184 protein-coding genes, 2 tRNA genes, 2 rRNA genes, 1 pseudogene and 1 riboswitch (2 of these 190 only partly in view) are annotated in these 230686 nt (G+C 58.2%); of the genes and pseudogenes, 102 read left to right on the forward strand and 87 right to left on the reverse strand.

Features of this window, described 5'->3' with window-relative positions:
- From AAID99_RS03475 to AAID99_RS03510, 8 genes are all read left to right on the forward strand, one after another.
- Positions 1 to 2328, forward strand: a 23S ribosomal RNA gene (locus tag AAID99_RS03475); it begins 413 nt to the left of the window's first position.
- Positions 2329 to 2438: 110 nt separating this feature from the next.
- A 5S ribosomal RNA gene (gene rrf, locus AAID99_RS03480) occupies positions 2439 to 2553 on the forward strand.
- A gap of 31 nt (positions 2554 to 2584) precedes the next feature.
- Positions 2585 to 2661 (forward strand) — tRNA-Met (locus AAID99_RS03485).
- A gap of 544 nt (positions 2662 to 3205) precedes the next feature.
- Positions 3206 to 3628: an Hsp70 family protein gene (locus tag AAID99_RS03490; RefSeq protein WP_498493150.1), complete on the forward strand. Its 423-nt coding sequence runs from the start codon at positions 3206 to 3208 to the stop codon at positions 3626 to 3628.
- Positions 3556 to 4380, forward strand: a complete 825-nt coding sequence (locus AAID99_RS03495) for an IS5 family transposase (protein WP_264784332.1) — start codon at positions 3556 to 3558, stop codon at positions 4378 to 4380. Before AAID99_RS03490 ends, AAID99_RS03495 begins: the two co-directional genes overlap by 73 nt.
- Positions 4381 to 5799, forward strand: a complete 1419-nt coding sequence (locus tag AAID99_RS03500; protein ID WP_498494256.1) for an Hsp70 family protein — start codon at positions 4381 to 4383, stop codon at positions 5797 to 5799.
- Positions 5800 to 5814: 15 nt separating this feature from the next.
- The gene (locus AAID99_RS03505) at positions 5815 to 6432 is read left to right on the forward strand and encodes a hypothetical protein (RefSeq protein WP_498493151.1); all 618 of its coding nucleotides are present in this window, start codon (positions 5815 to 5817) and stop codon (positions 6430 to 6432) included.
- Positions 6433 to 6597: 165 nt separating this feature from the next.
- Entirely contained in the window at positions 6598 to 8397 is a 1800-nt protein-coding gene (locus AAID99_RS03510) for a hypothetical protein (protein WP_498493152.1), read from the forward strand.
- Positions 8398 to 8434: 37 nt separating this feature from the next.
- Here the strand turns inward: AAID99_RS03510 and AAID99_RS03515 are convergent, their stop codons facing one another.
- Positions 8435 to 9652, reverse strand: a complete 1218-nt coding sequence (locus AAID99_RS03515) for a cation:proton antiporter (protein ID WP_498493153.1) — start codon at positions 9650 to 9652, stop codon at positions 8435 to 8437.
- Positions 9653 to 9865: 213 nt separating this feature from the next.
- On the opposite strand from AAID99_RS03515, the gene AAID99_RS03520 reads away from it, so the two are divergent.
- Positions 9866 to 10696, forward strand: coding sequence for a M48 family metallopeptidase (locus AAID99_RS03520; RefSeq protein ID WP_498493154.1), 831 nt, complete (start codon positions 9866 to 9868; stop codon positions 10694 to 10696).
- 94 nt (positions 10697 to 10790) lie between these two features.
- Here the strand turns inward: AAID99_RS03520 and AAID99_RS03525 are convergent, their stop codons facing one another.
- The 6 genes from AAID99_RS03525 to AAID99_RS03550 all read right to left on the reverse strand — a co-directional run bounded on the left by AAID99_RS03525 (position 10791) and on the right by AAID99_RS03550 (position 21556).
- Positions 10791 to 13001: a TonB-dependent receptor gene (locus AAID99_RS03525; protein ID WP_498493155.1), complete on the reverse strand. Its 2211-nt coding sequence runs from the start codon at positions 12999 to 13001 to the stop codon at positions 10791 to 10793.
- A gap of 89 nt (positions 13002 to 13090) precedes the next feature.
- Positions 13091 to 13292, reverse strand: a riboswitch (cobalamin riboswitch).
- 85 nt (positions 13293 to 13377) lie between these two features.
- Positions 13378 to 15396 (reverse strand): phosphocholine-specific phospholipase C, encoded by a 2019-nt coding sequence (locus AAID99_RS03530; RefSeq protein WP_498493156.1) that lies wholly within the window; start codon positions 15394 to 15396, stop codon positions 13378 to 13380.
- A 17-nt stretch (positions 15397 to 15413) separates the two neighbouring features.
- A complete protein-coding gene (locus tag AAID99_RS03535) occupies positions 15414 to 17810 on the reverse strand; it encodes a TonB-dependent receptor (RefSeq protein WP_498493157.1) in 2397 nt (798 codons plus the stop codon).
- 183 nt (positions 17811 to 17993) lie between these two features.
- The gene (locus AAID99_RS03540) at positions 17994 to 18407 is read right to left on the reverse strand and encodes a ribosomal maturation YjgA family protein (protein ID WP_498493158.1); all 414 of its coding nucleotides are present in this window, start codon (positions 18405 to 18407) and stop codon (positions 17994 to 17996) included.
- Complete coding sequence (locus tag AAID99_RS03545; protein WP_498493159.1) at positions 18404 to 19258, reverse strand: DUF817 domain-containing protein; 855 nt, start codon at positions 19256 to 19258, stop codon at positions 18404 to 18406. The genes AAID99_RS03540 and AAID99_RS03545 overlap by 4 nt, the downstream gene beginning before the upstream one ends.
- 81 nt (positions 19259 to 19339) lie before the next feature.
- Entirely contained in the window at positions 19340 to 21556 is a 2217-nt protein-coding gene (locus AAID99_RS03550) for a TonB-dependent receptor domain-containing protein (RefSeq protein WP_498493160.1), read from the reverse strand.
- Between the two features lie 159 nt (positions 21557 to 21715).
- Here AAID99_RS03550 and AAID99_RS03555 point away from each other — a divergent pair, with 159 nt between their 5' ends.
- From AAID99_RS03555 to hmuQ, 4 genes are read left to right on the forward strand one after another with little or no spacing between them, the layout of a single operon-like run.
- On the forward strand, positions 21716 to 22648 hold the full coding sequence (locus AAID99_RS03555) for a heme/hemin ABC transporter substrate-binding protein (RefSeq protein WP_498493161.1): 933 nt from the start codon (positions 21716 to 21718) through the stop codon (positions 22646 to 22648).
- On the forward strand, positions 22645 to 23661 hold the full coding sequence (locus tag AAID99_RS03560; RefSeq protein WP_188427279.1) for a FecCD family ABC transporter permease: 1017 nt from the start codon (positions 22645 to 22647) through the stop codon (positions 23659 to 23661). The genes AAID99_RS03555 and AAID99_RS03560 overlap by 4 nt, the downstream gene beginning before the upstream one ends.
- Positions 23658 to 24461, forward strand: coding sequence for an ATP-binding cassette domain-containing protein (locus AAID99_RS03565; protein WP_188427280.1), 804 nt, complete (start codon positions 23658 to 23660; stop codon positions 24459 to 24461). Before AAID99_RS03560 ends, AAID99_RS03565 begins: the two co-directional genes overlap by 4 nt.
- A gap of 19 nt (positions 24462 to 24480) precedes the next feature.
- Positions 24481 to 24795 (forward strand): heme-degrading protein HmuQ, encoded by a 315-nt coding sequence (hmuQ, locus tag AAID99_RS03570; RefSeq protein ID WP_188427281.1) that lies wholly within the window; start codon positions 24481 to 24483, stop codon positions 24793 to 24795.
- A gap of 47 nt (positions 24796 to 24842) precedes the next feature.
- Here hmuQ and AAID99_RS03575 read toward each other — a convergent pair whose 3' ends face one another.
- The 3 genes from AAID99_RS03575 to AAID99_RS03585 are packed head-to-tail and all read right to left on the reverse strand — an operon-like array spanning position 24843 to position 27877.
- Complete coding sequence (locus AAID99_RS03575) at positions 24843 to 25349, reverse strand: CinA family protein (RefSeq protein WP_498493162.1); 507 nt, start codon at positions 25347 to 25349, stop codon at positions 24843 to 24845.
- A complete protein-coding gene (locus tag AAID99_RS03580) occupies positions 25342 to 27294 on the reverse strand; it encodes a lytic transglycosylase domain-containing protein (protein WP_188427283.1) in 1953 nt (650 codons plus the stop codon). The genes AAID99_RS03575 and AAID99_RS03580 overlap by 8 nt, the downstream gene beginning before the upstream one ends.
- Positions 27281 to 27877, reverse strand: a complete 597-nt coding sequence (locus tag AAID99_RS03585) for a TerC family protein (protein WP_188427284.1) — start codon at positions 27875 to 27877, stop codon at positions 27281 to 27283. The genes AAID99_RS03580 and AAID99_RS03585 overlap by 14 nt, the downstream gene beginning before the upstream one ends.
- Positions 27878 to 28062: 185 nt before the next feature.
- On the opposite strand from AAID99_RS03585, the gene purB reads away from it, so the two are divergent.
- The 10 genes from purB to AAID99_RS03635 all read left to right on the forward strand — a co-directional run bounded on the left by purB (position 28063) and on the right by AAID99_RS03635 (position 36405).
- Positions 28063 to 29394, forward strand: a complete 1332-nt coding sequence (gene purB, locus AAID99_RS03590) for an adenylosuccinate lyase (protein ID WP_188427285.1) — start codon at positions 28063 to 28065, stop codon at positions 29392 to 29394.
- Between the two features lie 101 nt (positions 29395 to 29495).
- Complete coding sequence (locus AAID99_RS03595; RefSeq protein WP_188427286.1) at positions 29496 to 30884, forward strand: sugar porter family MFS transporter; 1389 nt, start codon at positions 29496 to 29498, stop codon at positions 30882 to 30884.
- 110 nt (positions 30885 to 30994) lie between these two features.
- Positions 30995 to 31759 (forward strand): phosphoribosylaminoimidazolesuccinocarboxamide synthase, encoded by a 765-nt coding sequence (gene purC / locus AAID99_RS03600; RefSeq protein WP_025886165.1) that lies wholly within the window; start codon positions 30995 to 30997, stop codon positions 31757 to 31759.
- Positions 31756 to 31998, forward strand: coding sequence for a phosphoribosylformylglycinamidine synthase subunit PurS (gene purS, locus AAID99_RS03605; protein ID WP_188427287.1), 243 nt, complete (start codon positions 31756 to 31758; stop codon positions 31996 to 31998). Before purC ends, purS begins: the two co-directional genes overlap by 4 nt.
- A complete protein-coding gene (locus AAID99_RS03610; RefSeq protein ID WP_498493163.1) occupies positions 31995 to 32396 on the forward strand; it encodes a Rap1a/Tai family immunity protein in 402 nt (133 codons plus the stop codon). Before purS ends, AAID99_RS03610 begins: the two co-directional genes overlap by 4 nt.
- Positions 32393 to 33094, forward strand: a complete 702-nt coding sequence (purQ, locus tag AAID99_RS03615; RefSeq protein ID WP_188427289.1) for a phosphoribosylformylglycinamidine synthase subunit PurQ — start codon at positions 32393 to 32395, stop codon at positions 33092 to 33094. The genes AAID99_RS03610 and purQ overlap by 4 nt, the downstream gene beginning before the upstream one ends.
- Positions 33091 to 35289: a phosphoribosylformylglycinamidine synthase subunit PurL gene (gene purL / locus AAID99_RS03620; protein WP_498493164.1), complete on the forward strand. Its 2199-nt coding sequence runs from the start codon at positions 33091 to 33093 to the stop codon at positions 35287 to 35289. Before purQ ends, purL begins: the two co-directional genes overlap by 4 nt.
- A 3-nt stretch (positions 35290 to 35292) precedes the next feature.
- Positions 35293 to 35523 (forward strand): BolA family protein, encoded by a 231-nt coding sequence (locus tag AAID99_RS03625; RefSeq protein ID WP_498493165.1) that lies wholly within the window; start codon positions 35293 to 35295, stop codon positions 35521 to 35523.
- Between the two features lie 71 nt (positions 35524 to 35594).
- Positions 35595 to 35930, forward strand: coding sequence for a Grx4 family monothiol glutaredoxin (grxD, locus tag AAID99_RS03630; protein ID WP_267311831.1), 336 nt, complete (start codon positions 35595 to 35597; stop codon positions 35928 to 35930).
- A gap of 166 nt (positions 35931 to 36096) precedes the next feature.
- Complete coding sequence (locus AAID99_RS03635) at positions 36097 to 36405, forward strand: hypothetical protein (protein ID WP_498493166.1); 309 nt, start codon at positions 36097 to 36099, stop codon at positions 36403 to 36405.
- A gap of 135 nt (positions 36406 to 36540) precedes the next feature.
- On the opposite strand, the gene AAID99_RS03640 is transcribed toward AAID99_RS03635, so the two are convergent.
- From AAID99_RS03640 to AAID99_RS03650, 3 genes are read right to left on the reverse strand one after another with little or no spacing between them, the layout of a single operon-like run.
- Entirely contained in the window at positions 36541 to 36915 is a 375-nt protein-coding gene (locus AAID99_RS03640) for a YraN family protein (RefSeq protein WP_498493167.1), read from the reverse strand.
- On the reverse strand, positions 36912 to 37910 hold the full coding sequence (hemB, locus tag AAID99_RS03645; protein WP_188427294.1) for a porphobilinogen synthase: 999 nt from the start codon (positions 37908 to 37910) through the stop codon (positions 36912 to 36914). The genes AAID99_RS03640 and hemB overlap by 4 nt, the downstream gene beginning before the upstream one ends.
- Positions 37907 to 39370, reverse strand: coding sequence for an APC family permease (locus AAID99_RS03650; RefSeq protein WP_498493168.1), 1464 nt, complete (start codon positions 39368 to 39370; stop codon positions 37907 to 37909). The genes hemB and AAID99_RS03650 overlap by 4 nt, the downstream gene beginning before the upstream one ends.
- Positions 39371 to 39493: 123 nt before the next feature.
- Here AAID99_RS03650 and glyA point away from each other — a divergent pair, with 123 nt between their 5' ends.
- Entirely contained in the window at positions 39494 to 40801 is a 1308-nt protein-coding gene (glyA, locus tag AAID99_RS03655) for a serine hydroxymethyltransferase (RefSeq protein ID WP_371869884.1), read from the forward strand.
- Positions 40802 to 40840: 39 nt separating this feature from the next.
- On the opposite strand, the gene AAID99_RS03660 is transcribed toward glyA, so the two are convergent.
- The 3 genes from AAID99_RS03660 to AAID99_RS03670 form a co-directional block, all read right to left on the reverse strand.
- Positions 40841 to 41869 carry a M14 family metallopeptidase gene (locus AAID99_RS03660; protein ID WP_188427296.1) on the reverse strand — a complete coding sequence of 343 codons (1029 nt, stop codon included), beginning with the start codon at positions 41867 to 41869 and terminating at the stop codon, positions 40841 to 40843.
- Positions 41866 to 43017, reverse strand: a complete 1152-nt coding sequence (gene argE / locus AAID99_RS03665; RefSeq protein WP_498493169.1) for an acetylornithine deacetylase — start codon at positions 43015 to 43017, stop codon at positions 41866 to 41868. The genes AAID99_RS03660 and argE overlap by 4 nt, the downstream gene beginning before the upstream one ends.
- Positions 43018 to 43089: 72 nt before the next feature.
- Positions 43090 to 44214 carry a DEAD/DEAH box helicase gene (locus AAID99_RS03670; protein WP_188427298.1) on the reverse strand — a complete coding sequence of 375 codons (1125 nt, stop codon included), beginning with the start codon at positions 44212 to 44214 and terminating at the stop codon, positions 43090 to 43092.
- 45 nt (positions 44215 to 44259) lie between these two features.
- Between AAID99_RS03670 and AAID99_RS03675 the strand changes: the two genes are divergently transcribed.
- The 3 genes from AAID99_RS03675 to AAID99_RS03685 all read left to right on the forward strand — a co-directional run bounded on the left by AAID99_RS03675 (position 44260) and on the right by AAID99_RS03685 (position 47266).
- Positions 44260 to 45189 carry a mitochondrial fission ELM1 family protein gene (locus tag AAID99_RS03675; protein ID WP_188427299.1) on the forward strand — a complete coding sequence of 310 codons (930 nt, stop codon included), beginning with the start codon at positions 44260 to 44262 and terminating at the stop codon, positions 45187 to 45189.
- Positions 45190 to 45237: 48 nt separating this feature from the next.
- Positions 45238 to 47124: a hypothetical protein gene (locus AAID99_RS03680; protein WP_498493170.1), complete on the forward strand. Its 1887-nt coding sequence runs from the start codon at positions 45238 to 45240 to the stop codon at positions 47122 to 47124.
- A gap of 67 nt (positions 47125 to 47191) precedes the next feature.
- Positions 47192 to 47266: transfer RNA gene (locus AAID99_RS03685), tRNA-Val, on the forward strand.
- A 431-nt stretch (positions 47267 to 47697) separates the two neighbouring features.
- Here AAID99_RS03685 and AAID99_RS03690 read toward each other — a convergent pair.
- Positions 47698 to 48459, reverse strand: coding sequence for an SDR family oxidoreductase (locus AAID99_RS03690; protein ID WP_498493171.1), 762 nt, complete (start codon positions 48457 to 48459; stop codon positions 47698 to 47700).
- The gene (locus tag AAID99_RS03695) at positions 48456 to 48845 is read right to left on the reverse strand and encodes a heme-binding protein (protein WP_188427302.1); all 390 of its coding nucleotides are present in this window, start codon (positions 48843 to 48845) and stop codon (positions 48456 to 48458) included. Before AAID99_RS03695 ends, AAID99_RS03690 begins: the two co-directional genes overlap by 4 nt.
- Positions 48846 to 49033: 188 nt before the next feature.
- On the opposite strand from AAID99_RS03695, the gene AAID99_RS03700 reads away from it, so the two are divergent.
- On the forward strand, positions 49034 to 49948 hold the full coding sequence (locus AAID99_RS03700) for an AraC family transcriptional regulator (RefSeq protein ID WP_188427303.1): 915 nt from the start codon (positions 49034 to 49036) through the stop codon (positions 49946 to 49948).
- Between the two features lie 342 nt (positions 49949 to 50290).
- Here AAID99_RS03700 and AAID99_RS03705 read toward each other — a convergent pair whose 3' ends face one another.
- The 5 genes from AAID99_RS03705 to AAID99_RS03725 all read right to left on the reverse strand — a co-directional run bounded on the left by AAID99_RS03705 (position 50291) and on the right by AAID99_RS03725 (position 58017).
- Positions 50291 to 52792, reverse strand: coding sequence for a TonB-dependent receptor (locus AAID99_RS03705; RefSeq protein WP_229719891.1), 2502 nt, complete (start codon positions 52790 to 52792; stop codon positions 50291 to 50293).
- A gap of 300 nt (positions 52793 to 53092) precedes the next feature.
- Entirely contained in the window at positions 53093 to 54838 is a 1746-nt protein-coding gene (locus AAID99_RS03710; RefSeq protein WP_498493172.1) for a cation:proton antiporter domain-containing protein, read from the reverse strand.
- Positions 54839 to 55152: 314 nt separating this feature from the next.
- Positions 55153 to 56505, reverse strand: a complete 1353-nt coding sequence (locus AAID99_RS03715; RefSeq protein WP_188427305.1) for an 8-oxoguanine deaminase — start codon at positions 56503 to 56505, stop codon at positions 55153 to 55155.
- 106 nt (positions 56506 to 56611) lie between these two features.
- Complete coding sequence (locus AAID99_RS03720; RefSeq protein WP_498493173.1) at positions 56612 to 57109, reverse strand: nucleoside deaminase; 498 nt, start codon at positions 57107 to 57109, stop codon at positions 56612 to 56614.
- Positions 57106 to 58017, reverse strand: a complete 912-nt coding sequence (locus AAID99_RS03725; RefSeq protein WP_498493174.1) for an aromatic ring-hydroxylating dioxygenase subunit alpha — start codon at positions 58015 to 58017, stop codon at positions 57106 to 57108. Before AAID99_RS03725 ends, AAID99_RS03720 begins: the two co-directional genes overlap by 4 nt.
- 117 nt (positions 58018 to 58134) lie before the next feature.
- Between AAID99_RS03725 and AAID99_RS03730 the strand changes: the two genes are divergently transcribed.
- The 7 genes from AAID99_RS03730 to AAID99_RS03760 are packed head-to-tail and all read left to right on the forward strand — an operon-like array spanning position 58135 to position 64148.
- Entirely contained in the window at positions 58135 to 58371 is a 237-nt protein-coding gene (locus tag AAID99_RS03730) for a hypothetical protein (protein WP_498493175.1), read from the forward strand.
- Positions 58368 to 58964, forward strand: a complete 597-nt coding sequence (locus tag AAID99_RS03735) for a Rieske 2Fe-2S domain-containing protein (RefSeq protein WP_498493176.1) — start codon at positions 58368 to 58370, stop codon at positions 58962 to 58964. Before AAID99_RS03730 ends, AAID99_RS03735 begins: the two co-directional genes overlap by 4 nt.
- Complete coding sequence (locus tag AAID99_RS03740) at positions 58958 to 59521, forward strand: glutathione S-transferase family protein (protein ID WP_498493177.1); 564 nt, start codon at positions 58958 to 58960, stop codon at positions 59519 to 59521. Before AAID99_RS03735 ends, AAID99_RS03740 begins: the two co-directional genes overlap by 7 nt.
- Positions 59512 to 60609, forward strand: a complete 1098-nt coding sequence (locus AAID99_RS03745; protein ID WP_498493178.1) for a BMP family ABC transporter substrate-binding protein — start codon at positions 59512 to 59514, stop codon at positions 60607 to 60609. The genes AAID99_RS03740 and AAID99_RS03745 overlap by 10 nt, the downstream gene beginning before the upstream one ends.
- A complete protein-coding gene (locus AAID99_RS03750; protein ID WP_498493179.1) occupies positions 60602 to 62182 on the forward strand; it encodes an ABC transporter ATP-binding protein in 1581 nt (526 codons plus the stop codon). Before AAID99_RS03745 ends, AAID99_RS03750 begins: the two co-directional genes overlap by 8 nt.
- Entirely contained in the window at positions 62179 to 63219 is a 1041-nt protein-coding gene (locus AAID99_RS03755) for an ABC transporter permease (protein ID WP_498493180.1), read from the forward strand. The genes AAID99_RS03750 and AAID99_RS03755 overlap by 4 nt, the downstream gene beginning before the upstream one ends.
- Entirely contained in the window at positions 63216 to 64148 is a 933-nt protein-coding gene (locus tag AAID99_RS03760) for an ABC transporter permease (RefSeq protein WP_188427312.1), read from the forward strand. Before AAID99_RS03755 ends, AAID99_RS03760 begins: the two co-directional genes overlap by 4 nt.
- Positions 64149 to 64170: 22 nt before the next feature.
- Here the strand turns inward: AAID99_RS03760 and AAID99_RS03765 are convergent, their stop codons facing one another.
- The 6 genes from AAID99_RS03765 to AAID99_RS03790 form a co-directional block, all read right to left on the reverse strand.
- Positions 64171 to 65586, reverse strand: a complete 1416-nt coding sequence (locus tag AAID99_RS03765; protein WP_498493181.1) for an outer membrane beta-barrel protein — start codon at positions 65584 to 65586, stop codon at positions 64171 to 64173.
- Between the two features lie 4 nt (positions 65587 to 65590).
- Positions 65591 to 66961, reverse strand: coding sequence for an ethanolamine permease (eat, locus tag AAID99_RS03770; RefSeq protein ID WP_498493182.1), 1371 nt, complete (start codon positions 66959 to 66961; stop codon positions 65591 to 65593).
- On the reverse strand, positions 66958 to 67767 hold the full coding sequence (gene eutC, locus AAID99_RS03775; RefSeq protein WP_188427315.1) for an ethanolamine ammonia-lyase subunit EutC: 810 nt from the start codon (positions 67765 to 67767) through the stop codon (positions 66958 to 66960). Before eutC ends, eat begins: the two co-directional genes overlap by 4 nt.
- Positions 67764 to 69155 carry an ethanolamine ammonia-lyase subunit EutB gene (locus tag AAID99_RS03780; protein WP_498493183.1) on the reverse strand — a complete coding sequence of 464 codons (1392 nt, stop codon included), beginning with the start codon at positions 69153 to 69155 and terminating at the stop codon, positions 67764 to 67766. Before AAID99_RS03780 ends, eutC begins: the two co-directional genes overlap by 4 nt.
- Positions 69156 to 69279: 124 nt before the next feature.
- Positions 69280 to 70314: an aldo/keto reductase gene (locus AAID99_RS03785; protein WP_188427317.1), complete on the reverse strand. Its 1035-nt coding sequence runs from the start codon at positions 70312 to 70314 to the stop codon at positions 69280 to 69282.
- Positions 70314 to 71480 (reverse strand): sedoheptulose 7-phosphate cyclase, encoded by a 1167-nt coding sequence (locus AAID99_RS03790; RefSeq protein WP_498493184.1) that lies wholly within the window; start codon positions 71478 to 71480, stop codon positions 70314 to 70316. Before AAID99_RS03790 ends, AAID99_RS03785 begins: the two co-directional genes overlap by 1 nt.
- Before the next feature lie 575 nt (positions 71481 to 72055).
- On the opposite strand from AAID99_RS03790, the gene AAID99_RS03795 reads away from it, so the two are divergent.
- The gene (locus AAID99_RS03795; protein WP_188427319.1) at positions 72056 to 72829 is read left to right on the forward strand and encodes an SDR family oxidoreductase; all 774 of its coding nucleotides are present in this window, start codon (positions 72056 to 72058) and stop codon (positions 72827 to 72829) included.
- A 48-nt stretch (positions 72830 to 72877) separates the two neighbouring features.
- Here the strand turns inward: AAID99_RS03795 and AAID99_RS03800 are convergent, their stop codons facing one another.
- Entirely contained in the window at positions 72878 to 74008 is a 1131-nt protein-coding gene (locus AAID99_RS03800; protein ID WP_498493185.1) for a serine hydrolase domain-containing protein, read from the reverse strand.
- Between the two features lie 322 nt (positions 74009 to 74330).
- Between AAID99_RS03800 and AAID99_RS03805 the strand changes: the two genes are divergently transcribed.
- Entirely contained in the window at positions 74331 to 76088 is a 1758-nt protein-coding gene (locus tag AAID99_RS03805; protein ID WP_229719895.1) for a hypothetical protein, read from the forward strand.
- A gap of 78 nt (positions 76089 to 76166) precedes the next feature.
- Here AAID99_RS03805 and AAID99_RS03810 read toward each other — a convergent pair whose 3' ends face one another.
- Positions 76167 to 78776, reverse strand: a complete 2610-nt coding sequence (locus tag AAID99_RS03810; RefSeq protein ID WP_498493186.1) for a TonB-dependent receptor plug domain-containing protein — start codon at positions 78774 to 78776, stop codon at positions 76167 to 76169.
- Between the two features lie 299 nt (positions 78777 to 79075).
- On the reverse strand, positions 79076 to 81454 hold the full coding sequence (locus AAID99_RS03815) for a TonB-dependent receptor (RefSeq protein ID WP_498493187.1): 2379 nt from the start codon (positions 81452 to 81454) through the stop codon (positions 79076 to 79078).
- Positions 81455 to 81847: 393 nt separating this feature from the next.
- On the opposite strand from AAID99_RS03815, the gene AAID99_RS03820 reads away from it, so the two are divergent.
- The 6 genes from AAID99_RS03820 (at position 81848) to AAID99_RS03845 (ending at position 90116) form a co-directional block, all read left to right on the forward strand.
- Positions 81848 to 83278, forward strand: coding sequence for a carbohydrate porin (locus AAID99_RS03820; protein WP_229719897.1), 1431 nt, complete (start codon positions 81848 to 81850; stop codon positions 83276 to 83278).
- 8 nt (positions 83279 to 83286) lie between these two features.
- Positions 83287 to 84441 (forward strand): hypothetical protein, encoded by a 1155-nt coding sequence (locus tag AAID99_RS03825; protein WP_498493188.1) that lies wholly within the window; start codon positions 83287 to 83289, stop codon positions 84439 to 84441.
- Entirely contained in the window at positions 84438 to 85649 is a 1212-nt protein-coding gene (locus AAID99_RS03830; RefSeq protein ID WP_498493189.1) for a Dyp-type peroxidase, read from the forward strand. Before AAID99_RS03825 ends, AAID99_RS03830 begins: the two co-directional genes overlap by 4 nt.
- 353 nt (positions 85650 to 86002) lie before the next feature.
- The gene (locus AAID99_RS03835) at positions 86003 to 86374 is read left to right on the forward strand and encodes a DUF2946 family protein (protein ID WP_498493190.1); all 372 of its coding nucleotides are present in this window, start codon (positions 86003 to 86005) and stop codon (positions 86372 to 86374) included.
- Between the two features lie 91 nt (positions 86375 to 86465).
- The gene (locus AAID99_RS03840; RefSeq protein WP_498493191.1) at positions 86466 to 88604 is read left to right on the forward strand and encodes a TonB-dependent receptor; all 2139 of its coding nucleotides are present in this window, start codon (positions 86466 to 86468) and stop codon (positions 88602 to 88604) included.
- Positions 88605 to 88928: 324 nt separating this feature from the next.
- Positions 88929 to 90116, forward strand: a complete 1188-nt coding sequence (locus AAID99_RS03845; RefSeq protein WP_498493192.1) for an MFS transporter — start codon at positions 88929 to 88931, stop codon at positions 90114 to 90116.
- Positions 90117 to 90136: 20 nt separating this feature from the next.
- Here AAID99_RS03845 and AAID99_RS03850 read toward each other — a convergent pair whose 3' ends face one another.
- The gene (locus AAID99_RS03850) at positions 90137 to 90262 is read right to left on the reverse strand and encodes a hypothetical protein (RefSeq protein ID WP_498493193.1); all 126 of its coding nucleotides are present in this window, start codon (positions 90260 to 90262) and stop codon (positions 90137 to 90139) included.
- A gap of 607 nt (positions 90263 to 90869) precedes the next feature.
- Here AAID99_RS03850 and AAID99_RS03855 point away from each other — a divergent pair.
- The 3 genes from AAID99_RS03855 to AAID99_RS03865 are packed head-to-tail and all read left to right on the forward strand — an operon-like array spanning position 90870 to position 94922.
- Entirely contained in the window at positions 90870 to 93152 is a 2283-nt protein-coding gene (locus AAID99_RS03855; protein WP_498493194.1) for a TonB-dependent receptor, read from the forward strand.
- A 10-nt stretch (positions 93153 to 93162) separates the two neighbouring features.
- Entirely contained in the window at positions 93163 to 94248 is a 1086-nt protein-coding gene (locus tag AAID99_RS03860; RefSeq protein WP_498493195.1) for a sensor histidine kinase, read from the forward strand.
- On the forward strand, positions 94245 to 94922 hold the full coding sequence (locus tag AAID99_RS03865) for a response regulator transcription factor (protein ID WP_498493196.1): 678 nt from the start codon (positions 94245 to 94247) through the stop codon (positions 94920 to 94922). The genes AAID99_RS03860 and AAID99_RS03865 overlap by 4 nt, the downstream gene beginning before the upstream one ends.
- Positions 94923 to 94994: 72 nt before the next feature.
- Here the strand turns inward: AAID99_RS03865 and pstS are convergent, their stop codons facing one another.
- Both pstS and AAID99_RS03875 read right to left on the reverse strand, forming a co-directional pair.
- On the reverse strand, positions 94995 to 96002 hold the full coding sequence (pstS, locus tag AAID99_RS03870; RefSeq protein WP_332349754.1) for a phosphate ABC transporter substrate-binding protein PstS: 1008 nt from the start codon (positions 96000 to 96002) through the stop codon (positions 94995 to 94997).
- A 213-nt stretch (positions 96003 to 96215) separates the two neighbouring features.
- Entirely contained in the window at positions 96216 to 97793 is a 1578-nt protein-coding gene (locus AAID99_RS03875; RefSeq protein WP_229719898.1) for a carbohydrate porin, read from the reverse strand.
- A gap of 275 nt (positions 97794 to 98068) precedes the next feature.
- Here AAID99_RS03875 and AAID99_RS03880 point away from each other — a divergent pair, with 275 nt between their 5' ends.
- On the forward strand, positions 98069 to 98314 hold the full coding sequence (locus tag AAID99_RS03880) for a hypothetical protein (RefSeq protein ID WP_188427331.1): 246 nt from the start codon (positions 98069 to 98071) through the stop codon (positions 98312 to 98314).
- A gap of 21 nt (positions 98315 to 98335) precedes the next feature.
- Here AAID99_RS03880 and AAID99_RS03885 read toward each other — a convergent pair whose 3' ends face one another.
- The 3 genes from AAID99_RS03885 to AAID99_RS03895 all read right to left on the reverse strand — a co-directional run bounded on the left by AAID99_RS03885 (position 98336) and on the right by AAID99_RS03895 (position 101364).
- Positions 98336 to 99103: a copper resistance protein B gene (locus AAID99_RS03885; protein WP_188427332.1), complete on the reverse strand. Its 768-nt coding sequence runs from the start codon at positions 99101 to 99103 to the stop codon at positions 98336 to 98338.
- Positions 99100 to 100917, reverse strand: coding sequence for a copper resistance system multicopper oxidase (locus AAID99_RS03890; protein ID WP_498493197.1), 1818 nt, complete (start codon positions 100915 to 100917; stop codon positions 99100 to 99102). The genes AAID99_RS03885 and AAID99_RS03890 overlap by 4 nt, the downstream gene beginning before the upstream one ends.
- A gap of 75 nt (positions 100918 to 100992) precedes the next feature.
- Positions 100993 to 101364, reverse strand: a complete 372-nt coding sequence (locus AAID99_RS03895; RefSeq protein ID WP_188427335.1) for a hypothetical protein — start codon at positions 101362 to 101364, stop codon at positions 100993 to 100995.
- A gap of 109 nt (positions 101365 to 101473) precedes the next feature.
- Here AAID99_RS03895 and AAID99_RS03900 point away from each other — a divergent pair, with 109 nt between their 5' ends.
- Together AAID99_RS03900 and AAID99_RS03905 are read left to right on the forward strand one after the other, a co-directional pair.
- Positions 101474 to 101689, forward strand: coding sequence for a heavy-metal-associated domain-containing protein (locus AAID99_RS03900; protein ID WP_188427336.1), 216 nt, complete (start codon positions 101474 to 101476; stop codon positions 101687 to 101689).
- 86 nt (positions 101690 to 101775) lie between these two features.
- Entirely contained in the window at positions 101776 to 104157 is a 2382-nt protein-coding gene (locus AAID99_RS03905) for a heavy metal translocating P-type ATPase (RefSeq protein WP_498493198.1), read from the forward strand.
- A gap of 37 nt (positions 104158 to 104194) precedes the next feature.
- Here the strand turns inward: AAID99_RS03905 and AAID99_RS03910 are convergent, their stop codons facing one another.
- Positions 104195 to 104488: a superinfection immunity protein gene (locus tag AAID99_RS03910; protein WP_498493199.1), complete on the reverse strand. Its 294-nt coding sequence runs from the start codon at positions 104486 to 104488 to the stop codon at positions 104195 to 104197.
- A 431-nt stretch (positions 104489 to 104919) separates the two neighbouring features.
- Between AAID99_RS03910 and AAID99_RS03915 the strand changes: the two genes are divergently transcribed.
- Positions 104920 to 107847 carry a TonB-dependent receptor domain-containing protein gene (locus AAID99_RS03915; protein WP_188427339.1) on the forward strand — a complete coding sequence of 976 codons (2928 nt, stop codon included), beginning with the start codon at positions 104920 to 104922 and terminating at the stop codon, positions 107845 to 107847.
- Between the two features lie 88 nt (positions 107848 to 107935).
- On the opposite strand, the gene AAID99_RS03920 is transcribed toward AAID99_RS03915, so the two are convergent.
- The 7 genes from AAID99_RS03920 to mdh all read right to left on the reverse strand — a co-directional run bounded on the left by AAID99_RS03920 (position 107936) and on the right by mdh (position 116566).
- Entirely contained in the window at positions 107936 to 108379 is a 444-nt protein-coding gene (locus AAID99_RS03920; RefSeq protein WP_188427340.1) for a DUF2141 domain-containing protein, read from the reverse strand.
- The gene (locus AAID99_RS03925) at positions 108369 to 109478 is read right to left on the reverse strand and encodes a glycosyltransferase family 2 protein (protein WP_188427341.1); all 1110 of its coding nucleotides are present in this window, start codon (positions 109476 to 109478) and stop codon (positions 108369 to 108371) included. The genes AAID99_RS03920 and AAID99_RS03925 overlap by 11 nt, the downstream gene beginning before the upstream one ends.
- On the reverse strand, positions 109465 to 110244 hold the full coding sequence (locus AAID99_RS03930) for a lysophospholipid acyltransferase family protein (protein WP_498493200.1): 780 nt from the start codon (positions 110242 to 110244) through the stop codon (positions 109465 to 109467). The genes AAID99_RS03925 and AAID99_RS03930 overlap by 14 nt, the downstream gene beginning before the upstream one ends.
- Complete coding sequence (locus AAID99_RS03935; RefSeq protein ID WP_498493201.1) at positions 110228 to 111784, reverse strand: phytoene desaturase family protein; 1557 nt, start codon at positions 111782 to 111784, stop codon at positions 110228 to 110230. The genes AAID99_RS03930 and AAID99_RS03935 overlap by 17 nt, the downstream gene beginning before the upstream one ends.
- Before the next feature lie 22 nt (positions 111785 to 111806).
- Positions 111807 to 113405, reverse strand: a complete 1599-nt coding sequence (locus AAID99_RS03940) for a phytoene desaturase family protein (protein ID WP_188427344.1) — start codon at positions 113403 to 113405, stop codon at positions 111807 to 111809.
- Between the two features lie 165 nt (positions 113406 to 113570).
- Positions 113571 to 114899, reverse strand: coding sequence for an aldehyde dehydrogenase family protein (locus AAID99_RS03945; protein ID WP_498493202.1), 1329 nt, complete (start codon positions 114897 to 114899; stop codon positions 113571 to 113573).
- A gap of 494 nt (positions 114900 to 115393) precedes the next feature.
- Positions 115394 to 116566: an iron-dependent methanol dehydrogenase gene (gene mdh / locus AAID99_RS03950; protein ID WP_188427346.1), complete on the reverse strand. Its 1173-nt coding sequence runs from the start codon at positions 116564 to 116566 to the stop codon at positions 115394 to 115396.
- Between the two features lie 324 nt (positions 116567 to 116890).
- Here mdh and AAID99_RS03955 point away from each other — a divergent pair, with 324 nt between their 5' ends.
- Complete coding sequence (locus tag AAID99_RS03955; RefSeq protein ID WP_498493203.1) at positions 116891 to 117511, forward strand: ClbS/DfsB family four-helix bundle protein; 621 nt, start codon at positions 116891 to 116893, stop codon at positions 117509 to 117511.
- Positions 117512 to 118000: 489 nt separating this feature from the next.
- Here AAID99_RS03955 and AAID99_RS03960 read toward each other — a convergent pair whose 3' ends face one another.
- Genes AAID99_RS03960 through AAID99_RS03980 form a run of 5 tightly spaced genes read right to left on the reverse strand, consistent with a single transcriptional unit; the run spans position 118001 to position 124452 of the window.
- Positions 118001 to 119023 (reverse strand): isocitrate/isopropylmalate dehydrogenase family protein, encoded by a 1023-nt coding sequence (locus AAID99_RS03960; protein WP_188427347.1) that lies wholly within the window; start codon positions 119021 to 119023, stop codon positions 118001 to 118003.
- Between the two features lie 15 nt (positions 119024 to 119038).
- A complete protein-coding gene (locus AAID99_RS03965; protein WP_498493204.1) occupies positions 119039 to 120808 on the reverse strand; it encodes a M24 family metallopeptidase in 1770 nt (589 codons plus the stop codon).
- 29 nt (positions 120809 to 120837) lie between these two features.
- Positions 120838 to 121338, reverse strand: coding sequence for a GNAT family N-acetyltransferase (locus tag AAID99_RS03970; protein WP_306414294.1), 501 nt, complete (start codon positions 121336 to 121338; stop codon positions 120838 to 120840).
- Positions 121331 to 122227, reverse strand: a complete 897-nt coding sequence (locus AAID99_RS03975; protein ID WP_498493205.1) for a 50S ribosomal protein L11 methyltransferase — start codon at positions 122225 to 122227, stop codon at positions 121331 to 121333. Before AAID99_RS03975 ends, AAID99_RS03970 begins: the two co-directional genes overlap by 8 nt.
- Complete coding sequence (locus tag AAID99_RS03980) at positions 122224 to 124452, reverse strand: ATP-dependent helicase (protein ID WP_188427349.1); 2229 nt, start codon at positions 124450 to 124452, stop codon at positions 122224 to 122226. The genes AAID99_RS03975 and AAID99_RS03980 overlap by 4 nt, the downstream gene beginning before the upstream one ends.
- Before the next feature lie 27 nt (positions 124453 to 124479).
- Between AAID99_RS03980 and AAID99_RS03985 the strand changes: the two genes are divergently transcribed.
- Positions 124480 to 125178 (forward strand): JAB domain-containing protein, encoded by a 699-nt coding sequence (locus AAID99_RS03985; RefSeq protein ID WP_188427350.1) that lies wholly within the window; start codon positions 124480 to 124482, stop codon positions 125176 to 125178.
- A 6-nt stretch (positions 125179 to 125184) separates the two neighbouring features.
- Here AAID99_RS03985 and AAID99_RS03990 read toward each other — a convergent pair whose 3' ends face one another.
- Positions 125185 to 125880 (reverse strand): HAD-IA family hydrolase, encoded by a 696-nt coding sequence (locus tag AAID99_RS03990; protein WP_498493206.1) that lies wholly within the window; start codon positions 125878 to 125880, stop codon positions 125185 to 125187.
- Positions 125881 to 125897: 17 nt separating this feature from the next.
- Here AAID99_RS03990 and AAID99_RS03995 point away from each other — a divergent pair, with 17 nt between their 5' ends.
- Complete coding sequence (locus AAID99_RS03995; RefSeq protein ID WP_229719901.1) at positions 125898 to 126668, forward strand: JAB domain-containing protein; 771 nt, start codon at positions 125898 to 125900, stop codon at positions 126666 to 126668.
- On the opposite strand, the gene AAID99_RS04000 is transcribed toward AAID99_RS03995, so the two are convergent.
- From AAID99_RS04000 to rpmE, 6 genes are all read right to left on the reverse strand, one after another.
- Complete coding sequence (locus tag AAID99_RS04000) at positions 126639 to 127784, reverse strand: 5-(carboxyamino)imidazole ribonucleotide synthase (RefSeq protein ID WP_498493207.1); 1146 nt, start codon at positions 127782 to 127784, stop codon at positions 126639 to 126641. The two genes, AAID99_RS03995 and AAID99_RS04000, sit on opposite strands and share 30 nt — an antisense overlap.
- Entirely contained in the window at positions 127781 to 128308 is a 528-nt protein-coding gene (gene purE / locus AAID99_RS04005; RefSeq protein WP_188427353.1) for a 5-(carboxyamino)imidazole ribonucleotide mutase, read from the reverse strand. Before purE ends, AAID99_RS04000 begins: the two co-directional genes overlap by 4 nt.
- Complete coding sequence (locus tag AAID99_RS04010) at positions 128309 to 128509, reverse strand: YdcH family protein (RefSeq protein ID WP_188427354.1); 201 nt, start codon at positions 128507 to 128509, stop codon at positions 128309 to 128311.
- 76 nt (positions 128510 to 128585) lie between these two features.
- A complete protein-coding gene (locus AAID99_RS04015; protein WP_188427355.1) occupies positions 128586 to 129170 on the reverse strand; it encodes a DUF1013 domain-containing protein in 585 nt (194 codons plus the stop codon).
- 236 nt (positions 129171 to 129406) lie between these two features.
- The gene (locus AAID99_RS04020; protein ID WP_188427356.1) at positions 129407 to 129892 is read right to left on the reverse strand and encodes an Hsp20 family protein; all 486 of its coding nucleotides are present in this window, start codon (positions 129890 to 129892) and stop codon (positions 129407 to 129409) included.
- A gap of 160 nt (positions 129893 to 130052) precedes the next feature.
- Positions 130053 to 130286: a 50S ribosomal protein L31 gene (rpmE, locus tag AAID99_RS04025; RefSeq protein ID WP_188427357.1), complete on the reverse strand. Its 234-nt coding sequence runs from the start codon at positions 130284 to 130286 to the stop codon at positions 130053 to 130055.
- A 235-nt stretch (positions 130287 to 130521) separates the two neighbouring features.
- On the opposite strand from rpmE, the gene mscL reads away from it, so the two are divergent.
- The gene (gene mscL / locus AAID99_RS04030; RefSeq protein ID WP_188427358.1) at positions 130522 to 130980 is read left to right on the forward strand and encodes a large-conductance mechanosensitive channel protein MscL; all 459 of its coding nucleotides are present in this window, start codon (positions 130522 to 130524) and stop codon (positions 130978 to 130980) included.
- Positions 130977 to 131414, forward strand: a complete 438-nt coding sequence (locus AAID99_RS04035) for a hypothetical protein (RefSeq protein ID WP_188427359.1) — start codon at positions 130977 to 130979, stop codon at positions 131412 to 131414. The genes mscL and AAID99_RS04035 overlap by 4 nt, the downstream gene beginning before the upstream one ends.
- 64 nt (positions 131415 to 131478) lie before the next feature.
- On the opposite strand, the gene secF is transcribed toward AAID99_RS04035, so the two are convergent.
- Both secF and secD read right to left on the reverse strand, forming a co-directional pair.
- A complete protein-coding gene (secF, locus tag AAID99_RS04040) occupies positions 131479 to 132417 on the reverse strand; it encodes a protein translocase subunit SecF (RefSeq protein WP_188427360.1) in 939 nt (312 codons plus the stop codon).
- Positions 132418 to 132421: 4 nt separating this feature from the next.
- The gene (gene secD / locus AAID99_RS04045; RefSeq protein WP_188427402.1) at positions 132422 to 133969 is read right to left on the reverse strand and encodes a protein translocase subunit SecD; all 1548 of its coding nucleotides are present in this window, start codon (positions 133967 to 133969) and stop codon (positions 132422 to 132424) included.
- 165 nt (positions 133970 to 134134) lie between these two features.
- Here secD and AAID99_RS04050 point away from each other — a divergent pair, with 165 nt between their 5' ends.
- Entirely contained in the window at positions 134135 to 135103 is a 969-nt protein-coding gene (locus tag AAID99_RS04050; protein ID WP_498493208.1) for a Gfo/Idh/MocA family protein, read from the forward strand.
- A gap of 5 nt (positions 135104 to 135108) precedes the next feature.
- On the opposite strand, the gene AAID99_RS04055 is transcribed toward AAID99_RS04050, so the two are convergent.
- Both AAID99_RS04055 and AAID99_RS04060 read right to left on the reverse strand, forming a co-directional pair.
- Positions 135109 to 136929, reverse strand: a complete 1821-nt coding sequence (locus AAID99_RS04055; protein ID WP_498493209.1) for an ABC-F family ATP-binding cassette domain-containing protein — start codon at positions 136927 to 136929, stop codon at positions 135109 to 135111.
- A gap of 36 nt (positions 136930 to 136965) precedes the next feature.
- Entirely contained in the window at positions 136966 to 137709 is a 744-nt protein-coding gene (locus AAID99_RS04060) for a PhyR family response regulator anti-anti-sigma factor (RefSeq protein ID WP_188427363.1), read from the reverse strand.
- Positions 137710 to 137881: 172 nt separating this feature from the next.
- Here AAID99_RS04060 and AAID99_RS04065 point away from each other — a divergent pair, with 172 nt between their 5' ends.
- From AAID99_RS04065 to AAID99_RS04075, 3 genes are all read left to right on the forward strand, one after another.
- Positions 137882 to 138385: a sigma-70 family RNA polymerase sigma factor gene (locus tag AAID99_RS04065; RefSeq protein WP_229719902.1), complete on the forward strand. Its 504-nt coding sequence runs from the start codon at positions 137882 to 137884 to the stop codon at positions 138383 to 138385.
- A 126-nt stretch (positions 138386 to 138511) separates the two neighbouring features.
- Positions 138512 to 139090, forward strand: coding sequence for a sigma-70 family RNA polymerase sigma factor (locus tag AAID99_RS04070; RefSeq protein WP_188427364.1), 579 nt, complete (start codon positions 138512 to 138514; stop codon positions 139088 to 139090).
- A gap of 207 nt (positions 139091 to 139297) precedes the next feature.
- Complete coding sequence (locus tag AAID99_RS04075) at positions 139298 to 139486, forward strand: NepR family anti-sigma factor (protein ID WP_188427365.1); 189 nt, start codon at positions 139298 to 139300, stop codon at positions 139484 to 139486.
- 54 nt (positions 139487 to 139540) lie between these two features.
- Here AAID99_RS04075 and AAID99_RS04080 read toward each other — a convergent pair whose 3' ends face one another.
- Entirely contained in the window at positions 139541 to 139804 is a 264-nt protein-coding gene (locus AAID99_RS04080) for a hypothetical protein (protein WP_188427366.1), read from the reverse strand.
- A gap of 198 nt (positions 139805 to 140002) precedes the next feature.
- On the opposite strand from AAID99_RS04080, the gene AAID99_RS04085 reads away from it, so the two are divergent.
- The 7 genes and pseudogenes from AAID99_RS04085 (at position 140003) to bcsD (ending at position 152909) form a co-directional block, all read left to right on the forward strand.
- Positions 140003 to 141310 carry a sensor histidine kinase gene (locus AAID99_RS04085; protein ID WP_188427367.1) on the forward strand — a complete coding sequence of 436 codons (1308 nt, stop codon included), beginning with the start codon at positions 140003 to 140005 and terminating at the stop codon, positions 141308 to 141310.
- A 598-nt stretch (positions 141311 to 141908) separates the two neighbouring features.
- Complete coding sequence (locus tag AAID99_RS04090) at positions 141909 to 142910, forward strand: family 8 glycosyl hydrolase (protein WP_498493210.1); 1002 nt, start codon at positions 141909 to 141911, stop codon at positions 142908 to 142910.
- Entirely contained in the window at positions 142910 to 143389 is a 480-nt protein-coding gene (locus tag AAID99_RS04095) for a hypothetical protein (RefSeq protein WP_498493211.1), read from the forward strand. Before AAID99_RS04090 ends, AAID99_RS04095 begins: the two co-directional genes overlap by 1 nt.
- Positions 143390 to 143431: 42 nt before the next feature.
- Positions 143432 to 144094, forward strand: a pseudogene (locus AAID99_RS04100) (cellulose synthase operon protein YhjQ/BcsQ); the annotation flags it as partial.
- 43 nt (positions 144095 to 144137) lie between these two features.
- The gene (bcsA, locus tag AAID99_RS04105) at positions 144138 to 148781 is read left to right on the forward strand and encodes a UDP-forming cellulose synthase catalytic subunit (protein ID WP_498493212.1); all 4644 of its coding nucleotides are present in this window, start codon (positions 144138 to 144140) and stop codon (positions 148779 to 148781) included.
- On the forward strand, positions 148771 to 152493 hold the full coding sequence (locus AAID99_RS04110) for a cellulose synthase subunit BcsC-related outer membrane protein (protein ID WP_498493213.1): 3723 nt from the start codon (positions 148771 to 148773) through the stop codon (positions 152491 to 152493). Before bcsA ends, AAID99_RS04110 begins: the two co-directional genes overlap by 11 nt.
- Positions 152490 to 152909 (forward strand): cellulose biosynthesis protein BcsD, encoded by a 420-nt coding sequence (gene bcsD / locus AAID99_RS04115; RefSeq protein ID WP_188427373.1) that lies wholly within the window; start codon positions 152490 to 152492, stop codon positions 152907 to 152909. Before AAID99_RS04110 ends, bcsD begins: the two co-directional genes overlap by 4 nt.
- Before the next feature lie 505 nt (positions 152910 to 153414).
- On the opposite strand, the gene AAID99_RS04120 is transcribed toward bcsD, so the two are convergent.
- The 6 genes from AAID99_RS04120 to AAID99_RS04145 all read right to left on the reverse strand — a co-directional run bounded on the left by AAID99_RS04120 (position 153415) and on the right by AAID99_RS04145 (position 161918).
- The gene (locus tag AAID99_RS04120) at positions 153415 to 154188 is read right to left on the reverse strand and encodes an SDR family NAD(P)-dependent oxidoreductase (RefSeq protein WP_188427374.1); all 774 of its coding nucleotides are present in this window, start codon (positions 154186 to 154188) and stop codon (positions 153415 to 153417) included.
- Between the two features lie 17 nt (positions 154189 to 154205).
- Positions 154206 to 155309, reverse strand: a complete 1104-nt coding sequence (locus AAID99_RS04125; protein ID WP_188427375.1) for an ABC transporter ATP-binding protein — start codon at positions 155307 to 155309, stop codon at positions 154206 to 154208.
- Positions 155310 to 155348: 39 nt separating this feature from the next.
- A complete protein-coding gene (locus tag AAID99_RS04130; protein ID WP_267311279.1) occupies positions 155349 to 156176 on the reverse strand; it encodes a carbohydrate ABC transporter permease in 828 nt (275 codons plus the stop codon).
- Positions 156177 to 156180: 4 nt separating this feature from the next.
- Positions 156181 to 157074 (reverse strand): carbohydrate ABC transporter permease, encoded by an 894-nt coding sequence (locus AAID99_RS04135; RefSeq protein ID WP_332362815.1) that lies wholly within the window; start codon positions 157072 to 157074, stop codon positions 156181 to 156183.
- Between the two features lie 111 nt (positions 157075 to 157185).
- The gene (locus AAID99_RS04140; protein WP_498493214.1) at positions 157186 to 158823 is read right to left on the reverse strand and encodes an FGGY-family carbohydrate kinase; all 1638 of its coding nucleotides are present in this window, start codon (positions 158821 to 158823) and stop codon (positions 157186 to 157188) included.
- Between the two features lie 164 nt (positions 158824 to 158987).
- Positions 158988 to 161918 carry a TonB-dependent receptor domain-containing protein gene (locus AAID99_RS04145; RefSeq protein WP_498493215.1) on the reverse strand — a complete coding sequence of 977 codons (2931 nt, stop codon included), beginning with the start codon at positions 161916 to 161918 and terminating at the stop codon, positions 158988 to 158990.
- Between the two features lie 298 nt (positions 161919 to 162216).
- Here AAID99_RS04145 and edd point away from each other — a divergent pair, with 298 nt between their 5' ends.
- The 8 genes from edd to AAID99_RS04185 all read left to right on the forward strand — a co-directional run bounded on the left by edd (position 162217) and on the right by AAID99_RS04185 (position 172200).
- Positions 162217 to 164205, forward strand: a complete 1989-nt coding sequence (gene edd, locus AAID99_RS04150) for a phosphogluconate dehydratase (protein ID WP_498493216.1) — start codon at positions 162217 to 162219, stop codon at positions 164203 to 164205.
- Positions 164105 to 164695, forward strand: a complete 591-nt coding sequence (gene eda, locus AAID99_RS04155) for a bifunctional 4-hydroxy-2-oxoglutarate aldolase/2-dehydro-3-deoxy-phosphogluconate aldolase (protein WP_498493217.1) — start codon at positions 164105 to 164107, stop codon at positions 164693 to 164695. Before edd ends, eda begins: the two co-directional genes overlap by 101 nt.
- Positions 164696 to 165000: 305 nt before the next feature.
- Positions 165001 to 166506, forward strand: a complete 1506-nt coding sequence (locus AAID99_RS04160; protein WP_498493218.1) for an MFS transporter — start codon at positions 165001 to 165003, stop codon at positions 166504 to 166506.
- A gap of 3 nt (positions 166507 to 166509) precedes the next feature.
- Positions 166510 to 167604 carry an HlyD family secretion protein gene (locus tag AAID99_RS04165; protein ID WP_498493219.1) on the forward strand — a complete coding sequence of 365 codons (1095 nt, stop codon included), beginning with the start codon at positions 166510 to 166512 and terminating at the stop codon, positions 167602 to 167604.
- Entirely contained in the window at positions 167601 to 169073 is a 1473-nt protein-coding gene (locus AAID99_RS04170) for an efflux transporter outer membrane subunit (RefSeq protein WP_498493220.1), read from the forward strand. Before AAID99_RS04165 ends, AAID99_RS04170 begins: the two co-directional genes overlap by 4 nt.
- A 207-nt stretch (positions 169074 to 169280) precedes the next feature.
- On the forward strand, positions 169281 to 169814 hold the full coding sequence (locus AAID99_RS04175; protein ID WP_498493221.1) for a metal-dependent hydrolase: 534 nt from the start codon (positions 169281 to 169283) through the stop codon (positions 169812 to 169814).
- A gap of 54 nt (positions 169815 to 169868) precedes the next feature.
- Complete coding sequence (purH, locus tag AAID99_RS04180) at positions 169869 to 171449, forward strand: bifunctional phosphoribosylaminoimidazolecarboxamide formyltransferase/IMP cyclohydrolase (RefSeq protein WP_498493222.1); 1581 nt, start codon at positions 169869 to 169871, stop codon at positions 171447 to 171449.
- Positions 171450 to 171483: 34 nt separating this feature from the next.
- Complete coding sequence (locus AAID99_RS04185; RefSeq protein ID WP_188427386.1) at positions 171484 to 172200, forward strand: hypothetical protein; 717 nt, start codon at positions 171484 to 171486, stop codon at positions 172198 to 172200.
- A gap of 44 nt (positions 172201 to 172244) precedes the next feature.
- On the opposite strand, the gene AAID99_RS04190 is transcribed toward AAID99_RS04185, so the two are convergent.
- The gene (locus tag AAID99_RS04190) at positions 172245 to 173501 is read right to left on the reverse strand and encodes an AGE family epimerase/isomerase (RefSeq protein WP_498493223.1); all 1257 of its coding nucleotides are present in this window, start codon (positions 173499 to 173501) and stop codon (positions 172245 to 172247) included.
- 408 nt (positions 173502 to 173909) lie between these two features.
- Between AAID99_RS04190 and AAID99_RS04195 the strand changes: the two genes are divergently transcribed.
- The 3 genes from AAID99_RS04195 to AAID99_RS04205 all read left to right on the forward strand — a co-directional run bounded on the left by AAID99_RS04195 (position 173910) and on the right by AAID99_RS04205 (position 176217).
- The gene (locus tag AAID99_RS04195) at positions 173910 to 174419 is read left to right on the forward strand and encodes a hypothetical protein (RefSeq protein ID WP_188427388.1); all 510 of its coding nucleotides are present in this window, start codon (positions 173910 to 173912) and stop codon (positions 174417 to 174419) included.
- Positions 174420 to 174664: 245 nt separating this feature from the next.
- Positions 174665 to 175033, forward strand: coding sequence for a barstar family protein (locus AAID99_RS04200; protein WP_188427389.1), 369 nt, complete (start codon positions 174665 to 174667; stop codon positions 175031 to 175033).
- A gap of 359 nt (positions 175034 to 175392) precedes the next feature.
- Positions 175393 to 176217, forward strand: a complete 825-nt coding sequence (locus AAID99_RS04205) for an IS5 family transposase (RefSeq protein WP_264784332.1) — start codon at positions 175393 to 175395, stop codon at positions 176215 to 176217.
- Between the two features lie 1065 nt (positions 176218 to 177282).
- On the opposite strand, the gene AAID99_RS04210 is transcribed toward AAID99_RS04205, so the two are convergent.
- Complete coding sequence (locus tag AAID99_RS04210; RefSeq protein WP_498493224.1) at positions 177283 to 177570, reverse strand: immunity protein CdiI family protein; 288 nt, start codon at positions 177568 to 177570, stop codon at positions 177283 to 177285.
- 982 nt (positions 177571 to 178552) lie between these two features.
- Here AAID99_RS04210 and AAID99_RS04215 point away from each other — a divergent pair.
- The 4 genes from AAID99_RS04215 to AAID99_RS04230 all read left to right on the forward strand — a co-directional run bounded on the left by AAID99_RS04215 (position 178553) and on the right by AAID99_RS04230 (position 186692).
- The gene (locus AAID99_RS04215) at positions 178553 to 180028 is read left to right on the forward strand and encodes a galactose-binding domain-containing protein (protein ID WP_188426539.1); all 1476 of its coding nucleotides are present in this window, start codon (positions 178553 to 178555) and stop codon (positions 180026 to 180028) included.
- Between the two features lie 217 nt (positions 180029 to 180245).
- The gene (gene clpB / locus AAID99_RS04220) at positions 180246 to 182849 is read left to right on the forward strand and encodes an ATP-dependent chaperone ClpB (protein ID WP_498493225.1); all 2604 of its coding nucleotides are present in this window, start codon (positions 180246 to 180248) and stop codon (positions 182847 to 182849) included.
- Positions 182850 to 183415: 566 nt separating this feature from the next.
- Complete coding sequence (gyrB, locus tag AAID99_RS04225; protein WP_498493226.1) at positions 183416 to 185869, forward strand: DNA topoisomerase (ATP-hydrolyzing) subunit B; 2454 nt, start codon at positions 183416 to 183418, stop codon at positions 185867 to 185869.
- Positions 185859 to 186692 (forward strand): DUF3108 domain-containing protein, encoded by an 834-nt coding sequence (locus AAID99_RS04230; RefSeq protein WP_498493227.1) that lies wholly within the window; start codon positions 185859 to 185861, stop codon positions 186690 to 186692. Before gyrB ends, AAID99_RS04230 begins: the two co-directional genes overlap by 11 nt.
- A gap of 55 nt (positions 186693 to 186747) precedes the next feature.
- Here AAID99_RS04230 and AAID99_RS04235 read toward each other — a convergent pair whose 3' ends face one another.
- Positions 186748 to 187422 carry an HAD family hydrolase gene (locus AAID99_RS04235; protein ID WP_498493228.1) on the reverse strand — a complete coding sequence of 225 codons (675 nt, stop codon included), beginning with the start codon at positions 187420 to 187422 and terminating at the stop codon, positions 186748 to 186750.
- 104 nt (positions 187423 to 187526) lie between these two features.
- Here AAID99_RS04235 and glmU point away from each other — a divergent pair, with 104 nt between their 5' ends.
- From glmU to AAID99_RS04270, 7 genes are all read left to right on the forward strand, one after another.
- Entirely contained in the window at positions 187527 to 188894 is a 1368-nt protein-coding gene (gene glmU, locus AAID99_RS04240; protein WP_498493229.1) for a bifunctional UDP-N-acetylglucosamine diphosphorylase/glucosamine-1-phosphate N-acetyltransferase GlmU, read from the forward strand.
- A complete protein-coding gene (gene glmS, locus AAID99_RS04245) occupies positions 188894 to 190717 on the forward strand; it encodes a glutamine--fructose-6-phosphate transaminase (isomerizing) (RefSeq protein WP_188426533.1) in 1824 nt (607 codons plus the stop codon). Before glmU ends, glmS begins: the two co-directional genes overlap by 1 nt.
- A gap of 32 nt (positions 190718 to 190749) precedes the next feature.
- On the forward strand, positions 190750 to 191721 hold the full coding sequence (gene thiO, locus AAID99_RS04250) for a glycine oxidase ThiO (RefSeq protein WP_188426532.1): 972 nt from the start codon (positions 190750 to 190752) through the stop codon (positions 191719 to 191721).
- Positions 191722 to 191815: 94 nt separating this feature from the next.
- A complete protein-coding gene (thiS, locus tag AAID99_RS04255) occupies positions 191816 to 192013 on the forward strand; it encodes a sulfur carrier protein ThiS (RefSeq protein ID WP_188426531.1) in 198 nt (65 codons plus the stop codon).
- Between the two features lie 3 nt (positions 192014 to 192016).
- Positions 192017 to 192790 (forward strand): thiazole synthase, encoded by a 774-nt coding sequence (locus AAID99_RS04260; protein WP_188426530.1) that lies wholly within the window; start codon positions 192017 to 192019, stop codon positions 192788 to 192790.
- Complete coding sequence (gene thiE / locus AAID99_RS04265; RefSeq protein WP_188426529.1) at positions 192787 to 193398, forward strand: thiamine phosphate synthase; 612 nt, start codon at positions 192787 to 192789, stop codon at positions 193396 to 193398. Before AAID99_RS04260 ends, thiE begins: the two co-directional genes overlap by 4 nt.
- Before the next feature lie 104 nt (positions 193399 to 193502).
- Complete coding sequence (locus AAID99_RS04270) at positions 193503 to 196082, forward strand: cation:proton antiporter (RefSeq protein ID WP_188426528.1); 2580 nt, start codon at positions 193503 to 193505, stop codon at positions 196080 to 196082.
- Between the two features lie 525 nt (positions 196083 to 196607).
- On the opposite strand, the gene AAID99_RS04275 is transcribed toward AAID99_RS04270, so the two are convergent.
- The 12 genes from AAID99_RS04275 to AAID99_RS04330 all read right to left on the reverse strand — a co-directional run bounded on the left by AAID99_RS04275 (position 196608) and on the right by AAID99_RS04330 (position 209930).
- Positions 196608 to 198110 (reverse strand): SpoVR family protein, encoded by a 1503-nt coding sequence (locus AAID99_RS04275; protein ID WP_188426527.1) that lies wholly within the window; start codon positions 198108 to 198110, stop codon positions 196608 to 196610.
- 2 nt (positions 198111 to 198112) lie between these two features.
- A complete protein-coding gene (locus AAID99_RS04280; RefSeq protein WP_188426526.1) occupies positions 198113 to 199423 on the reverse strand; it encodes a YeaH/YhbH family protein in 1311 nt (436 codons plus the stop codon).
- Positions 199424 to 199443: 20 nt separating this feature from the next.
- Positions 199444 to 201390, reverse strand: coding sequence for a PrkA family serine protein kinase (locus tag AAID99_RS04285; RefSeq protein WP_188426525.1), 1947 nt, complete (start codon positions 201388 to 201390; stop codon positions 199444 to 199446).
- A gap of 279 nt (positions 201391 to 201669) precedes the next feature.
- Positions 201670 to 202455, reverse strand: coding sequence for an MBL fold metallo-hydrolase (locus tag AAID99_RS04290; RefSeq protein WP_498493230.1), 786 nt, complete (start codon positions 202453 to 202455; stop codon positions 201670 to 201672).
- Positions 202452 to 203234, reverse strand: a complete 783-nt coding sequence (locus AAID99_RS04295) for a TatD family hydrolase (RefSeq protein WP_498493231.1) — start codon at positions 203232 to 203234, stop codon at positions 202452 to 202454. The genes AAID99_RS04290 and AAID99_RS04295 overlap by 4 nt, the downstream gene beginning before the upstream one ends.
- Before the next feature lie 11 nt (positions 203235 to 203245).
- Positions 203246 to 204787 carry a methionine--tRNA ligase gene (gene metG, locus AAID99_RS04300; RefSeq protein ID WP_498493232.1) on the reverse strand — a complete coding sequence of 514 codons (1542 nt, stop codon included), beginning with the start codon at positions 204785 to 204787 and terminating at the stop codon, positions 203246 to 203248.
- Entirely contained in the window at positions 204784 to 205725 is a 942-nt protein-coding gene (locus AAID99_RS04305) for a DNA polymerase III delta subunit-related protein (RefSeq protein WP_188426521.1), read from the reverse strand. Before AAID99_RS04305 ends, metG begins: the two co-directional genes overlap by 4 nt.
- The gene (tmk, locus tag AAID99_RS04310) at positions 205722 to 206351 is read right to left on the reverse strand and encodes a dTMP kinase (protein WP_188426520.1); all 630 of its coding nucleotides are present in this window, start codon (positions 206349 to 206351) and stop codon (positions 205722 to 205724) included. The genes AAID99_RS04305 and tmk overlap by 4 nt, the downstream gene beginning before the upstream one ends.
- Before the next feature lie 3 nt (positions 206352 to 206354).
- On the reverse strand, positions 206355 to 207590 hold the full coding sequence (locus AAID99_RS04315) for a D-alanyl-D-alanine carboxypeptidase family protein (protein ID WP_498493233.1): 1236 nt from the start codon (positions 207588 to 207590) through the stop codon (positions 206355 to 206357).
- Between the two features lie 9 nt (positions 207591 to 207599).
- Positions 207600 to 208466, reverse strand: coding sequence for a septal ring lytic transglycosylase RlpA family protein (locus AAID99_RS04320; protein ID WP_498493234.1), 867 nt, complete (start codon positions 208464 to 208466; stop codon positions 207600 to 207602).
- The gene (locus AAID99_RS04325) at positions 208453 to 209451 is read right to left on the reverse strand and encodes a lytic murein transglycosylase (protein WP_498494257.1); all 999 of its coding nucleotides are present in this window, start codon (positions 209449 to 209451) and stop codon (positions 208453 to 208455) included. Before AAID99_RS04325 ends, AAID99_RS04320 begins: the two co-directional genes overlap by 14 nt.
- Before the next feature lie 50 nt (positions 209452 to 209501).
- Positions 209502 to 209930, reverse strand: coding sequence for a hypothetical protein (locus AAID99_RS04330; protein WP_498493235.1), 429 nt, complete (start codon positions 209928 to 209930; stop codon positions 209502 to 209504).
- Positions 209931 to 210399: 469 nt separating this feature from the next.
- On the opposite strand from AAID99_RS04330, the gene AAID99_RS04335 reads away from it, so the two are divergent.
- From AAID99_RS04335 to AAID99_RS04390, 12 genes are all read left to right on the forward strand, one after another.
- Positions 210400 to 211434, forward strand: a complete 1035-nt coding sequence (locus AAID99_RS04335) for a LacI family DNA-binding transcriptional regulator (RefSeq protein ID WP_498493236.1) — start codon at positions 210400 to 210402, stop codon at positions 211432 to 211434.
- A gap of 328 nt (positions 211435 to 211762) precedes the next feature.
- Complete coding sequence (locus tag AAID99_RS04340) at positions 211763 to 213199, forward strand: MFS transporter (protein WP_498493237.1); 1437 nt, start codon at positions 211763 to 211765, stop codon at positions 213197 to 213199.
- 77 nt (positions 213200 to 213276) lie between these two features.
- Positions 213277 to 214080 carry a 2-keto-4-pentenoate hydratase gene (locus AAID99_RS04345; RefSeq protein ID WP_498493238.1) on the forward strand — a complete coding sequence of 268 codons (804 nt, stop codon included), beginning with the start codon at positions 213277 to 213279 and terminating at the stop codon, positions 214078 to 214080.
- Between the two features lie 30 nt (positions 214081 to 214110).
- Positions 214111 to 215034 carry a 2-hydroxyacid dehydrogenase gene (locus AAID99_RS04350; RefSeq protein WP_498493239.1) on the forward strand — a complete coding sequence of 308 codons (924 nt, stop codon included), beginning with the start codon at positions 214111 to 214113 and terminating at the stop codon, positions 215032 to 215034.
- Positions 215035 to 215115: 81 nt separating this feature from the next.
- Positions 215116 to 216525 (forward strand): carbohydrate porin, encoded by a 1410-nt coding sequence (locus AAID99_RS04355; protein ID WP_498493240.1) that lies wholly within the window; start codon positions 215116 to 215118, stop codon positions 216523 to 216525.
- 45 nt (positions 216526 to 216570) lie between these two features.
- On the forward strand, positions 216571 to 217512 hold the full coding sequence (locus AAID99_RS04360) for a LysR substrate-binding domain-containing protein (RefSeq protein ID WP_498493241.1): 942 nt from the start codon (positions 216571 to 216573) through the stop codon (positions 217510 to 217512).
- A 75-nt stretch (positions 217513 to 217587) separates the two neighbouring features.
- Positions 217588 to 219594, forward strand: a complete 2007-nt coding sequence (gene denD, locus AAID99_RS04365) for a D-erythronate dehydrogenase (protein WP_498493242.1) — start codon at positions 217588 to 217590, stop codon at positions 219592 to 219594.
- Complete coding sequence (locus AAID99_RS04370) at positions 219591 to 220583, forward strand: hypothetical protein (RefSeq protein WP_498493243.1); 993 nt, start codon at positions 219591 to 219593, stop codon at positions 220581 to 220583. Before denD ends, AAID99_RS04370 begins: the two co-directional genes overlap by 4 nt.
- Before the next feature lie 33 nt (positions 220584 to 220616).
- Entirely contained in the window at positions 220617 to 222332 is a 1716-nt protein-coding gene (locus AAID99_RS04375; RefSeq protein WP_498493244.1) for a dihydroxyacetone kinase family protein, read from the forward strand.
- 66 nt (positions 222333 to 222398) lie between these two features.
- Positions 222399 to 223292, forward strand: coding sequence for an L-rhamnose 1-dehydrogenase Lra1 (lra1, locus tag AAID99_RS04380; protein ID WP_498493245.1), 894 nt, complete (start codon positions 222399 to 222401; stop codon positions 223290 to 223292).
- Between the two features lie 118 nt (positions 223293 to 223410).
- Positions 223411 to 224007: a DedA family protein gene (locus AAID99_RS04385; RefSeq protein ID WP_188426512.1), complete on the forward strand. Its 597-nt coding sequence runs from the start codon at positions 223411 to 223413 to the stop codon at positions 224005 to 224007.
- Positions 224008 to 224014: 7 nt separating this feature from the next.
- On the forward strand, positions 224015 to 225133 hold the full coding sequence (locus tag AAID99_RS04390; protein ID WP_498493246.1) for a D-alanine--D-alanine ligase: 1119 nt from the start codon (positions 224015 to 224017) through the stop codon (positions 225131 to 225133).
- 51 nt (positions 225134 to 225184) lie between these two features.
- On the opposite strand, the gene AAID99_RS04395 is transcribed toward AAID99_RS04390, so the two are convergent.
- A complete protein-coding gene (locus AAID99_RS04395; RefSeq protein WP_188426511.1) occupies positions 225185 to 225637 on the reverse strand; it encodes an MlaD family protein in 453 nt (150 codons plus the stop codon).
- 128 nt (positions 225638 to 225765) lie between these two features.
- On the opposite strand from AAID99_RS04395, the gene AAID99_RS04400 reads away from it, so the two are divergent.
- Positions 225766 to 226611: an undecaprenyl-diphosphate phosphatase gene (locus tag AAID99_RS04400; protein ID WP_188426510.1), complete on the forward strand. Its 846-nt coding sequence runs from the start codon at positions 225766 to 225768 to the stop codon at positions 226609 to 226611.
- Positions 226612 to 226811: 200 nt separating this feature from the next.
- A complete protein-coding gene (locus AAID99_RS04405) occupies positions 226812 to 228224 on the forward strand; it encodes an amino acid permease (protein WP_498493247.1) in 1413 nt (470 codons plus the stop codon).
- A 144-nt stretch (positions 228225 to 228368) separates the two neighbouring features.
- Here AAID99_RS04405 and AAID99_RS04410 read toward each other — a convergent pair whose 3' ends face one another.
- Positions 228369 to 230090, reverse strand: a complete 1722-nt coding sequence (locus AAID99_RS04410) for a dihydroxyacetone kinase family protein (RefSeq protein WP_498493248.1) — start codon at positions 230088 to 230090, stop codon at positions 228369 to 228371.
- Between the two features lie 52 nt (positions 230091 to 230142).
- Positions 230143 to 230686, reverse strand: partial view of an ABC transporter permease gene (locus AAID99_RS04415; RefSeq protein WP_188426507.1) — the 3' portion only. Its footprint extends 473 nt past the window's final position; only the last 544 of its 1017 coding nucleotides appear in the window; the start codon falls outside the window, past its right edge; its stop codon occupies positions 230143 to 230145.

Genomic DNA, 230686 nt, shown 5'->3' on the forward strand with positions numbered 1-230686 from the left:
ATACTCCCTGATGACCGATAGTGAACAAGTACCGTGAGGGAAAGGTGAAAAGCACCCCGATGAGGGGAGTGAAAGAGACCTGAAACCGGATGCCTACAAGCAGTCGGAGCCTCTTATGGGGTGACGGCGTACCTTTTGTATAATGGGTCAGCGAGTTTCTGTTTGCAGCGAGCTTAAGCCGGTAGGTGTAGGCGTAGCGAAAGCGAGTCTGAATAGGGCGAATGAGTTGCTGGCAGAAGACCCGAAACCGAGTGATCTAGCCATGGCCAGGCTGAAGGTGCGGTAACACGCACTGGAGGGCCGAACCCACGCCTGTTGAAAAAGTCGGGGATGAGCTGTGGCTAGGGGTGAAAGGCCAATCAAACTCGGAGATAGCTGGTTCTCCGCGAAATCTATTGAGGTAGATCGTCACGTATTGCCCTCGGGGGTAGAGCACTGGATGGGCTAGGGGGACCCAAAGTCTTACCAAACCTAACCAAACTCCGAATACCGAGGAGTATGAGCGTGGCAGACAGACAGTGGGTGCTAAGGTCCATTGTCGAGAGGGAAACAGCCCAGACCACCAGCTAAGGCCCCCAAATCGTGGCTAAGTGGGAAAGGATGTGGGGATTCCAAAACAACCAGGAGGTTGGCTTAGAAGCAGCCATCCTTTAAAGAAAGCGTAATAGCTCACTGGTCTAATAGAAACCCTGCGCCGAAAATGTAACGGGGCTCAAGCCACGTGCCGAAGCTGTGGGTGCATATCTTTGATATGCGCGGTAGCGGAGCGTTCCGTAGGTCTGCGAAGGAGACGGGGTGACCCTCTCTGGAGATATCGGAAGTGCGAATGCTGACATGAGTAGCGACAAACAGTGCGAGAAACACTGTCGCCGAAAGTCCAAGGGTTCCTGCGCAAGGTTAATCCACGCAGGGTGAGCCGGCCCCTAAGGCGAGGGCGAAAGCCGTAGTCGATGGGAACCAGTTGAATATTACTGGGCCTGCCAGAAGTGACGAATGCGATATGTTGTCTGGTCTTATTGGATTGACCAGGCTTTTGGAGCATTCCAGGAAATAGCTCTGGCGTATAGACCGTACCCGAAACCGACACAGGTGGACTGGTAGAGAATACCAAGGCGCTTGAGAGAACGATGCTGAAGGAACTAGGCAAATTACTTGCGTAACTTCGGGATAAGCAAGACCCGTCTCTGGGCAACCAGATGCGGGTGGCACAGACCAGGGGGTAGCGACTGTTTAGTAAAAACACAGGGCTGTGCGAAGTCGAGAGACGACGTATACGGCCTGACGCCTGCCCGGTGCCGGAAGGTTAAGAGGAGATGTGCAAGCATTGAATTGAAGCCCCGGTAAACGGCGGCCGTAACTATAACGGTCCTAAGGTAGCGAAATTCCTTGTCGGGTAAGTTCCGACCTGCACGAATGGCGTAACGACTTCCCCACTGTCTCCAGCATCGACTCAGCGAAATTGAATTCCCCGTGAAGATGCGGGGTACCCGCGGTCAGACGGAAAGACCCTATGAACCTTTACTGCAGCTTTGCAGTGGCATCAGAGACATCCTGTGTAGGATAGGTGGGAGGCTATGAAACCGAGGCGCCAGCTTCGGTGGAGCCGTCCTTGAAATACCACCCTGAATTTTTCTGATGTCTAACCGAGACCAGTCTAGCCTGGTCCGGGACCCTGCATGGTGGGCAGTTTGACTGGGGCGGTCGCCTCCCAAAGTGTAACGGAGGCGCGCGATGGTGGGCTCAGGTCGGTCGGAAACCGACTGTCGAGTGCAATGGCATAAGCCCGCCTGACTGTGAGAGTGACAGCTCGAACAGAGACGAAAGTCGGCCATAGTGATCCGGTGGTCCCACGTGGACGGGCCATCGCTCAACGGATAAAAGGTACTCTAGGGATAACAGGCTGATCTCCCCCAAGAGTCCACATCGACGGGGAGGTTTGGCACCTCGATGTCGGCTCATCACATCCTGGGGCTGGAGCAGGTCCCAAGGGTTCGGCTGTTCGCCGATTAAAGTGGTACGTGAGCTGGGTTTAGAACGTCGTGAGACAGTTCGGTCCCTATCTGCCGTGGGTGTATGAGACTTGAGAGGATTTGTCCCTAGTACGAGAGGACCGGGATGAACATACCTCTGGTGTACCGGTTGTCGCGCCAGCGGCACAGCCGGGTAGCTAAGTATGGACGGGATAACCGCTGAAAGCATCTAAGCGGGAAACCCACCTCAAAACTAGGTCTCACAGGGCCGTGAAAGACCATCACGTCAATAGGCCGGGTGTGGAAGCGTGGTAACACGTGAAGCTAACCGGTCCTAATCGCCCATATCGCTCACACAACGCTCTCCAGGAGAGCATACACATGCATAGCAATCATCCACGCAATACACTCATCATACAAAAAACCAACCTCCCACACCGACACACAGTTGTCGGGTGGATCAGAAGACCTGGTGGCTATGGCGGGAGACTTCCACCCGATCCCATCCCGAACTCGGACGTGAAACGCCCCAGCGCCTATGATACTGCATCTTAAGATGCGGAAAAGTCGGTCGCCGCCAGGTCCCCTGATCCACCCCACAAAAACACCACCCCCGCGGGGTGGAGCAGCCCGGTAGCTCGTCAGGCTCATAACCTGAAGGCCGCAGGTTCAAATCCTGCCCCCGCAACCAAAATCCCCATACAAAATCATGAAGCAGACGCGCCCCCACACAGCAGGCGCTGTGTATCATACTCTGGATATGACGGTATCGTTGCCCATACCCATCCGGCCTCCGCCGGTTCTCTACTTCCAGATGATCCGTAAGCCCATATATATATTGTAAGCTTGTCCGAAGCCGCGCGCTCTCTTCTAGCAGTGTCGCAAATGAGAATGCTTTTTCTGTATTCAGCGTGCGTAGTTGAGACACTGCAAAAACCGCTGATTGATGCCTCTCGACCAATCTGCACTGCGAATTCCTTCTTGAGAACTCTAATCGTCTCGGAAAAGGGCAGGGCGATCGACATTCAAGCGCTGAAGGCAGGCTCACACCACGCTGGGCGGATGGACTCTGCCGTCGGAGGTGGCGGACGAACACTCGCCCCTCGCATCATCCAAAGAATAATCGAGAAATAGTTAGGAACGAGCATCTTTCTACTCGTTGTCTATTGCGGCATGGTCGTGCTGAGACTTGCCATTGGGCGGTCGTCGCCAAGTAAGAAGAAAGAGCTGAGCTTGTGGTTTGTGTTGGTATTGACCTTGGAACGAGCAATTCGGTCATCGCCTATCTGAAGGATGGCGTTCCTACTCTCATCCCCAACGCTCTCGGGGAGACATTAACCCCGTCTGCTGTGACGCTCAGCGATCAGGATGAGATCCTCGTTGGTCAGGCCGCGCTTGATCGGCTTATCACCCATCCGCGCCGTACGGCTGCAGGATTTAAACGGTTGATGGGAACCAATGCAACACTGACTCTGGGCGATCATTCTTTTCGCCCGGAAGAACTGTCTGCACTGGTCCTGAGAGCCCTTTTGGAAATTCAGCGTGAGGGGTTTTCAGGGCGTCTGGCGTGTGATTCACACTCAGGATGTGGACGCCAGAACAACGAGGCCGAATGGCCGACATCACCGGTAGGACGAAACGCTATCCATCTGATCTGACCGATGAAGAATGGGAGCGCATAGCGCCCCTGATGCCGCCTGCGAACCGGCGTGGCCGGAAACGGGTGACCGATTTTCGTGAGATCATCAATGCACTGCGCTATCTTGTCCGCTCGGGCTGCGGCTGGGAGATGCTGCCGGCTCACTTTGGTCCGTGGCAGACCGTCTATTGGTGGTTCCGCAGGCTGATGCGCCGTTTTCTGTTTCAGACGATCCATGATGTCTGCCTGATGCTGGATCGTGAAGCAGCGCGACGCGAAGCCAGCCCATCCGGTGGTGTCATTGACAGCCAGAGCATCAAGGCTCCTCATGCAAAGACCCGTGGCTATGACGCCGGCAAGAAGATCGTTGGTCGTAAGCGCCATATTGCGGTTGATACAGATGGCCGACTGCTTCTGGTCAGGCTGACCCCAGCCAATATTTCGGATAGTGCGGGTGCACAGATGATCCTGGGTGCTATCCGCAAACGCTGGCCGTGGGTGAAGCATCTGTTCGCAGATGGGGCCTATGACCGCTTGCAGTTGATAGACAAAGCCGCCTTTTTTAACTTCACGGTCGAGATCATCCAGCGCTCAGATACGGAAAAAGGATTTGAAATCCTGCCACGTCGATGGGTCGTTGAGCGGACATTCGGCTGGATGATCCGCTGGCGCCGACTGGTGAGGGATTACGAACAGCGTATCGACGTGGCAGAGGCCATGATCCACATCGCCATGGGAAGCCTAATGCTACGCCGAAACGCTCATCCGTGAATTTCCAAAAGAGCTCTCAAGAGCTTCAAGCATGATGCCGAAGCGTTTCTCGGCGAAACGGTAACCCAGGCAGTCATTTCGGTTCCTGCCTATTTCGCAGAGCCACAGCGCCGCGCGACGTTGGCGGCGGCGCGTATCGCCGGTCTGGAGGCGCTACGCCTCGTCAATGAGCCTACGGCTGCAGCCCTGGCTTTCGGGCTGGAGAGCCGAGATGAAGGCCAGTTTCTTGTGCTTGATCTCGGGGGAGGGACGTTTGACGTCTCCTTGCTCAATAAATTCGAAGGGATCATGGAAATCCGGGCTTCATGCGGCGATTCCAATCTTGGGGGAAATGACTTTCGCGATTTGATCGCAGCCCTTTTTCTCGCCGATCAAAGGATCGAAGCCTCGTCTCTCAGTCCTGAAAGCTATGCCCAACTTATACGAGCTGCAGAGAGCCTCAAGCAGGCATTGACCACTCAGGATATCGCGCAGGAACGCTTTCATATCGCTTCTGAGCCAGTCGAGTGGACATTGTCGAGAGAGCGCTTCGAGGAAAATGCGACGCCACTCCTGACACGGCTACGCGCGCCGGTCGTCAGGGTTATGTCCGATACATCAGCTGAGGCAGCTGAAATCGATGAGATTATTCTCGTCGGCGGTGCGTCGCGGATGCCTCTGGTGCGTGCCCTAGTGACCAGACTGTTTCACCGTTTTCCTCTTGCTCATCCAAGACCGGATCACCTCATCGGCCTTGGGGCTGCGGTGCAGGCAGGGCTGGTTCAGCGAGACTCCGCGCTTGAAGATCTCATGATGACCGACGTGTGTCCGTTCACGCTCGGGACTTCGACGCAAGACGGTCACACCCATGAAAATATTATGAGCGTCATCATCGAGCGGAATAGCATTATCCCCATTAGTCGTACACGGCACTACGTACCGCTGGTCGACGGACAGGCGCATATCCTGTTCGATATCCTGCAAGGCGAGAATATCCGACCGGAAATGAATGTGACTCTCGGCGATGTCTTCGTCGCGCTGCCCACGGGTATCACCCGTAAGGACAGGGTATCGGTCTGCTTCACTTACGACGTCAGCGGTGCTCTCGAGGTGGAAATTCTGGTGGAAAAGACAGGGGCGCTAACCCGAAAAATCTTCGCCGGACAGAGCGGTCTGTCGCCCGAGGATATCGAGAAACGCTTTGTCGCCCTGCAGCAGATCAAGCTTGCGCCAAGGGATCAGATCGCGAACCACGCGCTTGTGGCGAGAGCCGAGCGCCTTTATGCCGAATCAGTGGGCGAACGACGCGACCTGATCGGTAATGAATTGATGCGTTTTCTGGCTCGGGTGGGAAAAGTGCCATTGCGTGAAGTGGCCGAGACCAGGGCGCAGTTCGGCGCGTGGTTGGACGCGATGGAACGCAATCTGCCATTCGCCTGATCGAGACGGCCTGTCATGCTAATTCCCGATGCCTGGCGCTTGCTTGGGCTTGAGCCCACAAGTGACAAGCGCGCTGTTAATCGCGCTTATGCACAAATCCTTCGCCGAACGCGGCCCGACGACGATCCGGTCGGTTTCGGTCTGCTTGTCGAGGCAAGGGCTCTCGCTCTTGACTCGGCCGATACGCTCCGGCGGCGTGAAGAGGCGGGGGAAGTCGATGACGATATAGTTGAAGACGAAGCTGGGATGCCTCGTCAGTTTACCAAGGTAATCCCGGTTTCTTACGAAGAACTATGCGTTCTGGCGGGAGTGCCTGTACAGCCTCCGCCAGTCGTCAGGCAGCCCGTTCCGGAGGAGCAGCAGAGGGACGGTGAGCACGACGAGACAGATGAAGCAGAGAGAGAAGATGAAGCTGCGCCGCGGGTCACGGCATATCCAGCGCGTTTGACGCCGCCGCCTTCTGACGGAGAGCTCGAAGGGAAGCCGTCAGTTCTCGCTTTCAAGCGGCCAATACCGCCCGATGAGGATAAGCGGCCTAGCGAAGGCGCACATGACGCCGAGACGCTTGCGCGAGAAACCGTTACCCACCTGATCCAGGCCATAAGCAAGAAACGGTCGGTGGTGTGGACGTAGCCGGAGTGGCACGTTGTTTTCAACAGGATTGATGCGACGCCGCTCAAAACCCAGCTTGAGCTGGCTTCATCGTTATGTTGCGCGATACTGAGCTTTCTACCCAACCCGGCGCAGCTGGGGGCTAGCGCCGAAAACTACGGTGCCCTTGTCAATATCGTCACTACGATGGCTGATCGATACGGTCTGGATTCCGGTGCGGTCGCGACTTTCAGAGAAATGCGCGGTGCGATCAATTGGGGAGACTGGATCGCCGTACGAAGGCGCAAGGAAGATAAAATCCATTACGGAGAGCGAGCCAGTTTTTCCGATTACTGTGCGGTGCTTCCCCTTGGATTGCATCTCATGGCCTTGTTTCCGGTCAAATGCCGCGAGGCCGTGCCTGCAAAGGAAATGAGCTTCATCGCGCGCTTATGGATGCGTCTCAAGTTTTGCCTGGGCACCTGTTTCCTTCCCAGCTACCGCCTCGCTGAAGCTGGTATGACGCGGTTGTCCATCGCGTGGTCTGTGGCGACACTGGCAATTTTCGCGCTGACCGTCGCCCTGTTCTTTTCAGGGTCGACAAAAGGCACAGCGGATATTCTGCTGCTGGCGGCGCATGACAGCCTCAAGGCGATCCTTGGTTTCATTCACGTCTCGAGTGAGGCGGTTCGCCGCCTTCTGATCGGCGCAACATTCTTCCTGCGTATCCTGCCGCTCCTGCTCATACCGTTTATGGTCGGTTATCTGGCGCGCAAGCGTATCGAAATCTGTGACGGACGCGGCCTCGTGTCCATCGCGCAGCGTGCGCCCGTGCTCCGGCCGGCAGGTGGCATTAAAGCATTGCCAAAAGCGCAGTTGATCGATCTGTGCGGGCTGTTCGGGCTTCCCATGCTCCTATTAGCGAGCGACCCGGATCTCAACGGCAGAAGCGCCTGGCGTCAGCTCGCCTCGCCTGAAGTTACGAGTATTGCCGATAGCAGTACTCTCGCCTTTATGCATCACACGTCGAAGGATAACGGGTTCTATATTGGCTTTCATCTTGCTCAGGCCGGAGGCTCGCCGGCTCGTATCGGTCTCACCTCATGTCGTCCAGGGGCGGTTACAGGCTATGACTGCAAGGCCGATTTTCTTGCCCCCGGTACGACCATCGATTGGATGGAAACGCCCGACGATATCCCGAGCGTGAAAATGGTGATTGAGGACAAGATTTTGAAAGGAGGCAGACAGTCCCTGATCTACCGTTTCGATCGGGGCACGCAGGCCTGGAAATCATTGCCGCAACTGTCCTTTTGTCAGAACGTCGATTTCAGCTGTACTGCCTCCATCGGAAGCAGCGGCGCCGTTGTTACTGCTTTTCAACGGCTTGCCGATGACGGGCTACGGTATGGTGTCGCCCTATGGAAGGTCGATTATCCCCGGGATTTCAAGTTTCGCGCTCGCACGACCCAATCGCTTCTGGGAGAGAGGGTGTGGCTGAATACTGCAACCTCCTCCAATGAGGCGCTGTTTATCGCACTCAACGACCCTGTTCCAGCATCGCTCTATGCGCAGGCCATGGATCAGACGCCCAGATTGTTGGGGACTTTCCCGCTTCATCCTAACGGCCAACTCCTAGCTCATTGGAGGGGCGCGAAACTGATCCTCAAAGGATTGTTCACCGGCCCCGCAGGACGCGAGCTGCGTAGTTTTATCGCAGAGAAGGGGCGCATCCGCGCCGTAACCATCGCCGATCAGGAAATCCTGCTGCGTAAGGAAGGCCAGCTGGCCGATACCAGTATAACTGCGGGGGCAACGCTCGATCTCAGTTGCGATGGGGGGCAAAGCTGGCAGAAACTGACCTTGCCCAACATGTTACGCCGCGCGGTTTTCTCGACTGATGGCAAGACCCTTTTCGCTTACGGCGCTTTCGGTCTTTTTGCCAGGGATTGCAATGCCGAAATGAGAGACGGCCAGCCTTCCTGCAGATTTGCGGACACCGATAAGTGAAAAGCGACCGCTTCCCTCCTGACAGAACGTGTCGACGTCAGGAGGGAAGCGCTTTCCTGGGTTTGAGCAGGTGAAAGAGCGGTCCGGTGAGCAGGGTCGAGATAACGGCCAGTACCATGAGCGAGGCGAAGGCGAATTCGGAGAGCATACCTTGCTCGTGCAGGATGGTCGCCGCCACGATTTCCATCAGGCCCTTGCATTGTAGCAGGGCACCAAGCCCCAGTGTCTGACGTCGCGATAGTCCGGCGGTTGGCGGGAAAATATAGATTGAGCCGATCTTCACCACAATTGAGATGGCGACGAGTGACAGCGAGGCCAGGACAGAAGGCCAGGTCAAGGCGTCGCCATTGATCCGCATTCCGCTATGACCAAAGAAGAGAGGCGCTACCCAGACCAGCGCAAAAGTAGAGATAGCCTCGAAGGGCAGGCGTCGTACCCATGATGGCGGCATGAAGGCCCCGGCGAAATAGGCGCCGATCAGCTCGTGCAGCCCCAGGGTCATGCTCGCCCAGGATCCTAGGCTGAGATAAAGCGGGACCACAGCCCAGATGAGTATCCGCGGAGGATTGCGGAAATGGCGTGACGCCAGTGAACCGCAAGTTGCCAAGGCGATGAGCATAAGCGCCGCACCTCCTTCGCGCAGGCCCCAGCTATGCATGGCGGTTTGACGCTCTGCAGAGAACTGCAACAGGGCAAGGCCGATCCAGAGCGTGGCGTCATCGATGACCGCGAGTTTGAGCGCCAGTTGTCCGATCGGCTTGTCGGCGATCGGCAACTCCCTGACGATGCCGATGAGCACGGGCAGGGCGCTCACGGCAATGCACAAACCGATGGAGGCGGCAGCGATGCCGGGCGTGACAGCGGGCGCGTGCCAGCCGGGGAGGGGCAGGAAGAAATAATAAACGAGGATGGTGCCTATCAGAAAAGGCCCACCCAGTGCCATGGCAGCACCGCCCAAGAGGCGCGCAAGGCCGGGTTTCGGGAGGGCGTTTTCTGCGCTCTGACCCTCGGGGTGCTGCCACATCTCCATCCCCGCAGTGAAGGCGAGCACGAGTACGGCGATCCAGCCGATGGTATCACCATAGAAAGAAGGGATGCCGATGCTTTTGAGCGGTAGATGCCAGACGGCGGCCATAATGCCAATCAGGATCGGAATAACAGCAATGGGTATGACGCGGCCAAGCAGGCGCCAAAGCACCCAGGGAACACAGACAAAAATACCGATATCTGCCAGGACCGCAGTCAGATCGTTCATACCCATCCCTTCGATTTTTCACGCAAAGATAGCTTGGATGGGAGAGAAAGCGCAAACCTGACGTCAAAAGCCATGAAATTGCTGAAGACAGTAGCTGGTTTTTACACGCTTACGGATGCGGTGGAAATATTTCATCAAGATTCTCCGTCTATTTATTTTTTGTTTGAGGTGTAGACTTGTTTACTTGTATTGTTCGCTCGTGAAGGACCAATCATGCCCCCGCATGTCTCAATCTACCAGCATCCCCAGGAAAAGGGATATGGTGCGGCTCTGACCGTTATCGGTAGCGCGCTTTGGCTGCTGATTATTCTGAGTGTCTTCCTACAGAAAAATCCGGTTGCTGCGCTGATTGCCTTGGTCATCTATGGCCTGCTGCTCTGGGTCATGATGAAGTTCATGGCAGCCTTGTTCCGTGCATGGATGGTCGGCAGCATGGTGGTGCTCTCAGAGAAGCAATTCCCGGAACTGCATGCAATCTTTGTCGATGTCAGTCGGAAGCTCGGCCTTGAGACGGCGCCTGAAGCCTTTATCTATAATTCTCACGGCGTGATGAACGCGCTCGCCCTTCGGCTGTCGCGTGGGCGTTATGTGCTATTGACTTCAGCGCTTGTCGAAGCTGAGGACAATGCGCAGCTTCGTTTCGTCATCGGGCACGAGATTGCTCATCACGTGCTGGGTCATCTCAATTCGGCGAAGCATTTCATCCGTTATCCGGCTTTCTTCGTGCCTTTTCTCTATCCGGCCTATTCGCGCGCCCGCGAATATAGCTGCGATGCGGTAAGTGCGTTTCTTCTGGAGGACAAGCACCAGGCCCTGACCGCATTACAGATGTTGGCCTGTGGTGCCAAGCGTCTGAACTACGAGATGAGTCCGTCAGCCTTTGTAGATCAGGAAAAACTTATGCCTGCCTTCGCTGGGTTTTGCCGCGAGATCTTTCTGAGTCACCCGCGCATGACCCGTCTTGTCGCGCGTCTGATGTCCCTCTTCCCGAACGTGACGATGAAGCCGGATACAACGCCTGTCAGCGTTCAAGATGTAGCTTGACCAGCGTTTGGGTCTTGTCCGGCTTCGTGATGACCTCAACTATTCTCCGGTCATGTGACCGGAGAACGGGAAGCGTCAGACGACCATGGGGGTGTCAGAACCCTGCCTGCATGCTGATCGAGAAGGAACGGGGGGCGCCGATCAGAACCTCGGACGGATAGCTCGTATCGGCCCATTGTACGAAATGCTTGTTGGCAAGATTGTCGATGCGACCGTACAGGGTAAAGCCCCTGCGGATATGCCAGCCCGCAAAAACGTTCACGAGAGCATAATCCTTGAGCGAAAGCGTATTGGCAAAATCGCCCTTGCGCGCAGAGACATAGCGCATGCCTGCGCCGAGATCGACAGGCAGGTCCAGCGCCGAAGACCATACAGCCCAGAGATTGGCGGTTACCGCAGGTACGTTGGGCACCTGATTGCCTGAGGCGTCTGTCGCGGCATCGGGATAGAATGTGCCGTAATGCGCATCTGTATAGGCAACATTGCCTGACAGGCTCCAATGGCGGTCGAGACGCCAATCGGCCTGACCCTCTACCCCACGCGAATGTTGGCTTCCGGCGGTCGAGACAGAATCCTGACCTGTCTGAACCAGAACCCGAGTGCGTCGGATATCGAAGAGGGAGAGTGTGGTAACAAGCCGGCCCGAAAGCGTACTTGCCTTCACGCCGATTTCCCCCTGACGCGAATGGCTCAGACGGCTGAATTGCCCTTTGTTGGCAAGGAACAGGTTTGAGCCTGGCGGATCTTCTGCAGTCGTATACACACCATAGAGGCTGACATTGGGCAGAATGTCGTAAACCGGGCCGATACGGAAATTGGCAGGGTTGTAATGGCCCTTGAAGCTCGTTGCCGCGTTGAATTGCCCATTCTGATTGTAGTTCTTGCGGTCGAGCGAGAGCCAGTCATAGCGAAATCCGCCGACCAGACGCAGAGTACGGGTCAGTGAAAGCGTGTCTTCCAGAAAGAGCCCGGCATCGATCAGGGTGGTTGGCGATTTGCGGTAAGGATACTCCCCGGCGAAATTGCCCAATGCGCCGCCTTCCGGGTCAGTCAGCGAGACACTGTCGGCATAGCTGGCGTCGGGAAAACCACGATTGCGGATGAAGCGCAGATAATAGGCGTCTCCTCCAATCACCAGACGGTTCTTCAACCCGAAAAACGTGGAGTCAAAGCGGGCGTCAATCGTATCACCGACCTGATGCTGGTTCTGATAGACATAGAACCGGTCACGCCCGATCCGCCCCGGCTCGATTGGGGCATTACTGGCATCGACTGCGCCTTCGCTACCGATATAGCTGTAGGTCTCGGCATTGTCCCACCGCCGTTTGGCATAGGAGAAATAGGCCTTGTCATGCAGAGTGAGCCGGTCGTTCACGATCCAGTTCAGATGCAGGGTCGGCGTAGCATTGACCGAACTCGCTCGTGGGTTGGCAACATTGTAATTGCGCCAGAGCGAGGCCTTGCTGACAACCAGCCCGCTCGATGAATGCAGAAGACCCCTGGCTTGATCCTGAACGGCAGAGCCCGGCACCAGAGGGGCGCCGTAATAGGTGGAAAGCTCATCTGTCAGGTAATCCATCCCCAGTCGGGCCGAGAAATTCTGTGACGGATGCCAGAGCAGGGTCGTCGTCCAGTCATTGCTGTGCGGATCAGCGCCCTTGACGAAGCCATCTGACGAGGTGCGGCTGAAATCACTGCGTATGGCCAGCGTCGGTGACAGCGGGATCGACCCGCCAATGCCTGCGTTCCAGGTGTTGAAGCTGCCATAGGAAACCAGCGTGTCCAGATGCGCATGATCCGGGTCGGGGCTGCGTGTGCGCATATCAACCGTGCCACCCACAGCGCCTTGTCCATAAAGAACGGAAGACGGCCCTTTGAGAACCTCAACTGCCTCTAGATTGAAGGCGTTCAGCGGCCGGTTCACCATGGTGGTGGGGCCGAAATAGAACCCGTCGCGCAGGATCAGGATCTGATTACCGCTGAACCCGCGCATCATGAGCTGCGCCGGGTTGCCCGGTGACCCGCCAGAAGTGACGCCCGGTGCAAAATCGGCAGCCTGTTCGGCCTGGGCATAACCGCGCTGCGAGATGATTTTCTGGTCAATCACCGCAATCGAGGCCGGGTTATGCTGCAGGCTCAGGCCGAGCCTGCCACCGATGGCAGGCCGGGCATTGAGCCCGGTGCTTTGCCCGTGGGCGGTAATGTATTCATCATTCGCTCCCTGATCCTGCGCGACGGCCTGAGGGAGGGAGAGCAGGGGAAGCCCTGAGAGAAGAAGCGATCTGAAGGGGCGCAAAGGGCGCATGGTGGCGGATCTATCCGGTCTGTTCACGTCACTACGATGGGCAGATTTGCACCCGCCACTTCCGGGACACCCCGCCCATCAGTTCTCGTCCGTGACCATGGATGATGGCAGGTCTCCTGACTTGTGCGTCACCGAGCAACAACGTGCCTTCCCGGGGGGATAAACCCAGTGGCCGGGCCGCAAGGGCCCTTGTCAGTGCTCTCTTCACCTACAGTTGCGGGGGCAGTCATGGCATCGCACCATGTTCCCTTTTCATCCCGGCGAGCGGGAACCATCGCGCGCGACCCTACTGCCCGCGCACGCCCTGTCAATCAGGAGCGTAGCTGACGCAGGTCTCTTGTAACGCTCGCGTAACCCAAATGACACGCGCCTCTTCTCAGCTCGGGTTTGTCGGGCTTTTGGCCATATGGGGATCAGAATGGGACGGTGATTCGTTTTCGACATGTCCGGCCAGTGCGAGCAGAACCGTGCCCGCCTGGTCTCTCAATTCCAGGTGATACCAGTTCTGGCTGGGGCCCAGATCGACAATCTCGACGCGTTGCGTATCGGACTTGAAAGGACGCGCTTCACTCCTGCCGTTATAGAGATTACTCAGGACCGCCTCTTTGCTGGCTGGGTTTGATACCGTGAAGACGAGGCGCAAGCTGTTCTCTCCTTCCTCCTGTAGCAGGGCCACGCCGCTTGCGGGACGATGGAGGCGGTAAAAACCGTTTGGTCCGTAGATCTCGACCACCCCCTCAGGCGCGCAGGCGAACAGGCTGATCGTGCCTGCGGGTACGGTCAGATGCTGGCTAGCCATGCCCGTCTGGCGAATGCGGAAGACGACACCTTGTCTGCCGGTATTACTGAAAGTGAGTTTTGTCGGATCATCGGCATGGGTGGTGACGGCAAAGCGATAGGGCAGGGCGCGGCTCGGCCTCTGCCCCGTTTCCTGCACGGGCAGCCTTCCGTGTGACGGCACGAGCGGCGGCGGATGCGCGCAGGATAGACGCGTCTGTGGCAGATAGTCGTCGGTATTGGGAAGCTCTGCCGACCATTCAGCGTCGGGTTTCGAAAAATCGAAGACGGAGGTCAGATCGCCACAGACAGCACGCCGCCAGGGGGTGATGGTGGGACATGCGACGCCAAAACGCTTTTCGAGAAATTGCAGGATCGAGGTGTGGTCGAATACCTGCGAATTGACCCATCCCCCCTTTGTCCAGGGAGAGATGATCAGCGCAGGCACGCGCGGCCCGAGACCCACAGGCTCGCCATGATAGCTCTCACCTGCGGATGAAACAGTCGTGCTGCCTTGCCCCGCAAGCGCAGGGACAGGCGGTGGCACATGGTCGAAAAAGCCGTCATTCTCATCGTAATTCAGAATGAAGACTGTTTTGGCCCAGGTCTCGGGGTGACGGACGAAGATGTCGATGAGTTTCGAGATCAGATGCTCGCCAAAGCCGGGGGGGGCTTCGGGATGTTCCGACAGGGCAGCTGGCGGAACGATCCACGAGACCTGTGGCAGGGTGCCGCCTGCAACATCATGCTCGAAAGCATCCAGAAGGTAACGTCCTTCAAGCTCGTGCATGTTCTCCTTGTTCGAGCCGGGAGCGATGGCGCGGGCGTTCAGATAGCGCCAGTCCTTGCGGTCGAGGTTGCGGAACTGGCGGAACGAGGCGAGGGGGTTGTCGCCGAAATTGTCGTATTCCTGGTAGAATTTCCAGGTGACACCGCCCTCTTGCAGTCGTTCAGGGTAGGTCGTCCAGTCGAAAGGCGTGAATTTCGGGTTGTCATGGGCCATGTCAGCAGACCAGTTGCCGTCATCGACATTCTCGACTGCCTGCTTGCCCGCTGAACCGACGGCGAGCCCGTTCGTGCCGGTGAAGAAATAGAGACGATTTGGATTGGTCGGCCCGAAGATCGAGGCGTGATAGGCGTCGCAGATCGTGAAGGCATCGGCCAAAGCATAGTAATAGGGAATTTCCTTGCGGGTGAAATATCCCATGGTCATGGGTGTCTTGTGCGGTACCCAGCTATCCCACTCACTCCATGCTGCCTGCGTGCCTTTCCAGCTATGGTCGAGGCTTTTCAGGCAGGCGGCAGAGGTATGCACAGTGTCGAACAGGAAGGGCCAGATAGCCCGGCCCTTCTCGTCTTTCTGGGCAAAGACCGAACTGCCATCAGCCTGGCGTTCTGCCCGTGGGTCACCAAAGCCGCGTACACCGCGCAGCGTGCCGAAATAATGGTCGAAAGCCCGGTTTTCCTGCATCAGGATAACAACGTGCTTGACGTCCTTGATCGTGCCGGTTTCCCGGTTGGCTGGAATGGCCAGAGCCTGTTTCAGGTTTTCAGGCAGCATGGCCCCAGCGAGGGCGGCAGCACCGAGATTGAGAAAATGCCGTCGGCTGGGTTTCATGCTGGCTGATCCGTCTCTCAGTTGAAATGCTTGCGGATGGTAAAGAATACCATGCGCGGGGCCGCAGCCTGAAGGGTCTGGAACGTGCCCGAAGGGTCGGAATTGATGAATCCGTTGCTGCCCACCGTCGCGACATAGCGCTTGTCGAACAGGTTCGAGACGTTGATCTGGGTATCAAGCCCGCGCAGCCAGAAATTATGGCTCTTGAAGCGGTAGCCGAGATTCAGGTTGAACACGTCGTTGGCCGGAACATAGGCGTCGTTCGTATAGGTGTAGTAGCGACGGTCCTGGATCTGCATAAGGACGTTGCCCCAGATCTGGCCGTCGTCATAGCCGAGCTGCAGATTGGCGAGGTTGCGCGGCATACCGACCACGTTCTTGCCCTTGATTGCGGCGGAAACCGTACCATTCGCCATCACATCGTCCTGATAGAAGGAGTTGTTGAAGGCATAGGAAGCGAAGATCGACCAGTTTGGAGCAAACTGCCAGTTCACGGCAGTGTCGATGCCACGGGATATGACCCCACCGACATTCGAGAGAACCGAGGCATTGCCCTGAATGCCCACGCCCTGCGTCACCGAAAGAAGGCGGTTTTCGAACTGAACGTAATAGCCGGTCACCGTCGCCTGGAAGGTTTTGGTATGATAGCGATAGCCAAGTTCCTCGGTATTCGACATTTCAGGCTTCAGACGCCCCTGCAGCGCCTGGAATCCTGCCACCGTGGTCGAGAACGGCCCGGATGTCTGGGCGCTGTCAAAGGCCGCCATATTGCGGCTGTAATCGAGGAAGATCTCGTGATTATGGTTGAAGCGGTAATTTGCGCCAACCTGCGGCAGGAAGCCATTGCTGGCATTCAGCGATCCTGACGGATAGGCCGTGGCGACAGGTGTGCCGAGATAATTGCCGTTCATGGCGCGCGCCGTATTGTCAACGATCAGCGACTTGAAGCCGTAATTGACCTTCAGCTTTGGCGTGATTTTCCAGGTATCTCCCAGATGCACCTGATAGGTTTTGGTGTTGAAGGCGCTCTGCCACTGCGTGGCAAAGGCGTTGTCGCGATACCAGTGGATGGAAGAGGGCGATCCGTCGAGCGCGAGGGGATAGAAGCGGCGTGCCTGATTGAAATTGTTGTTCTCGAACCAGAAACCACCCTCAATGCTGTGATTGGCAATCTTGTAGGTCAGGCTGCCGATAAACCCGGCACGGTGGATGTCGTATTCTGTTGTGCGTGTGGAGAGGGGTGACCCTCCCAGCTGGGCCGGTGTGGCGGTGTAAGGCGTGACCCATACACCTTCGCCGGTATTCGTATGGCCATAGCCCATGACATAACCTGAGAGGCGATTATTGACCCGGAAATCGAGCTTGCCATAGCCCAGCGCGTCTTCGCGCAGGCCACCTGCGTTATAATAAACGGTATCTTGGTTTTCGACCCCCTTGGGGAAGGCAGTCCCGTTCTGATAGGCATAGGCAATCTGCTTGGCGAGGGCATAATTGCCGGTGATATTGTCCAGATTATAGCCATAGGTCTTGATCTGGGAGAGGGAGAGATCCTGATAGTCGTTTTCAGCGCGCTTGGACCAGTCGCCGAACACGGTCAGTTTCAGATGTTCGCCCAGAGGCTGAACGAATTTGGCGTTGGCCTGATCCTGGCGCTGAACGCCATCGCCCTTCCACTTGTTCGCATCCTGATGATTGTAGGAAACGTAGAACTTGCCGCCCCCTTTGAGCAGGCCGCTATTGATACGCGCGAAGGTGCGCCATGTTGACGCCGAGCCGATTGTACCGCTCACATCGGCGCCGAATTTGTCGGAGGGGTCGATCGAGGTGAATTGCAGTGCACCGCCGAGATCGTTCGAGGCGGCAACGCCGACTGCACCTGCGCCCTGGGTCAGGGTTGCAGGGCCGTTGTTTTCCGTCTGAAGAGCACGTCCGATCGAAAGGCCGTTATCGTTGCCATAGGCCAGATTGCCCAGCGGCACGCCGTCGAAGGTGAAGCCGAGACGGCTCTGATCGAAACCACGGATGATGATCTGCTGTGACCATTCATAGGAACCCAGCGGGTCTGATGAGGTGAACATCACACCGGGCAGTTTCGAGAGCGCCTTGAAGGGGCTGGTGCCGGGTGTATATTCCTGAATGGCCGTGCGCGAGATCGTCTGTGTTTCGCGGGCCTGACCGGCGCCGAGCACGATGATCGACTCAGGGGTCCTGGCATCGACAGCGTTCGAGCGCGCCTTTGTCTTGTCCTTCTGGCGGACCGTCTTTTTGTCTGTTACATGGCTGGTTGTCTTGCCAGCAACGGAAGCTTTCTGGCTTGAGGCGCTATCCTGAGCATGAGCCCTGTTCGTCGCATGTCCGGCAATCAGCAGGGCCGGAAGGCTGGCGGAAAGAACAAGGCTGAGTCTGAGTTTCATCGATTGGGGCCGTTTCGCTTCGTGATCGAATTACGGGCCGTAAATATCGACATAATCTGTTATGCAGTATTATGGTTTTATTAAATCGTTACCGAAATAAAAGAGTCATATTGCGGTCATTGTTCTGTCTTTTACCGCTCTCACGAACCGCGGCGGATTGTGTGACGCAATTGCCCGGATGATCTATGGACGAGACCGTCTTCTCACTACGGAAATAGCGCTTGCGAGCTCCATCAGAATGATACCGGCGAGATAGGCCGCCATATCGTACCAAGAGAAGACATGTCCGAGCAGAAAGCCACCAGCGGCGGTTCTTCTCAGGGTATCCAAAGGTGCGATATGGACCAGTTTGAGTGTCTCACTCGCAAAACAGCCGAAAATGGCGAGCGTCAGTCGCGACAACCGTCTGTCGCCCCCCACGACGAAGGCGGCGAGGCACCAGAAAAGCGCGCCCCATAATAGCGAGCCGCTCCATTTTCTTGCAAATGGGTCAAGCCCCAGAGGAGCAAGGCGGCAGACAAGACCCGCCGCGATAATCATGCCCGTCGTCAGGATGAGACGCGTTCGGCCCAATTGGTTGTGTCGGCGGCGTTTCATGCTCTGTCAGTGGTTGCCCTGTCGGGGCGGAGGAGCAGGGTAACGGTAATGAAAGCCACATAGAGAAGCAGGTACCATGAAACCAGTTTCTGCGGATGCACCACCCAGGTGAAGTGCCGATGGGCATAAAGCCAGGTGCCGGTAAAAGTGCCGATATTCTCTGCAACCCAGAGGGCGATGCTTGAGAAGAAGGCTGCCAGTGGCAGTCTCATGCGCCAGAAATGCGTGCCCACGATACGATAACGTATCCAGCAGCGGCCATAGAGAACAAGCGTGGCCAGAACCAGCCCCCAGCGCAGATCGGGCAGGAAATGATGCGTGAAGAAATTGGCGTAGATGGCGAGCGCCAGTGTCAGGGAAAGAGCAAAGCGCGGATAGGGCACGAAGCTCATGTCGAAGACCCTGATGACGCGCGCCATGTAACTGCCGACCGAGGCGTACATGAAGCCGGAAAACAGCGGGACATGCATGAGCTTGAAAAAACCGGGCTCGGGATAGGCCCATGACCCCGCAGACACCTTGAACCACTCCATGGCGGTGCCGGTCAGATGAAAGACCAGGATGATCATGGCCTCCTGTCGCGTCTCGAGACCGCACAGCAGAAACAGGGCCTGTGTCACCAGAGCGAAGATGAACAGCGCATCATAGCGATGTATCGGCCAGTCCGGCGACCAGAGATAATGCGAGGCGAGAATGGCCCCCAGAAGGAGCCCGCCGAAGAGACAGGCCCATCCCTGTTTGAGCACGAAGAGCACAAACATGCCCCAGAACCCGTGCAGATAGCGCCTGACCCAGCGCCCCAGCCTGTCTTCCAGGCTGGTTTGGGTCGAGTGCGTTTCGGTGGCGGGCATGAGAGTGGATCCTTGCTTTTTGATCCGCTCCTGCCGCAGCCCGTGCCCCTATACAAGGGCACGTAACGTTACTGTGACAGATCAGCGCGACAGAGCGAAGCTCAGACCGCCCATAACCGTGAGTCCCTGGTTCGGGATGGTCGAGATGGCGCTGGTGTAGTAGCGGCGATTGGTCACGTTATCCGCATTGACGAACATCTGGATCTGTTTGGTGAGCTGGTAGGACCCGAACAGATCGAACACCACATAACCCCCCTGCTTGGGGTATAGCGCTGTTGCGCTCGATGGGCGTCCGAGCGTCTGGGTGGCTGCACGGATGCGGCCGCCGATGGAAAGCTTGTTGTCGAGCAGATGCACACCGACCGTGCCCGCCAGAACCGAGCGCGGTGGCGTGGTCAGGAGCGCGCCAAACCCGGTGTAATCGGCATAGGGCAGCTTGGTCGTGGTGTTGGTGTAGGACAGGGTCGCGAAGACGAAGCGGTTGTCGTATTTCGCCTGGCCTTCAAAACCATGGGTTAAGGTATTGCCAGCCATATTCTGGTAGAAATAGCCGTATGTCGGAATATAGGACCCTGCGGCCGGGCGACCGATCACGCGGGTCTGGGCGATGTAATTCTTGATGCGTGTATCGAAATAGTCGCCGTCGAATTCGACCTTGTCTCCATCCATCAGCACGTCACGATAATGCAGCTTGGCGCCGAGTTCCCAGCCATAGGTCTGCTCAGGGGCGAGATTCGGGTTGGGGATGAAATTCAGGAAGCTGAGCCCGGGATGTGAGCTGGCCATGAACAGCTCGGTCATGGCAGGCGGGCGGAAACCAAGGCCGTAGCTGCCATAGAGCTGAAGCCCGTGTACCGGTGTGACGGCCAGGGTCACTTTCGGATTAACCGCATCCGAACCGCTCGATCTGTGGAAGGCACCGGCTGCGACGGAGGTGAAGCCCGAGGCGAGATTCACGCCGCTGCCCGATGCGTGATAGCTGTCATAGCGCAGGGCACCGGTCAGCTGGACGATCTTCCAGTTAAGTGCGAGCTGCGTGAAGGCGCTGCCGACGCCACGTCCGCCCGAAGGGGTCGATCCGGCATAGCCTGTCTGGTCCTTAGTATCGACCTTGTCGTGATAATACTCGCCACCGTAATTCAGTGAGGCAAGAACCGGACCAAGACCGAACTGCGACGTGTTATCGGCCTCGAAGCCGAGTGTCGTCAGATTGTATTTGGTCATGTTGGCCGCAGCGATGGTGAGCGCGCGATAGGAGGGCATCGCGTTATCCTGCCCCGTGGAAACGACATAGCCCTTGACGTGCAGGGCAACGAGCTTGTTGTCGTGCGGGGTAAAACGATATTCGATATTACCCTGGTTGTTCTGGATCTTGTTGGCGCCTGCAATGCCCTCGGTGCCCTGACCGAACTGGTTATGATAGATCACCGTGCCGAGCGTCAGGCTCTGATCCATGCCGGGCTTGATATCGATCTTGAACAGACCCGACTGCATGCGCTGATAGGTGTCAGGAATGCGGGTGCCTGCACCATCTTCGTAATTGCCGGAGCTGCGCATGCTGAAGGCGGCGGCAATACCGAGCCAGGGGCGTACACGCACGCCGGCGCCGACCATGCCCGACCCGTCATAATTGTTTGAGCCGCCGAGCGCGCGCGCCATCACACCATAGCGCTTGCCTGAGTCGACGATGTCGTCCACGCCGAGCGTATGCATGTTCACCACACCGGCGATGGCGCCTGCACCATCAGCCGTCGCAACGGTGCCGCGTGACACATCGAGCCCAGCCAGCAGGGCGGGATCGACATAGACGCTGCCATTGGCGCCATGGCTGCTTGTCTGGAAATCCTGCCTTGCGCCATCGACCATCACGTTCACGCGGCCAAAATCCTGCATGCCACGGATGGAGATGGCGAGGGACGGAGAGCCGTCATTCTCGAAATACACGCCAGGCAGCCCGGTCAGGACCATATAGGGCTCGGTCGGATTGACGCGCAGCATGTCCCTGCGGGTCAGTGTGGCGCTTGCCTGGGGCACGACCAGATCGTTGTCGCCATGCACCTTGACGCTGGGTAGCGCGATATCACCCGATGATGACCTGCCTGTGCTTGTCGCCTGTTTCCGTACCGCCCCGGCAGGTTTTGTCGTGCCTGTCGTGCTGCTGCTGGAGGCGCTGCGTTGTCCTGCCTTGGTCTGGTCCTGGATGCCTGTGTCACGATCCTGAGCCTGCGCAGGCCCGGTAAGGAGGGTGATCATGGCAAGCGCGGAAGACAGGGAAAGCACCTGGCGGGTTGAGATCATCAGTTCGGCCCTACGAAACGTTAATGGAACGGTGCGAGTGCTTATTGAGAATGACTCTCACTTGCAAGGTGTAAAAACTTCCTTTAAAGCTCCGCCGCGTCAGGTGAGGGAAAGAGGCAACAGCCTGCGACCCATGACAGCAGGGATGAGGGAGGGCTCATGAGCATCAGATTGTTCAGTCGGCGTCAGTTCGGGCTTTCCGCCCTTGCAACCGGCGTGACGAGCGCAGCCGCGCGTTCGGCCCGGGCGGGGGAAAAACGCAGTGTCCAGATCGAGGATTGCCGCGGCAGGCGGGTCACGCTGGGGTCGATGCAGCGCATTGTCTCGATTGGCGGCACGATTACCGAGACGCTCTATGCCCTTGGTGCCGCAGATCGCATTATCGGGGTCGACATCACCTCGACCTATCCTGTGTCTGCCCTGCGCGAGAAGAAATCGGTCGGCTATATGCGCCAGCTTTCTTCCGAAGGTATTCTGTCGCTCAAGCCCGACCTTGTTCTCGCGATGAATGACTCGGGACCAGCGAATGCGATCGATCAGGTGATGGAATCTTCCACCCCGATCGTGATGGTCGATGCAACGCCATCGCTCGACGGTGTGCGCAACCGCATGCTCACACTCTCCCGCATTATCGGGGAAGAGGAAAAGGGCGCGGCAATGGTCGTGCGCTTTGACAACCAGCTGCGCACACTCAGGGCTTGGACAGAACTCCACCCCAAAAAGGCGCGTGTCCTGTTCGTCATGCGTGTGGTGAACGGGCGTCCGATGGCGGCAGGCACGGGTACCGCCGCCGATGCCATCATTGCCCTTGCCGGCGCCACAAATGCCGGTGCGGACATGAAGGGCTACAAGGCGCTCGAGCGCGAGGCTCTGATTGCCCTCAAGCCGGATGTGATCCTGATGATGAGCCAGGGTGGGCAGGCCATGCGCGATGCGCTTCTCGCCGATGAGGCTGTCATGCTGACTCCAGCCGGGCAGAAGAAAGCCATCATCGATATGGAAGGCGAAAAGCTGCTTGGCTTTGGCCCACGTACGGCAGAAGCTGCGCTCGAACTTGCGCAGCAGATCGTGAGCCATACCCAGCCTGCATGAGCGTCTCGCGTCTCCCCATAGTGCCCGCCTTTACGCTTCTCTCGCTGGCGCTGGTTGCCAGCGTATTGCTCTCTCTGGCGTCTGGCGCGACCGGCTTTGGTATCCATCCCGGCGGTGTCGATAATCCTGCTGTCTCGAGGTTGATCGTGCTCGGCATCAGGCTGCCACGCATCGTGCTGGCTGTGCTGGTCGGGGCGGGGCTCGGGGCCGCAGGGGCGGTGATGCAGGGGTTGTTTCGCAATCCACTGGCTGACCCCGGGTTGATCGGTGTCTCTTCCGGCGCCGCACTCGGTGCGACCGTCATGATCGTCGAGGGGGTAATCTGGTTCGGTCCAGGGGTCATGGCGCGCTGGGGCATACCGGCGGGCGGAATGCTCGGTGCCTGTGTCATGACCGGCATTCTCCAGCGGTTTTCAACACGCCAGGGCAGGGTGTCGACGTCGCGCCTCGTTCTTGCAGGGGTCGCGCTGGGTGCGCTTGCCTCTGCCGCTACGGGGATTCTTCTCTATCGCGCCAATGATGCCGCCCTGCGCGATCTGACCTTCTGGACGATGGGTAGTCTGGCCGGGGTGCGCTGGCAGGAAATCGAAATTCTGGCACCGTTTACGCTCTCTTCCCTCGTGTTGCTGATGGCGCTCGCGCGGCCACTCAATCTGCTGCTTCTGGGGGAAGAGAATGCCGCCCTCATGGGGTGTCGCGTGGGGCGGGTCAAATTTCTCTGCCTTGTCGCCGTTACGCTTTCTGTCGGTCCTGCCGTCGCTTTTTCTGGGGTGATCGGGTTTGTCGGTGTCATCGTGCCGCATCTGGTCAGGCTGGCCAGCGGGCCGGATCATCGCTTTCTCATCCCCGGCAGCGCCTTGCTGGGGGCTCTGCTTCTGGTGCTTTCTGACACGCTGGCCCGTCTGATTGCCATCCCGTCTGACGTGCCTGTCGGGATCATCACGGCAGGTCTGGGGGCACCGATATTCATCTGGCTTCTGATGCGTCGCGGCGATCAGGATATTCCGGCATGACACTCATGCTGAGAGACATCACCGTCAGGCGTCAGGGCAGGGCCTTGCTCGATCAGGTCGCCATGACTGTCGCGCCGGGCGAGTTTGTTGCCGTGATTGGCCCGAATGGCGCAGGCAAGAGCACTCTCATGCGTGTGGCAGCGGGGCTGCTCGCCCCCTGCGAGGGGTATGTCGAGATCGACGGGCGCGGCATTGGCACCTGTTCGCCCCGTGAACTTGCTGCACAAAGGGCCATGCTCACGCAGGACCAGAGCCTTGAGGCCCGCTTCTCGGTAGGAGAGCTTGCCCGGTTCGGCGTGGCGGAGAGGCACGGGGCTGGGGCCCGGGAGAGGCTGAACCTGCTGGTCGACCAGACGCTGGGCGAGGTTGGTCTTGCCTCTTTCGCTGAGCGCGATGTCACGACGCTTTCTGGAGGAGAACGCCAGCGTGCGCATCTGGCGCGCGTTCTGGTTCAGCTGCGCTGGCGCAGCGAAAAGGGATACCTGCTGCTGGACGAGCCTGTCTCGGCGCAGGATATCGCCCGTCAGAGACTCATCCTGTCTCTGGCACGGGCGCATAGTGGCAAGGGTGGGGCGTGTCTGGCCATATTGCACGACCTGAACTGGGCGGCTGCCTTTGCCGATCGTATCGTGGTTCTGGATCAGGGGCGAGTCTATGCATCCGGCCCCGCCGACAGGGTCATTACATCCAGAATGCTCTCGGACGTATTCGGTCTTTCTGATACGGTTCTGGGGCATCACGGTGAGACTGGGCGGCCATTTCTGCTGCCGCATGATCTCATTCTGCCCGGTTCATCATGAAGTCAAAAAGGTATCGTCGATGTATATCGCAATGAACAGGTTTCAGGTTCTTCCCGAGAGCGAAGACGCGTTTCGCCAGCGCTGGCTCGACCGTGAAGTGCTGCTGACAACCGTACCCGGTTTCAAATCCTTCGCGCTGCTGCGCGGGCCAGTCAAGGATGACCATATTCTCTGGTCGTCGCACACGGTCTGGGAATCTCAGGAAGCCTTCAAGGCCTGGACCCAGTCTGAGCAGTTCCGCAAGGCTCATGCCGGCGCCGGTGGCAATAAGCCCCTGACTCTTGGCCCGCCGGTCTTTGAAGGCTTTGAGGTGGTTCAGCAGATCGATAACTGATCTTGTTACCCGATGCACCCGGCCGCGCATGGCCGGGTGTTTTCAGCTCAGCTAAGTGCCTTGAGAATCATCTCGAAGGCCCGGCTGACTGTTGCGAGACGCACCGCCTCGCGATCTCCCGCGAAGTGAGCCGTTTCACGCTGGGGTGTCTTTGCGCCTTGCATGACACACAGGCAGACAGTGCCAACCGGTTTGGCTTCTGTTCCACCACCCGGCCCGGCAATGCCTGTCACCGCAACCGCTATCGTCGCATCCTGGGCGCAATCCAGCGCGCCCATCGCCATCTCGACCGCTACGGCCTCGCTGACAGCCCCATGCGATGCCAGGGTCGTTTCGGCCACGTCGAGCACCGACATCTTCATGGCGTTGGAATAGGTTACGAGGCCTCCCTCGACCGCGTCTGACGATCCGACAAGGGCTGTCAGGGTTGCTGCGATCAGTCCCCCCGTGCAGCTTTCAGCAGTGACGAGACGGTCGCCCCGGCTGCGCAAGGCCTGCAGCACCTCACTGGCCTGATCGCTAAGAGAGCGGGGAACTGCCGGGACATCAGCCATGGGAGTTTTTCTCCAGAACCCGATAGAGCGCCATGTTCTCTTCCACACGCTGGATGTAGGAGCGTGTCTCTTCGTAAGGAATGCCCTCGATCCAGTCGATCATGCCTGCCTGGGTCAAGGGCTGCGGGAGAGGCTGACTGGCCAGCCAGAGATCGGTGCGGTGAGGCCCGGCATTATAGGCCGAGAGAACCAGCGGGACGACATTATTGAAACGCGTCATGAGCTGCGACAGATAGGTGCGCCCCAGAACAAGATTGGTGGCGGGGTCGCGCAATCCACTGGCGCTGGTATCGATGCCGCTCAGGCCAGCGCGACGGGCAACATCCTGCGCTGTGCCGGTTTGCAGCTGCATCAGGCCGATAGCACGCGCAGGACTGCTGACATGCGCGTCAAAACTGCTCTCCTGACGGGCGACACCCAGTGCCAGACCATGGGGCAGGGAGTCTCCCTCCGCCTGGGCGGCATCGAGAACCGGCCAGCCTTCCGGATAGAGCGCTGAACCCAGCCTGCCTGTGCGGCGGGCAGCAAAGACAGCGGGCTCCAGTGACCCGATAGACAGCGCAAACCGGGCCAGAGCGGCCTGGCCCGGGGCGTCCTGCACCGCGCTATAGCCGAGCATCAGGAACTCACGGGCATGATCGTCATCGCCACGTTCATGAAGCAGCCGCGCTGCCTCGATCAGATCCGCGCGTGAGATGCCGCCGCTCTGCAGGGCGGGAAGACGGCTGAGCGCCGTGGCGAGGCCGGCCACATCGCTGCCACCCGGAATCAGCGTATCATCATGACCGCCCAGAGTAGCCAACGCCAGCTGACCATAATAGGTCGTCGGCATGGTGGCCGCCTGACGATAGGCCGCGCTGGCCTGGCTGCTAATGCCTTCTTCAGCGAAGCTGCGCCCGAGCCAGTAATAACCGCGGCTCTTCGTGATCAGGCTGGTCTGTCGCGACAGCTCAGCAAAGGCGGGTCTCGCCAGGGCCGGGTTCTTCTGAAAGCGCAGGTCAATCCAGCCGCGCAGGAAGGAGGCCTCGAGCCGCGAGGTGGAGCCTGTCGAAAGCGTTGTATCATCGGCCAGGGCCCGCGCCTGGGGCACCGAGCCCTGGGTCAGGAAGGAGCGGGCGAGAGCCAGTCGTTCATTGGTCCACTCGGATGACGGCGCGCGCTTCTGCCCTGCAAAGCCTTCTTCCTGCCAGAGCGCATAGGCTGAATCGAGATCAGGGGCGCGGCGCAGCTGCCTCAGACGCGCGATCATGATCTGGGGTTCGGCACGCTGTGAAGCGGGAAGGGCGGCAAATTGCGAGGCGGCGTCGGCTGCGTTGGATTGCAGGGCGATCAGGGCGCGAGCACCCGCCTGACGTTGTGGCGCCAGAAGGGAGACCTGCCGCCCGGCTGCGGTGAATTGTCGCGTGCGGATCTGGCGCTGGAAACGGGCCCAGTGATCATCGGGTGTGAGTGACGCACTGTATTCTGCAAGGATAAGGCTCGAATCAGTCTCGCGGTCGGCCCCGTTGCGCCAAATTCGTCGGGCCTGGCTGGCAGCATCGGGCAGGAGCGTCGCACAGCGCATGAAAGCCTGTACGGCTGTCAGGGGTTCACGCGGGCAAAGCTGCGGGAGTTCTGCATCGCTTGCACGGGTGGCCAGTGCCTGTTGATAGCGGGCCATCATGACAGCGCGCTCGGGCCAGCTTGGCGTCTGATCCAGAAAATCGGCATAGGCGCTGGCGCTGGGCGGCGTCGTGGCCTGAACGAGCGCGAGCCACTGATCGAGACGGGTCGCGACATCCGTGCTCGCAGCACCGGAGGGGGAGGCAAGGCTCTCGGGGGCCGAATCATTTTGTCCGAGGGCCTCAGAGGCGGCGGAGGGCGTCTCCTGCTCCTGGGCGTGAGAGCTGCATCCTGTCAGAAGAATGAGCGATCCGGTCAGGAGAAATGCCTTAACCCGCGACATGATGCGCAACCTCCATGCTGCCTTTATAGATCAGCTCGCACGCGACGAAGGCGACGATGGCGAGGCCGAGCCAGGCGATCCAGCGGTAGCGGTTCAGCAGATTGGCTACCAGCGTCGCCGCAGCTCCCATCAGCACGACAGAGAAGGCGAGGCCAGTCACAAGCACGTAAGGGTGTCCCATGGCGGCACCAGCCACGGCCAGTACGTTATCAAGGCTCATCGAGAGATCGGCGACGATGATTCTGAAAATCGCCTTGGACAATGACCCGCTTTTGGCCTCTCCCGACATTTCCTCGGGATGACGCAACTCCTGGTACATTTTCCAGCAGACCCAGAGCAGAAGCAGGCCGCCTGCCAGGGTGAGGCCGAGTACGGACAAGAGGCGTGAGGCGACAAGCGCGAGTGCGATGCGCATGAGAGCCGCCGCAGCGACACCGACCAGAATGGCCTTGCGCCTTTGTTGCGCTGGCAGGCCCCGTACGACCATGCCGATAACAACGGCGTTATCTCCCGCGAGGGTGATGTCGATCAGAACGACCTGTGCAAGCGCAATAAGGGCGTGCCAGGTAAGATCAGGCGCCACATCAACCTCCAGAATTTCTCAATCCGAACAATGCTAGAGAAAGCGCCGATCGAGCGCAATTCGCTCCGTGCGTTGGCGCGGCCCGATCAAAGAGTGTTCCCCGGCGGCATCTTGAGGTAAGAGGGGGCCTCTTTTCGACCCGTCCTTGCGTGTTGCGTCGATCCTATCAAGGAGTTTGCCCGACCATGGTGCCTCGTTACAGCCGCCCCGAAATGACCGCTATCTGGTCGCCCATCAATCGCTACCGCATCTGGTTCGAGATCGAAGCTCTGGCCTGTGAAGCCATGGCAGAACTGGGTGACATGCCGAAAGAGGCCGCCAAGGTCATTCGTGAGCGCGGCGATGCCGCCATGGCTGCCTTCTCCGAGGCAGATGTCGCGCGTATCGACGAGATCGAAGCCGTTACCCGACATGATGTGATTGCCTTCCTGACCTGGCTTGCCGAGAAAATCGGGCCGGAGAGCCGTTTTGTGCATCTGGGCATGACCTCGTCCGACGTGCTTGACACCTGCTTTTCGGTGCAGCTCGTTCAGGCGACCGACCTCCTTCTGCAGGATCTCGACGCAGTACTCGCCGCTCTCAAGAAGCAGGCATTCGCTCACAAGGATACGGTCACGATCGGCCGCTCGCATGCCATCCATGCGGAACCTACCAGCTTTGGCCTGAAGATTGCGGGTCACTATGCCGAATTTGCCCGTAATCGTGAGCGCCTTCTGGCAGCCCGCAAGGAAATTGCCATCTGTGCCATCTCGGGCGCTGTCGGCACCTATGCTCATATCGACCCGCGCGTCGAAGATTTCGTCGCCGACCGTCTCGGCCTCGTTGCTGAAGACGTCTCGACCCAGGTGATCCCGCGTGATCGCCATGCCGCGTTTTTCTGCGCGCTCGGCGTGATTGCCAGTGGCATCGAGCGTCTGGCCGTTGAAGTGCGCCATCTGCAGCGTTCAGAAGTGCGCGAGGCGGAAGAGTTCTTCCATCCCGGCCAGAAGGGCAGCTCGGCCATGCCCCACAAGCGCAACCCGGTGCTCTCAGAAAATCTGACGGGTCTTGCCCGTCTGATCCGCTCGCACGTGGTGCCTGCGCTTGAAAACGTGGCCCTGTGGCATGAGCGCGATATCAGCCACTCGGCTGTCGAGCGCAATATCGGCCCCGATGCGACAATCGGTCTCGATTTTGCCCTGATGCGTCTGGCCGGGATGATGGACAAGCTCGTGGTCTATCCGGATCGCATGATGGCCAATCTCGAATCGCTCGGCGGTGTCGTGCATTCAGGCGAAGTGCTGCTGGCTCTGGCTCGCTCGGGTATTTCGCGTGAGGATGCCTATCGTATCGTCCAGCACAACGCGATGGAGACCTGGACCAAGCTTGGCCAGCCTGACGGGCGCAGCTTCCGCGAGAATCTCGACCGCGATCCGGAAGTTGCCGGTCGCGTCGATGCGAAGATCCTTGATGAAGCAATGGACAGCACACGACATCTTGTTGCCGTAGACCGCATTTTCAACAAGATTTTTGGTTAAGATCACATATTGGGTGTTGACCTTGTCGCATTGTCGTGTGGAAGTAACCTTGCTGTAATCTAAGATGCAAATCTGACGATCTCCAAAACCAAGGCTTCGAAATGGCTTCCACACCACGTCCTCGAGGGCACGCCCTTACGAATTTCATTGCCGTGATCGCCGCTACCGGCGGTCTTCTGTTCGGCTATGACACTGGCATCATCTCCGCCGCACTGCTGCAGCTCACGCCGCAGTTCCAGCTCACGACGGAGAGTGCCGAGATCGTCACCTCGGCGGTTATTCTCGGTGCGCTGATCGGCTGTATCTCGGCCGCCCCTCTCTCTGACAAGCTGGGTCGTCGCCGCACGATCATTGCTGCCGCGACGCTGTTCCTCATCGGAACGGTGATCGTCACTTTCGCGCATTCGGTCTTTGTCCTGACCTTTGCGCGCCTCATTCTTGGTCTTGCCATCGGTGCATCGTCCCAGATCGTGCCGATCTATATTGCCGAGATCGCACCTCCGGAGCGCCGTGGTTCGCTCGTGGTGGCCTTCCAGTTTGCCATTGCCTTCGGTCAGCTGATTTCCTTTGTTACCGGTTATCTGCTTCAGGATTACTCCTGGCGCCTGATGTTCGGCCTTGGTGTCATTCCTGCTGTCATTCTGTTTGTCGGCATGCTCTTCCTGCCCAATAGCCCGCGCTGGCTGGCCATGCAGGGCGAATTCGAGCGGGCGCGTGAAGTGCTGCGCAGCGTGCGTAAAAGCGATGCGGAAGCCGATCAGGAGCTGCAGGACATCCAGGACCAGCATGACGAGAAGGCGCCGCTTTCCGAAGTGTTCAAGCCCTGGGTGCGTCCGGCCACCATCGCGGCTGTCGGTATCGCACTGCTCTGCCAGCTCACGGGCATCAACGCGGTCATGTATTATGCACCGACCATTTTCGCCGATGCCGGGTTTGGCCAGTCCTCTGCGCTTCTGACCTCTGTGGCCGTGGGTGTTTCCATGGTCGGTACGGTCGCTTTCGGTGGCTGGGCAGTTGATGCCTGGGGGCGTCGTACCCTCATGCTGCGCATGATTCCCGGTGCGGTCGTATCGCTCGTGCTGCTTGGCTTCATGTTCTTCACGGGCCAGACCCATGGCTGGGGTGCATTCGTCACCGCCGCCGCTGTCGTGGGCTACGTGGTCTTCAACGTCGGCAGCCTTTCTGTCGCAATCTGGCTGGTGGGTGCCGAAGTATTCCCGCTTTCCTGCCGTGGCACGGGTATGAGCCTTGTTGCTGCCAGCCACTGGGGCGCCGATCTCATCATCTCGCTCACCACGCTCAGCATGGTGAAGGCACTTGGTGCCGGTGGGACGTTCTGGCTGTTCGCTGCCGTGAATGCGCTCTCTTTCTTCTTCGTCCTGCGCTATGTGCCCGAGACCCGTGGCCGTTCGCTGGAACAGCTTGAAGCATCGCTGCGTGACGGAACATTTGCTCCGATAGCACGTGAAAAAGCGGCTGCAGCCAAGTAATGGTCCTGCCCCCGCCAAAGGGGGCAGAACGGCGCGATCATGGGTATGAACGGCGGGGCTGCGCTGCTATATGCGTGGCAACGCCGTTTTACCTTTTTTGAAAGATCGTCATGGCACGCCGTCGTCAGCTTTATGAAGGAAAAGCCAAGATCCTTTTCGAGGGACCCGAACCGGGAACACTCGTTCAGTATTTCAAGGACGATGCTTCCGCCGGAAATGGCGTGAAGAAGGGCATCATCACTGGCAAGGGCGTGCTGAACAATCGCATCAGCGAACACCTCATGCTTCGCCTGCATGAAATCGGCATCCCGACCCATTTCGTTCGTCGCCTCAACATGCGCGAACAGCTGATCCGCGAAGTCGAGATCATCCCCCTCGAAGTGGTTGTGCGCAACGTCGCCGCTGGCTCGATAGCCAAGCGTCTTGGTCTTGCCGAGGGCACACGTCTGCCGCGCTCGATCCTCGAATATTACTACAAGAACGATGCGCTCAACGACCCGATGGTGTCGGAAGAGCACGTTACGGCTTTTGGTTGGGCGAATGCGCAGGATCTCGACGAGATCAACGCCTATGCGCTGCGTACCAATGATTTCCTCACGGGCATGTTCCAGGGCATCGGCATCCAGCTTGTCGATTTCAAGCTCGAATTTGGTCGCCTGTGGGAAAACGACGAGATGCGCATCGTTCTTGCCGACGAAATTTCACCCGATAACTGCCGCCTGTGGGACACCAAGACGAGCGAGAAGCTCGACAAGGACCGGTTCCGCAGGGATATGGGCCGTGTCGAGGAAGCTTATCAGGAAGTGGCTCGCCGCCTGGGCATCCTGCCCGAAGCAGGGAATGGCGATCTTAAAGGACCGGAGGTTATGCAATGAAAATTCGCGTCAATGTCATGCTGAAGGAAGGCGTGCTCGACCCCCAGGGCAAAGCCATCGGTCATGCGCTCGAAGTACTCGGCTTCGCCAATGTCGGTGAAGTGCGCGTCGGCAAGACCATGGAGTTGGAAATCGCGACTGAAGACCGCTCTGCAGCGCTGGAACAGGGCGAAGCCATGGCTCGCGAATTGCTGGCCAATCTGGTGATCGAGGATTTTGCAGTCGAGGTCATTGGATGACGCCGAAAAAGGCTTTCCTGACGGCAATTGCGCTTGCATTGCCCATGGGCACCCTTGCCGGTGTGGCGCAGGCCGATGAGCATCGTCTCTCACCCATGCAGGCTGGTCGCTTCGGCCAGATCTGCTCCAAGCCCCAGGGCAAGGCCGTGTGCGATGCCTATATCGCTGGTATGGCCGATTCAGGCGCGCTTTCCGCGCTCAATGCCAAGAGCAATGGCGACGCCAGCACGGTTGCTGGTTTCTGCGTGCCTGATGCCGAGACCACCGATGCCATGCGCGGCAAGGTCATCTCCTGGCTCAAGGCGCATCAGGACGTTCTGAAATATCCGGTAGGGAAAGCCGTCTTTGCGGCGTTGCATGACTCCTATCCGTGTTCGGCTCAGGGAGGCAAACCATGAAAGCGGGTATTGTCGTCTTTCCGGGTACCAATCGCGAACGCGATATGGAGCAGGCGCTGCGTCTCGTCAGTGGCAAGGCACCGACCATGCTCTGGCACCGCGACACGTCTCTGCCTGACCTCGATCTGATCGTGCTTCCGGGCGGGTTCAGCTTCGGCGATTATCTGCGTTCTGGCGCCATGGGCGCCCATTCGCCGATCCTGCGCGAAGTGCGCGCCTTTGCCGAACGTGGCGGCTATGTGCTTGGCGTCTGCAATGGTTTCCAGATCCTGACTGAGGCGCAGCTTCTTCCGGGTGCGCTTCTGCGCAATGCCGGAATGCGTTTTCTGTCGCAGGACGGTTATCTTCGCGTCGAGAACAGCGATACGGCCTTTACGCGTGACTGGGCGAAGGGCGATGTCTTCCGTGCACCACTCGCCCACGGCGATGGCAATTATACGGCATCGGAAGCCGAGCTTGATCGCCTTGAAGGCGAAGATCGTGTGGCCTTCCGCTATGTCTGCGCCAAGGGTGGTCTCGATGCGACAAGCCGCATCAGCAACCCCAATGGCAGCCAGCGTTCGATTGCCGGTATTCTGAGCGCCAACAAGCGCGTCTGCGGTCTGATGCCGCACCCTGAAAACCTGGTTGATCCCGATCTCGGTGCGACAGATGGCGTGCCGCTGTTTTCGGGTCTGGTGAAGAGTCTCGTCGCATGAGCATGATCGTCAACGCTGAACTCGCCGCGCGCTTCGGTCTTTCCGCTGAGGAATACCAGAAGGTGCTCGACATCATGGGCCGCGTGCCGAGCCTGACCGAGCTGGGTATCTTCTCGGTCATGTGGTCCGAGCATTGCTCCTACAAATCGTCTCGCGTTCATCTCAAGACGCTGCCGACAAAGGCTCCCTGGGTCATTCATGGACCGGGTGAAAACGCTGGTGTCGTCGATATCGGAGACGGTCTTGCGGCCGTTTTCAAGATGGAAAGCCATAACCACCCGTCCTTCATCGAACCCTATCAGGGTGCGGCGACCGGCGTCGGCGGTATTCTGCGCGACGTGTTCACAATGGGGGCCCGTCCGGTCGCTAATCTGAACGCGCTTCGCTTTGGCGATCCAAGCCTGCCTGTCACGCAGCGCGTGATCGACGGCGTGGTGCGCGGCATTGGCGGTTACGGCAATTGCGTCGGCGTGCCGACGGTCGGTGGCGAGATCAATTTCCACCCGGCCTATAACGGCAATCCTCTGGTCAATGCCATGACCGTTGGCATCGCGTCGCAGGACAAGATCTTCCTGTCAGCAGCGGCTGGTATCGGCAACCCGGTTGTTTATGTCGGCTCCAAGACCGGTCGCGATGGCATTCATGGCGCCACCATGTCTTCGGCCGAATTCGATGAACATGCTGCCTCCAAGCGCCCGACGGTGCAGGTGGGTGACCCGTTCACCGAAAAGCTCCTGATCGAAGCCTGTCTTGAGCTGATGGCGACTGATGCGATCGTGGCCATTCAGGATATGGGCGCTGCCGGTCTGACCTCGTCGGCTGTCGAGATGGCTGGCAAGGGCGGTGTGGGCATCGAGCTCGATCTCGACCATGTGCCGCAGCGCGAAACCGGCATGACTGCCTATGAAATGATGCTGTCCGAGAGCCAGGAGCGTATGCTCATGGTGCTCAAGCCCGAACGTACCGATGTGGCCCGTGCCATTTTCGAGAAATGGGACCTTGATTTCGCGATCGTAGGTGTTCTTACGGATACGGCGCATATCACGGTCAAGCATCTGGGCAAGGTCGAGGCGGATATTCCTCTTGCACCTCTGGCTGATGAAGCACCGCTTTATCATCGTCCGATGACCCATGCCGAGCCTCCGGCACGTCTTGGCACAGTGGCCGATCCGGCTGGTGTCGAACACGCGCTGCTGACCCTGCTGGGCTGCCCTGATCTCGCCTCGCGCGCCTGGGTGTGGAATCAGTATGACAGTGGCGTCGGTGGCCAGACAGCTCGTCGTCCGGGTGCAGCAGATGCGGCGATCGTGCGTGTCGAGGGCACGAAGCGCGGTCTCGCCATGACGACGGATTGCACACCGCGCTATTGCCAGGCCGACCCGCGTGCGGGTGGGGCCCAGGCCGTGGCGGAAGCCTGGCGTAACATCACGGCAACTGGCGCCCTGCCTCTGGCCGTGACGGACAACCTGAATTTTGGCAACCCTGAAAAGCCGGAAATCATGGGTCAGTTCGCTGATGCTATCAAGGGCATGGGTGAGGCCTGCCGTGCGCTCGACTTCCCGGTCGTGAGCGGCAATGTCTCGCTCTACAACCAGACGAGCCATCCGAGCGGACTGAGCCAGCCGATCCTGCCGACCCCTGCGATCGGTGCGATCGGTGTCATCGAGGACGTGACCAAGGCTATCGGCCTGGGCATGCCCGATCACGCTGAACTCGTGCTGATTGGTGAAATTCGCGGTGAGCTTGGCCAGTCTCTCTGGCTGCGTGAAATCTGCCATCGTGAAGAGGGTGCGCCGCCCGTTGTCAACCTGCACGCCGAACGCCGCAATGGCGACTTTGTGCGTCGCATGATTGCAAAGGGCTGCGTCGAAGCCTGCCATGACATCGCCGATGGTGGTCTGCTCGTGGCAGTTGCCGAGATGGTCATGGCAAGTGGCGTCGGCTGTCATCTCGACAAGCCGCATTACGGCACAAGCCTTCATGCCTATTATTTCGGCGAGGATCAGGCCTGCTACGTGATTGCCACGAAGCATGCAGCTGCGCTGATCGACGAGGCTGAAAAGGCTCACGTGCCTGTTCGTCATCTCGGTCGCACGGGGGGCACTCATCTTGTTCTCAAGGACGGGATGTCGCTTTCCGCCGAGCGCATGCGTGAGGTGAATGCCGCCTTCTTCCCCAAACTGATGGAGCGCTGATCCATGCCCATGAATGCAGAAGAAATCGAGCGCACCATCAAGGCAGCTCTGCCTGATGCGGTAATCGAGATTCAGGATCTCGCAGGCGATGGCGATCATTATGCTGCGACCGTGGTCAGCGCTGCTTTCGCGGGGCTGCCGCGGGTGCGCCAGCACAAGCTGGTCTATGATGCGTTTGGCGGGCGTATGGGGACAGAGCTGCATGCTCTGGCCCTGAAAACACAAACCCCCTGACAATCGAGACTTGTTGGGTCTATAATCGCGTATTATCGACCCAACGCGGCTCTCGCGAACAGGAGTGAACCATGGCAGAAGCCATTTTCCAGCAGATCCAACAGCTTATCGACGCCAACCCTGTCATGCTTTTCATGAAGGGCGACAAGCTTTTCCCGCAATGCGGTTTCTCGGCTCGTGTCGTCCAGATCCTCGGCCATATGGGTGTGGATTTCGAAACGGCCAATGTGCTGGCAAGCGCGGAAATCCGCCAGGGAATCAAGGATTTCTCGCAGTGGCCGACAGTGCCCCAGCTTTACGTCAAGGGCGAGTTCATCGGTGGCTGTGACATCGTGACCGACATGTTCCAGAGCGGCGAACTGGAGTCTCTTTTCGAAGAGAAGAATATCGCCAAAAAAGTGGCCTGACCCTGCCTTGGTTATGCCATAAATTATGCGTTCTGCCACCGTTTTGACCCAAACTGTGGCAGTTATGCAACGCCAGAATTTCTCGTGAAAAATTTGCTTCTTCGCCTCTTGTTGCCCTCAGCGTCTCCTGCATAACCTGCTTGAAGTCATTCAGAGGGAAGTAAAAATGCGGCGTCTTTCGGTTTTTAAGCTTGTCACTTCAGTTGTCGTTGCCGGAGCCGCTTTTGCTTCTTCCGACGCCAAGGCAAGAGAGATCACCGACTGGGAAGCCTCCAAGCTTACCCTCGACGCACTGACCGCCACCCCGGTCTATCATCGCCCCGTTGTCAGCCATAGCCATCATGCTGCGGCCATTCATCAGGCTGCTGCGCACCACGCTGCCATGCCGTCGCGTCGTTCGCTGGTTCACACCGTCGTCTACCATGCAAAGGCTCCCGTAAGCGGTAAGGCGCATCATGCCCGCCGTCACGGCTGATCCGGCGTAGCCTGTCAGGAGTCCCTGTCGGGATATCCTTTCAAACACCCCCGCTTTTTCCTCTGCAGACTGAACGTTCTGATGCCTTTCGCAAAAGGCATCGCGTGTCGCGTGTTCACTACGCGACTTTGCGGTTCAACAGGACCGCAGGATATCCGGAATCCAGCGCATTCCGCCCGATATGTCATGAAGGGCCAGGTCAAAGCGCGTCTCTTCCCGGCACCATGAAGTGTTTTTGAGAATGAGATATTCGGCTGCGCATAGCAGCCTTTTCTGCTGGGCAGGTGAGAGCGCAAACGCGGCCTCATCGAGGGTCCTACGCTGCTTCACCTCGACAAAGAGGAGCCTTTTTGTCGAGGCCGCAATGAGATCGATTTCGCCATAGGGCGTCCTGCATCGCGTCGCGAGAATGCAGCAACCTTTCTTAAGCAGAAATTCGCCTGTGCGTCGTTCGGCTTCGAGCCCGGCAGCATGGGCCGCATGGCCTCTTGCTTGCCGGGTGAGGGTCATGCGCCGCGCGCGATAAGCCGTGCCGCTTCGACGGCGAAATAGGTCAGTACGCCGTTGCATCCGGCGCGCCGGAAGGCGAGGAGGCTTTCCAGAATGGCGCGATCGCGATCGAGCCAGCCATTCTGTATGGCGGCCATCAGCATCGCATATTCGCCTGACACCTGATAGGCGAAGGTCGGTACGGCAAAGTTGTCGCGCACACGCCGGATGATATCCAGATAAGGCATGCCCGGCTTGACCATGACCATATCGGCGCCTTCCTGTAGATCCTGCGCCACTTCGCGCAGGGCTTCGTCAGTATTGGCAGGGTCCATCTGATAGGTCTTCTTGTCGCCCTTAAGCAGGCCGCCCGACCCAAGCGCGTCACGGAACGGACCGTAAAATGCCGAGGCATATTTCGCGGCATAGGACATGATACGGGTGTTTTCATAGCCCGCCTTGTCGAGTGCTGCTCTGATGGCGCCTATGCGGCCATCCATCATATCGGATGGCGCAATGATATCGATGCCTGCAGCGGCCTGGTTCATGGCCTGAAGGGCGAGTATCTCGACCGAGGCATCATTGACGACATACCCATTCTCGATCAGCCCGTCATGCCCGTGGTCGGTATAGGGATCGAGGGCCACATCACCGATTAGCCCCAGATCGGGATAGAGGCGCTTGATTTCGCGGGCTGCCCGGCACATCAGATTATCGGGGTTCGTGGCCTCACGCCCCTTCGAATCACGGATGTCGGGTGGGGTGATCGGAAAAAGGGCGACGGCGGGGATGCCGAGCGCCACAGCTTCCTCAAGATGACTTTCCAGCAAATCGATACTGACGCGTTCAACACCAGGCATGGAGCTGACCTGCGTCCGCGTGTTCTGACCGTCACATACGAAGATCGGCCATATCAGGTTGTCGGTCGTCAGCGTGGTTTCAGCGACCAGCTTGCGGGTGAACCCGTCAAAGCGGTTGCGGCGGGCGCGACTAAGTGGATAGGCGCCAGTAATCATCGAGACAGCTCCCCGGTGGTGAGTTTGCTTTTCTTGTAGCCATAGGCGGCATACACGCCCAGCCCGGCAATCAGCCACAGAACAAGCCGCAGCCAGGTCAGGCTATCGAGCGAAAACATGACGACGGCACAGCTGATGATGCCGCAGATCGGCATGATCAGACCGCCCGGCGCCTTGAAAAGCCTGGGGCGGTTCGGCTCACGGATACGCAGGATCAGCACACCGACACAGACAAGGACAAAGGCCAGCAAGGTGCCGATGGAGGTCATATTGCCCAGTACCGAAATGGGCACGAGCCCGGCCAGAAGGCAGGTGACGACAAGAAAGATCAGGTGAGAGACGGCGGGGGCACGGGTGCGAGGGCTCAGGCGACCGAAAATGGCGGGCAGCAACCCGTCGCGCGACATGGCGTAGAACACGCGTACCTGACCCATCATGAGGCCCATCAGCACCGAGGTATAACCGAACAGGATGCTGAATTTGAGCGCACCCTGCAGCCACAAGAGATGGGTCACGTCGATGGCTGTAGCAACCGGGCTGCCATCATTCTCCATCTGGCGATAATCGACGACGCCGGTCAGGACGAAGGCGAAGGCGATATAGATGATGGTGCAGATCATCAGACTGCCCAGAATGCCGATCGGCATGGTGCGCTCAGGCCGTTTCGCTTCCTGTGCCGTGGTCGCGATGATGTCGAAGCCAAGATAGGCAAAGAAGATCATGCCCGCTGCACGCATGATCCCGGAAAGGCCGAAATGACCGAACTCGCCCGTATTGGGGGGAATGAACGGCGTATAATGCGCGCTCTGGATATAGGGCGTGCAGAAAATCATGAATGCCAGGATGACGGAGAGCTTGAGCACCACCACAATGGCATTGATGCGTGTCGATTCGGTAATGCCGCGCAGCAGAAGCAGAACGATCAGAACGAGCGCCGCCATGGCGGGGAGATTGATCCAGCCATGGGCTGAGCTGCCATCGGCCAGCGTTACCATGGTCATGGGCGAGGCCATCCATCTCGGATCCGGGTGGAGGTTCCACTGCCCGAGAATGGAAGACAGATAGCTCGACCAGCTCGACGCAACCGCAGCGGCACCAACTGTGTATTCGAGAACGAGATCCCAGCCGATGATCCAGGCGACCAGTTCGCCAAGAGTCGCATAGGCATAAGAATAGGCCGATCCCGCCGCGGGAATCATGCTGGCAAGCTCGGCATAGCAGAAAGCGGCAAAGCCGCAGGCAATGGCGGCAACCACGAAAGCCAGAATAACGGCGGGCCCGGCATTATGGGCTGCGGCGATACCTGTGAGAGAAAAAAGCCCGGCCCCGACAGTCGTCCCGACACCCAGCGCGATAAGGGCAAACGGGCCGATAACGCGCTTCATGCCATGTTCGGCGGTGTCATCCGTACCGCTATCGATCGGTTTGCGTCGCCAGAGAGCGGCGAGGGGCTGGGGCATTCAGTCTTCCTCTAAAACGTGTCACGCGCGCTAAACGGGTTGGCGGCGGGGGGAAATCTGGGATATTGGCGTTCGTGATACGCCATTTTGTGCGTCTGCGCGCCCCCTCTGGGAGAGAAAAGAATGTCAACTCGCGAGAACATGTCCGCTCAGCACGATTTCTTTCATCGCGGCCTGAATGAGGCCGATCCAGAGGTCGCGGCGATCATCAATGCCGAGCTGGTGCGCCAGCAGGACGGGATCGAACTGATCGCGTCCGAAAACATCACGTCCTTTGCCGTGCTGGAAGCCCAGGGCTCGGTTCTGACCAACAAATATGCTGAGGGCCTGCCGGGCAAGCGCTATTATGGCGGCTGCGTCGATGTCGACCGCGTCGAAAATCTTGCCATCGAACGCATCAAGGCCCTGTTCGGGGTCGAATTCGCCAATGTTCAGCCGCATTCGGGCGCCAATGCCAACCAGGCGGCTTTCATGGCGCTCGGTAAGCCGGGTGACACTGTGCTTGGCATGAGCCTTGCCGCTGGTGGTCACCTGACCCATGGCGCAGCACCGAATTATTCCGGCAAGTGGTTCAATGCCGTGCAGTACGGCGTACGCGCCGAAGATGGCACGCTGGATTATGAGGAAATGGAGCGTCTGGCACGCGAGCACAAGCCGACGATCATCGTGGCTGGTGGTTCGGCCTATCCGCGTCATATCGATTTCGCCCGCTTCCGTCGTATTGCCGATGAAGTCGGCGCCTATCTGATGGTTGACATGGCCCATTTCGCGGGTCTGGTCGCGGCCGGTCTGTTCCCGAGCCCTGTACCCCACGCTCATATTGTTACCAGCACCACCCACAAGACCCTTCGCGGCCCGCGTGGTGGCATCGTGCTCACCAATGACGCCGATATTGCCAAGAAGGTAAACTCGGCCGTGTTCCCCGGCCTGCAGGGTGGCCCGCTCATGCATGTCATCGCTGGCAAGGCCGTGGCATTCGGCGAAGCGCAGGGTGAGAAGTTCAAGGCCTATCAGACGGCGGTTGCTGATAATGCCCGCGTTCTGGCGGAAGAGCTGGTTGTGCGTGGCTTTGACATCGTGACCGGCGGCACCGACTGCCACCTGGTGCTTGTTGATCTGCGCCCCAAGAAGGTGACAGGCAAGATCGCCGAAGCCGCTCTCGAGCGCGCTGGCATCACGGCCAACAAGAACGCCATTCCGTTCGACCCGGAAAAGCCCTTTGTCACCTCGGGCATCCGTCTCGGCAGCCCGGCTGCGACCTCGCGTGGCTTTGGCAAGGAAGAGTTCCGCACCATTGCCCGCATGATCGATGAGGTTCTGAGCGCTTTCGGCACCGATGCGCAGGATGCCGTCGAGCAGCGCGTGCATGAAGAGGTCAAGACGCTCTGCCGTCGCTTCCCGATCTACGACGTCGCTTATCCCGGCGCCTGAGAGAGACCTTCGCCAGTCGCCCCGTGACCGGGGCGGCTGTCAGAGACGTCGTGCGAGACGCACGGCAAGCTGGCCGCGCCTGACACAGAGATTGGGCATGATCAGCACGCAATGGTCGTAGGGCGTACAGATTTCGTCCTCGCCATCGGTGGCGATAACCGTCCCTGCCGACTGGATCACGTGGCCGCCCTGATAGGGCTCAGTGAACGCAAAGCTCGCGCTTCTTGCGACAACGTTATCGGTCACTGTGGCCTGATGCGCAGCACCGTTGTCGGTATGTCGTGCGCCGAAATGCAGAAAAGCAGCATTATCGACAAATTGCCTGATCACACGGGCACTGATTTCTACCGTTTCGGGGCGCCAGTGCTGTCCGGCTTCAAGCAAAACGCTGGCAGGTGCGCCTGAGGCAGCCATAAATCGCTCATGCTCGATCAGACGGGCGCCACCCACATGACCGAGATCGGTGAGGGTGAGGAACTGAGTGTCCGATCTCGACGAGAGCATTCCCGCCAGCGCAATGGAGCGCTCGGTCTGAGGCGAGATGAAGAGCGGCGCTGACTCCCAGAGCATGGAGTGCAGGTCGAGAAGCAGATCGCTGCGCTGAATGATCGGCAGTAATTCTATTGCCCGTTCCATCTCGACAGAACCGGGGGGAAGGTCGAGACGGTCATGCGACCATACCCGGTTGAGATCTTCAGCGATGAAACGCGACGCTGTGGGATTTTCGGGATTGAAACGCCGGAACGCTGCCATATTGGCAAAAACAAAGCGCAGCACGCCACAAATCGGACGGATATCCTCGCGCAACAGGCGGTCTGAAGCTGCCGCCCCGGCAAACTCATTACCGTGAATAAGAGAGACTACGGTTATCTCGGGGCCTGGCATACCGCTATCGCGTTCAATGACGCCAGCGATGCCGTTATTGCCTTTTTCCCAGGGGGTAAGGTCGGGCGTTTCGATCAGGATGGGAAAGTCTGGCAGACGGCGGGGCAGGGCGAGCGTGGGAAGCAGGCGCTGGCGACGCTTGCGCACCGGATGATGGTCCCGCGGTGAAGCCCCACAACTCATGGAGCCAGACACACCTGTCGCACGAGGCGCTCGATCATGATTTCGCACCGCGTCAGCTGGTCGCGCTCTATCCATTCATCGGGCTTATGGGCCTGGGCAATATCACCGGGTCCGCAGACAATGGTCGGCAACCCTGCCTGCTGATAGATGCCCGCCTCCGTACCATACGAGACATAACCCGCGCTGTTGCGGCCCGTAATCTGCTGGAGCAGTGAAACGAGAGGCGCGCTCTCAGGCAGTGCCAGAGGGGGGAGGTCGACGAGGGCGGTATACTCCAGACCGCATTCAGGCCAGGCGTCACGCAGGGCCTGGTCGATAGGAGCGAGGCGATGGCGGATGCGCGCAAAAATCGCTTCATTGCTGTCGCCCGGAACAGCGCGCCATTCCATCTCGAAGCTCGCCTGTTCGGGCACGATGTTCAGAATGCTGCCGCCCTGCGCGAGCCCGACCTGCATGGTTGTGTGATCGGGTTCGAAGCCGCTGACATGCGGGCCGTCGCGCTCGAATTCATCGGCCATGGCAGCGATTTCAGCGATGGCGCGCCCCATAGCATGCAGGGCATTCGCGCCCAGCGCCGGTTGTGACGAGTGTGCCGGCCGGCCTTTGATGTCCACGCGTATGGTAAAGCGCCCTTTATGGGCGATGATCGGCGAGAGTAGCGTGGGCTCACCGATTACACAGAAATCCGGCATCAGATCCCGCAATTTCACGTCTTCGATGAGATAGCGCGCGCCGTTGCAGGTGATTTCTTCATCGAAGGTGAAAAACAGATGCACGGGTTTGCTGAGTGTCTTCGCCTTGATAGCCGGGACGGCCGCCAGCATGGCTGCGACGAAGCCCTTCATGTCGGCAGCACCACGTGCGTAAAGCTTGCCGTCCTTTTCGGTCAGGGTGAAGGGATCACGCGACCAGTCCTGTCCCTCTACCGGCACGCAATCGACATGGCCGGAAAGAGCGAGTCCGCCCTTCTCCTGAGGCCCCAGAATGGCGTGCAGATTCCATTTGCCGTCTTCCGGCCCGCGATGCTGCGAATAGGGCACCTCATGCGCATCGAGCCAGGATTCGATCCACTCGATCAGCGGCACATTGGGGTTCCGGCTTGTCGTGTCGAACGCGACAAGCTTTTCCAGAATCGCGACGCTGTCCATCAGTCGGGCCTTGGGAGGGGTCATAACGAAGAGTTTAGACCCCTGTCATGACAAACCTCAAGGCCAGCCCTCTCAGGAAACGATGCTGATGCGATAGCCGATCTCTTTTTCGATGGCGCGCAGCAATACGCGTTCATCTCGCGTGCAGAAGGCAAGTGCGGCACCTCTCTTGCCTGCGCGGGCGGTTCGACCGATGCGATGAACATATGTCTCGGCTTTTTCTGGCAGGTCGTAATTCACGACCAGAGCCACGTCATCGATATCAAGCCCACGCGCGGCAACGTCTGTGGTCAGCAGAATTTGAGCCCGCCCGGCGCGAAGCGCGTCGACTGCTTTCTGTCTTGCCCCCTGGGCAAGGTCACCATGCAGCACGGCGATGGACAGTCCCGCCTTGCGCAGAAGCTTGCCGATCTGGTCGACCGACGCCTTCGTGCGCAGAAAGACGATCTGGCGTCCTTCTGTCTCGGCGCACAGCCGGGTGAGCGTAGCCGGCTTCTCTTCCGTCTCGACGAACATTGCTCGTTGCTTGATGCGTCGCGGCGTTACGGTCTGGGTGGCGAATTCGAGTGTGACCGGCTTGTAGAGCAGGCGATTGGCCAGAGCCCGCCCGGCAGCCGGGAGTGTTGCCGAGCACAGCATGGCCTGACGCCTGTCCGGAAGATGCGGGATGATCTCGTCCATGGCGGTCAGGAAGTCTTCATCCAGCATCTGATCGACCTCATCGATCACGAGCATCGTCGTGGCATCAAGCCGGCAGGCGCCGCTCATGAGAAGATCGATCAGCCGCCCGGGGGTCGCCACGGCAATATCGACGCCCTCCGCCAGAGCCTCGACTTGGGCATCTTTCGGCAGGCCACCGCAGAGCAGGCGGGTGCGGAAGGCCAGTCTTCTGCCGATCTGGCGGCAGACTCCGGCAATCTGGGTGACGAGTTCACGTGTGGGGGCCAGAATCAGTACACGGGGCGCACCCGGCTGACGCGTGTCCTTGGAGGCAAGCAGATGCTGGAACGCTGGCGCCGCATAAGCGGCGGTCTTGCCTGAGCCGGTCTGTGCGATCAGCAGCACATCCTTGCCGCTCAGCACTTCCGGCCAAACGCGCGTCTGCACCTCGTTTGGCTTGTCGATACCGACCTGTTTCAGTCCGGCGATGATCAGAGGGTCGAAAAGTGGTGTGTCGGTCGAGAAAGCTTCGGTCATGACTGCTTCTTGCCAAAGTTCTGCGGGTGAAGGAATTGTTCAGTTATGAGTGTAGCCATCATTGCTGAAGATTTTGCCGGAATGCGCGCCCAGGCGAGCGGTCTTGTCGAACGGGCGGGACTGGAATGGCATTTCCATCCGGTCCGTATTGAGGGATTCTGGAAGCGTATCCCCACCCGGTTCTGTCCTGCGCCATTGCGTGCAACCGCGCCAATCGAGCTGCCCGAAGAGACGCGGCTGCTTGTCAGCGTCGGCGGAACGGGGGGCGCAGTCGCCGCTGCGGTCAAAAAGCGAACGGGATTGCCTCTGGTGCAGATCCAGAACCCGCGCATGGCGGCCCGTCACTTCGATCTGATTATCGCCAATGTGCATGATGAGATCGCCGGGCCGAATATCGTGTCGGTGCGCACAGCGCTTCATGGTGTGACGAGGGCGAAGCTCGACCTTGCACGGGCGAAATGGCAGCAGCGTCTGGCTGTGCCTGACAGGGCTCTGCTGAGTGTGCTGATTGGCGGCGCCAATGGCCGTTTTGGTTTTGGAGTTACTGAGGCACGAGGTCTCGCCGATCATCTGATCACGATCATGAACAGCGCCCCTGTTGCCGTTGCTCTGACACCGTCGCGCCGCACCGACGCGGAGGCGTTGAATGTGCTGAAGGAAAGGCTCGCCGCGCATCCTGCCTGGATCTGGGACGGGGAGGGAGAGAACCCCTATCACGGGCTGCTGGCCTGTGCAGACGCCATTGCGGTGACAACCGACAGCGTTTCGATGATGTCTGAAGCCGCTGCAACCGATGCGCCTGTCATGATTATCGATCTGCCGGGTCGGTCGCGCCGGATTTCAGCGTTTGTGCGCACTCTGGCAGAAGCCGACCGCGTTCGTCCCTTTACTGGTAAATGGGCCCCCTGGTCAGTAACGGCGCTTGACGATACCGGCAGAGGGGCAGATGAAATGATTCGGCGTCTCGCTCTCTGAAGCAGGAGTGGCGGGGTCCGTAATAAAGAAAACGGGTACAGGACGACCATGCTCGATATCATCACCTTCGACGCTCAGGGCGGCGGAAACATCCTCTACAAGGCGCTTGCCCATCCGGTGGCGAGTGAGGCCCTCAGGAGGTTGGAAACGACACTGACAGAAGGGGGCGCTTTCGCGGTTTACGACCCGGCTAACTGGCTGCGCACTTTGGTCGCGCTTTATCCGGGCCTGAAACCAAACGCAGGCGTCTATACGCATGACAGCGAGCAGGTTGGCCAGCCGGATGGGCTGGGTGGCACAAAGCATGCCCTGACAGACCTCTCCGCGGGTGATGCGACGATTGTGCTGGCGCTGTCATTCGAGCATGAAAAAATGTTGTCGCGCCTTGCCCGCGTGACACATTCCAACCAGCAGGTGCTTTCGCTCGAGCCCGCAAAGCTGCCCGACTGGATGCTGAGCAATCCGCGCAATTATCTCGACAAGCTGAATTTTGCGACGAATTTCGCTTTCTTTCGCGAAGACTCACGCTTCAGCACACGCCTGGTGACGGCCAATTACTGGTGCAACTACGACGCGGTCGATGTGCGTTACTGGATGCGCCTCTACGATGAGAATGGCGTCATTCTGGCCGAGTGGCAGGAAGAAGTGCCCGACGCGCCTGCCGGCATCGTGGTGGATAGCGCTGTCATCCGGAAGCGCTTCAATCTGCCCGCATTCTGTGGGCAGCTTTTCATTCATGTTCTCGGCGCGCGCGGGCATGATGTCGTGAAATACGCACTCGATACCTATGGCAAGAACGGCGAGCCGAGCCTCTCGGTCACGCATGATGCCAATGCCTGGCCGTCGCCGCGCTTTGCGACGCTTCCTGCGCCCCGTGACGGTGAGAAGCTGGTGCTCTGGATTCAGAACAGCCATGCAACGCCGATCCCTGCCGGGGCGATCACCATCAATCAGATGGGCGAGGAAAAGCATTTCGAGGTGCCTGTGGCGGTTGGGCCGTTTTCGACCTATGCGCTCGATGTGGGCGCGCTGGTGACAGGCATCGTCTGGCCAGCCCAGCTCGAACTGCGTTCGGGCAACCACCTTGTCCGGCCGCGCTACGAAATTACCCAGGGCGCCCTGACACGTATTGCGCATCTCAATGTCGAGCGTCGCGATCTGTCGCCCGAGCCGTCGCTGCGCAAGCTTCCAAAATCGATGGGGCGCGGCTTCGTCCTGCCATTTCCCATTCTCGACCCACGGCATTTCACGAGCGTCGTGCAGCCAAACCCGATGTCGGAAAAAATCACCAGCCTGCCGCTGCGGCTGGATATCTTCGACGAGTCAGGAACGCTGGTCGGACAGAAATTTCTCGGCAACCTCCCGCGTAATCACGAGACAGCCATTGCCCTGCATGAACTGACCGATCGTGCCGGTCATGCGGACCTTGTCTATGATTTTCGCGATGGCGGCGAAGCCGATGGCTGGATGCATGCCCTCATGCGCTACGAGAACCGTGAGAACGGCCACTCAGCCGAGACGAGTTTCGGCGGTCATATCTTCAATACGCTCATGACCTGGCGCTCCGAGCCGCAATCCTATTCCGGCCCGCCGCCGGGTCTGACGACACGCCTGTTCCTGAAGCTGGGTCAGGAAGGGCATGAGAGCTTCTCCTGCCTTATCCATCCCGCATCGGTAGAGGGGACGGAGGCTTCGGAAACCATCCTCCATCTTTATTCCAACGCCGGTGTGGAGCTGGAGCGCCGCAAGATAAGCATCAATCCGTCAGGGTCGTTCATGGTCTGGCCGCACGAGATTTTCGGTGCCGAAAAACTCGCTGAGGCAGGGATTGGCGGCTACGTGCTGATTCGTGACATGTCATGCCGCCTGTTTGGCTATCATGGCCAGAGAAACGGGGCAGGCGGCTTCTCGCTCGATCATATGTTTGGCTTCTGATCAGGTTTTTTCGTTTTGCATCTTGTCGCGTCTCCTGCCCTTTGCTAGAGACGCGTCACCGCAGGATGGGTGCGTAGCTCAGCGGTAGAGCACTGCCTTCACACGGCAGGGGTCACAGGTTCAATCCCTGTCGCACCCACCATCCTCACCCGCAGAAAATCGCCGTTTTTTGAAGATTGGCCTTGATAGGCATTAGTTCGCTGCGGTCTATCCCGGCACGTTTCGAGACGAGTCATATCGTGTCAAACTGTGCCAGATCCGTGCCCCTAGCACTAATCAACGAAATACTGCATGCCTGCACGGCGGTTTCGCTGTGTGACCTGCTGCAGCTTATTCCTTGTCGTCTCATCGATAGGACAGCGGATTTTGATTCCGCCAATCTTGGTTCGAACCCAAGCGAGGGAGCCATGCTGCGCGTTGGCGTGCGAGAGAAAACGCGCCTGAATCCACGCGTTGTTTCTCGCTCGCCAAGACAGGTTGCAGCCTTTTGTGGTCTCTGAAGTGCTGGCTTGCTTTCTAGAGCATGACCCGCTGAGACCTGACCCGCCTGTGTAACAACTTGACCTCACATGATTACCAGTTCCAGACTGCCTGTTCCTGCTCGCGAATATGCTGTTCCAGTTCGCGTGGCAGGATATTGCGGAAGCGTGATTTGGGATCGAGTGTGATATCGGCCATGGTCTCGATATCCTGATCGTCCTTGTATTGCGGCATGTCGAAGCTGAGCGCGCTGTAATCGAAGAGATCGTTCTCGCTTTGCCAGTAGCGCGGCCCTTCCATGATCAGGTCGTTGAAATTCGTCTGATAAGGGCCCGGATTGATGGTGGCGATGGTAACATCGCGCTCGGCGAATTCCTGATGCAGTGATTGCGCAAGCGTTTCTAGCGCGTGTTTTGAGCCACAATAGGCACCTGCAAACGGAACGGTTAGGATACCGCCAATGGACGACATGAAAACGATGCGTGTCGGCCCGCTATTCCTGCGAGCATGGAGATATTCACGCGTCAGGGCGAGCGTTGCAAAGAAGTTGATTTCATACTGCTCGCGCAAAATATCGTCGGACATGTCGGCGAGCGAGCCGCCCTGACCGATACCGGCATTATTGACGAGGATATCGAAATCTTCGCGAAGAATACGTTCTCGGTCACGAACTGAAGTGATGTCGAGCCTCGAGACTTCGAGCGTCAGCCCCAGTGCCTCGGCCTCCTGCCGCAAGGTGCCGACCTGCGAGGTTATTTCAACCCTGGCATGCACGCTGTGGCCGCGACGCGCGAGGGAAAAGGCGAGCATGCGGCCGAACCCTGTTCCGGCGCCGGTAATAAGAATGCTGGTCATGACGATATCTCCGTGGAGGTAAGGGCCTGTGCAGCAGCCTGTGCTGCCGTGTGATCGCTGTCCGGCTTGTCGCTTGACAGCCCGATGAACAGCGTTTCGCCGGTCGGGCTGTGAGAGATCAGTCCACCCGCAAGAAAGCAGTAGCGTGTGTCCTTGATGGCCCCTGTGATTTGCGGCAGGGCAAGCAGCGTCTGCGTGTCGAGCTGAAAGGCATGAGCTGTGACAGCCTTTGCACGGCTGAAACCCTCACTGCAGGGCAGGATTTCGGTGCTTCGGAAAAACAGGATTTCCTGGCCCTGCTCGTTGAGGACGCAACAACAATATCGATCCGAATGCGCTGCGATGGCGGTCATCGCCTTGTCGATGCGGCTGTAAAGCGTGTGCATGGTGAAGCTCTTTCCGTCAGGGGCATCATGCGAAAGCCGCGGATCGCGCTGAGCGATTGGCGTCTTCCTTCGTGCTGCCAGCTTGTGAGAGCTCAACCTTATCGATAGGGTCTGGCGGATATATCCCTATATATCCGGAAATCCGGCTGAAAGCGCCAGATGTCACTCAGTGAAGGGGACGTTGTAGAATGGATCTGCTCGACCGGATCTTCCTGTCTCTCAGAACGCAAGGGGAGGTGTGGGGGCGTATCACCCTGGCGGGGCGCTATGGTCTGGCTTTTCCAAAGCAGCATGCCGTTTTCATGGCCGTGATGGAGGGGCAGTGCCTCATCAATCAGGACGAAGGGCCGCTCATCACTTTGTGCGAGGGAGATTTTCTCTTTTTTCCTGCTGCCTCCCGTTTTCATCTTCGCAGCGATGCCGAGATCGCCTTCACTACGCCGTTGACCGCATCCCAGCTTGCGACATGGCAGGAGACGAGCACCCTGGAATATCAGGAGAATACAGGCGCAGGCGTTTCTCTTGTGGTCGGTTGTTTTACGCTCATATCGGCGGAGGCCCCTCTGCTGTTCCAGGAATTGCCGCCAATCCTGCATGTGTCCGCAAGTGAGGCCGATACTTTGTCGCGTCAGGTTCGGAAGATGATGCGTGACGAGATTTTAAGCGTCGAGCCCGGTGCGTCGACCACGGTCGACCGGTTGGCAGAGATACTGATGATACGGACCCTCAGGCAGGCGATCAGGGACAATGCCCGGATCGACGGCGCCGGGTGGCTGAGGGCGATGGGTGACACCAGAATTCACAGGGCAATGCAGTTGATGCATGATGACCTTTCGATGGTCTGGACCGTATCCGGGCTTGCCCAGCAAGTTGGCATGTCGCGCTCGGCTTTCGCTGATCGTTTTCGACGGCTGGTCGGCATGACGCCGATGGAGCATCTGATAGGCTGGCGCATGGCCTTTGCTGCCGATCTGCTCAGATCGGATCGAAAGATGAAGATTGAGTCGGTTGCCGCAAGAGTTGGCTATCTGTCGGAACGCGCTTTTCGCGAGGCTTTCTCGAAAACCTATGGCTGCAGCCCTGACAGATATCGCAGATCATGATGAGGCGATGAGGTGGGTTCCTGCAAGTCACCTAATCTCAGCTGGCGCAGCCAACGCCCTCTCTGGACGTAGACATAGTGATGTCAGCGCAAGAGCGCGGGTAGAGGCTTGTCTGTATAGGGATTTTCGGGTGACGAGACGGTCACTGCACGACGCCGCGCAAGAGTAACGGGAAAGACCTCCTGGGCCGAGCCAGCTGTGGCTGCTCGTTTTCTATCGGGTTTCTCATGCTCTTGCGCGGCGGGCGCCGCACGTAAAGCTGGATGTCTCTTGCTGGTCTCGGTGTAAATATAATCCCTGATATTCCCTACCTGGAGGGAATATCAGGTGAAGGTCCCAAGTTCAGAAGTCGCTGGTCAATGTTGCCAGAGCGGCGAACGGAGAGGCGATCTTGTAGCTCGGAGCCGAGCCAGCGATCGTCTTGCCGAAGACGCCGGTTGTGGCGTTGGCGTTGGCCTGCGGCGACTGGATCCAGTTCAGATAGCGGTTATCGCTGATATTCTGCAGGTTCAGACGCAGGACCGGGCTTTTGAAGATGCTGACTTTCGGGAAGCGATAACCGAGGCCGATATTCATACGCACATAGCCGGGAATGCTCTGGTCGTTCATGAACGTCGCATATTGGCGGGCGACATATTTCAGGTTGAAATTCGCAAAGCGCTTGCCGTCATCATAATCGAGGCCAAAACCGACCTGCCAGTCAGGAGCCTGTGGTGCTTTCTTGCCTGCACTGCGCACATAATCCGCACCCGTACCTGACCCGGCAGGGATGTTGCTATCCGTCACAGCATGCAGATATTCGACCGAGACATAGGGGCGGACATTATGAAAGGGCCTTGTGCCGAATTCGGCGTCAAAACCATCGGAGTGCATGCCACCAGCATTGATATTGGTGGTGTAGAATGCGCCCGAGGCAGGGTCCTGAATGGATTGCGTATAAAGGCGATTGGTGAAGTTGTAGTGGAAATAGGTGAGGGCGGTCGAAATCAGATCGTCCTGATAACGCCAGCCTGCCTCTTCTGAAATCGAGATTTCAGCCTTCTGATCGGGGTTGGCAAGGGTGGAATAAAGACCGGTCTTCTGATTGAAGCTGCCGGAATCATAGAGCGCATAGTTCTGCGGCATACGGAAATTCGTCGAGACGGAAACGAAGACCTGGTTATGCTGATCGATCTTGTAACGAACCGCGGCAGTCGGCAGAGCCTGATTGTAGTCTGTAGTCACATACTTGCTGCGCACATCAGGCAGATAGTTGGTGCCCGAGCGTTTGACGATCGAGTATTTCAACCCGGCATCAATGGTCAGTTTTCCATGCAGCAGCGTGAGGCTGTCACCAATGAACGGCGTATGCACCTGGGTCTGCGTCAGAGTGTTACGATACTGGGCCTTCGCACCATTGCTCAGCACGACATTATTGTCATCGCCCCACTGGCTCAGCGGCGTGCCGTCGGCACCGACAAAACTGTAGGGCGCGGTCTGGCGCTGCTTGGCGTATTCGAACCAGTAACCGACCATCAAGCGATTGACGCCGGTCGTCAGGGTCAGCTTGGTTGTGGCGCCCGGTCGGTAGGTTTCGGTAAGCGACGGATTATACAGAACCTGCATGCCCTTGCCGACGCCATTCACCGTTCCGGCAAGGGTCTGCTTGCCGTAAACGAATTTGGACATATCGGTATATTGGGCGCCACCGCCATTGCCGTAACCATACCAGAAATACGGTGTTTCCGTGAGCACGAGATGATCGTTCAGTTTGAACGTCGACGGCATAGACGCATAGATATTGGTGAAGGGGTTCGGTCGCGTCTTGTAGTAATTGACCGAACCGGCCTTTGAAGGAACATAGTAGTTGGATTCATAAACCGTGTTCGGCGGGTCTGTGGGCGACAGGCCGCTGGAGCCGACCGGATTGGTCATACCGGTGCCCCATTTATCCCAGCTTGCCTTTGTCACGTTCGGGTAGGCATTGTTCTGGATATTATTGCCGACTACGGCCAGAGAAATGCGGTTGCCATCACCCCAGTCGTTCACGATCTTCATTTCGCCGTGCTTCTTGTTGTCCCAGCCGGGGCCGCGCCAATGGTCCTGGCGCCCCTGTGAATAGGAGAAATAGGCGCGCAGATTTGTGGCACCTATGCGTCCCGTATCGAAGCGCAGAAAACCGCGTGTCGCGTTGAAAGACCCATAGGTGATGTCGACCATGCCGCCCATCTTGTTCTTGGGGTCGATCATGTACATGTCGACCACACCGCCCGATGAGCTGATATGGGGACTGTCGAGATCGGCTGATCCCTGCGCCAGGCGCACTGTCTTCAGGTTTTCAGCATCGACGATTTCCTGCGGATAGACAGCAAAATTGCCGATGTCATTGATCGGAAAGCCTTCGAGCGTAAAGCCCATCTGGGATTCTGTCAGACCGCGTACCGACATATTGCCGCCTGTCATGCCTAGCGGGTCGGTATCAGACACATTGGCGCCCGGAAGAAGGGCGATCAGCTGCATCGGGTTGAGGGCCGGGTTCTGTTTCGCGATGAAGTCACGCGTGATGGCAGAGACGGATTTCGGGCTGTCGGAAGGCGTCATCAAACCGCCACCGAAGGCGCGGCGTGTAACGCCATCGCCGTAATTGTGCCCCGTCACTTCGATGCGCTCATCGGTCGGTGCCGTTGCACCCAGCATCGACGGTGCTGTCGATGCGGCTTCCGCGCTGCGTGGCGTGGTGTTCTGTCCGGTGTGACGTGTCGGCGTCGGCGCCACAGTATGGGCAGGTTCCTGCGCCCGTGCGTCGGGCAGCAATGATGCCATCAGAGCTGTGGTGCCACAGAGGAGCGCCATGCGAGAGAACATTGTGTCGATCTTCCAAACCGAGAATCAGAATTCAGCAACGATCCGTTACAATCCCGCACGACCACGATCCGGAAAGAGGGGGCGAAGCCTCGTTCAGGTCAGTGCGAAACCATGACATTTGTCACTGTTGAGCACTGTTTACGGCTTAAGATATGACAGCAATGTGAAAAGCTTACCTGGCTCATTTCGATCCTGACGACTATGTCAGAAAAGCCACAATTGACACATTTCGTCACGTTGCTGTCGATAGACTGGCTTCAGATGCCCGTCGGAGGCGGCACAGCAAGCCGCTGCCTTTGGTCAGACGGGGACTGCTTCCATCCCTGTATCGGATGAAGGATCGCTCAAGGGAGGACGTGAGTCGAAGGGCAGGTCGTTTGCCGTCATGGCAAGCATGGCAAGAGCCATTTCACGCTCACCCATGATGACATGATCGGCTCCAAGCTCCTTGAGATGCTCGACTGCGCTGTCGAAATGGGCACGGGCGATGACCATAAGACCGGGATTGATCGCCTTGGCCTGCGCGATGATCTGACCGGCTTCGAACGGCTCGGGAATAGCCACCATCAGCAGCCGCGCTTTTTCGAGGGCCATGGCTTTAAGCGTACGCGCCTCGGCGGCATTGCCAACCAGCAGTTCGATTGTGCTGCTGGCCGTAAGGCTGTCGGCCAGTTTTCCCGTTTCAACCACCAGCACAGGCCAGCCATTCTGAACAAGCCCTTCGACGACAAGACGACCGACGCGGCCACAGCCCACCACAACGGCATGGTTTTCGAGTTGGGTTGGCGTCGGCGGTGGCAACAGAATGCCTGCCTCGTCCTGCGAGGGCAGGGCTGGCGCGGTTGTATGCCGTGTAATCCAGGCTTCGATCCGCTGCGTCGCCATAAGGATAAATGGATTGATGAGGATCGACAGGATCGACGCCCCCAGAATCAGATCCTGCGCGCGTGCGTCGAGCACCCCCATTTTCATGCCCAGCGCTGCGAGAATGAATGAGAACTCGCCAATCTGGGCCAGCCCGCTGGCGATGAAGAGCGTGGTGTTCCAGGGCTGACGGAGCAGTCTCAGAATGGCAATGACCGCGAGCGGCGTACCAACGAGAATGACCAGAAAGGTCAGAAGCAGCGGCAAAGGCTGTCTGATCAGAACCAGCGGGTTGAACAACATGCCAACGGAGATGAAAAACAGTACGGCAAAGGCGTCACGCAGCGGGAGTGTTTCCGCAGCCGCCCGATGAGAGAGCTCGGACTCGCTGAGCACCATGCCAGCGACGAATGCCCCAAGCGCAAAACTGACATCGAACCACTCAGTGGCGATAAATGCGACACCAAGTGCCAGTGCCAGCAGGGCAAGGCGAAAAAGCTCGCGTGATCCGGTATGGGCCACGTAGTGCAGAATGGCCGGGATCACCCGGCGCCCGACCACCAGCATCAACGCCATGAAAGCAGCTACTTTGCCCAGTGTCAGAGCAATGGTGAGGGCAAGGCCGGGAATGTTGATGGTCTCATGGGCGCCGCTCTTCATCAGAGGCGCAAAAATCGGCAACAGGACGAGGGCCAGCACCGTCACCAGATCCTGAATGATCAGCCAACCCACTGACAATCTGCCGCGTTCGGTCTCGATCAGACGCTGTTCCTGCAATGTGCGCAGAAGAACAACCGTACTTGCGACACTCAGAGCGATGCCGAAAATGAGGCAGGCGCCAGCGGACATACCCAGAAGCCACGCGCTGCCGGCTCCGATCGCGACTGAGGCCACGACCTGCAACAGAGCCCCCGGCACGGCGATAGCCCTGACCGCTATCAGGTCCTTGAGCGAGAAATGAAGACCCACCCCGAACATGAGCAGAATAATGCCAATTTCCGAGAGTTCCGACGCCAGAGGCTGATCGGCGACGAAGCCCGGGGTGAACGGGCCGACTGCAATGCCCGCCAGCAGATAGCCCACCAGCGGCGAAATGCGTATGCGCTGGGCAATAGTGCCCAGAATAAAGGCCAACCCGAGACCGATCACCAGAATACCGATCAGGGGCGTGTCATGACTCATAGGAAACCGGGATCCCGCAATGGCGATGGAAATTGGACTATTCCGCAAACAATCTTCGATCGAGGGCGGTTTTGCAATCGGTCGAGGTGTGAAAGCTGCTTCTGTCGACAGGATTGTCTGGTCCTGAAGCGACTGATTAGGCTGCAAAACCCTGACGATTACTCATTCCGACCTCCAGACCTACGCCTCTTTTTCTGGTTCTTCTCAGGAAAATTGCTAACGGGCAGGGCTGGAGGCTGGTTTCACGTCAGCATTGCGTATCACGCAAGGTTCAACCCGCGATGAATCTCATGGCGGGGTGAGCGCAGTTCCTCTCAATCGAGCTTCTGCATGCGTCGTGCTGCGCGTTCGTGATCGCGCAGCACGGTTTCCAGCCCGCTCTGGCAGGGCTGGCCTTCCGAGACAAGAACGCGGCCATTGACGATGGTGTACCATGCGGTCGCTGGTGCGCATCGAAGCAGAGCCTCTACCGGGTCGCTCAGCGCACCGGCACGCGACACAGCGGGTAGTTGCCATATCACGAGGTCAGCGCAGGCTCCCTGACGCAGATGGCCAATCTCATCCTCCCATCCCAGGCAGGCGGCCCCCCCTCGTGTCGCCATGTCGAGTGCGTCTCGTGCCGTCATGGAATGCGGGCCATTGCGATAACGCCCCAGAAGCAATGCCATGCGGGCTTCAAGCCAAAGCGACGCGTGATCGGTTGACGCAGAGCCATCGCAGCCCAGACCAACCTTCATCCCCCTTCGACGCAGATCCATCGCGTCAGCCGAGCCGCCGCCGATCATCATGTTCGAGCAGGGGCATTGCGCGGCGCAGACACCTTTATGGGCGAGACGGTCAATCTCGTCGCCTGTTGGATAGATGTAATGAGCCACCCATGAGCGATGGCTGGCCCAGCCCGAGCGCTCGAAATATTCGGTTGGGGTGCAGCCATAGACCTCGCGACAGTAAACGTCCTCGTCGTGGTCCTCGGCGAGATGGGTATGAAGGCGCACGTCATGACGCTCTGCCATGAGGGCGCTCTCTTTCATGATCGTTTCCGACACGCTGAAGAGAGAACAGGGAGCAAGGGCGACACGGGTCATGGCGCCCGGATTGGGATCGTGGAAAAGGCCGATAAGGCGCTCACTGTCTTCAAGAATCACATCTTCGCTCTGCACCACGCTGTCGGGGGGCAGTCCGCCATCCTTGACCGACCGCGTCATGGAGCCGCGCGTGGCGTGGAAACGAAATCCGATATCTCTTGCCGCCTTGATCTGCGCGTCGATCAGTCTGGGGCGGGGATGGACATAGTGATGATCCATTGATGTCGTGCAGCCGCCAAGCAGTAATTCCGTCATGGCGATATAGGAGGAGAGATAGACACTCTCTTCATCCAGTGTTGCCCATAGCGGGTACAGACCCTGAAGCCACTCGAAAAGCGTGCCGTTGACCACCGGGGCATAGGCGCGGGTGAGATTCTGGTACATGTGGTGGTGGGCGTTCACCATGCCAGGTGTCACCAGCCGCCCTCCGGCAGAAAGAACACGGGCGGCCTGAGGCGCGGGCGTGGTCATGGCGCCATAGCCGGCGACACGACCGTTTTCGAGACGGATCCATCCGTTCGGAATTTCGAGGCCGCGATCGAGGTAGAGGCAGGCATCGGTAACAAGCAGGGAGGTGGACATGGAAAACGCCTTTCAACTGAAAGAGTGAGTTATCCGCGCTGACCCTGTTCCGGGCCTGCGGCCACCCGGATCGTCATCTCATCCAAAAGAACGGGCTTGAAAAAACTTAGAGGTGCCCCTGCCAGAAGTTGCGCTGAAGAGCGGCCGCTTCTTCTTCAAGCAGCGGGCCGATCACCTCGGTTGCGGTCTGACCTGCAGCAAACACCTGCCGACAGGGCAGATCAAGGGTCGGGTTTTCGGGGTGTGCGCCGGTCATTGCCTTCAGATGCGCCTCGGACTGGCCGTAAACCACGCGCCCTATTCCCGCCCAGTAGATGGCGCCCGCGCACATGGCGCAAGGCTCGGCCGAGCTGTAGAGTGTGAAGCCATGCAGGCGGTCCGGTGAGAAGGATTTACTCGCTCGGCTGGCCAGGAGACGCTCGGCGTGGGCTGTCATGTCATGGCCTTCGGCGCTGTAGCCATTGCCCTGGCTCATCACGAGCGCGCCCTGATCATCGACCAGAACCGCGCCAAAGGGATGATCACCCGCAAGGCGCGACTGGTCGGCAACCGCGAAGGCCTTGCGCAGAAAGACGAGATCGGCCTCTTTCGTTATCGAGGTCATGATGCTGTCTCCAGTCCGGTGGGTGAAGGGTGGCTCGATCGGGCAGAGGCGCCTGGACCCGCGCCGAAAGTGACCCCTTGAGCCTTGAGCCAGCGACGATAGGCGACAGAAGACCGATCGGCCAGTGTCGGGATTTCGCTTGCCGCGTCGAGGGGCATGGCCACAGGACGCTGGTTTTCGAGAATGACCCGGTCCTGCAGGAAGATCATCTGCTGAAACTCGACCAGAGCATCATGGCTGGAGTCATTGTCCAGCAGGAACATGACAGGATGCGCGCGGCAGGTTCCGGCGGTCATGGGCTGAACAAACAGGGCAATGACATCCTTGCGCTCCGGATCATCGGGGCTGGTCTTGTAAAGCAGCGTCGAAAACGGCGCAGCGATGCGATAGATGTAATCCGTCATCAGCCCGCCTTCGGCAGAAAGCGCCGCCTGAGGCTGAAAGAAGCGGCATTCTGTTGCCCAGATCTCGCGGCCCTCAGCCCGTGTCTCGACCGTATAGCGCTCGACTTCCGTATGAGGCTCGGCCCCGAGGATGTCGGTATGGACAAAAGGGAAATGCGCCATGTCCAGAAAGTTCTCAACGACACGCAAGCCCGACGCCTTGACCGCAATCGAGCCGCAACAGACGAGATTTCTGTCTGCTTCATCCGCTTCGGGAATGCAGGGTATCAAGTCGTCAGAGCCATAATCCGTATCGAGCGTGGTCCAGAGAAGGCCATAGCGGGCGCGGCTTGGCAGTGCTCGATCGCCACAAAAGGCTTCGGTATAGCCGTGTTCGTCCAGCCGGTAGCGAACGGCATGGCCCAGTAGGCAGGTCTCGATGAAGCTGGAAGTCAGGCTTTCGACCACGCCGAGGGGATACCACTGCCGTGTCGAGACCGGATCGGCGCTTTGTGACCCTTGCATCCTGCCGATCCTTCAATTCGTTGCGTGCCCGGTTACATTAGTAGCGGTATTGCGCTTGTCAAAAAAAATATTACTGGCAGGATCATGGTCAATGCCAGCATCCGACCCGGAGAGGGAATGACCAGTTCAATCATGTTGCATCTTTCCGGTCGTTTCGATGTTGCGGCGTTTCGGGATTTTGCCGAAAGCCGGGCCCGGCTTCTGGGCATCGACATGACACCGCAACGGATGGAAGGTCATGAGATCGTTTTTCTGCTGCGCGGAGCCCATGCTCTTGTTGGAATGTTCGTCATGGCCTGCGTGATCGGCCCAGCCAGCTGTGTCGTCTCCCAATGGCGGGAAGCTGTGGCATGATCCCGGTAGCGCTGTCGATGGATGTTGCTTTCGGCGATGTCGTGCCTGTGCGTCATGAGGGGCAGGAACTTGTTCTCTGGCGCGATGAGGAGGGCGTGGTTCATGGCTGGGAGGATCGCTGTCCCCATCGAGGCGTCCGGCTCAGCCTTGGCTTCATCCGCAATAACAGGCTCGCCTGTCTCTATCACGGATGGCAGTTTGACCATGAGGGGCGTTGCCGGGCCATACCGGCGCACCCCGCGCTCAACCCGCCCTCTACGATCCGTACGCAGAGTTTCCATGTCGAGGAGAAGGCCGGACTGATCTGGGTTGCGCTGGACAGCGGCGAGAACCGGCCGCTCATACCTCCGGCAGAAGGCGACTGGCATGGCGTGCGCAGCCTCGCCATACGCGTGAAGCTGTTGGAGCTGCGTGAGGCGCTCGTGCTTGAAACGGGGCAATGGCGCCTGTCTTCCGACCGGCTTCTCGCCCTGCACAGCCCGGAAGAAGGAGTCACCATGGTGCATCTGGCTGTCAGAGACGCCTCGACGCGTCTCAAGGCGGCGGAATGGCTGCTTGGTTTGCGTGATTCCATGGAAGAAATACGATGCTGAGCCTCAATGGCTGGGTGATGGACGAGCGAAGCTATGCGGCGCGTCTTGCTGCGTCGCTGCTCGCTATTCCGCTCACGATCCAGACCGATCGTCGTGCCGAAATTTTCGGTCCGACGCTTGGTGACGATGAAGGTGTCTATTGCGTCGGGCTTTACGAGATCCTGCGTCATTTCTCACGACTGCCCGATGTCGAACGCGCCTGGCCGGAAGGCGAGGCACGGCACGCGCTCGAATGGGCTCTGGAGGCGCTGGAAAGCTTCTCTCAGGCGCGGCGGCAGGCACTCGGCGCGACCCTGCCTGAAAAAGCGGAGACGGATGACGTGACACTGATCTTTCGCGTGCTCGAAGATCGTCCGAGCCAGGCCTATCTCAATGGGCAGGAATGGCTCTCCGGCGTGTCTGTCGGCTTTATCGATATCGCGGTCTTCCCGATTGCCGGTCTTGCACGCGATCTCGGTATCGCCATGGATCTCTACCCTGCTATCAGGCGCTTCGTCAGAAAGGTCAGACAATTGCCCGGTTTCGTTACCATGCCCGGGATCGCCGCGTGTCATTGAAGCCCCGGTCCCTGCTGACGCGTCGCTCCCTTCTCGCAGCGGCCCCGCTGGCGGCCCTGCCTTTGACGGCCCAGGCAAAGCCGCGCTTTGCTCCGATTGCGGAAGAAGATCTGCTCGTGGCTTTCGGCCATACCAGCCCCATCAATGATGGCGGCTGGTCCCAGATGCATGACAAGGCCATACGGGCACTCAAGGCGCATTTCCCGAAAATGCGCTCGCTCTATGTCGAGAGCGTCCCTTATTCCGCCGATGCCACGCGCCTGTTTCGGCAGTTCGTGGCCGAGGGCGCGCAGATGGTCATTTCGACCTCGAATTATGGTGACTTCATCAAGGATGTTGCCGATCAGGCGCCCGATGTCGGGTTTCTCGAATGCGATGGCAATGCGGTTACGAGTAATCTGGCCTGGTATTACATCACGCACTGGTATGCCAGCTATGTGATTGGCATTGCCGCAGCGCGCCTGAGCCGGACTGGACGGCTGGGCTATGTGGCATCGTTTCCGACTTCCTCCGTCATAGCCAGTGCCAATGCCACATTGCTCGGTGCGCGCTCGGTCAATCCCGAGGCGACGATGCGGGTCATCTCGATCAATTCCTGGTTCGACCCGCAGGCAGCGGCTTCGGCAGGGGCGGCGCTGATCGATAGCGGGTGCGACTTCCTGTGCGGCATCATGGATGATCCCGGCTATCTGCGTGTGGCAGAGGAACGCAAGGTCTGGGCGGCCATGTGGAACACGGATATGCGGCAATTCGGGCCAAAAGCCTATGTCAGCTCGGTCGTGCTCGATTTCGAAGCCTATTATCGTGAGACCATCGCGGCACGTATTGCCGGAACATGGCGCCCTAAAGGCACGTTCCTGACACTTGGCCATGGCGTAGACCGTGATAGCTGGGGTGCTCGCGTGCCGCTCGCCATACAGCGTGAAGCCGACGCAGCGCGCGACAGGATGCTGGCAGGCTGGTCGCCCTTCGTCGGGCCGATCAAGGATTCTAACGGCCAGATACGCGTCCCCGCAGGTCAGACCATGACCGATATGGAAATCTTTCACTGGAGCTGGCAGGTCGAGGGAGTGTCGGGGCTTGTCTGATCTCCTGCATAATCAAGAGACCCGTCCTGCAGATCTGCCAGCGGGCGCGCCGCCGCTTCTCACGCTCTCCGGCATAGCGAAGTATTTTCCGGGCGTCGTGGCCAACAAGGATGTCTCGATCGATTTCTATCCCGGCGAGATCCATGCCCTGTTGGGCGAAAACGGGGCCGGAAAATCGACCCTGATGAACATCGTGACGGGTCTTTATCAGCCCGATGAAGGGGAGTTGATCCTCGACGGTTATGGCGTGCGCTTCGAAAGTCCCGAGGCGGCGATTGCTGCCGGGATCGGCATGGTGCATCAGCATTTCAAGCTGGTTTCACGCTTCACGGTCGCCGAGAATCTGGCACTCGGCTGGCGCGAGACAGGATTCAGGCTCTCGGCGTCCGCCATGGCGCGCCGTGCAGAGGTCGAGGCCGAACGTTATGGTCTTGATATCAGACCGTCAGCGAGAATTGATACGCTTACATCGGGCGAACAGCAGCGCGTGGAAATCCTGCGTGTCCTTTCGCGCGGCGCGCGGCTGCTGATCCTTGATGAACCTACGGCAGTGCTGAGCCCTCTCGAAGTGGGCGAGCTTTATGCAGCGCTGCGCCGCTTTCGCGACGGGGGTGGCGCGGTTATTCTCATCAGTCACAAGCTCGACGAGATCATGGCGCTTGCCGATCGGGTGACCGTGCTTCGCCACGGACGTGTCTCCGGGACGCATCTTGTCGCTCATACCGAGCCTGCGACGCTGGTGACCGAAATGATCGGTCGTCCGGTGGAACAGAAAAGCGATTATCCGCGCAAGATGCCACACACAGACGACGACGCGGTCATGGTGCTTGAGAACGTATCATGCCGGGACGGGGCCGGGCAGATACGGCTGCATCCGCTCTCGCTGGAAATACGCGCAGGCGAAATTCTCGGCATCGCCGGAGTAACGGGAAATGGCCAGTCCGAACTCTCCGATCTTCTGGCAGGGCTGCGTTCATCAGAAACCGGCCATATCCGCGCGGATGGCAAGGACATGCGCGGGCGCGGACCGAATGCGTTTCGTGAGGCCGGGATCGGCTATGTGCCAGAAGACCGGCTGCACAAGGCGCTCGCTCCCGCGCTTGGAGTGACCGAGAATGCGGTCATGCGTCTGTTTCGCACCAGCCCGATAGGCGGGCGGCTCGCCTATCACGCTTCAGAGGCACTGCGCTTTACCCGTTCGCTGCTTGATCAGGCACAGGTGAGCCTCGCCGAGCCTGCGACGCCTATTCGTGCCTTGTCCGGCGGCAATCAGCAGCGTCTCGTGCTCGCAAGAGAGCGGATGATCAGCCATCGCGCGCTTGTGGCCTCCTATCCTAGCCGTGGTCTTGATATCGGTGCGATTGCCCTGATGCGCCAAACCCTGGCCGATATCCGTGACGAGGGAAGGGCGGTGGTGCTGGTGTCAGAAGACCTTGATGAACTCATGGCGCTGAGCGACCGCATTGCCGTATTATGCGGTGGCAGATTGATGACCGTCGTACCCAGGGGTGACTATGATCGTGCCCGTATTGGCGCTCTGATGAGCGGCCGGAATGGAGGCGCGTCGTCATGAGCCGTCGTATTCGCCTTTCCGTCGTTCCGGCCCGGCGCATCTTCATCGGCCGGGCCTTGGCGCTGGGCTTCGTGTTCCTTGTGCTCGCTCTCGTGCTGATGCTGCTCGGCCTCAATCTCGGCACGGTGGCAACGCTTGTCGTGACGTCGACCTTCGGCACCGAATTCGGTCTCGAAAACCTGGCCCTCTATATGACGCCTCTGCTCATGACGGGGGCTGCCGTCTGGCTGGCCCTGCGTGCCGGGCTGTGGAATATCGGTGCCGAAGGGCAGTTTCTGGCCGGGGCGACGGCAGCGTCGGCCGTCGGACTGTTTCTTCCCTTTCCTGCTTTCGTTACCCTGCCTCTCGCCGCCATGGCCGGAATGATCGCCGGAGCGTGCTGGAGCGCCGTGCCCGCTGCGGGGCGAGCCTGGCTTGGGGTAAGCGAGATCATCACGACGCTTCTTCTCAACTTCATCGCGTCCTATCTCGTCTATTATCTGGTGACCGGCCCCTGGGCTGATCGTGTCACGGGCGCGCAGGTCTCGAGCGAGAGAATTCACGCCGCGATACCGACGATTTATGGCGTCGTTCACTGGGGCGGTCCGCTTGCTCTGGCCGTTGTCACCGCACTTGGTCTGCTGCTCGGGCGCAGTCGCTTCGGCTACGAGCTGACATTGAGCGGGTCGAACCCGGAAGCCGCGCATTACGCCGGGGTGTCGGTGGCGCCACGTCTTTTCATGGCGCTCGTTTTCTCAGGGGTGCTCGCTGGTCTTGGCGGCATGATGGAGGCGCTTGGCACCGTGCACCGGCTTCAGGGTGGTCTGGCTCATGGTTACGGTTATCTAGGTATCGTGGTGGCGCTGCTTGCCCGGCAATCTGCCCTGGCACTGATCCCGGCCGCGTTCCTCATGGCGGTCATTCTCAACATGGGCATCGTCCTGCAGACGCTGCAGGTCAGTGCATCTTCCGTTCTGGCCATTACCGGGCTGCTAGTCTTTGCAATCGCTGTCAGTGATGAGCTCGCGGCCTATGTACGGCTGGAGACGCAGAAATGACCCTCTGGATCTCGCTTATCCTCCATGCACTTGCCTATGGCAGCATTCTCGCTCTTGCTGCCCAGGGCGAGGTTCTGGCCGAAAGGGCCGGTGTGATCAATCTCGGTGTCGAAGGCCTGATGGCTCTTGGCGCAGTGACGGCGGTTCTGGCTGCCGACGCCTCGGTTTCTCCCTGGCTTGGATGTCTCGCAGCCGTTGCGGTTGGTGCTGGCGGGGCGCTCGTTCTGGGGCTTGCCACGGTCAATGGGTCGGCCAACCAGACGCTATGCGGTGTGGCCCTGACCTTTCTCGGGCTCGGATTGAGCGCCGTGATCGGTCACAACGTGGCCGGGTTGCCGGTTGCGGCAGGTTTCTCCTCCTGGCCCATTCCTGTCCTGTCACATCTGCCGCTTGTCGGCCCGCTCTTTGACCAGAGCCCGTTTGTCTATCTTGCGTTCGGGCTTTTGCCTCTGCTCTGCCATATCGTCCTGTTTCGCACCCGTCTCGGCCTCAGCCTCAGGGCCGTTGGTGAAAATCCCGGCGCAGCGGATGCTGTAGGTATTCCGGTAAGGCGTTTTCGCCTCGGGGCCGTAGTCATCGGGGGGGCGCTGGCCGGTCTGGCTGGTGCGGACATGACTCTCTCGGTCATGCCCGTATGGTCTGAGGGCATGATAGCAGGGCGCGGCTGGATCGCGGTCGCGCTTGTAATCTTCTGTGGCTACCGGCCTGTTTTGGCAGCAGCCTCATCGCTTCTGTTCGGTCTCGTGATGTCTCTGAGTTTCTTCGGGCAGGCGCAGGGGTGGCCCGTTCCTCCGGCTATTCTCAACATGACGCCCTATCTCGGGACGATCCTGTTCATGATCGTCCCCGCGATGCTGCTGCCCGGCATGCGCCGTTTCATGGCCGCGCCTGCGGCTCTGGGAACGCCCTATTTCAGGGAGGAACGCTGAGCGCAGCGTTCCTGCCGACGGCTCAGAATGACCAGACGGCGTCGCAGGAGAACCAGAACATATTATTTGTCCCGTCGCGTATGACGGGATCGGCAACCGAGGCGGCACGATTGAAGGGCTGCGTGCCGTTCAGCGATTTGTCGAGCCTGAATTCAGGCCTGAAAAGCAGCTTGCCTGTCTTGATATGTCTGTTGATGAAGTCGGGACGATAGGTCACCCCCGCGGTCAGGGCACCATAGGTTGTGGGTGGAGCAATGAAATACGGATAGGGCGCATTACGCAGCATGTTGGTGAAAGACGTCATGCTGGCATATGAGGCGATGATCGACCCTGTATTGTCGCGAAAGATCTCGCCGCGCAGATTGAGCGTTAGTGACGGGTTGATATCCCAGGCTACATAGCCGGTCACACCATAGCTGTCATTTCGTGTCGCGTCGTCACGGAGATAGATGGCGTTCAGCGTGGTCGAGAGCGTCTTGCTGAGATGATAGGTCAGCAGAAGATCACCATTATACTGCATCAGACCGTTGGCTTTCGAGCCAAGACCGGCGCTTGTCCACCCATCGGCAGACGCGACAGGGGCACCGTTATTACTCTGCGGCCCGAAATGGCCGATTAGATGGCCGTCCAGCCGACCGGCCAACAGGCCTGTAAATGAGACGCCAATATAGCCTTTGGGTTTGTTGTTGTTGCCTGCCCTGCCGAAGCTGGTCGAGTTTCCGGCATCGATACCCAGTATGGCGTTGTAATGGTCGTTCAGATGAGTCGTGCTGAGGATGCCGATCGTCTCGAACGGGACGATATAGTCAGAAGCATAGCTGAAGGAATAGAACGGTCGGGCGAGGGCGGGTATGCCTTCTGCCCCCATGATTCCGTAGAACTGTCCGATCTGGAAATCCATGCCGTTGTGCACCAGCCATGGAACATGCAGGTCGAAATGCGCCTGTGTCGGCGCGAACTGATACAGGCCCGTGAGGGCATTATCTGCCATGCCGGTGGTCGGATCGAAACGCGCGTCGGAGCCATACATCATTTCAACCATGAAACCGATGCCATAACCCGATCCTACATCCGCCACAGGATGTGACACGGAACCCATGATCTGGTTGAGCGTGACCGTGTTGGCGCGGTCGAGGAAGAACTGTCCGAAATTGCGCCCGGATGTCGTCCATGGATTGGCCGCGATGCCACCCTCAATGGTGAGATGTATTTCGGTGTCGTGCCAGTAGCCGGTCTGTTTCAGCTTGACCGGAGTAGCCGCAGCTTTGTTCCCGGTTCTGGCACCTTCTGGTGTGACGGTATCAGGTTTGAAGGCGTCGCCGGAAACAGGCGTTTCTGTGGAGATGGTTTGCGGCGTGGAGAGTGTCGCGCCGATCGATTGGCCACCCAGCGTCAGGAAGACGCCGGGCAAGAAAATGCTCAGGCAGGATTTTCCCATATAATCATTCCGATAAAAGAATACTGCCTTTCCCTTCCTTATCGGATCTCTGGCGTATTGTAAGGTAAATGGTGATCACAATAAGTGCGGTTGTATAGTATAGAAACAATATAAAATTATAATACGTTATTGCGACGAAGCTGATGGCGGCGCCAGCGAGCGCGATTGCTGGTAAAATCGGATAGAGCGGCGCTTTATAGCTGCGGTCGAGGCCGGGCTCGCGCCTGCGCAGGACAAACAGGCTGATCATGCTTGCGCCATACATCGTCAGGGCGCCAAAAACTGAAAGCGTGACCAGAACCGCAGTCAAAGACTGCCCATGGATGGAAATGATGCTATCGGCATAGATCGCGAGGATGCCTATGACACTGCCTGCGATTGTGGCGCGATGCGGAGTGTGAAACCGGTGATGGAGGGTACCCAAAGAGCGGGGGAGAATATTCGCCCGGGCCAGAGCGAAGATCTGTCGGGCAAACCCCATGATTATGCCATGCAGCGACGCGATAAGCCCGAACAGCCCGAGCCACACCAGCATCGACAGCCAGGGGCTGTGCTGCCCCACCACGCGCTTCATGGCCTCTGGCAAGGGGTCGTTCAGACTGGCCAGCGTCGTCCAGTCGCCTGACCCACCCGCAAAGATCATCACACCGAAAGCAAGGGCAACGAGTGTCAGCACACCCGCACAATAGGCGATCGGTATCGAGCGCTTGGGGTTGCGGGCCTCTTCGGCGGCCATGGCCACGCCTTCGATCGCAAGAAAGAACCAGATCGCAAAAGGTATGGCGGCAAAAAGCCCACCCATGGCCTCCCATCCGAAATGGGGGGCAGTGCCCCAGCCCATATGGGTGAAATGCGCCCAGGAGAAGGACGGGGCGACAACGGCCATGAACACCAGAAGCTCGATGATGGCGGCAATGGTGATGAAGAGCTCGAAGGTCGCAGCCACATGCACTCCAACGATATTGAGTGTCATAAACGCCAGATAGGCGCCCGTTGCAGCCAGCTTCGGCGGAAGCCCTGGAAACTGGACATTGAGATAGGCCCCGATGGCCAGCGCTATGGCCGGCGGGGCAAAGATGAACTCTACCAATGTGGCGAGGCCGGTCACCGTGCCACCCACACGCCCAAGGGCGCGCTGGGCGTAGGCAAACGGGCCGCCTGCATGGGGAATGGCGCAGGTGAGCTCGGTAAAGCTGAAGATGAAGGCCGTATACATCAGCGCCACCAGGCATGTCGCGCCAAGAAAGCCCAGCGTGCCCGCAGTAGCCCAGCCATAACTCCAGCCGAAATACTCTCCGGAAATGACGAGCCCGACAGCAATGCCCCAGAGATGAAACGCACCGAGCTTTTTCTGCAGTTGAGGAGGCTGGCTCATGGCGTATCTCTCTTTTCAGGGGTGGGAGCGATGGTCTGATGTGAGGCTTCGGGAGTGCCCGGAGCCCAAAGCTGGGGTGCGCGCTCCTTGAGGCCCACACCGGTGAGCTTCAACGTTTGTGCTTCGCGCATGAGCCAGACGAGCTTGACGCAGGCCTCGTCGATGCCCAGGCCATGAAGGTGGATATTCGACAGGCAGTTACGGCGTGAATCAGGGCAACCGGGTGCAGGGTTATAGGTCAGGTAGACTCCCATGCTGTTCGGAACGCTCAGACCCGGCCTCTCTCCTATCAGCACCGCCACCATGCGCGCGCCCAGTGCCTCGGCGATATCGTCGCCAATCGCAACGCGGCCCTGCAGCGCAATGACAGGCGGGGCAATGCGCCATGCTGGCAATGCCCGGCGACAGGCATGAAAAACTGCGGGCCCTTGTTGCATGACCGCCTGTGCGGAAAGCCCGTCCGCGAGAACGAAAGCGAGATCCCAATCGCCCCTGGGCAGGAGCTCCTTCGATGCCGGGGCAAGGCTTCGCCCCAGATCGGGGCGGCTGAGATAGGTCGTGCGATCGGGGGCGGCGCTCGAAACGATGAGAGGCGCGGCAGGGGCAAGGTCGTGTCTCAGGCCGTCAAGATCGAAAGCCATGTGCACGGCGTCGCGTGCCATGGCATGGGCGGCCTGGAAGCTCAGAACGTCCCGGGTGGTTTGCCCATTGCCTGTTCGTGCCAGCCCGATGCGCGCGCGCGTGAGGTCACGCAGTTTTTGCCATGGATCGCTTGCAGTCGATGGCTTTTCAGGGAGATCGCTCATGGCTGGAAACCGATCATGCGTGACAGCTCCGTCTCACGCAGCGGAGGCGCCAGAGCGCGGGCGGTGGTGGCGTCGTAAAGCCCCATTTTTTCCAGCCATGCCGCAAATTCCGGGGCAGGGTTAAGGCCAAGAACGCTGCGCGTGATCAGAATGTCGCTGAATGCGAGGCTTTGGTAATTCAGCATCACATCATCTGCACCGGGCACGCCGATCAGGAAGGTCACGCCCGCAGCCCCTAGCAGCAGCATCAGAGCGTCCATATCGCCCTGATCCGCCTCGGCGTGATTGGTGTAGCAAACGTCGCAGCCCATCGGCACGCCCATCAGCTTGGCGCAGAAATGATCCTCCAGCCCGGCTCTTGTGATCTGCTTGCCGTCATAGAGATATTCTGGCCCGATAAAGCCGACGACCGTGTTGACCAGAAGCGGGCTGAACGCCCGGGCGACGGCATAGGCCCTTGTCTCGACGGTTTGCTGGTCGATCCCGTGATGGGCACCGGCAGAGTGGGCGGCACCCTGTCCCGTCTCGAAATACATGAGATTATCGCCGAGCGTGCCGCGATTGAGGCTTTTCGCGGCTTCATGCGCCTCATGCAGCAGGCCGAGCGTAACGCCGAACCCTTCATTCGCTTTCTGTGTGCCGGCAATCGACTGAAAGACGAGATCTACCGCGCCGCCCCGGTTGATGATTTCAACGGTGTTGGTCACATGGGTGAGCACGCAACTCTGTGTCGGGATATCATAGGTCTGGCGAATGGTGTCGAGCATGTCGAGCAGGGCAAGACCGTTCTCCACATTGTCGCTGGCAGGGTTGACCCCAATGACCGCATCGCCCGAGCCATAGAGCAGACCATCGAGGGTCGAGAGCGCGATACCCTTCAGGTCATCGGTCGGATGGTTGGGCTGCAGACGTGAGGCGAGTACGCCTCTCTGGCCAATTGTATTTCGAAAGCGGGTAATGATTTCGATTTTGCGCGCTACGGCAATCAGGTCCTGATTGCGCATGATCTTGCTGACGGCGGCGGCCATCTCCGGGGTGACGCCTGGCGCGATGGCGGCAAGGCGTGCCGTGTCGGCCTGGTGGGAAAGCAGCCAGTCGCGAAAACCCCCGATTGTCATTGAAGCAATCGGCGCGAATGCTGCCTTGTCATGTGCGTCGATGATCAGCCTGGTAACGTCGTCTCGTTCATACGGTACCAGGGCCTCGGACAGGAAATGGCTGAGCGGCAGATCGGCAAGGGCAAGGCGGGCTGCTACTCTTTCTGTGGATGAAGAGGCTGCCAGTCCGGCCAGCACATCGCCAGATCTTAAAGGCGATGCGCTGGCCAGAAGATGGCGAAGGTCACGAAAGACGAAACGCTGACCAGAAAGAGTTGCGGCATAACTCAAAGCGTCTTTCCTTCGACATGATGCATCGTAATTCTGTAAACGATGCCATGTCGAAAAGAATAACACGATCCAGAAAGTTCTTTGTCAAGAAGTCCATGATGACATGTTCTTGCCTAGGCGCTTCTTACCAAAGTGATGTGATTGGATTGCGTTCCGGCAACGTCTGCTGATGCCAGTAAGGATAGGGTGCAGGCTGGCGGCTGGCTTCATCCAGTCGTGACCTCTGGTCTGCGCTCAGGCTCTGGTCGAGAGCGCAGAGTGAGGCCTCAAGCTGATCGATTTTGCGCGCGCCCAGCAGGATGGTCGAAACCGTGGGGCGGTCCTTAAGCCAGGCAAGGGCGATCTGGGGAAAGCTGAACCCTGTTTCTTCCTCGATACGTTCCATCTGGTCGGTCACGCGATACAGATAGGATTCATCAACAGGCGGCCCGCCTGCGGCGCCTCCCTGCGCGATGCGGCCCTCGCCACTCTGTGGCGCGTTGCGTCGCAGCTTTCCGGTCAAACGGCCCCAGCCTAAGGGGCTCCATGCCATCAACCCGAGCCCCTGATCCTGGGCCAGGGGCATCAACTCCCATTCGTAATCGCGGCCGATCAGGCAGTAATAGCCTTGATAGGCAATATAACGGGCATAATGTGCGCGCTCCGAGACGCTAAGCGCGCGCATCAGGTGCCATGCGGCGTAATTGGAGACGCCGATATAGCGTATCTTGCCTGCCCTTATGAGATCGTCCAGAGCGCGCAACGTCTCTTCAACCGGTGTTACCTGATCGGAAATATGCATGGTGTAGAGATCGATATGATCACGCTTGAGCCGTTTCAGGCTCGCTTCGCATGCTTCGATCAGGCGGAAACGCGACGCGCCAGACTGGTTTGGTCCACTGCCGAGCGGGCAGGAGGTTTTGGTTGAGACGATCACCGAATTGCTCCGACCACGCAGCGCTTCGCCAAGAATGGTTTCAGCGTCGCCATCGGAATAGTTATCGGCCGAATCAAAAAGATTGATGCCCCGATCGATACAGAAGGCAATGAGCCTGTCTGCATCGCTTTGACCGACATTTCCCCAGCTTTTGAAAAACCCGTCGGTACGGCCAAACGTGGCCGTACCGAAAGAAAACAGAGAGACGTCGAGCCCGGATTTTCCCAAGCTGCGATACTGCATCAGACGCCCCCGACGAGTTCTGTTTTTTCGTGCAGGCGTTGTTCATGGATGCGCTTCATGGCTTCGGCTGCCCGCATGATTTCGGTTTCGTCGATGTCGTTGACGAAATAGGCCGAGCCGATACCGCTCATGAGCGGCGCATTCTGCTTGCCGTCACGATGGATTGCTGAATCGGCGATCGCGTCGATCAACAGGGCAATGTTCTGGAAGCCATGATGGAAAACGGGCAGATCGAGGCGATAGGCAACCTGAAAGAGGCGCTCAAGCGCCCGGCGCGACAATGTACCGCGATGATAGGAGATGATGGCACTGAACAGGCAATCGAGTGCCACGGCCTCGCCATGAAGCAGTTCGGCAATATGGGTCATCTCGACCAGGGGGCTGAATGTATGGCCATAATCGACCACGCGCTCGAGATTGCCTTCCCAGAGATTGGGCTCGAGCTCTTCTGCCATCCCCGCGATCGAGCGGAAGATGATCTCGCCGATCGCCTCTTTCTCACGCTCGAATATATCGTCGGGGCTTTTGGCAAGGCTGAAGGAATAGGCCTCGATAAGATCGAAAAGCTTGGCATCCTTGATGACGGCAAGCTTGAATATTTCACCCGACCCATTGGCGACGTGGCGGCGTGGCAGGGTGCCCAGATAATCCATATTGACGAGTGTCAGGCTGGCCGGGTGAAACGTGCCGATGCGGTTGCGATAGCCCAGATGATTGGCTGCGGTCTTGGCTGCAACGCTTACATCGACCATCGAAAGCAATGTGGTCGGAACGCGTATATAGGGCACACCACGTCGATAGAGGCTGGCAGCGAAGCCGACGATATCGAGGGCGACACCGCCCCCTATAACGATGCTGGGCGCAGAGCGCCGTTTCACACCGCATTCGTTCATCGCTTTCACGACGTCGAGCACATTGGGGAGAGTGTTGTTCTCTTCGTCACCCGGAACGGAGCGAACGGTAAAGGTGACGCCCGCCGCAGTAAGCTGGTTGAGAAACTCATCCCGGTGCTGGGGAGGAAGCCCCTCATCGACGAAGATGAGTCTGTGTCCGCTGCTGTGATCTACGATCCTGGTAATTGTTTCGGCAGTCGTGCTGCAAAGAGCGATATCGTAGCTGACGATCTGCTTTGCACGTATGGATACATTCCGATTGGCCGTCATCATTCTGATCCTTTTAGGAAAAAATGATTTCAATGCTGTATCATTATTTGGAGAAACGTATTTTCTTGTTCTGTTTGGCTGCCGTCGCAGGTTGGGGCGACACAATGATATTGCGTCAATAGATCGGTAATTCCGACTCAATTTTGCGATTCGTCGTTATAATAACGTTAATGTTATCGTATTTGTTATGATGGCAGTTATTTTCATAACATGAACTGTTATTTATTATATATCAGTTTGCTGATAAATGGTTAATTTTAACAGGAATTATTGTCATGATATTTAAGGTATAATCGATTTATCTGCGTGGTTATGGTATATTCATCAAAGCATACCTCTAGTCAGACTCTTCATTTTTGCGATCGCCTGCTCTCGCAAAGACAGATATCGGTAAAACCCTTTTTTACTTCTCCTACGCAGCAGCGACGTCTTTTCTCGTCGTCGTGATCTTTGTCACGATTATCACTAAACATGGAGTTTCACTGAACTCCCCGTGATATCCAGGCTGAACCGCTTACGCATCTGCCACAAATGTCATACGCATTATGTGATTTATCACAAGGAGTGTGATCGTGGAGATGAACTTCTCAGCTGCCGATATTGATCTCGATTTCAGCCTCAAGGGCAAAATCGCGCTTGTTACGGGTGGGGCTTCCGGTATCGGTGCGGCAATCGCAAGCGCCTATGTGCGAAAAGGGGCCAAGGTTGCTGTCGTCGATGTCAATCAGGACAATGCCGCAGCGAAGGCTTCTGAACTGGGCGAGGCGGCAAAACCGTTTTCCTGTGACGTTTCCAATCCGGATTCAGTGCGCAGGATGGTGGCCGACGTGGTCGCGGCTTTCGGTGCGATCGATATTCTCGTCAATTGTGCCGGTGTCGTGTTTCTCGCGCCTGCTGAGACGCTGTCGCTCGACCATTGGGACAAGACGATCGCGATCAATCTCCGGGGCAGTTTTCTCGTCACGCAGATAGTGGGCCGTGTCATGATCGATGCAGGCAAGGGCGGGCGCATCATCAATCTCGCTTCCCAGGCAGGAACTGTCGCGATTGAGGAACATGTCGCATATTGCGCCTCGAAATTCGGCGTGATTGGCATGTCCAAGACGTTTGCTGCCGAATGGGGCAAGCACGGCATTACAGTCAACACCCTCTCGCCCACCATCGTGCTGACGGAACTGGGCAAAAAGGCCTGGGCCGGCGAGAAAGGTGAGGCGGCCATACGGCGTATCCCCGCAGGTCGTTTTGCCATACCGGAAGAGATTGCGGCTGCAGCCGTTTTCCTCGCCTCATCGGGTGCTGCGATGATCAATGGTGCCGATCTTCTGATCGACGGCGGTTATACGATCCTCTGAGGGCACGTCAGACCGAATGGCCGTATCCAGTCTCTCGGTCCGGTTGCTTTACAACGTGGAAAGAACGTGCGCGACTTCGGTAGACACTGAGCGTCTCAGCGCAACAAGGCTCACCCCACCCCTGGGGTGAACCCTGTTTGTCAAGATCAGCACAAAACTGCCGCTTTCCGGCGCAATCCAGAGCGATGGCCCTGTGAACCCCGTATGGCCGAATGAGCCTAGCGGGAAGCCTTCTCCGCGCAGGGAGGAATAATGGGTGTCGATATCCCAACCCAGCCCGCGCAGCTCACGCCTGTCTTTGGGTTGCTGCGGTGTCGTCATAAGCAGGACGCCCGCTCTCGAGAGCGGAAACGCGCTTTTCTGTCCTGACCGGCGCGCAATCAGGGCTGTGATATAGCGCACCAGATCGTCTTCACGAGAAAAAAGGCCGGCATGACCGGCAATTCCGCCCATACGTCTTGCTGTCGGGTCGTGCACGACCCCGCGCAGCATCGTTCCATCATCCTGATACTGCGTTGGTGCGATGATCTTTTGCTCGCTCGGTCGCGGCAGAAAGTCACTATGGTTCATGGAGAGGGGCGCAAAAATTCCCTGCCGGGCCTGTTGCTGGAGGCTGTTGCCTGAAACGATTTCGACAATCCTGCCAAGCACGATGAAATTGATGTCGCTATAGATGAATGTCGAACCCGGCCGGGCCATAAGGGGCGAGACGCAGGCAAGACGAAGCGCCTCACCACGACCCTGCCATGGCGTGGCGAGGGGGAGGTCTGGCGGCAGACCGGAATAATGGGTGAGCAGGAGACGAAGGCTGATATCGCTTTTGCCGTTCGTGGCGAAATCGGGAAGGAGCGCGCTGACCTTCGTGTCGAGGGAAAGCCTGCCCGCTTCTACCAGTTGCATGAGGCAGAGCGCCGTGACGAGAGGCTTCGTCAGCGATGCCATGTCGAAGACTGTGTCGAGCGTGAGCTTTTCCCTCTCTGGTACGAGGGCGCGGTGACCGATGATCGAACGGTGCACCACCGTATTGTGGTGCCCGATGACGAGAATGGCACCAGGCATTTTTCCGTCATGGACCGCCTGCGTCATGAGTCTGTCGACGGTGGAAAAGGGGGATGTCGCGCACCCGCCCAGAGTCAGGAAATTTGCACCAAGGCCCAACGTAAATTGCCGTCGCCTCATGGCTGGATCTCCTCTTGATTGCGGCGACTCTGATGCCCGCGCTGCAACCGACAGACAAACAATATCAGATCGATTTGCTCACAATATGAGTTCGAAACGACAGACGCTGATCTGTGGCCTCAAAACCACAACTTGCCATACTTTGTTAGAGAAGAGCCATGAAGTGAAAAAGAGACTTTTGAAAAAATCGTTTTTAAACAATGCATTGGGATGACTGTCATAATTCCGTCATATGGGAGTCATCAAAGCTTCGCAGGCAGTCGCGAGGCGCAGTCAGTAAGGGAGGCTCACACCAACCGCAGCATCGGAAGATGATACTGACATGACCTCATTCCCCCGTGCCTGTCGCTTGCTGCTGGCATCGGTCTCGCTGGCGTCGCTCGCCGTGGCGACCCCGGTGCGAGCCGCCAGCCTCGATCAGATGAGTCTGATGGAGAAGCAGATCAAGGCCATGCAGTCGCAGCTCGCTGACATGAAGCGCGAGCATCAGCGCGAGATGAAGCGTATTCATGACCAGCTGGCACAGCAGCGTCAGAATGAAGAAAATGATCCCTACGGTGCCCGCAACGGCTATCGCGGGGCACCGGCGCACGGGTCGGGCGCGGCCAGCCCCGGCGCTGGTTTTGCAACAGCTTCGGCACCGGGCCCGAACAGCAATGTGCTGCTCCCGCCCGTCAATGCAGCAACGCCTTATGGTCAGCTGACCGGCACACCGACCGGTCGCGTGACCGACCTTTACGGGCCGCTCCATCGTGGTCAGATCCAGATCGGTGGCGTGCGTATCACCCTGGGTGGTTATGTCGAAGCGGCCACGATGTTCAGGTCGCGTAACAACGTGTCTGACATTTCGTCGAATTTCGGCTCGATCCCGTTCGCGAACAGCCCGAACTACCATATCAACGAATTCCACGAGTCAGCCCGTCAAAGTCGTCTGGCGGCTTTGGTCGAAGGCGATATCACAAGAAATCTCCGCGCCCAGGCCTATATCGAGACCGATTTCCAGGGCTCGGGCTCGTCATCGAATTCCCGCCAGTCGAATTCCTATGTGCTTCGTGAACGCGTCTTCTACGGTCAGCTGATCGACGATGTCGACGAGTTGACCCTGCTTGGTGGTCAGAACTGGTCGCTGCTGACCATGTTCAACCATGGCATGCGCGCCCGTGACGAGCAGGTGCCGCTCTCGATCGATGCCCAGTACATTCCGGGCTTCAACTGGACCCGCAACACGCAGATCCGCCTGGTCAAGGGCTTCGATCATGGGCGCTACAATGTGGGTGTCTCTGTCGAAAATCCGCAGCAGGTCATCGCTGTCGGTTCGGGCGGTCAGTATCTGCCGACAGGGGCGACCTCGGGCACCTACCAGAACGCCGGCGTGAACGTGAACAACCCGTCGACGAACTACTCGACCGACGTTGCGCCGGATATCATCGGCAAGCTGGCAGCCGATCCGGGCTGGGGTCATTACGAGCTGACCGGGCTGCTGCGTTTTGCGCATAGCCGGGTCTCCTATACAGGCACGGGCCAGAGCAGCACCAAGCTTGCGGGCGGCGGTGGCGGCGGGCTTATCCTGCCGGTCGAAAAGTCGCACAAGATCTTCTTCCAGGCGTCGGGCCTCGTTGGTACGGGTATCGGTCGTTATGGCACGTCCAATATTCCTGACGTGACGATCGACCAGAAGGGCCAGGTCAAGCCCATGCCTGCGGCAAATGTGCTTGTCGGGCTTTATGGTAACGCCACCAAGGCACTGCAGCTCTATGCTTATGGCGGTATGGAAATGCTGCGCTCACGTTCCTATTTCAACGTGGGTGGCAAGCATTATGGTTATGGCAACCCGCTTTACAGCGTCGGCGGCTGCGATATCGAAGGGGCTTCTTCCAGCGCCTGCCAGACCAGTATCAACCGTGTTGTTCAGGGTACGGCCGGTTTCTGGTGGACTTATCTGCACGGCGATTACGGCACACTGCGTGTTGGCGCCCAGTATTCCTACACCTATGTCACCTCGTTCAGCGGGGTTGGCGGTACGCCGCATACCAACGACAACATGGTATTCCTCTCGCTGCGTTACCTGCCGTTCCAGTAAGCGTCGGGCTCACGCCAATAAAAAAGGGTCAGAGGCAAAAGCCTCTGGCCTTTTTTTTCACACCGAAGCGTGATTGCCTCAGAAATTCGCGTTTACGCGTCCGAAATAATAGCCCCCATTCATCGGCACCTGAGCCGAGGCGCTGTCATAGATCCCGACGCCGTAGCTTGCGAGATTGGCCGGAACCTTGCGCGGGCGGATATTGAAGATGTTGTTTGCCCCGACAGCGACATGCCAGTGCTCGCCGAACCGATAGCCGACTTCCAGATCGGTCAGCCAACGTGGTGTGTTCTTGAATTGCGCAAAGCACGTATTCGAACCACGCAGTGCCTTGCCGTTGAGCGGGCAGATCGCACTTGCAGGGGTCCAGTCCTGATAGGTCAGCATGCCCACGGTTTCGCCATAGCGGGTCTGCCGCAGGTTAACGTCCCAGTTGCCGATCGTATAATACGCATTGAGCACGATCTTGCTGCGTGGTGACTCACTGGTGAGATAGGAAATGGTCTGGGCGTTGAGCAGAGGATTGCCTGTTGCCGACAGACCGTTATGCGTCAGTCGGGTACGGTTGATGTTCAGCCCCATCGAAAGCAGCAGATTGCCGAAGCGATGCAGGCGCAGTCGGTAATCGGCCTTGATGTCGATGCCCTGGGTGCGCGTGCTGGCCCCGTTGGAGAAGTAATAGGCCGAAAACCCGGTGGGGTTGGTAAGCGTTGCGCCACCGGGAAGTGTATAGCCCATCTGCTCGATGGCAGTGATGGCCTGAGCGCCAACAACCGATCCACCCTGAACGATACGATCTCTCAGATTGATCTGATAGACATCGGCCTCGACATGAAAATTCGGCAACGGCTCAAGCACCACGCCGCCACTTGCGCTTGTTGACCGTTCAGGCTTCAGGGCGCTTGCACCGAGCGTTCTGGCGGCTTCCGAGGCCACGGGCAGCAGACCCGAGGCAGAGGTTGGGCCGACGCTGAGCGCGCTGTAATGCTGCTCGGCCAAGGTCGGTGCGCGGAAGCCGTTGCTGATGGTGGCGCGCACAGCGATGCGCTTGGTGAAGTCGTAACGTGCCGAGACCTTGCCGTTTTCAGTGTTGCCAGAGTCTGTGTAGTGTTCGAAGCGTCCGGCGAGATCGATATCGAGCTTGGGCAGCGGATGGAAATCGTCATCGATATAAGCCGCCCAGATATTACGGCTCCAGCTTCCGGCGTTCTGCGGGGCAGCGCCGGCATAGCCCTGAGTGCCACCGGCCTCGTAGGCAGGGGGCTCGCCCGCAATGATGTCGTACATTTCCAGTCTGTGCTGACCACCAAAGGCCAGGGTCATGGGTACGGCATCCGCAATCTTGAAGTTGCGCCTTATATCGAGATTATTGGTCCACATCGCGTTGCGATAGGTCTGCGCCCGTGCGCTGGTCGGCGAGTAGCCGCAGCCCTGCGACGAGAAATACGCCTTGCTTCGGTCGGTGGTCTGGCAGGCAGCACTCAGCATGCCGGTATTGGCTGTATTCTTGGTGATGATGTCTTCTTCGTCTGCACCATAAACTGTGCTCAGATCCCAGTCGAACCCGAAAAGAGGGCTGCCTTTGACGCCAAGATTGGCCTGATAGTCGTTTTCCTCGATTGTTTCGATAGGCGAAAAGCCCAGCGGATAAAGAGACGGCGCGATGCTGGGTACGCGATAGTTCTGGATTGCCTCTGCATGGCGGTGGCCATAGGTAATGAGGCCGTAGAAATCGATTGTCTCGGAGATCTTCTTGCCGAAATCGATACCAAGATTCTCACGTGTTTCTTCGGGCGTGCTGGTGATCTTGTTGGAGTTGTAGGGAACCTTGATGGCGCCCGGCAGGATACCGTAATAGCCGCTGAGATTGGCCCCTGCAGGAGCGTAGGGCAGCAACCTGTGATCAACCGTGTTCGTGAAGAAATGGTCCGTATGGTAGATCTGCCCGCTCAGATGCAGATAGCCGTCACGGCCCAGCTTCATGCCGCCATCGGCGTTGAGCTGATAATTCCAGCCGCTTCCGGCATAGGCATTTGCGCCCGTCTGGGCGCTCATGTTCAGCCCATGATCCTGCTTCTTGGTAATGACGTTCACGACGCCGGCGATCGCGTCAGAGCCATACATCGCGGCTGCGCCATCTTCGAGCACTTCGATATGGTCGATGGCATTGGCCGGAATCATGTTGAGATCGACCGGGGTCGAGCCAAATTGCGGACCCGGATTCTGCACGACGTTGCCGGTTACATGGCGTCTCTTGCCATCGACAAGCACCAGCACCTGGTTGGGGTTCAGGCCACGCATACGGATTGATGCCGTCAACGCCCCCGTATCACTGCCGCGTGTTTGGATATTGATGGCCGGATAGACGCGGGTGAGGGCATCGGTCAGGTTGAGCTGGCCCGATCGCGCCAGTTCGGCTGCTGAAATGACCGTAACGGGGCTCGTACTGTCGCGCGCCTTGCGATTGACCGCATGGGTGCCGGTCACGATGACGGATTCTTCGCCGGATATCGCCTTGGCACGATGCGAAGATTTTTTGGGTGCTTTCTGCACCGCTGGCGCGCGCGACTTGCTCACGCTGCCATGGGTACCCTTCGAGGGAAGGGTCTCGGCCCGTGCGTCGGGCATGCAGGCCATGGCGCTCAAAACACCAAGTGAGGCGGTAAGCAGGGAGGCACGTCGTCTCATCAAAAGCCCTTTTGGAATTATAATCGGAACAATACGATATCGAAACAATATACAGCCAGGCACGCCTTTGGAGTGGTAAGGATCCGTGGCAATGCAAGGCAGGGTTTCGAGGGTGAGCAGGGCTGCGGTATGGATGCACCCTGTGGGTCGTGCGGGGACCGTCCCTGTCATCTCCGCTTTCGACCGTTACATTGCGGAAACGATAAAATAAGATTTATACGATGAGAAGCACTGATTCGCTTTCGCAACATTCTGTCATACTCAGCGTCACTCCTCTGAGAGTGGCGCCTGTCGCCCCGTCAGAAACCGGAAGAAAGCGACACCACGCCGGCAAAGCCACCTCCGACGAAGTAAGTCGGCGCCCTCCCGGCGATGGTGGTGCCAAACACCCCTTGTGTCGCGTTACGATTGAGCGAGACGCCGCTGACACCCGACAGATAGCCCGAGCGCCCGAGATTGATCAGATTGAGCTGGATTTGTGGTGTCTTCAGCTTTGTCGTTTTCTGGAGGCGGTAGCCGAGAGAGAGATTGGCCGTTGCAAAGCCGGGGATACGCTCATCGTTCATGAATGTTGAATAGGTAGGGCCGACATAATGCCCGTCAAACAGGCCGAAAAACTGCCCGTCATCATAGGAAAGGCCGAGCGAGCCTGAGAGTGTCGGAGTACGAACGGGGCGCTTTCCCTTGGTCGGCAGATAATCGGCACCGGACTGGATGTTGTTGTCGATCGTGGCGTGGATATACTGCCCCGAAAGATAGGGGCTGAAGCCATGCCACGGGCGCAGGCCGAGTTCGAATTGCGCCCCTCGCGCCGTCTGTCCGCCACCATTGATCGATTCACTTGTCGTGACACCGTTCAGGACTGTTGTCGTGGCAACCTGCCGATTGGTGAAATTGTAGTTGAAGAGCGCCAGAGAAAGCGTCAGCATTCCCTTGTGCCTGAAGCCAAGCTCCTCACCGATCGAATATTCTGGTTTGATGTCTGAGGAGGCAACGCGCGATTGCCGACCTGTCGCGATGCTGAAACGGTCCTGATAGCTGGAAATGCCAGACGGCGCCCGAAAGCCTGTCGTGCCGTTGATATAGATCTGGTCATGAGGCGTCAGATTATAGGCGGCCGAAAACTGGGGCAGGGGTGATGCATAGCTGGCGCCGTTGCGAAAGCGCGCCCCGGGCAGTAGATTGGTTACCGAGCGCGAGACCAGCACCATACGTAGCCCCGCCGACAGGGTGAGTTTCCGGTCCAGAAGATGAAGCCTGTCAGTCAGAGAGATCGCATTGATCTGCTGAAGAAGCCGTGCGTCATAGGAGGAAAGCGGCGCTCCTGCCGCTGTGAGGATGGGAAAGGCGCCCCACTGGTTTGAAACGCCCCCCTGTGAGTCCGGCAGAACATAGCGTGAAAGACTGGAGAAATCATAATAGGAATACCAGTAGCCCAGAGACAGGCGGTTCGCCCCCGTCTCGTAATGGAGGGCGCTGTTCAGGCCGGGATGCGACTGGTGATAAACGTCGGTAGCAACCGAGGCGAAGCTATTGCCGAGGCTCGCCGGAACCTGCAGCGCGCCTGCCGCCATCGCGCCGTTATAGCTGTTGGTTCGGCTCAGTGTCGTTCCGTAGCTGTCATAGCCCCAGACATAAATGAAGTAGGGCGTCAGATCGAGGGTCAGATGTCGATCGAGATGGAGTGAGACCGGGGCCGACAGGAAGCTCTGCGCACGCGCATTTTCCTGATATTTATAGTAGCTGCTGTCGCCCGGCACATAATCGGCGGCATAATTGGCGTTTGTGCCAAGACGCTGCCACTGCGCGAGTGTGGGGGGGAGCAGATAATAGCCCCGGTCGCGATTGAACGAAAAGATCACTGAGGCCGAGCTTTTCTGACCCCATTCCTTCATCAGGCGCATATCAGTATGAAAGCGCCGGGACGTGCCTGCGCCGCGCCACTGGTCAGCACCGCGATAGGAGAAGGAGGCGAAGCCCTTCACACCCGTCTTGCCCAGAACGCCACTTTCAAGACGCAGAAACTCGCGATTGAGATTATACGAACCCCATGATCCGCCTATAAAACCGCCTCTCTCATCCGATGGTTTGCGCATTCTGACCGACAATTCACCTCCCACCGCATTATAAAGAGGCGAGGCTGTTTCTGCCGCGCCCTGCGCCAGGGTGATCGAAGCGATGTTCTCATTATCTGCGGTTGCCGAAGCATAGGGCACAAGGAAGAGCGGCGGTGCTGCTGGCACGTTTTCGAACAGATAGCCGATTTCGGTCTGGTCCAGGCCGCGTACTGAAAGCCCCTGTTGTTCGTCATTGGTACCGAGCGGATCATTGCCCGAATAGACCACGCCGGGCAGATCGGCGATCATCGCAACTGGCGAAACGGTTGGCGATTGTCTGGCAATGAAATCGCGATTTACCCCGCTTTGAGACCGCGGCGCCGACTGGTTGGGCATGAGCCCGCCCCCTATGGAGCGGCCTGTTGTCCCGTCTGCATTGGTGCGATGGCGGCGCACCGTCACGATTTCGCGCTTTGCGGGTGGGGTCCGGGCAGTGACCGGGGCTTTTTCCTGACGCTCGTCATGGGCGGTTTTGTCGCGGCTCTCGGCAAATGCGCAGTCGGGCGCGACGCTCAGGGCGCAGAGAAGCGGAGAAGCAAGGAAAAAAGCGTATTTCGACACGTCAGACAGTCCGTTGCAGCAGGGCAGACCGGGCAGGGATACGGAGTCTGTCTTTCTGTGTAAATTGATACATTATAACAAATTTGGTCTGGGGCTGAACGGGAGCCTCACTCGATAGAGATTGGGAAAGTGTAATCTGCTCTGGTATATTTTTCCTTGATTTTAGGTATTCGATCTTATCTAGAGGTATTTTTAGAAAGAATAGTCCCATAAAGTGGGATTTCCAAGTCAAGGAACACGTTTTCGTTTGTTAATGGCTATTAATCTTCCATGTCAAAATTTTGCTGGTATGACTGAGAACGATTATCAATATCAGCAAGTCCAGAGCGATAAATGTGTGATTTCCGACCACGGCGACGCCCGAAGGCTCAGGCCCGAAGAACGAGAATATTAGTGACCTGCCTGGGTCTGACCGGGCTGTCGTTACCGCTCTCGGCACGCGCTGTTCCTCCGCCTGTCAATCTCGGCAATGCCGCAGGGGCGAGTGATGACGACTCTTCGGGTGTTTTCGGCTTTCTTTCCAACTGGCGCCGATCATCGAATCTTCTCGGTAATATGTGGGGATTACGCCCGGAACTCGGGAAATACGGCGCGGTTCTCGCCATTCAGGAAACCTCCGAAGTCTTTGGTAATCCGACAGGAGGTAGTCATCGCGGCGCAGGATATAATGGTCTGACCGTCGCCGTGCTTCAGGTCGATACACAACGTGCTGTCGGTTTGTATGGCGGAACCTTCAACGTCAGCATGGAGCAGATTCACGGGCGTAATTTCAGCGCCGATAATCTGATGGCCCTGCAGACAGTGAGCGGTATCGAGGCCGATCGTTCCACACGCTTGTGGGAGTTTTGGTACGACCAGAAATTCCTCGATCAGCAGAAACTCGACATCAAGATTGGCCAGCAGAGCCTCGATCAGGAATACATGGTCAGTAGCAATGCTCTGGTATTTGCCAATACGATGTTCGGCTGGCCGATGGTGCCTTCTGCCGACATGCCCGGAGGCGGGCCGGCTTATCCGCTCTCTGCCCTCGGTGTGCGTGGCAAATACTGGCTCGCGACGCCTCTCTATCTGCTTGGCGGTGTCTATAGCGGCAGCCCGACGAGAGATCGCGACGGTGACCCGCAAATAACCAACCCGTCCGGCACAAGCTTTCCGCTCAATCGGGGCGTGCTGGCTATTGCCGAGTTGCAATATGTCTACCCCGCACTGGGGGCGATGGTTTCACCCGATGAGGTTCAGCCGCTCTCCCATGTCTACCGCGTGGGCGGCTGGTACGATTCAGAGCCTTTTGCCGACCAGTTCTGGGATAATACAGGTGTATCCCTTGCGTCGCCTGACAGCAACGGGACGGCTCGCACGCATCGTGGTGCGTTCAGTTTCTACGCTGTTATGGATCAGATGATCTGGCGCAGCCATACCGATGCCAACCGGACCATCAGTATTTTCGGCCGTGCAATGGGAACACCGCAATCCGATCGCGTGCCCATCGATTTCAGTCTCAATTTCGGTCTCACCTTCAATGATCCGTTGCCATATCGCACTGACGACGTGTTCGGCATTGGTATGGGCTACACCCATGTCAGTGGTGCGCTGGCCAATTATGATCGAGCCGTCAGGCGCTATTCGGGCGCCTATTCCCCGGCACAGGGCGGCGAGACCTATGTCGAGTTGACCTATCAGTATCAGTTTACCGGCTGGATGCAGTGGCAACCCGATTTCCAGTACATTTTCAACCCCGGTGGCGGCATCCCCAATCCGTCCCATCCTGACCGACGCCTGCGCGATGAGCTCGTCTTCGGGTTCAGAACCAATATCGCGCTGTGAGAGGTTCCATGTTTTCTCGTTTTTCGATTGCTGCCTGCACCGCCCTCACTCTTGTGGCTGCCGCTTCTCCTGCGAAGGCGGATCCGAAGGGGTTTCTCGAGACGCTGCATCGCCATACGACGCTGGCATCGACCAGCCCCGGCAATGGCGATCTGAACCCCTACGCCGTTGTTGTCGTGCCGCATGATATGGGCGTGCTGAAAAAGGACGAAGTTCTGGTTACGAACTTCAACAATATCAGCAATTTGCAGGGCACCGGCACGACGATCGTTGCCTATTCGCCCGTGTCAGGCAATGCGCGGCTCTTCGCCAATCTGCCCAGCAACCTTGCGGCCTGCCCGGGTGGGGTGGGGCTTACAACCGCGCTGACCATCCTGAAAAAAGGCTGGGTCATCGTTGGTAGCGCCCCCAGCAAGGATGGCACCACCACGACCAAGGGCGATGGATGTCTGATCCTGCTCGATGCCAATGGTAAATATATTACCACCTGGAAGGGGCCGCTCATCAACGCGCCCTGGGGCGATATTGCGAGTGTCGATCAGGGCGACAAGGCCACGCTTTTCGTCTCCATGACAGGTTTCGATCTGCCAGGGCCGAATGTGGTCGACCCGCAGACACATTATCCGCCGATCCTGCAGAAAGCGACGGTTCTCCGCCTCGAACTCAGCATCCCCGATAACAGCCCGCCAGTTCTTGAAAAGCAGACCGTTGTCGCTAGCGGGTTTTCGGCGCGTGCGGACCGCGACAACTTTCTGTTCGGGCCGACGGGACTGGCGCTTGATGACGATGGCACGCTCTATGTGACCGATGGTTACGACAACGAAGTGACGGCCATTGACAATGCGCTGACACGTACCGAGCCGGTCACACGGCAGAACGACGCAGTTGGCAGGGTCATCACCAAGGGTGGCCTGCTGAACTGGCCGCTCGCCATGATCTGGGTGCCGGGCCACCATCTGCTCGTCGCAAATGGCCGAAACGGTCAGGTCGTGGAAATTGACCCGGCGGCCAAGAAGCAGATCTACGCGCAATGGGTCGACGCCGATCAGGCGCAGCAGCCGCCGGGAAATGGCGATCTGTTCGGTCTAGCCATGACCCCCGATGGCAAGAGCTTTTATTATGTCGAAGACGACATGAACACATTGAATGTGAGTCAGCCATGACAGATACGGAAAAAGGTTTTCGCCTTGGCAGGCGCGGTTTCATCGCGAGTTCCGTAGCCCTTGGCAGCGTCGCACCTCTCGCTGAGCAGGCTTTCGGCGCTCAAACGCCGGTCATTCACCAGCCGGGTATCCTGACCCCTCAGCAGCCCTTTGCCTATTTCATCACCTTCGACGTTGCGACGACGAAGCGCGAAGAACTGGTCTCGCTGCTCAAAAAATGGACCGAGGCGGCAGACGCCCTGATGGCTGGAAAATCCGTCGAGGGTCTGGTCGATTCAGGCGAGATTGCCGGGCTGAAGGATCGCGATCTCACCATCACGATCGGCTTTGGTCCGACCCTATTCGTGAAAGACGGGAAGGACCGTTTCGGGCTGCAGGCCCATCGGACCCCAGCCATGGCCGATCTGCCGCGCTTTACCGGCGATCAGCTGGTCGATGCACGTTCAGGGGGCGATCTGTGTGTGCAATGCTGTGCCAACGACCCTCAGACCACGCTGCATGCGTCGCGCGCGCTGACGCGGCTTGCCTATAGTATCGCCAATCCGCGCTGGGCGCAGGCCGGGTTCCTGCCGAGTTTCGGCAAGGGCAAGACACCGCGCAATCTCATGGGGTTCAAGGACGGCACGATCAACCCCGACACGAAAAACCCGGCTTCGGCTGATCGCTATATCTGGGCGGCGCAATCCGACATGCCGTGGATGCAGGGCGGCAGCTATCTCGTATCGCGCATCATCCGTATCGCCCTTGAGCACTGGGATCGCACACCGGTCAGCTTCCAGGAAGAGACGATGGGGCGTGAAAAGCTGAGTGGTGCTCCAATAGGAGGCCATGAAGAATTCGAGCCCCTTACCCTCACGCAGAAGGTCCGTGACGGCAATCTGGTAACGGTGCAGAACTCCCATGCGCGCCTCGCAGCCCCTGAGGAAAACGGAGGCGCGCAGATCCTGCGGCGGGCCTACTCCTATGATAACGGTCTGAGCTTCACGGCCGAGCGCTGGCCGCCGTGGCGCCAGGGGATGGAAATGGATGCCGGGTTGTTGTTTATGAGCTGGCAGCAGGACCCTCGAAACGCGTTTGTGAAGATTTTCGAGAAGATGTCGAAATTCGACATGATGAACCAGTATACGACCCATATCGGAGGCGGACTTTTTGCCTGTCCCGGACGCAAAGAGGGCGGATATATCGGTCAGGCCCTCATGGAAGCCTGAGGTTCGGCTTCGTCATCCAGCGGCTGACAGGCGCTTTGCTCCGAAAGGGGGGCTGTTCCATGAAGGCAGTAGAAATACAAACCAAGACCTTCGTGTAATATGTTTCTATTCAACAACGAATCGGCATACATCCAGAAGATTTCGGTTTTGTCATCGGAATGAAGCGGGAGTATTCGGGTCCTGTTTTATCTCTCTGGACGCCGCCTGTTTCAGGTTGTAACTCTCTGCCCACTAGACCGGACACGTGAAGGGACGGGGCGATTAACGCGGCGACGCCAAACCGACAGAGCAGACGCAAAGGCAGGACGATCTCTCGTCTTGCTGTAGCTGTTCCTGTCCTTCTGGCTTTTCTCGTGTCGCTCATGCTCCAGAGTCTTGCGCGCCCTGACGAAACGCCCCGATCGGAAATTGTGCGTCTGATCGGCGTCGACATTGCCGCCCCGGGAGTGGTGACCACGGGCATGGCCGAGAATATGACCGGTTGCGATGAGGCGGGCATGGTCATGCCAGCCGAGCCCAAGGGCCACAGCACCGGGCATCATCATGATTCAGCCTGCGCTCTTTGTCCGCTTTTGCAGCTCGGGTTTTTCATTCTCGCCATCGCGCTGATTGTCGCTTTCGCGCGTAGCCTGAAGCTGAGTCAGCTTGTCACCCTTCCGCCATGCCGTGCGCCACCCGGTCTGAGATGGGTCATGCCGCCTGCCCAGGCACCCCCTCTAACCTGATTGCTTGCAAGCGCCCCTGTTTTCCGGCTTCGCGAAAGGCGAATGCAGGAAGGCAGCGGCTTGTCTCGTTTTCGATCAGGATAATCTTGTCATGACTCTGCCCCGTTCTGGCAGGTCGCTCCGTCATGCGCGCCTCGCGCTTGGATGCACCTCAGTTCTCGCCCTCATCATCGCCTTCGATGCCCACGCTGCGACCGATACAAAACAGGTTCTCGCGCCTGAAGAAGACGGCAAGGTGGAATATCTCCGGGTCGAAGGCATACGCCGCACGGCCATTCACTCTGCTGATACAGCGGTCTTGCTTAAAGGGTCGCTGGGCTACAGCATGTATTCGGCGGGCGGCGTATCAGCGCTCCCGGTGCTCAATGGCATGGCGGATGATCGTGTTGCGACCATCGTTGATGGCATGCATATCGCTTCGGCGTGTCCCAATCACATGAACCCGGCGATGTCCTATATCGACCCCGACAGCGTCTCGACGGCTGAGGCCATTGCGGGCGTCACTCCGGTCAGTATCGGTGGCGACAGCACGGGCGGCACCGTCAAGGTCGAGCGCCGCGACCCGCTTTTTGCAAAGAGCGGCAAGATACTCGTGACCGGTCATGTCAGGGGTGATTATCGCAGCAATGCTGGCGGCTCGGGTGCCTCGGGCACTGTCACGGTTGCCAATGACATGTTCAGCATCCGCTATACAGGCTCTTATGCCCATGCCAGCAATTATCATACAGGCGGAGACGGCCGTCAGGTACGCTCCACCAGCTATCTTTCCTATAATCATGCTGTTACGGCAGGGTTGAAGAAGGACAATCATCTGCTGGCGCTGACCTTTGGTCAGCAGGACATTCCTTATGAGGGATTTCCCAACCAGTATATGGATATGACGAATAACCGCTCGACCTTCGTCAACGGCAAGTATCGTGGCGAATTCAACTGGGCCACTCTCGACGTACGCGGCTTCTGGCAGCGCGTTGACCATGTCATGAACATGATGAGCGACAAGGGTGGCCATAGCGCCACGACCGGCATGCCCATGAACACCGATGCCCGCACGGCGGGATATGCCATCGATCTGACCATACCGCTCTCGACGCGTCACAATGTCAAGATCGGTAGTGGCTATGACCATAACGGTCTCAATGACTGGTGGCCGCCACTGGCCAACAGCATGATGATGGGGCCCAATACCTTTCACAATATCAATAACGGGCATCGCGACCGTCTGGGTCATTATATCGAGTGGAACGCACAATGGACGCGGCGTTTTTCGACACAGCTCGGCCTGCGCAATGACCTGATCATGATGAATACGGGCAAGGTCGCGCCCTATTCCTGGATGGGCATGATGCAGATGGCCGATATCATGGCTGCCAGGCGTTTCAATGCCGCATCACGTGGCCGCACGGACACCAATTTCGACGTTACGGCGACTGGGCGGTGGCATGCGCTCGACAGCTTGATGATCGAGGGCGGTTATGCCCGCAAGACACGGTCTCCCAATCTGTACGAACGCTATGCCTGGGGACGGGGCGCAATGGCCATGCGCATGATCGGCTGGTTCGGCGATGGGAACGGCTATGTCGGCAATCTTAATTTGCGCCCGGAAATCGCGAACACGGCCAGCCTTACGGTGACGTGGCATGACCCCAGGGGGGACGGATGGAACCTCAAGCTCCAGCCAATCTATACTTATACTGAGGGTTACATTAACGTCATGCGTATCGGCTCCCTGAGCAAAGGCCTGTCGATGCTGCAATTCGTCAATCATAACGCGCAGAGCTATGGGCTGAACGGCTCGGGCCAGTATCGTTTGTGGGATACGGAGCGTTTCGGCCAGGGCAAGATCGTGAGCACCTTCAGCTGGGTACGAGGGCAGGATCTCGAAACGCATTCCGGCCTCTATCACCAAATGCCGGTCAATGGCACGGTCGGCCTGCGGGAGACCTGGCAGAACCTCACCGGCCGTGTCGATGTGACGCTTGTGAAAAAGAAATCGACGGTAGACTGGCTGCGGAACGAGCCTCGGACTCCCGGCTACGCCCTACTCGGCCTTGGGGCGAGCTATCGCTGGCACAAACTCACGCTCGATGGCAGCATCGAGAACGTGACAAACCAGAAATATTACCTGCCGCTCGGTGGCCTTTCACTTGGCGATTACAAGCAGACCGGCGTTCTGGGGCCGCTGGCCGGGCTCGGTCGGTCGTTTAATCTCAGCCTGACTGCAGCCTTCTGACATCGACCGACTGACGGGGCCGGTACCGTCTTCAATCGGGGTTTTTGGTCGAGCGCCCTGACCTCAGGCAAGGGACGTGATTTAAACGAGGGGGCAGGATGGAATCTGTCTTTCCAGTCAAAATCGCGTCATACCCGGGTTGGCCATCGATGCGTAATCGGCTATCGCCACAATCCGGGTCGGCGCTTCTCTCTTCGGGTGAGGGATCGGCTATGCAAATTAAAAGGCGCGTTCTTCTCTCGGTGCAGCCTCCGTCATTTACGCATGGCGGCATGGCCTTCGCAAAGCGCAAGCATGAAGGACTGCCCAAGATGAGGGAAAGTGATGTCAGTCCTGTCTAACGAGCAAGGTCACACGGTCGTGGTCGAGCAACGTATGCCCGTTCATGCGATGCTTCTTCTTGCCATGGCGGCATTTGTCACGTTGCTGACTGAGATCACGCCTGCCGGTTTGTTGTCATCCATTTCGAGCGGATTACGGGTGCCGCAAGCCGTCGGTGGGCAGTTCATCACGGCTTTTGCCCTTGGAGCGCTGTCTGCGGCCTTGCCCTCGACCGCCTTCACCCATCGCATGGCACGCAAGAAATTACTGCTGACGGGGCTGACAGGATTCGCTCTGGTGAATTTTGGCAATGCGTTCGTCAGTAGCTTTCCCCTCTCCCTGTGCATCCGTTTCATCGCGGGATGTTGCGGCGGGCTGATCTGGGCGATGTTTGCCGGATACGCGACGCGTCTCGCCCCTGACGGGCAAAAGGGACGTGCCATTGCCCTTGCCGGCTCAGGCGTTACGCTGGCCCTGGTGCTTGGAGCGCCGCTGAGTGCCTTTCTTGGGCATGTTATCGGATGGCGTGGGACATTCACTGCCCTGGGCGGTTTATCATTTATTCTTATTGTCTGGTCGGCTCTTGTCCTGCCCGATGCGCCGGGAAGTCAAGGCGAGGTCAGTTTCAGCATTGTGCGAACCGTGCGGCTGCCCGGTGTCCTGGCGAACCTGGCTGTTATCTTCAGCTTCGTCGCCGCTCACAGCCTGCTCTATGTCTATATAGAGCCACTTCTAGGCCCTTCGGGGCTTGGCGGATGGATCGATGCACTTCTGCTGTTATTCGGTGCGGCTTCCGTGGTCGGGCTCTTCGTCACCGGCGTATTGATCGATCGTCACATGGCTTCACTGACCTCGGCCAGTATCGTCCTTTTTGCCTGCGCGAGCCTTATTCTCGGGCTGGCGCTTGCTCATCCTCTCCCGGTCTGTCTAGCTATCGTTCTCTGGGGGCTGACAACGGGCGGTTTTGCGGCGCTGTCCCAGAACGCCATGGCTCACGTAAGCGGTACGTCGCTCGATGCGGCGCAGGCGATGGCGACCACCGCCTGGAATCTGGCCGTTTCTCTCGGCGGCCTGCTGGGTGGCATAGCTCTGACCCATGCCACGATTGGGATCCTGCCTCTGATGGCAATTACGCTCCTGCTGGTTGGTCTGGTGACCTTCGTGAGAGGGCTGCGGCCTCTGATCGGGTAACCGCGGGCCAGAAGGCGACTTCAGAGGTGCTTCATGGGCGTGATGTGCAGGCGCCGTTTTTTCGTTGCCCGAACGCTCAGGCCGATAATAGAGGCGACAATTACAGTCGCCGCAACGCTGAGCGCGAGGGACTGCATGTCAGTCATGGCGTAATGTTCGTGTATCGGGCCCCACCATCTCATTGTGCGATCTCCCTTTCCTTAGGATCTGTCGGCGAACCGGCTTTTATCTGGCTCTTCAAGGCCCTCGATGATGGGCCGATCCACTCGACACCGTTACGATGCGCCCTGAATCCATTCCGATCAATACTTCAAAAATGTAAATAAATTCACAAAATACAAAATTGATATAGATCAAAACTGAATAATGGAGAATTTTATCTAAGAAACTGATTTATGTTTATTCATAACGTCAGAGTGTGATCTTTCCAGGTGGGAAAGCCTTTACGCGCGCGCATATTTCCTCCCCTTGGTGCAGGCTCGACCCAAGGGAGTAGTGCGATCAATAAAAGAAACAAATATACGAAGGTATAGTGATCGAAACCAAAGAGAATATGGTGGACTGTGGTCACGTCTATTACGACCACCCTCACAGGAGGGCCGAAACATGCAGTTTCACTCAAAACATCCCGCTCGGTACCATTTCACCGTCCCTTTTTATTATTCGAGTGGGTTCTTCGGATGGCCTTCGGGGTTGATCCTGTTCTTGTGCGCGGCCTTATCGAGTACGGCATCGGCTACCTCGGCAGACGCCGTGCGCGCCAAATCCAAGGCGACAGAGCATTCGTCACGCGCTCAAGGGGTAACGAAGAAACCCATCCACCCGACGAAAGTCGCACGACCCGACGCTGTCGAGACGATCCGGGTCGACAGAGAGGCGCATCGAACTGTGCGCGCGAATGGGTCCCTCCTGACGCCTTCGGACTGGCGCGGCGTTCTGAGCGGGTCAAACCCGCTTGCGCTTCTCTCCCAGGTGCCCGGTGTGTCCTATACGGCATCAGACGCCTATGGCCTGGATGAATCCGATGCGAGCCTATTCCTGCGCGGCTTTCACATGAACGAGCTTGGGGTAATGTTCGAAAATATTCCGCTCAATGAGACGAGTTTCGGAACCCTTAATGGCACGAACGTGCTCAATATCAGTGTTCCGGACACGATCGGGTCGATTTACGTGTCGCCGGGTACTGCGCGGGAAAATCTGTTTTCGAACAGTAATAATGGCGGGGAAATCAGATACACGCTGCTGGCACCGAGCCAGAAACGCTCCCTTTCGGTCAATCAGGGCGCGGGTAGTAACAATACGCTCGTCACCACGATCGTTGGCCAGACGGGCCAGATCGGCGCGAATGGCCCCAAGGTGATGGCTGGTTTTCAGCGCATCAGCAAAGACAAGTACCAGGGTTTCGGCAGCCAGTACATGATGCGCGGTAATATCAAGGCAACGCAGGATCTGAGCTGGGGCTCGCTCACCGGGTTTTTCTCGGCGTCTTCAGCGCGTATCTGGGGGTATAACGATGTCTCGCATGAGATGCTCGATCGGCTCGGCTGGCGCGGGTCTGATTACAGCTATCCGGACTACGCGGCGGCCTACCATGCAGCGCTCCCTGAAAACGCTGACAAAATGTGCGGTGCCTATAGCTGTGCTGAGCGCGCAGCACTTACGCCCTATGATAGCGGTCAGGTCTCGCGCGACTTTATCGGCTCTCTCGCCCATGAATTTCGTATCACTCCAAGACTAAGCGGTAAGGCTGTGTTCTATGGAGCGAGCACCTATACCGATGCGAGCGTCTCGGACCCGACAACCCCTTCAGAGACGGGCGCACCGTTTTCAGAGCAGGTCTGGCACTCGGCGGTGCAGCGCTTCGGTGGATCGTTCGAGCTGAATTATCGCGTTGCGCGTCACACAGTGTCGGCTGGCCTCTGGGAGGAAGCCGCTTCTTCGGACGCGCATCAGGCGTGGTACAATGAGCCTCTTTTAGGCACTGGCGCACCTTTGAAAGCAGTCGGCCCCTTCACGGTCTATGGACCGGCCTTTCAGATGGCCAATCTCTCAACCTGGCACACGCGGTCGCAGCAGATCTTTCTTCGTGACGACTGGAAGCTTTCCGACGCGCTGACCGTGAGTGCGGGTTTCAAGGCTGTCAATTTCGTCTCTGACGGAGGGGGCACGGGGTTCGATGATGCGCCACGAGGCCGTCTGCGCTCGCAGGCAGGGTTTCTGCCCCATCTTTCCGCTCTCTGGCGTTATAATGGGCATGACGATCTGTTTATCGATGCTGCCCAGACGCAAAGCGCCTATCGTCTCTCACCAAGAGGCAATATCGGCTATTCGGCTTCCATCTGGTCGGCATCGGATCAGGCGAGTTTCGATGAGGCCCTCGGTCGCATCGCGCCCGAACGCGACACGACCGTAACGTTGGGCGGTCATATCCGTCGACACTGGCTGTCGCTGTCATGGGACGCGTATTTCAGCCAGATAGAAAACCGCCTCGTATCGGCCTCCGTCGGCACCTTGCATAGCCCGGTCAATACAGTAGGCATCGTGCGGGCATCGCATATATGGGGCGGGGACCTTGCCGCGAGTCTGCCCATCGGAGAGCATTTCACTCTGCGTCAGTCTCTTTCTGTCAGTCGCTTTCGCTATGGCGGCGATCTTACCATCGATGGTGAGACATTTGGGCTGAGAGGCAAAGCGCAGCCGGGCTATCCCGAACTGAGCCTGCAGACGAGTGCGCTGCTCCACATGTCGAGGCTGGAAATCGGGGCGACGAATATCGTCTATCTGAAGCGGCCTTTCTCCTACACTAATGACATTATGGGGCCGAATTACTGGAACATGACGGCTTATGCATCGTGGAAATTCGAGCGTCATGGGGCCTTGCCGCCTATCACTGCGCGGTTCGATGTCTATAATCTGATGAACAGCAAGATGATCGGCAATCTGAATGTCGACGGGGCGCCGTTCTCGGGAGACTATCAGACCATGCAGCGTTCGGCCCCTCGTCAAATGGTCATCAGTCTCGGAACCCGGTTCTGAGGAGGGCAGTATGAAGGATCAGCACGTCATTCGTTATCTTCATCCTTTCTGTCTGTTGATCATCATTGTCGCAATTTTTGTGGCCGACACCCTGACCCATTATGAAGTCGCGATGCCGGTGCTTTATACGGTCGTGATCCTCTACGCCGCCCTTGTCATAAGGCGCGGCGCGATCGGTCTGCTTACCCTTGTCTGTCTGGCCCTTACCGGGGTCAGCTTCGCCTTTACGGTGCGGGGTAACGTGCCAAGCGGGCTGATCAATCTCGGCTTGAGCACCGCGGCGATCGTCATCACCGCCTGGCTTGCGCTCAGGATGTTGCAGGCCAGGGATATTGCCCTGCGTACCCAGGAACGCCTGACCCGCGTTACCACCGCCCAAACGCTCAGTGGGCTCACAACCTCTATCGTGCATGAGCTGAACCAGCCCCTGGCTGCTGTCACGATGAGCAGTCAGGCCTGCAAGCGCTGGCTCTCGCTTGCCCCTCCCGATTTCGAGCGGGCGCGCAATGCGCTGGCGCGTATCGAAGCCGATGCCACTCGCGCTGCCGCCATTCTGACGCGTATGCGTGCCCTGACCAAAGGCGGAACGCCAGAGGCGCAGCGTTTTTCACTGGGGCAGGCGATCGGCGAGGTGGTGCAGATGATACGCCACCGGCTGGACCAGCACGGCATTTTCTATCGCTTCATCGAGATGCACGAGCCGGTTCTCGCCTATGCCGATCCTGTGCAGATCCAGCAGGTCACGGGCAATCTTCTCGCGAATGCCATCGAGGCCATCGTCGGCACGAAGCAGTCAGGGGGGCTCATAGAAGTGCGGATCTGGTACGAGGAGGGTCATGCCTGCTGTCGGATCGAGGATAACGGCGCGGGTATTCCCCCAAACCTTGCTTCACATCTGTTCGAGGCATTCTGGACGAGCAAGGAAGAAGGCACCGGGATCGGTCTGGCCATCAGTCGCAATCTGGTCGAGGCCAATAAGGGGCAGATCTGGGTGATGCAGGATCAGAAAAAAGGAACGGCTTTCTGTTACCGCATTCCGGCGGCGACACTCCCGGAACGTGAGGGCGAGGGCAGGGAGGTCAGAGGCGGCCCATGAGCAATCAACTCGTTACACCGCAGAACCGAGCCCGTATTCACGTTGTGGACGATGATGCTTCGATCCGTCATGCGCTCGAAGATCTCCTGATGTCAGTCGGATATGACGTCTGCTGTTTTTCCGATGCTGATTCCTTTCTCCGTGCGGCGCCTTGGTCCGGCCCAAGCGTTCTGGTTCTGGATATCCGAATGCCGGGACTATCGGGAATGGATTTTCACCGCCGCCTCAAGGAGCGCGGTAGTTTGACACCCGTGATATTCATTACCGGGCATGGCGATATCGCCATGGGTGTCGAGGCCATGAAAAACGGTGCGATCGAATTTCTGACCAAACCCTTTCGCGATATCGACTTGCTGGATGCCATTCATCGCGGACTGATAATGGATGAGACAAGATTGAGCCGTCAGCAGGAAAACGAAGCGCTTATCGGCCGGTGGGCACTTCTGACCGAAGGAGAACGCGCCGTCGCCATGCGTGTGGTCGCAGGGCTGCTGAACAAGCAGACCGCCGCCGAGCTGGGACTAAGCGAGATCACGGTCAAGGTGCGACGGTCCAATCTGATGCGGAAAATGGAGGCGGGCAGCCTGCCAGAACTGGTTAGACAACTCGACCGGCTCAAGGAACACCTTGATCTATCTCGGTCGGGCGTCGTCCAGTCCGAACGGACAGGTTGAATCGAAAAGGGCGCCTGAGAGCGCCCCTTCCTGCAATACAGACCGGATGAAACATCCATCCGGAAGCGGTTTTCAGTTCTTCGGCCAACCGCTGAGAACGCCGTCCTTGACCGATTGCGGCAGCGGGACGTAGTCGAGCTTGACCGCGTCAGGGTTGCCATTCTTCAGTGCGTAGCTGAAGAAATCCTTCACGGCCTTGCCCTGAGCCGCATCCTTCGGGTCGGTCGGGACCAGAACGAAGGTGGCGCTCATGATCGGCCAGGCATTGGCGCCTGCGATGTCGAGCAGATCAACGGCATAACGGTCAGCATGTGCCCAGTCGGCATGGGCAGCAGACGCGGCGAACGACGCGGCATTCGGCGCGATATAGGCGCCGTCATGGTCGCGCAGCTGGGCCATGTTCAGATGATTGCGGCTCGCATAGGCGTATTCGACATAGCCGATACCACCCTCTGATTCCTTGACCCCTGCGGCAACGCCATCATTGCCGCGTGCGCCTGCGCCGCCAGCCCAGGCGATCGACGTACCTGCGCCGAACTTGCCCTTCCATGCGGCCGAAACCTTGGAGAGGTAAGAGGTAAACACGAAGCTCGTGCCCGATGCGTCGGCGCGGTGAATGGGCGCAACATCCGAGTCAGGCAGCTTCAGGCCTGGGTTCAGGGCAGCAATACGCGGGTCATTCCAGGTGGAAATCGTGCCGTCATACAGGCCGGCGATGGTCGGGCCGTCGAGCTTCAGCTTGCCCGGGGCGATGCCAGGCACGTTGACGATCACGACAATGCCGCCCATGACGGTCGGGAACTGATAGAGCTTGTTGCTGTCGAGCTTGGCAGCTTCCATTGGCTTGTCCGACGCGCCGAAATCGACCGTGCGCGCGATAGCCTGGTTCTGTCCGGCGCCCGAACCGACGCTCTGATAATTGACGGAGGTGCCAATGGCTTTCTGCGCCGTCTCACCCCAGGCGCCATAAATCGGCGCGGCGAAGCTCGACCCGGCCCCGGTGATGGTGGCTGCGTGCGAAACGCCGCAGCTCAGAGCCAGGGAGAGGGAGAGAGCACCGAAAATACGGGAAAGCTGCATTGTATGACCTCAATAGATCTAGATGACGGCTCGTTCTATCGGCGCCAGCAACAAGAAGATACAGATATAAGATGATAGTTTTATGAAATGCCCACCCCTCGGAGGCCACCCGTGACTTGCCCTTTTTCTTGACCATATCTGACGGGGAGGGTAGGGCCGGAACGACAAACGCCCCTCCGGAGAGGGGCGCTTTCTTAGGCATTGGGACAGACTTCAGAAGGTGACGCCAGTCTCGAAATCGAGGAGAAGGGCATTCTTGTAGCGGTTCGTCCCACCAGGATGCCAGATATACTGCAGGCCCGGTCGCACAGTCAGCCATTGTGTCGGACGCCATCCATAGTTGAGTTCGCCAGCATGTTCACCGCTCGGCTTCAGCAATCCATTATCGGCGCCTTGCTGGACCTGTAGCGCGCCGACATAGGCGCCCAGCTTGGGATTGACGAAGTTGAACTTCCCACCAAGGCTGATTGTGTCGTTCGGTCGGTTCCAGAACGTACCTTTACGCACGATACCCCAGGTAATGAAGTAAGGCGCAATAGCCGTGCGTGGGTCACCCCAAGTGAAAGACATGAACGCCACTGTCGAGCGCGACGAGTCACTCTTGTCGCGCTGAAGCATCTGGTCGGCCATGAACCAGCCGCCGTAACGGCCTCGTACCTTCTCGATGGGCAGATTGCCCAAAGCAGCATTCGACAACTCGAAACCTGCGAGCTGAGCATAGACATTATTGACTTCGGACGTATCCCAGTAACCGCCAAATTTCACGTTGGTGGGTAGGCGCCCTTTGCTGTCAGTGCCACCGAAATGATAGCCGATCTGGAAGGGAAGATAGGCGCCTGTCGAGTTATGCAGTCCTAGCTTCCAGGCGTAGCCTGTGTTCGAGATGGTGGGGTCGACGTTATAGATTCCTGCCGACACCAGCATCCGCTCGTTACCAAACGGATAAAGCTTGAGAAAAGCGCCTGGATGGGCTGTCGGATAGTAGCCATAGCCCGAATTACTTGCGAGCGCCTGAGGCATGCCGCAGATGGCGTTCGATTCAAACTGGCAATAGAGACTCATGCCCCAATGCATGGTCGACTGACCGAAATCGTTTTCGGTATTGATCCAGCCAATCTCGGTATCGGCATACCGGCTCCACTGCATTTCCCACGAAAGCCGTGTGAAACGGATCGTCTCGCCAGAACCGAAGATCTGCTGCGGGCTGTTGAGTGTAGGGATTTTCTGGCCGATGCCGAGACCAGCACGCTCGGTCAGCAGGACGTGGAACATGCCGTAGTTATGGCCAGTAAGCTGCGCGAAATTGACGTCAGCGCCGATACCGACTTCGTGAGCGTAACGAACTGCCTGTGTCTTGCCGCCAACAGGGTTGCCGGCACTGTCCTGCAGATAATGGCCCTGGGGCGTGATGCCCATATTCTGCAACCGTGTACGCAATCCGCCCCAGTCTCCCGTCATGGTCGGCTGTTTGAGCCAGTCGGAGAAGCTTTTTGGAAACAGGGCCTCATTGCCAGGAACGGGGATATAGGGGTGACGCACCGTGCCCAGCGTAGGCTGAGAGCGGTCATATGGGCTGCCGAAAAGGCTCGCCGGGCTATCTTTGTTCGGGCCAGAAGAATTGGTCGTTGTTGAGATTTTCTCGACCGGGTCGAGCATCGCAGCGGTCTCGTTACTTGAGCTCGTCTGCAGGCTCTTTGTCTGGGCATGTGCCTGAATGCTGAGGAAGAAGCTCCCCAGAACGGTTCCGGCAGCCCAGAGAGAACGTAGCCCCCCGGTTCTTGAAACAGGCATGTTCGTTCACACTCTTTAGGTCAGATTGTTGGCCCCCTGAGTGGCCGATTGGCCTCGTCCTATCAATATTTCATTCTATGACAAGCGGATTGACATTCCCGCACCAAAACCCACGATTTGGGAAAGTCACCGTGATTTTTCCGCAACACTTCTGTGGGAAGTATTTTACCTGCAAAGTTAACGGATTCTTGCGATATATTCAAACTATATAAACAATTCTCATTTGTATCTTGCGTATTCTTATTCGGTCTTCCAATAAATCAGGTCTATAATTTGTGCCGATTTCAACCATGCGCGAGGGCTGGGTAAAAGGTCATCAATGGAATGACATTGAGGCGCGGTCACGCCCGATCGTGAATGATCGGGGTGCCGTTGGCCGAGCCTGGAGAATCGCTATCGCTGCAGAGCGTATTTCGGTCAATCGCGCCTTCCGGGGTCGCCGTGCGGTCGCAGCCGCCATGGCGCGTCACTCGCTAAGATTTTTCCGGAAGGCGGCAGAACTTCTCGTAGCGAGTGAATAAGGAAGGCTCTACCTGCTGGTTTCAGAACCAGCTTCTGATGCCAAATGTCAGGCGCAGATTGCCCGCGCTGTCGTTTCGCTCGCGGGCGAACCGGCGCGCCTGTTGCAGGGCGCCGTCATAGGTCATGGCGACATAGGGGGCGAATTTGCGCCATATCTCATAACGCAGCCTGAGCCCTGTATCGATTTCGGAGAGTCCGGCGCCGTTGCCACGTGCCTTGTCCTGTTTCGAATAGAGGTTCAGCTCGACCTGCGGTTGCAGGATCAGGCGGTTGGTGATCGGGATATCGTAGGATCCCTCGAACCGACCGGCAAAACGGCCACGATCGCTCACATAGGCCGTGGCCTGCACTTCAAACTGATAGAGCGCCAGCCCCTGTATGCCGAACGCCCCCCAGGTGCGGGTGGGGCCGCTATCCAGATCCACTCGTACACCGCCCTGAACGTCGAAATAGGTCGAGACTGAGCGGCTGTAGAGAAGCTCCTGATCACCGTCGCTCATGCGTCCCTTTGTCAGCGTGCCCTCTGATCGCAGCCAGAGACGGTTGTAATCACCACCCACCCAGGCTTCGCCGTCCCAGCGAAAACTCGAGTTCTGTCCGGCCACGCGTCCCTCGAACTGGTTGAGCAGGCCATGAACCCAGACACCCTGATCCATCACGGGCATGATGCCATCTATATAGCTGGGCATGGACTGCATGGCGCTTGTCGAGGCGGATTCCGCTCGCGCCTGTGAGACACCAGCAAGAGACAGGGCAGCAAAGAGGGCAGGGCGTATCAGGTGCTTCATGACACCACCACCGTTCTGAACATGCCAAGATGCATATGGTAGATAAGATGACAGTGAAGCGCCCACATGCCTGGCGTATCTGCCGTGACGAGATAGCTCAGCTTCGAGCCCGGCTGCGAAATGATGGTGTGCTTGTTGGGGCGCAGATCGCCCTGGCCGTTTTCAAGCTCGCTCCAGAACCCGTGGAGATGGATCGGATGCTCCATCATCGTGTCATTGATAAGCGTTATCCTCACCCGCTCGTTAAGCGCGAGATGGATCGGCCCCGCCTCTGAGAACTTTCTGGCATCGAAGCCCCAGATATACCGCATCATATTACCCGTCAGATGCAGAATGATCTCCCGGCTGGGCGGGCGCAGATCGGGAGCAGGTCTGAGGGCCCGCAGCATGGCATAGCTCAGCACCTTTCGCCCATTCTGCTCCAGCCCGTCGCCGGGTTCTGCCAGACGATCAACCGGGTTTGTCGCAACGTTCTGGTTCTCAACGTTTTTCGGCGGTGACCCGGGGTCATCCACGACGAGGGTTGGTATCGCGACGGACGGTGTTTCAGGGGTTGACGGCGCGGTTTGGGGTGATGTCATGCCGCTCATGCCGCTCATGCCGCTCATGCCGCTCATGCCGCTCATGCCGCTCATGCCGCTCATGCCGCTCATGCCGCTCATGCCGCTCATGCGACCCATACCCATATCCACCATGCTTCGAACCGGGCGCGGGTCCATGGGCGGAACAGGGCCTGCCATACCCTTTTGTGGGGCAAGCGTGCCACGAGCGAAGCCGGTGCGATCTTCAGACTGGGCGAAAATCGTCCAGGCCCTGCCATCTGTCGGCTGCACGATCACATCATAGGTCTCGGCTGGAGCAATGCGAAACTCCTCCACCCTAACAGGCTCGACGGCCTGCCCGTCGGCCGCAATGACATCGAATGACAGGCCGGGAATGCGGAAATCGAACAGGGTCATGGCTGAGGCATTGATGACCCGCAACCGGATACGCTCGCCCGGCGTAAACACGCCCGTCCAGTTGGCGTCGGGCGACTGCCCGTTGATCAGATAGGTATAGATCACGCCGCTGACATCGGAGATGTCGGTGGCGGACATGCGCATACGCGACCACATCAGCCGATTATTGATGGCACTGCCCAGCCCGCTCTCGCGCGCTTCGTGGAAAAGCGAGGCTACGGTGCGCTGGCGGAAATTATAGTAATCGTCCTGCTGCTTGAGATTGCTGATGATGTCATGCGGGGCGACGTCGCTCCAGTCAGAAAGCACCATCACATAGTCGCGGTCAGGATGACGAAGCGGCGCGCCCTTTGGGTCGATCACGAGGGCGCCGAATAACCCCTGAGCCTCCTGCATGCCGGAGTGGCTGTGATACCAGTAAGTGCCTGACTGCCTTACCGGGAAGCGATAGGTGAAAGATCCTTTCGCAGGCACACCGGCGAAACTGACGCCAGGGACACCATCCATATCGGCGGGGAGGCGTATACCGTGCCAGTGGATTGAGGTCGGTGCATCAAGCCGGTTGATGACATCGAGAACCATGTCATCGCCCTCGCGCCAGCGCAGGGTTGGCGCTGGCACGCTGCCATTCACCGTAAAGCCGCGGCCGGTTTTCCTTCCGATTGTCCACGGGCAGGTATCGATTGTGAGTGCATAGCGAGACGCGGCGGCAGGCGGGATCGCAGACGCATCGGTCGTAGCCGAAAGAGGCGTATCGGGTTGCAGTTTTGTGCAGGCAGCAAGGCCAAGGCCAGTCAGCCCCGTGACGAATTGTCGACGGGAAAAACCGGCCCCTGCGCGGGGACGAGTAATCATGAAACAAGACCTGAGCGAATGAAATATGGCCTGGCAGGACGCACGCGGCGTCGCTGTCAGAACGAAGTCAAGGCGTCAGGAAACTCTCGGTGGCCTCAGATCAGGCGGTGCCCTGCGTCCTGAAAGGGCAGGGGGAAGAACCGGTTCGAACCGCGCTGCGTAGATCAGACGCGGCGTTGAAAGCGTGCCACTTACAGGGGCATCGAAGCTGGAGATGCAGGAGGAGCTCGGAAGGCAGCTTCCGCAGGCATGGCCATGCTCATGACCGGGCACTGGAGCCTCATGATGGCCGCTGCATTCGGATTTGAAGGCAGCCGCAGAGAGGTCATGAGCAGGAGACATCGACGCGCAGCCGGTCTCACTTGCCTGCACAGGCGTGACGCCTCGCAGGACAAGAAAGACAATCATCAGGACGACGATCCAGAAAGGATGGCGCGGCTGGTTCATGAGCCTCATGATCTTAGTGAATTCGGCTCACTCTCTCAGAGGTGCGAGTTGATTGCAATGGGTTTGATGCCTAACTAAAGGCTCTGGTGACCGAACAGAGGAAAACATCATGAGTGACATATTGCATTTTCAGGTTGAAGGCATGTCCTGCGGTGGCTGTTCGAGCAAGCTCGAAAAGAACCTGGCCGAAATCCCCGGTGTGGAGGCAGTCAAGGCCAGCCATGAGACTGGCGCCGTAGACGTGACTCTTGGCGGCCAGTCCGTGCCGAGAAGCGCTATCGAGACGGTAATCGAGGAAACCGGTTTCGACGTGGTGCGGGGCTGAGACCGGATCCTTCCGGGGCTGGATCCGGACATACGGCCGGAAAAGTACTCTTTTTTCTTATCTGAAGCAGATCGGGGCTCCAGCTGATGTCTCTCCAGACCCTTGATCTTGAAGTGACGGGTATGAGCTGTGCCGCCTGTGCGGCACGGCTTGAGAAAGTGCTCAACCGTCAGACGGGTCTGGAGGCTGTCGTCAATTTTGCTTCCTCGCGTGCGGTCATCACGCGTGCGGAAGGGGCGCCCGATCTCTCGGCCATCGAAAAACTGGTGGAGAAGACAGGGTTCGGGCTCGCTCATAGCGAGGTAACGCTTTCGATTGGCGGCATGAGCTGCGCTGCCTGCTCTGCGCGTGTCGAGAAAATTCTCAATCGCCTTCCCGGCGTCACGGCCTCGGTCAATCTGGCCACGGAACAGGCGCTTGTTCGGGTGATCAACGGTGCCGCCGACGAGGCTGTGCTTATGCGCGCGATCGAGAAAGCCGGTTTTTCTGCTGCCCCGGTGCAGGAACAGACGCCTTCCCGAAAAGACGGATCGGAGCAGCGCCGTGCGGTGATCGATCTGGCGATTACGGCTCTGTTCTGCCTACCTTTTCTGATCGGGATGATTGGTATGGCGGTCGGGCGGCACGACCTTGTGCCCCTCTGGCTGCAAGGCATCTGTGCGTCTGTGGTGCAGATCTATTCTGCGCGCCATTTCTACCGCAGTGCCTGGCATGCGCTACGCACAGGCTCTGCCAATATGAATGTACTGGTTTGCCTGGGCACAAGCATTGCCTATGGGTTCAGCGTGATCGTCACCGTCTTTGATATCGATTTGCCTGTCTATTTCGAGGCGAGCGCTTTTGTAATCCTGCTCGTTTCTGTCGGCCGTCTTCTTGAAGCACGTGCGCGGCACAGGGCGGCAGCCGGTCTTGAGGCCCTGCTGACCCTCAAGCCTGAGACGGCCAATCGCGTCGAGGAAGACAGAATCATTGTCTGCCCGGTTGCGTCGCTACGTTTGGGAGATGTCTTTCTTCTACGCCCCGGCGAGGCCGTTCCGGTTGATGGCGAGGTCATTGATGGAGAGACGGAAATCAATGAATCCATGCTTACAGGAGAGGCAAATCCGGTTCTGCGCCGCAGCGGCGATACGATCTATGCCGGAACGCTGAATACAACCGGTATCCTGCGCGCACGGGCGACTTCTCTTGGCGCTGACACGGCGTTGGCACGCATAGTCGCTCTGGTATCACGAGCGCAGGGTTCCAAGGCGCCGATACAGAGACTGGCCGATCGGGTATCGGCGGTTTTCGTCCCGACGATCATCGTGATCGCTCTCCTGACCTTTTTCATTGGCTGGGCTGTGACGGGCAGCATGAGCTGGAGCCTGGTCTCCGCAATCTCAGTTCTCGTTATTGCCTGCCCTTGCTCACTCGGTCTTGCGACACCCACTGCGCTCATGGTCGGCACAGGAAAGGCGGCATCGGTCGGGATCCTTTTTCGCAATGCCGAGGCTTTGGAGCGTGCCTGCCGTCTTACTGTGCTGGCATTTGACAAGACGGGCACCATCACGCTTGGCGAGCCTTGCGTTCATGACATTCTTCCGTCTGCAGATATGACGGCTGAGGCTCTCCTTACGCTTGCAGCGGCGCTTGAGGTCAACTCCGAACACCCGCTTGGCCGTGCGATCGTTGCCGAAGCGAAGGCGAGGGGGCTGGACCGTCCCATGAGTTTCGAACGCTTCCGCGCTGTTCCGGGAAAAGGGATTGAGGCCTGGCTCGGAGAAGATCGCTATCTCATCGGCACGAACGGTTATCTCGTGTCAGAGGAAGTCGTGGGTGCGAGTGAGATTGTGCCGGAAAGTGCGGCAACGCAGGCCTTTGTGGCACGAAACGGCTCCTGCCTTGGCGTGATCACCCTGACAGACCGGATACGCCCTGAAGCGGGAGCAATCATGGACTGGCTTCACGAAAGCAATATCCGCTCCGTAATGCTGACGGGAGACAGTCAGGTTATGGCTGAGACGATTGCCAAAGAGGTCGGTATCGATCAGATCTTGGCCTCGCTCAGGCCAGAGGGCAAGGTTGCAGCCATCGAAGCATTACGTGGCCCGGGGCAGGTTATTGGTATGACCGGAGACGGCATCAATGATGCTCCGGCACTGGCAGCGGCCGATATCAGCATCGCTATCGGATCGGGTTCAGCCGCAGCGCTCGAGACCGCCGATCTGGTGCTGATGAGTGCCGATCTGCGCGCCATACAGGATGCGCTTTCGCTTTCGCGTGCGACTGTAAGAAAGATAAAGCAGAATCTCGGTTTTGCTTTCGGTTATAATCTGGCGGCCATTCCGCTTGCTGCCTGTGGCTTTCTGAGCCCCGCGATTGCTGGTGGTGCCATGGCGCTTAGCTCCGTCTCGGTTGTGACGAATTCGCTGCTGCTCAATCGGTGGCGGTCGCAACGTATGCTGACCAGATCGTCGCGCGGTATATAAAAGACCTCCAGCCGGCAATTGGGCGTGCCGCCCTTTCTCAGTGCCGATGGACGTAGAACCCCACGACGATAGCGCCGACTTCGATCAGGAAGGCGCATAGAAACATGAGGCTTGCAAGCCTTGTCTTCGGGTTTTTGCGCGCATCGAATGGATAGGGTTTGTTGGTCAGCGCCCATGACAGCGTTCCAAGCCACCCTGCAAAGGTGAGCCCTGTCACAAGATTGCAGACAAATAGCTGGCGCAGGTAGGACCGTCGTAGCACTGCGGCGACAAGGCTTGGCAGCAGGAAGAATACAATTCCAAAAGCACCGGCCCAAGCATAGATCTTCATAGGTCACCGCATTCTGTAGGCAATTTGAGTCTCCGTCGGCGTTAATGTTACGATAATAAAACATACAAGCTGAGTAAAGCCGGTAATTATCGCAGGGTGATTTCGGCGTTCATCCGGGGGCGTAATTTCTGAGAGTGTGCCGCCACTATTTGACTATTATCCGGCCGTTCAACGCCTAAGACACCAGCCTGCGTCGCTCTTACCGCGGACAGGGAAGAGACAGCTTTGTCAGGTGGACCGCGCTGCAGATCGTGCTCTGTGTGAGCGGGCAGCAGGCACTGTTAACTAATGTTGCGCGCTTACAACATGATTGTTGCATTATTGCGTTTCTTTTCGATTTCGTAACCCTGACCGTTGCATGTCATATGGTGTTTCTGCAACGAAACCGTACCGAAATATTGTTTCTCCTCTCTTCTTGGGTGACTCTCTGTATGAAGTGCCATTCGATCCTCGCAAGGGTTCTCGGTGCCACCGTTCTCACGTCGTCGTGGTGCGGCGTTACTGCAGCAATTGCTGCAACTCCGGCGCATAAACACGCCACCCATCGCGCCGCCAGCAGCGTGAAACCTGCGGTCAAGCAGAGTGTGGTAGCGACTGACGGCAGCCGTGCAGCCATTCCGACGGCTGCGCCTGCCGCCAAGCCGGCTAGCCGCGCACGCGTGCTCTCCACCGCCATGACCGACGGCGGTAACGAGAATATCGTCGTTACAGGCTCGATGCTCCGCAGCTCGAACAACCAGAACGCCAACCCGGTGCAGATCGTCACGGCCAAGCAGATCCAGCAGACCGCTGCAACCACCCTCGGTGACTATCTGCAGCGTCTGCCGTCCATCGGAAATTCCGGCGCCTCCAACACCCAGACCAATGGCTTCGGCGGTGTGTCCTGCACGGATATCCGTAACCTGAGCTCGAAGCGCGTTCTTGTCCTGATTGACGGCAAGCGCGTGGCCCAGGATCCGGGCGCGGCTTGCGTCGATCTCAACACGATCCCGATCGAGCAGATCGCGAGTGTCGAAATTCTCAAGGATGGCGGCTCGGAGCTTTACGGCGCTGACGCGGTTTCGGGCGTGGTTAATATCAAGCTGCGTCATGATCTGACGACCGGCGGCATTACGATCCGCGGTGGCATTACCGATCAGGGCGATTCACGTACGGGTCTGATCTCGGCCTATAAGGGCTGGAACTTCGACCACGACAAGGGCAACATCACTCTGGCGGGTCAGTATCTGAGTCAGGGTCCCGTGATGCAGCGTGATCGCGACTGGTCGCGCCTTGTCCAGGCATCCAATGACCCCGGCGTGGCCCCCATCTATGGTTCTGGTTACGCAGCGAATACGCGCGTTTTGAGTGGCCCGGGTGCCGGTCTGATCTCGAATAACGATGGGTCGACCTTCTCGAAATACACGGCGGCAAACCGGTACAATTACGGCAATAACCAGAGCCTGACGAACTACGTGCAGAACTCGGTTCTTTCCGGCGATGCGCATTACAAATTCAGCGACCATTTCAATCTCTATGCCAATGTGCGCTATGCGCATAAGACGGCTGCTGCGTCGCTGGCTCCGTCGCCGGTCGCTGGCTCTATCTATCCGTCGCAGCTTTCCAATCCGCTCACCCTTCCTGCCGCAGCGCCCTACAATCCGTTTGGCGTCGATACAATCGTGCAGAAGCGCTATACTGATCTCGGCGACCGCCGACAGGAATATGCGACCGACAATCTGCAGATCACCGGTGGCATGAACGGTCTGATCACCCATAACTGGTATTACGATGCCTCGATGGGCTACGGGGTGAGCCAGGCACGCTACGACACCAATAACATGGGCAATTATCGCCATATTCTCCAGGAATATGGCATTCGACAGACGGACCCGACCGACGCAAGCAGTGCTGTGGTCTATGATCCGTCGGTCTGCCAGGCTGCCGCCGGTTGCACGCTTCAGAGCCCGTTTGCCCCTATGTCGCAGCAGGGCGCGTCTTACGCCAAATTCAACCAGCACGATCATTCACAGTATATGATCCGCGATTTCAATCTGCGCGTGAACAACGACAAGGTCGTCAAAATGCCTTACCAGCATGGTGGCGATCTGGGTCTGGCGTTCGGTCTTGAACACCGTAGCGAGCAGTTGAGCTATTCACCCGATCCGCTTGCCGTCAATGGTGACACGACCGGCAACACCCAGTCCTATACAGGTGGTGGTTTCAACGCGACCGAGATTTATGGCGAGGCCAAGCTGCCGCTGTTGCGCGATGCATTTCTTGCCAAGGATCTGACCGTCGACGCCCAGGGCCGCTGGTCGCATTACAACACCTTTGGCAACACCCAGAACTGGAAGGTCGGCATCAACTGGGCGCCGATCCGCGATATCCGCTTCCGTGCGACGCTCGGTACCTCCTATCGCCAGCCCAACGTCTATGAGCTCTACCAGGGCCAGTCTCTGGGCTATGCAGCGGCAAACGATCCCTGCTCGGGAGCGACCAGCCCGACTGTCGTCGCCAACTGCATGAAGCAGGGAATCAACCCGGCCACGTTCGAGGTGGCTAACTCGGGGCAGGTGCCTTCCATCAGCGGCGGCAACAAGAATCTGCGCCCTGAGACGGGACGTACCTATACCGTCGGTACGGTCATTACGCCGCGCTGGATCCCCAATCTGTCAGCATCGGTTGAATACTGGCATTACACGATCAAGAACGCGATCAGTGCCGTCTCCGCCCAGTATGTCCTTGATTCCTGCTATAGTGGTTCAGCGCCGCAATATTGCGCCGATATCGTGCGGTCGTCCAACCAGCAGATCAACTACGTCAACACGCTCTACGACAATCTGGGTGGTCTCAAGACGTCTGGTATCGATTTCGACCTAGACTATCGTTTCCGCATCAATCATGCGAACACGCTGACCCTGTCGAACAATCTGCAGCAGATTGTTTCCTATCTTCAGCAGAACGAACCGGGCGGATCGTGGTATAACTATGCCGGGCGCCTGTTCTTCCAGGGGTCGTCAGCAGTTGGCATGCCGAACGGTATCCCGCGCGTCACCAACTACACGACCGCGTCCTGGCAGCATAATGCGTTCACCTTCACCTACATGCTTCACTATACCGGTGGCATGGTGTGGAACGACATGTCGGAAGACCTGACGCCGAAAACGGGTGGCCAGTGGCGTACGCCGGGAATCTTCACCCATGACGTGACGGTGAACTACCGTTGGAACAAGTGGAACTTTGAGGGCGGTGTAAACAACATCCTCGACAAGAACCCGCCCTTCGTTTTCGACACAGCAACGAACACCGCCAACGCAATCTATTCCAGCGCGATGATCGGCCGCTATGTGTTCCTTCAGGTCAATCGGACATTCTAAAGCACAAATGGCATCCTCTGACCGGTCACATCGGCCGGTCAGAAAGTCAGCCTCATACCCAACAACACGAGATCTCCTGACGAGATTTTCAGCGTGTAATAAGACTGAGGGTTAATACCCCACCCGCTGGTGTCAGTTTGACAGCGCAATCGTCAAAGCCCGGTGGCCCGTAGCTGACTTTGGGGTTACGTGAAAAACCGATGGGTTCTTTCGGGATCCCTATAAAGGACCGGTCGAGCTTCGCGTTACCATTGCGGTCCTGAAAGGCCTGCACCGCATAAACGCCCGGTGGAATATCTGCAAAGCTCACGCTCACCTTCTGAGCTACGGCTTTGGTCTCGGCATGGTAGCGGCAACTCGGTTTGAGAAACTCATCCTCTGTGCAGATAGCCACACGGATCTTACCACTATCATCGGGAACATTTTCGATGACTGTCGTCACTGGCCCCGCGAAAGCGGGCAAGGGCGCTAATACGCAGGTCAGGACGACACCAGTCAGCAGACGGCGAGAGAAAACAGGCTTATGTCTCATAAAGACGTCCTTTCCAGGTGACAGGGCGGCCAGTCATGTGGCGCAAACGCGCATGAAACTGGATCGAGAGCAGCAGGAGCGTCCCCAAGGGACTAAGCAACACGGTCAGGATGCCCTGACGGCAACGCAAGGCCACCAGCACTCTCAAGGCAATACTTGCTATGCGCGCTACCCATATCAAGGGACTAGCGCGGAGCAAAAAAGGCAGGATGTGCCCACCCGCCAGAAGCGCGGTCCATATCGGCAGAGAGACCGGGCCGGCGAGGCCCTCGACAGCATTCTTCATCAGCCCGGCATAGACCTGGCTTGCACTGCGATACATCCGGCAATGAGCGAGATCGGTTGCGTCAACCAGTCTGGTGCAAAAGCCGTGCTGGCGCAGCGAGCGCGCCAGAGCGAGGCCATCATGCAGGCGCGAACGGATCGCCTCGTGCCCGCCGGCTTCGCGATAGGCCTGTGCCTTAACCAGAACGAGCTGGCCACATGCGGCAGCGAGGCTTGCCGTTCGCCCCTTGTCGAGCGGCAGAGGCAGATAGCCGAAGAGCAGGACATTGATGAAGGGCAGGAGCAGCCATTCAAAAAAGGAATGCGTCTCCTGATGGGGCACGCCACTGACGAGAGAGATTGACCTCTGTTCATTGACCACCGTCATCAAGCGACGGACAGCTTCAGGAGCGAGGCGCACATCAGCATCGAGAAACAAAAGCCAGTCCTGGCGCGCATGACGGGCAAGCTGCGCGCAGGCGTGACTTTTACCACACCAGCCGGGGGGCAAGGGTTTGCCGGAGACGATCCTTATCCTCGGGTCTCCGACCTCCCTGGCCCTTGCGATCGTATCGTCAGACGAATTGTCGTCGAGCACGATGATCTCACGCACTAGGGACCCATTGGCGAGTACCGCTTCCAGCGCCTCTCTGATCTGACCGGCTTCATTGCGAGCCGGGATCAGGACGGAAACACCCTCGTCGGTCGAGGAAGTGGGATGAGGCGCGCGGGACAGGGCTCGCAGATTGAGCAATCCCAGAATGAAAGGGAGTACAGCAAAAGCGGCCAAGGCCGCTTCGGCCCGCAGACGTGTTTTGTTTTCAGCGTCGGGCATGGTTTGGCTCGTGACGGCGTTTGTGCAGCAATGCAACAAGACGCTGTATCAGGCTGTAAGGCCCACCCATGCCTGTTCGACCGTCCATGAGTGGTTTGAAGGCCTCGTCCTGCTTCCCGATAACCTGCTCCGCGAGTGCATCACAGGTTTGTTCGAGGTGCAGCGTGAGATCTGCAGTCAGAGCCTGAATGGTTTGCGCCTGGTACTGTACAGGCGTGCCGAAACGTATGGCGATATCCGGCCTGTTTTCCGTGCCGAAGGCATAGTCGAGCGCAACAGGCACAACCAGGGCTTCCGGGTTGCGCCTTATGATATGGGCGAGGCCGGGCTGTAGCCTGATCGGCCTTGCGCGGGCGTCGGTAAACGCTCCCTGAGCCGTTACCCAGAATGCCCCGCCCGTTTTCAGAATGAGGCTTGAGGCATCCAGTAACTGGCGCACCGAGCGCAAAGAGGATCCATCAAGCGGCAGAAACCCGGCTTTACGAAGCAGTGGATAGTTTTTCACGGCTTGGGCATCGATGGGACCAAAGCCGGGGCGGTTCGGCATGAAATGCTGCTGAATCACGGAGAAAAGGGCGGGGTCCCACCATGACGGATGATTGGCATAGAGAATAATGCCCTGTCCCGGCCGAAGCGGAGGGAAGTCACCGCTCCAGCGGACCCTGCTAAAGCTTCCCTTGACCCGGTAAAGCAGCGCACGGCCCACCCAGTATGCCAGAAATGGCGACCGACCGCTTACCCTTGCCGGATCAGACGGCGAGGGCAAGTGCGGGGTCCCTGCTTGCCTGGCGATCCTGGTCAAGACAATCTGCAGCGATCCATCCCGACATCAGCGCCATGGGCATGCCTGGCCCGGGATGGGCGCTTCCACCGGCCAGATACAGACCGGCGAGATTACGCGAGCGGTTGGCGGGCTTGAACCCGCCTTCCAGACGCCCATGACTGGCAAGGCCGTAGATCGCGCCCGCCTGCGGCGAGTATCGCAAGTGAATGTCCATGGGCGTGAGGTGGTGCTCGGTTACGATGCGGGATTCTAGATCCGGCATCCCCCCCGCTTTCTTGAGCTTGTCGAGAATGACCTTACGATAGCCCGGGAACATCTGGGTCCAGTTCTGGCCGGGGCGAAGATAGGGAGTATGCACCAATACATAGAGCGCTTCGCCACCCGGCGGCGCGGTATCGGGGTCGGTCCGGGCTGTAGCCGCCAGATAACAGGTCGGGTCCGGGGCAGGGCGACCGTGTTTGTAGATTGCATCGAATTCCTCTTCCGCATCGCGGGAGAAGACGAAGTTGTGATGGGCAAGATGGTCGTATCCGCGGTTGAGCCCGAGATAGAGCACGACGCCAGAGCAGGCGGGCTCGCGATGCTTCCACTGCCTCATGAAGCGGCGATAAGCCTGTGGTGCCACCTTGCGGTCGATCAGTTCGCGCATGGTGCGTACGCTGTCCATGTTGGAGATGACTGCGGATGCGTCCAGCGTTTCGCCGTCTTCCGTCACCACACCGGAAACCCTGTGTTCGTCATGCACGATGCGCGCCACACGGCAATTGGTTCGGAATTCGACCCCGTTTTCTTCCGCAAGACGTCTCAGCTCCTGCGGGACAGCACGAGTGCCGCCCATCGGATACCAGATTCCCTCGTCGACCTGCATATGGGCGATGCCTGTCAGCACCGCAGGTGCCTGAAGGGGGTTTGAACCGACATATTGCGTGAAATGGTCGAAGACCTGTACGGCCTGAGGGTTCGCAATGCGCTTGCGTATCTCGGCGCCCATCGTGGCATGCATCCGTAAAGCAAGCACGTCACGCATTGTGCCAGGAGACAGGGCTTCGCCGATCTTGAGCGTGTCTCTCAGACCGCCAACAGACTTCCAGAAAACGAAGCGGCGGGAAATATCATGCAGTTTTTCGCTCACGGCTAGCAGATCTTCATAGCCTTTGCCGTCACCTTCATGGCGCTTTTCGAGCTCAGCAGCCATACGCGTGACATCCTCGACCAGATCGAGCGGTGTCCCATCGTCGAAGAAACACCGCCATTGCGGATCGAGACGACGCAGATCGAGGCGCTCGTCGATGCGTAATCCGCTCTCGCCAAAAATGCGTTTCAGCACCGAAGGAAGGGTGAGAATGGTCGGCCCCATATCGAAGCGAAACCCGTCCTGGCGCCATTCAGCGGCCTTACCGCCCGTCCAGTCATTGGCCTCGCAGACAATGACCTTGTGTCCCCTCGCGCTGAGCGTGCAGGCCGCGGCAAGCCCGCCAAGCCCTGAGCCGATAATGATGATCGGTGCGGAAGAACTCGTCATGGTCGTATTCTCCGCTTATGGCTCAACCGCGTGAGCATTCAGGCACAAGAGCAATGCCGGGCCCCGGAATTTCCGGAAGTCTGGCCGGTGTCCTGGCAAGATCCTTGATCAGAAGGTCAGCGCTGATGCGTGCGCCTTCGAAAATAACAGGCAAACCGCTACCGGGATGGGTGCCGCCACCCGCGAGGTAGACACCCTTGACGTCTTCAAAACGGTTATGCGGCCTGAGATGCAACATCTGGCCAAGGGAATGGGCTAGATTGAACACCGCGCCGCGATGGACGTCATGCTCTTCCTGCCAATCCTTGGGTGTGACGACTTTCTCGACCATGATCCGACTTTCAATGTCGCCGAAGCCAGCGTCCTCTAGCCGCTTGAAGACGATCGCTCGCGCTTTTGCAACGGCTTCCTCTGTCCAGTCGAGACCGCCTTCACGAAGATTGCCGACGGGCATGAGTACGTAGAGGGCTGTGCAGCCTTCGGGCGCCAAGGCAGGGTCTGTGACGCAGGCATTCTGAACGTAGAGTGAGGCCCGTGAGGAGATCTGTTTGCCTTCTTCGATCTCGGCGAAATTGTTCTCATAATCGCTGGAGAGGAAGATCGTATGATGGGCTTTTTCCGGCATGGTGCCGCGCAAGCCAAGATACATCATGAAGGTCGAGCAGGAGTATTTCTTGCTGGCCAGCTTGGCATTGCTCCATTTGCGCCGCGAGGCGTCGGGGAGCAAACTCTGAATGGTACGGGCGAAATCGCCGTTGACGACCACGGCATCAATAGGCTGCATGCCCTCTGCCGTCTTGATGCCCACAGCCTTGCCATCTCTGGTTTCGATCGTCTCGACGGCCTCGCCCAGTTTTATCGTGACGCCAAGGCTCTCAGCTGCGCTCTGCATTGCCGCCATAACCGCGCCGGTACCGCCAGTCGGGTGATAAATCCCGAATTCATGTTCCATATAACTCAGGATCGTGAAGAGGGAGGGGCACCTATACGGAGACATGCCCAAATATTTGCTCTGGAATGAGAAGGCAAGGCGCGTGCGGGGATCCTTGAAGTAACGCGAAAGATCCTTGTCGATAGACGACAGAGGGGAGAGCACCGGGAGTGCCTTCAGCATGTCAGGCTTGAGCAAATCACGCCATGAATTGAATGGCCGCTGAAGTGGTGCAATGAAACGCGCGAATTTACCCTTGTTGTCGTTCAGAAAGCGCCGGACATTCTTCGAATCAGCCTCGGATATCTTGGCAATTTCGGATTCTAGGCGCGACGGATCGGTCGTCAGAGCTAGACGCGGCCCATTTTCGAAGACGAGATCATAGAGATGGTTCAGGCGCGTGAGCTCGACCATGCTGTCAAAGGCAAAACCGCACCTCGCGAAGATTTCGCGGATGATTTCGGGATAAAGAAAAAAAGTGGGCCCGGTGTCGAAGCGAAAGCCGTCAAGCTCGAGACATGAGGACCGGCCACCGATCTTGGAGCTTTTCTCGTAAAGCGTAACTCTGGCCCCGGAATGCGCCAGCAGCATAGCCGAAGCAAGCCCTCCCGGACCGCCGCCGATAACCGCAATCTCTTTTGATGTGACACCTGAATGGGAAGATGATTCGGGAAGGAACGAAGGGGCCATAAGGCGATAGATCCTTCCTGCGAGGCAGGCCTGTCCGGAATATTCCGGGTTGAAAACAACAATCAGCGCTCTTGAGGTCCAGGCTGCCGTCCAAGGTCGTGATTGTAGATGCGTGAAATCAAATCAGGCTCTGTCAACGGATCGTGATCCTGTAAGTTGCCGACATCAACGTGAAAATTTTCCATGCAAGATTCTGGCGTGATGGAGCAGGTGGAAAGCCCCGGAGCGGCGCGTTGAGACCGAGACCGCCCGTGTCATTGAGAGCAATCCTTCCCGGCCTCGTGTCACGCCATAACCACTCGCTCTCGCCCCACCGAACGGAAGGCGTGGGTCAGCTGTGGGGACAATCAGATCATTGATCGTGACAGACCCGGCCGGAATCTGTTCCGCCAACGCCCTGGCTGTCTTCTCGTCACCGAAAATGCTGGCACCCAACGCGTGACGTGAGCGGGATTCGATCTGGATAGCCTCGGCCATGTCAGAAACGCCAATCAGGGCAAGCCATGGCGCAAACAGATCAACATCCGCAAGCGCAGCTTGGTCCGCATCGAGCAACAGGATCGTGGCAGCGCCCAGTTTCCTGACTGACCCGCCTGCCTGCTCGATGGTAAGGGTAAGCTTATCAAGAGCAGGATAATGCGTTTGATGGTTTGCGCCGGAGTTTTTCAAAAGTAGCGCCAATTGAGCTCCCAGTGCTTCACGATGGTTCCCATGCACAAAAACGCGTCGCGGTGCGATGCAGGTCGATCCATGCTTGAGAGTGAGGCCGAAATGGAGGGCGCGAGCGACGAGAGACAGATTGGCTGACGGGAGGACAAAAACCGGGTCAGCCCCCGATAGCTCCATGATGGTCGGCGTAAGATTCTGCGCCGCTGCGAGAGCCACCTTCCTTCCCGTCTCTTCCGAGCCGGTCAGGACAATGAGATCGAATGCTTCCTGTACGGCCTTCGGCCCTGCGTCTTCAGGCAGAATATGGATTACGCCCTGAGGCAGGCCTGACTGAGTGAGAAGGGACACGAAATGCTTCAGCAAAGCGGTTCTGCCCGGAGCAGGCTTGAGGGCAACAGTGTTGCCTGCGGCCAGAGCCTGCAGGGTCTGGATACCGGCCAGCATGAGCGGGTAATTGCCGGGCGCTATGATGAGAACCACGCCAAGCGGTCGGCGGCTTATATGGCTCTTCACCCCCCAAAGCCAGATCGGACGTCCGAGCACCGAGAGCGGCGCGTCCTTGAGGAGAGACGCCGCCTCTTTTTCGAGAAACCGTATGGCCGATATCATAGGCAGGATTTCTGCCATCATGACATCGATCGGAGCATGATCCGGTATCAGCGCCAGCATGCCCGGTATGTTGACAAGGAGCCGTCTGCGAAAACGTCTCAGAATCTGAAGCCGTCGGGAAACTGATACGCGCGCCCATGCAGCCTGATGGAGACGTAACATAGCCAGATCTGACACGAGGGCTTGGGGAGTGGTGGTCTCCTCAGGCGCTTGCATTCGCGGCGAGCCTGAAGTTTCGTGGCTGTCAGACTGCACGCGCATTTGTTTTCCCTCGCTTTGCCGTGCAAAACCTCAGAACTCAGCATTGGTTCCAGTCGGATGCGCCAAAAGAGGTACTGACGCAGGAAGCCTCTCCGGATAGCCGCTGACATGAGAGCTTGGGGGAAACAATATAGGGGAGATATCCTTGCTAAACTCTGAGTTCGCTAGGTCTCTCCTAACCCATATGCCATCTATTCGTTAAGTGCGTATGGTATTTGTTAAAATTTTCGAAATAAAAGTGATTTCTTACTATATATGTACAATATGTCATAGGCAATGGCGTTATATCTCAGCAGGATAATGATCACTTCTCTTGGAACGACCATGTTCGAGCCGAGGCGGTAGCATCAGTTTACGAGGAAGCGTCCTCGTTTTCTCGCCAAAATCGACTGATTTTCTGGAATGGGCCCCATCCCGTCACGGTGACGCAACGGGATGAGGCGGCTTGCTTACATGGCGGCTTCGAATACGCCTACGATTTCATCCAGCGTGGCTTTGCGAGGGTTGGTCAACATGCAGACGTCTTTTTGCGCGTGCGTTGCCATGATCTTGTGATCTTCCGCCTTCACGCCCAGCTTGGCGAGGCCTGAAGGGATGCCAACGGATTTCGACAAAATGGCAATAGCGTCAATGGCCGCCTCGGCTGCTTCATCGCGGCTCATCAGATCCGTCGGTATGCCCAGGAGGCCCGCAATGCGCGCGTAGCGGTCTGCTGCTGCAATGAGGTTGAACCGGCAGACATGCGGCAAAAGCACGGCATTACACACGCCATGGGGAAGATTATAAAATCCTCCCAGCTGATGCGCCATGGCGTGCACATAGCCCAAAGAAGCATTATTGAAAGCCATGCCCGCGAGATATTGTGCGTAGCACATGGCGACCCGTGCCTCCATGTTTTCACCATTGCCTACAGCCTTCGCCAGATTATCTGCAATCAACGTGATCGCCTTCTCGGCGCAGGCATCGGTGATTGGGGTGGCGGCTGTCGAAACATAGGCTTCGATCGCATGGGTAAGAGCGTCCATGCCTGTCGCGGCAGTCAGGGCGGGGGGCATGGCGACCATCAGATTGGGGTCGTCTATGGCAATCATCGGGGTGCAACGCCAATCGACGATTGCCATTTTTACATGCGTTTCCGAGTTCGTGATGATGCAGAAACGTGTCATTTCCGATGCCGTGCCGGCCGTCGTGTTGATGGCGATTAAGGGAGTCATCGGGACTTTGGAACGATCAAGCCCCTCGTAATCGCGAATATTGCCACCACCTGCGGTGACCAGTCCGATGCCCTTCGCGCAGTCATGGGCAGAGCCACCGCCAAGTGACACGATGAAATCGCAGTTTTTCTCCTGAAATAGCCGCACACCTTCATGCACGTTGACGTCGGTGGGGTTGGGCTCGGCTCCCGCGTAAATGACCGTTCCAAGACCGTCTTCCAGCAGATAGCCGGAGATAGTGTCGGCAACGCCCAGTTTTTGCATCCCGGCATCCGTCACGATCAGAGCCTTTTTTGCTCCGAGCGCCTTGGCGCGGTCGCCCGCCTGTTTCGCGCAGCCGGGGCCTATGAGCGTGATGCAGGGAATGAAGAAACTGTCGGTGTGATCGGCAAGGGCGATATGTGCCATGATAAAATCCTCCTGTCAGACAACGCTTTCGGGCAGCCCGCGCCATGCACGAAGATCACCCGCTTGCGTAGTGAACGCGCAAAACTGCCTCCATGATCAACAAAGCCCTCATCAATAAATCTCGATTAAATCGTTGGTGAATATTTTAATATAAGAGTTATGTATTATATTATTCTTTGATATATAATTATGTCTTAATTAGTACTTGGTGGGTTCTGAATAAATTCGCATCTTCCAGTATGGTGGCGTCTGGAAGGCGTCACCTGCTCCCATTCAGCATCGGCTCCCTCTGGTTTTACCAGCCGCTAGGGGTCTTGAGTGTGTATGGACAGTAAGGCCCTCGAGGGCTCGTTGAGGAAAGAAGAGGCTCGGCAAGGGAGACGCGTCATTTCCGTTCCAGCATCCAAGGCAGAGCTTCTGTCTGCACTCTGCATGAATTTCGACAAGCTAATGATAGATCTGTCGAGAGTTCCACAGCGTTCTGCCCGCGACAGGACGCTCGCTGGGCATGCTGCAGGGACGGTCATGAGCCCTGCAGATCTGGTCTCTTATCTGCTTGGATGGAATCAGCTGGTTCTCAAATGGCTTGATCGGGATGACAGGGGCCTTGGCGTCGATTTTCCGGAAGCGGGTTTCAAATGGAACCAGCTTGGGCTTCTGGCGCAGAAATTCTACGTTGATTATGCTGATCTCAGCTACCCGGAGTTGCTGGAGCGCCTCTCCATAGCGAAGCAGCACCTTGTTGCGACTATCAGCGCGAGAACCGACGCAGAGCTCTATAGCCGTCCTTGGTATGATAAATGGTCCAAGGGACGCATGATCCAGTTCAATACGGCTTCGCCCTATGCAAACGCACGAGGCCGTATCCGCAAATGGCTCAAGGATAATCAGAACGCTTCATCATGTGTGATGGGCGTGAGCCGCAATGAGAGCGATGTGGCGTGACAGCGCAGAGGGAAGGATGACCTCCCGCGCCTCCTGCACGGAAATCACGCCCCTATTTCCCGGTATCATTCAGGCATTCCGGCATTGCTTTCGAGAGCGCAAGCATGGTGAGCTTATGAATTGGTCGGCGGGGGAATGGCTGTGCGTTTGGAAACACAGGTTCAGGCCAGACGCTGGTGCGTTGCCACCATGAAGCAGCGTTGAAACGGAAGCTTTAACACCGTGGAGAGTGAAGCTGCGACTTATGGGACGACCCAGACCGATACGATATCAATCAGGCAGGCGCGATGACCTCTGATATGGCAACTCGGCGAAGAGCATTGCGCCCGCCCGTAAGTATCGGCTTCCGAGATGAGATCGATCGAGTTTACTCGCCTTCAACTTTAAGGACAGGCGTGTATCGGTGAGACGAGCGTGCGGGTCCGCCGCACACGGTGCAGGAGCGGCAACCCTTGCCAAGGGAGAGAGCGAACTCTCTCCCCCGTGCTTTCAGAGCGCGGCGAGCAGGGCTTTGGTGAGTTCAGCCGTGCCGGTCTCACCGCCGAGGTCGCGCGTGCGCACGCCCTCGACGCGGATGACGCGGTCAATGGCGTTATCGACGCGTGTCGACAGATCCTGACGCCCCACATGCGCAAGCATCATGCTGGCTGCCATCAGCATGGCAAGCGGGTTTGCGACGCCCTTGCCAGCAATATCCGGGGCAGAGCCGTGCACAGCCTCGAAAATAGCAGCGTTGGGACCAATATTGGCACCAGGTGCCATGCCCAGACCACCGACCAGACCTGCCGTCAGATCGGAAAGGATATCGCCGAACAGATTGGTGGTGACGATCACGTCATACTGCCACGGATCGGTCACGAGCTGCATGGCGCAGGCGTCGACGATGCGCTCTTCTACGGCCACCTTGCCTTCATATTCCTTCGCAACCTTGCGTCCTTCCTCAAGGAAGATACCGCTGAAGATCTTGAGAATATTGGCCTTGTGAACCAGCGTGACCTTCTTGCGGCCATTGGCGACGGCATAGTCGAAGGCAAAGCGCACGATACGGGCGCATTCGCGGCGCGAGTTGAAGCCGGCGCCGTAGGCCAGACCCTTGGGGTCGTCACCATCGGGCAGATAATGCTCCATGGCGGCATAAAGCCCTTCGATGTTCTCACGAACGACAACCAGATCAACCTTGTCGAAACGACCGCCCGGAACAACTGTGCGTGTCGGGCGTAGATTGGCGTAAAGGCCGAATTCCTGACGCATCGTCACGTTTACCGACTTGAACCCGGCGCCAACCGGTGTCGTCAGCGGCCCCTTGAGCGCAAGGCCGGTCTTGCGGATGCTGTCGAGCGTTGGCTGCGGCAGAGGGGCGCCGAATTTCTCGATCGCACCAAGCCCACCCGACTGATGGTCCCACTCGAAAGGCGCCCCGATTTTCGCCAGAATCTCAACAACCGAAGCGGTGATCTCGGGACCGATGCCGTCGCCTTCGATAAGGGTCGCGGGGATCATGTGATCAGCCATTCTGTCTTTCCTTTGTCAGTTCGTAATCGGCGCACAGGCAGCAGCGAGCCAGGTCCTGTCCGTTTCGTCCAGAAGCGGCCCGATGCGCGCGAGCGTATCCTCATGATAGGCATTCAGCCAGCGCAGCTCTTCGGGTTCCAGTAACGATGCCATGATCAGCGTCCGGTCGAAGGGCGCGAATCCCAGCACCTCGAATTCGAGAAAAGCTGTTCTCGCCTTCACCGGCGCGGGGCGAACCAGAAGCAGGTTTTCCAGCCGGATGCCATACTCGCCCGGCAGGTAATAACCGGGTTCGTCAGACAGGATCATCCCGGCTTCTAGCCCGATTGGACGTGCAACGGAGCTGATATTCTGAGGCCCTTCATGCACCGACAGATAGCTGCCGATGCCATGACCGGTGCCGTGATCGTAATCGAGTCCGGCCTGCCACAAGGCATAGCGTGCGAGCGCGTCGAGGCGATGCCCAGTCGTGCCAGCGGGGAAACGCGCGCGGGCAAGGGCGATATTGCCCTTAAGCACACGGGTAAATGCTTCACAGAGTGCGGCAGGAGGGGCTTCCGGGCCATTCCAGATGGTGCGCGTCACATCCGTCGTGCCTGCGCTGTACTGGCCGCCGCTATCGATCAGATAGACCTGATTGGCTTCCAGCACACGGTCTTCACCCGGCAGGGCGCGGTAGTGGGGCAGGGCGGCATTGGGGCCGACTGCTGAAATCGCAGGGAAGCTCTCGCCGTGGTAGTCAGGTGACGCCGCACGGAAGTCATTGAGAATCTCGGCAAGTCTCGTCTCGCGCAGCCCGGTACCCTCCCTGCTCACGAAATGCAGGAAACGGCAGAGCGCTGTGGAATCGGTCAGATGCACCTTTCTGGCGCCGCTCTGCTCGGTCTCGTTCTTGCAGGCACGTGGCAGGGCGCAGAGATCGACCCCGCGGGCCAGCTTTGCCCCGGCCTGGGAGAGAGTCTGAATGAACCAGAGCCCGGTCTGGGCCGGGTCGAAGCGCACGACCTGCCCGCTCAACGCCTTGAGGCGCTCGGGAAGGTCCTGAGGTGGCAGGATCGAGACAGCCCGGAAAGAGACCGCCGCATCCGGGCTGACGCGGCTGATATCGACAAAAACCTCGAGAGACGCATCGTGATGCAGGATGCCAAAAGCGAGGACGACCGGCGTATGGGGCACGTCGTCACCGCGTATGTTCAACAGCCAGGCGAGCGAGGTAGGATCGCAGACAAGCATCGCCTCTTGACCCGCCTTGCGCAAAGCACCGCCGATCTTGCGTCGTTTGGAGAGGCTATCCTCTCCGCTGAAGGCTTCTTCCTGAAAACGGACTTCACTCTCAGGCGGGAGCGGCTTGTCCGACCAGGCTGCGTCGATCGGGTTGGCGTCCAGAGCCACGAATTCATGTCCGTCGCCGATCAGGGCGTTGAGCTGCACCTCGCTGACCAGCCTTGGATCATAACCGATCCTGAGCCCCTTGCCATTTGCAGCGAGCCACGGGCCGGGCGGCTCATTCGTGACATGCAGACACTCCCACTGGGAGGCATCCACCTGGTCGCGTAGCTGGCTGGTATAGCGCCCGTCAGAGAAAACGGCCGCCTTGTCACGCAGCAGGATGGCCATGCCCGCAGAGCCGGTAAATCCTGTCAGCCAGGCAAGGCGCTCGGCATAGGGCGCTACATATTCGCCCATGAATTCATCGCCGCGCGGAAGAAAGAAGCCGTCAACATGGCTTGCTTCAAGCGCCTTCCTGACGAGGGCCTGACGATTGGCAAGAGGAATGAGGCTCATCGCACGATCTTTCAAACTGGGAGCGGGTTTCAGGAGCTCTCGAAGAGCCGGTACATGAAAACGAGGTCGAGCCAGCGTCCGAACTTTCGGCCCATCTGGGGCAGGGCACTGCTCTCGCTGAACCCTGCGGCACGATGAAGTGCGATAGAGGCCGTATTGCTGGCAGTGATGGCGCCAATCAGCACATGCATGCCGGAGTGCTCTGCATGGCGGACCATCTCATCCAGCAGGAGGCGCCCGACACCGCGGCGCTGGGCCTCTCGCGAAACATAGACAGAGTGTTCGACTGTCTGGGCATAGCCCTCATAGGCCCGAAAGGGCCCATAAGAGGCAAAACCGAGAATTCTGCCGTCATCCACGGCGACAACTACCGGAAAGTTCTGTGCTTGCCGGTCGGTCATCCACTGGCGACGTTCGTCCAGCGTGCGGGGCGACGTCGCCCATATTGCCTCTGAAGTGGCAATGGCATCGTTGGTGATCGCCAGAATCTCCGGCAGATCGGCCTCCGTCGCGTTGCGAAGTTCAATCACGGCGGCGCAGGACCAGTGTGGACCACTCACCTTCGTAATACTGCTTTTCAAGCACGAGACCCTGACGTCTGTGCGCGGCCAGCACCATGCGAGCCTGGGTGGTAAGAAGCCCGGCGAGAATCACCGTGCCGCCCGGGGCCAGATGGCTGGCGAGGGACCGTGCCATCTTGCAGAGAGGGCGGGCGAGGATATTGGCAAAGACCAGATCATACGGTGCCTTGGCGCGCACGGCCGGGGTCAGCCAGCCATTGCCCAGCCGTGCATCGATCAGCGGGCCAATGAAATTCAGTTTCGCATTGCTGGCAGCAACGCGAACAGACCAGGGCTCGATATCGACAGCGAGAACACGCTTGTGGAAAAGCTGGGCTGCGGCCATGGCCAGAATGCCGGAACCACAGCCCATATCGAGAATACGGGCCGGTTTGCGCCACGCCATGTCTTCCAGCGCCCGTAGACAACCCCGGGTCGAGCCATGCTCGCCTGAACCGAAGGCGATACCGGCATCAAGCGTGATCGTCAGGCGATCGCGTTTGTGGCTTGGGGCTAGATGCGTGCCGCGAATGGCAAAACGCTTGCCGACATCCTGCTGCGGGAAGGCCTCATAGGTACGCGCCAGCCAGCCTTCGGCTTCTGTGCGCTCGCGGGTCAGTTCGGCGTCGACGCCCGTCATGAGACGGGCAAGGGTCAGGGCGCGTGCAAGTTCCTCTTCGCCATGGCCGACATCCTTTACGCCTTCGACGCGCCAGATATTCTGGTCTTCATTGGCTTCGAAGATGCCGACGGTGGTGCAGACCGTCAGCATGGCCTGTTCGAAAAGCGGCACCGCCTCATCGGCAACAGTGACTGAAATGGTTTCAAGCGCCGAAGCGTGTCGTCTGGATGCGCTCACGAGACCTGTTCCACAAAATGCGCCATGATGCGTTTTTCGCCTGCCTTTTCGAAGTTGATGTGCAGCCTGTCGGATTCGACGGCCAAGACGGTGCCATAACCGAATTTCTGATGAAACACGCGGGCGCCGATGGCAATTCCGTGTGAGGCATCTGCCACGACATCGGTCACGCGTGGGGCGGGTCGCCCGTAGCTGCCCCTCGTGCTGGTCAGCGGGCCAGAGGCGAAGATGGAGCTTTGCGCCGCCAGTTGACGGCGCTCCTGCATGGCCTGACCGCTATGCTCGACCGTATCGGCCGGAATCTCGTCGATGAAGCGGCTGGGCATGGAATCCTGCCAGTTGGCATAGATACGCCGACGGGCCGCATGAAGGATAACGGCTCGCTTGCGAGCACGGGTTATCCCGACATAGGCCAGACGACGCTCTTCCTCGAGGCTCTTGAGCCCGCCCTCGTCAAGACTGCGCTGCGACGGAAAAACGCCTTCTTCCCAGCCGGGCAGGAAGACCGTGTCGAATTCCAGCCCCTTGGCGCCATGCAGGGTCATCAGGCTCACTGTGTCCGCACTTGCCTTGTCTTCTGTTTCCGTCACGAGAGCGACGTGTTCGAGAAACCCTTCGAGCGAGGCAAAATCGCCGATAGCGCGCAGCAATTCCTTGATGTTGTCGAGCCTGCCTGGTGCCTCGGGCGTCTTGTCGTCACGCCACATCTGCAGATAGCCGCTGTCTTCGAGCAATTGCTCGGTCGCCACGACATGGCCCTCGCTCTCTCGCGTTTCACGCGCGCGCTGGAACGCCTCCATGAGACCGCCAAGCGCTTCGCGCCCTTTGCCCTTGACCATGCCTGTTTCGAGTGCGTGTGCCACACCGACGCTAAGAGGCGCATTCAGCAGGCGGGCTTCGTGATGCAGTTTCTGAAGTCCGGCCGCGCCCACGCCACGCTTGGGAACATTGATGATACGCTCGAAAGCAAGGTCGTCCGCGGGTTGTGCCAGAACCCGCATATAGGCCATGGCATCGCGGATTTCGGCCCGCTCGTAAAAACGCAGGCCACCGACCACGCGATAGGGAAGGCCCAGCGTCAGGAACCGCTCCTCGAAAGGACGTGTCTGAAACCCGGCGCGCATCAGAATGGCGATCTGTGAGAGGGGGTGGCCCTCGGCGCGCAGTCGCTCGATCGCCCCCGCCGTGATACGGGCTTCCTCGTCGGAATCCCACACGCTGATGATCTGGACTTTCTCGCCCTGTGCGTCTTCGCGCCCGGGGCGCAATGTCTTGCCCAGACGGTCGGAATTATGCGCGATCAGCCCGGAGGCGGCAGCGAGAATTTGCGCCGTGGAGCGGTAATTACGCTCCAGACGCACAACCTTGGCACCGGGGAAATCCTTCTCGAAACGCAGGATGTTCTCGATTTCTGCTCCGCGCCATGAGTAGATCGACTGGTCGTCGTCGCCGACGCACGCGATGTTCGATGGGCCGTGTTCCCGCTTGGCAAGGAGGCGAAGCCACAGATACTGGATGGTATTCGTATCCTGGTACTCATCGACCAGAATATAGCGAAACAGCCGGTGATACTGCGCGAGCACATCAGGCTGGGTGCGCAGGATCTCCAGCGTATGCAGCATCAGATCCCCAAAATCGCAGGCATTCACGGCTTTCAGGCGATCCTGATAGGCAGCGTAAAGCTTGCGGGCATGGCCGCCTGCGAAATCCGTATCCTCGGCAGGGGTCACCTGCTCGGGCGTCAGACCGCGGTCTTTCCAGCGCTGGAAGACGCCCAGAAGCGCCTGAGGCGGCCAGCGCTTCGTATCGAGGCGGAAAGGCTCCATGATCTGGCGCACAAGACGGATCTGGTCATCCGTGTCGAGAATGGTGAACCCTGTCGTCAGCCCGACATATTCAGCGTGCCGACGCAGCATGCGGGCGCAGAGCGCGTGAAACGTGCCGAGCCAAAGCCCGTCGGCTGTCTCGCCCAAGAGAGCGCCGACGCGCTCGCGCATCTCGCGTGCAGCCTTGTTGGTGAAGGTTACTGCCAGAATCTGATAGGGGCGTGCGCGCCCTTCGAGAAGAATATGTGCAAAACGCGTCGTCAGAACGCGCGTCTTGCCGGTGCCGGCCCCGGCAAGAATAAGCAGCGGCCCTTCAGTGGTCTCGATGGCCTCACGCTGCTCGGGATTGAGCCGGTCGAGATACTCGGGGGAGGAGGGTGAGATGAGGGATTGCGTCACCTGATCGATATAGAATGTAATGCCGCGATGGCCAAACCCTCATTTCCTCCAGTCGAGAAGAACCTGCTCAGGGGCACGGGGCCTCAGGGGCATCGAGAGCGTATGCGGCACCGGGTTATGACCAATGGGGCCGAGACTCTGGCCGATTACGAGCTGCTGGAAATGCTGCTCTATTACAGCATCCCCAGAAAGGACACGAAGCCGCTGGCCAAGGCTTTGCTGCACCGCTTTGGAAGTCTTGCCTCCGTCTTCGATGCGTCGGGCAGGGATCTCCGGGCCATGGGGGTCAGCGAACAGGCTATCTTGCTGCTTAAATTTCCTCCCGTCGTTGCGGAAAGGCTTGCCCTTGCCGAAGAGCGTCTGAGGCCGAGGCTGGGAAACTGGGACCAGCTTTGCTCCTATCTTTCCGGCAGCATGGTCAGTGCCGTGCCTGAACAGTTCAGGCTGCTTTATCTCGATAACCGCAACCGTCTTCTGGCGGATGAGCCGGTCGATGATTTCGCCTCGACGGCTCCGATCTTCAGGCGGGGACTGGCGCTGCAGGCTGTTGCGTTGATTGGTATTCAGAAAACACTCGCGAGCTTTCATGCAACGACCTCGCCCCTGAAGCTCTTCGCTCAGCGATTGAGCCAGGAGGCAGGCGCCCTTTCCATGATCCTGCATGACGTGGTGATCGTCTCGGAGAGGCGTACCCCGCTCAGCCTTAGGCAAAGGGGGCTTCTCTGAGCGGGTTCAGGCGCGGGCGAGTGCCTTGAGCTGGGCTTCGATTGCGGATGCAAGCCCGTCTGGTGATGTAACCAGCAGGTCTGCACCGGCTTCGGTGAGTTCCTTCTCGCCACCATAGCCCCACAAGACCCCAATGCCTCGTATCCTGTTGGCATGTGCGCCCGAAATATCGAAGCGACGGTCGCCGATCATCAGGGTGTGGTCGGCGCTCAGCCCTTCCTGTGCGAGAATACGCGCAATCATTTCAGGTTTCTCACCCCCCGTATCGTCATCTGCCGCCCCATGAATACGATCGAAGTATCTGTCGAGACCGTGACCCGCCAGAATTGTCTGCGCAAGTGATGCCGGCTTGGATGTCGCTGTGAAAATTCGAATGGGAGAGCGCGCCAGGGTCTCGATCAGTTCGGCCATGGCAGGGAAGACCGGCGTCTGGAGGCGGCCCTGCGTGTCATAGAAACGACGGTAGAGGGCAATCGCCTCATCAACGCGCGTATCGCCGTAGTACCCTATGACTTCCGCCATCAGCTCGGCAAGTGGTGGCCCGACAACCCAGGTCAGGTCGATTGCCTCGTCTGGCACATGGCCAAGTGCTGAGACGACTGTATGAAGTGTTTTGATAATACCAATGCGTGAATCGATAATCGTTCCATCAAGGTCAAATAAAATAGAATGTTCACTCGTAAACCTATCGAAATCAGCCATAATATTCCCTATAGACCTTGGCGGGGGAGATGTTGAAAGAAGTAAACCAAGATAAAGTTGCAGATGGTCAGGATTTCGAATCCGGGAATGGCGGATCAGAGTCCTCGCCGATTGGATGGGCAGAAATCCCGCATCGGGCAGTGGTTGCAGGCCAAGGCCCTGTTCTGTCTGATGAAGTGCTTCTGCATCTGTTTTGTGAAGCTATCGCAATAAGGCCCGAGCGTCTGCAGCCTACTGTCGAGGCATTTTTTATCCGCTTCGGGTCGCTCGCAGCCACATTCGCCTCGGATGACAAGGCTTTGAGCGGTCTGCTGCATATAGGACCCCACATCCGTACGGCACTGCATCTTGTCCATGACGCCGCGATGCGGGTCAGTCGTGCCCGTCTTGGGCGCGATGATATTTTCACCAATCGCAAGCTCATGCTCGATTATCTGATTTCCCGCCTGGCACGTGAACCGATCGAGCAGTTTCGCATTCTGTTTCTGGACGAGAAAAATCGTCTGCTCGCCGACGAGGCGCAGACCCGGGGCACGGTAAACCATACACCGGTCTATCCGCGCGAAGTGGCAAGGAGAGCGATGGAGCTCGGCGCGAAGAGCCTCATCCTGGTTCATAATCATCCTAGCGGAGACCCCACCCCATCAGATGGTGATATCTCCATGACTCACGACACCCAGCGAGCAGCCGCTCTCATTGAGGTGCGCGTTGCCGATCACATCATCATCGGCAACGGTGCTTATGTGAGCTTCAGTGAGCTAGGCCTCCTGCGGGGCTTTCAGGGCTGAGTCAAAACGTGCCGCCACCCCGTATGGGCCGGGCAGGGCGCCCAGTGGGAAAAGGGCATTCACATGTCCCATCTTGCGTCCGGGGCGGCACTCGCTTTTGCCGTAGAGATGCAGCGCCAGCCCCGGTTGTTCGAGCACGGTATCGCAAAGCGCCATCCCTTCAGGCCCGATGAGATTTTTCATGACCGCATCGCTATGGCGAAACGGGTCGGGCAGGGGCAGATCGGCAACGGCGCGGATATGCATCTCGAACTGATCGATCAGACAGGCATCCATTGTCCAGTGCCCGGAATTATGCGGGCGCGGCGCAATCTCGTTGACGAGAAGCGTACCCTTGGCCGAGACGAACATCTCGACACCAAGAATGCCCACGAGACCGATGGCTTCTGCAATCCTGAAGGCGAGAGCCTCTGCCTCTGCTGCAAGGGCGACAGGAATGCGGGCCGGAGCCAGGCTGATATCCAGAATGCCGTCACGATGCTGGTTTTCAGTGACGCTGAAGCAGCGCACGGCGCCGCTTGCGCTGCGTGCGACCATTACGCTCAGCTCACGCTCGAAATCGACAAATCCTTCCGCGATAAGCGGATACGGAAGGGTCGAAGCGAGCGCATCAAGGGTTTCGGCATCGGTAATGCGAAACTGCCCCTTGCCGTCATAACCGAAACGGGTGGTCTTCAGCAGGAACGGATAGCCAAGTTCAGACGCGACACTACTCAGAGAGACTTCATCAGGTACCGACACCCAGGGGGCTACAGGGATGTCCTGCTCCCCCAGGAAGCTCTTCTCGAGAATGCGGTCCTGGCTGATGGCGAGAACGCGCCCGGCCGGATGGACGGGGCAAAGCGATGCAAGGAGCTCAAGACCATCAGACGAGATGTTCTCGAATTCGAAGGTGATGACATCAACGCTTTCGGCAAACTGCCTCAGGACAGCTTCATCGTCATAGGCGCCGATGGTGACATGGCGCGCGGTATCATGAGCTGGCGGGTCGATTTCCGCGCTGAGGATATGCACCTGATAGCCAAGACGGGATGCCGCCACTGCAGACATGCGTCCAAGTTGGCCGCCCCCGATAATGCCGATCGTTGCCCCTGTGGGCAGCGCAGTCTGGCTCATGATTCGGGGGTATCGGCCACAGAAGCCGTCTGCATGGCACGCCATGTGTCGAGACGCGCCTGGATGCCCTCATCGTTGAGGGAGAGGATCGACGCAGCCAGCAGTGCGGCGTTGATTGCACCGGCCTTGCCGATGGCAAGCGTGCCTACGGGTACACCACCCGGCATCTGAACGATGGAAAGAAGCGAGTCCATGCCCTTGAGCGCATGCGACTCAACAGGCACGCCCAGAACCGGCAGGGTCGTCCAGGCCGAGACCATGCCCGGCAGATGCGCAGCGCCGCCAGCACCTGCGATGATGACCTGCAGGCCGCGACCGCGGGCAGAGCGCGCGTAATCAGCCAGACGGTCAGGTGTGCGGTGGGCGGAAACGATACGGGTTTCAAAGCTGATATCGAGTTCAGCCAGCTTCTCGGCCGCGAAATTCATCGTCGTCCAGTCAGACTGGCTGCCCATGATAATACCCACCGAAGGGGTCAGGGCCGCATCCGTCGATTGACGGTAGAGATCGAGTTCTTCGCTCATTCAGGCAATATCATCCGGTATCAGGCGGTTCTCGATGAAGTTGATCTCGTCCTTGAGGACGAGTTTACGCTTCTTGAGCCGCTGTAATTGCAGCTGATTAAGAGGATGCTGCACCAACCTGTCTATGACCGTATCGAGGTCGCGGTGCTCGCTACGGAGCTCATGCAAACGGCGAAGCATGACTTCTTGATCAACGAGCATCGTTCTCTTTCCGCTTGAATGACAGGTGCCAACCCGAAAATCCTACAACAGGGTTGGCGGCTGGTGCCATCTCTTCTTAGTTCTGACCGTCTTCGAAGTCTGACAATTCCGCGACGACAGGCACGGTATGACCCTCACGGGCAAGACGCTCATTGGCGGCCTGAACGGCAGCGTTCAGATCGGTCTGGCTGCAAAGGCCGAGAATGACCGGATCACGCGGCTTGATGTTGGCGCTGTTCCAATGCTGGCGATCACGCACCTTGGCGATAGTGTCCTTGGTGGTGCCAAGCAGCTTGATGATCTGCAGTTCCGAAAGCTGTGGGAACTGGCGCAACACGAAGGCAATCGCGTCGGGACGGTCATTGCGTCGTGCGATCGGGGTGTAGCGTGCGCCCTTGGCGCGACGCGCTACCGGATTGGCCTTGGCCGAGAGCTTCAGGCGGGCGTCAGGATTGCTTTCGCAGCGCGTGATCTGTTCCTGCGTCAGCTGGTTGTTCTTGACCGGGTCATAGCCATTGATGCCGGCAGCAACTTCACCATCCGCGATAGCCTGCACTTCAAGCGGGTGCATGCCGCAGAACTCGGCGATCTGGGTAAAGGTGAGGGCGGTCTTGTCGATCAACCACACTGCGGTGGCTTTCGGCATAAGCGGCAAGGTCATCTCGGTCTATCCTGCGTGAGGAGCATCGCTCCAGCAGGCACCGATCGAAATGTGACGCCCCGGCGGGCCGGGGTGATCTGCACGGCACCTGCTGGATGCATTGCAAAGTCTGCGCTGATATGGTCTGCGAAATGCGGAAGGGTCAAGCCCTTCCGCATCAAAATGGAGAAAAAACCGGCATTTCGCGGGGTGGTCACACCTGGGCCGATCGCCGTTTCGTCACGAGCCGGAGAGGCTCAGGCGGCATGGCCGACCGGTGTGTTCTGCTGTATGGTGCCGGGCGTTGTCCCCAAGGTGGCAGTGCCAAGCGTGATGGGGATGCGACGGGGCTTCAATGCTTCCGGCGTAACCTGGCGCACGGTTATGGTCAGAAGGCCATTGAGAAGCTCGGCCCCCGCAATCTCGATATGGTCAGCCAGGGCAAACCTGCGTTCGAAAGCACGGGTGGCAATGCCGCGGTGAAGGATTTCTCCGGTGCGGCCATGGCGTGGCACACTGCCTTTGATGATCAACTGATTGTCAGCCAGATAGACTTCGACATCGTCCGGTCCAAAACCCGCAAGGGCCATGGTGACGCTGTAGACGTCGTCGGCAGCTTTCTCGATGTTGTAGGGGGGATAGCTCGCATTCGCCGGGGCGTTGGATACGGCATCGTCGACAAGGCGGGCGAGACGGTCAAACCCGATTGCGGAGCGAAAGAGCGGAGCGAAATCGTAGGACATGATGTGAACCTCCTTCAAGGCAGATCCGACAGCTTGTCTCCAAAATGGCAGACAATGCTGCATGAGGGTAATGTCGCGACCCCTTGAGGGCATCGTGACCACCTGCATGTAGGATCGTTTCCGGGCAGGACAAGATCCTGCCCGGGAAGGAGCGCCTGGATTACTTCTTGGCGGCGCGGGCGCCGATGCCGGCGAAGCGCTTGTTGAACTTGGCAACCTGGCCCCCGGTGTCGAGCATGCGCTGCACGCCAGTCCAGGCCGGATGGGATTTCGGGTCAACGTCAAGACGCAGCGTATCACCAGCCTTGCCATAGCAGGAGTTCGTCTTGAACTCGGTGCCATCGGTCATGATGATCGTGATTTCGTGGTAGTCGGGGTGGATGCCGGGCTTCATATGGGTTGTCCTTGCTGGAAAGCTCCGATGCCGACCGGAGCGGATGGCGGGGCTATAACGGAAAGAAACGGTCAGGGGAACGACAAAAACGCAGAAACTTTTGCCTCGCCTGCGTTTTTTCTACCCCGTAAACCTCTTTTATCCCACATTCCGAGCCGAAGCCGCCCGCCGGGCATGAAAACTCCGCGCGGGGCGCTCGTGTTTTAACTCGTTACAAGCAAGAAAAGGATTATTCATGGCTGATCTGAGATCAAGGCTGCACACACCCGGCTGGGTTGCGGAATTCCAGAAATTCATCATGCGCGGCAACGTCATCGATATGGCGGTGGGTATCATCATCGGTGCTGCCTTCACCTCGATCGTGACCAGTCTCGTCAAGGACATCCTGACCCCGGGCATCGGCTTGCTCACGGGAGGAATCGATTTCTCGAACATCTTCGTGACACTCAAGGGGCCGGTGCTCCCCACTCTCGCCGAGGCACAGAAGGCGGGCGCGGTCACGATCAATATCGGCGTGTTCCTCAACGTTGTGATCCAGTTCCTGATCGTGGCTTTTGCTGTGTTCTGGCTCATCAAGCTGGTCTCGCGTTTCCAGCGCAAGCAGGAAGCTGCTCCATCGGCACCGCCTGCGCCGACAAAGAGCGAGGTTCTGCTGACCGAAATTCGTGACCTGATCGCGAAAGACACCAATTGAGCCTTCTGCACGCGCGCCGTCTTGGCGCGCGCTGCAACTGGGCGCATGATCATACGATGCGCCGCTTTCTTACGACGACCCTGCTTTGTGGCTTCACCCTTCTTTCCGCCTGCGCGGGTAAGGGTGAAGACGCCGTCTTGCAAAATCGCTCTCCCAGCGTTCTGCTCACCAGCTATGCTATCGCCAATGGCATGGCCGAGCATGGGATGATCACGCGCATTCTACAGCACAAGGCCACAAAGGCGGATATCGCCCGCCTTATCGCTGTTGATCATAATACGTGGCAGCTCATCAGACAGGCGGCCTATTCGCCGACAGACCAGAATTTCCGTCTCGCTGACGCTGGTATCGTGCAGATACTTGATTATGCGACTTCGGTGCCTCAGCCACCTGACGGGGTGACGCCGGGAGCATCGTCTCCTGCTACTCCGTAAGCCGCATGGCGTAACAAAAAAAGGGGCCGAAAGGCCCCTTTTTCCTGTCTGATTGGTGACGGGCTTATGACGCCTTGCTGCGGCGCAGGCGCTTCTCACCCATGAGAAGCAGGAGCGGCGCGGCAATAAAGATCGACGACGACGTGCCTACGACAATGCCGAACAGCATCACTGTCGCAAAACCGGAAAGGCTGTGACCGCCAAAGATCGCGAGCGGCAGGGCTGCAAGAAAGACCGTCATCGAGGTGCCCAGCGTGCGGTTCAGCGTCTCGTTGATCGACAGATCGAGCAGTTCCCGCAGCGGCATCGTGCGGTATTTGCGCAGATTCTCGCGCACTCGGTCATAGACGACCACCTTGTCGTTGGTGGAATAGCCAAGGATGGTCAGAATGGCGGCCACCATCACCAGATCGAACTGAAAGCGGGTGATCGCCAGAAAGCCGACTGTCTTGGTCAGGTCCAGCACGAGGGTGATCACCGCGCTGACGGCGAACTCCCATTCGAAACGCACCCAGATATAGATGAGGATCATGGCAAGGCTCAGACCGAGCGCCAGCAGGCCGTTACGGAACAGCTCGCTCGAAACCGAGGCGCCGACAGCATCTGCACGCAGCACCTGTGTGCCGGGCTGCGCTTCAATTACTGCGTGGCGCACTTCATCGACAAGCGCCTGCGTCGCCGCTTCCTGATTGGGGCCGGGCGGGGGTGTGTCGAGCTGGATCAGCACATCATTATCGGCACCAAATCTCTGAAGACCAGCAGCGCTGATGTTGTGCGCCGTCAGTGCGTGACGCAGCTTGTCGAAATCGGTCGGGCCCTGTGTCTGGGCTTCCACCACGATGCCGCCGTGGAAATCCAGGCCCAGTTTGAGGCCGGGCACGAAAAACAGCACGACGGAGAGTGCCGAGAGAATGGCCGAGGTTGCGAGACCGGCGTAGCGGCCGCGCATGAAGGGAATATGCTTGTCTTCGCGGACGAAGCGGAAAAGGGGACGTGAGAGCATCGCTTCAGACCGGAAGTTCTGTGGGACGGGCGAGGGCGTACCAGCGCACCATCAGCAGGCGCGACAGCAGCATCGTGGTGAAGAGCGTGGTAACGATACCGATCGTGATCGTGAGCGCGAAGCCACGCACGGGGCCGGTGCCGAATACGAACAGCATCACATGGGCCAAGAAGGCCGTGGCGTTACTATCTATGATCGTCGAGGACGCACGCTCGAAACCAGCCTGCATGGCGGCAAGCGGCGTGCGACCGCGCTTTACCTCTTCGCGAATACGCTCATTGATCAGGATATTAGCATCAACGGCCATGCCAAGTGTCAGCAGCATACCCGCCATGCCCGGCAGGGTCAGCGTCGCTTCGAAAAGCGAGAGAATGGCCGTCATCAGAACGAGGTTCGCGAGAAGCGCGACATTCGCATAGAGGCCGAACCGCCCATAGAAGAGCGCCATGAACAGGATGACGAGGACGAAACCTATGCCAAGGCTGATCGCTCCGGCACGGATCGAATCAGCACCGAGAGACGGCCCGATAGAGCGCTGCTCGATGACCGCAAGCGGTGCAGGCAGCGCGCCGGCGCGCAGCATCACAGCAAGGTCAGTGGCCGTCTGGGCGCTGAAATTGCCGGTGATCTGACCATTGCCTTGGGTGATCGGTGTGCGGATCACAGGAGCTTCGATCACCTTGTTGTCGAGTACGATAGCAAAGCGGCGTCCGACATTCTGGGTCGTCGTGCGGGCAAAGGCACTCGCGCCAGCACGGTTGAACGAGAAGCTGACCGCCCATTCTCCCGTCTGCTGGTCGATCGTCGCCCCGGCATTGGTCAGCGCAGCGCCGTCGACCTCTACATGATCCATGACGGGCAGAAGCGCGTTGTCGGCGCTGAGATCTGGCAGCATTGTCGCTCCCGGCGGGGCGATGCTGCCACCAGCGCTATTGGCAAGCAGGCGGAACGTCATCTTGGCGGTCGTGCCCAGCAGGCGCTTGACGTGCTCCGGGTCGCTGATCCCCGGCAGCTCAACGACAATACGATCATCGCCCTGGCGGGTGATCTCGGGGTCAACGGCGCCGGTGGCATCGATACGACGGCGCACGATTTCGATGGACTGGCTGACAGCCTCGCGCGCGCGCTGCTTGAGCGCCGCCTCATTGAGCGTCAGAACGAGACGGTCATGGTCGAGGGCTGCGGTGACCTCATTACCGGTGGTCGTCAGGCTGCCAAGAGCGGCGAGGCTGGCTTGCGCCTCGCTCGCATCACGCGGCAGGAAGCTGAGCGTGCGGGCCGCATCATCCTTGCGGAAGTCGCGATAGCCGAGGTTCTTCTCAATGAGCGTCTGCTTGGCCTGATCTTCGAGACCCTGAAGGCGGTCATCGACAAGACTCTTCTGATCGAGTCGAAGCAGGAGATAGGAGCCGCCTCTCAGGTCGAGACCCAGATGGATCTGATGCCAGGGCAGTTTGGGCGAGGGCGCGCGCATGAAATTGGGCAGGCAGAGCAGAAGCCCGAGGAAACAGACCCCGAGAACTCCCAGCATTGTAGGCCGACTATAGTACATCATCGAACTGAGCGGCGTCCTTCTTTGTAACGACCGGAGATCAAAAGCTACCGCAGGGCGGTCAGGCTGCGGGAAGATGCCGGGTGGCGCAGCGCGTTGCAACCTCCCACTACGCCCTGCTACACCAAAAACATGAAATCAGTTGCTCAAGAGCCAGGAAAACAGATGCTTAAGGTCGGAATTGTCGGGGCCGGACATTTCGGACGGTTTCATGCCCTCAAGGCGCGAGACTGCGCCCGGGAGGCTCTCATCGCCCTTTTCGACCCTGATCCGGCGCGGGCTGCGGTGGTCGCGAAAGAAGCAGGCTGCGCCGTAGCGGAAAGTCTGGAGGCGCTGATCGGCCAGGTTGATGCCGTCATCGTGGCTGCGCCCGCCGAGCATCACTTCCCGGTCGCTTCAGTCTGTCTTAAAGCCGGACGACATGTCCTTGTTGAAAAGCCAATTGCAGCAACGCTTGAGGAAGCCAATGCGCTGGCGGCGCTTGCCAGGGAAACAGGGTGTGTGCTGCAGGTGGGTCATCTCCTGCGCTATTCTTCCGAGCACCGCGCCATCTCCGAGCGTATCGGTAAACCGCTCTATATCGAGGCCACGCGCATTGCGCCCTTCAAGCCGCGTGGGACCGATGTGTCGGTCATTCTCGATCTGATGATCCATGATCTGGATCTCGTTCTGTCGCTTGTAGATTCGCCCATCGAGTCAATCGATGCGGTTGGCGTGGCTGTGTCGAGCGAGCATGAAGACATTTCCAATGCCCGCGTGCGGTTCGCCAATGGCTGTGTCGCTTCCATTTCAGCAAGCCGCATCTCGCTTAAGACGGAGCGCCGCATGCGTGTCTTTTCGGAAGAGGGCTATCTTTCCGCCGATTTCGTGCAGCAGGAACTTACCATGATCGGCCGCAAGCGCGGCCTGCCTCTGCCGGGGACGGGAGGCTTCAGGCGTGAGGCTTTGAAGTGGAAGGATTGCGACTGTCTTGCCGCCGAACATGATGCGTTTGCAGCGTCTTGTCTGAACGGGGCACCGATCCTGGTCGATGCCGAGGCCGGGATCAGGGCACTCGATGCCGCCATAAGGGTCAAGGCCAGCATGGATGCCTCCCGCAAGACCATGGAGCTTTCCGGACTGATCAATAGCTGAAGCGATCAGGCGCCGGCTTCGAGTTCTTCCTTCTTCATCTCGAGGAGTAGCCAGGCCTCTTCAGCTTCCGTCAGCGCAGCCTCTGCCTTTGTCAGTTCGTCACTGACCTTGGCAAACTTCTGAGCATCGCGGGAATAGAGGGATGGGTCTGACAGGATATCACGCTGAAGGACGATCAGCTTTTCGAGGCGGGCCATTTCCTGAGGCAGTTTCTCTAGAGCTAGCTTGTCTTTGTAGCTGAGTTTCTTGCTCGATCTCTCTGTCTTTGCAGCATTTCTGTCGGAAGCACTCTTTTCCTTCGGGGTGCCTGAGGCCGCGCTTCGTTCCGCAGGTGCGGCTCCGCCGGTCTGCGCTAGCATATCGCTGTAGCCACCCGCATATTCGATCCATTGTCCGTCTCCCTGCGCTACCAACACAGAGGTCGCTACACGGTCGAGGAAGTCACGATCATGGCTGACGAGTAGAACTGTGCCGGGATAATCGTCGAGCATTTCCTGAAGCAGGTCGAGTGTTTCCAGATCGAGGTCGTTTGTGGGTTCGTCGAGCACCAGAAGATTGGATGGCTGGGCAAGGGCGCAGGCCAGCGCAAGACGCCCGCGTTCACCACCAGACAAGACGCCTACAGGGGTACGTGCCTGTTCCGGCCGGAACAGGAAGTCTTTCATATAGCCGATGACATGACGCTTTTCAGAGCCAACCTGTACCATGTCGCCGCTGCCGCCGGTCATGGTGTCAGAGAGGGTGATATTCGGATCAAGGCTGGCCCGGCGCTGGTCAAGGGTAACAAGCGACGTGGATGGGCCGATCTGCACACGGCCGCTATCCGGCTGATCTTCGCCGGTCAGCAGGCGCAGGAGCGTCGTCTTGCCCATGCCGTTGGCGCCAACGATGCCAAGCCTGTCGCCCTTGAGTACGCGGAGATCGAGATCCCTGACCACGACGCGTTCGCCGAAAGCCTTGGTCACATTTTCGGCCACAGTTGTGAGCTTGCCTGTGCTCTCGGCCTCCGAAACGGAAAGCTTGAGTGTGCCACGGAACTGGCTGGCGATCTCCTTGCGTCTGGAACGCAGGCCAGCCAGCTCTGCCACGCGGCGCACATTGCGCTTGCGTCGGGCTGTAACGCCGTAGCGCATCCAGTCTTCTTCACGAGCGATTTCACGGTCGAGCTTGTGAGCTGCCAGCTCTTCCAGGGCGAGCACTTCTTCGCGCCAGTCCTCAAAACGGGCAAATCCCTGATCGAGGCGACGGGTGATGCCCTGTTCCAGCCAGACTACGGCGCGGGAGAGAGTCTCAAGCAGGCGTCGATCATGGCTGATTACGATCATGGCGGAGCGCATCGAGGCGAGCTCACGCTCCAGCCAGGTGATGGTTGGCAGATCGAGGTGGTTTGTCGGTTCGTCCAGAAGTAGCAGATCGGGGCGGGCTGCCAGTGCGCGGGCGAGGGCGCAACGCCGCGCCTCGCCGCCAGACAAGGTTGACGTGCTCTCCTCGCCTGTAAGACCGAGCTCGGCAAGCATGCTGCGGGCGAGATAATCTTCTTCAGGCGGAAGATCCTGCGCAACGTAATCGTAGCTGGTAGGAAAAGCCGTCAGATCGGGTTCTTGTGGCAGATAGACGATCTTGATGCCAGGCTGGACAAAGCACTGGCCTGAATCCGGCAGGATTTCTCCGGCAGCAATGCGGAGAAGCGTTGATTTTCCTGACCCGTTGCGCCCGACGAGGCAGAGTTTCTCGCCGGGCGCAACCCCGATTTCGGCGCCGTCCAGAAGCGGGCGCCCGCCGAGAGAATAGACAATATCGCGAAGATGAAGGATCGGTGCGGCCATAAGCCCTATGTGTCGCACAGCTCCTTGCGATGCAAGTCAGATTGCTTTTAGTCCGCCTGTGACGGCCTGATAGGTCGTGATGGCCAGAGTTGTCGGTTCAAAGGGCTTGGTAATGATGAAGGACGGTTCTTCCTGTTCACCAGTGAGCAGGCGCTCGGGATAGGCGGTGACAAAAATAACCGGCGCCTGATGATCTTTCATGATGCGACCGACGGCATGCATGCCGTCACCCCCGCCGCCAAGATTGATGTCAGCCAGAATGAGCCCCGGCTTCGTCTCCTTGGCAATGCGCACCGCATCGGCTTCTGTATAGGCCACGCCGGCAATGCGGTGACCGCATTGCTGGACAACATCCTGGATGTCCATGGCAATGATCGGCTCATCTTCAATGATGAGCACGCTGGTCTCGGCGACAGAGCGCAAACCGTCATTGGCCTGGGCGATATCAGCGAGAATTTCGCTCTCGCTTCGATCCAGAATCAGGGCGACGGCGCTGAGAGGGACCTCTTCCAGCGATGTCAGCAACAGGACCAGCCTCTGGGTCAGAGACAGGGGTGAGGGCGCATGCGCCGCCTCGTTTTCCTTGGTAAAACACTCGATGATAGAGCGGTAGAGACGATAGCGTGTGCTGATCTCATGACCGCCCTTTCGGCTTACCATATCCTTCAACGCCAAGGCGACGAGTTGATCGCCTTGTATCTGATTGCCTTCCAGAGCCCTTGCAAAACGTCGCGCAAAGGGCAAGGCTTGTATAAGGTCTTGGCGCTCTGCATCGACCATTGAGTAACGAAGCTCCGAAAATAATTCGCGAACAAAACGCGGTCTATCGCGTCAGGATGGCACTTTTTCACGCTTCAGCAAAGAGGAATGCTGTGACCCGGATTGAGGAGACCGCGCCCTGAGTGTGGACCAGCCCATAAGGACGGACGGCACGTCAGGTGGCGCGGACCCCGTGAGGCGCGGTATCGCCGCGCACCTGTCGGATCTGCGCGGCTTCGCTCGTTACCTTACAAGAGACGTCACGGCGGCGGATGACCTTGTGCAGGACACGGTCCTGCGCGCGCTGGGCGCGCGGGCGCAATTCGTGGAGGGGACAAACGTCAAGGCGTGGCTCTTCACCATTCTGCGCAATATTTTTTATGAGCAGAAGCGTCGCAAGGTGAAAGAGACAGAGATCCTCTCCGAAATCTCACTCGGCAGCGAAGAGGGGCGGGAGGGAGATCAGGGCTATCACGATAACGTGCTTGATCTCTCGGTATTGCTCTGGCGATTGCCTGAGGTTCTGCGAGAGGCGCTCATTCTCGTGGGCGCGCAGGAAATGAGCTATGAAGAGGCAGCAGAAATCTGTCTTTGTCCGGTGGGAACGATGAAGGCGCGCGTGTCGCGTGCACGCGCCAAACTGGCTGAGATCACGGCCTTGCCGGGCGCACAGGCGTCTGTCGCAACGGGCATCTGAGCCCGACACGCGACCCGGAAAAAGGAGCGCGGAAAAATAAAATCAAAAAATAGCAATCTGATGCAACCGATCTTCCGCGCCGTTCATTGATCGGATGAAAAGCACTGAGCGAAGAAGGATTTTCGCATGACCAGCTTCCACGACCAAGTTATCCAGATCCTCCCCAAACTGCGTATCCAGGCGCTCTCCCTCACGCGGAATCGTTCGGCTGCCGAAGATCTGGTTCAGGATGCGGTCTGCAATGCCCTTGCTGCTCAGGACAGCTTTATTCCTGGAACCAATTTTTCGGCCTGGATGCATCGCATTCTTCGCAACCGCTTCATTTCCGATCTGCGCAAGCGTCGCGAGACGACCGATATTGAAGACGTGCCCGCTTCCTCCTTCGCCAGTAACGCAACCCATGAAGACAGCCTTGCCCTCAAGGACTTGTCGATGGCCCTTTCGCGTCTTCCTGCAGACCAGCGCGAAGCACTTGTCATGGTGGTGGTGCAGGGCATGAGCTATGAGGCTCTGGCCGAGGCAACAGGTTGCGCTGTTGGTACTGCCAAGAGCCGCGTGTTCCGTGCGCGTCGCCAGCTCGAGGCCTGGATGACCGGCGATCTGCCCGCTAATGACAAGCTTCGTGTTAAAGTCGCGGCGCTTCGCGCAACCCTCGACGACCGTCGTCGCAAGGGGCTGAAGTCTGACGATCTTTTCACGTTCTGAGTGACTTGGCGTCGTTCTTACGCCACATACTCTGAATTGTGAGGCTTTTTAGCCATAATCGAGAGAGACGATCATGTATCGTCTCTCTCGATTGCTATTGTGGCTTCCAATTTATTCAAAATACGTTGATTAAATTTCGGTAGTGCAACTCAGACGCTGCCCCCCTGTTAAACCCGCATGGGTCGAATTCTTTTTTGAGGTGATGACATGACTGGGGGAAAGGACGGCGTGCCGGAGAAGTCCCGCCAGGATAAAACCTCATCCGACAGCGACAATCCTTTCGACATCTGGCTAAAGCGCGGTCTGCATCAGCTATTCGACGATGTGGCGAATGAGCCAATCCCGGACGAGCTCCTCCGTCTCATCGAGGAAGACCGCGACGAGCGGTCATCATGAAGAATTGCCTGATCTGATCGTTATGAACTCCCGAAAGTCAGGCGGGTGACAGCCTCACCCTTCAAGCATCTCAGGAATTTTCGTGTGAAATCCGGCCTTTTTGATACGGTCGGTTCCCGTGTCATGGCCCTGATCATCTGCACGTCTCTGCCACTGGCCTGCGTCGCCGGTATGCTCGCCTGGCACACCTATCTCGTGACCTCGAATAATAGTTTCGAGCGGACGCAGGGTGACGCGATCAGCGCCCGTCACGAGATTGCGACAGATATCGATCGCACGCGGGGCATGCTTCAGGTTCTGGCCAGAATTGGGCTTCATGAGGAAATTGCGCCTCGCGCTTTTCAGCTCATTCAGTCGATCAATGAGCAGCGATACTGCTCTCTTGTCCTGAATGACCACTTTGGGCGTGCAGTTACATCCCTCCAGACGACAGCGGGCAGGGATGCCGCTTGCGCTCCCGAAAATCAGGTGTCTACACAGCCGGCTGTAATACGTACCGAAGCTTCACGACCTGACGTGGAGGTGCTTCAGCAAGGCCCGGTTCCCCTCATCCGTATTGTTGTGCCCCTGGAGTATATCGACCGCGCCGGGGAAACCGTGGCCGGTCGGCTCATCGCGCTACGTCCTCTTGTGAACTCTCAACTCGTCAACGCCGGGCAATATACGCATCCGGCAACGGACCCGGAAAATGGCGCGACAGATTTGTGGCTCTATACGGGAGAGGCAGCGCCCGTTGCGCTCACTGCCAACAGGAAGATCCCCAACCCATGGTCCGTCGAGGTTCTTGCGAAGCTGAAGAGTGATGCTGCAGTTGACCTGCAGCTAGATCATTTCGAGGTCGATGGGGTCTACTACACAATGGCCCCCGGATACGGACCTGCACGAATTGTCGCGGTGTCGACCCGCAGCATTGCGGAAACGCGTGCGCTACAGCTTTTCCTCGCCAGAGTCATGCTGATCGTCCTTATCCTCATCGTCGAGTTGCTGCTTGTGGCCTTGGCTGCGCAGCGATATCTGGTCGAGCCGCTGGAGAAGCTGGCTTTCAGCGTTGCGGACTGGCGCCGTCATGGCACCTTCCAACCCGACCTGCCTCGCGCACTCCCTTTGGAGATAAGGCAGATGGAACGCGCCTTCAGTCGCGCAACCAAACGTCTTGATCGTCATGAGGCGCGCCTCACACGCGCGACGAAGCAGCAGGATCTGCTGATCAAGGAGATCCATCATCGCGTCAAAAACAATTTGCAGATTGTTGCGTCATTACTGAATTTGCAGGCCAACCGAATAAAGCTACCTGAGGCCAGAGAAGAGTTTCACCTTGTACGTGACCGCGTGAGGTCACTGGCAACACTGCATCGACACCTTTATCCGGAAGGGGGGCTATCTGCGCTCGATATCAGGGCATTCCTCGAGGAACTCGCCAGTCAGATTTTTACCGCGAATAATCGCTGTAATAAAGGGCGCGTCAGTCTCTCCCTCGATATTGAAAGCGTTCCGATCACTCCTGATCAGGCCGTTCCGCTCTCGTTGATTGTCACTGAGGTGGTCACCAACGCGCTGCGCTACGCATTTCCCCAGGAACGTTGTGGTTCGGTACAGATACGTCTGGCCCGTAACGAGAATGGCGCTGTTCTCACGATTCAGGACGATGGTATTGGCCTTGATGCCACTGCACAGTCTGATGCAGAGAAGAGGGAAGGTATCGGATTACAGTTGGTGCGTGGTTTCGCGCGACAGCTTGGTGGTACGCTCGAAATCAATTCGGCGGCTGGGACGGTGTATACCCTTGTCTTTCCGATACAATCAGTGCGCCGTACAATTCAGTGACATCAAACTAACTCAATAAAAAAGGAAGGCCTCGCACCGCCTTCGATGGTGCTTCGTCGACCGAATAGGTGAGGACTGGCCTCAGAATTAGAAAGCAAAGCACTGCGTTTTTCAAAAAAAAATATAGTGGTGGTATGTCTCAAGTAATCGATCGCTATATTTTTCGTCCGCATGTGCGCTTCGTGCTTCTAAACGTATATCAATAAAATCCCGTCGTTAATAGATTGAGACCATGATTGTTTTCGAAGTAAGTACTTCGGTTTCGCATGCAATCCTACCGCCACGATAGTGACTTTCCCCAAGCGTCAGAAGAACAAGCGTGTTTGTAATTGACACCTGCACGCTGCCGTCCTTCTTCTGTGACTTTGATTCGCGAATTCGACTTTCCAAAAACGGAAATTAACATTACTGAGGCTTTTAATTCGATATCATGACAAAAAAGTTAAAAAATTTCACGGTCAACGCAATGTGTTGACGAAAAGGGGTCTTATATAGAAGGATATTCTATAAAGCGGAGGTCTCTCCGCCGAATTAAGGCGAAAGATCGTTAATGCTTCGTTCACCGTCCAGACGTATGTTTTGCCGAAATTCTCTGGCCTTGAGCGCTGCCATTACGAGCTTTGGCGCTTCCAACGCCAGCAGGGCCGCCGCAATCGATCCGGACTGGGATATCTATAAAAAACAGTTCCTTCTCCCCGAAGGACGAATTGTTGATAATGGCAACAATAATGTTTCCCACTCAGAAGGGCAGGGATATGGGCTGTTTTTCGCCTCGACCTTCAATGACAAAGAATCTTTCGAAAGCATTCTGAGTTGGACGAAAGATAACCTCAAGCACAAGGACGGAAACCTGCACAGCTGGCGCTGGGTGCCAGCTATGCCGCATGTTACCGACACCAATAATGCCTCGGATGGTGACCTCATGATTGCCTGGGCGTTGCGTCGTGCGGCGATACTATGGGCGAGGGAGGACTACGCGGAGCAGGCGCAGGCGATTGTGCAGGAATTAGGCCGGAAGTGCGTTCGAAAGATTGGCAGCAGGCTCGTTCTTTTGCCAGGTGCACGCGGTTTCGACAGACCCAAGGGTGTGACCGTCAATCTCTCCTATTACAATATTCCGGCACTCGTTCGGGCGGCTAGGCTCGATCCGGCAGGCCCTTGGAACAGCCTCATTGATGGTGGGCAGCAGCTTGTGCAAAGCAGCCGCTTTGGCCTTTGGGGGCTGCCCCCGGATTGGCTGATGATCGATCGCAAGTCCGAGCGCCTCACGCCTGCCTCAGGTTTCCCGCCGCGATTTTCATATGATGCAATTCGGATTCCGCTTTACCTCAAATGGGGCAACCGGATGCCGGCCACCCTGTCGCAGGCGCTCTACGCCGTAAGCCAGAATTACACGATGAACGGCCTGCCAGGATGGATCGACGTGAAAACCGGAGAGCGCTCCAACTATAACGCGCCGCCCGGCTTTAGGGCCGTCTATCAGTTCGCGCTGAACGGCCCTGATGCTCTTCCAAAATTGCCAAGCGTCAAGGAGAGCGGTGACTATTACTCGGCTTCGTTGACACTGCAAGCGCGGATAGCCGCGATGGAGATGGTATAATGCCAGATAGATTCAGAATTCTTGAAGACTCTTTCGATGGTGAGCCTTCGCCTTCCGGAGAGGAGTATCCTGATTTTAATGCATTATCCCGGCTTAGCTCAGAAACCCCGGCAAATGAGACGCAGGAAGCGCCTCTCGATATGGCTCCTGCATCGCAGGGTGCCGAGCCTTCGCCAGCTCTTGCCAATTTGCTCAACGCAAATGTTGCCAGTAGTTCTACCTTGGCAGCACCCAACGGCGGTAGCGTGACCGGGAAAAGCCTTCCCTTATCGGGCAGTGCGACGAGCCTCGGTTTCAACAAAAACATCGAATCAACGTCTCTTCGAAAGAACACCTTTCAGGATCCCGCACCGGTGAAGTCGGAAATCGCTCTCGCCTGGCGAAAAATGCCCTTGCGAGACGTGTTTGCCACTCTTCGCACCCCTGCCACGGAGCGCGTTGCAGGACAAAATCGATTGCGAGGCATGTTCCGACGCTGAAACGTAATTTCCGATATTGTCTGCTGGAAACAAGAAGAATTAATGACACTGATATGTGTGGCCTCCCCAAAGGGCGGCGTTGGAAAAACCATGGTAGCGGCACATCTGGCTGATGAAGTCAGGCGCGCGGGTGCGCCCAGAGTGGTGGCAGTCGACCTCGATCCGCAGAATGCGCTTCGACTGCATCTCGGCATTCCCATGTCGGAACGTTTCGGGATCAGTAGCTGTATCGTTTCGGGACGCCCCTGGATTGAAGCCGCGAAACCGAGCCCTCACGACGTGATCGTTTATCCGTATGGATCTCAACCGGTCAGGGTGCAGGCCGAGCTTGAGCACGCGCTGCAGCTTCGACCCAGTCTCATTGCCCAGGAAGTATTTGCGCTCTCTCAGCAGCCGAATACGATTGTCATTGTCGATACATCACCGGGTTATTCTGTCTCTTTTTCGTCTATTCTGCCCGTTGCAGACATGGTCGTGACCGTGATGACGCCTGAGGCGTCATGTGTCTCACTGGTGCCTGAGATCCACGCAGGCAGTTGCTACCAGCTCGACGCGACCACACCCCTTCGGTTCGACCATCGCGTCGTTATAAATCGCTTCGATCCCATGAACCGGGTCAGTGCCATGGCGATGCCGCAACTGGTCAGACGTTTCGGCCCCATGCTTCTCGGAACGATTTATCGGGATGAGCATATTGGTGAGGCTTTCGCGAGCCAGAAACTCATCAATCATTACGCACCCCACTCACGTGCGGCTGCAGAACTGGATCGACAGCGCCAGCCGGTCGCCTTTCAGATCCACTCTCAGAACGTCACTGATTTCAGTGGCGCTGCTTTGCGTCATTCTCGCTGCATTCGTGCATCTTACGCTTGCGAGCCAGACAATCGTCTGTTTCATCGGTATCGGCCTGTTTCTGTATATCAATCGCTATCCTGGCCCCCGTGCGACGCTGGCATTGAAGGGGCTATCGATCATCGTCTCGCTCAGATACCTGAGCTGGCGCCTTACCGAGACGCTGAATTTCAGCTCCTGGACACAGACCGTGCTTGGCACGATCCTTGTCACAGCCGAGATATACGCGTTCATCATGCTCATTCTGAGCTATTTTCAGTCCCTTCATCCGTTGCGAAGGCAGGTAGCCCCTCTGCCGAGCGATACGGCGTCATGGCCTAGCGTCGATATCTATATCCCGACATATAACGAAGAGTTGCGGATTGTAAGGCAGACAGTTCTGGCAGCGATGGGGATCGACTGGCCTAATGACCGCATCAATGTCTATATTCTGGACGACGGCCATCGCGATGAGTTTCGTGAGTTCGCAGAATCCTGCGGCGCTGGCTATATTGCGCGCTCAGAGCATACGCACGCAAAGGCGGGCAATCTCAATCATGCGATGACCTTGACCAAGGGCGATCTCATTGCGATTTTTGACTGCGATCACATAGCCAAGCGTAACTTTCTTATCGAGACCGTGGGTCCATTCATGACCGATGAGCGTCTCGCGCTGATACAGACACCGCATCATTTCTATTCGCCCGATCCGTTTCAGCGCAATTTTTCCCACGGCGCCTTCGTGCCACCGGAAGGCAATCTTTTCTATGGCTTGATCCAGGACGGGAATGATTTCTGGAACGCAACCTTCTTTTGTGGCTCCTGCGCTGTAATCCGTCGAAGTGCCTTGCAGGAAATCGGGGGGGTCGCGATCGAGACGGTGACGGAAGACATGCATACCGCGCTGAAACTGCAGCGGAGGGGATGGTCTACCGCCTATCTCGCAAAACCATTGGCTGCTGGGCTGGCAACCGAGCGCCTTATTCTGCATGTGGGCCAGCGCATGCGCTGGGCTCGCGGCATGTTGCAGATATTTCGTCTCGATAACCCGCTCATGGGCCCGGGCCTCGATTTTGCACAGCGCCTTTGCTATTTCGCTGCTATTGCGAGCTTTCTTTTTGCCATACCGCGGCTGATCTTTCTCGTCGCCCCCATGGCGTATCTTCTGTTCAGCCAGACACTCATTGATGCGTCGCCTTTTGCGATCGCTGTCTATGCTGTGCCGCATCTGGTTCACAGTGTCCTGACCTCTGCCCGCACCAACAAGAACTGGCGTTATTCACTCTGGAGCGAGGTTTATGAAACGACGCTTGCGCCATTTCTTGCCCGTGTCACTGTCATGACCTTGCTCTTTCCCAGAAGGGGCAAGTTCAATGTCACCGAAAAAGGCGGGATTCTGGATCGGTCTTATCTCGACTGGAGCGCCATTTATCCGAACGTCTATCTGGTTATCGCTCTTCTGGCGGGTTTCGGCTTTGGAGTTTTCCGTCTGCTGCACAACCACAACGATTACATTGTCACAAACGCTCTGACGATGAATATTGTCTGGATCTCGATCAGTATTGTTATCGTGCTCGCCGCGATATCGATCGGGCGAGAATCCATGCAGGTTCGCAGATCGCCGCGCGTGAACATCAGCATGCCGGTCACGGTTCGTGCGGAAGACGGTCGTCTGTTCGACTACGTGTCTGAGAATTTCTCCTACGGAGGGTGCCTTATGCACGGTGCGGCAACCGACGTTCCGTTCGCCAAAGCGGGGAATGTCAATGTGTTCGTCAAGGATATGGCAGAGACCTATAATCTTCCGGCGTCGATCGTACGCGTGTCGGAAGCGGGTAGTCTGGCGCTTCGCTGGGCGCCTACCACAATATTGCAGGAAGCCCAGATCATTCGCGTCACCTTCGGGCGTCTGGATGCATGGCATAACTGGGCCGACTACAAGCCAGACAGTCTACTCCGTTCCATTATTCTGATTTTGCGCAGCATTCTCGATTTGCTGAATCCAGCGACCTTTCATCAGAGAAAGCCTAATACCGTGCTCAAGGGTCGTGTCATACAACCAGTGCCTCAGAAAACTGCCGTGCTCGTTCGTCCCAAAGCTGGCATGTTACAGGTCTTGCCGTATCTGCTTTTTGCGACGGCTTTTGGCGCCGTGCCTCAGGCCTGTGCGCAGGAAAACCCGGCGGATCTGCCGCTCCCAAGTGCCGTTCGCGCGGCGCCAACGCCAAGCGCCTCTGCGATTGCCGGTTCCGTTGACCCCGGCACGACCGGGCAGGGGGCGTTACACGTTGTCGCGCCATCGAAAAGTCAGGAGCCGCAGGCCGCTGTCCCGGCCGCTCCTGCGTCCGAGCCGGTCATTGCCGATTCTTCGGGCAACAATGTCGCCGCGCCCGTTGCACCGGAACTGGAAAATGCCAGAACGACGTCATGGAGTTTCAAGCAACTTCGCAGCGCCGACACTCTGATCATGACTCCATGGATACCGATTCAGGGGCTCAATTTCGGCGTGGCACCTACTGAAGTCGTAACGGCGGCGACCCTGTCACTGCACGGCTCGCTTTCACCGGATATGCTGCCAGCCGGCAGTGGCGTCACGATTTTTCTTAATGACCAGTTTGTTGGAGTGATCCATCCCGACAAAGCGAATCCGCAATTTGGGCCGCTGAACTTTCCGGTCAATCCTCTCTTTTTCAAAGAGCGCAACGTCCTGACTTTCCACTTTGCTGGACAGTACACGCTGAGCTGCGGAGACCAGACGAGTTCAGTCCTTTGGGCGAAAATATTGGGGCAATCGACACTCTCGATCACCTCGGCCCCGCTGCCCCCCGCCCGCGATCTCGCGGCCTTGCCTGCGCCCTTCTTCAACGATGCCATATTGACGCCGTTGCGCGTGCCCTTCGTTCTGTCTCGTCAGAGCAGCCAGCACACACTTGAGGCTTCCGCAGTTATTGCGTCCTGGTTCGGGGCGCTCAGTAACTATCGCGGCGCAAGCTTCCCTGTGATGGCGCAGATGCCGCCATCTGGAAACGCAGTGCTGGTTGGCCCAGCCGATGCCATCGGAGAGTACCTTGCGGGGGAAGCGCCCATCAATGGGCCGACCATTCTAGAAAAACTCAATCCTAATGACCCCTTCGGCGCCGTGCTGATCGTGACTGGTCGCACAGATGAAGACGTTTCCTCGGCTGCGCGCTCGCTGGTGTTCGGCAGTAGCGGTTTTCCTCATGCCTCTCGCATAGCGGCTCCGGCTGTTACCGCCGCTGTGCGGCACCCATTCGATGCGCCGGCTTTCATCACACGCACTCAGCCGGTCCGCATAGGCGACCTCGTATCCCTCTCTTCGCTGCAGGGTTACGGGTATGTGCCCGGAACAATCTCGGTTCCCTTCCGCACTACTCCCGATATCTACACATGGCGCGATCGCCCGCTGACGATGCACTTCACGGTTCGCGGTCCGCTGGGTACCGAAATCGATAAGAAACGCTCTCATGTCGATGTCAGCGTCAACGGGATCTATCTCAAAAGCGTCTCTCTCGCACCGCCTTCGGATATGCCGGAATGGCTGAGGCATTTCTGGCCTGATGCGTCCCGAGCACAGTCTGCCTCAGTATCTATCCCGGTATGGACGCTCTACGGCGCAAATACTTTGGGTTTCTACCTCGAAGGACGCCCTCTGGGGCGGCGCGACTGCAGCGGTATGACACAGGATCTCAGAATGAGTATCGATCCGGATTCGGTGATCGATTTGAGCCGTGCCTATCATTATACGACGCTCCCGAACCTGGCCTATTTCGCGAATTCCGGTTTCCCGTTCACACGTATGGCCGATCTGTCGGATACAGCCATCGTTATTCCTGCGTCTCCCAATGAGGGCACGGATACGGCCTTTCTGGATCTCATGGGTATGATGGGGGCAATAACCAATTATCCTGTGTCCGGAGTGTCGGTGCTGCACAGCAACGCTGTGGCTGAAAATGAAACGCGCAATCTCATCGTTATGGACACGGTGACAGGCTCCCCGGCCGTGGAGCGTTTCCTGCGCGGAACGCCTTACAGTTTCAGCGGCGGCACGCTCAATTACACCAGTTCGATGCTGCTGGAGCCATTTCGCCTTCTGTCGCGCAGTCTGAGCAGCGCGTCGCCAACCGAAGTGGCCACGCCATTGCGCACGCTCAACGCGACGACGTCGCTGAGTGACGGTGGCGCCATAATTGAACGTCGCTCGCCGTTTTCAAATGATGCGACCATGCTGCTGATGCTGAGCGAAAACCCGCAAGGGCTTGAACGTCTCGTTCAGACGATGCGCGATCCGAGAATGCAGCCCACGATTCAGGGTGATCTGTCGATCGTCAACGGCAGCCATGTTCTGGCAACGCGTAACCTGCCGACCTATGCGGTCGGATCGCTGCCCTTCTGGTTCTGGCCAGACCTCTACCTTGGTGACCATCCTTTCCGGGTTATCTTGCTGGCTGTGATCGGGGTTGGGCTTGGGGTACTAATTCTCTTCCGTGTTCTGACGTCTCACGCGAGGCGCCGCGCTAGGGAGATCCAGCGTGACAAATAAATTTCGACGCGCCCGTATGGCGCTACCGACCATCGCCTGCACGCTTGCTGTTCACGCCCACGCCGCCCCCCAGGGTGATGCCGCTCCTGTTCCAAACGGGGGGCAGGAATCCTCTCAACCTGCTCGTGTTCTCCAGCCTTCCGATAACAGCCGCATCGTGCCCTCCGTCATTCGGCGCGCGCGATACTGGCTTGAGCATGATCGTATCGATGACGCACGCATTGCCCTGAACCAGGCGATACAACTGGCGCCGAACGACCCTGATGTGCTCGCCCTCCAGGGCCAGATGAGCTTGAGAGATGGTGATATCGCGTCAGCCCACAAGATCATGAAGCAGATCAGGGATCAGAACACGGATCCTGATGCCGGCCGTCTGCTCGATATGGATCTGCAGGCGCGCTCGGCACCGGGAGCCGACATCCAGAATGCGCGCGAGCTTGCGCGCAAAGGCGCGACGGCGCAGGCCGCGGCTGCCTATATCAAGGCATTTCCGGACCGGCCGCCGGCGCTTTATGCGCTGGAATATTACCGCACTCTTGCGGGTGTTCCCGACCAGCGTAGCAAGGCGCAGCAGGGGCTTGCAAAGCTTGTCCGGACATCGCCCGACAATATCGAGTACCAGATCGCCTATGCTCAATCACTGGTTTGGGATGAGAAAACCCGGGTAGCAGGGATAAAACGCTTCGAAGCTCTGGCCAAAATGCCTGGCCTGGCTGAGAATCAGAAGCAGCAGATCAATGGTACAACCAGGCAGTCAGTACTGTGGCTGCCCGCAACCAAGGCATCCGATCCCGTAATCAGTGACTATCTTGTTTCCCATCCGGAAGACAAGGATATCCAGGCATTGCGCGGGCGTGCCATTTCCGGTCTGACCCGCCCCGACGAACTGGCTCGCCAGAGGGGGTGGGACGCCCTGCGTGAAAATAATCTGTCGGGCGCAGAAGCCGCGTTTCGTCAGTCACTGACCCTTTCTCCCAACGATGCCGATACGCTTGGCGGGCTTGGCGTAACCTTGTTGCGTCTTAAACGTGATGCCGAAGCAAAGACCTTTCTCGATCGGGCAATAGCAGCCGATCCTGCCTCTGCCGACCGCTGGCGCGCTGCCTCCAATGGGGCAGTGTTGAGTGATACCTATGCGAAGGCGAATTACCTTTTCGCCAAAGAGCGCTATACGGAGACACTCGCCCTCATCAATCCGCTGATTGCGCGATCACCGCAGCAATCCTGGCTACGGGCCATGCGCGCCGATATTCTCGAGCGGACCGGTCGTCGCGACGACGCCATTGCTGCCTATCGTGATCTGGTGAGAACGGCTCCCGGCAATGTCTCCTATCGTGAGCGTCTGGTCCGCGCCCTGATCGAGGATCGGCAATTCGACGAAGCGAGAACGATGCTGGAGCAGAGTCCGATAGCGAATGCCCAGCTTCGGGCTCTTTTATACGACACCGAAGCGGCTCAGGCACCGAGCAAGGCTGAGCGTCTGATGGTCATGCAGAGAGCTGATCGCGACAACGCGCTTTCGCCATGGTCCCGCCTCCACTATGCGCAGGCTCTGCTTTCGGAAAACCGGCGTCGTGACGCGGATGACGTTATGGCACCGCTGGTTCAGGAAGCATCGGCAAACGACAGCCAGGCGGTGGCGGCAGCCTTGTTTTATTCTGCTCAGACCGGCGACCTGCAATCGGTTCGACGCCTGAGGCCGCTTCTTTCTGAAAAGGCCATGACGCCTCAACTCCGCGCTGTCTTGCGAAGTGCTGCGTTTCGCGAGGATATGGCCAATGCACCGGCTGATCGCGACGCAGCGCGGTTCTATTTTGCGCATCTGCTCGATAGCGGCGACCCCGATGGATCACTCACTCAGCAGGCAGCGATCATGCTTTATGATCGGGGAGATGCCACCGGTGCAGCGCAGTTGCTGACAATCCAGATGAGCCGCATGAGCGCTGGCATGACGCAAGCTCAGGAGCTCGCTTATGCCGGAGCCTTTCTCCATATGCATGATCTGGAGAGAGCACGCCGTCTGATCGCCTCCGCCAGAGCGAGGCCGCTCACGTTAGAGCAAGAGGCATTGCTCACTCAACTTGATACGAGCCTCGCCGTATCGACGTCTGATCGCCTGAATGAGCGGGGTGACCGGGCAAAGGCCTATGAGGCTCTCGCGCCAGCGCTCAATCGTGCCAGCCCTCCGGTTGCGGCGAACCTCGCTCTGGCGCGGCTTTACAGTTCCGGCGGACAGAATGCGCAGGCCTATCAGATCAATCTGCAGGCCGTGCAACATGACCCTGCGGATCTCGATGCCCGCCTCGCCCTCATCGAGACTGTCATAGCGATGCACCGCTATGCTGAAGCAAGCGGCTATGTGCAGCAGATGAACGCGATCGCGCCGACAGACCCGAGGAGCTGGTACGCAGCTGCCCAGCTCGACAGGGCAAGAGGGAATATCCGTGCAGCCGTGCGCGAGCTGGCTCAGGCAAGGCTGCTCAGGATCGAGCAGCTTTCCCCGGGCCCGAATGCGGGTTATCGAAGCAACAACCCCTTTGCTGCAGAAGATGCCACGCTCGCGACGAATGATACGGATCTCCTGATCCGGCGTGTGGATGGCGATTTAAACGAGATCACTGACTCGCTTGCAGCCTCGGTCAACATCACCCCGGGTATCGATACGCGATCGGGCTCAGGGTTGAGCGGTCTTAACAATGTGACGGCAGATGTTTCTGGCAGACTGCCTCTAGGTACCGGGCATCTCACATTGGGCGCTACGCCGACTTTCTTGAGTAGCCGTTCCTACAATTCCGGAGATACCACCGGGCCGAGCTATATCGGTTATAACCCTCTCGCTGCTGTGAAGGGCGGGGCGCTCAATCAGCGTAGCTCGTTCAATGCCACAGGTGTCGCGCTGAGTGCTGCCTACGATTGGCGCTGGCTGCATCTGGATGTCGGAAGCTCGCCGCTCGGCTTTGCGGTCAATAATATCCTGGGTGGCGTCAAATTCAGCCCACAAATTGCTCGCAAGACCATCCTGACGGTTGGCGCCGAGCGGCGTGCCGTGCAGGACAGTGTGCTGTCTTACGCCGGCCTCAAGGACGCGTCCGGAGCGACATGGGGTGGGGTCGCCCGCAATCGTGTTTACGCCCAGCTCGCCTATGGGGATTCCAATGCCTCGCTCTATGTCCGTGGCGGCGGATCGTATCTGACGGGTCGCAATACCAAAAGCAACACGGGCTATGAGGCTGGGGCAGGGGGGCAGGTTCGCGTCTGGGATCACGGTACGCAAAATATCCATGTCGGCATGGATCTGACCTGGTTTGGTTATGACCGTAACGAATACAAATTCAGTTTTGGCAATGGCGGTTATTTCTCGCCTCAAGACTTCCTGGCATTCACCTTTCCCGTTACCTACGCCGGATCTTACAAGCAGCTTGACTGGCGTGTGATCGGGCGTGCCGGTTATCAGACATATCATTCCAGTCAGGCTGAAACCTTTCCAAACAGCGCCGCCGATCAGAATCTGCTTGCCAATATCGCGCCACTCTACGCCTATCAGTCCGGCGATTCCGGCAATGGTCTCACGGGTGGCGTCAATGGCACTGTTGATTATCGTGTGACGCCCAATCTCAGGCTAAGCCTCAATGCAGATTATCAGCGTGCGGGGCCTTGGAATGAAGTTAGAGCTTTTGTCGCTGCCAAATACAGCTTTCTGGGGACGAAATGACCGCGCCTGATTATTCCCTTTTCCTGCACTCTCTCGCCAGTGAACTCGATATTCAGGCGGGGGCCGAAGAGCGTGATGCGCTTCTCCAAAGCGTTGGCCTGCGCGCGGCGACACGCCTGCCACTGCCGGCTTGTGAAACCACCGAAGATTTTGAGCTCGAATGCAACGCGCTCTTGTACCTGATGGGATGGGGCAGAATTGCCCTCGCCCTTTCGCAGGAAAAACACGGTCTCACACTCACCATCAGTGAGCCCTTGCGCCTGGGGTCGCTCGGTACGCCATCTGGGCAGTGGTACGCTGCTTTCTATGCAGGGCTACTGACGGGCTGGTTTCAGCAGACCGGCGAGGCGGTGACACTCCATCAAGATAAAGACGCCTCAACATCTGAGATCCTTGTTTTTGACGCCAAGGGTTGAGGCAATAATCTTACAACATGGGAGAAAACAGTGCCCTCAAGCCCTGTTAAAGGCTTGAGGGCGCCAGACATATTGATGCTTGTGGGTTCAAAAATGGCCAGCCGCAGAACTGGGGGACTGATCTTTCATTCACTGTAAAGATGCGAATACATTTCGAGTATAGCCCAACAGATCAGCGGTTGGTCCCTTGGCTGCCAAAGACCGCGCTATGTGGGGGACGCTTGACACGTCGAGCGGTTCTAAAAATACCATGAACCGTTCGATGGCTTGGGCGCAGAATGCGCGGCAGCGTTTTACCCCTGCGTTACAAAGGCTCATTCAGAACTTCGCGTGGCCGCAGCCTGACATGAGACAATGCGGTCTACCGCGTACTGATTGAAGCGAGATGATTTCGGGTCATTTTATCGCTCAAGACCAATCGGCTCAGCGACCTGTACACGTTTTTCAAGTAAGTCCTTCCTTCTCCCCGGTTTGACGAAACGAGGGAGAAGGGAGGGGCTGAGCCTTACCAGACGGTGAAGCCACCATCGACGCTGACGATCGACCCGGTCATGAGGCTGGCGGCGTCTGAAGCCAGGAACTGCACGACAGAGGCCACTTCTTCCGGCTGTCCGACGCGGCCCATCGGTGTGCCGTCGATCCAGCGATCATAAAGCGCGGGCTTCTGCATACCGAAGCGTGTCAGTGTGGTCTCGATATAGGTCGGAGCCACAGCATTGGCACGAATACCATGCGGCGCCCACTCGGCCGCGATCGAGCGGATATACTGATGGACACCCGCCTTGGAGGCGTTATACGCGGCCTGTTCCTGCGGGCGGTTCACGATCAGACCGGACATCGAGCCAATTGCGACAATCGAGCCGCTCTTCTGCTTGATCATGACCTTGCCGACGGCCTGACAGCACCGGAATACACCATTCAGGTTGACGTTGATCTGCTTGAGCCACTGATCTTCAGTCATATCCTCGGCCTTGACCTCGGAAATGCACATACCGGCATTAGCCACCATGATGTCGAGCTTGCCGTGTCTCGAGACGATGGTATCGACCGCCTGCGTGACGCTGGCTTCGGATGTGACATCCATCGCGACGCTGCAAGCCTTCAGACCCTGCTCTGTCAGGCTCTTTGCTGACTCAGCGGCCTTGTCGCCATCAAGGTCGGCAATCACCACATGAGCGCCAAATTCTGCCAGAGCGGTGGCACAGCAAAGACCGATATTCTGGGCGCCACCTGTAACGACAGCAATACGTCCATCGAGGCGAAGTTTTTCCAAATACATGGGAAGAGACTTTCAAGTTAACCGGCGAGACGGTGGCGCATGAGCTTTGTCAGCGCCATCCCTCTTGCGTCGAAAAGGTGACAATTTTCAGCGAGCAGGCGCAGACGAATGGCGCTATCGACCTCGCCGCCGTGATCGCCGTCGGTCTGAACGATAATCAGGGTGCCATCCGGTAGGGCAATATGCAGAAGTGTGAGCGCGCCAAGGCGCTCAACCATGCGGATGATGCCCTCTATCTGTCCGGCAGGATCGAGCACAATATGCTCAGGCCGCACCCCCAGTGTCATGGCTTCCGCCGAGGCGCTGTCGCCCGGCAGTACCGGCACGACAACAGGATCGCCATGATCGAGCGCCACAGCGATGCCATTCTCACTGAGGGTGCGTACAGTCACTGGAAGGAAATTCATCGGCGGTGAACCGATGAAGCGGGCAACGAAGAGATTGCGCGGATGATGATAGAGCTCGAGCGGCGAGCCAACCTGCTCGACCACGCCTTTTTGCAGCACGACAATCTTGTCTGCCATGGTCATGGCCTCGACCTGGTCATGGGTCACGTAGATGGTCGTGGCCTTCAGGCGGCGATGCAGCGTGGCCAGCTCGACGCGCATCTGGCCGCGCAGTGCGGCGTCAAGATTTGAGAGCGGCTCGTCAAACAAAAAGACCTTGGGGTTGCGCACGATGGCGCGACCGATCGCCACACGCTGCCTCTGCCCGCCGGAAAGCTGGCCGGGTTTATGCTTCAGATAGGAATCGAGCTGAAGCGTCCTGGCGACATCGGTAATTTTCTGGCGTCGCTCGGCCTCCGGCATTCCAGCCAGCTTCAGACCGAATTCCATGTTTTGATAGACGTTCATATGCGGGTAGAGCGCATAGGACTGAAAGACCATGGCAAGCCCGCGTTTGGCGGGCTCGACGTCATTGACGCGCTTGCCATCGATCATCAGATCGCCACCTGAGATTTCTTCCAGACCGGCAATCATGCGCAGAAGGGTCGATTTGCCGCAGCCTGAGGGGCCGACGAAAACAACGAATTCCTCGTCATTGATGTCGAGCGAAACGCCCTTGATGATTTCTTCCGCGTGATAGGTCTTGCGGATATCGCGCAGTTCAACTTTGGCCATGGGTCACTCCAAAAGAGCGTGAGAGGCGGGCAATCAGGATCATTTTACGGCGCCAAAGGTCAGGCCGCGCACAAGCTGCTTCTGGCTGAACCAGCCAAAAACCAGGATCGGTGCAACAGCGAGCGTCGAGGCAGCAGAGAGCTTGGCGAAAAACAGCCCTTCAGGTGACGAGAAGGATGCAATGAAGCTCGCGAGCGGTGCCGCATTCGATGAGGTGAGGTTGAGAGACCAGAAGGCCTCGTTCCAGCACAGAATGAGCGAGAGCAGAGCGGTCGACGCGATGCCGGGCAGGGCGAGCGGCAGCAGGACCACGCTGATCTCCTGCCAGCGATTGGCTCCGTCCATGCGGCCAGCCTCGAGGATGGGCACCGGCACCTCCTTGAAGAAGGTGTAAAGCATCCAGACGATGATCGGCAGGTTGGTGAGCAGGTTGATGATGGCCAGACCAATGACTGTATCAAGCAGCCCGGTGGATTTGGCGATCAGATAAACCGGCACTAATACACCGACCGGCGGCAGCATGCGGGTCGAGAGCATCCAGAGCAGCGTGCCCCGCGTCCGCTTGCCGGGAAAGAAGGCCATGGAATAGGCGGCAGGTACTCCCAGAAGAAGCGCGCCGCCCGTCGCCAGAACGGACATAAAAACCGTATTGAACGTGAAGTGCCAGTAATTCTCCTGGGCAAACACATCATGATAGCTTTGCAGCGTCGGATGAAAAATGAGATGCGGCGGTGTCGAGATGGCATCCATCTCGCTCTTGAAGCCGGTCAGGACCATCCAGAAAATTGGAAAGAAGATCCACAACGCCACCGCCCAGCCAATGATGCCGAGGGCGATTTTGGGCAGGCGTTTCGTTTTGCTTGCCATGGTCTCATGCCTCCAGATTGCGGGCGACCGCACGGACGAGGAAGGCCGCGATGACATTGGCAATGATGATGGCAATCACCCCGCCAGCCGACGCACCACCGATATCGAATTGCTGCAAGGCACGAGAGAAAATCAGGAAGGCAAGATTGGTTGAGGCAACACCGGGTCCACCCGAGGTCGTGACGGAAATCTCGGCGAACACGGTGAGAAGATAGATCGTCTCGATCATGATCACGACCGTGATGGCACGGCTCAGATGCGGCAGAATGATATAGCGAAAACGGGCAATTGGTCCGGCGCCATCCATGCGCGCGGCTTCTTTCTGCTCATGATCGAGCGACTGCACGGCGGTCAGCAGAATGAGCACGGCGAAGGGTAGCCATTCCCACGCGACGATCATCATCACTGTCTGCATCGGATAGTGAGCAAGCCAGTCTATCGGCTGCAGACCAATGGCCCTCATGAACGCGCTATACACCCCGTAAATCGGGTGCAGCATCAGGTTTTTCCAGAGCAGCGCCGAGACTGTGGGCATAACGAAAAACGGCGAGATGACCAGAACGCGGGCGATACCGCGGCCCCAGAAATCCTGATCGTACAGCACCGCAAGCAAAATACCGCCGCCGACGCTGATCACCAGCACGCCCAGAACGAGCAGAACCGTGTTGAGCAGGGCATAGAGGAAATCTGGGTCGGTCAGGAGGTAGACGTAATTACTGAATCCCGCGAACCCCTTCAGTGTCGGGTCGACAAGATTATAGTTCTGGAATGAATACCAGAGCGTCAGGATAAGGGGGAGCAAAGACCAGATCAGCAGGATGATGACAGCAGGAGAGAGAAAGACTCCCGCGCCGGATTTACGTTTCACCCGTTCCGGTGTGGTAATGACGGCTTCCATAGGCAAGCTCCGCAGGCGGCTGGCCGCCTGTACTGGCTGTGAAGGAAAACACTGGGGAAAGAATGGGGCGCCTCTGACGGTGAGGCGCCCCGGGACTGGGAAAGATGGTGTTCAGGAAGAAAGTGCTTCTCGCATCAGCGCGCGGTAGTGCAGCTGCCCTTCATGCATTGCCTGAAAAACAGCAAATTTTGCGTCGTGATAGCGCTTCGTGCGCTCGTCGGGCGCAACCTCCGCACCGACACGCGCCATCTGGGACATGGCGCTGCGCATGTCGGCATAGGCGCCTCCAGCAACGGCGCCAAGAATGGCCGAGCCAAGAAGCACGGCGTCCGTCTCCTGCGGCAGCATGATACGACAGCCCGTGGCATTGGCATGTTCACGCAGGAACACAGGGTTCTTCGTGCCGCCGCCCGTCGCGAAAATGGTATCGATCGCATAGCCCTTTTCGTTGAGGGCGCGAATGATATCGCGTGTGCCATAGGCCAGAGCCTGAATGGTCGCGAGATAGAGCCTGGCCAGATCGTCGATTGTCGCCGAAAGGCTCAGCCCGCTCACTATGCCCTTGAGTGTCGGGTCGGCATGCGGCGAACGATTGCCATGAAAATCGGGCGATACGTGGAAGTCTGCGGTCAGCGCGCCGGGGAGGGCGCCATGCTCGAGCAGGGCAAGCCGCTCATTCAGCAATTCATAGACGGTGCGTCCTTCGGCCTTGGCCTTTTCGGCCAGAGCCGGACCCTGGGCATGAGTGGAGATCACGAAGTCGACGAGTGAGCCGACCGCTGACTGGCCTGCCTCGTTCAGCCACATGCCTGGCAGCATCGCCTCGGAATAGGGGCCCCAGACGCCGTCGACATAACGGGCATCACGCGACACGGCCATGTGGCAGCTGGACGTGCCGCCAATAAGGGCGAGGCTGCGATCAAGCGCCGCATCATCGAGCGTTTCGCCTGACGCCGCGCCAAGAACACCAATGCCACCGGCATGGGCATCGATAGCGGAAACCCCAACGGGAATGCCGGCTGCGAGGCCAAGTTCGCGTGCAGCGACGTCGCTCAGTCCGTCTCCAACTGCTTCGCCCAGAGAGCGCACCGTGTCGCCAATGCGGCGATAGTGCTCGTCAGCAAGTTCACCAAGACCAATGGCCTTGAAATAACTGTCATCCCATCCTTTGTCATGGGCGAGATAGGTCCATTTGCAGACGGTCGAGCAGCAGCTGCGCGAATCCGCCCCTGTGGCTCGCCAGGTCAGATAGTCCGGCAGGTCGAAGAAATACCCGGCCCGGCTGAAGGTCTCGGGCATATTACGCTTGAGCCAAAGCAGCTTGGGCGTTTCCATCTCCGGTGAGATGGTGCCACCGACATAACGCAGCACATCATATTTGCCTGCATTGATCTCATCGGCCTCTTTCATGGCGCGATGATCAGCCCACAGGATCACATCCTGCTCGGACGCCCCTTCCGGATCAACGGAGAGCGGCTTGCCTTCACGGTCGAGAACGACGAGCGAGCAGGTTGCATCAAAGCCTATCCCGCGAACGACAGGTGAGTCATTGGCGAGTTCGGCCATGGCGGAACGGACGCATTTGCAGATGGCAGCCCAGATATCGGTCGAGGATTGCTGAATGAAATCGGCCTTGGGGCGCCATGTCTGGGTCGGAATGACGCAGGAAGCAAGCTTTTGCCCGGTCAGAGAAAACACACCGGCGCGCGCGCTGCCTGTGCCGACATCCACGCCAATCACTACGTCCATGGGAACCCATCCAAACTCTTACGAATTCGTCATATTCCCACTCAGGTTCTGGGATGCAACTCACCAATGCGTGTGATCTGTCTCAATATGTATGAGATATCGCACAAAAAAACCCGCCATCCTGAGATGACGGGTTTTTCGGGCTCGATGCGGAGGATCTTGCCTTAGAAGTCCACGCCCGCCTGAAGGAAGACGTTACGTCCGACAAAGAGGTTGCCGTACTGATAGACGTTCGAATTGGTCGCGCCATCCACAACATAGGGGGGCTTCTTGTCGAACAGGTTCCGCACACCGGCCTGGAAGCTCCACCGGTTCAGCTGATACCCAAGGGTGATGTCGTGTGAGAAAATCCCAGGCGTCTTGTAACGTCCACCTGTGGCCTTTGTCAGATCGACTGTCTGGTTATTCCAGACCATGCCGCCCGTGTAGCTCATCATATAGGTGAAGCTGAAGGCATCATGGCGCCAGGTCGCAGTCGTATAGTTACGGACGCGCGGCTGGCCCGACCCGTTATTATAGAGCAGGCGGCCGTCATAATTGTACCACTGCCCACCCGGGACATATTGCTGCTGATAGCTGATGAGCTGCTGGAAATTATTGCTCAGGCTCAAACGATCATGACGGGTAATGCGGAAGGCGTAGTCCAGATCAAGATCGAGACCGCCGGTACGCAGACCACCGAGATTCTCATAAAGTGCCGAAGCCGTCTGGATCTGGTTGTTCGGCGCACGAACGATGTTGTTGCAATAGCTCGCGTTTCCGCCGGTGTAGCACTGATCAAGAAGGTACTGCGTGCCGATCACGCTGATCATGTTCTTGACCGTGTAGTGCCAGTATTCTGCCGAGAGCGAGAGACCCGGAATCCAGTGCGGCGTAATGACCGTGCCGAACGTATAGGTACGCCCCGTCTCCGGCTTGAGAGCCGCATTACCGCCCTGGAGGGTGGGCACCTGGCCCTGGCTCACCATTGTGAAGTTTGACGGAATACCCTGACGTGCACAGGTTGCTGCAACGGTTGCCGATTGGGCGCCATAGCTTGCAACCTGCGAGCAGGGGTCGTTAGCGAACTCATAGCTCAGCTGCTGGCCACCAAACATCTGATAGACGTTAGGCTGGCGATATGACGTGCCGAGTGTGCCACGGAAGCGGATATCGCGATTGGGTGCCCAGTTGATGGCAACCTTCCAGTTCTTCGCGCCGCCGAACGTATTGTAGGACGAATAACGCCCCTGCGCATCGATCGTGAGATCTTTCGCGAGGAAGGCATTTCTCAGAAGGTTGAGCTTGCCCTCGAGATATCCCTCGGAAACATTGAAGCCACCGCCCGCATAGGACTGCGCGTTTGTCAGAGCGATGCCTTGCTCCACCAGCGGATCAGGGCTGTCGCTGACCTGTTCGCTGCGGTGCTCCATGCCCAGGGCGATACCAAGATCACCGCCATTTTTCCACGGCATTGAGACGACATGGTTGTTATGCACGCGGAAATTGGTGTCGCGGAACTGGTACTGGATGTTCTCGACAGTCGTATAATTCGCGTAATTCGCACCCTGCTGCGTCAGACGGCCGAAAGGCGAGGACAATTCGCAACCCGCTGACGCCTGACAGACCGAGGGATCATAGCTGAGCTTGCTGTCCGGATTGCCGGGTTCGTCGGCGCGAAGGCCCCAGGCATTCAGAAGATTGGCGTAGTTACCGACGTTGAGAGTACGCACCTGCTCACGGTTCACACCATAAGTGTAGGAAGCGTCATACATCCAGCCATGGGTGATCTCACCCTTGGCGCCGAACATACCGGTGACTGTGTCGGAAGCCCGCTCGGTGCGACGCGAGCCGAATTCGCTCATGCGACGATAGACCTGGGTCTCTTCACCGAACGGATTGCCGGGATAATCCGCAGGCACATAAACGGAGTTTGGCAGCGTGCTGGGAGGAATGGCGCCGCTGACCGGAACCGGGGCCAGAAAGCTGTTCGTCGTACGATGGCTGTAGAGCACATTCGCATAAAGCGTCAGGTGCTTGTTTACATCGTAATGCGTGTCACCGGAGAGCGATGAGTCCTGATACGAACTGGTCAGGCTCTGATTACGATTGAACGGATAACGGTCGTTCTTGGTGAAGGGAACAGCCGTCTGCCCGTTGTCGTGACTCGTATAGGTGCCACCGCTATCGGGATAAAACGTGCCTGTGCTGGCATAGCCGGAGCCAAAGGTCGGCTGTCCCGTCACAGGATTGTTCTGTGCCGCCGGATTTGCCCAGGAGCGATTGCGCTGCATGACGCCGCTCGAGGTCAGATACTGGCCAAACAACGTGATGTTGCCTTTGCCGTGGTCAAAGTTCCAGCCCTTGAAGCCGGAAAGCATGCCCTCGGGTGCATCGCCGTATTGAGAGATGCTGCCGCGCATCGTGATGTTGCCGGTGTTGACGTCGTGACGCATCTTGATGTTGATCACGCCCGAAACGGCGTCTGCACCATAAAGCTCCGAGCCGCCATCCTTTAGGATCTCGACGCTTGCAACCTGCTGAACCGGGATCGAATTGAGATCGACGCAGTTACTGGCGCCGTTGACCGTCGTACGCTTGCCATCCACCAGCACGAGAACGCGAGACAGGCCAAGGTTACGCAGATCGACGCAGGAAACGCCACCGCCACCATTGGTGACAGAGTTGCTTACGCCGCTGGAGCCGACTGACGGCAGGCGCATGAAGTAGTCGCCAAGATTGTTCACGCCTGTCTGGGCGATCTGCTTGGACGTGATGATCTGGACCGGATTGGCATTGGTGTTGTTCGAGGTGCTGAGCGCCGAACCGACAACCGTGATGCTCTCATTGCCGGACGGGGCAGGGCCAGCCAGGCTCTGCAGCGCGTTGCTGCGGGCGCGGGCTGGTGCCGTGGTGGAAACGGCGGCGGCCGTCGTGCCCGTCGAGGTTGCGGCCTTGGTTGCAGCGTGTGTGCTGCGCTTCGAAGCGGCCTTGTGAGTTGCCTTGTGTGCAACTGCAGAGTTCGTTGCTGCCTGAGCGGAAACACTGACACCAGCAAGGATTGTCGCACCCAGCAGCAGCGAGGCGTGGCGGAGGCGAATGCGGGAAATGGCCATTGGTCACTTTCGCGGAAGGAAATGATGGCGCAAGGAGCGCCGAATGACCCCGAGATGGCACAGCGTGATTGAGGGTTTCAATCTCGTAACGTGATGTCACCCCCTGTAATTGTGACATTTCTATTGCGATGTGTTCCATATGCAACAGGCTGTTGCGTCGACAATGTTATAAAACTTTAAAAAAAAGGCTTCCGTGGGAATTTTGTTACCCACCACCCTTGACCGCCTGTTCACAGAAACTTTACAACGACGCACCTCGCGAAAACGCGAGCAGAAACACAGCCCCTAGTGAGCCGCCATGTCTCTTCATCCCGTCGTTGCTTCCGTCACAGAGCGCATCATTGAGCGCTCCGCCGTGTCGCGGCGCCGCTATCTCGCCCTGATGGAGCGCAACCGCCAGAAAGGAATATCGCGGCCGCGTCTGGCCTGCGGCAATCTGGCCCATGCCCTGGCAGCGTCAGGTGAGGACAAGGCGCGCCTCATGCGAGGCGGTGGCGTGAATCTCGGCGTCATCACAAGCTATAACGACATGCTCTCGGCGCATCAGCCCTATGCGCGCTACCCGGACCAGATGAAGCTCTTCGCCCGCGAAGTGGGGGCGACTGTCCAAGTTGCCGGGGGTGTGCCGGCCATGTGCGACGGCGTGACGCAGGGGCAGGAGGGTATGGAGCTCTCCCTGCTGTCGCGTGACAATATCGCCATGGGAACGGCGATTGGTCTGAGCCATGGCATGTTCGAGGGTGTGGCGCTTCTCGGGATCTGCGACAAGATCGTGCCGGGGCTGCTCATGGGCGCACTGCGCTTCGGCCATCTACCCGCCTTGCTCGTTCCGGCCGGACCGATGACGTCTGGCCTGCCGAACAAGGAGAAGCAGCGTGTCCGCCAGCTTTATGCAGAAGGGAAGGTTGATTCGAGCGCCTTGATGGAGGCTGAGGCCGCTTCCTATCACAGCGCGGGCACCTGCACGTTCTATGGTACGGCCAATACCAACCAAATGATGGTCGAACTCATGGGGCTGATGCTCCCGGATTCAGCCTTCTGGAATCCGAACAGCCGTATTCGTCAGGCACTCAATCGCAAGGCTGTACATCGTCTCGTCGAGATCGCACGTCCCGGTGAGGATCACCGACCGCTAGCCCATCTTGTCGACGAGAAAGCCATCGTGAATGCGGCGGTTGGTCTTCTGGCAACGGGGGGATCGACCAACCACGCCATCCATCTTCCGGCCATTGCCCGCGCTGCAGGTATCTGCATCGACTGGAGTGATCTCGACGAGCTCTCTTCCGCTATACCACTGCTGACCCGCGCCTATCCGAACGGATCGGCTGACGTGAACGCGATGCAGGAAGCGGGCGGCCTGCCGACGCTCATTGCAGCGCTGTGCGACGGGGGCATGCTCCATCAGGACATCCTGACCGTTTCGAAGGGCGGGTTTGCCGATTATGCGTGTCGTGCCCGGCTTGAGGGTGAAGCCCTGCTTTATAGTGCGGCGCGTGCCTCTGCCGATCGCGGCGTGCTGCGCGACACGAAGGACCCCTTCCGCAAGGATGGTGGCATGCGTCTTGTTCAGGGCTCGCTCGGTAGAGGGATCTACAAGACGAGCGCTGTCGACGACGATCGTCAGACTATCGAAGCGCCCGCGGCAGTATTTCATACCCAGGAAGACGTCATTACTGCCTTCAAGGCAGGCAAGCTCAATCGCGATGTGATTGTGGTTGTTCGCTTTCAGGGGCCGGATGCCAATGGCATGCCCGAGCTGCATCGCCTGACACCGACCCTGGCTGTGCTGCAGGACAAGGGCTACCGCGTTGCCCTTCTGACAGACGGACGCATGTCTGGCGCAAGCGGAAAGGTGCCAGCAGCCATCCATATCTGCCCGGAAGCCCAATCCGGCGGCCCGATCGCTCTTATTGAAGACGGGGATATGCTCCGGATCTGCGCCCGTCGGGGCGAGATTGAAGCCCTGGTCGATCCTGCGATATGGGAGCGCCGTAAACCCGCATCACCGCCATTGCCGGGGGCAGGGACGGGACGTGAGCTGTTCACGCTGATGCGCAGCCGCTCTGACACTGCGGAAAAAGGCGGTTCGGCCATGCTCGCGGCTTTGGAAGACGTGATGGATTGTCACGGCGCGGAACTCGATAAGGAAGATATTCATGCTCGACACGACATTGCTGGACGCCGTGATGACACGATGCCCGGTCATACCGGTTCTGGTCATTCCGGATCTGTCTCTGGCACGCCCGATCGCGCAAGCGCTGGTCGCGGGCGGGTTGACCACGCTTGAGGTAACCCTCCGCACCGACTGCGCCCTTGAGGCCATTCGCGAGATGTCGAAGGTCGAGGGCGCTCATGTCGGTGCCGGAACCGTGCTGAATAGTGATGATCTGGCGCGCGCGACCGAGGCTGGTGCCCAGTTCATCGTCAGCCCCGGCCTGACGGCAGAAGTGGCCGCTGCAGCACAGCGTCATGATGTGCCGCTTCTGCCTGGCGTAGCCAATGCGGGTGATATCATGCGCGGCCTTGATCTGGGGCTGAGCCGGTTCAAGTTCTTCCCGGCCATGGCCAATGGCGGTCTGCCCGCGCTCAAGGCGCTTGCCTCGGTTTTCGGCAAGGTGAAGTTCTGCCCGACGGGTGGGATCAGCGAAGACAATGCAGCCGAGTGGCTGGCAGAGCCTGCCGTGGCTTGCGTCGGTGGTTCCTGGCTGACGAGCGGTCAGTTCGATGCTGGCGCCGTTGAATCCCGGGCTCACCGCGCTGCGCAGATCGGTCGCTGAAAACCGGGCTGCTTTCTCAACCGCGGGGAAGATTCCTCCCGCGGTTGAGATAACCGCCGCCATTCACACGTCACCTCGGACGGTTTTTCGGGGCGATAGTGATCAAATTTCATGGGTCCCCGATGAAGACCGGGTTTCGCTAATTTAAGTTTTATGATCGATGCAATTGCAAGTCTGAGCAAAAGCGCCGAATAGATTCCGATGTGTCAGCATTGCGCCCTCAACGAATCTCAAGGTAGCGCAGTGCAAGTATGACTAAACAGGGGCGCTCTTTCTTCGGGCTTGCGGGCGTCATCGTCCTTGCAATGACCACCGAATTAAACGAGCAGGTCTCCTCCCAGTCTTTGCCAGATATCCTCGGTGGGCTGGGCATCAATCATGACGCAGGTACCTGGTTCAACAGCCTTTATCTGTCCGCCGAGATTTTCGGCATGTCACTCGCGCCCTGGCTTGCGCTGACGTTCAGTGTCAGGCGGTTTGCAGTTTGCGTGGCGATGACTGCCAGCCTTTCCGCATCGCTGATACCCTTTACCGATAATCTGACCCTTCTTTATATGCTTCGCATGACCGAGGGGCTGGCGGGCGGCTTCGCTATTCCGCTTGTGCTCATGATCGCCTTGAGGGTACTCGCGCCTCCCATCAGGCTCTATGGACTCGCTGCCTATTCGCTTACGGCAACCTTCTTTCCCAATCTTAGCACAGCGCTTGCTGGTCTTTGGACAGATCTGGTCGACTGGCGTTTTGTGTTCTGGCAGGCCGTGCCTTTTGGCAGTCTGGCCGCCTCGCTTTTGTGGTATGGCATAGCGCCGGAAAGGCCGAATTACCGCCGTTTTGCCCGTTTCGACTGGAAAGGCGCTCTGCTGATCCTGTTTGGCTTTGGAGCGCTCTCAACGGTGCTGCAACAAGGTGACCGCTTTGACTGGTTCAATTCGCCAGCAATCTGTGTGCTCTGCCTTATTGCAGCTATCTGCCTGCCGCTGCTGGTCTATAATGAATGGCATCAGCATACGCCGCTTTTTCGGTTCCAGCTTCTGGGCCGGCGTAACTTCGCCTATGGGGCCTCAACCCTGCTCATCTTTCTCGTCGTATCCTTGGCCTCATCGACCTTGCCCGCGACCTTTCTTCAGGAGGTTGCCGGATACAGGCCGGAACAGATCTATCTTGTGACCCTCGAGATCGCCTGTATCCAGCTTGTGATGCTGCCTCTCATGGCGGTCGTCCTGAACAGCAAATCGGTTGATAGCCGTGTGGTCAGTCTGCTTGGCATGATGCTGATCCTGATGGCCTGCGCTGGCGACAGCTTCATGACCGTGGGATGGAACCGGAACGAGTTCTATCTGTGGCAGATCTTCATGGGAGCAGGCGAGGCCATGATTGTCATGCCACTCCTGATGATGTCGACCAATTCGCTCGTTCCAGCCGAGGGGCCATTTGCCGCAGCCATGGTCAATACGCCGCGCGCTGTCGCGCAGGCGATCGGGATCTGGCTTTTGCAGTTGACTCATCGCTGGCGAGGCGGACTGCATTCGAACCGCCTGACCGACCGTATCGGTGTTGATCGTTATCGGACGTTTCAGGCCAATGCGCTCCCGTTGCAGAAGCCGGCGCCGCTTCTGCCGGATGGCACACCCCGAAGCGGTGACTCGCTTGTGACGTTCAAGTCGCAACTGGCACATCAGACAACAGTTCTCGAATTATCTGACGCCTACATGATCATTGCGGCTATTACGGTTTGTCTGATGATATCGGTGCTGTTCCTGCCGCAACGTACATTTCCCCCCCGTCTCATGTTTATAAAGAAACAATCCTGAGCCATGGCCTTCGACGATCAAGAGAGCAAACCGGCCAAGTGGCCTTTCGTTGTGACAGCCCTCGTCATCCTGGTGTTCAGCGGGGTCATTCTGGGTATCGTCTTTTTGCCGACGCGGCATGTCTGGACGAATGATGCCTATGTGAGTGCCCATTATGCGACGATAGCCCCCCGTATACCTGGCCAGATTATTGACGTGCTCGTCGATGACAATCAGAGCGTGAAGGCGGGGCAGGTACTGGCGCGGCTTGATCCACGGGATTACGAGACTGCTCTTATGCGCAGCAAGGCACAGCTTGTGCACGACGCGGCCCTAGTCAGCGATGCGCAGGCCAGCGTCGAGCGCCAGCCGAGCATGATCGAGGAAAGCAAGGCTGAGGCGGGCCGCATCAGCGCCCAGCTCGTCTATGCCCGCCAGAATGCTCAGCGTTATCACAATCTGGCCCAGACAGGGGCGGGTTCAAATCAGGAGCGGCAGCTGACCGACGCTTCCATGAGAGAAATGGAAGCCAATCTGCGCAGTATGAACGCACGCATTGTCGCGGCAGAGGCGGAACTTCCCATTCTTCGGGCACGCCATGACGCTGCACTCAAGACCCTCGAGATCGACAGGGCGGTCATCAAGCAGGACGAACTCAATCTGTCTTATACAGACATACGCGCACCGTTCGATGGTATGGTTGGGGAAAAGACGGTGCAGAGTGGTAATTACGTTGCGCCGGGTGCTGCTTTGATGGCTGTGGTCCCGATGGATCAGCTCTGGATCATGGCGAATTATCGCGAGATCGCGCTGCGGCATATGCGACCGGGTCAGCACGCCCGCATCCATGTCGACGCTTACAACATGGATCTGGACGGGATTGTCGACAGTATCCCTCCTGCTTCGGGAGCGGCATTCGCGCCGATCGCTCCGGAAAACGCGACGGGTAACTTCACCAAGATTGTCCAGCGCCTGCCGGTCAAGATTATCGTCTCGCCGGGTCAGCCACTGGCAAAACTTCTGCGTATGGGGTTCTCTGTCGAGACCAGTGTCGATACGCAGCTCGAAAATGTGGTGGACGAACAGCAGCACAGCGCAACGGGAATCACAGCACGATGAAATGTGCCGCCCGCATCGCCGCCACAGCGCTCACTACGACGCTTTTGACCGGATGCACGCTTGGCCCGGACTTCAAGCGCCCCGATGTCATCGCGCCCACGCATTACGGTCAGGAGCCGCAGGATGTGGCGGGGAGTACCTATGGCGGGCCGGTAGACATCGCTTGGTGGAAGCTGTTCCACGACGATGAACTAAACCGGCTGATCGATCGTCTCGCGGTGCAAAACATCGATCTTCAACGCGGCATGCAGCGTATCGAAGAGGCACGTTCACAGACCCGGATCGCTGCTGCGCAAGGTTTGCCGAATATGAACTGGGCGGGGTCCTATACCCGCACCCATCAGAGTTCGACGGGGTTCATCTCTCTTGTGCAGCCGCGATCAGGCGCGCCCAACGAATATGATTTCTTCCAGAACACGCTTGGCGCTTCATGGGATCTGGATCTTTTCGGGCAGATCCGCAGGGCCGTCGAGGCGCAGCATGCCACGCAGGAAGCCGCTATCGAAGCGCGCCATGGCCTCGCACTGAGCACACTGGCGACACTCGTCAATTCCTACATGCAGCTCAGAGGGGTGCAGGATCAGATCGCCATCACCGAACGCCACTTGTCGGTCTCTGACCACGATGTATCTCTGGTGGAAGCGCGTTTTGGCAATGGAGCGGCCACCACGCTCGACCTGGCACAGGCGCGCACCGAGCAGGCCAACACGGCGTCTGCCTTGCCCAATCTGCGTAATGCCGAGAGTGCGCTGATCAACGCCATCGGCTTGCTGCTTGATGAACCACCGCGCAGTCTTGCGATCGAACTGGCACGGCGTGAGGGATCAATGCCGATTGTTGTGCCCGCGGCGCCCATCGGTCTGCCTTCGTCTCTCGCACGCAGGCGCCCTGACATCCGTGAGGCCGAGGCCCGCCTTCACGTTGCAACTGCTGGCGTGGGTGTCGCGATTGCCGCCTTCTACCCCGATATCACACTGACCGGGCAGATGGGTACGCAGACCCTGTCGGCCGCAAATTTCTTCTCTCTGCCTTCGCGGCAGTTTGCTACGGGGCCGACGCTTTCAGTACCGCTCTTCGAAGGGGGGCGTCTGCGCGGCACTCTTGCGCTGAGGAAAGCCGAGCAGAAAGACGCTGCGCTCGCTTTTCACCAGACGGTCATGACCGCCTGGAATGAAGTAGACAACGCATTGACTGCCTATGCGCAGGCCCAGAAGCGTCTCGTCCAGACTGAGATCGCCTGGCAGGAGAGCCGCAAGGCGGTGTCGATTGCCCAGCAGCAATATCGGGAAGGCGCGGTAGATTTCCTTCAGGTCGACACAGCTGAAAGCGCAGCTCTGGAGGCTGAGGCGAATTTCTCCGCCAACCGTATCCAGATCGCGACGTCGTTCGTATCCCTTTACCGAGCGCTGGGCGGCGGATGGGAATATGCCGCGTTTACTGAGAAGAATGCTCCAACAGGCTCTAATTGAAAGATTGTTTTGCCCTGAAGGCCGACTGCGCTCTTTCATCAGGATATGAAGGTTATAGGATAGAGCATTGATTTTGAATGTTTTCAAAAATCGGCGTGGCTAAAACTTTGAGGCTGCAGCCTAGGGAGCGTTGGTTTCGGAGCGTGAAAACTCAGCCATAGAATCAAGAGGATAGACGAGAGTCTCAAAGTAATGTCATAAGGCGGCATGATCGGACGTTCTCATATCGTTCTTGGTGTCGCTTCCGCCATCACTGCGTCGTCTATGGGCTACGTGCCGCTGTCTTTCCTGAGCCTGTGCGCAGCCGGGCTTGGCAGCCTTGCCCCTGATCTGGACACGGAGAGATCGCTTCTCGGTTGCCGTATGGTGTGGCTCTCCCGACCACTTTCGCGGCTGTGCGGCCATCGTACCGTCACGCATTCCTTTTTCGTGCCATTGCTTATCGTCTGGGGTCTTGTGCACTTTCAGGGAATGGGATCGCTCCGTTCGCCATGGGGAGCGTTTCTGGTCGGATATGTGAGCCATATCGTCGCTGATCTGATGACTGGCGGTTGCTGGGCGCTCTATCCCTTATCGAAAAACAGGGTATCTCTCTGGCCTTACGCCAAGACAGGCAGTTTCAGGGAGTATCTCCTTCTTGTCTGCTGCCTGGGGCTGCTGAGCTGCGTGACCTATCATTATCTGTCCCGTAATCTGCTTCATGACGGTTCGAGAGCGTCGCAACACGCCTTCATTGCCTAATCGGGCGCAGGGAACTAAGAGCAGCACAGAAAATAAGCCATTCTGGAGCCCGTCATGTCCTCTCCCGATCGTCTGCCCATTCGTCGGGCGCTTCTCTCCGTTTCAGACAAGGCAGGGCTGATCACGCTCGGCAAGGCGCTGGTCACGCAAGGCGCCCAGCTTCTCTCGACCGGAGGCTCGGCCAAGGCGCTGCGCGAGGCCGGTCTGGATGTGACGGATGTGTCCGACCATACGGGCTTTCCGGAGATACTGGATGGCCGCGTCAAGACGCTTGTGCCCCAGATCCATGGTGGCATTCTCGGTCGTCGCGATCTCGCATCGCATCTCGCCCAGATGGATGAGCATCAGATTGCGCCGATCGATCTCGTCTGCGTCAATCTATATCCTTTCGCTGCCACGGTCGCCTCTGGTGCCGGTGCCGAAGACTGCATCGAGAATATCGATATTGGTGGGCCAGCGCTTATCCGTGCTGCAGCCAAAAACCATGATCATGTCGTGATCCTGACCGAGCCAGCACAATATGACGCCCTCATTGCCTCGCTGGCGCAGGGCGGATCGACCCTGGCCGAGCGTCAGCTCTGGGCTGGCGCAGCCTACGCCCACACGGCTGCCTATGACTCGATGATCGCTTCCTGGTTTGCCGGTCAGCGCGGCGAGGCCCTGCCTGAAACCATGACGCTGAGCGGTTCACGGCGCGAATTGCTGCGCTACGGCGAGAATCCGCATCAGAACGCGGCTTTCTATGTCACCTCCGAAAAGCGCTATGGCATTGCGACAGCCACCCAGATTCAGGGCAAGGCGCTTAGCTATAACAACCTCAATGACACAGATGCCGCGTTCGAGGCTGTTGCCGAGTTCGACAAGCCGAGCGTCGTCATCGTGAAGCATGCCAACCCCTGTGGTGTCGCGAGCGCTGAGACGCTCGAATCCGCCTGGAAATCCGCCCTGAAATGCGACCCGGTTTCGGCCTTCGGTGGCATCGTGGCCCTCAATCGCCCGCTGGATGAAGCAACGGCAGAGCAGATCGCGACAATCTTCACCGAGGTGATCGTCGCGCCCGACGCGACAGATGGCGCGAAAGCCGTTCTGAGCCGCAAGAAGAACCTGCGCCTTCTGCTGACCGGCGGCGTTCCTTCGGCGACTTCTGAAGGGCTCACATTCAAATCCGTTGCTGGTGGCTTCCTCGCGCAAAGCCGGGACGCAGGGCAGGTGACCGAGGCCGATCTGCGCGTCGTGACCAAACGTGCGCCGACAGACGCCGAAATGGCCGATCTTCTCTTCGCGTTCCGTGTGGCCAAACACGTCAAGTCGAACGCCGTCATCTATGCCAAGGACCGCGCAACGGTTGGTATCGGTGCGGGTCAGATGTCGCGTGTCGACTCAGCCCGTATCGCGGCACGAAAGAGCCTGGACGCTGCCGAAGCAGCAGGCGAGAGCGTGGCCCTGACGCAGGGTTCTGTTGCCGCATCCGACGCCTTCTTCCCGTTTGCGGATGGGCTTGAGAGCGTGATTGCTGCGGGTGCGGTCGCCGTCATCCAGCCGGGCGGATCGATCCGCGATCAGGAAGTGATCGATGCGGCCGATGCAGCAGGTATTGCCATGGTGTTCACGGGTATGCGCCATTTCCGTCACTGACGGTCAAATCGTCGTAGCGAAACAGGAGGGCAGAATGGGTAATCGCTTGCAGAAACTTTGTGCATCGATAGGGCTCGCTGCCCTTCTAGGCGGATTTTCGGGTGTCGCTTCGGCCGCAATTACCCCGCCTGCCGACACGGCTCCATCCGGTAATTGCGTTTTTGATCTTGGCAATCTGCCGCGCTTTTCAGGCAAGATCGAGCGTCTGCTACCCGGCACGCAGGGGGATGCTGTCGGGGCCCTCCTGACAGATGGCACGGAGGTCGAAATGCCTCCCGGCCTAGCGGCACAGGACCATCACCTGCGTGCCGGGGTCGTACTGGTCGTAAAAGGACTGGCAGCGCCCTCGCTTCATCTTGTGCGTGCGCTCGCGCTCAGCGGCAAGTCTGACCTTTGTGCCGCGCCCATGCCTGAACTGGTGACATCAGCCCCGCCAGCCAATGCGGAAGGCCGCATTGTCAGGCTGCTGCATGACGGTGATGGTGCCCTGAATGGCGCTGTGCTGAATACAGGCACGGTGCTGCGCGTGCCCGCGTCAGGTGCCCGCACGAATTTTCTCAGGCTTGGGGTGCCGATTTACGCTGAGGGCTATGGTTATCAGACGGCTTTCGGCAAGCTTGTGGTTGCGCGTCGTCTTGGGCCTGACCGCCTGCAGGCGATCCACGTGTCTGACGAACCGCTCATCCCGCGCGGTGCGCCGCCAGGCTCGACAGGTTACGACCAGATCGAGGCGCCGGGCGGCACGGAATAGGATTTCAGCTACCCTGCCCAATATAGGGGGCGGGGTGCCGTTGCTCAGACGATATCTGACTCGCGCAGGGCCAGCGTGAGACAGGGCGAGAGTGGCAGGATGGGCGCTACTGTCGCCTGAAAAGCGTGATAGAGATCGGCCTTGTCGGCATAGACCTCGCCTGAAATATGCCCGTCCGCGTCGACCTCGTTACGCCAGCCGCCATGTTCGTGATCGATCAGCGCCTCGGCGATATAATCCCAAAGCTTGCGATACCATGTCTCATAGGCCGGACTGCCTGTGCGCTTGAGCAGGTTGACCGCAGCCGTGACAGCTTCGGCCTGTACCCAGTGGGCGCGCACGGTTACATGCGGTTTGTGATCCCAGTCGATGGTATAGATCATTCCTGGCTTGCCATCTGCTGCCCAGCCATAGCGCAGGGCTGAGTCGAGCAGCGCTCGCGAGTCATGCAGCATCCATCCCGGCGCCACGCCGTCGCGACGAAGCAAAGCCGCTTCAACCTTGACGGTCAGATGCGCCCATTCAGCAAAATGCCCGGGGGTCATACCGTAAGGGCGCAGTGAGTCTGTTGGTTTGTCCTTGTTGTAGTCGCGCAGCAGCACCCAGTCGCGATTGAAATGCTCGGGCATGCAATAATCGTGAGACCCTGCAATTTCATGAACGAAGCGATGCACAATACGATGGGCGCGCTTGAGCCAATCGTCATTGCCTGTGATGTCTGCGAGCGCGAGGCAGGCTTCGGTCGAATGCATATTGGCATTCGCCCCTCGATAATCTTCCTCATCGCTCCAGTCGCGCGCGAAGCTCTCACGCATTACCCCTTCTTCTTCAGACCAGTAATGTGTCTCGAGAATTTCGGTCGCAAGGGAGAGCAGCTTTTCACCTCCCTCAACACCAAGCAGTGTTGCAGACGACCCGGCGAGTGCCACAAAAGCATGCAGATAGGCCTGCTTACGATTGTTCGGTGCCGATGGTGTTTCAAACCAGCCGCCATGATCCTTGTCATGGAGCGGGCCAAGCAGGGCCGCGACGCCGTGCTGGACCAGCGGCAGACAGCCGGGGATGCCCTGTAATGTCGCCATTGAGAAAGCATGAACCATTCGCGCGGTCAGGATACCATCCGGCTGCGCATCCCTGGGCAGAGAGCCATCACGCCCCAGAGCGCCGAAGCCGCCCTCCATACGTGAGGCCTGGGCAAAACGCAGGAGACGGCGTCCTTCAGCCGCGAGCCAGAGGCGATGGGCGGAGCGTCGAACCCAGCTTGTCTCGGGCAGAAGCATGGGGGAGAGTAGATCGGTCATCGTGCCATCCTGTCGTACTGTCGTTTTGATCAACACGCAGAGAGGGCGGCGGGGTTTCGGTTTGATTGTTCGATTGACTGCCCCGGCTCCTTGCACGGGTTATTTACCATCAATGAGTCAAACCTCTGCCCCGAGCGCAAAGCAAGGCGTGACGGCTGGTGGGGGATGGAGGGCAGGGAGGAGGCGAGCTAATGAGAAAACAGGCTCTCCGGCGAAGGATCCCGATAAAGCCTGTTTCCTGAAGGGGTGCTGTTCTCGCACGCATCCGTCGGGTCAAGTCTGATATCTATGGGTTACTTTTATGGCGATGAAAGACCAGGCCGTAAGCGTGAGAATGACTTGTTTCGACGGCACCACTTTCAGTGCGCAGTTAAGCTCAATAAAATAAAAATACGGGAATATCTGACGTTGGATTTCTTCTACGCCTTCTATCAGCAGCCAATGACATTACTGGCAGTCGAAGAAGGGCCTATACTCCTCGCGTATACCAGCGCACATATCGATAGTATCTGTGGCCCCTGTCGTGAGGGGGAGATGCTCAATGATTTGTGGCGATATTCCGCGCTTATCTCGCTTTGCAGATTTTTGCATACAGGCATACTTTGTTCATGGGGCCTTGAAAAGGCGAATGACGTGCTGACTGAACTTGCCAATAGCCCTCTGACCTATCAAAGAGACACTGTCTTGTGGGAAACTTATGAGTTTTGTCTGACGACCAAAGGAAAGAGCCTCCTCGACAACAGTGGCGTCACGGAACTCGGCGGCCCAGCAGAGCCAAAGCTGGAGAAAGCTCTTGCGCGCGCGTTTAGGGTCACCTCCATCAAGCACGATCAGGTTTCTGTATCGAGAGAAGCGCTCGATATCTGGATAGAGAAATTGCGGTATGAAGAGGATGCGTATCCTTTCCATGTGCCTTGATCGATAGCTGACATGAGTGACGTTGCCCCATCGAGCTCTGCGCAGAATACCACTATCTGAAGCTCCCACCGTAGTTTTATGTGTATGGCTCAAGATCTGTCGCCTGATCAGGCAGCCCGCTCGTGCTTGAACGAACTGACCGAATGCATAGACACAGGGCATCGCTCAGCATATACCTGTAGCAGAAAAATAACCCGAGCAAGTCGCGACGGTTGAATATAGAATATTGAGAGATAATAGTTATAATGTCAGGCATATTTGAATTGGGATCAAAAGAAATCCCAAATAATAGAGAAAGCGTGGTCTATTACGTGCCGACGGGCATATCGGGCCTTGAAGATTTCTTCAATATTTTTCGTACCCTGTTGAATTTCCCCTCATATTTCGGGTTCAATTGGAATGCATTCGATGAGTGTATCACTGATCTTGATTGGATAACGTATTACGAGGTCTGGATTGTATTCAGTGATACCCCTAATATCAGTGAGAGAGATTTGAAAATACTTAATAATATTATGATAGATGCAGTTGATCATTGGAGCAGGACGAAAGAGAAGAATCTAAGCGTTGTCGCGCCGCATGGCTTTCTGGGCGCGGGAATTACAACCAAATAATGCCGTTTTCATCGCCTGTATCTTCCATGCGGCCGTTGCTGTCATGTCAAGGCTTGTGCCCCAAGTCAGAGATTGCCGATGATCTGAAATCCTAGTGAGCTGCTGTAGAAAATATCGGCCTTTCCTCACGGCATCATTCTAATCAAGGTTCGAATGACGAGTTGGATAACAACTGTGCCTGAGAAACCGCAAGCGTTACATGATGGGACTTCGCGTATCATTTGGGCGTCAGCGTATCGTCAACGCCTTGCCCGCGCTCCCTAAGCTGGTTGTTTCACGCGCGTCCAATATTTTAGAGCCCTTTTGGAAATTCAGCGTGAGGGGTTTTCAGGGCGTCTGGCGTGTGATTCACACTCAGGATGTGGACGCCAGAACAACGAGGCCGAATGGCCGACATCACCGGTAGGACGAAACGCTATCCATCTGATCTGACCGATGAAGAATGGGAGCGCATAGCGCCCCTGATGCCGCCTGCGAACCGGCGTGGCCGGAAACGGGTGACCGATTTTCGTGAGATCATCAATGCACTGCGCTATCTTGTCCGCTCGGGCTGCGGCTGGGAGATGCTGCCGGCTCACTTTGGTCCGTGGCAGACCGTCTATTGGTGGTTCCGCAGGCTGATGCGCCGTTTTCTGTTTCAGACGATCCATGATGTCTGCCTGATGCTGGATCGTGAAGCAGCGCGACGCGAAGCCAGCCCATCCGGTGGTGTCATTGACAGCCAGAGCATCAAGGCTCCTCATGCAAAGACCCGTGGCTATGACGCCGGCAAGAAGATCGTTGGTCGTAAGCGCCATATTGCGGTTGATACAGATGGCCGACTGCTTCTGGTCAGGCTGACCCCAGCCAATATTTCGGATAGTGCGGGTGCACAGATGATCCTGGGTGCTATCCGCAAACGCTGGCCGTGGGTGAAGCATCTGTTCGCAGATGGGGCCTATGACCGCTTGCAGTTGATAGACAAAGCCGCCTTTTTTAACTTCACGGTCGAGATCATCCAGCGCTCAGATACGGAAAAAGGATTTGAAATCCTGCCACGTCGATGGGTCGTTGAGCGGACATTCGGCTGGATGATCCGCTGGCGCCGACTGGTGAGGGATTACGAACAGCGTATCGACGTGGCAGAGGCCATGATCCACATCGCCATGGGAAGCCTAATGCTACGCCGAAACGCTCATCCGTGAATTTCCAAAAGAGCTCTTAACCATCTCTGGTTGCTTCTATGATTTACTGGCCTTTGCCCGAAGAAGTAGAGCATATGCTAGATATCCCGCGAATTTTATTACTTATTGTGTCGCACCTCAAGGTCGTGATAATGGTAATCGATATCAAAATTATAAAATTACCATAAATGTCAGGACAGATGATGCTGGGTCGTGAAGTCATAATAACGAAATGTCCGTACGATGATAAGCTAAAGGACAAATCGGATACATATCTTGCTTGAGTGAAGATGATTTCGGTAGCATGTCCTCATACGGAATATTTATATTTGATGAAGGGTGTGTCGCCATGTTCAAAAAGGAATAATTTTGCCTTACCGGTAACGTATATGATGTTGAGGAATTCCTCACGCATGATCACTTGAGAGTTTCGAAAGATGGAGAACTCCTGCGACGAGGGCGCGACGTTAAATGATCAGAAATATAAGAGCCCTGCCTGGTGCCCAGCTATTCGGGTCTTGATGCATCAAATGTCCTGAAGGCAGTTACGCTTTATAGACAACTTCGCCATTGGACTTGAGCTTGGCGACAACCTTAATGTTCGAATACAGACCGGAACTGTCACCATCAAAGACAATAGAGGGATACTGGAAACGCCACTCTGACAAAAGGAAGCAAGTGGCGTTTCCAGAAACGCCTTCTGGTCCCTGTGGTTCGTCAACACGCAGACGCGAAAAACGGGGTTGAGCTGCATGAACGGTCGAAGAAAGTGCACCTCGTCAGCGCGATGATTAGTCGCCGTGGCTAGCTGGAAATAAGGGTTTACTCTTCAAGCGATAAGCGGCGATGCCAGGCGTATGACACAGTTGTTCATGTAGCAGATTTATTTCATCGCTTGATGATGCGTTTCCGTTTCACGGGATATAGGCTGCTCAAACAGTGAAACGAGCTATCACTCGATACGAGCCGTTGGTGGGGCCAAGCTTTATGTATGGGCTCGCTTCAGCATTTCAAGCTTGGGTCAATAGGTCTAGAGTCTACGGCTTTTCAGGGTAAATTTCTGCAGAGCCGATTTGTATCGACATATTACTTGAAAATTACTTGATATCTACGTGTTAATTTTAGGAAAATTTTTTCTGCTAATGAAAATCCATCATCGGCGAATAATCTCTCGTCTCTGCTACTCTTGAATGCAGAGTTTGGTGGGTAATCCTGATCAAGAGTGGCATCATATACCGCAGCCCAGTTTTCAATCTCCTCGACAAGCTTATCGGATAGGCCGAGAAATCGAGGATCGATGTTGTCATAGTTGTTTGGCCCACTATGCCATAGCGGCCAGCATTCATACTCCGGCATCAACTTGATAACATCCATTCGAGCAAGCCCTCATGACAGCGTTAACGAGATGACCATGCCTAATTTGATTGCATCGTGCTCTAACATATCCAACAATCATTACCAGCTTCTCCACTCCCAGAACCCGTGTCTCTTCTCCAACACGGAGGAAGGAGGGCTTCCTCGATGCTGAGTGCCATTCAAAAAGAGGAAATGTAGGGCGTTATGTGACAGGCAGGATTGTTCCGGTAACGAAATTGCAGAAAATGAATAATGTAACCATCAGGGAGACACTATGGAGTATTGAAATCCTGATTGAATCGAAAACTGTGCAATGCGAATTTGGAGTGCTGGTAAGTGATAGGCTTTCTGCGTCAATATCCGCAGGGTTTGATATTTTCAAAATATCAAATGAAGCATTCAAAATTTTCAGGATCCGGATTTGCGCCACCAAAGTGATTTGGATCACGTATTGCTGACACTGATCGCGATGATAGAGGGGCCAGAGTTTGAGATGACGGAGGAAGAGTTCCATACGATTTTATTGACCATTCGTGAGATGAACGAGGGGTAACGCGCCGAAGGATGCGCCCTCATAGTCGTGCCGTCGAGAAAGGCACTTCCCGCAGTTGGAATCCTGGTCTTTCACCTGCATGACGGGTTTTCAAAATGCGGGGGCTTTGCCTCTCGGATGGCCGGTTGAGCAGTGCTCCACCAGGGCACGGGTTCCGCTGCAATTGCCAGCTGCGTCGGGCCATTCTTGCAGCAAAGGAAACCGGCAGCGTAGCCCCCCAACGGCGCACGAGGCGGTGTGCCGCCCAGGAAGTCCATCGACGCAATCGACGGTGCCGAACCCATCGCGCGTGAACGGATATCACACTTTGAATCATGCTCATCGCAACGAGCTATGCTATTCCCCGGCAGCATCAAGGACTAACGGGCCTTGTCAGCAACTGTCGGCGCCAGAGTATCGGGCGATGACGGCGATTAGAGACTATCGAGCAGGACGATAAGAAGAAATATGTCGCAATCAAGAACTCCCAATGCTCAGGACCTCTCAAGTTTCGGCAAGCTCCCCCTCGCTGTTGCCCGAAACAAGGGAATCTGGCCGCCAGCGCGTTATCAGCATGTTCTGGTCGCATGCGCGCGCTGGGAGAACGATAGCGTCGTCGAGTGGCTGAGTTATCATCGCTCGATCGGTTTTGATCACGTCTATCTCTATTGCAACGATGATGACCCCTCGGGGCTTTATGAGGCTGTGCTTCCCTTCCTGCAGGGAGAGACGCCTTTCGTGACTTTTCATCATTATCGTTATCAGGGCGAGCAACTGCAGATGTACCGCCATTTTCTCAGGCATTATGCCCAAGAGACAAAATGGCTGATGTTCCTCGATCTGGACGAATTCGTGTGTCTGCCCGGCAGTGATGATATCGCCGGTGTCAGCGCCCGCTTCGGGGCGGACCACGATGCCATTTATCTGAACTGGTGCGGCTACGGCCATTCTGGCCATAGCCAGCGGCCCGCAGATGGTATCCTGCGCAACTACACGAAGCGCGAAGTCGGTGCGTCGCCTCTCACAAAGATCCTCGCAAAGACGGGGGCCGTTTCCTACCGGCTGTCTTATGATAACCCGCTTGTGGGCATCCATCACGATCTGTTTGCTCTGGGCGCACCTCTGCGTGCCTGCAACATGCTCGGTGAATCGATGGAGGGATATTATGATAATTTTCCCGAGAATGCCTGGGCGTTTCTGAATGCCGATAACCGACGTGTGCGGCTGGTCGAGGTCGGCTATATCGCCCACTTTAACATTCGCTCCGAGGAGGATTTTGCGCGCAGGATAGAGCGTGGATGCAAGGGGGATTTCAGCGCCCAGACCCATTGGCGTGACCGGAATGCCGATGAGCGCCTGGCCTATCATGCCGACACAAATGCGGTGACCGATCTCTATCTGAGCAATTACTGGAAGTCGCTCATCGATAAGGGTTTGAAAACAACCCTCATCCCGGGTTCGGTATGGCCACTGCTTTCGGTCGGCAAGCGCGCGACGCAGAGTTCCACGCTTCATGACGGCTCACGCGACGAAGACGCCTGTCGCGCTGTCTCGGGACGCCTGACAGGTCACCCGCAGCACCATACGGCGCTGCAGGATAATCCCTGGTGGATGGTCGATCTGGGCGAACTCAGCCATATTCATGAGATCATGATCTTCAACCGCCTTGATGGCGCGATGGAGCGGTTGGGAAGCTTCAAGGTCGAAGTCTCTCATGACCGTTTCTTCTGGAACACGATCATCGATCGCCAGAACGGGCCGCTCTTCGGTGGTCTCGATGGCACCCCGTTCGACTGGCGCAATGACGCTGGTGTTCTCGGGCGCTTTGTGAGGGTCACGGTGCCGGGAACGCAGGTCTATCTGCAAACCGATCAGATCGAGATCTACGGACGACCGTTCTCGCTTGCGGAGTTCGAACAAAATCGCAACGCGGCCTCGGCCTGATATTCCAGAAGCCATGGCGTATTCCCTTCCCGAAGGGGGTACGCCATGACCGCCTGCCAATAGCCTGGGCGGTTTCTGCTCATTATTTCGTATGCCCGCCCTTGGCATTTGAAATAATGCTCCCATGTTCAAATCATGACAGAACGAGAACTGCCATAACGGGGTTCGCGTCGTCGCAACTGGCCGCCTTCATGGGGCATGGGAGCATTGAGAAATTATGAATATTGAGAAATTTACCGAACGTAGCCGCGGATTTCTTCAGGCTGCGTCGACGATCGCCCTTCGCGACTATCATCAGCAGCTGACGCCTGAGCATCTGCTTAAGGCCCTGCTTGACGACCCTGAAGGCACTGCCTCGGGTCTCATACGTGCTGCGGGCGGCGACCCCGAGATCGTTCGCAAAGCCAATGACGCCGCGCTTGCCCGCCTGCCAAAAGTTCAGGGCGGCGGCGCAGGCCAGCCTCAGGCTACCCCGGACCTCGTGCGCGCGCTTGACACTGCCGAGCAGGACGCCCAGCGCGCAGGCGACAGCTTTGTCGCGCAAGACAGGGTTCTCGTAGCTCTTGCTGGCACGAAATCGGCAGCAGGCCAGGCACTTGCAGAAGGCAAGGCCGATGCCAAGGCGCTGGAGCGTGCCGTCGCCCAGCTGCGCAAGGGCCGCGTGGTTGATAGCGCCAATGCAGAGGCCGGTTTTGACGCGCTCAAGAAATATGCCCGTGACGTCACGGCGGTGGCGCAGTCGGGGAAGCTCGATCCGGTGATCGGGCGTGATGAGGAAATTCGGCGCGCTATTCAGGTCCTTGCTCGCCGCACGAAGAACAATCCCGTGCTCATTGGTGAGCCTGGCGTCGGCAAAACGGCTATCGTCGAGGGGCTGGCCCTGCGCATCGTCAATGGCGACGTGCCGGAAGCTCTGCGCAACAAGAAGCTGCTCTCGCTTGACATGGGCGCACTCGTAGCTGGTGCAAAATACCGGGGTGAATTCGAAGAGCGCCTGAAGGCCGTTCTCAAGGAGATCGAGAGCGCTGAAGGTCAGGTCATCCTGTTCATCGACGAGATGCATACGCTGGTCGGTGCGGGGCGCTCTGATGGCGCCATGGATGCCTCCAACCTGATCAAGCCGGAACTCGCCCGTGGCGTGCTGCACTGCATCGGTGCGACAACCCTGGACGAATATCGCAAATATATCGAGAAGGACGCAGCTCTTGCCCGTCGCTTCCAGCCGGTCTTCGTAGGTGAACCTTCGGTTGCCGATACGATCTCGATCCTGCGTGGGATCAAGGAGAAATACGAGCTGCATCACGGTGTGCGTATCACCGATGGCGCGCTCGTAGCGGCAGCAACCCTGTCCAATCGCTACATCACAGACCGGTTCCTGCCCGACAAGGCAATCGATCTCGTCGATGAGGCGGCAAGTCGTCTGCGTATGCAGATCGACAGCAAGCCTGAAGCACTGGATGAACTCGACAGGCGTATCATCCAGCTCAAGATCGAGCGTGAGGCAATCCGCAAGGAAGAAGACAGTGCAAGCCGCGAGCGTCTGGTGAAGCTCGAGGTCGAACTGGCCGATCTGCAGGAGCAGTCCGATACACTGGGCGCGGCCTGGCATGCCGAGAAGGATCGCGTCAACGCAATCCAGAAGCTCAAGGAACAGCTCGACCAGGCGCGTTCGGAAGTCGATGTGGCCCAGCGCAAGGGTGATCTCGGCAAGGCATCGGAACTGATGTACGCGACCATTCCTGGTCTTGAGCGTCAGATCGAGGAATCCCAGCAGCGCGAGCAGAAGGATGCCGATCAGGCCGGTCTGTTCAGCGAAGCCGTGACTGATCAGGGCATCGCCGCCGTTGTGTCGCGCTGGACGGGCGTCCCGGTCGATCGCATGCTCGAAGGCGAGCGCGCCAAGCTGGTCCGAATGGAGGACTCCCTGCGCGAGCGTGTGGTGGGTCAGGAAGCCGCTCTCAAGGCTGTGTCGAATGCTGTGCGCCGCGCGCGCGCCGGGCTGCAGGATCCCAACCGTCCGATCGGGTCCTTCCTGTTTCTCGGGCCGACCGGTGTAGGCAAGACCGAGCTTGCGAAGGCGCTGGCCCAGTTCCTCTTTGACGATGATCGCGCCATGCTTCGCGTCGATATGAGCGAATTCATGGAGAAACACGCCGTGTCCCGTCTCGTCGGCGCGCCCCCGGGCTATGTCGGCTATGAGGAAGGGGGTGTGCTGACTGAAGCCGTGCGTCGCAGACCCTATCAGGTCATCTTGTTCGACGAAGTTGAGAAAGCACATGAGGATGTCTTCAACATCCTGCTTCAGGTGCTTGATGACGGGCGGTTGACCGATGGGCAGGGTCGTGTGGTGGATTTCCGCAACACGATCATCATTCTGACGTCAAATCTGGGTTCGGATATTCTTGCCAATCAGCCGGATGGTGAAAGCGCCGATCTGGTCCAGGCGCAGGTCATGGCCGTGGTGCGCAATCACTTCCGTCCGGAGTTCCTGAACCGACTGGATGAGATCGTTCTCTTCTCGCGTCTGCAGCGCGCAGATATGAGCCGCATCGTCGCCATCCAGCTCAAGAGGCTCCGTGGCCTTCTTGAAGAGCGCAAGATCACGCTCGATCTGGATCAGGCCGCAAATGACTGGCTGGCAGAGTCCGGTTACGACCCGGTCTACGGGGCTCGTCCGCTCAAGAGGGTCATTCAGCGCAGTCTGCAGAACACGCTGGCCGGGCTTATCCTTGATGGCTCGATCTTCGATGGCCAGACTGTGCATGTTTCGGCCAATGACAAGGGGCTGGTCATCAATGGCCAGCAGGCCGAGTTCGACTGATAACCGCTATTGCCCTGTGATGCCTGCCTAGGGTGTCAGCATCAGCAGAAAGGCGTGAGATCTTCGGGTCTCACGCTTTTTTTGGTTGGCACCTAACCGCGTATGAACCCCAGTTTCTAAAGGGCCGTGCGCTCTCCAAGCACTCGGCAAGACAGGCGTCCGGCAAAATATGCCTCTTATGATCCGCATCGTCACTCCCCGTGGCAAGTCCGCGGATGCGAGGCGCCCAATGCGCAGTGGCACGAGGAATGTGCCAATGATTGATGCAATGCCATCGGTGTGGAGTGGCGCGTCAGGTCTCGCTGAGAAATTGTTCAGTGACAGGGCGCGCTTTCAGGAAAGTGGTCTTCCTTGGCACGCTCCCGGCATCAGCAGCTGTCCTACCCAAGATGGTTTGCCGCCTCACAACTCTCTATCCACGCTCTGAATGCCAACCATATCCGGGTCGCGAAAGCTCGCAGGCTTGGGAGACTGTTCACTAAAACGCTTGCGTCGTAACGCCCTAGCGGGAGAGGGGCAGACGGGTTATATTGGGCGCTTGTTGCGAGTAGGAGCGTCACGCCAGCATGTCCGAACAGATCCGTCCGACCGAGTTGCCAGAGAACCTCGATGACGAAGCCGATTATGGCGCCTCATCCATCTCGGTTCTCAAGGGGCTCGATGCGGTACGCAAACGCCCCGGCATGTATATCGGCGACACGGATGACGGGTCTGGCCTGCATCACATGGTCTTCGAGATCATCGACAATGCAGTGGACGAAGCGCAGGCTGGTCATGCCACACGCTGCGTGCTCACCATGAATGGCGATGGCTCGATCAGTGTGCGCGATAACGGTCGTGGCATTCCGACTGATCTGCACGAGGAAGAAGGCGTCAGCGCCGCAGAGGTCGTTCTGACCAAGCTTCACGCGGGCGGCAAGTTTAACCAGAATTCCTATAAGGTATCGGGCGGTCTGCACGGCGTGGGTGCCGCTGTGGTCAACGCACTTTCCGAATGGATGGAAGTGCGCATTTGGCGCAACGGGCTCGAACATTTCATTCGCTTCCAGCATGGCGAGCGCGACGACGCCCTTACCGTGGTCGGTGCCAGTGACGAACCGCGCGGCACGCTCGTGACGTTCAAGCCGAGCAAGCAGACCTTCACCAAGGTCGATTTCGAGTTCGGCATCCTCGAGCGTCGTATGCGCGAGCTGGCCTTCCTGAATTCCGGCCTCGAGATCGTGCTGCGTGACGAGCGCCATGCCGAAAACAAGGAGGTTGTCTTCTGCTATGAAGGCGGCCTGAGCGCCTTCGTCGAGTATCTCGATGCAAGCAAGACATCGATTGTCACGCCACCGATCGTGGGGGCCATCGATCACGCCGAAAGCGGTATCAAGGTCGAGTTCGCGCTCACCTGGAATGACAGCTTCCATGAAACGATGCTGTGCTTCACCAACAATATCCCGCAGCGCGATGGCGGCACGCATCTGGCTGGTTTCCGCCAGGCTCTGACCCGCATCGTAGGTAAATATGCCGAGACAGGATCGTCGAAGAACTCCGCTGCCCTGACCGGTGAGGACATGCGCGAAGGCATGACGGCCGTTCTCTCGGTCAAGGTGCCGGACCCGAAATTCTCGTCGCAGACAAAGGATAAGCTGGTTTCGTCTGAAGTGCAGCCTGTGGTGCATGTGACGGCAGCTGACTCGATTGGCCACTGGTTCGAAACCCACCCGCGTGAGGCCAAGGCCATCATCGCGAAGGTCAACGAAGCCGCAGCCGCCCGTGACGCCGCCCGTCGTGCGCGCGAACTGACGCGACGCAAGGGCGTGCTCGATGTTTCCTCGCTGCCGGGCAAGCTGGCAGATTGTCAGGAGCGCGATGCGAGCAAGGCTGAAATCTTCATCGTCGAGGGTGACTCCGCAGGCGGAACGGCCAAGCAGGGGCGCGATCGCCGCTTCCAGGCCATTCTCCCGCTCAAAGGCAAGATCCTGAACGTCGAGCGCGCGCGTTTCGACCGTATGCTTGGCTCGGCCGAAGTCGGTACGCTGATCACCGCTCTCGGCACGGGTATCGGGCGCGGCGATGTGGAGCAGGGCGGTTTTTCGGTCGAGAAACTGCGCTACCACAAGATCGTCATCATGACAGACGCCGACGTGGACGGCTCTCATATCCGAACGCTGCTACTGACCTTCTTCTTCCGTCAGATGCCCGAACTGATCGAGAAGGGCTATCTCTACATCGCCCAGCCGCCACTCTATCGTGCGAAGCGTGGTAACGAAGAACGCTACCTGAAAGACGATGCTGCTCTTGAGCAATACCTGCTCGACAAGGCGCTGGCCAATGCGTCGCTGACGCTGGCCGATGGTCAGATTCTGGCTGAAGACGCGCTGATGGAGCGCGTCAAGGCAATGGGGCAGGTGGCCAAGACGCTCACGGCGCTTGCATCCAAGATCCCTGTCTGGGTGCTCGAACAGGCCTATGTCGCCAAGGCCATGTCACTCGGTCATGATAACGCGCAGGAGCGGGCCCCTGTTCTGCAGGCTCGCCTTGATGCGGCTTCGCCGGTCAATGAGCGTGGCTGGATAGTCGGACCTACAGAAGAAGGCGGGCTGCGCCTTGCCCGCACCGTTCGTGGTGTCGGTGAGGTCTACACGCTTGATGCCGCGTTGCTGCGCTCGGCAGAGGCACGCTGGCTGGCAGGCGAAGGCAGCCGCGTTGCCGATGATTTCGCTGGGGCTGTAACGCTCGCTCTCGATAGCCAGTCGACGGAACTTGCAGGCCCGGCAATGGTTTTTGATCGGGTGGTGCAGCAGGGTCGCAAGGGCCTTGCCATCAACCGGTTCAAAGGTCTGGGCGAAATGAACAATGAGCAGCTTTGGGACACGACGCTCGACCCGGCCACGCGCATTCTGCTTCAGGTCAAGGTGGGAGATGTTGAAGATGCCGGACAGGTCTTCTCGACGCTCATGGGCGATGTGGTCGAGCCCCGTCGCGACTTCATTGTTGGCAATGCCCAGAAGGTCGCCAATCTTGACGTTTAAGGCAATCGGCACCGCCCTGTTTCTTGCAGGAACGGTGCTGACAGCTGCGTCAGCCCACGCTGCTGATATTGGTGAAGGTAGTGCGGCGGCAACGGCAGAGAGCGCTCGCCAGACGACCGCTGTCTATCGTGTCTATAATCATGGGCTGCATGTCGTTGATGCGACTGCCGATTACAGGCTGACCGATGGTGGCTATGGCATCCGCACGACCATCCATGCGGGCGGCCTGCTCAGTATGTTTCTGCGCATGGATATCCAGAGCACTGCGCAGGGGCATTTTGATCATGACCATGTGCAGCCCACCGGGTATGAAAGCGCAGGCTACTCCCGTGGCAAGCATCGCAACGTGGTGCTGAATTACGCCAATGACACACCGCAGATCGTCGCGCTTGATCCGAAGGAAAGCGATCGCCAGGCCGTGCCGGAGAGCGATCTTTCCCACGCCATGGATACGCTGAGCGCCATGGCCTATCTGCTCGAAAATGTGCGTCACACCGGAAAATGTGATGGTAGCGCGCAGGTTTTCGATGGGCTCAGGCTGAGCGCCATGACATCGCACGGCCCCTTCAAGGCGACTGTCCCTTCGTCATTCGGTCAGAAATTCACCGGCGAGGCCCTACGGTGCGACTTTGTGGGACAGCAGGAGGCGGGATTTATCAAGGATTCCTCCCATCTGGATGTCATGAAAGCCCCGCATCCCGGCGCTGCCTGGTTTCAGAACCTGCCTGGCGTGGGCCTTACGGCGGTAAGGATCGAGTTCGAGCATCCCAAGCTTGGTCCGATGATCGCCGTTCTCGACCGGCAACCCACGACGCAGCAATAAGCCGTCATTGCGGGCACTCATCCCTGCTATCGCGTTGGATAGCAGGGGGAAACGCTCAGTTAGGGCGTGAAAGATCGTAGATCAGACGCGGCAGTTCGGCGACGCACCCGGCTATGGCGGTCGCATGGGCTGACATGCTGCGGTCGCCATAGCCCCAGCTTGCGAAAAGCGACGGCATCGGGACACCCATGGCCGCTCTGATATCGTTCTGATGATCTCCGATCATGATTGCGCTAGTCGGTTCTGCATTGATCATGCGCACCGTCTTGCGAATATGATCGGGGTCCGGTTTACGCATAGGGAAGCTGTCGCCTCCACCGATGGCATTGATCAGTGAGGCAATCCCGAGCTGTTCGATAATAGCCTGTGCCGCCTTGACGGGCTTGTTGGTGCAGATCACGCAGCAAATACCTCGCTCTTGCAGTGTGGCGAGTGTCTTCTCCGTATCAGGGAAGAGCTGTGTCTTCTGCGTGGCGCGAGGTTCGTAGATATCAAGAAAACGCCTGGTCGCCTCATCACGGTCGATCCGATTTTCATCGCCGCCATAAGTCAGCAAACGATCCACGAGCGCCCGCGCTCCATCGCCTATCATCGCTCTGACGGCTTCCTCACTGGGAAGATGCAGATCATAGGATTTCATCAACTCCATGCCGCTCCCTGCAAGGTCGGGCAGGCTGTCGACAAGCGTCCCATCCAGATCGAAAACAGCGGTTTTGATTTCGGTGCTCAACGGAGTTTTCCTTTGATCGGAGACGGATGCAATAATCGGCAACCCGAAGTGACAGAACGCGGGTTTGACAGGGCTCGGCTGGGTTGGCTACGCCACTGAACAATATGACATCACTTTCTTTTTCCGACGGCCAGACCGTCCGCCATCACAAACCCACGACTGCCGTGATCCTGGCTGCCGGCCTCGGAACGCGCATGCGCTCATCGCTTCACAAGGCGCTTCATCCGCTTGGCGGAAGGCCGATGATTGCCCATCTGATCGAAACAGCCGGATCGGTCTTTGATCGACTCGTTGTGGTGGTCGGCCCCGATATGCAGGCGCTTGAGAAAGCGGTCGCTCCCTGGCCTTGCGTCGTGCAGTCCGAGCGCCTCGGCACGGGCCACGCGGCACGTATGGCGGAAGATCTCTTCGGCGAGGGCGATGTCGCAATCCTCTATGCCGATAACCCGCTGATAACTGCAGGAACGATGCGTGCCCTGCTGGCCGCACGACGCCAAGAGGGCACGTCTCTGACGCTTCTGGCCATGCGCCCGGCCGATCCGGGCCGCTATGGACGGGTGATCGAGCGTAATGGCTGCGTGCAGGAAATCGTGGAATGGAAGGATGCCACCGAAGCACAGCGTGCAGTGACCCTGTGTAATGCGGGTGTGCTGTGCGCAGATGCTGCCGACCTGCGACGCTGGCTTGGCGCCCTGCGCAACGAAAATGCCCAGGGCGAATATTACCTGACCGACGTCGTGGCACAGGCTGCCGCCGAAGCAGATGTGCATCATGTCGAGGCCCCTGCGGAAGAACTGGCAGGCATCAATTCGCGTGCCGAACTCGCCGTGGCGGAGGCAAGCCTGCAAAAGCGCCTGCGTCTGGCAGCGATGGAAGCCGGCGTGACGCTGGTGGCGCCGGAGACCGTGTTCTTCAGCGTTGATACGGTCCTTGCGCCCGACGTCGTGGTTGAACCCAATGTGGTTTTCGGTCCCGGAGTAACAGTGCACAGCGGCGCGCGGATACGGGCTTTCAGCCATCTGGAAGGCTGTGTTGTCGGCGGCGAGGCCCTGATCGGTCCCTATGCCCGCCTGCGCCCCGGGACAATCTGTGGCAAGGGCACGCATGTCGGTAATTTCGTCGAGCTCAAGGCGACGCAGCTTGGTGATGGGGCCAAGGCCAATCACCTGTCCTATCTGGGCGATAGCAGCATCGGGGCCCGCACCAATGTCGGCGCAGGAACCATCACCTGCAATTATGACGGGTTCTTCAAGCACCGCACCACGATTGGTGAAAATGTCTTCGTGGGTTCCGACGCCATTCTGGTGGCACCCGTGACCATTGGCGACAATGCCCTTATCGCGGCGGGCAGCGTGATTACCGAGGATGTGGAACCCGGCGCCCTTGCCTTGGGTCGATCCAGACAGACGAACAAGCAGGAGCGCGGCCGCATGATCAGTGAGTCGCTGCGCGCAAAGAAGGAACAGGGCTGATGTGCGGAATTTGCGGCGTCGTCGGGCATCGGAATGCCACTCCGCTTATCGTCGAGGCGCTGCGTCGTCTCGAATATCGTGGTTATGACTCAGCTGGTATCGCCAGCCTCGTCGATGGGCAGATTTCCCGTCGTCGTGCGGCTGGCAAGCTGGATCATCTTCAGGCCGTCCTGGATGTGCAGCCCCTTGCCGGCGTGACCGCAATCGGTCACACGCGCTGGGCAACGCATGGCCTGCCGAATGAAACCAATGCCCATCCCCACGCAACCGATCGTGTCGCGATTGTTCATAACGGCATCATCGAGAATTATGAGGAACTCAAGGCCGAGATGCAGGCCGTGGGTCGGCAATTCACCTCTGACACCGATACCGAGTGCGTCGCACAACTCGTCGATTTCTATCTCGATCAGGGCCTGTCGCCACGAGACGCTGCCAGCAAGACGCTTGGACGGCTGCAAGGGGCTTATGCCATCGCAATGATTTTCGCCGGCCATGAAGGGCTGATGATAGGCGCACGGCACGGTGCGCCCCTTGCTGTTGGCTTCGGGGAGGGCGAGATGTTCCTCGGTTCTGACAGCCTGGCTCTGGCACCGCTTGCCCGGAAGATCGCCTATCTCGACGACGGTGACTGGTGCGTCCTCCAGCCTGATGCTGTCGAATTTTTCGATTCAGCCAATCTGAGAGTTCAGCGTCCTGTCCAGACGATCGCCCTGATGGCAGGAACGGTCGGCAAGGATGGCTATCGCCATTACATGGAGAAGGAGCTTCACGAGCACCCTGTGGTGATCGGACAGACATTGCAGCGCATCATTGACCCGGTGACACGCGCGATCAACCTGCCGGAGTTCCCGTTTGACCTCGCCGAACTGCCGCGTGCCGTCATCACCGCTTGTGGATCGGCCTTCTATGCCGGTCTGGTCGCGCGGTACTGGCTCGAGGCTGAAGCGCGCCTCCCGGTGGATATCGATGTCGCGTCAGAACTGCGCTACCGCAATCCGCCGCTGACACCCAAAGGCATGGCGCTGATGATCTCGCAATCGGGCGAGACAGCAGACACGCTGGCCGCCATGCGTAGCCTGCGCGAACGCGAGCAGCATATCGTGTCGATCCTCAATGTAGAGGGCAGCACCATGGGGCGCGAAAGCGACGTGGTGCTTGGCATGGTCGCCGGGCCGGAAATCTCAGTTGCCAGCACGAAGGCATTCACGGCACAGCTTTCGGTTCTTGCCGTTCTGACCATTGCCATGGCGCGTGCCCGCAACACGATGTCGGCCAGACGCGAGGGTGAGTTGCTGGCCAATCTGCTCGACCTGCCGTCACGCGCTGCCGAAGTCTTTTCACGGGCGGGCGCGATCCAGGCCATGGCGGCCTCCGTCGCCGAGGCGCGGGACGTGCTTTATCTCGGGCGGGGCATCTGTTTTCCCGTGGCTCTTGAAGGGGCGCTCAAGCTCAAGGAAATCTCCTACATCCATGCCGAAGCCTATGCGGCCGGCGAGATGAAGCACGGTCCGATTTCGCTCATCGACAAGGATGTGCCGATCGTCGTGATTGCCCCGTCAACCATCCTGTTCGACAAGACGCTGTCGAACATCCAGGAGGCCAAGGCCCGTGGTGGGAGAATCATGGCTTTCACTGACGAGAAGGGCGCCCAGCGCCTGAGCGGTATCGCCGAACACATGGTCATTCTGCCGGATGTCGATCCTTTCGTGGCGCCCATCCTCTACACGATTCCTGTGCAGATGCTCGCTTATGAAGTGGCCCTGCGTCGGGGGACGGATGTTGACCAGCCGCGCAACCTCGCCAAATCGGTGACTGTGGAGTAACCTGAGGGCGAAACAGCGCGAGGACGACTGACATGGCGGGATCGGGACCGACGATACTCATCCAAGGTGCTGGAGTGGCCGGGCTCGTGACTGCCGTGACCCTTGCCGAACGCGGGGCGCGGGTGACGCTCCATGAATCTGGGCCGCGCATCGGCAGCGGCGCGTCATGGTTTGCCGGTGGCATGCTCGCACCATGGTGCGAGGCCGAAGCGGCCCCGGAAGAGGTGACCCGTGACTCGCTCAACTCGCTCGCATGGTGGGCCAGCCACGTGCCGGATGTCATCCGTAACGGCAGCCTCGTGGTTGCCCCCCCGCGCGATCAGGTCGAGCTCAACCGTTTTGGAAGGCGTACAAGCCATTTCGAAACGCTGGGTTCAGAGGCGATCGCCGAACTTGAACCTGATCTGGCAGGTCGCTTCGACCGTGCGCTGTTCTTTGCTGAAGAGGGTCATGTCGACCCGCGCATTGCCCTGGGCCGTCTCAAGGAGCGCCTGCTGATCCTGGGGGGGCATATCAGGCTCGATACCTCTGTTGTCGACGGCCAGTTCGACTGGGTAGTCGATTGCACTGGCATACAGGCGCGGGAGAGCGAGCCCGATCTGCGTGGCGTGCGCGGCGAGATGATCCTCGTTCGATGCCCTGACGTTGTGCTCCATCGCCCCGTTCGAATGCTGCATCCACGCATCCCGATCTATATCGTGCCGCGCGAGCATGGCGTATTCATGGTGGGTGCCACCATGGTCGAGAGCGATGACGGACGTGAAATTACGGTCCGGGCCATGAGCGAGTTGCTGAACGCGCTCTATACCTTGCATCCAGCCTTTGCCGAGGCCGAGATCATAGAAGCCAATGCAGGGATCAGGCCGTCCTACCCCGACAACGTGCCTCGGGTGCATCGCGACGGACATCGCCTTTCGGTCAATGGCATGTATCGCCATGGTTTTCTGCTGTCCCCCGCAAGAGCGGCAGAAGTGGCCGATATCATCTTTACGCAAGCCGCCTGATCTACAGGGCCATGGTGGCGTTTCATAGCGGGCGTGAAAACCCGGTCTGTCAGAGCCGGGCGTTTCGCGCAGTCAGGAATGGGAGAGAACTGCCATGCAGATCATGGTGAATGACGAGACGAAGCTCATCGCGAGCCGCTTCCTCTCCGAAGCGCTGATCGAGCTCGGCTATGGCGAGACGAAAGTGGCAACAGCCGTAGACGGTGTGTTCGTGCCCCGCTCGGCACGCGGAGCGAAGGCATTAGAGGAAGGCGCGAGGCTCGAAATTCTCGCGCCGATGCAGGGGGGCTAACCCATGCGCGCCTATGGTATCGATCTTTCTTCGCCTCTGATGCTGGGCACTGCCCTTTATGACAGCCCGGCCATTCTGGCGGATTCAGTGCGGCGTGGTCGCCCCGGTGCGGTGACAGTCTCGCTGAGGCGGGAATCTGCGGGTCTTCAGGCGGGTCAGGCCTTCTGGGAGCTCGTGCGCGGTTTTGATGTGCCGGTACTGCCCAATACCGCTGGCTGTCATACGGTGCGGGAGGCCGTTACAACCGCGCAGATGGCACGCGAAGTGTTCGAAACCGACTGGATCAAACTGGAAGTCATCGGGCAGGGCGATCTGCTGCAACCGGACGTCTTTGCTCTCGTCGAGGCCGCACGCATCCTGAACGAAGAGGGCTTCAAGGTCTTTCCCTATATGACGGAGGACCTCGTGGTGGCGGAGCGTCTGCTGCGCGCCGGATGCGAGGTGCTCATGCCGTGGGGAGCCCCGATAGGGTCGGGCAGGGGGCTGAACAACCTGTTTGGACTGCGCGCCCTGCGTGCCCATTTTCCGGAAGTGCCTATGGTGATCGATGCCGGTATCGGGCGCCCCTCGCATGCCGTCACCGCCTTTGAGCTGGGCTTTGACGCCATCCTGATCAACACGGCCGTGGCAAAAGCAGGTGACCCAGCAGCCATGGCAGAGGCTTTTCGTCTCGCCTGTGATGTTGGGCAACTGGCGAAGACCGCAGACCCGATGGACGAGCGCGACATGGCTGTTCCCTCGACGCCCACTCTAGGCAAGGCAAGTTTCGCATCATGAATTCACGGCTTCCATCCCCGATCTATCCCGTCGTCGATCACCCACGCTGGATAGAACGTCTGGGTTCTGCAGGAGCCCGATTCATCCAGCTTCGCCTCAAGGACCTGTCCCCTGAAGTCCTGCGGGCGCAGGTGATCGAAGGACAGGAGGCGGCAGCGCGCCATAATGTGCGCCTCGTTCTCAACGATTACTGGCAGCTCGCCCTCGAGCTGGGCATCGATTACATCCACATCGGTCAGGAAGACCTCGATACGGCTGACCTCGAACAGATCCGGGCGGCACGCATCGCGTTCGGCATTTCGACCCATTCCCATGAAGAGCTCGAGCGGGCCCTGTCTGTACAGCCGGATTACGTGGCACTCGGCCCGATCTGGGAGACGAAGCTCAAGAAAATGATCTGGGAGCCTCAGGGTGTCGAAAAACTGACGGAATGGCGCCGCATCATCGGGCCGGAAATGCCGCTGGTTGCGATCGGCGGCATTACGAAGGAGCGTGCTCCATCCTGCCTTGCGGCAGGGGCTGACAGCGTCGCCGCGGTCTCCGATTTTATCGCATCCCCCGACCCGGAGCAGCAGGTTGAGGCCTGGCTGAAAGCATGTTCGGGCTGAAAATCAGTAATATTTCCATCAAATCGGGGAGTCGCCCTCGCGGAGTCGTGACGATTCGCGTATAGAATTTCCATCTTGCAAAAAAGAGGGGAGAACACGCGCGCATGATGGTGACGGGACTGGCTGCCATTATTCTGGCGCTGGCGCTTTTGATGGTACTCATCAGCGCGGTGCAGCCTTTGGCCCGTCGGCTTGAGGTATCGGAGACCGTTCTCCTCGCTCTTGCTGGCATCGGCATCGGTGCGGCGGCCGACCTACTGCTGCGCTCTTCCCTGACCGAGATTTTTGACGGCGCTGCCGAGACGCTGCTCTATTTCCCGATCAACAGCGAAGCCTTTCTGCTGATCTTCCTTCCCATTCTGGTTTTTCAGGGCGCGCTGGCAATCGATGTGCGACGTCTGGCGCATGAGACGGCAACCGTGCTTCTGCTGGCCGTTGTGGCCGTGCTCGTCTCGACCCTTACCATTGGCGGGGCGCTTTATCCGTTCGCCGGTCAGTCCATGGTGGTCTGTCTGCTCCTCGGTTCAATTGTCGCTACGACCGACCCGTCAGCAGTTGCCGGGATCTTTCGCGAGATTGGTGCGGCGTCACGTCTGACACGGCTCGTCGAAGGCGAGGCCTTGCTCAACGATGCTGCGGCTATCGCCATTTTCTCCATCCTTCTGGCTTCCGTCACCTCGCACCGCCATATCGAGTTGGGCGAGACGATCATTGACTTTCTGGCCTCCTTCGGTGGGGCGATCGTCGTCGGCGTGGCAATTGGACGGCTGACCCTGCTCATGATTGCAGGGCTGGGGGGGGCGGTGGCAGCCGAAATCACCCTGACGCTCGCCTTGCCCTACATCGTCTATATCATCTGCGACGAGTTCCTCGGCTTCTCAGGTGTGGTCGCTACTGCCGCCTCGGGCCTGACTCTTTCGGTCTATGGTCCCTCGACCTTTAGGCCGCAGGTCTGGCGCTTTCTCAACGAACTCTGGGTGCAGCTCGTCTTCTGGGCGGGGTCGCTCGTGTTCGTTCTGGCTTCGATGCTTGTGCCGCGCCTCCTGATCGGTATGACGCGTTGGGATTGTGTGCTGATTCTGATCGCTACAGTTGCAGGTCTTTTTGCCCGCGGTGCAGTAGTATTCGGTCTGCTGCCGATCCTGGCGGCGGCCAAATTGTCCCCCCCTGTGCCGGCGCCGTTCAAGACGACCATGGTCTGGGGCGGGCTTCGTGGCGCCATTACCCTTGCGCTCGCACTTGCCGTGACAGAGAACCAACGCGTATCGACCTCAACGGCTCATTTTATCGGTATTATCGCGACCGGCTTCGTGCTGATCACATTGCTCGTCAATGGCACGACGCTGCGCTACCTCGTGGTGTTTCTCAAGCTTGACCAGCTTCCCACCATCGACCAGGCCATGCGCCATCAGGTGCTGAGCAGTGGCCTGGCCCAAGTGGCGGAACGCACGCATACGCTCGCAGATGAGCTCGGCTTCGGCTCTGGAACGCAGCAGACCATTATCGGGCAGATCGAAAGACGGGCGCAGGAAGAGAGCGAGGCCAACACCTTTGACACCGCGCTCGGCGACAGGCAGCGCGTGACGCTTGCCCTGATTACCATCGCCAACCGCGAGCGATCGCTCCTGCTCGATCTGTTCCGTATTCGCGGTCTGTCACGCCGCGTCATGGAAACGCTGCTGCGATCCTCTGAAGCTATGGTCGACGGAGCAAGGCTAGAAGGGCGTTACGGCTATGTGCGCGCGCTGCGTCGGCGGCTGCGCCCGACACTGCGTTTCCGCGTAGCCCAGATGCTGCATCGTCGGTTCCATATCGACAAGCCGCTCATGTATTGCATGTCGGAACGCTTCGAGATGCTCGTTATCGCCCATCTCGTCTCGCTATCGCTCATGCGCTTCATGCATGAGCGTCTCGAGCCGACACTGGGCAACCGTATCGGTGAGATCGTCTCTGAAGTTCTGGGGCGTCAACGTCGCATGCTCGATGACGCCCTCGAGATGCTACGCCTGCATTATCAGGGTTATTCAGAGGCGCTCGAGAGCCGCATTCTGCATCAGATCGCCTTGCGGCTTGAGGAAGAGGAATACGACGAGCTTCTCTCCGATAACCTTGTCAGTGAAGAGCTGCATCGCGAATTGCTCAAAGATGTCGAGAAGCGTCAGGAGCGCCTCGAAAAGCCACTGCGTTTCAACATCAAGAGCGGTATCGAGCAGCGCCTGCGTTCTTTTCCCGCCTTTCGTGGCGTGCCCGATGGGGTCCTGCACGATCTGGCGATGAATATATCCCTGCGCTTTGCCTCGCCGGGTGAGATACTTCTCCGGCGCAACGGCAAGATCAGGATGGTCTATGCCGTGGTGGCCGGTCTGGCTGAGGTGCATATCGCCGAGCAGGACGTACAATTCGGGGCAGGGGATCTGATAGGGGCCGCGCCACTGATCAATCAGACCTATTCACGGGGCACGGTGCGGACGATGCAGTTCTGTCATCTTCTCGCCATACCGTCGAATCTGTTCATGCGTCTGGTCGAGGAATATCCGATCGTGCGCCGCACCATCGACGAACGGGCAGAAGCGCGTCTGGTGGAGGGGCACAAACTCTCTCTGGTGCTGGGAGGAAACAAGGAGCCCTTCATACCGGCACGCGAACTCATCAGGTCAGGCGAGAACGACATAAAGCCCGAGTAAGGGCCCCGTTATGATCAGGAATGCTGGGCCAATTGGGTTGGTCCAGTGGTCTTTCGTTCGCTTAAAGACCTCCCGCGCATATCTGTGACGATCAGTCTGACGGTTTCATTTTCTTAGAACGGAGAAGGAAAGATCGCCGTCCAAAAGTGACGGTTCGGCCGGCTTAACTGGGACAGGGCCCATCCGACTGACGCAGCCTCAACGCGGGCACTAACAAAAGCGTCGGTTCCTGGCTCTGCATGGGAAACGCGCCCAATGGAGCGGCGAGATGCGCAGAGGAGACCAGCATCTAAGGCACGATACGCGTCAGTGATTTTATCTGACAGGCCGCAGCGGCGACAGTCGGGATTGTCCGGTTCATGGACGACAACGCATCCTTACGATCCTGGCTCGGAAGCTGCTCCGACCACCCCTTAAACGGCCATTCTAAAAGTTCGATAAGATATATTATGCCAACTGATATATTCGGATCAGGGATTGCGTAAAGGCAATCCCGTCACCGCGGCCCGGTTTTGGCCGTCGCGGTCAAGCCAGCGCGTAGCTGCCAAGCTCAGCGCCAGTCTGGCTGTCGACTTCCTTGAGGATCACGCCATAACCCCAAAGCGCACCGAGATGCTCAAGGGTCAGTCTTGCATCCGTAGGTTGTAAAAGCTTGCCTGGCCGCGTGCGATGCTCGAGGCGCAGTATACGATCACCGGTCAGATCGGCCCCGACAATCTCTATCTCTTCAGCGAGCAGACCCGGATCATAGGACGCCGCTACAGAGCGCCGGATTTCACGATAACCTGCATCATCGTGAATGGCGTCAACCAGCAGATACGGCTGAGACAGATCGTCTTCGAGACGGAACAGACGAAAATCGCGTATGACCTTGGGTGACAGAAATTGCTGCACGAAGCTCTCGTCGCGATATTCGGCCCATGCATGATGCAATGTGCCAATCGGGTCATGATTGCCTGCATGGTCGGGAAACCACAGACGGTCTTCTGCGGTAGGATCGGTGCAGACCCGCGCGATATCGGTCATCATGGCAAAGCCGAGCGCATAAGGATTGAAATTCGGCCCTCCCCCTTCATCAAAGCCGCGCTGCGTGATGACATTGCTCGTCGAGTGGATGACCTCAAGTATTGCTGAATCATCAATCAGCTTCTTGTCATGCAGGCGATGCATGATGAAGTTATGCACCCAAGTGGCGCAGCCCTCATTCATCAGCTTGGCCTGAGGCTGAGGATAGAAATACTGCGCGATCAGTCGAACGATACGAATAATCTCACGCTCCCAGTTTGCCAGTCGGGGTGCATTCTTTTCGAGAAAATAAAGGATGTTTTCTTCTGGAAGGCCGAGCGTCGCCAGTGGCTCACCTGACTCTGTCTTGCCGTTCGCCGGTTTCTGACCTTCCGGTAGTGTTCGCCACAGATCGTTGAACTGCTCATCTTCATAAGCCCGTCTTTCGCGCGCGCGCTCCTGCTCCTGACGCAGGTCGAGCCGTTTGCTGCCCGTATGGCGATCTACCCCCTGGTTCTGCAGGGCATGAGCGGCATCGAGAATGCGTTCAACGGCCTTGACGCCATAGCGCTCTTCACAACGCGCCACATACCCACGAGCGAATTCGAGATAGTCCAGAATCTGCGTTGAGTCTGTCCATTCGCGAAACAGACGGTTGTTTTTGAAGAAATGATTATGTCCGAACGCCGCATGCGCAATGACGAGCGCCTGCATGGTGGCCGAATTTTCTTCCATCAGATAGCTGATGCAGGGGCTCGAGTTGATGACTACTTCATAGGCCAGCCCCATCAGGCCGCGCTTATAGGCGTTTTCATGCGAAACGAAGCGTTTTCCCGCCGACCAGTGTGGATAGCTGATTGGCATCCCGTGCGACGTATAGACATCGAGCATCTGTTCCGAGGTGATGATCTCTATGCGATTGGGATAGGTGTCGAGCTTGAGTTCCTCGCTCGCTATGCGATCGATCTCGCCATAGCAGTCACGCAGGATCGGGAAACTCCAGTCTGTGCCTGAATAAAGCATGGTCACTCCCCAGCCCGCTCGGTCGCGCGTCTGGCAAAAAGATCTCTGAAGACCGGGAAAATATCGCGTCGGTCCTGCACCTGACGCATGGCAAGCTGTGGCGCGCTGTCGGCGATTATCTTGTAGCCGCGCCACAGATCGGTTTCACTTCGCAGCAACGCGCCGCCCAGACTGACCTCGACATAGGCAAAATACTGTACGACAGGAAGTATAGCTTCCGTCATGAGATGCTTTACCTTGATCATATCCGACGAAATATTGTCGCCATCCGATATTTGGGCGGCGTAGATATTCCATTTGTCAGCAGGAAAGCGATCCCGCTGTACGTCATGCATGAGGTCGAGCGCAGTCGATACAACGGTGCCGCCCGTGCGTGGATCGGTAAAGAAGACATCCTCATCGACTTCTTCCGCCGTCTCGGCATGACGAATGAAGACGATTTCCAGCTTTTCATACCGCTTTTCGAGAAAGACATGCAGAAGCATGAAAAACTGCTTGCCCAGCTCCTTCATTTTCTCGGTCATGGAGCCTGAAACATCCATGATGCAGAAAATCACGGCTTGGGTGGTTGGCTTGGGCACCGGGGTAAAGCGGCGATATCGCAGATCGACCGGATCGACCCACGGGATCCGTGCCAGCCTCTGGCGCAGCAATGTTCTTTCGTCTCTCAGTTCCTGCAGGCGCAGAAACTGAGTGTCCGTAAGCGGACGTTGCTCTTCCAGCGCATCGATTTCGGCTTCTACCGCGATCAACTCCTGAGGTTTCGGGCGCTTGAGCCCGATGCGCCGCCCCATTGAGCGACGCATGGTACGCCCCAGATCGATCTGCGAAGGAGAGCCGTCACTCGTGAGCCCCGAGCGACTGGTCGCAAGCGACGTTATCGAAGCGACCTCGCGCTTGATCAGATCGGGCAGTTCGAGATCGTCAAAAAAGAGGTCAAGAAACTCCTCGCGTGAGAGAACAAAGCGATAGGAATCTTCGCCACCGCCCTGATCACCCGCGCCGCTTCCCTCACCCGCCCCTTCTCCCTCGCCACCCGGCGGGCGGCGCAGACGGTCACCCTTGACGAACTCCTTGTTGCCGGGCAGCACGAAATGGCGCGTTCCGGCATTGAAATGCCTGTGAAAACTGGGCTCGTGCAGCACGTCTGCCGGAATGGACACCGCGCTGTCCTGGCCGATTTCGCGAATACGCCCCTGCGCTGCGGCGTCACGCACCGCGGTCTGAATGGCCTGGCGCGCCCGTGTCAGGACGCGCTGCCGGTTTTCGGTGTTCTTGCCATGAGGGTTCGGGCGCCTGTCTATGATTTCCATGAAACGCTCCGTTATCGAGGTCAGGCGGACTGCTTGACGCGCATGTACCATTCGACCAGACGCCTCACCTGACGCTCGGTATAGCCACGCGCTGCCATACGGCTGACGAATTCGTCATGCTTGCGCTCGCTCGTGCTGTCTTTCTTGGAGCCGAAGCTTATGACGGGCAGCAGATCCTCGACCTGGCTGAACATGCGTTTCTCGATGACGTCGCGGATCTTCTCATAGCTCGTCCATGAAGGGTTGCGCCCGCCATTCGACGCGCGGGACCGCAGCGAGAACTTGACGACCTCGTTGCGGAAATCCTTCGGGTTGGCAATGCCCGCGGCTTTCTCGGTCTTGCTCAATTCGGCATTGAGCAGGTCGCGATTCATCAACTGACCTGTATCCGGATCCTTGAAATCCTGGTCTTCGATCCATGCATCGGCATAATCGAGATAACGATCAAAGAGGTTCTGACCGTAATCATTATAGCTTTCCAGATAGGCTTTCTGGATTTCGTTGCCCAGGAACTCGGCATAGCGCCGCGCCAGATCCGATTTGAGTGACGCCAGATAGGCGGCCTCGACCTCTGCGGGGAACTGCTCCCGACGCACAGCCTGTTCGAGCACGTACATCAGATGCACAGGGTCGGCTGAAATCTCGGATGGATCATGGTTGAACGTGGCAGAGAGCACCTTATAGGCAAAGCGCGTCGAGATGCCTTCCATCCCTTCATCGACGCCGGCGCTGTCCTTGTATTCCTGCATCGCCCGCGCCTTGGGGTCAGTCTCGCGAATGTTCTCGCCGTCATACACACGCATCTTGGCAAACTGCGTCGAGTTGGTGTGCGCCTTCAGGCGCGACAGAACAGCAAATTGCGCCAGCATTTCAAGCGTATGCGGTGCGCAGGGGGCGTCACCGAGCGCAGAAGACTGGATCAGCTTCTCATAGATCTTGGACTCTTCGGTCACGCGCAGGCAGTACGGCACCTTGATGACGCACACGCGGTCGAGGAACGCCTCATTGGTGCGATTATTGCGGAATGACTGCCATTCGGCTTCGTTCGAATGTGCCAGAATGACGCCAGTAAAGGGAATGGCCCCGATATTTTCTGTGCCGACATAATTTCCTTCCTGCGTGGCTGTCAGGAGAGGATGCAGCATCTTGATCGGCGCCTTGAACATCTCGACAAATTCGAGCAACCCCTGATTGGCCCGGTTCAGGCCGCCAGAGAAGCTATAGGCATCGGGATCGTTCTGGCTGAAATTCTCGAGCTGGCGGATATCGACCTTGCCAACCAGCGCTGACACGTCCTGATTATTGTCATCACCTGGCTCTGTCTTGGCAATCGCGACCTGCCGGAGCTTGGACGGGTTAAGCCGCACGACCGTGAATCGCGAGATATCGCCGTCAAAATCCTCAAGCCGTTTCAGGGCCCAGGGGCTCGCAATGCCGGTCAGAACACGACGGGGAATATTATATTGCTCCAGCAGCGACGCACCGAAGCGCTCTGGATCAAACAGGCCTAGCGGGCTTTCGAATACGGGGCTGATTTCTTTGCCCGCCTTGAGCACATAGATCGGTTCGCGTTCCATCAATGTCTTGAGACGTTCGCCGAGCGAGGACTTTCCTCCTCCGACGGGGCCGAGCAGATAGAGAATCTGTTTGCGCTCTTCCAGCCCCTGAGCCGCGTGGCGGAAGAAGCCGACGATCTGCTCGACAGCATCTTCCATGCCGTAGAAATCGGCAAAGGCCGGATAGGTACGCACAGTGCGATTCATGAAGATGCGGCTGAGGCGTGGATCGCGCGAGGAGTCCAGCATGACAGGCTCGCCAATGGCCTTGAGCATGCGCTCGGCAGCGCTCGCATAGCTGCCGGGGTCTTCGCGGCAGAGAGACAGATAGGAAGCCAGCGACATCTCTGTTTCCCGACGTTCCTCGCGGAAGGAAGAAGCCAGCGTAAAGACGTCCGAGAATGAACTCATGACTCGTATGCTCCGATGGAAGCCTGCCACTGGGCCGGGGGGCGAAACGGTCACACCCACCGAGAGACATGCAGGCGATAAGTCGGGAAGTCAGGCTATGGGAGACGACAATGGGTGCGGAGCCGCAGGATGCTCCGACATTCACTTGAATTGAACCGGTAATACCGGAATTTGAGGGATTTCATGCTTCTGAAAAAAGGACCGGACCGACCCGATAAGCTGACGCTATCGCGATGTAGAACCGCGCTTCAACAAAAAACTGGTTAATCGAAGAAATATTTAGAGGCTGATAACCATGCCATCATAGCCAGGCTCGATCCCCTCAGGCAGCCTGCTGCACAACGTCTGATAGTCCAGGCCAGGCCCCATATGGGTAAGGATCGTTCGTTCCGGCCTGAGACGAGCGCACCACTCGATCACCAGATCGACCCAGGCATGGGCAACATGCGGCTCGTATTGAAAGCAGCCGACAATCCATGTCTTGATGCCTGCAAGCGCATTCAGCGATTCCTCGCTCAGATATTCCACATCGGTAGAATAGGCGAAGTCGCCGCAGCGGATGCCTGCTGTCGGGATGCGATAATGCCTCTGCTCGAAAAGCTGGATGTCGAGATCGCAGATATCCAGCCGGTCTGCCAGAGAAACAAGGTGCGGGTCTGGCACCGGTCGGAAGAAGCCCGTTCCGCTCCAGGGTCGGAAAGCATAGCTGTAGCGTGCCTCGAGCTCCTGCATCACCGTCTCGGTGGCATAAAGCGGCAGTGGCGCATCAAGCATTCGGTTGATGGCGCGCAATTCATCAAGCCCGGCGACGTGATCGGCATGCTCATGGGTGTAAAGTACCGAATGAACGACACCGATCTTCGCGCGCAGCAACTGGGCGCGAAGGTCGGGCCCTGAATCGACCAGAAGCCGCTTGCCGCTGTCAGCCTCGATCACGATGGATGAGCGGGTGCGCTGGTTGCGCGGTTCGGCCGGGTCGCAGGCACCCCAGATCCCTGCCCCATCCGCGCCCCCTACCATAGGCACTCCACCAGACCCACCGCAGCCGAGGATCGTGACCTTCATGCGGCGCGCCTGAACAGCGTGTAGAAATTGGCTGTGGTAAGGTCGGTCAGCGCCTCAATTTCCAGGCCCCGCTCCTGCGCCAGACGGGCTGCGGTGTAGGCAACATAGCCGGGTGTATTCGGCTTGCCGCGCTTCGGTACTGGCGCAAGAAACGGGCTGTCCGTCTCGACCAGAAAACGATCCTGAGGCATGGCGCGCGCGACTTCACGGATGGTCTCGCATTTGGGAAAGGTCAGCAGTCCCGAGAAGCTGATATACCCTCCCAGTTCGATGGCTGCCTGCGCCAGATCCATGCCAGAGGCGAAGCAATGCAGCAGGAAGGGAAACGCGCCCTTCCCATGCTCATCGCGCAGGATGGCCGCAACATCGTCATCAGCTTCCCGTGCATGGATGACGAGAGGCAGTCCGGTCTTGCGTGCCGCCGCGATATGCACGCGAAAGCTTTCTGCCTGCGCTGCACGTACCGGCAGCGCGCCATGCAGATAGTCGAGGCCAGATTCCCCGATGCCGATGACGCCTTCAGGCTCCGCCAACCGCTCGATTGTCGCGACCTCCGGCAGGGTCTCTTCATCGACATGATCGGGGTGCGTGCCAATAGCGCACCAGACACGCAGATCAGGCGTATCGAAGCGCGTCAGGTCGATCTGGGTCTGTGCCCGTGACAGCCGCGTGCCGATGGTGGTCATGCCCGATAGCCCGTGCTCTTTTGCCAGAGCAAGGGCCGCAGGCACGTCATCCAGACGGTCGAGATGGCAATGGGTGTCGATCAGACCCGTCATGCGGTGCTCCCTCACGCAGCGCTCTCAGGCTCGACATAACGCGGGAACAGGCCCTGAGGCGCCGGCAGGGCAATACCGGCTTCGAGGCTTTCGGCCAGGTCGGCGAAATCACGCTTGTCCTGGGCTACGCCGAGCTGTGTCAGCAGCTTATCCATTGTGCCGGGCATGTAGGGCTGGAGCAGTATTGCGATGTGGCGCAGGGCCTCGTGCAGAACGCGCAGTACTGTTGCCATGCGCACCAGATCGGTCTTCTTCAACGCCCAAGGGGCCTGACGATCGATATAGGAGTTGCAGGCGCGAATGAGCTTCCACACCTCTTCCAAAGCATCCGTCAGGGCGAAACGGGCCAGCTGGCCGCGCATCAGGTCAGGCAGGAGCGAGGCACTGGCAAGCAGAGCCGTATCGTCTTCGCTGAGTTCGGCAAAGGCCGGAAGGCTGGCATCGCAATTGCGCGCAATAAGGCTGAGCGTACGCTGCGCCAGATTGCCAAGATCATTGGCAAGCTCGACATTCAGACGGTTGATCAGAGACCGTCGGCTCAGGTCGGAATCTCCGCCAAACGGGACTTCACGCAGCAGGAAGAAGCGCACCGGGTCCAGCCCGAAGCTCTGCACCAGATCACGGGGGTCGATCACATTGCCGACCGACTTGCTCATTTTCTCGCCTTCGATCGTCCACCATCCATTGGCATAGACCGATTGCGGCAGCTCGATTTCGGCTGCCATCAAAAAAGCGGGCCAGAAAACGGCGTGAAAGCGGATGATGTCCTTGCCGACGATATGGGCCGAGGCGGGCCAGTATTTCATACGCTCGGCGTTTTCATCGGGGTAACCCAGCGCCGAGAGATAATTGGTCAGCGCGTCGAACCACACATACATCACATGACCCGGATCATTCGGGACCGGGATACCCCATTTGAAGCTTGTGCGGCTGATGGAGAGATCCTTCAGCCCCTGCCTGACGAAGCTGACGATCTCGTTGCGACGACCGGACGGGCCAAGAAACTCGGGATGCTGCTCGTAAAGCGCCAGCAGACGATCTTCAAACGCTGACAGACGAAAGAAATAGGAAGGCTCACGCACCCATTCCACCGGTGCGCCGGTAGGCGCTGTCTTGCGGCCATCATCGTGGGTGGTCAGCTCGTCTTCGGAGTAGAAGCACTCGTCCCGAAGCGCATACCAGCCCTCATAGGCGTCGAGATAGATATGGCCATTGGCCGCGACTTTTTCCCACAGCGCCTGGGCTGCCTGCTGGTGGCGCGGCTCGGTCGTGCGGATGAAATCGTCGTAGGAGATATCCATGGCATCGGCCATGCTGCGAAAATCGGCTGCGATACCATCCGTAAAGCTCTGCGTGTCGACGCCCGCACTCTGTGCGGCCTGCTCGACTTTCTGGCCGTGTTCGTCCGTGCCTGTCAGGAAGAACACGTCCTTGCCATCCAGACGGTTGAAGCGCGCCAGAACATCGGCGGCGACAGAGGTGTAGGCATGGCCGATATGCGGTGCGCCATTCACGTAATAGATGGGTGTGGTGACATAATACCGTGAAGTCATGAGGCACTCGCTATGGCGGCTGCCTGTCTGACAGCCTGATTCTTGTCCAGATTGAACCGCTCGGTCTCGCGCTGAAGCGCCTGAAGAGACGAGAAAGCCTCCGCCGCCTTGCTGGCCTCGATCAGCTTTCCCTGCCCGGCCAGATCTCTGGCCCGGTTCGCAAGGCCTTCTCCTAGCAAAGAACAAAGCACGGCAAAACCATCATCGTGACGCAACAGGCTTGCCAGAGCGTCAGAGTCGGCATTCTCACCGGTTTCCAGCAACGCATCAGCCAGATGGCGTGCCGTTCTGTCCGTTCCCTGGTCGGTTGCCAACACACGCCCCGGTGCGCCCTGAGCCTGCCCGGCAAGCGTGTCGAGTTCGGCGCCATTCCTGCCATGATGCCTGAGCACCTGCCTCGTCTGCTCCAGTGAAAGCGTATCAAGCGCCAGAAGGCGGCAGCGGCTTCTGATTGTGGGCAGCAATGCCGAGGGGGTCGGGCAGGTCAGAAAAAAGACGGTCTGGTTGGGGGGCTCTTCCAGAAGTTTCAGCAGAGCATTTGCGGCGTTGCGATTGAGCGTTTCGGCAGCATCGACAATCACCACACGCCAGGCGCCATCTGCCGCCGTATGGTGGAGGAAATCCTGCACCGGGCGCACATCGTCTATGACGATCTCCTGACGCATGCGCTTGCGCTTTTCATCCATGCGCCGTGTGATCAGCAGCAGATTGGGATGGGTACCAGCGCTGATCTGGCGTCCTGCCCGACTTTGAAGATCGACACCGTTCAGAAGAAGCCGCGCACAGGCAAAGGCGAAACGCGTCTTGCCGATGCCTGCCTCTCCATGGATCATCCAGCCATGATGAAGCCTGCCTGATTCAAGAGCCTTTCTGAACAGGGCCAGCTCTTGATCATGACCAAAGAGCGGGAGGGCGGCGGGATGATCCGATGCCGTCATGACGGCAGATAGGGTGTAACGATCGAAAAAATATCGGCGGCAACGTCGTCAGCTGCGCGGCGCGCATCGATGCGTTTGACCCGCTGCGGCGCCTCGCGCGCCACCTTGTCGAAGCCCTCGGCGATACGCTCGTGAAAGGCCGTTTCTTCCTGCTCGTAGCGATCGAGCCTGCCTCCACGTGCCGCCACACGCGCGGCGCCGAGTGCGGGCGGTACGTCCAGCATCAGTGTCAGATCCGGCTCGCAATCCAGCAACCCGCGAAGCGATTGGATGAAATCGAGGCTCGCGGCATCGCCACGGGCCAGACCGTAGCCCTGATAGACGAGCGTCGAGTCATGGAACCGGTCGCAGATCACGATCTCGCCCCGAGCAAGCGCCGGCAGGATAAGGCTGTCGAGATGGTCAGCGCGCGCCGCCATATGCGCGAGAGCCTGTGCCCGTTGCGAGAGCGGCGCCTCGCTGAACAGGATCAGCTCGCGAAGCGCCTCGGCGCCAGGCGACCCGCCGGGCTCTCGGGTGAGATGCACCTTGTGGCCCATCCCGACGAGAGTCGCATGAAGCAGGCGGGTCTGGGTCGATTTCCCGGCCCCTTCACCGCCCTCGAAGGTAATGAATAACCCGCTCACGCCTTAGCTATGCGGCACGGGTTTGGGGCCATGACCAAGGCGGGCCAGAGCGCGTCCGACCAGACCAAGACGTGGCACGGCATTGGCGGCAACCAGGTCGAGACGGATATCGGGCATACCCTGATTCTGTAGCACGAGCGCGCCTATCGTCTGCCCCGCCATGACAGGCGCAATGGCAGGAGACGGATATTCGACGCTGATCCTGCTGCGTTGCTGCCAGCCATGCGGTAGGGTCAGCACGATGTCGCGCGTGCCGACCAGGGCAACCTCGGCGGCCTCACCCATATAGACCGGCATGTGATCGACCACCTGCCCGTGATGGAACAGGGTGACATTCTCGAAATTGGCGAAGGCCCAACCGAGCAGGCGCTCGCCTTCATGGGCGCGCTCATTCATCGAGCTTGTACCGTTTATGGTCATGATGATGCGTCGACCATCACGTTTGGAGCTGGCGCAGAGACCGAAACCACCGGCATCGGTATGACCGGTCTTGAGGCCATCAGCCAAGCCTTTGTCGACCAGAACGTTACGATTGCCCTGCTTGATATTGTTGTAGGTGAATTCGGTGGCCGAGAAGAGGTGATAGTATTCGGGGTAATCGCGGATAAGATGCATGGCAACGCGGCTGACATCACGTGCGCTCATATACTGCGATTCATCCGGCAGGCCGGTGCAGTTCATGAAATGCGTGTTCGTCATGCCGAGCTTGGCAGCGGTCTGGTTCATCAGATTGACGAACTGCTCTTCAGATCCGGCAATGCCTTCGGCAAGAACGATACAGGCATCGTTACCCGACTGGATGACCATACCCTCGATCAGGTCGGAGACGGTCACGCTCTGACCGAGCGGCACGAACATCTTCGAGCCCTGTGTCCGCCAGGCCTTTTCACTGACAGGCAGGGATTGTGTCAGGGTCAGATGCCCGGCGCGCAGCATGCCAAACGTCACATAGGCGGTCATCATCTTCGTCAGAGACGAAGGCGGCATATGCTCATCGGCTGCTTTTTCGAGCAGGGTCGCGCCGGTATCGAAATCGATGATGCAGGCCCAACGGGCAACCGTGTCGAGCGGGCCAATCGGGGTCGTGGCAGGCGATGCGCCCGGCATGCTGGCCGTGCTCGCCGGTGCCGCCGCGGCAGCACTTGCCGCGGCCTTTCCGCGTCGCGGGCGTGCGAAAGCGAACTGAGTTGAAACGGCTAACCCAGCCGCACCTGAGAGCAGAAAACGTCTTGTCCGCACGTCAACACCTTATTTGGCCACGATATGCGCACCCGTGCCACCGCACTGGCGCGTCTGTGCTAATGCCCTATCCGCCTCAGCCACTGTTGTGAAGGGGCCGAGTGAAACGAGCCATGGCAATGTGCCCGCGCCGCCATCCTGCTGGGTGATCTCCGCCCCGCATTGCGCAGCAACGCGAGCAGCGGCGGCATGACCTGCGAAACTGCCGAGTTCGATGCGATAGAACGGTGCCTGAGCCATACCCTGCATGACGGTTTGGGGCATTTCGGGAAGTAGCAGCGTTCTCGCACTTGTCTGGGTATCGTCGGCTTTCATGCCGAGCGTATGCGTGCTGCCGTCATTGAGCGATTGCGCGACAATGGCCTCACGGGGGGCCGCTGCAATGTCAAGTTTTGGTGCATCGGGATTGGACTCGGCAATCTGCCGGCTGAGTGTTTCATCCTCAATGATCTCGACCGGGGTTGGCGCGTCACCCATGCCCAGAAGGGCGGCCACCCGCGGTGTCACCGCCAGCATGCGCCCAGCCGATACAGGGCCCCGGTCATTCAGCCGGATTTTGACGATGCGACCATTGGCCAGATTGTGTACGCTTACAATCGACGGAAGCTGCAATGTCTGATGCGCGCCAGTCATCGCCTGCGGCGACCATAGCTCGCCATCTGCCGTAACACCGCCTTTTGGTGCGGTCTGGACTACAGCCAGACCTGTTTCTGTCAGGTCGAAGCGTTCTGTAGGATAGAACCATGTTTCGCTGCCCTGCCAGGCCTGCCCGACCACATAGTGCGGGCTGGCCTGCTTTGCTGCTTCCTGATGATGACACCCGGCAAGCCCGACCCCTGATGCAATGAATGAAACGAACGCCTTAACCGATTTCATAACCGAGCAATCCCACACCGAGCGCATAAAAATCAGACGGATTATAGCGTCGAATCACATCGAAGTTACGATAAACCATAAAGGCTTCGGTGCCGGGTCCGTCAGGGCGCAACACAGCACCCGACACATCCTGACGCGAGAAGGTCGAGCCGTCTTCGCGTCGCACGCCGAGCGCCGACCATGCGGCGAGGCTTTGCTTGTTACCGCGCCCCAGTTGGTTCTGCGGCAGGTCCTGGGTCAGCTTGACCGGCTGCCCCCAAGGCTCATCGGCCTTCCAGCCGGAGCCATGCAGATAATTGGCGACCGAAGCGAAAACATCCTGCTCGCTCGACCAGATATTGCGCCTGCCGTCACCATCCGCATCAACCGCATAACGCAGATAGGCGCTGGGCATGAATTGCGGCTGTCCCATCGCCCCGGCATAGGACCCCAGCATTGCTTCAGGCGCGATATCGCCATGGTCCAGGATCTGCAGCGCCTTGAACAACTCTCCCCGAAAGAAACTGGCGCGCCGTCCATCATAGGCTAGGGTCGAGAGTGAATCGATGACTGAAAACGTGCCGATCTTGCGGCCGAAGCCAGACTCAAGCCCCCAGATACCCATGATTGCCCGCGGATCGACGCCATATTGTGCGCCAGCAGCATCAAGAAGTTTGCCATATTGCTGAAGGGCTGCCTGACCCTGGCTGATGCGCGTGCCACTGATGACACGCTCGCGATACTGCGCCCAGGTCAGGGTGAACTCCGGCTGATGTCTGTCGAGCTTGATGACTTTTGCATTGGGCTCGGTCGTCAGCGCAAAGGCGCGCGACAGCGTGCTGGCAGAAATGCCCTTGCTCAGGGCCTCTGCACGCAATGTACGCAGAAACGCGGCATAGCTGCCATGGGCCACCGGCTTCGCCGAACTACTGAGCGTGCGCGCAACACCGCTCCCACAGAGAGCAGGAGTGGCCGCAGCAGCAGCCATTAACGAGCGTCGAGTCAGCACAATGTCATCCTTGCCTGTTCGGTCCTTATGCCGGACAAAGGCCCGGCTCAGCGACGAAGCGGGCGGCCTTCAGCGGCACCATGCATGATGAAGTGCAGGAATGGGTTGATCGTCAAGGGAATGTCCGGATTTGCCGCAATATATTCGGCGACGCTGAAAGAGCCGTTCGGGTTACGTCCCTCAAGATAGCCATGGGTCATGAAATGCTCGACAGCGTCGATCCCACAGGCACTGACGTCTGGATAGGTTTCCAGATACCAAGCCGCGTCGAAATAGAGCGCCTCGGCGGGATAGCCGTTCGCTGCGGACGGCGCGCTTTGCGGTGTGGCCTGCTCCTCAGGCGGCGGTACGTCGCTCTGCGTATGGATGTTTTCTTCGGGAGCGAGGGGGAGCACTTCGGCCTGCGAGCTGGGCTGCGTGGCAGTGGCCTGCTTCTTTCTCGCGGAGCTTGCTCGGGTTCGGACTGGTTTCGCCAAGAGTGAATTCCCTAGATACGATGAAAAGCCCTACGGCCCCCTGACCACTCAGGGGAGAAGTTCGCCGCAAAACCTATCGACGTTGACTAATTTGTGTAGCTCGACGCGCAATAGATGCCGCCAAGCCATGGTTACTACTTTAGGAACGCTATTCCTGGTCACTTCGCAACATGATTATGTAATGTTAAGAGCTATTCGGGACTGGTTCTCTGATAGGTTTCTACGTCTACCGAAGAAAATCGTCCAGTGACAAACTATACTCACGGTAGGAAATTAACGCATATTTCGTGATGCAATAACGGAAATCGGCGTCGGAAGTGCGTCATGTCACAAAATGGTTGCGTTTTCACATTTTCATGACTGCTCCTGTTCGAAGGATTTCTGTCCCATTGTGCATCTGTCTGTAATGTTACAGACACGTCTCGGCCCTGTGCTTTAATCGTTGATCCAACCAGAATACCGTGAGTCCATGAAAAAACCCGCCCCCCCTTCCACGGTCAGTCTACTCGCGGTGGCGCAAGAAGCAGGCGTCTCTCGCGCAACGGCTTCTCTCGTTCTGCGAAACAGTCCTCTTGTGGCCGAACCCACAAGGGAACGGGTCAAGGAGGCCATGGAGCGGCTCGGCTATATCTACAACCGTGGCGCAGCCAATTTGAGACAGAACCGCACAGGCACTATCGGCCTCGTGCTGTCGAACATTGCCAATCCGTTTTTCAGCGCACTGACAGCCGGGGTGGAGCAGGCCAACGATATGTCTGAATCGATCTGCCTGATTGCGAATACGGAGGAATCACCGGAGAAGCAGAGCCGGCAGATACGACGCCTGCGTGAGCACAATGTCGATGGGCTGATCATCTGCCCGGCCATAGGCAGCGATCACGGATTGCTGGATGAGCTTGCGCGGCTCGGCCTCCCTTACGTACAGGTGCTTCGTGAAATTGCCGATGGTCGTGGCGATGTCGTGACAGCCGATTATGCGTCCGGCATTGAACAAGCCATGGCGCATCTGGTCGAAACCGGTCGCAGGCGTATCGTCTTTATCGGCTCGATGGAGATGCACTCGGCAGCTCTCGCGCGCCTCAACGGTTATGCGACGGCAATGGAGAGGCTTGGGCTGAAGCCCATGCCGGTAATCGCAGGGACGCGCGATAATCGATATGACGAGGAAGCGCTCGATCGTCTCTTTTCTTCGGGCGACCCGCCTGATGCGGCGATATGTTATAATGATATGATCGCCTTATCGCTTTTTCACTATCTCGGGCGTCGAGGCATGGTCGTCGGGAGCGATTTCGCCGTGATTGGCATGGACGATCTTCCTCAGGCCGCAGCCGCTTTTCCTTCCCTGACGACAATCGCCACCATGCCGCATAGGATCGGCACTGTCGCGGCGGGGCTATTGCAGCTGCGCCTGGCCCGTCCCGAGCGGGCATCGGAACGTCACGTCATCACACCCGAGCTGATATTGCGTGACAGCACGCGACGCTCTCCGGGCGCGGGAAGATAAGGGCATCACATAAGAGTGACATTCGTTTCACATAAAATGTGTGACTTTTGTTTCAAATGAGCGTTTTGTTGTCATTACAGTTTGTTTAGATCCTTTCGACGGCTCTCTTCGCTTCCTTGCTCCGTCAAGCCGCTTCCTTCATCGGCGTGTTCGTGCAGATAGCTTTTAGATCGATCTAATTACTCAAGCAGAACCTGATTTCCTCGGGTTCAAGGCGGTTTGTGATGATGGTTGATACGGTTCTCACGGCGGTCCGGCGCTTGGCCCGTCGTTCACTCGACGTCCTGCAGCAACGCGTCCCTGTTCTTCCTGTATCGGAGATGCACTCATGATCTCACTCGTCATGAATGAGGAGCAGAACGCTCCGCGCAGCCATAAATCCCCTGTTGCAAATAGCCCTTCCAGAGAAGCCGCCGACGCCGCATCACGCCCAGAAATGCCGGTCTCGGAGCTGCGTCGTGCCGCCTGGACCTGCTCCATTGGCAGCGCGATGGAGTATTACGATTTTGCGCTCTACAGCCTCGCCTCCGCGCTTGTTTTCGGCCCGCTCTTCTTTCCGAGCAATATACCGGGCCTTGGCCTTGTCGCGAGCTTTGCAACCTATTTCATAGGCTTTGCCGTGCGACCGGTCGGCGGCATCTTTTTCGGTCGCATGGGGGATCGCTACGGTCGAAAGAGAGTTCTTCTGCTGACAGTCACCCTGATGGGGCTTGCCAGCGCGCTGATCGGGCTCATTCCTTCCTATGCCAGCATCGGTATCGCCGCACCGCTGCTTCTGGTCTTCCTGCGTATGGCTCAGGGTTTTGGCGCTGGCGCCGAACAGGCTGGTGCTGCTGTGATGATGACCGAATCAGCCCCCAAAAAGCGCCGCGGTTATTATGCCGCCCTGCCCTTTCTGGGCATCCAGATCGGCACTGTCGCCGCAGGGCTGATCTACTATTCGATGCTGACCGGTGTGCCTGACATCACCAAGACCATGCTGTGGCGCGTGCCGTTCATTGGAAGCGCCCTGCTGCTGGTCATTGCGCTTTACATGCGCCTCCGCCTGAAAGAGTCGCCGACATTTGCGAAGATCCAGGACGATGAGCGTCATGAAGAGGTGATGTCCATTCGTGAGACGCTGACAACTTCCTGGCGGCCGATCCTCGCTGGGCTTGGGCTGCGCATGGCAGAAAATGGGGGCTCGTCCATCTATCAGGTTCTGGCCATCAGCTATCTGGTTCACACCGTGGGCATGAGCAGCCAGTGGGGCACACTCGTGCTGATCGGGGCTGCTGTTGTGGGTGGGGTTACCATCCCAGTTGCCGGCTTGTTGAGCGATCGCTTCGGGCGTGTCCGCGTCTATCGCGGTTTCGCCATTCTGCAGGCTGTGAGCGCGCTGCCGGTCTGGTACGTGTTCAGCCAGGGAAATCCCCTGGCATCCTCCATCGCCCTTTCCTTCGCCCTGGGCGTTGCGACATGGGGAATGTTCGGCACCCAGGGCGCCCTCTTGCCGGAGATGTTCGGCCTGCGCCATCGTTACACGGCTGTGTCGTTCACCCGTGAATTCTCTTCTGTCATCGCAGGGGGCGTTTCTCCCATGGTCGGCCAGTTCCTGATCGCGATGTTTGCCCGTTTCCATATCGGTGGAGTGAGCAGCGGCAAATATGCCTGGATTCCGCTGGCAACCTACGTGGTGTTTCTCGCCTGCCTCGCTATCGCAGCGACCTTCGCCATTCCCGAAACGAAGGGACGCGATCTCATGGCCCAGGAAGATGCGCTTTGAGTCCTGCCTCCCTCGTCAGCCCTGACATGGCGTTGTCAGGGCATAGTTTTCCTCTTCGTGTAAAAGGCGTTGCCGTCATGAGCTATCTCGATTGCCCCAATTCGACAGGTGACGCCTCTGCTGGCCTCTCTCCCCTCGCCGACCGCCTTCTGGCCGTGCGTCGGGGCGCCGCGCCTCTCGCAGCGCTGAAGGCAGGGCTTGTTCCGCAACATGAGGATGCCGCATATGGCGTGCAGAACGAGATGGTTCATGCCCTGCGACCCATACTCGGGGAAGTAACGGGCTGGAAAGTTGGGGCACCCTCCCATGAGGGGCTTCCCTTCGCCGCACCGCTGCATGACGCGACATTGTTCTGGGGTGATACCCGGCTGCCTGAGAACAGCCTGCGTCATTATGGCGTCGAAGCAGAAATTGCTTACCATTTCGCTCGTGACCTTCTGCCACGTGAGCGTGCCTGGTCGCTCGATGAGGTGCTCGACGCTGTGGGTTCGGTCCATACCGCCATCGAGATTATCGACACACGGTTCGAACGGCCCAATTCACAGCCGCGTCTGGCGCATCTTGCCGATCAGGGTAGCCATGGCGCGCTGGTTATCGGCGAAGGGCAAGCCGCATGGCGTCGCCTGAGCCCCGTCTCGGAGACTGTGCATCTCGCCCTGAGTGACGGCCGCGTGATTGAGCATATCGGAGGTAATTCCGCAGGGGACCCAAGACGTCTGCTCGTCTGGCTGGCCAATCATGCGAGTGCGCGTGGCCTGCCGTTGAAGGCAGGCACCATCGTCACGACCGGTTCAATGACCGATACGATTTTTGTGCCGCCCGGCACCACGGCCACAGCGCAGATTGCCTCTCTCGCCCCTGTCAATGTCATTCTGCCCTGAAACCTGCCTGACCAGTAAAAGGACCATGTCATGAAGCCTCATCTTCTCCTGATCGAACCCATGATGCCCGAAATCGAGGCTGCGCTGGATGCGGCTTATACCGTGCACCGCTGGCAGAAAGACACGCTACCGAGTGATGTGCAGATACGCGCCATCGCGACCGGCGGCGGCACCGGCGTGCCACGCGCGATAATGGATGCCCTGCCTGCGATGGAGGTGATTGCCATCAATGGTATCGGAACCGATGCCGTTGATCTTGTCGAAGCTGCAAGGCGCGGTATTGCCGTCACCGTAACGCGTGACGTGCTGACCGACGATGTAGCCGATCTTGCCATGGCGCTCATGCTCGCCTCCCTGCGTGACCTGCTGCCAGGAGACCGCCTGGTGCGTGACGGCTTGTGGGGCAAGCAAGGGCTTCCTCTTGCACGCAAGGTCTCGGGGTCAAGACTTGGTATCGTGGGCATGGGTCAGGTCGGTCAGGCAATTGCGCGTCGTGCTCAGGCATTTTCCATGCAGGTATCCTATTTCAGCCGACGCAATCTGGACCTGCCCTTCACCCCGTTCGTGAACAACCTCGTGGCACTGGCGGCACAGAGCGATGTCCTTGTGGTGGCAGCCTCGGGCGGCCCGCAATCGCGCAATCTGGTCAATCGCGAGGTGATCGAGGCGCTGGGGCCGAACGGTCTCCTAGTCAATGTGGCCCGTGGCACCGTGGTCGATGAGCAGGCGCTTGTCACTGCGCTGCAGGAAGGGCGGCTTGGCCGCGCAGCACTCGATGTTTTCGTCGATGAGCCTAACGTGCCCGACGCGCTCAAGACGATGGGCAATGTCGTCTTACAGCCCCATCGCGCTTCGGCCACACTTGAGACGCGCCAGGCCATGGGTAGGCTCGTGGTTGATAACCTCGCGGCACATTTCGCAGGCCGTCCGCTGCTCACACCCGTAGCGCTCTAGCTTATGGGGAATTGACCCCGGTGTTCTGGCCATTCGGCCAGACGCCCTGACGCAAGAATTGCATTTCAGGGTTTTCAGACAATGCCAAACAGGCTTTCCACCCGGGCCCTGACCATTTTGGGCGCCCTATGCGCCCTTGCGCCTGCAGCACGGGCTCAGTATCGAGGTCCGATTTCAGAGACGGCGCCGCTTTTCGCGCTCGATACCCCAACTTCCTATGCCAATACGCCTTTCACGCCGCCGGTGGAGAGCATGATCCCCGCCTGGGATCGTCTGGTAAAGAAGCTCAATCGCAAGGGCGTCGGCATCGTTGTCGACTATACCAGCGAAAGCGCCATGGTGCTGAACGCCGGTCATGCGGGCGACGCGGGCTATGCCCATCAGATCGGCATGGAACTCGATCTTGACTGGTCCAGACTAATCGGCTGGCGCGGCTTCATCACCCACGCCGTGATCGTCAATCGTGCCGGGCATAATCTCGCGGCCGATCTGGGTGAACGCTCCCTAAACGGATTTCAGGAGATCTATGGCGGTGGGGGCAATGTCGGCGTGCATCTGGTTTATGTCTACGGCACGCAGGATCTGTTCAGGAACCGTGTGCAGATCGCACTTGGCAAAATGCCGGTGAACATCGATTTCGCCAATTCGCCACTGTTCTGCACCTTCATGAACAAGTCGAATTGCGGCATTCCGAAATCGCTCACACGTACGGCGGCAGGCTATGGCACCTATCCCGGTTCCACCTGGGGGACGAGACTGCGCTACTGGCCGCTCCACGGCGTTTATGTCCAGACCGGGCTTTATGGCGTCAATCCCTATCTCAACACCAACCAATACGATCGCACCGGCTTTCGCATGGGTACGGAACTCTATACCGGCGTGTATATTCCGACAGAAATCGGGCTTATCCCCTCATTCGGCAGACATAATCTCGTCGGGCACTACAAATTCGGTGTCGCCTATGACTCGTCGAATTACCGTGACCTTTATCGGGACGTGAACGGTAACCCGGCAGCAGCGACAGGCCTGCCCTATGGCTGGACCAACGGCAAGACGCAGATCTGGCTTCAGGGTGACCAGATGCTCGTGCGCAATGGGTCAGGGCCGTTGCAAGGGCTCTATGCCCTGGCCGGGATGACGAAAAGCCAGGGTGAAAACAGCCCTTATGACTGGCAGGTCTATGCTGGCATCGTGGATCGTGGACTGATCAAGGCGCGACCGAAGGATACATTCGGCGTCGAATGGTCTGAGACCTTTGCCAGCCGTGACCTCGTCGCCTCGCAATGGATACGTTATCGAAAAAACCTTTCCCTGCCTGGCAGCGCCACCTATCCGCAAAGCCATCTCATGACTTTCGAAGTGACCTATAATTTTCACGCCTTTCGCGGCATCTCCATTCAGCCGGATTATCAGCATATCTGGCGTACCAATCTCCAGGCCAACAAGCCGCAGGTCGATGCCATCGGCCTCAAGATTCATGCGGTGCTTTGACAGACGTGAAGTGACAGAACCATCGATCAACGCCACCATCGGGGCATGACCGACAATCTGATATTTCGCCTCAAGTTCAGGCAGTTGCTGCTGCTGCGCCAGATCGACCTGGAACCCGCCCTCAACAGGGCGGCGCGGTCGCTCAATCTCTCGCAGCCGACTGCATCGAAACTGCTGCAGGATATGGAAACCGATCTTGATGTGCAGCTTTTCGAACGCCACGCCCATGGCCTGACCCCTACGCGTGCCGGGGCTGTCGCCATTCGCCACGCAAGACAGATACTGGCCGATCTCGGCCGCTTGCGACACGACCTCAAGGCTGTTCAGCATGGGTTGTCGGGAACGGTCTCGATCGGTGCGATCAGCGCCCCCCTGCATGAGATCATTTTGCCCATACTCGCCGACCTGGCAGAGGCTCAGCCAGATATAAGCGTAACGCTGCACGTCAATACCAGCCATGATCTGATGGAGATGATGCAGGCAGGGCGCATCGATCTGGCAGTCTGCAGACCGGTTGACAATCTTTCGGCGGGATTGCTGACGGTCGAGGAACTCGCCCCCGAGCGTCTTGTCGTCGTTGCTGGTGCAAGAAATCCGATCCTGCAGAATCCACCAACAAGTCTTGCGGAACTCATTGATGCACGCTGGATCGTCCATACTGCGCCAAGTCCGATGCGTCAGGCGATCGAATCAGCATTCACGATGGCGCGATTGCCTCTGCCACTCTTTCCGGTCGAATTGACGTCGATCTATGCAACGATCGACCTTCTTCAGCAGTCGACGCTTCTGGCAGTATTGCCGAGAGCAGTCTTCAATCTGTTCGAACAGACAGAAATATTGCGGGAATTGCCGGTCGTCATGCCGGATCTTCTGTCGCCCTACTCTCTGGTTCGTCTCCGTGATCGGCCTTTTACGCCTGCAATGGCCTATCTCTACGACGAGATAAAATGTCGGGCTATCGGATTATCCGATAGCGTCATCAAGTAAGTCTCGTCGACTTTACCCCCGGGCTCGTCCTTCCTCGATGCATTGATGATGTAACGATAAGGGGGAAGAGAAATCATGCGTGTTCTCATCCTTGGCGCAGCAGGCATGCTGGGCCGAAAGCTTACAGAGAGTTTTGTAGATAAGCCGAACGGTTTATTCCCCGGACCTTCACAGCTTATTCTTGCCGATCTTGTGGCGCCCCCTATGCCGCAGGGTTTCCGGGGTGTCGTCGATTGCGTGGCTGCCGACCTTACCGTTCCAGGCACTGCTGAAACGCTGCTGGCCGAGCGGCCCGATGTCATTTTCCACCTTGCCGCTATCGTATCGGGTGCCGCCGAGGGGGACATGCAGCTCGGTTATCGGGTCAACCTCGATGCCACGCGCACGCTTTTTGAAGCGATACGCGTTCTTCATGAGAGCGAGGGCTACAAGCCGCGTCTGGTCTTTGCCTCATCCATTGGCGTGTTCGGGCGTCCTTTGCCTGATCTGATCAGCGACAGCCAGATACCGACACCCGAGAGCAGCTATGGCGTGCAAAAGGCAATGGTCGAGCTGCTGCTCAGTGATTACGCGCGTCGCGGCATTTTCGATGGTGTGGCGCCGCGCATGCCCACGATCTGTGTGCGACCTGGCACGCCCAATGCCGCAGTCTCGGGCTTTTTCTCGAGCATCATCAGAGAACCGCTGATCGGTCAGGAAGCCGTGTTGCCCGTCCCAAGAGAGACGCGCCACTGGCTGGCCAGCCCGCGTGCTGCGGTGAAAGCCCTCAGGCATGCCTTAGAGATCGATTACGAGACCATCCGCCATCGTCCTGTCTTTACGCTTCCCGCCCTGAGCGTGACGATAGAAGAGCAGATCGACGCCCTGCGCCATGTGGCAGGCAACCAGGCTGTTTCTCTCATACGGGACAAGCCAGACCCCTTCATCCAGCATTTCGTCTCAAGCTGGCCCAAGGCGTTCGACACACATTGGGCATTGAGCCTTGGCTTCACCGCTGATGAGACGTTCGAGGACATCATAAGAGCCCATATCGACGACGATCTGGGCGGCAAGCTTCATGATGCGCCGCTGGTACCCACGACTTCCACCCGGCTCTGGGCGGCACCGGCAGCTCCCGATTGCCCCCCCTGTCATGACGATGTTTTCCCCCATGTGAGGCCCTGGACAGCCAGGAACTGGCCGATCGCAGCGGCCATGATCCAGTATCCGGCGATCCTGCCCGATGGCAGTTCCGTTCAGGACCAGAGGGCCGAAGGCTGGGCTGCCACGCTTGCCGAAGTACGGCGCGCCGGGTTCACCGAACTCGATCCAACCGATTGCTGGCTGCGTGTGGCCGATCTCTCTGCCTCAAGACGGCTCGAATTTCTGTCGGTATGCGCCGAGCTGGGGCTGAGTATCCCGGCTATTTCGACGTCACGCCGCTCGGTGATCGACCCTGATCCGGAGAAGGCAGACGCATCGCTCGCCTATATCCATCGTGTGATCGATACCGCAGCGGAAATCGGCGCTCGCGAAATTGCCGTCGGTTTTGCGGCAGCACTGAGTGAGGCGCAGAGAAAAGCCCTCTGGTTCTGGACGGCGCCCGGCCATTGCGACCCGGCAGACCCGCAGGTCTGGAAAAAGGCGGTGTCGCGCATTCGCGAGCTTGCCGATCATGCCCAGAGCGTCGGGGTGGTGCTGTCACTCGAAATGTATGAAGACACTTATCTCGGCTCTGCCGACTCAGCAGTACGCTTCATACATGACGTCGATCACCCGGCCTGTGGCATCAATGCCGATATCGGCAATCTGGTGCGGCTGCACCGCCCGATGGAGCATTGGCGTGACATGATGGTCAAGCTCGCCCCCTATCTGCGCTACTGGCACGTAAAGAACTATCTGCGCACCGAGGATGCCACGACCGGCATGATCGTGACTGCACCAGCCCCCATGGAACAGGGGGTGATCAGTTACCGCGCAGCCATCGCGATGGCGCTCGAACATGGTTATGCGAGCCCGTTTCTGGTCGAGCATTACGGCGGCGATGGTCTGAGTGTTGCTGCGCTCAACCGGGACTATATCCGCAGGATCCTGCCGCTATGACTTATCAACCCTATCACGAACCGGCCGCCTTAATGCGTTTCGACCAGAAGCTGAACCGTATGAAAGCGGGTACGGACGGCCCGGCGGATTTCATCATTGCCGATGCCAAAGATGCCGATATGGCGGGCGGCCTTTCGGCGCTTGGCACCAATCCGGTTACCCAGTGCCCGGCAACACTGCCCGAATTCGACGCGGCGATTGGCGAAATCGTGCGGCAGGACCTGGTGGACATCGTGCTGGCGTCGGTGTCGACGCTGGGGCGCCTCAACAAACAGGGCGTATTCGAAAGGAGCACGATCCGGCAGGCCGTCAGGCTAAATGACACGACAGATCTGTGGCGCATTCGCGGTGGTGATTATGGCAGGCAGCCTTCCATTCCTTTCAGGACGGCTCGCCTCGATCTGCTTCCGGTGAAATTCGGTCTTTATTCCATGACATTCAGCGGCGATGCGCGCGAGGATGCCGACGCCCTTTTCCGTTATCGTGATTTCAGGGCCGAGGCCCAGGCGGCGGGCATTTCCCATTTCCTGGAAGTGTTCAACCCGACGCATCCACTGCTCGACAAGATCGATTACGGCAGCTTTCTCAATGATATGGTCAGCCGTGCCCTGGCGGGTATGCATGAGAGCGAGCGCCCGGTTTTCCTCAAGCTGGCATTCAATGGGGCTTATGCGCTCGAGGCGTTCTGCCGCTACGACCCGTCACTTGTGGTCGGCATCATGGGCGGAGGCAGCGGTACGACCCGCGACTGTCTCGAACTTCTGCATCAGGCACAGCTATGCGGTGCCCGTGCAGCGCTTTTCGGGCGCAAGATCCTTGATGCGGAATATCCACCTGCAATGGTGGCGATGATGCGTGCGGTGGTCGAGCGACGCCTCACCCCGTCAGAAGCCGTTGGCGTCTATCACGAAGAGCTCCTGTCACGCGGCATGATGCCGAGGCGCCTGCTTGAAGCCGATCTTCAGATCACGGACTCCCTGCTGCAATAGGCTCATGCGGGCCATCAAACGGAACATGAAAATATGGTCGATATCTGCGGTAATGAAGACGATTTCGCCACGCATGGTCTTCGCGCCTATAATCACGTCTTTCAGGACATCGTGCGCCCCGTACGAAGTGGTGCCCTGCGCGCACAGGCTGGTCCCGAAGGTAAGGTGACGGTTCTCGTCGGGGGCGGATCGGGCCATTATCCGACGTTCTGTGGCTTTGTCGGGCCGGGCTTTGCCGATGCGGTGGTGATGGGAGGCATCTTTGCGTCTCCCTCCATTCAGGCCGTAGCCAATATCGGGCGTCTGGCGCATCGTGGGGGCGGCATCGTCATGGGGTTTGGCAATTACGCAGGCGATAATCTCAATTTCGGCATCGCTGCCGAACGCCTGCGTGCCGAAGGCATCGACACGCGTATTGTAGTGACGACCGATGATGTAGCGAGCGCTCCTGCTGAAACGCCCGAACGCAGGCGCGGCGTGGCGGGTGATATCATCGTCTTCAAGATCATGGGCGCATCAGCCGATGCCGGATATGACATCGACGCCGTTGAAGCGGTCTCTCGCAAGGCCAATGCCCAGACGCGCTCCTTCGGCATTGCCTTTGATGGCTGTGCCCTGCCCGGTGCGCCCGAAAAAATCTTTTCCGTACCCGAGGGCCGGATGGCACTCGGTCTGGGCATCCATGGCGAACCCGGAATTGAAGAGCGCATCCTGGCTGCGCCAGAAGAAATCGCAGCGGAACTCTATGCGCGGGTCATGGCGGAAAAACCGCCCGAGGCCAGACGGCTTGCCGTGCTGCTTAATGGCGCAGGCGCGACGACAACCGAAGAGCTTTTCGTGTTGTGGAATGAGCTCGAAGCCTTGTTCGAGCGTGATGGCCTGACCCTCATCGCACCGCTGCTTGGTTCCTATGCGACGAGCCTCGATATGTATGGCTGTTCGCTGACCATCACCTGGCTTGATGACGAACTCGAGCGTTTCTGGCGTGCCCCTGTCACCTCACCTGCCCTGTGTCGTCATGAAGTGACGGGAGACTGGGTTGCAGCCTCCCGACAGGCCATTGCCGAATTGCCTGTGCACTATGAGGCCGCATCAAGCACAGCAGGGAAAAGCGCCGGTGCCTGCGTTGCCAGAGCCATGGCGTGCCTTGCGAAGACGATGCAGGATGAAGAGGCCATGCTCGGGCGCATCGACGCCATTGCTGGTGACGGTGATCATGGGCAGGGCATGGCGCGTGGTGCGCGGGCTGCCTCTCGGGCAGCTAAGGCGGCATCCAAAGCAGGTGCCGGTGCCCGAACGGTGATGGAAGCTGCCGCCGATGCCTGGGGAGACCGGGCGGGCGGCACGTCAGGTGCTCTTTGGGGAGAGGCCTTGTTCGCCTTTTCGACCGTTCTGGATGACAGCAGCGCTTTCGACGGGTCGCGGCTGGTCCAGGGGGTTATCAGAGGCGGCCAGCGTATCATGGCGATCGGCAAGGCCGAGATTGGCGACAAGACCATGGTCGATGCGCTCGCCCCCTTCATTGCGACACTTGAGGAGCAGAGTCTCGCCGGGCATGGACTGGCGCAAAGCTGGTCCCGTGCCGTGGATGAGGCCCATCGTGGCGCAGAAGAAACGAAGAATTTTGCGGCCAGAAAGGGACGCGCCAAGACGCATGGCGATCATAGCAAGGGATATCCCGATCCGGGGGCGCTGTCTTTCGCCCTGGCGATGCAGACGCTCACTCCCCTGATTCAGGAACTCAGCTGAGGCGCGCCCAGCCGGACAGGCAGCCGTGAAGCGACCTCGCCATGAGTTCAGGTCTCGGGTTGGGCGATGACCGTTATCATCGCTTGGGAGTTGCGCCAGCAGGACGCCTGTCACCGTGCCCCTTCAGGGCGGCCATGCCCGGCCGTCGGCGAGGATGGATGGCAGACACGCCTGAAGATGACAGGTCAGGAATTTCACATGCTTCTGAAAGAGAAGGTTTTCGCGATCACTGGCGGTGCGGCGGGTATCGGCCGTGCCGCCGCGCTCGAAGCAGCCCGTCAGGGCGCCGATGTCGCCATCACCGATATTGTGCCGCAAGAAAGCGTCCAGCCCATTCTTGACGCCATACGGGCCGAGGGGCGGCGGGCCCTCTATCTTCAGGGCGATGTTTCCGCGCACGAGACCGCAACGCGTTTCATCACCGCCATAATCGAGGAGCTCGGTGGGCTCGATATCTTCGTGAGCAATGCGGGTATCTGCCCGTTTCATGCCTTTCTCGACCTGCCACCCGAGACGCTCATAAAGACCGTCGGGGTCAATCTGCTCGGCGCGTATTTCATGGTGCAGGCTGCGGCCAACCAGATGGTCAGTCAGGGCCGCGGCGGCGCAATCATCGCCGTATCCTCGATTTCGGCTTTGGTCGGCGGCGCGTACCAGACGCATTACACCCCGACCAAGGCTGGCATTCACTCCCTCATGCAGTCCAGTGCCGTTGCTCTCGGAAAGTTCGGCATAAGATGCAATTCGGTTCTGCCCGGCACGATACGCACCGCGATCAATGAAGAGGATCTGTCAGACAAGACAAAGGAAGAGGCCATGATCGGTCGCATTCCCCTCGGTCGATTGGGGGCGCCGGAAGATCTGGCAGGCCCAATCGTATTTCTGGGCTCTTCCATGGCAAGCTATGTCACGGGGGCGTCGCTGCTGGTCGATGGCGGCTGCTTCGTCAACCTGCAATAGACAAGCCTTAGTACGCTGACCGCCCACCCTCAGAGGCACGGTCGGGAGATGAGAACCGGGTTGCGAGTCGGTTGCATCGGGTTGGCGTTTTTCCGTCGGGCGTGGCACATGAAGCGCCATGTCCCACGGTGCCCCCTTTCGCAGCAGTTCGCTCTATCATCTTCTATCGGTTGCGGGAGCGGCGTGGTGGTCGAAAGGGCTTGCGGTCATTTTGGGCACGTTCATTCTTGAAGATGCCACCACCATGATTGCGGCCATGGCGGTCGATGAGGGGCGCATCACCGTAACCCTCGCTTTGATTTCGCTTTATATCGGCGTCGCGGTGGGCGATCTCGGCCTCTACGGTCTCGGCGCCATAGGTGCGAAATGGCCGCCAGCACGGCGCTGGCTGACATTGCCTCGTCATGACAAGGGGCGGAGCTGGTTTCACCGCAATGTAGTCCGTACGGTGGTGATCAGCCGCTTCATTCCCGGTGCGCGTCTGCCGCTCTATACGGCCTGCGGATTCTTTCGGGCGCCATTCGGCTCTTTTGCAGCGAGCGCGGTTGTCGCTACACTGATCTGGACGTCGCTCCTTTTCAGCGTTTCCCTGCATGTCGGGGGGTGGCTGTCAGCCCATATGGCCAGCTGGCGCTGGTTCGGCATAGCGGGCTTCATCCTGACCATTCTTTTTGTCGGACGCCTCATTGCACGTTTCCAGACCTTCAGTGACTGATCGATCAATGCTCCAGAATTCGCCTGATTTGTCCTCGCAGACCGGGACTCCCGACGAGGATGGCAAGGCACCTCATCCGCTTTCCCTGTTCGAGTTCTGGCCGGGGTCGATCTTCTACACGCCCATCGTGCTCTACTGGATCGCACTCGGGCTGCGCTATGGCGATTTCAGTGTCCCGAGTGCGGCCAATCCCAGCATCGAGACCGGCGGTCTCTGCGGCGAGAGCAAGAGCGGTATTCTCGATCTTGCCGGTCCCGTCGCCAATAGATGGATAGCGCCTTATGTGACGCGGATGTTGCGTAAGGGACTGCGAGAGGAAGACGCCAAGGCGATCACCGTCGCATTGAGCAAAAAGGGCATTGCCTTCCCCGTGGTGGTCAAGCCCGATATCGGCTGCAATGGCACGGGCGTAAAGCTGGTACAGCGTCCGTCGGACCTGCTGCCGGTGCTGAGGCAATTCCCGTCAGGTGTGCGCATTCTCGCCCAGGCGCTGGCTACGGGGCCCGTCGAGGCGGGGCTATTCTATATTCGTGAGCCTGGAGCGACTTCAGGGCGCATCACCTCGATCACCTACAAGGAATCTCCGGTGCTTGAGGGCGATGGTGTCGCCACCATCCGCGAATTGATCATGCGCGACACCCGTACCAGTCTTCTGTCAGACATCTATCTGCCACGCCTCGAAGGGCGGCTCGACGATGTTCCGGCATGCGGCGAGCCGGTGCAGCTCGTCTTTACTGGCAATCACTGCAAGGGCTCTATCTTCCGCAATGGATGCAAGGATGCGACCCCTGCCCTGACCCGACGTCTTGACGAAATTATCGGCGACATCACCGAGTTTCATTTCGGTCGGATCGACGTCAAGGCTGCCTCCATCGACGCCCTGCGCCGGGGCGAGGATTTCGAGATCATCGAGCTGAATGGTGTCGGGTCGGAGGCAACCCATATCTGGGATTCCAGAACCACGCTCTGGGAGGCCTATCGCGCGCAGTTCTTTCATTATCGTGAGGCGTTCCGTATCGGGGCGATGAACCGTGCCCGTGGCCGCAAGACATGTGGCGCCTATACGATGCTGCGTTATTGGCGCAAGCAGCGCCGCCTGCTGGCGCTTTATCCGCTCAACGACTGAGCAAGCTCCGCCGGGGCAAAGCAGGCCGAGGTCTATGCCTCGGCCTTTTTCCTACTGGATCCCGGAGCCGAAGATATAATTGCTGACCTGCTGTTCCAGCGAACTCGGCGCCTGGGTGTTTGTAATGGTGCCGTCGCTCGGAAGGCGCTCACGCGACGTGCCCGGCGCGATGACCAGGGCGTTGTCGGACGTCATGCTCGGGGCCGCAATCGAGAGGATTGTGTCCTGCGGCAGAGACAAATGGCGGTCGATCGAGAAATCGACCTGTGCCATCTGCGTCTGCGGATCGAGGCCGACATGGGAGACCGTGCCGACGCGGACACCTGCCAGAACCACGACAGCGCCCGGGTTCAGCCCGTTGGCTGAAACGAAGCGGGCGTGAAAGCGCTGTGTATCGCCAGAAGGCCCATGACGCTGGGCGACGGCATAGAGGGCGAAGCCTGACGCGAGGGCAAGCACCATAGCGCTCGCCAGAATCGCGCCGCCCCTGTTTTTTGCCGCCATCTTCGGTTCACCTGCCTGTTATAACAGCGGAACTCTTCGCCTGAGTTGCGATCATGGTCAAGCGCGGGCTTGCGATCCGGGCCGCGCTGAGGCAGGAGGTAGAAACATTTCTTTCATACTGAGCTGATATGACGCTGCTACAAGCACTGGTTCTGGCGATCGTCCAGGGACTGACCGAACTTTTTCCCGTGAGCAGTCTCGGTCACGCGGTGCTGCTCCCGGCTCTGCTTCACTGGAACCTGGACGAGCGCAGCGAATTGTTCCTGCCGTTTCTGACCATGCTGCATTTCGGCACGCTGGTCGCGCTGTTCTGCTTTTTCTGGCGTGACTGGCTGGCCATCTTCACCGGGGCTATCGGACGCCACGGCCCGACGCGTCGCGAAGAGTCCATCCGTATTCTGGTTCTGCTCGTCGTTGCAACCATCCCGGTCGTGATCTTCGGTGCCGCTTTCGAACATCGACTCAAGGTGATCTTCGGCACGCCGGTCGCCGTGGCACTGTTCCTCTTCCTCAACGGGCTTATCCTGCTCGTGACCGAGTGGATGCGTTCCTATAAAGGCCGTCGTCCGCAGCGTGCCATTGCCGATATGTCGGCCAAGGACGCACTGGTGATCGGCTGCTGGCAGTGTCTTGCCCTGTTCCCCGGCATCTCGCGCTCTGGCTCGACCATCAATGCCGGCCTGGTTCGCGGACTCAATCATGAGACAGCGGCGCGCTTCTCGCTTCTGATGGCTCAGCCTGCCGTGCTGGCAGCAACGGTGCACGAGGCCTGGCAGCTGCGCCACATGACCGTCAGCCACGAGATGGCGCAGATCTCGGTGATGGCGGCGATCGCCGCAGGCGTTACCGCGCTGATCAGCACTGCCGTATTGCTGAAATATTTCCGCAATCACGACCGCTGGGCGCTGTCGCCTTTTGCCTTCTACTGCATGGGGGCCGGCCTGTTCTCGCTACTGGCACTCGTTCTCTTCTGATAACGAAATAATTTCCACTTTGACGGCCGATCCGTCATGATCGGCTTTTTCGAACATGGGCGATTTTCACCATTCCTGACCTGGCTACACCTCCACTCTCACCTTCTCCTGCCGGGAGCCGTCGCAAGACGCTCGAACAGGTCACGGCTGATTATGAGACGAACGGGCTGAAACGCTCTCTGACGGCAACCCAGTTGGTCATGCTGGGTGTCGGCTCGACCATTGGCGCCGGTATCTATGTCATGACCGGAACGGCGGCAGCGGAATATGCCGGGCCATCCATTCTCGTCTCTTTCGTCATTGCCGCTCTCGCCTGTCTCTTCACGGCGTTTTCCTATGGCGAGCTGTCTTCCAGCCTGCCGGTGTCGGGATCGGCCTATTCCTATGCCTATGTCTCTATGGGCGAGCGTGCCGCCTGGACAGTGGGCTGGCTGCTTCTGCTCGAATACGGCATCTCCTGCGCGGCAGTTGCTTCCGGCCTCTCTGGTTACGCCACGAGCCTGCTGTCGAGCTTTGGTTTTCACATACCGGCAGCCCTGAGTCAGGCCACGTTTCAGACCGTTCCGGGCAGTGGTGGCATGGCCATCACCTCAGGCTGGCGTTTCGATCTGGTTGCGACCATTGCCATTGCTGTCGTCACTGCCTGTCTGGTGCGCGGCGTGCAGGAATCTGCACGGGTCAACACGATTATCGTGTTCATCAAGGTCGGCGTCCTGTTCCTCTTTGTCGCCTGCGGCCTGTTCGCGCTGCATCCATCCTACTGGCACCCGTTCATTCCTGAATATCGCGGGGGATTCCAGTACGGCATACCCGGCATGTTCCGCGCGGCCTCGATCATCTTCTTTGCCTATGTCGGGTTCGAGGCAGTCTCTACGGCTTCGGCAGAAGCCCGTAACCCGCGTCGTGACGTGCCGATAGGCATTATCGGCAGTCTGGTAATCTGCACTTTTGTCTATGTATGCGTGGCGTCCATCCTGATTGGTATCGTGCCGTATCAGCAGCTCAATGTCGCAGACCCGCTCTCAATTGCGGTGCGCGCGATGCACCAGCCCTGGCTCGCGCTCTTCGTCAATCTCGGAGCGACCATCGGCCTTTGTTCGGTACTTCTTGGCCTGCTCTATGGTCAGACGCGTATTTTCTTCGCCATGAGCCGCGACGGCTTGCTGCCCCCGATCTTTTCTTATGTTCACAAGCGCTATCATACCCCATGGACGGGGACGATCCTGCTCGGGATCATCGTGGCTCTTGCGACCGCAACCCTGCCGATCGACGTGATCAGCGATCTCGTCAGCATTGGCACGGCAGCCGCGTTCGGTATCGTCTGCTTTACGGTAATCTGGCAGCGCAACATGCATCCTGACATGCCGCGCAGCTTCAGCGTGCCGTTGGGCGGTTTCAGGGTCAAAGGCTGGTGGATCGGCTTTACCCCGCTACTGGGCATACTTTTTTGTATCGTGATGATTGCCCCGCTTTTCGCAGACATGGCGCGGGCGCTCATGCATGGTAACCCGGTGCCCGCCCTGCTTCTGCTCGCCTATGCGGGTCTCGGCTTTGTCACCTACTGGTACTATTCCCGTCATAACTCCAGCTTCGCGAAGAAGAGCGCTGACTGAGGCAGAGTGAGAAGTGGGCTCCTCGAATTACCCACAGATTCCGTGGATGTGTTCGTGGGTAAGGTTGTGGATAAGGGACGCACAAGAATCAGAAAGGGGGGAGCGTTCGGCTCCCCCCTTTTTTTACAGACCCAGACAGCAGGCTTACTTGACCGCCTGCTCCGAAAGCTCATGCGCGATCACACGGGCGCAAAGCGCCATGGAAATGGCGCCCGCATCGGGGTGGCCCTTGCTACGTTCCCCATGAGTGCGAGCCCGGCCCAGACGAGGAAGCAGATCCTTCGTGGCCTCAGCGGCCAGAGTCGAGGCTTCAGCGGCCTCAGTCCAGGCTTTCGCAATGGAATAACCCTTTCTCAGACCGCCCTCGAACCCCTCGACCAGCGGCTCGAGTGCATCCATGAGGGTCTTGTCGCCCTTTTTGGCTTTCCCAAGGGCTGTAATTTTTTCCATGGCGCGACGGAGCCCTAGCGAAAGACTTTGTGCATCGGGCACGGCGGACTCATCGAAAGCCGTGCTGAAAGCAAATAGCCCTGCCCCCCAGAGTGCACCTGATGTGCCTCCTGCCCGATCAGCCCAGGCGACGGCAGCAGCGGCAAGCACCGTCGACGGACCGGACCCGGCCTCGACAGCGGCGCGTGCAGCTTTCGCTGCTGCGGCGGCCCCGCGTGCCATGCCCTGACCATGATCGCCGTCACCCGCATGGGCATCGATCTGGCCAAGCGCAGGTTCAGCCTCAGTAAGAGCTGCCGATAGCCTGATCATCATGGAGGCGACACAGCGTCCGCCCTTTCTGCCCGCTTCAGTGAGTGACTTCATGTAAACCGAAGATGCTTCGGTCAGAACCGGCAGGGAGTCGCGATAATCTCCTGCCATTTCATCGCGCTTCAGGGCCGCGCTGTTGACGGGCGCGCGCCAGAATTTCTCCAGCTCCTCGTCCAGCCAGGTGAGCGTCAACGAACAACCAGCCATGTCGAGGCTGGTGATATATTCACCCGCCAGAGGCGCAATGACCGTATAACCCGCGTTTTCGAGATGGGGGATAATGGCCTCCCACAACACGAAAAGCTCTTCGTATTTCGTGCTGCCAAGCCCGTTCAACAGGGCCGTGATGCGCGAGCCTGCATTGGCGGGGGCTTCCTTCAGCAGGCGGTCGCACAGGATGGCGGCCAGCTCGGATGGTCGCATCAGATCGAGTTCATCGATGCCCTGTTCACCATGCACCCCAAGCCCGAGCGCCAGACGCCCCTTCGGCACCTGAAACAGCTTTTCGCGTTCTCCTGGCAGGGTGCAGCCATCGAAAGCCACGCCGAACGAGCGCGTCTGCGCATTGGCGCGGCGTCCTACCGCTTCGACCTCGTCAAGGCTCAACCCGGCTTCGGCGGCGGCCCCAATAATCTTGAAAACAGGCAGATCGCCTGCTGTGCCGCGCCGCCTGCTCTCCTCGCTGGCCGGGGCGCTCGCAATATCGTCTGTCGTCGCGATCATGCGTGTATCGATGCCCTCGGCACGCAGACGCTCGGCCGCAATGCTGAAATTGAGGACATCACCCGCGTAGTTGCCGTAACCGAGAACAACGCCGCCGCCAAGATTGGCCTCTCGGGCGATACGCAGGATGGCCTGGGTCGAGGGCGAGGCAAAGACGTCACCCGCAACGGCTGCATCGGCAAAGCCCTCGCCGACATAGCCGTTGAATGCCGGAAAATGACCAGAACCGCCGCCCACGACAAGAGCAACCTTGCCCTGTTTACCCGGCATCGTTCTGACCACACCGCCCCGCACGGGCTGGACGATATCGCGATAGATGCTCGCAAAGCCGCGAAGGGCGGATGTCGCGAAATTCTCGGCGTCGCCACAGATTTTTGTCATGGGATAGTCGTCCTCAGTACAGATAAGCGGAGAAGTGGAAAACGAGCGTGGGTCAGGCTTCCCGGTTGAAATAGCGTCGGGCAAGAGAGTCGAAGGAGATTGCGGCGACTACGATCCCGCCACTAACGATCGACTGCCAGTAAGGCGAGATGCCGAACAGGACGATGACGTTCTCAATGATGCCGATGATGACAGCGCCGAGCACCGCTCCAAACGGGCTCCCCAGACCGCCGGTGGTCGCAACGCCACCGATGACGGCAGCTGCGATGGGGGCCAGCACCCAGGTATCACCGATGGAGGGCTGAGCAGTGCCCAGCCGAGCAACCATCAGGATGCCTGCCAGCGCCGAAAAAAAGCCAGCAGCAGAGAAGGCACAGATCCTGATGGCATCTACCCTAATACCAAGCATACGCGCTGCCGCGTTATTGCTGCCAATCGCATAGACGTAACGGCCTAGCGGTGTGCGGATCATGACGAAGGAGACGATCACGAGGCAAAGAAGCAGGATCACGAAAGGAACCGGGAGACCGAACAGCATCCCGCGCCCCAGAAACGAGATATTGCTCGGAATACCCGTGATAGCGACGCCCTTTGTA

This window comes from Asaia sp. Ae19-3 (assembly GCF_059801175.1).

Bases quoted from the DNA above. Each gene is read 5' to 3' on its own strand.
- AAID99_RS03495 (WP_264784332.1), top strand. From the start codon at position 3,556: ATGTGGACGCCAGAACAACGAGGCCGAATGGCCGACATCACCGGTAGG.
- AAID99_RS03505 (WP_498493151.1), top strand. From the start codon at position 5,815: ATGCTAATTCCCGATGCCTGGCGCTTGCTTGGGCTTGAGCCCACAAGT.
- AAID99_RS03510 (WP_498493152.1), top strand. From the start codon at position 6,598: ATGGCTGATCGATACGGTCTGGATTCCGGTGCGGTCGCGACTTTCAGA.
- AAID99_RS03515 (WP_498493153.1), bottom strand. From the start codon at position 9,652: ATGAACGATCTGACTGCGGTCCTGGCAGATATCGGTATTTTTGTCTGT.
- AAID99_RS03520 (WP_498493154.1), top strand. From the start codon at position 9,866: ATGCCCCCGCATGTCTCAATCTACCAGCATCCCCAGGAAAAGGGATAT.
- AAID99_RS03525 (WP_498493155.1), bottom strand. From the start codon at position 13,001: ATGCGCCCTTTGCGCCCCTTCAGATCGCTTCTTCTCTCAGGGCTTCCC.
- AAID99_RS03530 (WP_498493156.1), bottom strand. From the start codon at position 15,396: ATGAAACCCAGCCGACGGCATTTTCTCAATCTCGGTGCTGCCGCCCTC.
- AAID99_RS03535 (WP_498493157.1), bottom strand. From the start codon at position 17,810: ATGAAACTCAGACTCAGCCTTGTTCTTTCCGCCAGCCTTCCGGCCCTG.
- AAID99_RS03540 (WP_498493158.1), bottom strand. From the start codon at position 18,407: ATGAAACGCCGCCGACACAACCAATTGGGCCGAACGCGTCTCATCCTG.
- AAID99_RS03545 (WP_498493159.1), bottom strand. From the start codon at position 19,258: ATGCCCGCCACCGAAACGCACTCGACCCAAACCAGCCTGGAAGACAGG.
- AAID99_RS03550 (WP_498493160.1), bottom strand. From the start codon at position 21,556: ATGATCTCAACCCGCCAGGTGCTTTCCCTGTCTTCCGCGCTTGCCATG.
- AAID99_RS03555 (WP_498493161.1), top strand. From the start codon at position 21,716: ATGAGCATCAGATTGTTCAGTCGGCGTCAGTTCGGGCTTTCCGCCCTT.
- AAID99_RS03560 (WP_188427279.1), top strand. From the start codon at position 22,645: ATGAGCGTCTCGCGTCTCCCCATAGTGCCCGCCTTTACGCTTCTCTCG.
- AAID99_RS03565 (WP_188427280.1), top strand. From the start codon at position 23,658: ATGACACTCATGCTGAGAGACATCACCGTCAGGCGTCAGGGCAGGGCC.
- hmuQ (WP_188427281.1), top strand. From the start codon at position 24,481: ATGTATATCGCAATGAACAGGTTTCAGGTTCTTCCCGAGAGCGAAGAC.
- AAID99_RS03575 (WP_498493162.1), bottom strand. From the start codon at position 25,349: ATGGCTGATGTCCCGGCAGTTCCCCGCTCTCTTAGCGATCAGGCCAGT.
- AAID99_RS03580 (WP_188427283.1), bottom strand. From the start codon at position 27,294: ATGTCGCGGGTTAAGGCATTTCTCCTGACCGGATCGCTCATTCTTCTG.
- purB (WP_188427285.1), top strand. From the start codon at position 28,063: ATGGTGCCTCGTTACAGCCGCCCCGAAATGACCGCTATCTGGTCGCCC.
- AAID99_RS03595 (WP_188427286.1), top strand. From the start codon at position 29,496: ATGGCTTCCACACCACGTCCTCGAGGGCACGCCCTTACGAATTTCATT.
- purC (WP_025886165.1), top strand. From the start codon at position 30,995: ATGGCACGCCGTCGTCAGCTTTATGAAGGAAAAGCCAAGATCCTTTTC.
- purS (WP_188427287.1), top strand. From the start codon at position 31,756: ATGAAAATTCGCGTCAATGTCATGCTGAAGGAAGGCGTGCTCGACCCC.
- AAID99_RS03610 (WP_498493163.1), top strand. From the start codon at position 31,995: ATGACGCCGAAAAAGGCTTTCCTGACGGCAATTGCGCTTGCATTGCCC.
- purQ (WP_188427289.1), top strand. From the start codon at position 32,393: ATGAAAGCGGGTATTGTCGTCTTTCCGGGTACCAATCGCGAACGCGAT.
- purL (WP_498493164.1), top strand. From the start codon at position 33,091: ATGAGCATGATCGTCAACGCTGAACTCGCCGCGCGCTTCGGTCTTTCC.
- AAID99_RS03625 (WP_498493165.1), top strand. From the start codon at position 35,293: ATGCCCATGAATGCAGAAGAAATCGAGCGCACCATCAAGGCAGCTCTG.
- grxD (WP_267311831.1), top strand. From the start codon at position 35,595: ATGGCAGAAGCCATTTTCCAGCAGATCCAACAGCTTATCGACGCCAAC.
- AAID99_RS03635 (WP_498493166.1), top strand. From the start codon at position 36,097: ATGCGGCGTCTTTCGGTTTTTAAGCTTGTCACTTCAGTTGTCGTTGCC.
- AAID99_RS03640 (WP_498493167.1), bottom strand. From the start codon at position 36,915: ATGACCCTCACCCGGCAAGCAAGAGGCCATGCGGCCCATGCTGCCGGG.
- hemB (WP_188427294.1), bottom strand. From the start codon at position 37,910: ATGATTACTGGCGCCTATCCACTTAGTCGCGCCCGCCGCAACCGCTTT.
- AAID99_RS03650 (WP_498493168.1), bottom strand. From the start codon at position 39,370: ATGCCCCAGCCCCTCGCCGCTCTCTGGCGACGCAAACCGATCGATAGC.
- glyA (WP_371869884.1), top strand. From the start codon at position 39,494: ATGTCAACTCGCGAGAACATGTCCGCTCAGCACGATTTCTTTCATCGC.
- AAID99_RS03660 (WP_188427296.1), bottom strand. From the start codon at position 41,869: ATGAGTTGTGGGGCTTCACCGCGGGACCATCATCCGGTGCGCAAGCGT.
- argE (WP_498493169.1), bottom strand. From the start codon at position 43,017: ATGGACAGCGTCGCGATTCTGGAAAAGCTTGTCGCGTTCGACACGACA.
- AAID99_RS03670 (WP_188427298.1), bottom strand. From the start codon at position 44,214: ATGACCGAAGCTTTCTCGACCGACACACCACTTTTCGACCCTCTGATC.
- AAID99_RS03675 (WP_188427299.1), top strand. From the start codon at position 44,260: ATGAGTGTAGCCATCATTGCTGAAGATTTTGCCGGAATGCGCGCCCAG.
- AAID99_RS03680 (WP_498493170.1), top strand. From the start codon at position 45,238: ATGCTCGATATCATCACCTTCGACGCTCAGGGCGGCGGAAACATCCTC.
- AAID99_RS03690 (WP_498493171.1), bottom strand. From the start codon at position 48,459: ATGACCAGCATTCTTATTACCGGCGCCGGAACAGGGTTCGGCCGCATG.
- AAID99_RS03695 (WP_188427302.1), bottom strand. From the start codon at position 48,845: ATGCACACGCTTTACAGCCGCATCGACAAGGCGATGACCGCCATCGCA.
- AAID99_RS03700 (WP_188427303.1), top strand. From the start codon at position 49,034: ATGGATCTGCTCGACCGGATCTTCCTGTCTCTCAGAACGCAAGGGGAG.
- AAID99_RS03705 (WP_229719891.1), bottom strand. From the start codon at position 52,792: ATGTTCTCTCGCATGGCGCTCCTCTGTGGCACCACAGCTCTGATGGCA.
- AAID99_RS03710 (WP_498493172.1), bottom strand. From the start codon at position 54,838: ATGAGTCATGACACGCCCCTGATCGGTATTCTGGTGATCGGTCTCGGG.
- AAID99_RS03715 (WP_188427305.1), bottom strand. From the start codon at position 56,505: ATGTCCACCTCCCTGCTTGTTACCGATGCCTGCCTCTACCTCGATCGC.
- AAID99_RS03720 (WP_498493173.1), bottom strand. From the start codon at position 57,109: ATGACCTCGATAACGAAAGAGGCCGATCTCGTCTTTCTGCGCAAGGCC.
- AAID99_RS03725 (WP_498493174.1), bottom strand. From the start codon at position 58,017: ATGCAAGGGTCACAAAGCGCCGATCCGGTCTCGACACGGCAGTGGTAT.
- AAID99_RS03730 (WP_498493175.1), top strand. From the start codon at position 58,135: ATGACCAGTTCAATCATGTTGCATCTTTCCGGTCGTTTCGATGTTGCG.
- AAID99_RS03735 (WP_498493176.1), top strand. From the start codon at position 58,368: ATGATCCCGGTAGCGCTGTCGATGGATGTTGCTTTCGGCGATGTCGTG.
- AAID99_RS03740 (WP_498493177.1), top strand. From the start codon at position 58,958: ATGCTGAGCCTCAATGGCTGGGTGATGGACGAGCGAAGCTATGCGGCG.
- AAID99_RS03755 (WP_498493180.1), top strand. From the start codon at position 62,179: ATGAGCCGTCGTATTCGCCTTTCCGTCGTTCCGGCCCGGCGCATCTTC.
- AAID99_RS03760 (WP_188427312.1), top strand. From the start codon at position 63,216: ATGACCCTCTGGATCTCGCTTATCCTCCATGCACTTGCCTATGGCAGC.
- AAID99_RS03765 (WP_498493181.1), bottom strand. From the start codon at position 65,586: ATGGGAAAATCCTGCCTGAGCATTTTCTTGCCCGGCGTCTTCCTGACG.
- eat (WP_498493182.1), bottom strand. From the start codon at position 66,961: ATGAGCCAGCCTCCTCAACTGCAGAAAAAGCTCGGTGCGTTTCATCTC.
- eutC (WP_188427315.1), bottom strand. From the start codon at position 67,767: ATGAGCGATCTCCCTGAAAAGCCATCGACTGCAAGCGATCCATGGCAA.
- AAID99_RS03785 (WP_188427317.1), bottom strand. From the start codon at position 70,314: ATGCAGTATCGCAGCTTGGGAAAATCCGGGCTCGACGTCTCTCTGTTT.
- AAID99_RS03790 (WP_498493184.1), bottom strand. From the start codon at position 71,480: ATGATGACGGCCAATCGGAATGTATCCATACGTGCAAAGCAGATCGTC.
- AAID99_RS03795 (WP_188427319.1), top strand. From the start codon at position 72,056: ATGAACTTCTCAGCTGCCGATATTGATCTCGATTTCAGCCTCAAGGGC.
- AAID99_RS03800 (WP_498493185.1), bottom strand. From the start codon at position 74,008: ATGAGGCGACGGCAATTTACGTTGGGCCTTGGTGCAAATTTCCTGACT.
- AAID99_RS03805 (WP_229719895.1), top strand. From the start codon at position 74,331: ATGACCTCATTCCCCCGTGCCTGTCGCTTGCTGCTGGCATCGGTCTCG.
- AAID99_RS03810 (WP_498493186.1), bottom strand. From the start codon at position 78,776: ATGAGACGACGTGCCTCCCTGCTTACCGCCTCACTTGGTGTTTTGAGC.
- AAID99_RS03825 (WP_498493188.1), top strand. From the start codon at position 83,287: ATGTTTTCTCGTTTTTCGATTGCTGCCTGCACCGCCCTCACTCTTGTG.
- AAID99_RS03830 (WP_498493189.1), top strand. From the start codon at position 84,438: ATGACAGATACGGAAAAAGGTTTTCGCCTTGGCAGGCGCGGTTTCATC.
- AAID99_RS03840 (WP_498493191.1), top strand. From the start codon at position 86,466: ATGACTCTGCCCCGTTCTGGCAGGTCGCTCCGTCATGCGCGCCTCGCG.
- AAID99_RS03845 (WP_498493192.1), top strand. From the start codon at position 88,929: ATGTCAGTCCTGTCTAACGAGCAAGGTCACACGGTCGTGGTCGAGCAA.
- AAID99_RS03850 (WP_498493193.1), bottom strand. From the start codon at position 90,262: ATGACTGACATGCAGTCCCTCGCGCTCAGCGTTGCGGCGACTGTAATT.
- AAID99_RS03860 (WP_498493195.1), top strand. From the start codon at position 93,163: ATGAAGGATCAGCACGTCATTCGTTATCTTCATCCTTTCTGTCTGTTG.
- AAID99_RS03865 (WP_498493196.1), top strand. From the start codon at position 94,245: ATGAGCAATCAACTCGTTACACCGCAGAACCGAGCCCGTATTCACGTT.
- pstS (WP_332349754.1), bottom strand. From the start codon at position 96,002: ATGCAGCTTTCCCGTATTTTCGGTGCTCTCTCCCTCTCCCTGGCTCTG.
- AAID99_RS03875 (WP_229719898.1), bottom strand. From the start codon at position 97,793: ATGCCTGTTTCAAGAACCGGGGGGCTACGTTCTCTCTGGGCTGCCGGA.
- AAID99_RS03885 (WP_188427332.1), bottom strand. From the start codon at position 99,103: ATGAAGCACCTGATACGCCCTGCCCTCTTTGCTGCCCTGTCTCTTGCT.
- AAID99_RS03890 (WP_498493197.1), bottom strand. From the start codon at position 100,917: ATGATTACTCGTCCCCGCGCAGGGGCCGGTTTTTCCCGTCGACAATTC.
- AAID99_RS03895 (WP_188427335.1), bottom strand. From the start codon at position 101,364: ATGAACCAGCCGCGCCATCCTTTCTGGATCGTCGTCCTGATGATTGTC.
- AAID99_RS03900 (WP_188427336.1), top strand. From the start codon at position 101,474: ATGAGTGACATATTGCATTTTCAGGTTGAAGGCATGTCCTGCGGTGGC.
- AAID99_RS03905 (WP_498493198.1), top strand. From the start codon at position 101,776: ATGTCTCTCCAGACCCTTGATCTTGAAGTGACGGGTATGAGCTGTGCC.
- AAID99_RS03910 (WP_498493199.1), bottom strand. From the start codon at position 104,488: ATGAAGATCTATGCTTGGGCCGGTGCTTTTGGAATTGTATTCTTCCTG.
- AAID99_RS03915 (WP_188427339.1), top strand. From the start codon at position 104,920: ATGAAGTGCCATTCGATCCTCGCAAGGGTTCTCGGTGCCACCGTTCTC.
- AAID99_RS03920 (WP_188427340.1), bottom strand. From the start codon at position 108,379: ATGAGACATAAGCCTGTTTTCTCTCGCCGTCTGCTGACTGGTGTCGTC.
- AAID99_RS03925 (WP_188427341.1), bottom strand. From the start codon at position 109,478: ATGCCCGACGCTGAAAACAAAACACGTCTGCGGGCCGAAGCGGCCTTG.
- AAID99_RS03935 (WP_498493201.1), bottom strand. From the start codon at position 111,784: ATGACGAGTTCTTCCGCACCGATCATCATTATCGGCTCAGGGCTTGGC.
- AAID99_RS03940 (WP_188427344.1), bottom strand. From the start codon at position 113,405: ATGGCCCCTTCGTTCCTTCCCGAATCATCTTCCCATTCAGGTGTCACA.
- AAID99_RS03945 (WP_498493202.1), bottom strand. From the start codon at position 114,899: ATGCAAGCGCCTGAGGAGACCACCACTCCCCAAGCCCTCGTGTCAGAT.
- mdh (WP_188427346.1), bottom strand. From the start codon at position 116,566: ATGGCACATATCGCCCTTGCCGATCACACCGACAGTTTCTTCATTCCC.
- AAID99_RS03955 (WP_498493203.1), top strand. From the start codon at position 116,891: ATGGACAGTAAGGCCCTCGAGGGCTCGTTGAGGAAAGAAGAGGCTCGG.
- AAID99_RS03960 (WP_188427347.1), bottom strand. From the start codon at position 119,023: ATGGCTGATCACATGATCCCCGCGACCCTTATCGAAGGCGACGGCATC.
- AAID99_RS03965 (WP_498493204.1), bottom strand. From the start codon at position 120,808: ATGAGCCTCATTCCTCTTGCCAATCGTCAGGCCCTCGTCAGGAAGGCG.
- AAID99_RS03985 (WP_188427350.1), top strand. From the start codon at position 124,480: ATGGCCAAACCCTCATTTCCTCCAGTCGAGAAGAACCTGCTCAGGGGC.
- AAID99_RS03990 (WP_498493206.1), bottom strand. From the start codon at position 125,880: ATGGCTGATTTCGATAGGTTTACGAGTGAACATTCTATTTTATTTGAC.
- AAID99_RS04000 (WP_498493207.1), bottom strand. From the start codon at position 127,784: ATGAGCCAGACTGCGCTGCCCACAGGGGCAACGATCGGCATTATCGGG.
- purE (WP_188427353.1), bottom strand. From the start codon at position 128,308: ATGAGCGAAGAACTCGATCTCTACCGTCAATCGACGGATGCGGCCCTG.
- AAID99_RS04010 (WP_188427354.1), bottom strand. From the start codon at position 128,509: ATGCTCGTTGATCAAGAAGTCATGCTTCGCCGTTTGCATGAGCTCCGT.
- AAID99_RS04015 (WP_188427355.1), bottom strand. From the start codon at position 129,170: ATGACCTTGCCGCTTATGCCGAAAGCCACCGCAGTGTGGTTGATCGAC.
- AAID99_RS04020 (WP_188427356.1), bottom strand. From the start codon at position 129,892: ATGTCCTACGATTTCGCTCCGCTCTTTCGCTCCGCAATCGGGTTTGAC.
- rpmE (WP_188427357.1), bottom strand. From the start codon at position 130,286: ATGAAGCCCGGCATCCACCCCGACTACCACGAAATCACGATCATCATG.
- mscL (WP_188427358.1), top strand. From the start codon at position 130,522: ATGGCTGATCTGAGATCAAGGCTGCACACACCCGGCTGGGTTGCGGAA.
- secF (WP_188427360.1), bottom strand. From the start codon at position 132,417: ATGCTCTCACGTCCCCTTTTCCGCTTCGTCCGCGAAGACAAGCATATT.
- secD (WP_188427402.1), bottom strand. From the start codon at position 133,969: ATGTACTATAGTCGGCCTACAATGCTGGGAGTTCTCGGGGTCTGTTTC.
- AAID99_RS04050 (WP_498493208.1), top strand. From the start codon at position 134,135: ATGCTTAAGGTCGGAATTGTCGGGGCCGGACATTTCGGACGGTTTCAT.
- AAID99_RS04055 (WP_498493209.1), bottom strand. From the start codon at position 136,929: ATGGCCGCACCGATCCTTCATCTTCGCGATATTGTCTATTCTCTCGGC.
- AAID99_RS04060 (WP_188427363.1), bottom strand. From the start codon at position 137,709: ATGGTCGATGCAGAGCGCCAAGACCTTATACAAGCCTTGCCCTTTGCG.
- AAID99_RS04070 (WP_188427364.1), top strand. From the start codon at position 138,512: ATGACCAGCTTCCACGACCAAGTTATCCAGATCCTCCCCAAACTGCGT.
- AAID99_RS04075 (WP_188427365.1), top strand. From the start codon at position 139,298: ATGACTGGGGGAAAGGACGGCGTGCCGGAGAAGTCCCGCCAGGATAAA.
- AAID99_RS04080 (WP_188427366.1), bottom strand. From the start codon at position 139,804: ATGAAGCCCAATTCTGGCCAGAACCTGAAGCATGCCCCGCGTGCGATC.
- AAID99_RS04095 (WP_498493211.1), top strand. From the start codon at position 142,910: ATGCCAGATAGATTCAGAATTCTTGAAGACTCTTTCGATGGTGAGCCT.
- bcsD (WP_188427373.1), top strand. From the start codon at position 152,490: ATGACCGCGCCTGATTATTCCCTTTTCCTGCACTCTCTCGCCAGTGAA.
- AAID99_RS04120 (WP_188427374.1), bottom strand. From the start codon at position 154,188: ATGTATTTGGAAAAACTTCGCCTCGATGGACGTATTGCTGTCGTTACA.
- AAID99_RS04125 (WP_188427375.1), bottom strand. From the start codon at position 155,309: ATGGCCAAAGTTGAACTGCGCGATATCCGCAAGACCTATCACGCGGAA.
- AAID99_RS04130 (WP_267311279.1), bottom strand. From the start codon at position 156,176: ATGGCAAGCAAAACGAAACGCCTGCCCAAAATCGCCCTCGGCATCATT.
- AAID99_RS04135 (WP_332362815.1), bottom strand. From the start codon at position 157,074: ATGGAAGCCGTCATTACCACACCGGAACGGGTGAAACGTAAATCCGGC.
- AAID99_RS04140 (WP_498493214.1), bottom strand. From the start codon at position 158,823: ATGGACGTAGTGATTGGCGTGGATGTCGGCACAGGCAGCGCGCGCGCC.
- AAID99_RS04145 (WP_498493215.1), bottom strand. From the start codon at position 161,918: ATGGCCATTTCCCGCATTCGCCTCCGCCACGCCTCGCTGCTGCTGGGT.
- edd (WP_498493216.1), top strand. From the start codon at position 162,217: ATGTCTCTTCATCCCGTCGTTGCTTCCGTCACAGAGCGCATCATTGAG.
- eda (WP_498493217.1), top strand. From the start codon at position 164,105: ATGACACGATGCCCGGTCATACCGGTTCTGGTCATTCCGGATCTGTCT.
- AAID99_RS04160 (WP_498493218.1), top strand. From the start codon at position 165,001: ATGACCACCGAATTAAACGAGCAGGTCTCCTCCCAGTCTTTGCCAGAT.
- AAID99_RS04165 (WP_498493219.1), top strand. From the start codon at position 166,510: ATGGCCTTCGACGATCAAGAGAGCAAACCGGCCAAGTGGCCTTTCGTT.
- AAID99_RS04170 (WP_498493220.1), top strand. From the start codon at position 167,601: ATGAAATGTGCCGCCCGCATCGCCGCCACAGCGCTCACTACGACGCTT.
- AAID99_RS04175 (WP_498493221.1), top strand. From the start codon at position 169,281: ATGATCGGACGTTCTCATATCGTTCTTGGTGTCGCTTCCGCCATCACT.
- purH (WP_498493222.1), top strand. From the start codon at position 169,869: ATGTCCTCTCCCGATCGTCTGCCCATTCGTCGGGCGCTTCTCTCCGTT.
- AAID99_RS04185 (WP_188427386.1), top strand. From the start codon at position 171,484: ATGGGTAATCGCTTGCAGAAACTTTGTGCATCGATAGGGCTCGCTGCC.
- AAID99_RS04190 (WP_498493223.1), bottom strand. From the start codon at position 173,501: ATGACCGATCTACTCTCCCCCATGCTTCTGCCCGAGACAAGCTGGGTT.
- AAID99_RS04200 (WP_188427389.1), top strand. From the start codon at position 174,665: ATGTCAGGCATATTTGAATTGGGATCAAAAGAAATCCCAAATAATAGA.
- AAID99_RS04205 (WP_264784332.1), top strand. From the start codon at position 175,393: ATGTGGACGCCAGAACAACGAGGCCGAATGGCCGACATCACCGGTAGG.
- AAID99_RS04210 (WP_498493224.1), bottom strand. From the start codon at position 177,570: ATGGATGTTATCAAGTTGATGCCGGAGTATGAATGCTGGCCGCTATGG.
- AAID99_RS04215 (WP_188426539.1), top strand. From the start codon at position 178,553: ATGTCGCAATCAAGAACTCCCAATGCTCAGGACCTCTCAAGTTTCGGC.
- clpB (WP_498493225.1), top strand. From the start codon at position 180,246: ATGAATATTGAGAAATTTACCGAACGTAGCCGCGGATTTCTTCAGGCT.
- gyrB (WP_498493226.1), top strand. From the start codon at position 183,416: ATGTCCGAACAGATCCGTCCGACCGAGTTGCCAGAGAACCTCGATGAC.
- glmU (WP_498493229.1), top strand. From the start codon at position 187,527: ATGACATCACTTTCTTTTTCCGACGGCCAGACCGTCCGCCATCACAAA.
- glmS (WP_188426533.1), top strand. From the start codon at position 188,894: ATGTGCGGAATTTGCGGCGTCGTCGGGCATCGGAATGCCACTCCGCTT.
- thiO (WP_188426532.1), top strand. From the start codon at position 190,750: ATGGCGGGATCGGGACCGACGATACTCATCCAAGGTGCTGGAGTGGCC.
- thiS (WP_188426531.1), top strand. From the start codon at position 191,816: ATGCAGATCATGGTGAATGACGAGACGAAGCTCATCGCGAGCCGCTTC.
- AAID99_RS04260 (WP_188426530.1), top strand. From the start codon at position 192,017: ATGCGCGCCTATGGTATCGATCTTTCTTCGCCTCTGATGCTGGGCACT.
- thiE (WP_188426529.1), top strand. From the start codon at position 192,787: ATGAATTCACGGCTTCCATCCCCGATCTATCCCGTCGTCGATCACCCA.
- AAID99_RS04270 (WP_188426528.1), top strand. From the start codon at position 193,503: ATGATGGTGACGGGACTGGCTGCCATTATTCTGGCGCTGGCGCTTTTG.
- AAID99_RS04275 (WP_188426527.1), bottom strand. From the start codon at position 198,110: ATGCTTTATTCAGGCACAGACTGGAGTTTCCCGATCCTGCGTGACTGC.
- AAID99_RS04280 (WP_188426526.1), bottom strand. From the start codon at position 199,423: ATGGAAATCATAGACAGGCGCCCGAACCCTCATGGCAAGAACACCGAA.
- AAID99_RS04285 (WP_188426525.1), bottom strand. From the start codon at position 201,390: ATGAGTTCATTCTCGGACGTCTTTACGCTGGCTTCTTCCTTCCGCGAG.
- AAID99_RS04290 (WP_498493230.1), bottom strand. From the start codon at position 202,455: ATGAAGGTCACGATCCTCGGCTGCGGTGGGTCTGGTGGAGTGCCTATG.
- AAID99_RS04295 (WP_498493231.1), bottom strand. From the start codon at position 203,234: ATGACGGGTCTGATCGACACCCATTGCCATCTCGACCGTCTGGATGAC.
- metG (WP_498493232.1), bottom strand. From the start codon at position 204,787: ATGACTTCACGGTATTATGTCACCACACCCATCTATTACGTGAATGGC.
- AAID99_RS04305 (WP_188426521.1), bottom strand. From the start codon at position 205,725: ATGACGGCATCGGATCATCCCGCCGCCCTCCCGCTCTTTGGTCATGAT.
- AAID99_RS04320 (WP_498493234.1), bottom strand. From the start codon at position 208,466: ATGAAATCGGTTAAGGCGTTCGTTTCATTCATTGCATCAGGGGTCGGG.
- AAID99_RS04335 (WP_498493236.1), top strand. From the start codon at position 210,400: ATGAAAAAACCCGCCCCCCCTTCCACGGTCAGTCTACTCGCGGTGGCG.
- AAID99_RS04340 (WP_498493237.1), top strand. From the start codon at position 211,763: ATGATCTCACTCGTCATGAATGAGGAGCAGAACGCTCCGCGCAGCCAT.
- AAID99_RS04345 (WP_498493238.1), top strand. From the start codon at position 213,277: ATGAGCTATCTCGATTGCCCCAATTCGACAGGTGACGCCTCTGCTGGC.
- AAID99_RS04350 (WP_498493239.1), top strand. From the start codon at position 214,111: ATGAAGCCTCATCTTCTCCTGATCGAACCCATGATGCCCGAAATCGAG.
- AAID99_RS04355 (WP_498493240.1), top strand. From the start codon at position 215,116: ATGCCAAACAGGCTTTCCACCCGGGCCCTGACCATTTTGGGCGCCCTA.
- AAID99_RS04360 (WP_498493241.1), top strand. From the start codon at position 216,571: ATGACCGACAATCTGATATTTCGCCTCAAGTTCAGGCAGTTGCTGCTG.
- denD (WP_498493242.1), top strand. From the start codon at position 217,588: ATGCGTGTTCTCATCCTTGGCGCAGCAGGCATGCTGGGCCGAAAGCTT.
- AAID99_RS04370 (WP_498493243.1), top strand. From the start codon at position 219,591: ATGACTTATCAACCCTATCACGAACCGGCCGCCTTAATGCGTTTCGAC.
- AAID99_RS04375 (WP_498493244.1), top strand. From the start codon at position 220,617: ATGGTCGATATCTGCGGTAATGAAGACGATTTCGCCACGCATGGTCTT.
- lra1 (WP_498493245.1), top strand. From the start codon at position 222,399: ATGACCGTTATCATCGCTTGGGAGTTGCGCCAGCAGGACGCCTGTCAC.
- AAID99_RS04385 (WP_188426512.1), top strand. From the start codon at position 223,411: ATGTCCCACGGTGCCCCCTTTCGCAGCAGTTCGCTCTATCATCTTCTA.
- AAID99_RS04390 (WP_498493246.1), top strand. From the start codon at position 224,015: ATGCTCCAGAATTCGCCTGATTTGTCCTCGCAGACCGGGACTCCCGAC.
- AAID99_RS04395 (WP_188426511.1), bottom strand. From the start codon at position 225,637: ATGGCGGCAAAAAACAGGGGCGGCGCGATTCTGGCGAGCGCTATGGTG.
- AAID99_RS04400 (WP_188426510.1), top strand. From the start codon at position 225,766: ATGACGCTGCTACAAGCACTGGTTCTGGCGATCGTCCAGGGACTGACC.
- AAID99_RS04405 (WP_498493247.1), top strand. From the start codon at position 226,812: ATGCTGGGTGTCGGCTCGACCATTGGCGCCGGTATCTATGTCATGACC.
- AAID99_RS04410 (WP_498493248.1), bottom strand. From the start codon at position 230,090: ATGACAAAAATCTGTGGCGACGCCGAGAATTTCGCGACATCCGCCCTT.